The sequence below is a fragment of the Trichormus variabilis 0441 genome (assembly GCF_009856605.1).
Taxonomy (GTDB): Bacteria; Cyanobacteriota; Cyanobacteriia; order Cyanobacteriales; family Nostocaceae; genus Trichormus; species Trichormus variabilis.
In genome coordinates, this window is record NZ_CP047242.1 from 5,212,501 (window position 1) to 5,443,186 (window position 230,686).

178 protein-coding genes, 2 tRNA genes and 1 pseudogene (2 of these 181 running past the window's edge) are annotated in these 230,686 nt (G+C 40.8%); 96 read left to right on the top strand and 85 right to left on the bottom strand.

Going from position 1 to position 230,686, the window contains the following annotated elements:
• Both GSQ19_RS21490 and GSQ19_RS21495 read left to right on the top strand, forming a co-directional pair.
• Positions 1 to 747, top strand: the 3' portion of a protein-coding gene (locus GSQ19_RS21490) for a glycoside hydrolase family 10-like protein (RefSeq protein WP_011319872.1). The gene continues 546 nt to the left of window position 1, outside the view; only the last 747 of its 1,293 coding nucleotides appear in the window; the start codon falls outside the window, past its left edge; it ends in the stop codon at positions 745 to 747.
• 153 nt (positions 748 to 900) lie between these two features.
• Positions 901 to 2,550: an RluA family pseudouridine synthase gene (locus GSQ19_RS21495; RefSeq protein WP_011319873.1), complete on the top strand. Its 1,650-nt coding sequence runs from the start codon at positions 901 to 903 to the stop codon at positions 2,548 to 2,550.
• A 107-nt stretch (positions 2,551 to 2,657) separates the two neighbouring features.
• Here the strand turns inward: GSQ19_RS21495 and GSQ19_RS21500 are convergent, their stop codons facing one another.
• Positions 2,658 to 3,158, bottom strand: coding sequence for an acyl-CoA thioesterase (locus tag GSQ19_RS21500; protein WP_011319874.1), 501 nt, complete (start codon positions 3,156 to 3,158; stop codon positions 2,658 to 2,660).
• A 119-nt stretch (positions 3,159 to 3,277) separates the two neighbouring features.
• On the opposite strand from GSQ19_RS21500, the gene GSQ19_RS21505 reads away from it, so the two are divergent.
• Positions 3,278 to 3,526 carry a hypothetical protein gene (locus GSQ19_RS21505; protein ID WP_041456255.1) on the top strand — a complete coding sequence of 83 codons (249 nt, stop codon included), beginning with the start codon at positions 3,278 to 3,280 and terminating at the stop codon, positions 3,524 to 3,526.
• Between the two features lie 212 nt (positions 3,527 to 3,738).
• Positions 3,739 to 4,239 (top strand): annotated as a pseudogene (locus tag GSQ19_RS21510) (CHAT domain-containing protein); the annotation flags it as partial.
• A 256-nt stretch (positions 4,240 to 4,495) separates the two neighbouring features.
• Here GSQ19_RS21510 and GSQ19_RS21515 read toward each other — a convergent pair.
• The 4 genes from GSQ19_RS21515 to GSQ19_RS21530 all read right to left on the bottom strand — a co-directional run bounded on the left by GSQ19_RS21515 (position 4,496) and on the right by GSQ19_RS21530 (position 7,713).
• Positions 4,496 to 4,840 carry a DUF1815 family protein gene (locus GSQ19_RS21515; RefSeq protein WP_010998217.1) on the bottom strand — a complete coding sequence of 115 codons (345 nt, stop codon included), beginning with the start codon at positions 4,838 to 4,840 and terminating at the stop codon, positions 4,496 to 4,498.
• The gene (locus GSQ19_RS21520) at positions 4,831 to 5,079 is read right to left on the bottom strand and encodes a hypothetical protein (protein WP_011319877.1); all 249 of its coding nucleotides are present in this window, start codon (positions 5,077 to 5,079) and stop codon (positions 4,831 to 4,833) included. The genes GSQ19_RS21515 and GSQ19_RS21520 overlap by 10 nt, the downstream gene beginning before the upstream one ends.
• Positions 5,080 to 5,815: 736 nt before the next feature.
• Positions 5,816 to 6,031: a DUF2839 domain-containing protein gene (locus GSQ19_RS21525; RefSeq protein ID WP_011319878.1), complete on the bottom strand. Its 216-nt coding sequence runs from the start codon at positions 6,029 to 6,031 to the stop codon at positions 5,816 to 5,818.
• A gap of 125 nt (positions 6,032 to 6,156) precedes the next feature.
• Complete coding sequence (locus tag GSQ19_RS21530) at positions 6,157 to 7,713, bottom strand: helicase C-terminal domain-containing protein (protein ID WP_011319879.1); 1,557 nt, start codon at positions 7,711 to 7,713, stop codon at positions 6,157 to 6,159.
• Between the two features lie 148 nt (positions 7,714 to 7,861).
• Between GSQ19_RS21530 and GSQ19_RS21535 the strand changes: the two genes are divergently transcribed.
• Both GSQ19_RS21535 and GSQ19_RS21540 read left to right on the top strand, forming a co-directional pair.
• On the top strand, positions 7,862 to 8,824 hold the full coding sequence (locus GSQ19_RS21535; RefSeq protein ID WP_011319880.1) for a M48 family metallopeptidase: 963 nt from the start codon (positions 7,862 to 7,864) through the stop codon (positions 8,822 to 8,824).
• 248 nt (positions 8,825 to 9,072) lie between these two features.
• A complete protein-coding gene (locus GSQ19_RS21540) occupies positions 9,073 to 9,501 on the top strand; it encodes a hypothetical protein (protein ID WP_011319881.1) in 429 nt (142 codons plus the stop codon).
• On the opposite strand, the gene GSQ19_RS30305 is transcribed toward GSQ19_RS21540, so the two are convergent.
• From GSQ19_RS30305 to GSQ19_RS21550, 3 genes are all read right to left on the bottom strand, one after another.
• Positions 9,498 to 9,629 carry a hypothetical protein gene (locus GSQ19_RS30305; protein WP_255449108.1) on the bottom strand — a complete coding sequence of 44 codons (132 nt, stop codon included), beginning with the start codon at positions 9,627 to 9,629 and terminating at the stop codon, positions 9,498 to 9,500. The genes GSQ19_RS21540 and GSQ19_RS30305 overlap by 4 nt on opposite strands.
• Before the next feature lie 185 nt (positions 9,630 to 9,814).
• On the bottom strand, positions 9,815 to 11,296 hold the full coding sequence (locus GSQ19_RS21545) for a calcium-binding protein (protein WP_011319882.1): 1,482 nt from the start codon (positions 11,294 to 11,296) through the stop codon (positions 9,815 to 9,817).
• A gap of 260 nt (positions 11,297 to 11,556) precedes the next feature.
• Complete coding sequence (locus GSQ19_RS21550) at positions 11,557 to 12,114, bottom strand: Uma2 family endonuclease (protein ID WP_011319883.1); 558 nt, start codon at positions 12,112 to 12,114, stop codon at positions 11,557 to 11,559.
• 153 nt (positions 12,115 to 12,267) lie between these two features.
• On the opposite strand from GSQ19_RS21550, the gene lysS reads away from it, so the two are divergent.
• The 5 genes from lysS to GSQ19_RS30080 all read left to right on the top strand — a co-directional run bounded on the left by lysS (position 12,268) and on the right by GSQ19_RS30080 (position 16,036).
• Complete coding sequence (lysS, locus tag GSQ19_RS21555) at positions 12,268 to 13,953, top strand: lysine--tRNA ligase (RefSeq protein ID WP_011319884.1); 1,686 nt, start codon at positions 12,268 to 12,270, stop codon at positions 13,951 to 13,953.
• A 207-nt stretch (positions 13,954 to 14,160) separates the two neighbouring features.
• Positions 14,161 to 14,427, top strand: a complete 267-nt coding sequence (locus tag GSQ19_RS21560) for a hypothetical protein (protein ID WP_011319885.1) — start codon at positions 14,161 to 14,163, stop codon at positions 14,425 to 14,427.
• On the top strand, positions 14,424 to 14,660 hold the full coding sequence (locus GSQ19_RS21565; protein WP_011319886.1) for a putative toxin-antitoxin system toxin component, PIN family: 237 nt from the start codon (positions 14,424 to 14,426) through the stop codon (positions 14,658 to 14,660). Before GSQ19_RS21560 ends, GSQ19_RS21565 begins: the two co-directional genes overlap by 4 nt.
• A gap of 70 nt (positions 14,661 to 14,730) precedes the next feature.
• A complete protein-coding gene (locus GSQ19_RS21570) occupies positions 14,731 to 15,753 on the top strand; it encodes an IS4-like element ISAva3 family transposase (RefSeq protein ID WP_011317149.1) in 1,023 nt (340 codons plus the stop codon).
• Between the two features lie 145 nt (positions 15,754 to 15,898).
• Positions 15,899 to 16,036: a hypothetical protein gene (locus tag GSQ19_RS30080; RefSeq protein ID WP_235622536.1), complete on the top strand. Its 138-nt coding sequence runs from the start codon at positions 15,899 to 15,901 to the stop codon at positions 16,034 to 16,036.
• An 80-nt stretch (positions 16,037 to 16,116) separates the two neighbouring features.
• Here GSQ19_RS30080 and GSQ19_RS21580 read toward each other — a convergent pair whose 3' ends face one another.
• Positions 16,117 to 16,710 carry a hypothetical protein gene (locus GSQ19_RS21580; protein ID WP_011319887.1) on the bottom strand — a complete coding sequence of 198 codons (594 nt, stop codon included), beginning with the start codon at positions 16,708 to 16,710 and terminating at the stop codon, positions 16,117 to 16,119.
• Positions 16,711 to 16,907: 197 nt separating this feature from the next.
• Here GSQ19_RS21580 and GSQ19_RS21585 point away from each other — a divergent pair, with 197 nt between their 5' ends.
• Together GSQ19_RS21585 and GSQ19_RS21590 are read left to right on the top strand one after the other, a co-directional pair.
• A complete protein-coding gene (locus GSQ19_RS21585) occupies positions 16,908 to 17,537 on the top strand; it encodes an RNA polymerase sigma factor (protein WP_185478973.1) in 630 nt (209 codons plus the stop codon).
• Positions 17,538 to 17,634: 97 nt separating this feature from the next.
• Complete coding sequence (locus tag GSQ19_RS21590) at positions 17,635 to 18,708, top strand: tetratricopeptide repeat protein (protein ID WP_011319889.1); 1,074 nt, start codon at positions 17,635 to 17,637, stop codon at positions 18,706 to 18,708.
• A gap of 21 nt (positions 18,709 to 18,729) precedes the next feature.
• On the opposite strand, the gene GSQ19_RS21595 is transcribed toward GSQ19_RS21590, so the two are convergent.
• From GSQ19_RS21595 to GSQ19_RS21605, 3 genes are all read right to left on the bottom strand, one after another.
• Positions 18,730 to 19,563 (bottom strand): hypothetical protein, encoded by an 834-nt coding sequence (locus GSQ19_RS21595; protein WP_011319890.1) that lies wholly within the window; start codon positions 19,561 to 19,563, stop codon positions 18,730 to 18,732.
• A gap of 315 nt (positions 19,564 to 19,878) precedes the next feature.
• Positions 19,879 to 20,358 carry a DUF2267 domain-containing protein gene (locus GSQ19_RS21600; RefSeq protein WP_011319891.1) on the bottom strand — a complete coding sequence of 160 codons (480 nt, stop codon included), beginning with the start codon at positions 20,356 to 20,358 and terminating at the stop codon, positions 19,879 to 19,881.
• Positions 20,359 to 20,548: 190 nt separating this feature from the next.
• Positions 20,549 to 21,976 carry a sensor histidine kinase gene (locus GSQ19_RS21605; protein ID WP_011319892.1) on the bottom strand — a complete coding sequence of 476 codons (1,428 nt, stop codon included), beginning with the start codon at positions 21,974 to 21,976 and terminating at the stop codon, positions 20,549 to 20,551.
• Positions 21,977 to 22,506: 530 nt separating this feature from the next.
• Between GSQ19_RS21605 and GSQ19_RS30310 the strand changes: the two genes are divergently transcribed.
• From GSQ19_RS30310 to GSQ19_RS21640, 7 genes are all read left to right on the top strand, one after another.
• Positions 22,507 to 24,078 (top strand): calcium-binding protein, encoded by a 1,572-nt coding sequence (locus GSQ19_RS30310; RefSeq protein WP_011319893.1) that lies wholly within the window; start codon positions 22,507 to 22,509, stop codon positions 24,076 to 24,078.
• Between the two features lie 509 nt (positions 24,079 to 24,587).
• Positions 24,588 to 25,172, top strand: a complete 585-nt coding sequence (locus GSQ19_RS21615) for a hypothetical protein (RefSeq protein ID WP_011319894.1) — start codon at positions 24,588 to 24,590, stop codon at positions 25,170 to 25,172.
• A 301-nt stretch (positions 25,173 to 25,473) separates the two neighbouring features.
• Positions 25,474 to 26,007 carry a hypothetical protein gene (locus tag GSQ19_RS21620; protein ID WP_153228442.1) on the top strand — a complete coding sequence of 178 codons (534 nt, stop codon included), beginning with the start codon at positions 25,474 to 25,476 and terminating at the stop codon, positions 26,005 to 26,007.
• Between the two features lie 22 nt (positions 26,008 to 26,029).
• A complete protein-coding gene (locus GSQ19_RS21625) occupies positions 26,030 to 27,001 on the top strand; it encodes a fimbrial biogenesis chaperone (RefSeq protein WP_011319896.1) in 972 nt (323 codons plus the stop codon).
• 116 nt (positions 27,002 to 27,117) lie between these two features.
• Positions 27,118 to 30,060, top strand: coding sequence for a carboxypeptidase regulatory-like domain-containing protein (locus GSQ19_RS21630; protein ID WP_011319897.1), 2,943 nt, complete (start codon positions 27,118 to 27,120; stop codon positions 30,058 to 30,060).
• A 224-nt stretch (positions 30,061 to 30,284) separates the two neighbouring features.
• Positions 30,285 to 32,495 carry a polyphosphate kinase 1 gene (gene ppk1 / locus GSQ19_RS21635; protein WP_011319898.1) on the top strand — a complete coding sequence of 737 codons (2,211 nt, stop codon included), beginning with the start codon at positions 30,285 to 30,287 and terminating at the stop codon, positions 32,493 to 32,495.
• A gap of 152 nt (positions 32,496 to 32,647) precedes the next feature.
• Positions 32,648 to 33,064 carry a response regulator gene (locus GSQ19_RS21640; protein ID WP_041456259.1) on the top strand — a complete coding sequence of 139 codons (417 nt, stop codon included), beginning with the start codon at positions 32,648 to 32,650 and terminating at the stop codon, positions 33,062 to 33,064.
• A 120-nt stretch (positions 33,065 to 33,184) separates the two neighbouring features.
• On the opposite strand, the gene GSQ19_RS30095 is transcribed toward GSQ19_RS21640, so the two are convergent.
• On the bottom strand, positions 33,185 to 33,367 hold the full coding sequence (locus GSQ19_RS30095; protein ID WP_011319900.1) for a hypothetical protein: 183 nt from the start codon (positions 33,365 to 33,367) through the stop codon (positions 33,185 to 33,187).
• A gap of 168 nt (positions 33,368 to 33,535) precedes the next feature.
• On the opposite strand from GSQ19_RS30095, the gene GSQ19_RS21650 reads away from it, so the two are divergent.
• A complete protein-coding gene (locus GSQ19_RS21650) occupies positions 33,536 to 34,111 on the top strand; it encodes a DUF2854 domain-containing protein (RefSeq protein ID WP_011319901.1) in 576 nt (191 codons plus the stop codon).
• Positions 34,112 to 34,127: 16 nt separating this feature from the next.
• Here GSQ19_RS21650 and GSQ19_RS21655 read toward each other — a convergent pair whose 3' ends face one another.
• Positions 34,128 to 34,388 (bottom strand): CRR7 family NDH-1 assembly protein, encoded by a 261-nt coding sequence (locus GSQ19_RS21655; protein WP_011319902.1) that lies wholly within the window; start codon positions 34,386 to 34,388, stop codon positions 34,128 to 34,130.
• A 645-nt stretch (positions 34,389 to 35,033) separates the two neighbouring features.
• On the opposite strand from GSQ19_RS21655, the gene GSQ19_RS21660 reads away from it, so the two are divergent.
• Together GSQ19_RS21660 and GSQ19_RS21665 are read left to right on the top strand one after the other, a co-directional pair.
• Positions 35,034 to 35,189: a hypothetical protein gene (locus GSQ19_RS21660; RefSeq protein ID WP_153228441.1), complete on the top strand. Its 156-nt coding sequence runs from the start codon at positions 35,034 to 35,036 to the stop codon at positions 35,187 to 35,189.
• 82 nt (positions 35,190 to 35,271) lie between these two features.
• Entirely contained in the window at positions 35,272 to 36,306 is a 1,035-nt protein-coding gene (locus tag GSQ19_RS21665) for a response regulator (RefSeq protein WP_011319903.1), read from the top strand.
• Between the two features lie 43 nt (positions 36,307 to 36,349).
• Here GSQ19_RS21665 and GSQ19_RS21670 read toward each other — a convergent pair whose 3' ends face one another.
• Positions 36,350 to 37,555 (bottom strand): histidine kinase, encoded by a 1,206-nt coding sequence (locus tag GSQ19_RS21670; protein WP_011319904.1) that lies wholly within the window; start codon positions 37,553 to 37,555, stop codon positions 36,350 to 36,352.
• A 124-nt stretch (positions 37,556 to 37,679) separates the two neighbouring features.
• On the opposite strand from GSQ19_RS21670, the gene GSQ19_RS21675 reads away from it, so the two are divergent.
• From GSQ19_RS21675 to GSQ19_RS21690, 4 genes are all read left to right on the top strand, one after another.
• Positions 37,680 to 39,179, top strand: coding sequence for a hypothetical protein (locus tag GSQ19_RS21675; protein WP_011319905.1), 1,500 nt, complete (start codon positions 37,680 to 37,682; stop codon positions 39,177 to 39,179).
• Positions 39,180 to 39,520: 341 nt separating this feature from the next.
• Entirely contained in the window at positions 39,521 to 39,796 is a 276-nt protein-coding gene (locus GSQ19_RS21680) for a hypothetical protein (protein WP_153228440.1), read from the top strand.
• 278 nt (positions 39,797 to 40,074) lie between these two features.
• Positions 40,075 to 42,051 (top strand): AMP-dependent synthetase/ligase, encoded by a 1,977-nt coding sequence (locus tag GSQ19_RS21685; protein ID WP_011319906.1) that lies wholly within the window; start codon positions 40,075 to 40,077, stop codon positions 42,049 to 42,051.
• Between the two features lie 42 nt (positions 42,052 to 42,093).
• Complete coding sequence (locus tag GSQ19_RS21690; RefSeq protein WP_011319907.1) at positions 42,094 to 42,546, top strand: YlqD family protein; 453 nt, start codon at positions 42,094 to 42,096, stop codon at positions 42,544 to 42,546.
• Positions 42,547 to 42,602: 56 nt separating this feature from the next.
• Here the strand turns inward: GSQ19_RS21690 and GSQ19_RS21695 are convergent, their stop codons facing one another.
• On the bottom strand, positions 42,603 to 43,127 hold the full coding sequence (locus GSQ19_RS21695; RefSeq protein WP_011319908.1) for a hypothetical protein: 525 nt from the start codon (positions 43,125 to 43,127) through the stop codon (positions 42,603 to 42,605).
• Positions 43,128 to 43,466: 339 nt separating this feature from the next.
• Between GSQ19_RS21695 and GSQ19_RS21700 the strand changes: the two genes are divergently transcribed.
• From GSQ19_RS21700 to GSQ19_RS21710, 3 genes are all read left to right on the top strand, one after another.
• Positions 43,467 to 44,765, top strand: a complete 1,299-nt coding sequence (locus GSQ19_RS21700; protein ID WP_011319909.1) for a dihydrolipoamide acetyltransferase family protein — start codon at positions 43,467 to 43,469, stop codon at positions 44,763 to 44,765.
• 114 nt (positions 44,766 to 44,879) lie between these two features.
• Positions 44,880 to 45,578 carry a tetratricopeptide repeat protein gene (locus GSQ19_RS21705; protein WP_011319910.1) on the top strand — a complete coding sequence of 233 codons (699 nt, stop codon included), beginning with the start codon at positions 44,880 to 44,882 and terminating at the stop codon, positions 45,576 to 45,578.
• Positions 45,579 to 45,904: 326 nt separating this feature from the next.
• Positions 45,905 to 47,563: a DUF1565 domain-containing protein gene (locus tag GSQ19_RS21710; RefSeq protein ID WP_011319911.1), complete on the top strand. Its 1,659-nt coding sequence runs from the start codon at positions 45,905 to 45,907 to the stop codon at positions 47,561 to 47,563.
• Between the two features lie 379 nt (positions 47,564 to 47,942).
• Here the strand turns inward: GSQ19_RS21710 and GSQ19_RS21715 are convergent, their stop codons facing one another.
• Positions 47,943 to 48,209 (bottom strand): DUF3493 domain-containing protein, encoded by a 267-nt coding sequence (locus GSQ19_RS21715; protein WP_011319912.1) that lies wholly within the window; start codon positions 48,207 to 48,209, stop codon positions 47,943 to 47,945.
• A 33-nt stretch (positions 48,210 to 48,242) separates the two neighbouring features.
• On the opposite strand from GSQ19_RS21715, the gene GSQ19_RS21720 reads away from it, so the two are divergent.
• Positions 48,243 to 48,314, top strand: a tRNA-Thr gene (locus tag GSQ19_RS21720).
• Between the two features lie 77 nt (positions 48,315 to 48,391).
• On the opposite strand, the gene GSQ19_RS21725 is transcribed toward GSQ19_RS21720, so the two are convergent.
• From GSQ19_RS21725 to GSQ19_RS21750, 6 genes are all read right to left on the bottom strand, one after another.
• Positions 48,392 to 49,339, bottom strand: a complete 948-nt coding sequence (locus tag GSQ19_RS21725; protein WP_011319913.1) for a type II restriction endonuclease — start codon at positions 49,337 to 49,339, stop codon at positions 48,392 to 48,394.
• Entirely contained in the window at positions 49,339 to 50,808 is a 1,470-nt protein-coding gene (locus tag GSQ19_RS21730; protein ID WP_228119663.1) for a TRM11 family methyltransferase, read from the bottom strand. The genes GSQ19_RS21725 and GSQ19_RS21730 overlap by 1 nt, the downstream gene beginning before the upstream one ends.
• A gap of 189 nt (positions 50,809 to 50,997) precedes the next feature.
• Positions 50,998 to 52,038 (bottom strand): M42 family metallopeptidase, encoded by a 1,041-nt coding sequence (locus GSQ19_RS21735; RefSeq protein ID WP_011319915.1) that lies wholly within the window; start codon positions 52,036 to 52,038, stop codon positions 50,998 to 51,000.
• A gap of 179 nt (positions 52,039 to 52,217) precedes the next feature.
• Positions 52,218 to 53,267: an SGNH/GDSL hydrolase family protein gene (locus GSQ19_RS21740; RefSeq protein WP_011319916.1), complete on the bottom strand. Its 1,050-nt coding sequence runs from the start codon at positions 53,265 to 53,267 to the stop codon at positions 52,218 to 52,220.
• A 575-nt stretch (positions 53,268 to 53,842) separates the two neighbouring features.
• Positions 53,843 to 55,180: an S-layer homology domain-containing protein gene (locus GSQ19_RS21745; RefSeq protein WP_011319917.1), complete on the bottom strand. Its 1,338-nt coding sequence runs from the start codon at positions 55,178 to 55,180 to the stop codon at positions 53,843 to 53,845.
• Between the two features lie 142 nt (positions 55,181 to 55,322).
• Complete coding sequence (locus GSQ19_RS21750; RefSeq protein WP_011319918.1) at positions 55,323 to 56,171, bottom strand: hypothetical protein; 849 nt, start codon at positions 56,169 to 56,171, stop codon at positions 55,323 to 55,325.
• 469 nt (positions 56,172 to 56,640) lie between these two features.
• Between GSQ19_RS21750 and mutS the strand changes: the two genes are divergently transcribed.
• Positions 56,641 to 59,205 (top strand): DNA mismatch repair protein MutS, encoded by a 2,565-nt coding sequence (gene mutS / locus GSQ19_RS21755; protein WP_011319919.1) that lies wholly within the window; start codon positions 56,641 to 56,643, stop codon positions 59,203 to 59,205.
• 12 nt (positions 59,206 to 59,217) lie between these two features.
• Here mutS and GSQ19_RS21760 read toward each other — a convergent pair whose 3' ends face one another.
• Complete coding sequence (locus GSQ19_RS21760) at positions 59,218 to 59,913, bottom strand: Crp/Fnr family transcriptional regulator (RefSeq protein WP_011319920.1); 696 nt, start codon at positions 59,911 to 59,913, stop codon at positions 59,218 to 59,220.
• A 263-nt stretch (positions 59,914 to 60,176) separates the two neighbouring features.
• Between GSQ19_RS21760 and hcp the strand changes: the two genes are divergently transcribed.
• Positions 60,177 to 61,811, top strand: a complete 1,635-nt coding sequence (gene hcp, locus GSQ19_RS21765) for a hydroxylamine reductase (protein WP_011319921.1) — start codon at positions 60,177 to 60,179, stop codon at positions 61,809 to 61,811.
• Between the two features lie 130 nt (positions 61,812 to 61,941).
• Here the strand turns inward: hcp and GSQ19_RS21770 are convergent, their stop codons facing one another.
• The 3 genes from GSQ19_RS21770 to GSQ19_RS21780 all read right to left on the bottom strand — a co-directional run bounded on the left by GSQ19_RS21770 (position 61,942) and on the right by GSQ19_RS21780 (position 65,923).
• Positions 61,942 to 63,012: an IS630-like element ISAva6 family transposase gene (locus GSQ19_RS21770; protein ID WP_011316335.1), complete on the bottom strand. Its 1,071-nt coding sequence runs from the start codon at positions 63,010 to 63,012 to the stop codon at positions 61,942 to 61,944.
• 210 nt (positions 63,013 to 63,222) lie between these two features.
• On the bottom strand, positions 63,223 to 65,109 hold the full coding sequence (gene ftsH2, locus GSQ19_RS21775; protein WP_011319922.1) for an ATP-dependent zinc metalloprotease FtsH2: 1,887 nt from the start codon (positions 65,107 to 65,109) through the stop codon (positions 63,223 to 63,225).
• A gap of 319 nt (positions 65,110 to 65,428) precedes the next feature.
• Positions 65,429 to 65,923 carry a hypothetical protein gene (locus GSQ19_RS21780; RefSeq protein WP_011319923.1) on the bottom strand — a complete coding sequence of 165 codons (495 nt, stop codon included), beginning with the start codon at positions 65,921 to 65,923 and terminating at the stop codon, positions 65,429 to 65,431.
• Positions 65,924 to 66,254: 331 nt separating this feature from the next.
• Here GSQ19_RS21780 and GSQ19_RS21785 point away from each other — a divergent pair, with 331 nt between their 5' ends.
• The 4 genes from GSQ19_RS21785 (at position 66,255) to GSQ19_RS21800 (ending at position 72,609) form a co-directional block, all read left to right on the top strand.
• Positions 66,255 to 67,172 (top strand): histone deacetylase family protein, encoded by a 918-nt coding sequence (locus GSQ19_RS21785; protein WP_011319924.1) that lies wholly within the window; start codon positions 66,255 to 66,257, stop codon positions 67,170 to 67,172.
• A gap of 515 nt (positions 67,173 to 67,687) precedes the next feature.
• Entirely contained in the window at positions 67,688 to 68,827 is a 1,140-nt protein-coding gene (gene gshA, locus GSQ19_RS21790) for a glutamate--cysteine ligase (RefSeq protein ID WP_011319925.1), read from the top strand.
• Positions 68,828 to 69,056: 229 nt separating this feature from the next.
• Positions 69,057 to 69,518, top strand: coding sequence for a tRNA (cytidine(34)-2'-O)-methyltransferase (locus GSQ19_RS21795; RefSeq protein ID WP_011319926.1), 462 nt, complete (start codon positions 69,057 to 69,059; stop codon positions 69,516 to 69,518).
• Between the two features lie 826 nt (positions 69,519 to 70,344).
• The gene (locus GSQ19_RS21800; protein ID WP_011319927.1) at positions 70,345 to 72,609 is read left to right on the top strand and encodes a peptidoglycan DD-metalloendopeptidase family protein; all 2,265 of its coding nucleotides are present in this window, start codon (positions 70,345 to 70,347) and stop codon (positions 72,607 to 72,609) included.
• A gap of 72 nt (positions 72,610 to 72,681) precedes the next feature.
• Here GSQ19_RS21800 and rsmH read toward each other — a convergent pair whose 3' ends face one another.
• Both rsmH and GSQ19_RS21810 read right to left on the bottom strand, forming a co-directional pair.
• Positions 72,682 to 73,599 (bottom strand): 16S rRNA (cytosine(1402)-N(4))-methyltransferase RsmH, encoded by a 918-nt coding sequence (gene rsmH, locus GSQ19_RS21805; RefSeq protein ID WP_011319928.1) that lies wholly within the window; start codon positions 73,597 to 73,599, stop codon positions 72,682 to 72,684.
• A 152-nt stretch (positions 73,600 to 73,751) separates the two neighbouring features.
• Entirely contained in the window at positions 73,752 to 75,656 is a 1,905-nt protein-coding gene (locus GSQ19_RS21810; RefSeq protein ID WP_011319929.1) for a M48 family metallopeptidase, read from the bottom strand.
• Between the two features lie 471 nt (positions 75,657 to 76,127).
• On the opposite strand from GSQ19_RS21810, the gene GSQ19_RS21815 reads away from it, so the two are divergent.
• Positions 76,128 to 77,312 carry an NAD(P)H-quinone oxidoreductase subunit H gene (locus GSQ19_RS21815; protein WP_011319930.1) on the top strand — a complete coding sequence of 395 codons (1,185 nt, stop codon included), beginning with the start codon at positions 76,128 to 76,130 and terminating at the stop codon, positions 77,310 to 77,312.
• A 102-nt stretch (positions 77,313 to 77,414) separates the two neighbouring features.
• On the opposite strand, the gene GSQ19_RS21820 is transcribed toward GSQ19_RS21815, so the two are convergent.
• The 4 genes from GSQ19_RS21820 to GSQ19_RS21835 are packed head-to-tail and all read right to left on the bottom strand — an operon-like array spanning position 77,415 to position 81,776.
• A complete protein-coding gene (locus GSQ19_RS21820) occupies positions 77,415 to 79,085 on the bottom strand; it encodes a phosphatidylglycerol lysyltransferase domain-containing protein (protein ID WP_011319931.1) in 1,671 nt (556 codons plus the stop codon).
• Entirely contained in the window at positions 79,082 to 79,987 is a 906-nt protein-coding gene (locus GSQ19_RS21825) for an alpha/beta hydrolase (RefSeq protein WP_011319932.1), read from the bottom strand. Before GSQ19_RS21825 ends, GSQ19_RS21820 begins: the two co-directional genes overlap by 4 nt.
• Before the next feature lie 13 nt (positions 79,988 to 80,000).
• On the bottom strand, positions 80,001 to 80,939 hold the full coding sequence (locus GSQ19_RS21830) for an alpha/beta hydrolase (protein ID WP_011319933.1): 939 nt from the start codon (positions 80,937 to 80,939) through the stop codon (positions 80,001 to 80,003).
• Positions 80,940 to 80,951: 12 nt separating this feature from the next.
• Positions 80,952 to 81,776, bottom strand: a complete 825-nt coding sequence (locus GSQ19_RS21835; protein ID WP_011319934.1) for an alpha/beta fold hydrolase — start codon at positions 81,774 to 81,776, stop codon at positions 80,952 to 80,954.
• Between the two features lie 137 nt (positions 81,777 to 81,913).
• Between GSQ19_RS21835 and GSQ19_RS21840 the strand changes: the two genes are divergently transcribed.
• From GSQ19_RS21840 to GSQ19_RS21855, 4 genes are all read left to right on the top strand, one after another.
• Positions 81,914 to 82,849: a lysylphosphatidylglycerol synthase domain-containing protein gene (locus GSQ19_RS21840; RefSeq protein WP_011319935.1), complete on the top strand. Its 936-nt coding sequence runs from the start codon at positions 81,914 to 81,916 to the stop codon at positions 82,847 to 82,849.
• A 451-nt stretch (positions 82,850 to 83,300) separates the two neighbouring features.
• Positions 83,301 to 83,840, top strand: a complete 540-nt coding sequence (locus tag GSQ19_RS21845) for a GAF domain-containing protein (RefSeq protein WP_011319936.1) — start codon at positions 83,301 to 83,303, stop codon at positions 83,838 to 83,840.
• A 41-nt stretch (positions 83,841 to 83,881) separates the two neighbouring features.
• Positions 83,882 to 85,096, top strand: a complete 1,215-nt coding sequence (locus tag GSQ19_RS21850) for a class I SAM-dependent methyltransferase (protein WP_011319937.1) — start codon at positions 83,882 to 83,884, stop codon at positions 85,094 to 85,096.
• Positions 85,097 to 85,493: 397 nt separating this feature from the next.
• Positions 85,494 to 86,372, top strand: coding sequence for an NAD(P)-dependent oxidoreductase (locus GSQ19_RS21855; protein ID WP_041456268.1), 879 nt, complete (start codon positions 85,494 to 85,496; stop codon positions 86,370 to 86,372).
• A gap of 44 nt (positions 86,373 to 86,416) precedes the next feature.
• Here GSQ19_RS21855 and GSQ19_RS21860 read toward each other — a convergent pair whose 3' ends face one another.
• Positions 86,417 to 87,775 carry a sensor histidine kinase gene (locus GSQ19_RS21860; RefSeq protein ID WP_011319939.1) on the bottom strand — a complete coding sequence of 453 codons (1,359 nt, stop codon included), beginning with the start codon at positions 87,773 to 87,775 and terminating at the stop codon, positions 86,417 to 86,419.
• 745 nt (positions 87,776 to 88,520) lie between these two features.
• On the opposite strand from GSQ19_RS21860, the gene GSQ19_RS21865 reads away from it, so the two are divergent.
• From GSQ19_RS21865 to GSQ19_RS21875, 3 genes are all read left to right on the top strand, one after another.
• Entirely contained in the window at positions 88,521 to 89,573 is a 1,053-nt protein-coding gene (locus tag GSQ19_RS21865) for a permease (RefSeq protein WP_011319940.1), read from the top strand.
• 89 nt (positions 89,574 to 89,662) lie between these two features.
• Positions 89,663 to 90,421: a TIGR03943 family putative permease subunit gene (locus GSQ19_RS21870; protein WP_011319941.1), complete on the top strand. Its 759-nt coding sequence runs from the start codon at positions 89,663 to 89,665 to the stop codon at positions 90,419 to 90,421.
• A gap of 49 nt (positions 90,422 to 90,470) precedes the next feature.
• Positions 90,471 to 91,961 (top strand): Ig-like domain-containing domain, encoded by a 1,491-nt coding sequence (locus GSQ19_RS21875; protein WP_011319942.1) that lies wholly within the window; start codon positions 90,471 to 90,473, stop codon positions 91,959 to 91,961.
• A gap of 116 nt (positions 91,962 to 92,077) precedes the next feature.
• On the opposite strand, the gene GSQ19_RS21880 is transcribed toward GSQ19_RS21875, so the two are convergent.
• Positions 92,078 to 92,461 (bottom strand): nuclear transport factor 2 family protein, encoded by a 384-nt coding sequence (locus GSQ19_RS21880; RefSeq protein WP_011319943.1) that lies wholly within the window; start codon positions 92,459 to 92,461, stop codon positions 92,078 to 92,080.
• A 572-nt stretch (positions 92,462 to 93,033) separates the two neighbouring features.
• Between GSQ19_RS21880 and GSQ19_RS21885 the strand changes: the two genes are divergently transcribed.
• Complete coding sequence (locus GSQ19_RS21885; protein ID WP_011319944.1) at positions 93,034 to 94,590, top strand: hypothetical protein; 1,557 nt, start codon at positions 93,034 to 93,036, stop codon at positions 94,588 to 94,590.
• A 284-nt stretch (positions 94,591 to 94,874) separates the two neighbouring features.
• Here the strand turns inward: GSQ19_RS21885 and GSQ19_RS21890 are convergent, their stop codons facing one another.
• Complete coding sequence (locus GSQ19_RS21890) at positions 94,875 to 96,011, bottom strand: phosphoribosylformylglycinamidine cyclo-ligase (RefSeq protein WP_011319945.1); 1,137 nt, start codon at positions 96,009 to 96,011, stop codon at positions 94,875 to 94,877.
• A gap of 178 nt (positions 96,012 to 96,189) precedes the next feature.
• Positions 96,190 to 98,367 carry an NAD(P)/FAD-dependent oxidoreductase gene (locus tag GSQ19_RS21895; protein WP_011319946.1) on the bottom strand — a complete coding sequence of 726 codons (2,178 nt, stop codon included), beginning with the start codon at positions 98,365 to 98,367 and terminating at the stop codon, positions 96,190 to 96,192.
• 161 nt (positions 98,368 to 98,528) lie between these two features.
• Here GSQ19_RS21895 and GSQ19_RS21900 point away from each other — a divergent pair, with 161 nt between their 5' ends.
• On the top strand, positions 98,529 to 98,762 hold the full coding sequence (locus GSQ19_RS21900; RefSeq protein ID WP_011319947.1) for a hypothetical protein: 234 nt from the start codon (positions 98,529 to 98,531) through the stop codon (positions 98,760 to 98,762).
• A 104-nt stretch (positions 98,763 to 98,866) separates the two neighbouring features.
• On the opposite strand, the gene cimA is transcribed toward GSQ19_RS21900, so the two are convergent.
• A complete protein-coding gene (cimA, locus tag GSQ19_RS21905; RefSeq protein WP_011319948.1) occupies positions 98,867 to 100,600 on the bottom strand; it encodes a citramalate synthase in 1,734 nt (577 codons plus the stop codon).
• Between the two features lie 75 nt (positions 100,601 to 100,675).
• On the opposite strand from cimA, the gene GSQ19_RS21910 reads away from it, so the two are divergent.
• From GSQ19_RS21910 to GSQ19_RS21935, 6 genes are all read left to right on the top strand, one after another.
• Positions 100,676 to 101,014: a 2Fe-2S iron-sulfur cluster-binding protein gene (locus GSQ19_RS21910; protein ID WP_011319949.1), complete on the top strand. Its 339-nt coding sequence runs from the start codon at positions 100,676 to 100,678 to the stop codon at positions 101,012 to 101,014.
• 20 nt (positions 101,015 to 101,034) lie between these two features.
• Positions 101,035 to 101,505 carry a hypothetical protein gene (locus GSQ19_RS21915; protein ID WP_011319950.1) on the top strand — a complete coding sequence of 157 codons (471 nt, stop codon included), beginning with the start codon at positions 101,035 to 101,037 and terminating at the stop codon, positions 101,503 to 101,505.
• A 153-nt stretch (positions 101,506 to 101,658) separates the two neighbouring features.
• Complete coding sequence (gene thiO, locus GSQ19_RS21920) at positions 101,659 to 103,617, top strand: glycine oxidase ThiO (RefSeq protein ID WP_011319951.1); 1,959 nt, start codon at positions 101,659 to 101,661, stop codon at positions 103,615 to 103,617.
• A gap of 188 nt (positions 103,618 to 103,805) precedes the next feature.
• The gene (gene psb34 / locus GSQ19_RS21925; RefSeq protein WP_011319952.1) at positions 103,806 to 103,985 is read left to right on the top strand and encodes a photosystem II assembly protein Psb34; all 180 of its coding nucleotides are present in this window, start codon (positions 103,806 to 103,808) and stop codon (positions 103,983 to 103,985) included.
• A gap of 291 nt (positions 103,986 to 104,276) precedes the next feature.
• Positions 104,277 to 106,490: a tetratricopeptide repeat protein gene (locus tag GSQ19_RS21930; protein ID WP_011319953.1), complete on the top strand. Its 2,214-nt coding sequence runs from the start codon at positions 104,277 to 104,279 to the stop codon at positions 106,488 to 106,490.
• Between the two features lie 764 nt (positions 106,491 to 107,254).
• Positions 107,255 to 108,169 carry an all3515 family Zur-repressed PEP-CTERM protein gene (locus GSQ19_RS21935; RefSeq protein ID WP_011319954.1) on the top strand — a complete coding sequence of 305 codons (915 nt, stop codon included), beginning with the start codon at positions 107,255 to 107,257 and terminating at the stop codon, positions 108,167 to 108,169.
• A 202-nt stretch (positions 108,170 to 108,371) separates the two neighbouring features.
• On the opposite strand, the gene GSQ19_RS21940 is transcribed toward GSQ19_RS21935, so the two are convergent.
• The 6 genes from GSQ19_RS21940 to purD form a co-directional block, all read right to left on the bottom strand.
• Complete coding sequence (locus GSQ19_RS21940; RefSeq protein WP_011319955.1) at positions 108,372 to 109,274, bottom strand: alpha/beta fold hydrolase; 903 nt, start codon at positions 109,272 to 109,274, stop codon at positions 108,372 to 108,374.
• 19 nt (positions 109,275 to 109,293) lie between these two features.
• A complete protein-coding gene (locus GSQ19_RS21945; protein ID WP_011319956.1) occupies positions 109,294 to 109,728 on the bottom strand; it encodes a SufE family protein in 435 nt (144 codons plus the stop codon).
• A gap of 66 nt (positions 109,729 to 109,794) precedes the next feature.
• A complete protein-coding gene (locus GSQ19_RS21950) occupies positions 109,795 to 109,953 on the bottom strand; it encodes a hypothetical protein (RefSeq protein ID WP_153228504.1) in 159 nt (52 codons plus the stop codon).
• A 20-nt stretch (positions 109,954 to 109,973) separates the two neighbouring features.
• Complete coding sequence (gene folB, locus GSQ19_RS21955) at positions 109,974 to 110,339, bottom strand: dihydroneopterin aldolase (RefSeq protein ID WP_011319957.1); 366 nt, start codon at positions 110,337 to 110,339, stop codon at positions 109,974 to 109,976.
• Positions 110,340 to 110,439: 100 nt separating this feature from the next.
• A complete protein-coding gene (gene nblS / locus GSQ19_RS21960; protein WP_011319958.1) occupies positions 110,440 to 112,392 on the bottom strand; it encodes a two-component system sensor histidine kinase NblS in 1,953 nt (650 codons plus the stop codon).
• Between the two features lie 144 nt (positions 112,393 to 112,536).
• Positions 112,537 to 113,814, bottom strand: a complete 1,278-nt coding sequence (gene purD / locus GSQ19_RS21965; RefSeq protein WP_011319959.1) for a phosphoribosylamine--glycine ligase — start codon at positions 113,812 to 113,814, stop codon at positions 112,537 to 112,539.
• A 514-nt stretch (positions 113,815 to 114,328) separates the two neighbouring features.
• On the opposite strand from purD, the gene GSQ19_RS21970 reads away from it, so the two are divergent.
• Complete coding sequence (locus GSQ19_RS21970) at positions 114,329 to 115,279, top strand: NAD-dependent epimerase/dehydratase family protein (protein ID WP_011319960.1); 951 nt, start codon at positions 114,329 to 114,331, stop codon at positions 115,277 to 115,279.
• 29 nt (positions 115,280 to 115,308) lie between these two features.
• On the opposite strand, the gene GSQ19_RS21975 is transcribed toward GSQ19_RS21970, so the two are convergent.
• From GSQ19_RS21975 to GSQ19_RS21985, 3 genes are all read right to left on the bottom strand, one after another.
• Positions 115,309 to 115,647, bottom strand: coding sequence for a DMT family transporter (locus GSQ19_RS21975; RefSeq protein WP_011319961.1), 339 nt, complete (start codon positions 115,645 to 115,647; stop codon positions 115,309 to 115,311).
• A gap of 74 nt (positions 115,648 to 115,721) precedes the next feature.
• Positions 115,722 to 116,306: a YqeG family HAD IIIA-type phosphatase gene (locus GSQ19_RS21980; RefSeq protein WP_011319962.1), complete on the bottom strand. Its 585-nt coding sequence runs from the start codon at positions 116,304 to 116,306 to the stop codon at positions 115,722 to 115,724.
• A gap of 43 nt (positions 116,307 to 116,349) precedes the next feature.
• Complete coding sequence (locus GSQ19_RS21985) at positions 116,350 to 117,330, bottom strand: decaprenyl-phosphate phosphoribosyltransferase (protein WP_011319963.1); 981 nt, start codon at positions 117,328 to 117,330, stop codon at positions 116,350 to 116,352.
• Between the two features lie 270 nt (positions 117,331 to 117,600).
• Between GSQ19_RS21985 and GSQ19_RS21990 the strand changes: the two genes are divergently transcribed.
• On the top strand, positions 117,601 to 118,011 hold the full coding sequence (locus tag GSQ19_RS21990) for a beta/alpha barrel domain-containing protein (protein ID WP_011319964.1): 411 nt from the start codon (positions 117,601 to 117,603) through the stop codon (positions 118,009 to 118,011).
• Between the two features lie 5 nt (positions 118,012 to 118,016).
• On the opposite strand, the gene GSQ19_RS21995 is transcribed toward GSQ19_RS21990, so the two are convergent.
• Together GSQ19_RS21995 and GSQ19_RS22000 are read right to left on the bottom strand one after the other, a co-directional pair.
• Positions 118,017 to 121,898, bottom strand: a complete 3,882-nt coding sequence (locus GSQ19_RS21995; RefSeq protein WP_011319965.1) for a DUF2157 domain-containing protein — start codon at positions 121,896 to 121,898, stop codon at positions 118,017 to 118,019.
• Positions 121,899 to 122,474: 576 nt separating this feature from the next.
• The gene (locus GSQ19_RS22000) at positions 122,475 to 123,362 is read right to left on the bottom strand and encodes a GGDEF domain-containing protein (protein WP_011319966.1); all 888 of its coding nucleotides are present in this window, start codon (positions 123,360 to 123,362) and stop codon (positions 122,475 to 122,477) included.
• Between the two features lie 567 nt (positions 123,363 to 123,929).
• On the opposite strand from GSQ19_RS22000, the gene GSQ19_RS22005 reads away from it, so the two are divergent.
• From GSQ19_RS22005 to GSQ19_RS22035, 7 genes are all read left to right on the top strand, one after another.
• A tRNA-Gly gene (locus GSQ19_RS22005) sits at positions 123,930 to 124,000 on the top strand.
• Between the two features lie 178 nt (positions 124,001 to 124,178).
• Positions 124,179 to 125,366 (top strand): site-specific integrase, encoded by a 1,188-nt coding sequence (locus tag GSQ19_RS22010; RefSeq protein ID WP_011319967.1) that lies wholly within the window; start codon positions 124,179 to 124,181, stop codon positions 125,364 to 125,366.
• Positions 125,367 to 125,415: 49 nt separating this feature from the next.
• Positions 125,416 to 126,150, top strand: coding sequence for a hypothetical protein (locus GSQ19_RS22015; RefSeq protein ID WP_011319968.1), 735 nt, complete (start codon positions 125,416 to 125,418; stop codon positions 126,148 to 126,150).
• 50 nt (positions 126,151 to 126,200) lie between these two features.
• Positions 126,201 to 126,467, top strand: coding sequence for an excisionase family protein (xisR, locus tag GSQ19_RS22020; RefSeq protein WP_010997651.1), 267 nt, complete (start codon positions 126,201 to 126,203; stop codon positions 126,465 to 126,467).
• 328 nt (positions 126,468 to 126,795) lie between these two features.
• Positions 126,796 to 129,639 carry a DUF3987 domain-containing protein gene (locus tag GSQ19_RS22025; protein ID WP_011319969.1) on the top strand — a complete coding sequence of 948 codons (2,844 nt, stop codon included), beginning with the start codon at positions 126,796 to 126,798 and terminating at the stop codon, positions 129,637 to 129,639.
• 78 nt (positions 129,640 to 129,717) lie between these two features.
• The gene (locus GSQ19_RS22030; protein WP_011319970.1) at positions 129,718 to 129,873 is read left to right on the top strand and encodes a hypothetical protein; all 156 of its coding nucleotides are present in this window, start codon (positions 129,718 to 129,720) and stop codon (positions 129,871 to 129,873) included.
• A gap of 167 nt (positions 129,874 to 130,040) precedes the next feature.
• A complete protein-coding gene (locus GSQ19_RS22035) occupies positions 130,041 to 130,628 on the top strand; it encodes a hypothetical protein (protein WP_011319971.1) in 588 nt (195 codons plus the stop codon).
• A 219-nt stretch (positions 130,629 to 130,847) separates the two neighbouring features.
• Here the strand turns inward: GSQ19_RS22035 and GSQ19_RS22040 are convergent, their stop codons facing one another.
• Positions 130,848 to 131,279, bottom strand: a complete 432-nt coding sequence (locus GSQ19_RS22040) for a hypothetical protein (protein ID WP_011319972.1) — start codon at positions 131,277 to 131,279, stop codon at positions 130,848 to 130,850.
• A 217-nt stretch (positions 131,280 to 131,496) separates the two neighbouring features.
• On the opposite strand from GSQ19_RS22040, the gene GSQ19_RS22045 reads away from it, so the two are divergent.
• Positions 131,497 to 131,781: a type II toxin-antitoxin system RelE/ParE family toxin gene (locus GSQ19_RS22045; RefSeq protein WP_011319973.1), complete on the top strand. Its 285-nt coding sequence runs from the start codon at positions 131,497 to 131,499 to the stop codon at positions 131,779 to 131,781.
• Positions 131,782 to 131,795: 14 nt separating this feature from the next.
• Positions 131,796 to 132,104 carry a HigA family addiction module antitoxin gene (locus GSQ19_RS22050; protein ID WP_011319974.1) on the top strand — a complete coding sequence of 103 codons (309 nt, stop codon included), beginning with the start codon at positions 131,796 to 131,798 and terminating at the stop codon, positions 132,102 to 132,104.
• Positions 132,105 to 132,132: 28 nt separating this feature from the next.
• Here GSQ19_RS22050 and GSQ19_RS22055 read toward each other — a convergent pair whose 3' ends face one another.
• Both GSQ19_RS22055 and GSQ19_RS22060 read right to left on the bottom strand, forming a co-directional pair.
• On the bottom strand, positions 132,133 to 134,532 hold the full coding sequence (locus tag GSQ19_RS22055) for an NACHT C-terminal helical domain 2-containing protein (RefSeq protein WP_011319975.1): 2,400 nt from the start codon (positions 134,530 to 134,532) through the stop codon (positions 132,133 to 132,135).
• Positions 134,533 to 134,688: 156 nt separating this feature from the next.
• A complete protein-coding gene (locus GSQ19_RS22060; protein WP_153228420.1) occupies positions 134,689 to 134,913 on the bottom strand; it encodes a hypothetical protein in 225 nt (74 codons plus the stop codon).
• A gap of 106 nt (positions 134,914 to 135,019) precedes the next feature.
• Here GSQ19_RS22060 and GSQ19_RS22065 point away from each other — a divergent pair, with 106 nt between their 5' ends.
• Positions 135,020 to 135,949 carry a caspase family protein gene (locus tag GSQ19_RS22065; protein WP_011319977.1) on the top strand — a complete coding sequence of 310 codons (930 nt, stop codon included), beginning with the start codon at positions 135,020 to 135,022 and terminating at the stop codon, positions 135,947 to 135,949.
• 194 nt (positions 135,950 to 136,143) lie between these two features.
• Positions 136,144 to 139,542 (top strand): AAA domain-containing protein, encoded by a 3,399-nt coding sequence (locus GSQ19_RS22070; protein WP_011319978.1) that lies wholly within the window; start codon positions 136,144 to 136,146, stop codon positions 139,540 to 139,542.
• On the opposite strand, the gene GSQ19_RS30100 is transcribed toward GSQ19_RS22070, so the two are convergent.
• Positions 139,539 to 140,789 (bottom strand): SUMF1/EgtB/PvdO family nonheme iron enzyme, encoded by a 1,251-nt coding sequence (locus tag GSQ19_RS30100; RefSeq protein ID WP_011319979.1) that lies wholly within the window; start codon positions 140,787 to 140,789, stop codon positions 139,539 to 139,541. The two genes, GSQ19_RS22070 and GSQ19_RS30100, sit on opposite strands and share 4 nt — an antisense overlap.
• Before the next feature lie 227 nt (positions 140,790 to 141,016).
• Between GSQ19_RS30100 and GSQ19_RS22080 the strand changes: the two genes are divergently transcribed.
• The 5 genes from GSQ19_RS22080 to GSQ19_RS22100 all read left to right on the top strand — a co-directional run bounded on the left by GSQ19_RS22080 (position 141,017) and on the right by GSQ19_RS22100 (position 153,761).
• Positions 141,017 to 141,736: a DUF433 domain-containing protein gene (locus GSQ19_RS22080; RefSeq protein WP_011319980.1), complete on the top strand. Its 720-nt coding sequence runs from the start codon at positions 141,017 to 141,019 to the stop codon at positions 141,734 to 141,736.
• On the top strand, positions 141,733 to 142,167 hold the full coding sequence (locus GSQ19_RS22085) for a PIN-like domain-containing protein (RefSeq protein ID WP_011319981.1): 435 nt from the start codon (positions 141,733 to 141,735) through the stop codon (positions 142,165 to 142,167). Before GSQ19_RS22080 ends, GSQ19_RS22085 begins: the two co-directional genes overlap by 4 nt.
• Positions 142,168 to 142,432: 265 nt before the next feature.
• Positions 142,433 to 146,557 (top strand): coiled-coil domain-containing protein, encoded by a 4,125-nt coding sequence (locus GSQ19_RS30105; protein WP_011319982.1) that lies wholly within the window; start codon positions 142,433 to 142,435, stop codon positions 146,555 to 146,557.
• The gene (locus tag GSQ19_RS22095; RefSeq protein WP_011319983.1) at positions 146,557 to 147,483 is read left to right on the top strand and encodes a hypothetical protein; all 927 of its coding nucleotides are present in this window, start codon (positions 146,557 to 146,559) and stop codon (positions 147,481 to 147,483) included. Before GSQ19_RS30105 ends, GSQ19_RS22095 begins: the two co-directional genes overlap by 1 nt.
• The gene (locus tag GSQ19_RS22100) at positions 147,480 to 153,761 is read left to right on the top strand and encodes a DEAD/DEAH box helicase (protein ID WP_011319984.1); all 6,282 of its coding nucleotides are present in this window, start codon (positions 147,480 to 147,482) and stop codon (positions 153,759 to 153,761) included. Before GSQ19_RS22095 ends, GSQ19_RS22100 begins: the two co-directional genes overlap by 4 nt.
• 17 nt (positions 153,762 to 153,778) lie before the next feature.
• On the opposite strand, the gene GSQ19_RS22105 is transcribed toward GSQ19_RS22100, so the two are convergent.
• Positions 153,779 to 154,873, bottom strand: coding sequence for a reverse transcriptase domain-containing protein (locus tag GSQ19_RS22105; RefSeq protein WP_011319985.1), 1,095 nt, complete (start codon positions 154,871 to 154,873; stop codon positions 153,779 to 153,781).
• Between the two features lie 230 nt (positions 154,874 to 155,103).
• Entirely contained in the window at positions 155,104 to 156,168 is a 1,065-nt protein-coding gene (locus tag GSQ19_RS22110; protein ID WP_011319986.1) for an ATP-binding protein, read from the bottom strand.
• Between the two features lie 634 nt (positions 156,169 to 156,802).
• Between GSQ19_RS22110 and GSQ19_RS22115 the strand changes: the two genes are divergently transcribed.
• The 3 genes from GSQ19_RS22115 to GSQ19_RS22125 are packed head-to-tail and all read left to right on the top strand — an operon-like array spanning position 156,803 to position 158,775.
• On the top strand, positions 156,803 to 157,564 hold the full coding sequence (locus GSQ19_RS22115) for a TIGR04255 family protein (RefSeq protein ID WP_011319987.1): 762 nt from the start codon (positions 156,803 to 156,805) through the stop codon (positions 157,562 to 157,564).
• Positions 157,549 to 158,205, top strand: a complete 657-nt coding sequence (locus GSQ19_RS22120; protein ID WP_041456278.1) for a hypothetical protein — start codon at positions 157,549 to 157,551, stop codon at positions 158,203 to 158,205. Before GSQ19_RS22115 ends, GSQ19_RS22120 begins: the two co-directional genes overlap by 16 nt.
• 18 nt (positions 158,206 to 158,223) lie before the next feature.
• A complete protein-coding gene (locus tag GSQ19_RS22125) occupies positions 158,224 to 158,775 on the top strand; it encodes a hypothetical protein (RefSeq protein WP_011319989.1) in 552 nt (183 codons plus the stop codon).
• 270 nt (positions 158,776 to 159,045) lie between these two features.
• Here GSQ19_RS22125 and GSQ19_RS22130 read toward each other — a convergent pair whose 3' ends face one another.
• The 6 genes from GSQ19_RS22130 to GSQ19_RS22155 all read right to left on the bottom strand — a co-directional run bounded on the left by GSQ19_RS22130 (position 159,046) and on the right by GSQ19_RS22155 (position 161,721).
• Positions 159,046 to 159,432, bottom strand: coding sequence for an HNH endonuclease (locus GSQ19_RS22130; protein WP_011319990.1), 387 nt, complete (start codon positions 159,430 to 159,432; stop codon positions 159,046 to 159,048).
• Positions 159,433 to 159,526: 94 nt separating this feature from the next.
• Positions 159,527 to 160,168, bottom strand: coding sequence for a hypothetical protein (locus GSQ19_RS22135; RefSeq protein WP_011319991.1), 642 nt, complete (start codon positions 160,166 to 160,168; stop codon positions 159,527 to 159,529).
• 26 nt (positions 160,169 to 160,194) lie between these two features.
• Positions 160,195 to 160,386 carry a hypothetical protein gene (locus GSQ19_RS22140; protein ID WP_153228419.1) on the bottom strand — a complete coding sequence of 64 codons (192 nt, stop codon included), beginning with the start codon at positions 160,384 to 160,386 and terminating at the stop codon, positions 160,195 to 160,197.
• Positions 160,387 to 160,508: 122 nt separating this feature from the next.
• Positions 160,509 to 160,703 carry a hypothetical protein gene (locus GSQ19_RS22145; protein WP_011319992.1) on the bottom strand — a complete coding sequence of 65 codons (195 nt, stop codon included), beginning with the start codon at positions 160,701 to 160,703 and terminating at the stop codon, positions 160,509 to 160,511.
• Positions 160,704 to 160,834: 131 nt separating this feature from the next.
• Complete coding sequence (locus GSQ19_RS22150) at positions 160,835 to 161,167, bottom strand: hypothetical protein (RefSeq protein WP_011319993.1); 333 nt, start codon at positions 161,165 to 161,167, stop codon at positions 160,835 to 160,837.
• Positions 161,167 to 161,721, bottom strand: coding sequence for a hypothetical protein (locus GSQ19_RS22155; protein WP_011319994.1), 555 nt, complete (start codon positions 161,719 to 161,721; stop codon positions 161,167 to 161,169). The genes GSQ19_RS22150 and GSQ19_RS22155 overlap by 1 nt, the downstream gene beginning before the upstream one ends.
• A 171-nt stretch (positions 161,722 to 161,892) precedes the next feature.
• Here GSQ19_RS22155 and GSQ19_RS22160 point away from each other — a divergent pair, with 171 nt between their 5' ends.
• Positions 161,893 to 162,054, top strand: a complete 162-nt coding sequence (locus GSQ19_RS22160; RefSeq protein WP_104010044.1) for a ribbon-helix-helix domain-containing protein — start codon at positions 161,893 to 161,895, stop codon at positions 162,052 to 162,054.
• A gap of 918 nt (positions 162,055 to 162,972) precedes the next feature.
• The gene (locus GSQ19_RS22165) at positions 162,973 to 172,602 is read left to right on the top strand and encodes a calcium-binding protein (protein WP_011319996.1); all 9,630 of its coding nucleotides are present in this window, start codon (positions 162,973 to 162,975) and stop codon (positions 172,600 to 172,602) included.
• A 315-nt stretch (positions 172,603 to 172,917) separates the two neighbouring features.
• On the opposite strand, the gene GSQ19_RS22170 is transcribed toward GSQ19_RS22165, so the two are convergent.
• The 11 genes from GSQ19_RS22170 to GSQ19_RS22215 all read right to left on the bottom strand — a co-directional run bounded on the left by GSQ19_RS22170 (position 172,918) and on the right by GSQ19_RS22215 (position 185,923).
• Entirely contained in the window at positions 172,918 to 173,262 is a 345-nt protein-coding gene (locus GSQ19_RS22170) for an STAS-like domain-containing protein (protein ID WP_011319997.1), read from the bottom strand.
• Positions 173,263 to 173,378: 116 nt separating this feature from the next.
• Positions 173,379 to 175,052, bottom strand: coding sequence for a restriction endonuclease subunit S (locus GSQ19_RS22175; protein WP_011319998.1), 1,674 nt, complete (start codon positions 175,050 to 175,052; stop codon positions 173,379 to 173,381).
• Positions 175,053 to 175,054: 2 nt separating this feature from the next.
• Positions 175,055 to 175,186, bottom strand: a complete 132-nt coding sequence (locus GSQ19_RS30315; protein ID WP_255449099.1) for a hypothetical protein — start codon at positions 175,184 to 175,186, stop codon at positions 175,055 to 175,057.
• Positions 175,170 to 175,388, bottom strand: a complete 219-nt coding sequence (locus tag GSQ19_RS22180; RefSeq protein ID WP_011319999.1) for a hypothetical protein — start codon at positions 175,386 to 175,388, stop codon at positions 175,170 to 175,172. Before GSQ19_RS22180 ends, GSQ19_RS30315 begins: the two co-directional genes overlap by 17 nt.
• A gap of 15 nt (positions 175,389 to 175,403) precedes the next feature.
• Positions 175,404 to 175,805: a type II toxin-antitoxin system tRNA(fMet)-specific endonuclease VapC gene (gene vapC, locus GSQ19_RS22185; RefSeq protein WP_011320000.1), complete on the bottom strand. Its 402-nt coding sequence runs from the start codon at positions 175,803 to 175,805 to the stop codon at positions 175,404 to 175,406.
• Positions 175,802 to 176,062: a hypothetical protein gene (locus GSQ19_RS22190; protein WP_011320001.1), complete on the bottom strand. Its 261-nt coding sequence runs from the start codon at positions 176,060 to 176,062 to the stop codon at positions 175,802 to 175,804. Before GSQ19_RS22190 ends, vapC begins: the two co-directional genes overlap by 4 nt.
• Positions 176,063 to 176,140: 78 nt before the next feature.
• On the bottom strand, positions 176,141 to 177,580 hold the full coding sequence (locus GSQ19_RS22195) for a type I restriction-modification system subunit M (RefSeq protein ID WP_011320002.1): 1,440 nt from the start codon (positions 177,578 to 177,580) through the stop codon (positions 176,141 to 176,143).
• Between the two features lie 7 nt (positions 177,581 to 177,587).
• On the bottom strand, positions 177,588 to 178,580 hold the full coding sequence (locus GSQ19_RS22200; protein ID WP_011320003.1) for a hypothetical protein: 993 nt from the start codon (positions 178,578 to 178,580) through the stop codon (positions 177,588 to 177,590).
• Positions 178,581 to 178,605: 25 nt separating this feature from the next.
• Entirely contained in the window at positions 178,606 to 180,936 is a 2,331-nt protein-coding gene (gene hsdR, locus GSQ19_RS22205; RefSeq protein ID WP_011320004.1) for an EcoAI/FtnUII family type I restriction enzme subunit R, read from the bottom strand.
• 246 nt (positions 180,937 to 181,182) lie between these two features.
• Positions 181,183 to 181,431 (bottom strand): AbrB/MazE/SpoVT family DNA-binding domain-containing protein, encoded by a 249-nt coding sequence (locus tag GSQ19_RS22210; protein ID WP_011320005.1) that lies wholly within the window; start codon positions 181,429 to 181,431, stop codon positions 181,183 to 181,185.
• A 67-nt stretch (positions 181,432 to 181,498) separates the two neighbouring features.
• Entirely contained in the window at positions 181,499 to 185,923 is a 4,425-nt protein-coding gene (locus GSQ19_RS22215) for an NACHT domain-containing protein (protein ID WP_011320006.1), read from the bottom strand.
• Positions 185,924 to 186,475: 552 nt separating this feature from the next.
• Here GSQ19_RS22215 and GSQ19_RS22220 point away from each other — a divergent pair.
• Positions 186,476 to 186,784, top strand: coding sequence for a peptidylprolyl isomerase (locus tag GSQ19_RS22220; RefSeq protein ID WP_011320007.1), 309 nt, complete (start codon positions 186,476 to 186,478; stop codon positions 186,782 to 186,784).
• A 72-nt stretch (positions 186,785 to 186,856) separates the two neighbouring features.
• On the opposite strand, the gene GSQ19_RS22225 is transcribed toward GSQ19_RS22220, so the two are convergent.
• Positions 186,857 to 190,093, bottom strand: coding sequence for a DEAD/DEAH box helicase (locus GSQ19_RS22225; protein ID WP_011320008.1), 3,237 nt, complete (start codon positions 190,091 to 190,093; stop codon positions 186,857 to 186,859).
• Positions 190,094 to 190,219: 126 nt separating this feature from the next.
• Between GSQ19_RS22225 and GSQ19_RS22230 the strand changes: the two genes are divergently transcribed.
• From GSQ19_RS22230 to GSQ19_RS22240, 3 genes are all read left to right on the top strand, one after another.
• Positions 190,220 to 190,768 carry a GNAT family N-acetyltransferase gene (locus GSQ19_RS22230; RefSeq protein WP_011320009.1) on the top strand — a complete coding sequence of 183 codons (549 nt, stop codon included), beginning with the start codon at positions 190,220 to 190,222 and terminating at the stop codon, positions 190,766 to 190,768.
• Between the two features lie 168 nt (positions 190,769 to 190,936).
• Positions 190,937 to 193,093, top strand: coding sequence for a polyribonucleotide nucleotidyltransferase (locus GSQ19_RS22235; RefSeq protein WP_011320010.1), 2,157 nt, complete (start codon positions 190,937 to 190,939; stop codon positions 193,091 to 193,093).
• A 227-nt stretch (positions 193,094 to 193,320) separates the two neighbouring features.
• Positions 193,321 to 193,584, top strand: a complete 264-nt coding sequence (locus tag GSQ19_RS22240) for a DUF3146 family protein (protein WP_010998532.1) — start codon at positions 193,321 to 193,323, stop codon at positions 193,582 to 193,584.
• A gap of 45 nt (positions 193,585 to 193,629) precedes the next feature.
• On the opposite strand, the gene GSQ19_RS22245 is transcribed toward GSQ19_RS22240, so the two are convergent.
• From GSQ19_RS22245 to ntcA, 3 genes are all read right to left on the bottom strand, one after another.
• The gene (locus GSQ19_RS22245; RefSeq protein ID WP_041456285.1) at positions 193,630 to 194,076 is read right to left on the bottom strand and encodes a pre-16S rRNA-processing nuclease YqgF; all 447 of its coding nucleotides are present in this window, start codon (positions 194,074 to 194,076) and stop codon (positions 193,630 to 193,632) included.
• A 320-nt stretch (positions 194,077 to 194,396) separates the two neighbouring features.
• The gene (locus tag GSQ19_RS22250; RefSeq protein ID WP_011320012.1) at positions 194,397 to 195,887 is read right to left on the bottom strand and encodes a DUF3084 domain-containing protein; all 1,491 of its coding nucleotides are present in this window, start codon (positions 195,885 to 195,887) and stop codon (positions 194,397 to 194,399) included.
• Between the two features lie 327 nt (positions 195,888 to 196,214).
• Positions 196,215 to 196,886 (bottom strand): global nitrogen regulator NtcA, encoded by a 672-nt coding sequence (gene ntcA / locus GSQ19_RS22255; RefSeq protein ID WP_010998529.1) that lies wholly within the window; start codon positions 196,884 to 196,886, stop codon positions 196,215 to 196,217.
• 679 nt (positions 196,887 to 197,565) lie between these two features.
• Here ntcA and fabI point away from each other — a divergent pair.
• From fabI to GSQ19_RS22280, 5 genes are all read left to right on the top strand, one after another.
• Positions 197,566 to 198,342: an enoyl-ACP reductase FabI gene (gene fabI, locus GSQ19_RS22260; RefSeq protein ID WP_041456288.1), complete on the top strand. Its 777-nt coding sequence runs from the start codon at positions 197,566 to 197,568 to the stop codon at positions 198,340 to 198,342.
• Positions 198,343 to 198,484: 142 nt separating this feature from the next.
• Positions 198,485 to 199,114 (top strand): imidazoleglycerol-phosphate dehydratase HisB, encoded by a 630-nt coding sequence (gene hisB, locus GSQ19_RS22265; protein ID WP_011320013.1) that lies wholly within the window; start codon positions 198,485 to 198,487, stop codon positions 199,112 to 199,114.
• A 197-nt stretch (positions 199,115 to 199,311) separates the two neighbouring features.
• Positions 199,312 to 200,304 carry an ABC transporter ATP-binding protein gene (locus tag GSQ19_RS22270; protein WP_011320014.1) on the top strand — a complete coding sequence of 331 codons (993 nt, stop codon included), beginning with the start codon at positions 199,312 to 199,314 and terminating at the stop codon, positions 200,302 to 200,304.
• A gap of 450 nt (positions 200,305 to 200,754) precedes the next feature.
• Positions 200,755 to 202,233, top strand: a complete 1,479-nt coding sequence (locus tag GSQ19_RS22275) for an SLBB domain-containing protein (protein ID WP_011320015.1) — start codon at positions 200,755 to 200,757, stop codon at positions 202,231 to 202,233.
• Between the two features lie 391 nt (positions 202,234 to 202,624).
• On the top strand, positions 202,625 to 203,461 hold the full coding sequence (locus GSQ19_RS22280) for an SPFH domain-containing protein (RefSeq protein WP_010998524.1): 837 nt from the start codon (positions 202,625 to 202,627) through the stop codon (positions 203,459 to 203,461).
• A 32-nt stretch (positions 203,462 to 203,493) separates the two neighbouring features.
• On the opposite strand, the gene folP is transcribed toward GSQ19_RS22280, so the two are convergent.
• On the bottom strand, positions 203,494 to 204,357 hold the full coding sequence (gene folP, locus GSQ19_RS22285; RefSeq protein WP_011320016.1) for a dihydropteroate synthase: 864 nt from the start codon (positions 204,355 to 204,357) through the stop codon (positions 203,494 to 203,496).
• A gap of 90 nt (positions 204,358 to 204,447) precedes the next feature.
• Positions 204,448 to 205,173 (bottom strand): triose-phosphate isomerase, encoded by a 726-nt coding sequence (tpiA, locus tag GSQ19_RS22290; RefSeq protein ID WP_011320017.1) that lies wholly within the window; start codon positions 205,171 to 205,173, stop codon positions 204,448 to 204,450.
• Between the two features lie 223 nt (positions 205,174 to 205,396).
• On the opposite strand from tpiA, the gene GSQ19_RS22295 reads away from it, so the two are divergent.
• Positions 205,397 to 206,875 (top strand): GTP-binding protein, encoded by a 1,479-nt coding sequence (locus GSQ19_RS22295; protein ID WP_011320018.1) that lies wholly within the window; start codon positions 205,397 to 205,399, stop codon positions 206,873 to 206,875.
• Between the two features lie 67 nt (positions 206,876 to 206,942).
• Here GSQ19_RS22295 and GSQ19_RS22300 read toward each other — a convergent pair whose 3' ends face one another.
• From GSQ19_RS22300 to GSQ19_RS22310, 3 genes are all read right to left on the bottom strand, one after another.
• Entirely contained in the window at positions 206,943 to 207,326 is a 384-nt protein-coding gene (locus GSQ19_RS22300) for a hypothetical protein (RefSeq protein WP_011320019.1), read from the bottom strand.
• 187 nt (positions 207,327 to 207,513) lie between these two features.
• Positions 207,514 to 208,155, bottom strand: coding sequence for a Uma2 family endonuclease (locus GSQ19_RS22305; RefSeq protein ID WP_011320020.1), 642 nt, complete (start codon positions 208,153 to 208,155; stop codon positions 207,514 to 207,516).
• Positions 208,156 to 208,462: 307 nt separating this feature from the next.
• Positions 208,463 to 210,505 carry an elongation factor G gene (locus GSQ19_RS22310; protein WP_011320021.1) on the bottom strand — a complete coding sequence of 681 codons (2,043 nt, stop codon included), beginning with the start codon at positions 210,503 to 210,505 and terminating at the stop codon, positions 208,463 to 208,465.
• Positions 210,506 to 210,771: 266 nt separating this feature from the next.
• Between GSQ19_RS22310 and GSQ19_RS22315 the strand changes: the two genes are divergently transcribed.
• Positions 210,772 to 211,707 carry a tetratricopeptide repeat protein gene (locus GSQ19_RS22315; protein ID WP_011320022.1) on the top strand — a complete coding sequence of 312 codons (936 nt, stop codon included), beginning with the start codon at positions 210,772 to 210,774 and terminating at the stop codon, positions 211,705 to 211,707.
• Positions 211,708 to 211,771: 64 nt separating this feature from the next.
• On the top strand, positions 211,772 to 212,332 hold the full coding sequence (locus tag GSQ19_RS22320) for a phosphate-starvation-inducible PsiE family protein (protein WP_011320023.1): 561 nt from the start codon (positions 211,772 to 211,774) through the stop codon (positions 212,330 to 212,332).
• Positions 212,333 to 212,419: 87 nt separating this feature from the next.
• On the opposite strand, the gene hemB is transcribed toward GSQ19_RS22320, so the two are convergent.
• Complete coding sequence (gene hemB / locus GSQ19_RS22325) at positions 212,420 to 213,397, bottom strand: porphobilinogen synthase (protein ID WP_011320024.1); 978 nt, start codon at positions 213,395 to 213,397, stop codon at positions 212,420 to 212,422.
• Positions 213,398 to 214,461: 1,064 nt separating this feature from the next.
• Between hemB and prfC the strand changes: the two genes are divergently transcribed.
• The 6 genes from prfC to GSQ19_RS22355 all read left to right on the top strand — a co-directional run bounded on the left by prfC (position 214,462) and on the right by GSQ19_RS22355 (position 225,526).
• Entirely contained in the window at positions 214,462 to 216,084 is a 1,623-nt protein-coding gene (gene prfC / locus GSQ19_RS22330) for a peptide chain release factor 3 (protein ID WP_011320025.1), read from the top strand.
• A 279-nt stretch (positions 216,085 to 216,363) separates the two neighbouring features.
• Complete coding sequence (locus tag GSQ19_RS22335) at positions 216,364 to 218,538, top strand: zinc metalloprotease HtpX (RefSeq protein WP_011320026.1); 2,175 nt, start codon at positions 216,364 to 216,366, stop codon at positions 218,536 to 218,538.
• A gap of 652 nt (positions 218,539 to 219,190) precedes the next feature.
• Entirely contained in the window at positions 219,191 to 219,691 is a 501-nt protein-coding gene (locus GSQ19_RS22340) for an RNA recognition motif domain-containing protein (protein ID WP_011320027.1), read from the top strand.
• 1,614 nt (positions 219,692 to 221,305) lie between these two features.
• Positions 221,306 to 222,574 carry a glycosyltransferase family 4 protein gene (locus GSQ19_RS22345; protein WP_011320028.1) on the top strand — a complete coding sequence of 423 codons (1,269 nt, stop codon included), beginning with the start codon at positions 221,306 to 221,308 and terminating at the stop codon, positions 222,572 to 222,574.
• A 254-nt stretch (positions 222,575 to 222,828) separates the two neighbouring features.
• On the top strand, positions 222,829 to 223,620 hold the full coding sequence (locus GSQ19_RS22350; protein WP_011320029.1) for a choice-of-anchor W domain-containing protein: 792 nt from the start codon (positions 222,829 to 222,831) through the stop codon (positions 223,618 to 223,620).
• A gap of 166 nt (positions 223,621 to 223,786) precedes the next feature.
• Positions 223,787 to 225,526 carry an Rqc2 family fibronectin-binding protein gene (locus tag GSQ19_RS22355; RefSeq protein ID WP_011320030.1) on the top strand — a complete coding sequence of 580 codons (1,740 nt, stop codon included), beginning with the start codon at positions 223,787 to 223,789 and terminating at the stop codon, positions 225,524 to 225,526.
• Between the two features lie 106 nt (positions 225,527 to 225,632).
• On the opposite strand, the gene GSQ19_RS22360 is transcribed toward GSQ19_RS22355, so the two are convergent.
• Positions 225,633 to 226,163 carry a DUF4330 domain-containing protein gene (locus GSQ19_RS22360; RefSeq protein ID WP_011320031.1) on the bottom strand — a complete coding sequence of 177 codons (531 nt, stop codon included), beginning with the start codon at positions 226,161 to 226,163 and terminating at the stop codon, positions 225,633 to 225,635.
• Between the two features lie 253 nt (positions 226,164 to 226,416).
• Between GSQ19_RS22360 and GSQ19_RS22365 the strand changes: the two genes are divergently transcribed.
• Positions 226,417 to 227,274, top strand: coding sequence for a M48 family metallopeptidase (locus tag GSQ19_RS22365; protein WP_185478899.1), 858 nt, complete (start codon positions 226,417 to 226,419; stop codon positions 227,272 to 227,274).
• Positions 227,275 to 227,380: 106 nt separating this feature from the next.
• Here the strand turns inward: GSQ19_RS22365 and GSQ19_RS22370 are convergent, their stop codons facing one another.
• Entirely contained in the window at positions 227,381 to 228,136 is a 756-nt protein-coding gene (locus GSQ19_RS22370; RefSeq protein WP_011320033.1) for a metallophosphoesterase family protein, read from the bottom strand.
• 403 nt (positions 228,137 to 228,539) lie between these two features.
• Here GSQ19_RS22370 and GSQ19_RS22375 point away from each other — a divergent pair, with 403 nt between their 5' ends.
• Positions 228,540 to 228,824 carry a DUF2470 domain-containing protein gene (locus GSQ19_RS22375; RefSeq protein WP_011320034.1) on the top strand — a complete coding sequence of 95 codons (285 nt, stop codon included), beginning with the start codon at positions 228,540 to 228,542 and terminating at the stop codon, positions 228,822 to 228,824.
• A gap of 108 nt (positions 228,825 to 228,932) precedes the next feature.
• Here GSQ19_RS22375 and GSQ19_RS22380 read toward each other — a convergent pair whose 3' ends face one another.
• Positions 228,933 to 230,686, bottom strand: partial view of a serine/threonine-protein kinase gene (locus GSQ19_RS22380; RefSeq protein WP_011320035.1) — the 3' portion only. 52 nt of this gene lie beyond the right edge of the window; only the last 1,754 of its 1,806 coding nucleotides appear in the window; its start codon lies beyond the right edge, outside the window; the stop codon is at positions 228,933 to 228,935.

Here is a 230,686-nt window from a genome sequence, read left to right on the forward strand (position 1 = left end):
CATCCAGAGTGGTTAACAAAAAAGCGTAATGGTGGACAAACTTCAATTAGTGCTGCTGGTGAGGTGGTGTGGCTTAATCCTTTCCACCCACAAGTACAACGTTTGATTACTGACCTTGTATTGGAAATTGTGACCAATTATGACGTTGATGGTATACAGTTCGATGATCACATGAGTTTGCCTCATGAATTTGGTTACGATAAATATACAATTTCTTTGTATACTAAAGAGACCAAAAATGCACCTCCAGCTAATCATCAAGATCCAGCATGGGTGCGCTGGCGTTCTGATAAGATTACAGCGTTTATGGTGAAGCTAAACCAAGCTGTAAAAGCGAGAAAACCTAAGATAATTTTCTCGGTAGCTCCCAATTATTACGATTTTGCCTACAAGTCTCAGCTACAAGATTGGCTTGCTTGGATACGTCTCAAGATTGTTGATGAGCTAATTGTGCAAGTATATCGTCCTAACCTACAAAGTTTTATTTCTACTATTTCTCGTCCAGAAATTCAAGAAGCACAAAAATTAATACCAACTGGCATTGGAATTATGACAGGATTACGCAATAATGCTGTTCCTATGTCACAAATTAAATCTCAAGTGCGGACTACGAGAGAACGGGGCTTGGGGGTAGCTTTTTTCTACTACCGTAGCCTTTGGGATTATAGCCAGGAAGATTTAGATGAGCGCCAAGCAGGATTCCAAGCTCTTTTCCCTAATTCTGCACTCCGTGCAAGAATTGAATAATATTGTTAGGGGAAGATTAAAACTATTAGGAAATTCCTTGATCATCAACTGGGATGAGGTTGGCGTAATAGATACCTAAGGGAGAGCCGATCGCCCCAGCACACCATAAAATATAAAATCATCATCTGCCAAGAGTCAGCTATATCTCCCATCATGCCTTTTACAGAGGTTCTACACCCGTTGTCAGATTTTATTGAATATGATTTGACCGATGATGACTTATCAGCTAACTATTGGTATGAAGGGTATTGTCTGCAATCTGGTGATTTATTAAGGCTGCCTCGTACTGCTTTAGTAGAGACGATCGCTCATAGTTTAATGCAATACCTTGCTAAGGATGAACGTTATTCCCGTGAAGGTAAAATGTATGGCATATTGCTAGTTGAAATACCCACGGGTGAAAGACGAGTACTTAAAGCTTTCTCTGGGTCGCTAAACGGACAAAATGTATTTGATGGCTGGGTTCCACCAATTCCGGGAAGAGAACAAGTTGCTATACAAGAGGAGCATACTTTAGCTGAGTTAGATGCTATTAAGCAGGAATTGATTACCCTCAAGCAACTACCACAAAGACAAGAGTACGAAACTCTTTCTAGAGAGTTTGAGCAGCAGTTGCAAGCAATGAGCGATCGCCATCGTTATCGCAAATCTCAACGACAACAACAACGTCAGCTAATAGACGAAACTATTTCACCAGCAACCCTCACTACTACTTTAGAACAGCTTGATGAAGAAAGTCGTCAGGATGGAATTGAACGACGGCGACTCAAGCAAGAACGAGACACAGTTCTGCAACCATTACAAGAAGCGATCGCCTCAGCAAATATTAAAATACAACACCTCAAGCAAAAGCGGAAAGCCCTATCTCGGCAATTACAGGTGCAAATGCACGCTGCTTACTCCCTGATGAATTTTTTAGGGCAATCTGTATCATTACAGCAATTGATGCCGAATGGCTTACCTACAGGAACGGGAGACTGTTGTGCGCCAAAACTCTTACACTATGCAGCCACGCATGGACTGAAACCTTTAGCAATGGCTGAATTTTGGTGGGGTTCATCCTGTCAAGATAAAATTCAGGGTGAGTTTTATGGCGCTTGCATGGAACGTTGTCAGCCGTTGATAGGATTTTTGTTGTCGGGTTTGAAACCTGACTCAAACTTTGACAAAGAACAAATTAATGTGATTTATGAGGACGAATGGCTGATTGCGGTGAACAAACCTGCGGGGTTGTTATCAGTTCCTGGTCGTTATTTTGATACCCAAGATAGCGTTCTTAGCCGTTTGCGCCGTTTGTTAACTCAGGAAACAATGCTTGCTGCTGTGCATCGCTTAGATCAAGATACCTCTGGTATTCTCTTACTGGCAAGAGACAGGCAAACTTATCGTCAACTTAGCCAGCAGTTTCAACAGCGACAAGTTCATAAGGTTTATGAAGCCATACTTGCCGGCGTTGTCAGCACAGAGACTGGGATAATTGATTTACCATTGTGGGGAGATCCAGAGAATCGACCTTATCAGCAAGTTGATTGGCAACGTGGTAAACCTAGCGTGACAAACTTTCGGGCGATCGCCAGGGAAGGAGATTACACCCGCGTAGAATTTGTACCACTCACCGGACGCACCCATCAATTAAGAGTTCATGCGTCAGATGTGCAAGGATTGGGGGTGGTAATTTTGGGCGATCGCTTTTATGGTTGCACTGCTAAAGCAAATCGATTACATTTGCACGCTAGAGAACTCTGCTTTCTGCATCCACACTCAGGAAAAATAATTCACTTACAAGTAAAGACACCATTTTAACTGAGTTGCTCTTTTTGTATTGGCAGGGAGGGTATGAGATAGAAATGTTTGACTCCACAAATATCAAGAGTGTACAACCTCTTGGATTCTCAATCCCCAATCCCCGATTAGTTATTGTGTAAGGCAGACACCTTTGCCAAAGCATCCTTGACGTTGCTGGGTAACTGACGCATGATCTTACCCCTATCTCTATCCAAGGCCACTAATGTCACTTTGGCAGTAACAAATAGTTGCCGTCCATCAGTGGAGACAATAGCGTAATCCCAGTTGATCCGGACACCAGTCACATCTATCATCCGCGCTTTTACCACCACCGCCATACCTAGCTGAACTGAACGATGATAGCGGATAGAAAGTTCTACTACAGGTAAGTCACAGCCTAAGGCAACTAAATCAGCAAACTCAATGCCAATAGAACGCAAACATTCTACTCTGGCTTCTTCCATCCAAGTTAAATAGGTACCATGCCAAACAATACCTGCATAGTCAGTATGGTGGGGATGAACTCTCACCGGATACTCAAACCAACTATCAAACTGACGTAATGATGAAACTTCGATGGCGTTGGTTGGTGGTAATTGGGATTGGTTTGATTGTTCGTCAGACATCTTCTTGTTTTTGAGCAACTTAAGTTTTTCCAAGTCTGGAATAACATAAAAAAGCGTCGCATTGTTGAATTTATTCAATTCATAAGGTTTAAACTCCTAGATAAAAGGAGTGCGTGGTTATGCAGTTTCATCTGCGTTATTTCAGTACTTTGGTTTCACCTATAATTTTTCTATTCAATTCTGGATTAGTACAATCACCAATTCAAGAGGTAAATTTATTTAATTACCGAGAAAAACATGAGATATTAGTTCAGAAAAATCAGCGATCGCCTACACTAGAACTTTCTATAGGAAAGGCAGGGCTTATCTCCGAGACACAACGCGAACAACTATCGCCAATTGAAACATTAAATAAAAAGCGTTGCTGATTGATGGGATGATTTTTATCTCACGCATACTGCTAAGGCGGAACCCTAAGGGTAGGTGCAAAGGCGCATTCGCCCTTGGCGTTCCCGTTCGCGTTAGCGTCTCCGAAGGAGAAGGGTAGAATCGACTTTCAGCTTTGTCGAGAAGTCTAAATTCATCCCGCAAATATGCAACGCCAAATAAACAAGCAATCCTCAATTCCCAACAAGACCAGCCGCAAGTTACAGTACCACAGATGGATGATTATACGATTGTCCATCTAGCAACTCATGCAGCCTTTGTGGTCGGTAAACCACAAGATTCATTTATTTTATTTGGTAATGGCGATCGCGTGAATCTGTCAGATATTGCCACATGGTCACTACCTCATGTAGATTTGGCAGTTTTGAGCGCCTGTGAATCTGCTTCAGGTGGTAAGTTGAGCGATGGTCAAGAAATTTTAGGCTTTGGTTATCAGATACAAAAAACCGGCGCAAAGGCAGCTATGGCCTCGCTTTGGGCTGTAGATGATGGTGGCACTCAAGCATTAATGAGTATGTTTTATCACAAATTATCTACAGGCAAAGTAACTAAAACCGTAGCTTTACGGCAAGCTCAAACAGCTTTAATTAGAGATATAGAGTCAACCAATCACATCATCCCTGTAGCCACCAAGGGTAACTTTCATCACCCCTACTACTGGGCATCTTTCATTTTGATTGGGAATGGCTTGTAGAATAATTCGTAATTCGTAAATTTACTTTAAGGTAGAGAATTGATGCTCCATTGTCCCTGTATGGAGGTTGTTTAATTACGAATTATTCGGGCTTCAGCACACAGTATAGAGTGCAGCAATTAGCTAAATTAATTACGCAAGAGTAAATATAGATAGCTAAGAATTGCCAGCCAAGTCTGAATCACTAAGTTTTTGGGTGAGATTTAATCAATTTTCAATGAAAAATTGACTATTAAAACTATATGTACAGAAATTTTTAACCTCGTTTTGCCAACGCCTTGTTCCCGGAACTAACTGGCGTAGGTTGCTTCACAAGATTTGCTAGTTCTTGTAACTGGTTAATTGCCTCTGCACCTTCCAATTTCATCAATTCGCGATCGTCTCGCATCTCTGTCCAAGTGATCCCATAGTCAGATACTAGGAATCGTATCAAATGATTATTACCCAAGCTGACCATGAACGAAGCACTGTTCATTTGGTCGCCGCAGGTATAACAAGAGGCAGGATATCCACGCCGTTCGAGTACAATTGCCAAGGCTTGGAGGTTCATTACCAAGTCTTGAACAAACTGCCGATGTTGATGAGCTAGTCTTAGAAACACTTTTGTCCTCCAGACACCACAGTCATTTTAGTCTCTTTTATATTTTCTTTAGATTCTCTCACCCATTGGTATTGTAAACTATCCATTACAATTACTAAGACATTTGTTGAAGTCGTTAATTGACTACCTTGCTCAGGGTAAGAGAAAACTCCACATCCTGCCGTATCAAACAATTCAGTTTGCAGAATCAACACATCAGACAGAGTTAAAAAAATTAATAATAAATTTACAAACTTCAATCTGATTTTGTGATTGTTAGCAGTGATGGCATCAAGATTAACTCAGATTTAACCTTAGTCAACTATAGAAAAATCACGGATTGCACTTTTATACTAAATGTGGTTCATTCGTGATTATTACAGTTTTTCAGCCTAGTTAATGTTCTCTACAGAGTTGTTATACAGTAAAATTACGGTTTTTCTTACTGCGGATTGTTACTAGATTTTGCTGCACCCAATTCAACCCCTCCTGGGTTTATAGAGTTAAATGGATGAGGGCGCAAGCTTTAGAGTGAAAATGAAGGCGTAATGGCCAAATATAGTAGGGGGGGTTGATTACACTTCAGGAAAAGATAACTACAGCCCGAATATCTATAGGCATAAGACCGAGCATAACTAAACTAAAGATAAGTGTGTTGCCATTTCGGCAGTATTTTTTTAGGCTCTAAACGTTAAAAAAAATTAAGTAGATCACAAATATCCCCTTTGCAGATAGAACAGATTTCCTTTAAGAATGTCGAGCCTCCTAAAACTCTGTAGCCAATCATATTCAAGACTAACAGTAAGTCACTCTAGCGAGAGTTATAGATACAGAACTTAAAAAGCAATAGAACTGGCTAAAGTGTGCCTGATCACTTGATCTCTTGTGGAACAGGACTATTTGCTGTGAGAGGGTGTAAGGGTTCAGGGGTGTGGCGATGTAGGGGTGTAAGGATTTTGGACACATACACCCTTTCCCGATCTTTTGACAGAAATTTTAGGCGGCTACTTGCCACCAACCAAAAGCCGGCCCGATAAAACGGATAGTTACCCAAGCAACAACCATTACACCGATTCCTACCCAAGCACCGCGAGTAGTCCAGCTAACGAATAGTTCAGCTTGAGATTTAGTGATGGGAACCCAAGATAAGATGCGGGTGTCTTGCCCGTACTGTTCTCCCATAGTTGTTTTACGACGTTTTGCTTCACCCATAGTTTAAGATTCACGATTTAGTCTAGGCTATAAATTTACTTTAATACTTATGGTCATTAGTTATTAGAGAGGTTGCACTGCAACATCTCTACATCAGTCAGCAGTCAACCTTCAATAGACTGATGCTAGGCTGAATTTTCTTCACCACTGGGGGCAAACAGGCTGGGATCGAGATAGTTAAGGCGTGCTAGAGGGCTGAGGACATTGAGGATTTGAGAACCATAACTACGGTTGACGACACGACTATCGAGTAAAGCGACAATGCCTTGATTTTCACGCACGGGGGCTACGGCTCTTTGTAGTTCATTTAAGGCAGTTGGTAATAAAAATAAACGAAACCAATCTTGATGCGATCGCTTATAGTGAGCTACTCTACCAGCCACTAGAGGGTGTTCTAAAGATGGTAAGGGTAAAGTTGCAATCACTAACAGTTGAGGCGCAGGTAAGACAGCCTGATGTTCTCGCCAAAATTCCCAACCACTCACCAAAATACCATTTTCATCTAGACAGGTTTTTTCTACCTGTACCCTCGAACCAAATTCTGAGGCTAAAATTGCTCCCACCTGTGCCTTTAATGGCACATCTCCTACAAGCAACACCGTCAATCCTGGTGCAGTAGCACTTAGACAGACTAAAGTCCGCACCTTGTGAATGAATGCGGCTTGAAACTCTGGTGTATTAGGTAGAGGTAACTTGTAAGGTATGTAGAGTTGAATTGCCTCTGATTGGCTATCAGAAGCGAATTTTAAGCAGGTTAAATCATCTAAACCTAGACGCTCTTGAAACAAAGGAGCCTCGGTTTCTGGCTCTAAGGCGCTGCCAATGAGGACTACTGGCTGTCGTTGCCAAATAGGTGCAAGAATTTCTCCTAATTCGATTGGTGCGTAATGTAATGAAAATAAACCTTGGCGACGGGCGATTGTTGCCCAGAAGAGGAGTGGAGAGGATGAGGGGGGATGATTTTGCTCGCTGGGTAATTGCTGCCAGAATTGCTGCCATACTTCTGGTACACCTGATGCTGATTCTAAAACCGTGTAGAGTTTGGTTAAAATATCAGTTTCTGACTGGGAGATTAAATAGCACTCATAGGGATTTGCTGGATGCTTGAACAGTTCACTGGTCAATTCAATTCTTGCAGCCCGGATTGTTTCAGCTTGTTCGGGGCAGGCTAGTATAAGTTGATCCCAGTCTTGGGGTTGAATATCTCTAGTCAGCTGATCACGTACCCAATCTTCTAAATCATCGACTCCATCAATTATGGTGGGTATACCTTGGGGGAAATTATCAGCAGATGTTAGCTGTCCTTTTAGCCAAGCTTCTGGGGAAGTTAGAAGTATTCCTTGGAACTCAGGGTTAGGCCAAACGTCACCTGTTCTGATTGGTTTATTGACTTGTAGCCACTGCTGTAAACGAGGAATTTCGACTCGCAGTAGTAGTTGTTGCACTGTTTCTGTGGCAACAATAATTACAGGGCCATGCCACATCAGAGCGGAGGCAATAAAACTTGTGCGATACCGTCCTTGATAGCCACAAACAGCCCCTACTTGAATTAAGGCGCTACGTCCCAGACGCAAGGCGCGTGCTACCAACCTTGCCATCGTTAAATGATGGGGCCAGGAAGGGAAACCCGCCTGCGATCGCAAAAAGTTATGTAATGACAAATGAACTTCTGCTTCAATCACACGCTTTCCATCCCATACAAAATGACTTTAATTGCCAATAGCCCCATTTCTATTATCTCTTTTGTCAGTTGTTAATTGTCAGTTGTCAGTTGCATTCATACTGGCCACTAACTACTGACTACTGACCACTAACCCATTACCCTGAATTATGCCAACTTACACAGGAATTTCCAGCGAAGCCTTCAGACATCCACTGGATCGCCAAGCCGAGCAAGCTTTGCGAAATTTACCAGGATTTGATTTGATTGCTCGTAAATTTGTGGAATTTGTCTACGAACGCCCTCAGCTAGTCTATCTAATGGGCAACACCATCCAAGTAGGGCCTCGGCAATATTCCACTATTTACCAGATGTTTCGGGAGTGTGTGCGGGATTTGGATATTTATCCAGAACCTACACTGTTTGTTTCACAAAATCCTCAGGCAAATAGCTACGCATTAGGTCAAGAGAATCCTTACATAGTCATAAACACAGGGATACTAGACTTACTCAACGAAGCCGAAATTAGGGCGGTGTTAGCCCATGAACTGGGGCATATTAAATGTGGTCATACTATTCTAATTCAAATGGCGATGTGGGCGATGAGTGCGGCTTCTGCCTTAGGAGAATTAACCTTTGGCATTGGTAATTTTGTCTCTCAAGCCTTAATTTATGCGTTTTTTGAATGGCGGCGCAAGGCTGAGTTAACGGCAGATAGAGCCGCCCTGTTGGTGGTTGATGACCTAAATACTGTTTTATCGTCAATGATGAAGATTTCTGGCGGTAGCAGTAAATATGCCAATGAATGCAGTTTGCAAGAATTTATTAAGCAGTCCGAAAATTATCAGGCGTTAGATGAGGATGGGCTAAATCAAGTGTATAAATTCTTAATGTACAACGGCGCTCAAGGCATGATGTTAAGCCATCCGTTCGCTGTAGAAAGAGTCCAATACCTACAACAATGGGCAGTATCCTCAGAATATCAACAAATTCGCCAAGGTAATTATCAGCGATCGCCTGCCTCTGGTTCTGTAGACGTGAAAGCCTCTACCACCACAGCCGAAGCCGAAAGATTACGCCGCCAAATTGAAGAATTACAACAAGAAATTAACAAAATGAAACGGTCTGAATAATGGCGATGGGTGATGGGTAATTGGTAATTGGCTATATATGCTAGTTCCCAGTCCCCAGTCCCCAATCCCTGATTTCATAAAACAGTCATCTAAGAGACTCCGTTGTTTCCCTGTTAGGTGTAGCCTCAGCATGAGAGCGATCATTTTAGATAAATCATCCCTTGGAGAGTGGGAGAATCTCAAATGTAAACCTTGACACCTGCACAACAGGCAACAAATAACCCAATTCCGTCTGGAAACTGCTGATTATGGCAATTAACTTTCCAAAGTGGCTAGCTGTATTAGCCACTATTCTTGCCCTGCTTGTACTTATGCCCGTAACTACCTCGGCAGCAACATTTGGATTTCATACTCCCTCTAAAGCAATTTATGCCTCTGCTGCTAGTTTAGTTACCACCTACCCTTCTTTTGCTGATTTGGATTTAACTCCTTTGCAGCGCCAACGACTCCAATCTGTGCTGCAACGCAGAAATAAAGAAATCCAGGCAGTGTTGGGCATATCACAACGTGATACCCTGAGGCATCAAATACATTCTGGTCATAGCTTCAATCAAGCCTTGCTTTCCCTGGAACTGCAACCAGAACAGCAACACCTGATTAAAGCTATAGAACAATTGACAAGTCTGAAACTGAAAGCGCTTTTAGTTAAATATTCAGTACCAAGCGTTAGTAATTAAAGTCTGTCTGCCTCTTTTGGGAAAATAGCGATCGCTTGCTGGGATATGATGGGGCGATCGCTTTTTATTTCACTATTTTTGCAGCAAGTCCCAAATGAGGAAGCAAAATTTAAGAAACGTAAGTACATTAAGAATTATGGTAAAAACTATGACAACAAACAGAAACAAGTAAAGCCAGAAGTCCAAATCAAGTCAATACTTCTCGGTTAAGAACATAGTGTGGTTTTCCACCTCTAATTAACGTGAGTCTCCGACGGAGACTCACGTTAATTACGAATTAGTAATGATGGCAATTCTTTTGTCTATTGTCTTTCTAGACAAAGTGGATGTCGCTGACGCTGTAGCTAGTGGAAAAGATGGAAATGATATCAAAACGAGCAAATATAGAAGAGGATGTCAAATCACTCTGACTAGAAGCATCGTAGACACTATTGCCTTTCACAATCTGATTTGCAGTCGCAACTAACAGAGAATCATCGAAGGCTTTGCTGCTGTCTAATAGGAATGGACTGGCGATCGCAATATAATTACTGCCGAAGATATAACCGTCTAGCTTTTTGAGTTGGATTTGATCCTGACCAGTTTGAAAATCAGTAATCAAGGCAAAGTCATTCAAACCAGCAAAACCGCCACCGCCTACATAGTAAGGATTTTTCGCATCTCCTAAGACGAATTTATCAGGATCTGCTCCTCCGGTTAGGGTATCTACTTCATTAATACCTGGTTGGAGACTGTTAGGATCAACGCCGATGATGGTATCTTTACCACCAAGACCAGAGATTTGATCATTGCCTCTACCACCAATCAATAAGTTACTTTGGTTATTACCAACTATGGTGTCAGCTTGGGAAGTACCAGTGACGTTAACAAAGTTTTGAACGTTAAAGTTCAGTGTGCCTAAGACTGGAACACCGTTAACGATGAGACTATTAGTAGAGAGATTGACGTTAAATGATGTGGTTGTACTGGTACCGGTAGAACCGTCAATGGTGTTGGCTTGACGCGTTGCACCGATGATAGTTTCAATGTTGAGGATTTGATCTATACCTGCTACACCTTTATTGACAATACCAGTTGCTTGTAAGGCGATCGCAGTGCCTAAATTACTATAGTCGGCTGTATCAAGGTCAGTACCACCATCAAGGGTGTCATTACCAGTACCGCCGATCAGGACATCATTACCACCCTCGCCTTGTACGATATCGTTACCATCACCTAATCGGGAAGTCGCAAGATTATTTCTACTCCCTCCACCTATTACATCATCACCAGCACCACCTTGTACGGTGTCATTACCGTTGAATCCAAAAATTTCGTCGTTACCTTGACCACCAATTAGCAGGTTATTGTTGTCATCACCAATAATGCTATCGTTTTGTGTAGTACCGATAACATTTACAAACCTCTGCACTGTAAAATTCAATGTGCCAATGGTGGGAACTCCATTCACTATCAGACTGTTAGCGGAAAGATTAACGCTAACAGATGTAGTAGAACCTGTGGTGGTGGAAGTATCTATTGTATTGGCTTGTCCTTTCGCACCAATAATAGTTTCAATCCCATTGAGTGTGTCTGTTCCGGCTCTGCCTTTTTGAACAATACCTGTTGCTTGTAAAGTAACAGCTTGACCTAATTCACTGTAGTCAACAGTATCAATTCCTGTATCACCAACTATTAAATCATTTCCAAAACTACCAATGATTTGATCATTTCCTTGTAAGGCAATTATTAGATCATCAACCGCAGTACCAACGAGCAGATCATTAAATGGTGTGCCGATAATGGTGTTATACACGTCGCTATTTTTCCTTTAAATTCAGTTGAGAAATGCAAATATTTGTAAATCTTCTTTAAAATATCAGAATTAGGTTAACAATTTGATACGGTTTCATTAAAAATAAAACCCTGCAACAGAGTTTTTCTGATGTTCAATACTTTTGCATAGATATATCCATATATCAGCCTGAAATCTTTGTCTTAGCTAGGAAGTTAGCTGTTAGGTTCAGCAAAGAGAAAGTGGGCTTTATTCCCGATAATTAAATTTTGTTGCCGAACTCATGGAAACAGTTGACTAATTTGGATGTCTATTTTTGGAAAAGCAACCAAAGATAACGTTGCATTCTCCTCTAAAATAAATTCTTGGGTGTAAGCCTCCCCATTTGGTTCGCGGAAAACATAAACCTGAAATTTATTGACATCTAAAATCCAGTATTCACTAATGCCACCTTGGGCATAGAGAGGTGCTTTTTGTTTACGATCTGTCTCTAGGGTTGTATCTGCCACCTCAATTAATAAAAATACTTCATCAGCTGTAGGATGGTGGTCAATGTATTTACGCGGCTCGATGCGAACAGTGGCAATATCTGGCTCAGGTTCAGAGTATTGGCTTAACTGCACGGGATCTTGTACACGAACTAAGGCAACTCCCGCCAACAGCCGCTTGAGATAATCAGAAGCACACAGAGTTATGGCTGCATGGGGAGGATTTTTCGCACTCATCGGAATTACTTGCCCAGCAATCAGTTCTACTCGTTCATCAGGGGCAATAATACCGGCCGCTAACATCCGGTGATATTCTTCTACGTTCCACAAGCGGACTTTGGTTTGCGTCATAGTGCCTTGATTTTAGTTTAATTGTAGCGATCGCATCAATTCCAAATCCCCACCTCCACAAATCATAAGAATTTTTCCCTAATTCCCAATCCCTACTCTCTAATCCCTAATCCCTATTTATAATTAATCTTGCCCTCTGAATAGTTCGTTACCATGTCGGAAGAAGATATCCGTGCCGCTAGGCTGGAGAAAGTAGAACAACTCAAGCAGCTAGGAACTAACCCCTACGCTTACCGTTGGGAGTCTACCCATCACGCCGCCCAATTGCAAGAAAAATTTGCTGATTTAACCAGTGGTGAAGAAGTCGATACAGAAGTTGCCATTGCCGGACGCATTATGGCGCGTCGCGTTTTCGGTAAATTGGCTTTCTTCACCTTGGAAGATGAAACAGGCACTATTCAGCTTTATTTAGAGAAAAATCGTATCCAAGAAAGCATGGCAGAAACTGATGCCGATGCTTTTAATCATCTCAAACAACTCACAGATGTAGGAGATATTCTGGGAGCCAAGGGAACCATAAAACGGACTGAAAAGGGCGAGTTATCGATTTACGTCAAAGAATATACCATCCTCACCAAATCCCTACTGCCGCTACCCGACAAGTGGCATGGGTTAACGGATGTTGCCAAGCGCTACCGTCAACGCTACGTTGATTTAATTGTTAACCCCGAAGTCCGCCAAACTTTCCGCCGTCGCGCCCAAATTACGGCTGGGATTCGCCGCTATTTGGAACAAAGGGATTTTCTAGAGATTGAAACCCCAGTTTTGCAAAGTGAAACTGGTGGTGCTGATGCGCGTCCCTTCATCACTTACCACAACACCTTAGAAATGGAGTTGTATCTGCGGATTGCCACAGAACTCCACCTCAAACGGTTGATTGTCGGTGGTTTTGAAAAAGTATTTGAGTTGGGGCGCGTTTTCCGCAATGAGGGAATTTCTACCAGACACAACCCTGAATTTACCTCAATTGAAATTTACCAAGCCTACGCCGACTACAACGATATGATGGCGCTAACAGAAGGTATTATCACCACTGTTGCCCAAGATGTACTCGGTACGCTGCAAATTACCTACCAAGGCGAAACGGTAGATTTGACACCACCTTGGCGACGGGTGACAATGCACGATTTAGTGAAAGAATATACGGGCTTGGATTTCCATTCTTTCCAAACACTAGAAGAAGCGAAATCAGCAAGTAAAAATGCTGGAATTCCTGGTGTAGATGAAGCCCAAACTATAGGAAAAATCCTGAATTTAGCATTTGAAGAAAAGGTAGAAGCTAACTTAATTCAGCCGACCTTTGTCATTGATTATCCTGTAGAAATTTCGCCATTAGCTAAACCTCACCGTTCTCAACCTGGGTTAGTAGAAAGATTTGAATTATTCATAGTCGGGCGGGAGACTGCGAATAGTTTCTCAGAATTAACAGACCCCATCGACCAAAGAGAACGTTTGGAAGCCCAAGCAGCCAAAAAAGCCGCCGGTGACTTAGAAGCCCAAGGTGTAGATGAAGATTTCTTAACTGCGTTGGAATATGGTATGCCACCCACAGGCGGTTTAGGTATTGGGATTGATCGGTTAGTCATGTTATTAACTGATTCTGCCAGCATTCGAGATGTAATTGCTTTCCCTCTACTCAAACCCGAAGGCAGCTTTATTAAGGAATATCGCTATGAGTCAACAACTCAAACACTGACTATGGAGTTTGATAGTGGAAGTGTTTACGAATATTTCAAAGTACCGCTTACTGTCAAGGAAGAATTAGATAATGCACCGTCTAAGGGTCAATATTTCCATAAGTTTATTAAAGGGAAATTCAAGTATGAACAATTGAGTTGATGGAATAAGTAGAAAATAAAATTTCAAGGGTGATTTAGGTAAAATACTAAATCACCCTATTTTTATTAATTTGGTCAGGCGATCGCTATCCTAGTTTTTTGCAATCACTCATCCAATCGAGACATTTCTACTAATAGCACTTCCTAGCGGTATCTGGTGATATGAGGGATAAAAAGATAAAATCTATAAAACTGGTAAATTTAAACTATGAATACAAATATTGTTGCTAAAGTGACGGCTGAAGGCAAACTCGAAATCCCGCCAGAGGTGTTGGCTAAACTCCAGCCTTTGACAGAATATGAAGTTTTGGTTACAGAAGATGAAATTGTGTTCAAAAAAATGAGTAACCAATTGACTTGGACAGAATTATCAGAAAAAATCGCAACGTTAGGAGTAGATGCTGATGAACCTACTCTGCAAGAAATTAGTGAGATGGTCAAAGAAATGCGACGGGAACGACGCTCTAAAAAATGAGAGTTGTCTTAGACGTTAATGTTTGGGTTTCTGGTTTACTTTGGCGTGGTGTCCCAGGTAAAATTTTTGATTTAGCAGCAGCAAATAAAATCACCATTTATACTTCTGAGCCTATCCTTGCAGATGTTGAAGAAATACTTGTGCGTAAGAAGTTTCAGGCAAGGATAAATACTTTAAATACAAGTGTAAAAGAGTTGCTTTCTATAATAAAACACAGAAGTGTTGAATATTAAGAAAAAGATGAGAAAAATAGCCCAAGATATGTTAATTTTGGGCTAGGTATTACAATATTTTGATTTCACAGTGATTATAAATTCATTTCCCAAAATTGTCAAAGATATCCTGAAAGGATTGCCAAAAAATGATTATCCAGTATTGAACAGTCGTCTGTTTTTTGAGTTCTGGCTATCTTACGTCTTGGATAATAGCTTAACAAGTATGCGAGGTTTATTTGCCAGGCTAAATAATACAGGATTTGAGTTAGATATTTCTACTTTTTCTAAAGCAAATTTGCATCGAAGCCAAAAACCCTTTCAAGAAATTTACCAAAAACTAAATAAATTAGTCCAAAATAAAGCTGAGAATAAACTCCATAATAAATATGCAATATGCCCGATTGATTCCACAGTTATTACATTAACTAGTAAGTTATTATGGGTGCTGGGTCATCATCAGGTAAAACTTTTTAGTTCTCTAAATTTAGCTACTGGAAGCCCAGAGGATAACTTGATCAACTTTGGACATGACCATGATTATAAGTTTGGTTCAAAAATGATAGCTAATTTACCAACAAATGCTGTTGGGGTAATGGATAGGGGCTTTGCCGGATTAAAGTTTATTCAAGAACTAGTACAAGAAAACAAATATTTTGTTCTGCGGATAAAAAACAACTGGAAACTAGAATTTGAAGAGTCAAGCGGATTAATTAAAGTTGGTGCATCTGATGATGCCCAAGCCTATAGAGTAATTAATTTTTGTGATTTAGAAACAAAAACTGAATTTCGGTTAGTAACTAATTTACCAGCAGATGGAGAGGCTACTGTTAGTGATGATGATATTAGGGATATTTATCTATTACGTTGGGGAGTTGAATTGTTGTGGAAATTTTTAAAGATGCACTTAAAACTTGACAAATTAATTACTAAAAATGTTAATGGTATCACCATACAAATCTACGTTAGCTTGATAGCATATCTGATTTTACAGCTTGTATCTATTCCCGAACAATGGGGACATACACTATTAGATAAATTCCGCTATTTACAATCCTGTATGTGTCAGAAAATCAGTTATGTTCATTGGTTTGAAGAGATGATGTTATGTTGAATATTTTGGGCTTAATAGAGTTAATGTAACTAACTATGTAAAGTTTTGTATCAGCTTTCAACATTTTTGAATAAAACAGTTATCAAATTCATGTATTATCACTTCTATTGAAGTTTCCCAACTGCGAGATCCAGATGATGCGGTCATACTCGCAACTGCTTTATCTGCTAATGCTCAAGTAATTGTTACTGGTGATTTAGATTTACTAGTGTTGATAGAATTTAATGAAGTTCCAATTTTAACACCGCAGATTTTTCTCAGTCGCTACTTCTCAGATGAATAACTATTCACAAAAACAAAATAAGGTGCGTTATGGTTTTGCCAAACCCACCTTATTTCTCACAAATGACCAATAACTAATAACTAATTAGCTACTTCCGCTATTTCAATAATCCGCCCTTCATAATCCTTAACTAAAAAGTTTAAGGGCTTCTGGTTACGGATTTTGAATTTTAAACCGCGTGTTTCTACCCGCATTAAAACCATTTCTAAGCAGTCACGGTCAAAGCAAACGTGACGTTGCTGATTTTTTACACCCAAACTTGCACCTGTAATGACGTGTAGCTGGGTATTCTTCTTTAATTGATACCACAGTCCATCACTGGCATTACTCATTGACTTGCCAGACCAGCTAGGACTGGTGGACATATATAGCGGATCTATGCCCGTTGCGCCTATAGTTTGTTCGTAGTTGTAGTAGTAGTGCAGTGGTACTTCTGCGGCTGGTAAATCTAGTAGCCCTTCGTATAATTGTCGGGCAATCTCTAGATCGGACACCATCACAGTATGCACTTTGGGCGCACTGGTGAGGAATAGCCACATAGCGCCAGCATAGGCTGCTAAGAGCATCACCATGATGCCTTGGGTTGACAACAGGCTATCTAGAGGCAAGGAGGGCAAAAAAGAGCCTAAAACAGGGGTAAGCCGGAACGATATCACACTAGCTGCTATAACCATGAACAAATTAAAAATTATATAAGGGAGTCGCTTTTATTTTTGTCTATAAAGACTTCAACTAAGAGGTCTTTGTTCTAGTGTACAAGACTAAACTAATCTGAGTCTTCGTTCTCAACAGACCTACATCAAGATATTATACGGCTGACTCAAAAATCTTATTGGCAACTTTATTTTAACAAGTATCAATGGCCAAACTTATGCAAATTCCTCATTTTTCTGAAGCTAATCACCCACTGGTAAAGTCCCTGTTTCATCACAGTGACCAAGAATTGCTGGATCTGTTTCAACATAATCCCGATGCTGGTAAGTACTTTACGGTGATTTTTTGTCGTTACAGCCCGATAGTCTACACTTTAATTCAACATTCCGCGCGATCGCCTGTACAGGCTGATTATCTTTTTGCTCTGACTTGGCGACATATCTATTACGAACTCGGTGGACTGGATTTAAAAAATCCCCTTCCAGGTCAAGAAGGGTTGACCTTGCAAAATTGGCTGATTAACATCACAGCTTACTGTATCAATGAAATTCAATTACCCCCAACTGAAGCCATTCACTATTCTTTGCAAGCAACTTCTCCACCACTTTGGTGCTATGTCGAACAGGCATTAGACCAACTGCCCCCTATGTTACGATTGATGGTCTTGATGGCGCAAACCTTTCATTGGAGCGAAACTCGCATTGCTGCTTATCTACAAGCCGAAGGGGAAAAGGTGACACCTGCTGAAGTAGCCAATTTTCTCCAGGAAGGCTATCGTATGCTAGAGGACAAATTACCCGCAGACATCCGCACTATCTACTTGGGCGAAGATTTGGTTAAGTCATAGGTTAAGTATATACGCGTAAACTGCTAGTCTTCATGCTGACATAATAAAACTTTTCTGCCAGCTTTTACTTAAAACCGCAATTTCTTGGGTAAGTTTTATGACACAACAGCATTTATTCCCTAGCACTCAAGCCAAAAGCTACCAGTTGTTTGGTTTTTACCTATTAATTTTGACTTCCCTATTGCATCCTGTAGCCGCCAGTGCGGCTGATATTACTCAACAACTCCATCGTCCTTTCAATAGTTCTATTGGACGGCAATCTAGAGATGATGCAGACTCATTATTACAGATGGCTGAACAACAATATGCTGCTGGATATGCAGACAAAGCCATTGACTCTGGTTTACAAGCGTTGGATATTTATCACTTGATTGGTGACCTGAGGGCAAAAGGTCTAACTTATAATTTGTTAGCAAAAGCTTATATTGAATTAGGACGTTTTAAAGAAGGAGAAGACGCATTACGTCGAAGGTTAGCGATCGCCCGTGATACTAAAGACTTTCAATCACAAATTTTCGCCCTGAATAATCTTGGTACGTTGCTACTACAAGCAGGTGAAGCCACAGCCGCCGGACAAACAATTCAGGAAGCCTACACCATCGCTGACAATGTGAAAAATATTGATGGTGAGGGACTATCCTTGAGTAACTTGGGTCTTGTATCGGCTAGGCTGGGAGATTACAACAAGGCGATCAAACTTTATGAAACAGCTTTGATTTTCCGCCGTCGGACTGGGGACGCACCAGGAGAAATGAATACTTTAAATAACTTGGGCGATGCTTACCTAGCGGCTGGCAATTATCAAGATACGATTGGTACTTATGGCGCAGCTATGAGAATTGCCAAAACTATAGGCGATCGCTCTAACCAATTACGTGCCATTGATGGTTTAGTCACAGCTCACAGCGCCGTAGGACGCTATGAACGCGCCTTTGATTTACTACAACAGCGTTTAACCATCGCTCAAGAATTACAAAATCTGCGCGAAGAATTAAAATCCTTTGAATCCTACGCAAAATTATACGAGCAGCTAGGTAACTACCCAACCGCTCGTAATTTTTACGAAAGAGCAATCATACTTTCGCAAACCCTAGAAGATAACAAACAAGAAGTGTTTTTACGCGATCGCCTGACGCAAATGTTGAGGAGTCAAAAGTCCATAGCTAAGTAACAACTGACAATTGACGACTGACTAGTTCAAAAACACTGAACCGTTATTTTCAATTCTCAACGCGCTTCGATCTTGACCAACATCAGTTGTTTCTCTCAATCTCACCTCCAAAACACCTGATTGTGGGGAAGCCTGAGGAGTTGCTTCTAGCAATCCACCGTCTTCCCGTTGAAATGTGACAGTGACGGGTGCTGTTAAATCTCGGAGTGTGACATCGGATTTACCTTGGAGCGATCGCGGTGCTGTGTCTCCAATTACCTGATAAGTGACATTAGCACCGCTATCATTAACTAATCTCACGTTTACTCTACCACTCGCCAGAGAAATACGGGTGCTAGGACTTTGTTGTTGACCTGGTGAGGGTAGGGGACTAACTGGCACAGTAGATTGTCCTACACCAGGCGCTGGGGTCTGCTGTGATCCTTGAACACCTGGCTGTGTGTTTCCGCCTTCAGTTTGTAAACTGCGTTGAGAACGACCATAGGGGGCTTCACTAAAAATCCTGGGGTTAGGGTTTAGTACTGAACTTGTTTCGCCACCGACACCCATTCTTATTTGCTCAGCGTTTGGCGTAGCAGGAACGCTGCTTTGTGGAAGCAATCCCTGATCTATAAGCCTTTGAGTGAAAGCATTAGGAGGGCAACCCTGAGGGACTGCAACCCGATCATTGTGTGGTTGCTCATAAAAAATTCTTGGACAAGGATTAACTTTAGAATTGGGCTGGATAGTAGGTTGCTGAACTGGCTGTTGTGACAGCACTGCTTGAGGAATTGCTACTATACCCATCAGCAACCCTCCACAAATTGCACTCAATAATTCAGCAGACTTGCGAAAGTTGGAAAAGTTTATGCTCATGATTTACTCCTAAAAATTTGAGTTTTAGCAAATAGGACGATTTTTTATTTAAATCAATTAAATAAATCTCTACTACGAAAGCAGCATTCTCAATCTACCAGCTATTCTTTTCGTCTTTCTCTAGCTTTGGGATTGAAAATGTGGACAAAAATTGTGTATATCAACCTCTATCTTTAGGATGATGAATATAAATAAATCACATTACTAATAATAAAAACATTTCTAGATCAATCAGATTAATTTTCTTGGAAATTTAATTATCCGTAGGGTGGGCATTGCCCACCACATAGTTATTAAGAAGATGCCAGACTTCAGTTAAGCTTCTTCCCAAATTTGACGAACTTTATCAGGTAACCAATTAGCAATTTCTTCAATTCGCTCTGATGATAATTCATCTTTTGTAGCAGAAAACACAGCTTTAACTACTTGTTCCCTATCTACATTTGGCGGCATTCCCCCCTCATTAGCCACCCGGAATAGGAAGCGATCGCTATCGATTTTAAAAATTCCAGGGCCTTGCCAGGGTGGACGTACCCGACTCAAGAAGCCGACAAGAGGATTGGTATCATGCCACAAATCTGCAATTTCCATTTGCAGCGATTTATCATCACTTTCTTCCGCAGGTTCATGTAGTTCTGCTTCTACTCTGTCCGCAGCTTCTGTAGTCATCAAATCACGCATGACACGAAAGACTACTTCAGTTATATCTCTGGCATCATAAATATCACCCAAGCCGCTTTCTGTTCTTACTTTTTCTAAAAAAGGTATATTTTTTTCTGGAATGGAAGTTGTCATCAAGACCTCCAAAAGTTTTCTTATACCTGCATTTTCGCCAGCAAAAAATAGCATATTAAATGACAAATTCTTAATCATTCAACTGCTGGCTGCAATATTTATGGCTAAAAAATGCAGGCTTTAATAAATAAATTAGTATGTAAATTTAATAAAATTCATCTGTCACAGGAAACAAATATCAATTATCAAATTAAGACTCTAGAGTTATGGGTAAAGTGACAATAAAAGTAGTACCGTTACCTACAGTGCTTTCGACTTGAATGTTACCGTGGTGATGTTCCACAATAGCTTGCGCGATCGCTAGTCCCAATCCTGAACCTGTAGCATTATCTTTACCTACATTCCCACTCTTATGAGTGCGTGCAGGATCAACTCGATAAAAACGATCAAATAATCGCGGTAATGCTTCAGCCGGAATACCAATTCCCGTATCACTCACCTTAATTTGTAACTGCGATGTATTATAGCGAACTCTATCTACACGCACCAATTCCACATTCACCGCCCCACCTGGGGGTGTATAGTGCAAAGCATTACCAATTAAATTAGTGAATAATCGCACCAGTTGATCCCAATTCCCCACCAGTGTGAACCAATGTTCTAGTAATTCAGGACTAGTTTCAGAATCAGCAGGATCAATTAAGTGCAAATTCAGAGTAATTGCTTTTTCTGTAGCTACAAGCTGTTGTTCTTCCACCACATCCATCAGTAAAGCATCAAGGGGACAAGATGAAAAACCATCTCTGCTTACACCACTGTCCTGACGTGCTAGAAATAATAAGTCATTAACTAACTTACCCAAACGCTGGGTTAACCGTTCCACTACCTTTAATTGTTGGCGATAATTGGAAGATGTAGCGGCTTCAGTTTCAGTCAACTCTAAATCAGCTAAAGCAACTTGGACATTAGTTTGAATCAAAGTGATGGGACTTCTGAGTTCATGGGAAGCATCCGCAGTAAATTGCTTGAGACGTTGGTAAGATTCACCAACTGGTTCCATTGCTTTACCTGAGAGAAACCACCCACTGGCGGCAACAGAAATCACCATTAACCCAGTTCCCAGCGCCAAATCAAAAATTAACTGGCGACTCGGTTTAGTCACTTCAAACCAAGGATGACTCACACGCAGATATCCCAAAACTTGCCGTCCAAATTCCACTCGTTGTGTAACTTGTCGCAATAATAGTCCTGAATCTTGATTGGTGAGTGCTGAGTTTTGCGTTTTTGAGTTTGTCCATCTGTCTTGCTTAAAAACGTGAACAGTTTCACCTGTGCGGTTACTGTGAATAGGAATATTTAAAGGTTCAGAAAAAGTTGACCAGATTAAGTCACCAGTAGGACTAAACCACTCTAGATCAATATGATCATCTTCTACAGTATTGGCATTGTTGCGAAAACTGGCTTCTACGTTAATGCGTAGCTTCTCAGGCTCACCGTTCACTGGTTCAATGACCAGCGATCGCTCTACAATTTCCACCACATGACTAAGAGTATCGTCAATCCGTTCCACCAATGTACTACGGACATATAAATACACACCACTGGCAAACAACAGCAACAATACCGCAGTTACCGCAGTGTACCAAATAGCCAGACGACGACGAGTAGCTTGAAACATTTGCCTAATGTAAAAGAACTAAATCTTTGTTAAGTGCTAAATTCTTGTTAAAGCAATGCAGTAAAGAATATTAACTGATGTAAGTAATATTTAAACCAAGTTTTTCCTCACTATCACTTAAGTAAATATGCTGAGGACGGAGACTAGTAGGTAAGAATATAGTAAATGAGCTAAATATCAAATTAGGCTATTTTTTATTGTTCAATAAGTTTTAATACTTCACCACCTGAACTGCCAATTCAAATTTATATCTAACTTTATTTTCTATCATTTTACTGTTTATTCATTCAAATTTTATCAACTAATTATTTAAAGGATGAGTTTAGCCCTTATTCATGGGTAAGTTAATCTTGTTAGCTCCAATATTTAGATAATGGCTGTGAACTTTCCTCAAGAAGTTTTGATGACTCAAAATTTATTGAAGGCATACTTACAGTAAATTAATCTATCTATGAATTTAAATACACAATCAATGAGATTTTCTGTAAATAAATTGACTAACCAAAAACAACAATATCCCAGGTTTTACTATGTCAGCAATCCAACTTTCTAGCATCCTCAATAATAATGTTTATACTGAAAACTTTAATACCTTACGTACTTCAGGTAACGCCACTTGGGTTAATGACAGCACTATTAATGGATGGTACACAGCTCGTACTGGTACTGGAACCCAAATTTCTACAACTAATGGCAGCACTAGTACTGGAAACTTATACAGTTTTGGTACTGTAGGTAGCACCGATCGCGCCTTAGGTTCCATCGGTTCAAGTGGCTCCAGCGCCGGAAGTTTTTTCTGGGGTGTCCGCTTAGTTAATAATACAAACATCACCCTCGATTTTCTTAAAATCAGTTATGTCGGTGAACAATGGCGTAATAGCGGTGCAGGCGCTCAGACAGTAGATTTTCAGTATCAAGTCGGTGCTACTAGTATCACTGGCGGTACTTGGATAGATGCTAATAACCTTGACTTTACCAGTCCAGTAACTGGTGGTACTGCAACGGCTCTAGATGGTAATGCAGCAGCTAACCGTACTTCTATATCCGGTAAAATCAGTGGTCTGAATCTAGCACCAGGCCAAGAAATCTGGCTACGTTGGCGCGACATCGACCATACAGGTAGTGATCATGGTCTAGCCATTGATGACTTTTCTTTATCATTTGGTACTTTTGGTACAAACGGCAACGATACTCTACAAGGTGATGACTCTGAAGACTATATAGACGGTTTAGCCGGTAACGACATCATCACAGGATTAAAGGGAGATGACATCCTCATAGGTGGTGGTGGTAATGATCAGTTCATCCTTAATGCAGGAGACGGAACAGATACCATCACTGATTTTGGTGGTGCAGGTACTCGCTTTAATCCATCCTCCAGTATCCGAGCAGAAATGGATCTCTTGAAATTTCAAGGCGCTGGTATGACTGCTCAAAATATGCTCCTCACCCAAAATGGTGCTAATTTAGAAATTACCTTCGAGGGTGTGGCTAATACCAAGGTCATTTTGCAGAATTTTCAGATGCAAAACCTGAATAACTTCCGGGAACCGCTCCTCAGTCAGCCGAAGATAGGCAACATTCTGTTTGAAGGAGACGGTAACACTATTCAAGATGTCTATGATGTTTACACTGCTACCCAAACCGACAGAACCAACTTTAAAAATAATGCTGTCACTTTCCTGAATGACCTTGATAACTACTACGTTGGTCTCAATGGTTCTAACGATGTTATTAATGGTCAAGGAGGTAACGACACAATTGATGGTTTAAGTGGTAATGACATCCTCCGGGGTGGAGATGGTAATGATATTCTCATTGGTGGATTGGGTAATGATATTTTAGTTGGTGGTAGTGGTAATGACCTATTTGTTCTACAAGCAAAGGGTGGAACAGATATAATCAAAGACTTTGTAGACGGTCAAGACTTGATTGGTTTAGCAGGTGGTTTGACCTTTGGACAATTAACCATCACTCAAGGTACGGGTGTAGATATTAATAATACTTTAATTAGAATCACTAGTACCAATGAATTAATAGGTATCTTAAATGGAGTTGTCAGCAGTAATATTACTGTCAGTGATTTCACTGCATTTACTTAAACGTATGAAAGGTTATTTATAAAGTATAAATAAAATTCCTGTAGTGGAGTGTCAAGGCTAAAGTAGTGGAAAAATATAGCTCTTGTGGGATGGGCTTCTAGCCCGTCTTGTGTCGGCAAGATGCCCACACTGGAAGATAATCCCAGTGTAACATTTAAGGCTTGCCACGCTACTACTGGATTATTATTTATCTGTTCAAAAATTAAAGATGATTCCTATATGCAGATTTTGTGGTAAAGATTTTGGTTCCCAAAATAAGGACTAAAGTCCTTACTACGAGCTTATTCATACTTTAAAATTGCTTTTGCAGACGATTTCCATCTGTTTTGCTTTAACCGTAAATCGACTGAGTAAGAAAAAAGAAATAAGTACTATTACTTATCATGAATATAGTAAATTTAAATACTTTCAGTAAAATTTCTGATGTTGCTTAAATATACAACGGGCTAAATTGTTTTTGCGCTTGTTCAGGCGTAGCAAAAAACCACACAAGTTATACCTACACGACCATGAAAAAGATATATTCTTTAGCATCTTTAACATTGGGTACAGTAGCTTTAGTTAGCAATTTCTTTTCCGCACCCGCTAAGGCAGCCACCGCCGATGTAGACATCCAAGCCAACGTTCCAGAAATTATCTTTTTGGAAACCTATGATACTCTCACCTATGACGTACAACCTACAGATTTAGCACCTGGCTATACTAATGGAGTTATCCAGACTGTAAATGGTACTTTTGATGCCGCAGGCACAGTTGATAATGCCCTCAACGGTGGTGCAAGTGCCACCGTTGCTAACGGCATTGTAACAATTACTAACCCTATTACCCTGTACAAGACTTGGGGTATTACTAGCACTGGTAATATCGTACATGGGATTGCCAATAGTGGCACTGCTGTTGCCTTGGATTCAACTAGCGGCAACAGTACAGTTTCCTTCACACCTACTCTAGCTTCCTCTACTGATTCTGCTCCTGGTTTAGATTATGCTAACGCTCTGACAGGAGACGTAAGCTTTGAGTTCGACTTTTCTGCCACCACCGAATCTGGTTTGCACACAGGCGGGACTATTACTGTCACAGCTACAGCTAACTAAGATATCTGCATTTAGTTTCCCAGAATAGAGTCGATAATGGCAATTGATATCGGCTCAGAGCAAAATTTTTGTGTTAGGTAAATAGTTTTCATGTGTATCTACGCCCTAACCCATAGAGCTGACAGTCCGCACACATAAACAAGCGTAGTCCATCTAAGACACTTGTAGATTCACGTACTCAGACTTAGTGACTCTGAATCTAAGCCATGAGTTATAAAGTTTAATTATTTCTGCTCTGTCCGTAATCAATTGCCATATTTTTTAGTTATCTGATTGAAATAATTGCTGAATGAATAATTTGATGCAGCACCGGTATTGTCTCGGCATAACAACGATTATTCTGGCTCTCTATCAAATCTGTACTGCGGGTATAGCATCTGCTAATCCAACTTGTACAAGTACTAATGACGGCTGTATTGTCATTGAAAATGAAATACTAGAAATTAGCCAAGAAGATATTGTGCCAGATGGTCGAACTGTGAATTTAAGTGGTCATGGAGTGATAGGTGAAACTTCCTTAAATACATCTAACCCGTTCTTAGTTAATACACAAATTAGCAAGACAATTAATAATCTCTGGCAGTTCCAAATAGATAGTAATAACCTTAATAGTTTACAGGTACAATACACCCCTTCTGGTAATTTTTCACTTACACAAGGAAGCTCCGTAATTATAGTAGATATTGACCCTCTAGCACCCATTGTTATCGGACAAGGTGCAACACTGGATAGGGTGATAGTCCAAGGAGGAGCAACTTTTACTTTAGACTTATCACAAGTAACAAAATCCGGTATTCATTCTGGTAGTTTGCAGTTAACAATTACAGAATTTTAAACAATTAATCTATTTATTATTAATGATGAACAAGCAGATAAAGCTAACTAAAACACTAAGAAATGTTGGGCTGAGTATCTTAGCAACAGCGAGCGCAGTTGCTTTAGCTTGTAATTCTACTTCAGCTATTTCTATTGGTGTTAGCCCTCCACGCTTTGAGTTAAAGCTTGACCAAAGAAGGTCTAGTACTCAATCTTTTCAAGTAGTAAATAACGGGAAAAAACCATCGACTTTTAGAATCTATACTCAAGATTGGACACTCGACGAAAAAAATAATATTAAAGCCGTACCAACTTCTGAACAGTCGCTGTCTTCATCAATTGTAGTTAACCCAGTTAGGTTTACTATTCCCCCAGGAAAAGCTCAAAGTGTCAGATTTTCCGTGCGTCCCCGTGTACAGCCTAAATCCGGAGAACATCGAGCTTTTATCTTTATAGAAGAAGTTCCTTCTGAAGATAGAGACGCAAGTCCTAAAAGTGTAGCTGATGTGAGAGTTGTTGGACGTTTTGGGGTTGCTGTCTATGGTTATGTTGGTGAAATCAAGAGAGTTGCTTCACTCAATAAAATTACTGTAGATACTAAAACTGGCCCCGTACAAGCAAATTTTGATATTTCTAGTCAAGGTAATGGCTATGTGCGGATGGCTGGTCAATATGCTATTTGGCCGGCTGCTAAATATCCAGGTGCTAATGCTACTAAACAAATTGCCAATTTAGAAAAGAAAACTACAAAATTACCAGAAAATGTCTTGAGTGCTGGTTTCTTACCTAGAAGCCCCATATTACCAGATACTCGTCGTCAAATCCCTCTCCGAATACCACAAAAACTAACACCTGGTCAATATGTTTTAGACATTAACGGTGAATTGAATGGGATCAAAATTGATCAAGGTATCCCTTTCAGTGTGTCAGTTTTAGCGAGTACTCCTCGAAAGCCTTTAACCAGTCCTGCTGATTCGTCTCGTCGTAACATCATTCCCAGACGCACAAGATAGCATTTGTTGGTACATCAACTGCGATTTTTTAATTGATTTAACTACTTTCTTCCCCAACTACTTTGCAGTCAAGAAATTTCTCGGCTGCTTATAGGAACATTTGTGTTTAATTAACTATGTTTTACGATCGCCCCCCAATTTCCCCCCCACCAATCACACCACATTCGTTAGTAAGTTCTATTCCCACACCCCAAGATAATGATCATAGCCAAACGGCTGATACATTTAAGTATGCGATCGCTACTCCTAGTGAACTAGAAACATTTCCCAATGAGTTCTCTACAGGTGTTTCACCGCAGCTTTTTACAACAGAACATTTTAGTGAGGAACTCATTACTCAACATATAGTTAGCGAACTACCTGTTGGTAATACGAGTAACAATAACGTCACCAATATCCCAGGAATATCTACTGTTGACAATATTAAACAAGCTCCTAAAGCTGAATCTTCTCCACCAAATTTGGGTAAACCGGAAAAAGATAATGGTGTCACAGCACCAGTAAATACAACAGATACAATTACTTTTACCGAAACTTCTAGTTCTGGTATAGAAACTTTATTACTAGGGGTAATTATTAACCGTAGAGAAGTTGGTAGTTTAGATGTTATACGTCGAGGAAATACCTTACTAGTACCTTTAGAAAACTTTGCTCAACTTACAGGCTTAACCATTACAACAACTGATGATACTACAGAAATCAAAACACCTCTAGGTGCTGTGAAACTAGCGTCTAGTGAACTAGAGATAATTCAGGGAATTACCCATATTAGCGATTCTTTATTACAAGAAAAACTCAATACCACAATCGAGTTGAGGTCTTTAGAAGCAGCTTTGATTGTTGGGTTACCTTGGTTATCAGGTAGTAGAGAAGCGCGAAATGCAGCAATTGATCTAGAACCAGAAGTTAAAGCACCGCTAAGTGGATTGTCTAGTTTTAGACAGGAACTTAATGTTGTTAATGATTCTGGTGGTACTCGGTTCCAGAGTTATAGTTTGTTGGGTGGGAGACTCGCTGGCGGGACTTGGCGTATACGTTTAAATAATAATTTTGAAAATTCTCCCAACTTAGCTGAATATTTTTTCTATAAACGTAATGGTAGATTTCTTTATCAATTAGGTCGTCAACAAATAAGTGTACATCCCCTATTAAATGGGCAAATTTTAACGGGCGCACAATTTGGTTACACTAATTTACCCGCAGATCGCTATAGACAAAGTTATAGTGCTAATCAGTTAATACCAAGAAGTTCTCGTTCTGTACAAACATTTCGAGGCGAAGTTCCTCCAGCCAGTTTTGTGCAACTGCGAGTTGGTAGTAGAATAATTGCCCAACAGCAGGTAGGATTTGATGGAAGATACGAATTTTTTGATGTAAATTTGCCTGCTGGACAAAATAATTTAATTGAAGTTTTGGTTTACGATCGCAACAATTTCAGTGTACCTATTGAAATTCGCTCTGTGAGACTCAACACCTCAGATTTACTATTACCTCCAGGTGGTAATGTACAGTTATTGGGTTTGGGTTTTAGTGGTAACTTAGCTCAAAATGCTTTTTCTGACGATTATAATACCTCTGATTCTGGTAGCCTTGTGGGCTTTTATCAATTTAGGCAAGGTCTATCAGATAATTTTACTGTTGAAGCTGGACTACAAGCAATTCCGAATACTTTCCAAACTCAATTAGGTGCAATTTGGCGTATAGCCAATCCTGTGATTTTATCGGGTAGCGTGGGTACATCTTTTGGTAAGCTTGCTTATAATGCAGATTTAGATGTTCAGTTAGGTGGATTAGATATAAATGCTAATTCTCAGCTATTCCCCGAAGGTTATAGAAGTGATAATGGCTCAAGAGAAAGATATAATCATAGCTTAGAAGTAGGTTATCGCTTCAATAGTAATTTGAGGTTGGGAGTTTTAGCACGTAGTCGCAAATCTGATTCAAACTCAACTGAATACATTGCACCTACTTTCTATTTCCGTCCCTCTAATAGTTTATATTTTACAGGTAGACCTGACACTGAAGGGCAATATCTGTTTTATTCGGCATATCAACCTAATGCTTTAACTCGATTATCATTTAGTAGCTTTGGTGATAACTATGCTACGGATTTCAGTTATAAATTAAACAATAATTATCAGTTATCTTTGGGTAGTGATTTCGGTGGTAATCTACCAGCTCGCTACCTTGCTACAGTAAATTATTATCCCAGAAATATTAGAGGATTTAGTTGGAGGTTAGGGCTTGCTTATCGGGATGGCGATGTGGGGCCAATTGTTGGTGCTAGCACCCAATTGATACCGGGTCTATTTGCTAGAGTCGAATATCAAGCTATACCTTCCAGGGCTAGAAGTAATTTTGGTGGATGGGGAGATGATCGCCTGACAATTTCTCTAGTATCCGATTTATCATTCTCTGATGGTAGAATCTCCCCAGGTAACTTTAACTCTTTTGGGAAAGATAAGGGAGCGATTTCTGGACGTATTTTTGTCGAAGGAAGTAAAGAAAGCTTTGATTTAGGCGAGTCTAGTGTCCGAGTTACAGACAAATACGGTAAGATTATCGGTGGTGCGAGAACCAATGCTCAGGGTAACTTCTTTGTCGGTAATTTGCCAGAGGGTGTTTACATAGTTGAGGTCGTTCCCAAAGACTTACCCATAGAACTTACCCCCCTGAAAACTACCACAATTGCCGAGGTTGCGGGTGCGGCGGTAACTAAGTTGAGTTTCCCTATGAGGGTTGAATATGGCATTGCTGGACGCATTACAGATAGTGCAGGTCTGCCCGTACCGGGTTTAGCGGTAGAACTTGTTAATGCTGAAGGTAAAAAAGTTGGAACAGGCGCAACTGACGAATTTGGTCTTTATCGTGTAGATGGTCTTCCGGCTGGTCAATACACATTACAGGTTCCCAATCAAAGCAACATCAATCGTAGCAATAGCCTGCCCAAACGAGCTATAACTATTGAGAACGATTTTGCCTACGACCAAAATCTGCAATTACCCATTTCCGCAGCCACTAAAGATGCACAGGAAGCACCAAAGTTACCTAATCCTTAAATCTGCGTGTTGTTGAATTGATGTATGAATAAGGAAAAGCAAAGATAAAAATCTTTACCTTTTGGGAAAATTTAATTTTATTTCGGCAACAACGCCTAATTTTAAATATTTAAGTGTGGCAATTATATTTATTAGCCAGATACTTCACCTTTATGCCCCATTTCATCTACGATATGAATTGTTCTCCCCTTCAATGGGCTGCATTAGGTTAATCTGCGATCGCTATGCCTAAATCAAAAAAAAGCTCTAATTCTATTAATTTAAACGATCCTCAATACTATCTTAACCGGGAGTTAAGCTGGTTAGAATTTAATAACCGAGTTTTACATGAAGCTTGCGACTCACGCACAAAACTATTAGAAAGACTTAAGTTTTTGGCAATTTTTAGTTCCAACTTAGATGAGTTTTTCATGGTGCGGGTGGCAGCTCTAAAACAACAGGTAGAAGCAAAGGTCAGCAAACTAACTCCCGATGGACGCACACCCCAACAACAATTAAATGATATTCGCCTGAATCTCATACCCCAAGTTACAAAACAGCATCAACATTTTGAACAAATAATTCGCCCCTTGTTAGCTAGTCATGGTATCCATATTTTGGATTACATTAACTTGACTCAAAAACAACGCAGTTATCTAGATAACTATTTTGAAGATCAAATTTTCCCGGTTCTGACACCCTTAGCCGTTGACCCCAGTCATCCCTTTCCCTACATTTCTAATCTCAGCTTGAATTTGGCTGTTGTGGTCAAGAACCCAGAGACAGAAGAAGAATTTTTTGCCAGAGTCAAAGTTCCCAGCGTTCTCCCTCGGTTTTTGCCCCTACCGCCAGAGTTAGCATTTCAAGAGAACGGACAAGCAGCTAACTGGGTAGGTGTACCATTAGAGCAGGCGATCGCTCATAATCTAGATTCCCTCTTTCCAGGGATGAATATCCAAGAATATCATCCCTTCCGCATTACCCGCGACGCTGACCTAACTCTGGAAGAAGATGAAGCTGATGACTTGTTATTGGCAATAGAACAAGAACTGCGAAAACGGCGTATGGGTGGTTCTCCCGTCAGAATTGAAATTCAATCCCAAACGCCAGAACTCATCCGCACCAGGTTACTGCAAGACCTAGACCTAACAGAACAAGATGTCTACGAAGTCGATGGTCTGTTAGGACTGCGTGATTTGATGTCCTTTATGGCTTTGCCGTTGCCAGAACTCAAAGATCCACCACGCCAATCTGTAGTACCGATGCGTCTACAACGATTGCGAGAACCAAACTTAAATCCTGATGTTTTGGAGTTAGAGGAAGGTAAAGACTTTTTCTCGGTCATTCGAGAAAAAGATTTGTTCGTACACCATCCCTATCAATCTTTTTCTGCCACAGTCGTGCGCTTTATCACCCATGCAGCCCACGACCCAAATGTCTTAGCAATAAAGATGACATTGTATCGTACTTCCGGCGATTCACCCATCGTTAATGCTTTAATTGCGGCGGCAGAAAATGGTAAACAAGTATCAGTCCTAGTAGAACTTAAAGCACGATTTGATGAAGAAAATAATATTTATTGGGCAAGGCGATTAGAAAGAGTTGGTGTTCACGTTGTCTATGGCTTAGTAGGTCTGAAAACTCACTGCAAAACGGTGATGGTAGTGCGACGAGAAAAAGACCGGATGCGGCGTTATGTACATATTGGAACTGGCAATTACAACCCAAAAACAGCCAGACTATATACAGATTTAGGATTGTTTAGTTGTCGGGAAGAATTGGGTGCGGATATTACAGATTTGTTTAATTTCTTGACTGGTTATTCACGGCAAAAGTCTTATCGAGAATTGCTAGTTGCGCCTGTAAATATGCGCGATCGCTTTTTGGAGTTAATACGTCGGGAAATCACCAACGTACAGAATGGATTTTCAGGTCGTATTGTTGCCAAAATGAACTCTCTTGTTGATCCACAAATTATTGCGACTTTGTACGAAGCTTCCCGTGCTGGCGTACAAATTGATTTAATTATTCGAGGCATTTGCTGTTTGCGCCCAGGTATTAAAGATATCAGTGAGAATATTCGCATTATCAGCATTATCGGCCGCTTTTTAGAACACTCCCGCATCTATTACTTCCATAACAATGGACAAGAAGAAATTTTTATTGGTAGTGCAGATTGGATGAGCCGTAACTTAGATCGGCGAGTAGAAGTAATTACCCCTATAAAAGACCCAGATATTGCTAAGGATTTGCAAGAAATATTGGGAATTTTGCTAGCTGATAATCGTCAAGCTTGGGATTTACAAGCTGATGGTAGTTACATTCAGCGCCTTCCGGGAGAAAATTGTCCAGAAACTAACTCACAGAAAACTCTCATGAATATGGCGTTACGTTCAACGGGAATCGCTACAAATCTGATCGATTCACCAAAAAGTCCTGCATATAAAGACAATTAAATCAACCGAATTTCCCTGCAAACATTAACTTTTCACAATTACTCTAATTAATCTTTATGGTTACGCACAAATTATTCAACCATAGGATAGAGTAATCATTGGTACTTGTTCCCATAAACTATGGAAAATATCGTATTTAGTTATTCCTGGGAATGTTAATGTTCTCTTGTGAGTCCTCTACCTTAAAGGTTCTAGTGGTTGACGATCATGAACTGACTCGTTTAACCTTACAATTAGCCTTTTCTAGTCAGGAAAATATCCAAGTAGTCGGTTTAGCCAGTAACGGTCAAGAAGCGATAGAAATGGTAAGAGACAGTCATCCTGATGTCATTGTTCTAGACTTACAAATGCCAGTCATGGATGGTTGGAGCGCCTCTTGTCATATTAAAGCCATTTCTCCCAACACACAAATACTAGCTTATTCGTCAGTAGAAGATATACGTTTTCTTGACACAAAGACAACTTCTAACTTTGATGATGTTTGTAAAAAAGATGTGCCTACCAAGGAACTTATTGCTTTGGTAAGAGAATTGGGAAGACGTGGGGCGAATAGTTCAATTTCCCAATAAATACATTTGCTACGTCGCTTAACTAAATCGGTATAGTTGAAAATGGGGACCTGAAGAAATTTTATCATTCAGAAGCGTCGGTAAAATCGTTATTTGACGGTAAGACCGACGCAATTTTATTTAATTGTTACCTGTTTCGGGAATAGTGCGTTTATATTCTTCTATCAATTCGTCCAGTTCTTCCAACGCTTGATTAACATCAACTCTTAAAATGCCTAGATTCGGTTGCTCTAGAAGGCTGAGCAAATACTCACGTTTGCTTTGAACTGCTGTAATTCTTTCTTTGAGAGTTGGCAAATCCATGATTTTTGTATCCTAAAAGCGGCTTCAAATTTAAAGTTAACTCAAAAAAGGCTCGTTATGTAGCTGGCATAAGAAGGAAAATCAAGGGTTTAAGCAGAGACTCTTCCCTAAGTTGTCACTCATAACAGATGATAATAAAACTAAAGTGTTAAGAATTTATACTATCTCATGTTACGCCAAATCTCTTTGGGAACAATTGGTTTAAGTATCGGTGGCATATTAACCATCGTGGGGTTTGTTGCCTATGCTGCAAATAATGCCACACTAAACCTGGTCGGATTCTTTTATGGGTTTCCTTTACTTTTAGGAGGACTAGCTCTCAAGGCTAACGAACTCAAGCCCATATCCTTTAGCCAGACAACAACAGAGTCAGTGTTACTCTTGCGCCAACAGCAAGCGACTGTCACCCAAAATAAAATCCGTAAAGATATCACTCGATATTGTTACGGACAGAATGCTCACTTAGACGGAGCGCTGTCTTACTTGGGTTTAAGTCCTTCAGATGAAGACAGACCAATAGTTACAGGTCTACGAGAAACAGAAACTAATGGAGCTTATACCCTAATTTTAGAATTTGACTCGCCTGAAATACCAGTCAGTGATTGGCAACAAAAACAAGAAAAGATGACCAAGTACTTTGGACCAGGAGTTGAGATAAAAATTACTCAAGTGGGTGAAGATAAAATCGAATTAGCATTGATTACTCTTAGTCAAGAGCCAATAGCCCAAAGTAATCGCCAATAACTAAATAATTAACAACTTACTTTTCTAGTCGCACTGCGTACCATTGTAGATATTTTCCCGCACCTACGTCTAACTCACAACTGGTATCGATCAAGTGTTGGGCTTGGGCTGGCAAAGAATCTAATTTTTGTAGCTCAAGGGGTAAATCCGAAAAATTAATTTTTTGTAATTCCCCCTTGAGCTTTTCTAGTAATTCTATTGTGGTGAGAAACTTTTCTGGTTGGTTGGTTTCTAGGACAACAAAGTTATCCTGTTGATACATTAATGGATCTGGCATTGTCAGGATGCTCTAAGTTATGTCAAATGATTTTACTAAGATAAATTAGATTTTTATAAAAATCTATTACAATGTTGTAATTCATCTAGATGTATGTAAAAATTTCTGAATTTTTAGGAAAAGATAACTTTTGTAGTATGTGATGAGTCTTTAAAATCCAGATATCTTGAGCGACCATGAATGCCAATCGCCTGAATCTATATTATATTTATTTACATTTTAAATTCAAAAACATATTTTTAAATCAGCTTGTCAAGAGGAATCTTACTTAATTGAGTAGCTGATTAATAACACTAAAAAAATCATTGTGTTAATAGCTTGATAATAAACTTATACAATCTCAGTAATTTTCTTGAATACCCATCACTATCAAGCTTACAGGATGTTTTCAATCGCTGCAACTTAATTGAGAGCAGGCTTGGGTTTGGGAAATATTTTCCTGGTAATTTGGCTATTCATATATTGTTTTATTTTTTTAAGTTTATATACAAAATAACCCCTGGAGTGAAAAATTGGGATTCACATTTAAAGTTTTGCTTAATAGAGCAATTACGCTTTATCAGACGGGAACTATAACAGTAATATTTCTTATCATGCCTATAAAGAATCAGTGTAATAAGCAACTACCTTTGTTCTGCCTATTCAATGTATACCCGACATAGTATTAATCCAGATTCTGGGTTACAAATTATCGAGAAGTCCATAGCTACAAAAGATACAGGCTTGCTATCTGTTTCAGTATTGATGAATGCCGTACAAACTTTTTTCTACACACTCACCAAGATTTTGCTGAAATTATGACTACAGGTAATTTAACTATGGAGGTGGAGCTTTTCTCTGTTTTTCAGTCCTCAGAACTCTGATTTTCTACGGAACGCATCTCATGTCAGGCATAAGCCCATATTCTCTTTCTAAAAAACCTCCCTTAATTTTGGTGGCTGATGATGACAAGACCATCCGAATGCTGTTGCGTGAAGCTATGGAAAAAGAAGGCTATCGAGTAGTAGAGGTCACAGATGGTAAACAGTGTCTAGACGCTTATGAGGCTGTTAAACCAGATATAGTGTTGCTAGATGCTATGATGCCTGTAATGGACGGTTTTACGTGCTGTAAACAATTACTACAAATTGCCAGAAATAATCTAATTACCGCATTGGCAAATCTAGATACTGATTCCGGCTTAGGAAGTACGGTGATCTCCAGATTGTGGGAACGTACACCTATCCTGATGATCACTAGTTTAAACGATGCAGAGTCCGTAGATCGTGCTTTTGAAGCTGGCGCAACTGACTATATTACTAAGCCAATTCACTGGGCTGTGTTGCGTCAACGCTTACGAAGATTACTACAGCAAGCACAAGTGTATAAACAGTTAGAAGCTGCGAACATGGCCTTACAGCACTTAGCCAATGTGGATGGTTTAACTGGATTAGCTAATCGCCGCCGCTTTGATAATTATTTAAATACGCAGTGGATTAACTTGGTACAGAAAGGCGCTCCCTTGTCTTTGATTTTGTGTGATATTGATTATTTTAAATTTTATAATGACCAGTACGGACATCCGGCTGGGGATATTTGTTTACAAAAAGTAGGTGCGGTTTTAAGCTACAAAGCTCAGAAGCATCAGGATTTAGTTGCCCGTTATGGTGGCGAAGAATTTGCCGTGATTATGCCATATACTCATGCAAAAGGAGCGATTTATGTTGCCCATACCATACAAACCAGTGTCAGAGATTTGCAAATTACCCATGATAAATCTGCTGTGAGTCAACATATTACTCTCAGTATGGGTGTTGCTACCATAACTCCTACCTGGGAATCTTCACCTTCTGATTTGATTGCGGCGGCGGATAAAGCACTTTATAAAGCGAAGGAATCAGGACGAGACCGTATTTGTCAATGGAAAGGTAGTCAATAGTTTTCTTTTCCCCTTGCTCCCAGCCAATCCCTAGTCCCAATCTCTAAGATGGATAAACGGGCAGGGTGAAGTGGAACCACGCTCCACCGTGGGGGTTGGAGTCTACCCAAATTTGACCGTAGTGGGCGCGTATTATGCGTTGGCATAAGGAAAGACCGATGCCGTAGCCTTCTTTGGCTTCATCTCGTTCTAAGCGATAGTGATTTTCAAATATACGCTCTCGATTGTCAGTAGGAATACCGGGGCCGGTGTCGCCAATACTAAATTGGACTTTTTGGGTAGTGCGGTGTAATCCAGCAATGCTAATTGTGCCACCTTCTGGAGTATATTTGATGGCATTATCTAACAGATTGATCAGTACTTGGCGGATGCGTTCGGGGTCGGCGTAGACACAGGGCAAATCTTGGGGAATGTCTGTTTCTACTTTTTGCGCTTTGGTGGTGTAGCGATCGCGCAATTCTCCTAGTACTTCTAAACAGAGTAGACCTATTTCCGTTTTTTGTGGTATAATTATTAGCTCTGTATCAGTACCGCGACCCACCTGTAAAAGATCCGCAATCATTTTATCAATTGTTTTAGCTTGAGTGCGGGCTTGTCTTAATAGGTTGACTACTAAGGCGGGTTTTAAGCGTTGAAATTGGCCGATATCTGGGTTGTAGTTAGATTGTAGGGTTTCAATAGCGATCGCTGCTGCTGTGAGGGGATTGCGGAGGTCATGAACTAACATGGCAATTACGCGGTCTTTAAACTGTAACTGCTCTAGTAATTTTTCTTTCTCTTGTTTGAGATTGAATATTTCGTCTGAAAGCCTTAACAGTTCCGCCGAAACAGCAACAGAATTGATAGTAGATGTAGGTTGTGCTACCCGGCCATTATCATCTACACGTTCTTGCAAGTCCTCTTGCAACTTTACATAGGTATCTACGGCTGCTTGCCAGCGCGGCCACAAATTTTTCAGTTGGGTGATGATGTTACTACCGGCTAAAATCTGCCTGGGTTCTGGATGAATTTTAATTAGAGCTGGTGTTGCTACTAACTTAAAATGTTCTGCCAAGTATGGTTGTTGCCCGACATCAATGATTTGAAGTTCAAAGTTATACTCGGCCTGCAAGTCTTTTAAGTAAGCACGGATACGCTGCACCTGCTGTTTGGATTTGGGTCGTCCATCGACGAACAATAACAGCTGGAGTGGAGCCTCAGAATAAATAGGCTGATCCTGGGAAACTTGCATGGAATCGTGTTTCAGCACTGGTAACAACCCGGCGACGCTTTGCGGAAATTAGAATAGACTGACAGGTGTCGATGGTCGTTCTTTTTTCAATTTAATATCTATTTTAGGTTTTTACTACACCTATCCACACAGGGTTTTTGAGATGAGATACATATTTCTTGGCCTTTTATTACCTTTTTGTGTTGCTAGCTGGGAGAGAAACGCTCTTGCCCTAGAATATCAGTCTCCGTCTCATAATCATACTCTGGCGGTTGAGTCAACTGATGAAAATTTTTATACTAAGGCTAGTTACCTGCTTCAGCAGCAGTTGGATTTGATTGTACGCATTGAACAAGCTTTAGTTTCTCCAGATGCTAATCGGATGCGTGCTGTACGGGGACAATTAATTTTTCAAGCTAAAACGGTAGAAAGTTTTCTCCAGCGTTACAAGGGCGATAATTTTTGTAATCTTGCCAACGATTCCCCTGACCAGTTAAGCGAATCACAAACAAAAATTTATTGCGCGCTGTCTGCTTCTAGCCAGGAATTATTAAAGCTTGCGCCTGTGCTAGATAATCTTTTGTCTCGTCGAGGTGAATTAGGTTTAGTTAGGCGCTTACCCTTGGTGAGTGGTGAACGTAAGTTCGATCCAATACTGACTATTGCACCAATACAACAGCCAGACCTGGGGAAGCCAGCAGTGCCTTTATCAACCAGAGAACCAAATTTAGCACCGAGCAATCAACAGACTACCACAGTGACTTTGCCATCTGCACCACCAATTATTGGCAGAGTTGCGAAAACAGCTGTAGTTAATTATCTACCACCGATACAACCTGCGATCGCACCACCTCATACGGCACTGCATATACTGGCAAACGCCAAGCAGTGGTTGACAGCAGCACAGATAGGATTTCCCCCAGAAACAAAATTTAGAGATGCACAGGAAACAGCGAGAGTACTTGACCGTTTTGCTTACGGACTTGACCCACAAGAACCGGAAACTCACGCTAAGTTTTTAAGATTGTCGCGTACTGGGATTTTTCGGGTTTTACCTGCTTCAGCTTACCAGCGTCCGCTAAATACTTTGTGGAATAGATTACAGCCCAACGTGAGTGAGCGCTATTCTTTTCCAAGTTTGGGTAATACTCAGGGAGGACTTAATCCTAGTTTAACACTCCAGGTTGTAGAAGAGAACTTTCAATTTCTGCATCAGGGCATAGACTATAGTTTTATGGTAGATGTGGGTGATGTGCCATTAGAGAAATTGGACAACAGCCTGAAAGTCTTACCCTCATCAAAAAAAGATTTTTTCTTAAACTACCAACCTCCCAAGCAGCTAGAAGCTTTACAAGTAGACAAAAGACGGTTTGTGACTGGTAAAGACCAAAATTGGCAGCAAAATCAGTTAATTCTCACCCGTGCCACCGCTAAATTGAATCATACTTATTTAGTGCGATCGCTACAATTCCAACTACCAGAGATTATTCTCAATGGTCAATTTGCCAATTTAGACAAGAGCAGCTACATAGACCAATTAAAACAAATTCGCAGCAGCGATATGATTATTGCCTTTCGACCAGTCCGTAGGCGTTCTGATGGTAGTTATACTATACTTTGGCGGGTGTTAAATGAGTTACCAGCACCACAAATTCAAGACTAATTGACCAAGTTGCTAGTTACTTAGTCTTAATCGTCTTGTGCGTGTCAGTTGTCAGTTGTTACTAAAACAAACTCCACCCCCAAAGGAATAGAGTTTTTTATTTGGTAATGGGTAATTGAGCAGAAATTCTGACCCAGTACCAGTTATTAATTTAATGTGAGTCTCCAACAGAGGCGCACGTTAAATTAATAACCGAGGTGAAAAATAATTTAGCTTGACTTGTGCAGAGATTGCAAGCTGAGAAAATTAGTCAACTTGGAGAACATTTGGCACAGAAATGAGGGCTGAACTTACAGAATTGGCTCCCCGTTTTGGCATAAGCCGTACAGTAAGGAAAACTGGTGATTCCCATACTGCCGGGAAGGGATTTTGTACTCTTGGATAATCTTAGAGTGCGTTTGTTTTTAGGAGCCGAGAGAATCAAGGAAAGAAGTTTAGGTAATCCCAAACAAGCGACGATATTGATCAGCGTTAGTAAGAAAGCATCTAGTAACTCTATAGGTAATCACCCCCATCGGATAATCAGGTGGCATCTGTTTATTGGCTGTCAATTTCATGCACCAGCTCGTACTCTCAGAACCATCGATTCTAAGCTATATAAAATAACTTTAACATAAACTTTTATCAATGCAACCGTGAAGGTCAGGAAACTGCATACACCCAAGGTGGTGTAGATATGGAGAAGAGATATTCTAAACGTAAGTAGAAAGACTTGAAAAAAAACAACTATGTTAAATAATGTAAAAACAATAGGATTAATTGCGTAGTGAGAATTTTAGTCCTTTTTTGAGAACTAAAGTTCTCACTACAAACATTTAATTATTTACCCTGTTCTACTTAGTAACAGAATTAATTAATTAAGAAAAAACGATTTATTCCATTTGAGGTGTGCTTTATGACCAACAGTCAACCAGGATATTCATTACTATCCGATATTACAAAGGAACAAAGCAAAGAAATACAACGCTTAGTAGATTATACAAATGTAGATTCGTTACCGGAAATTTGGCCGATAGCTGCGAAGAAATTTGGTGAGACTTTAGCTCTTTACAATCCCCATGCTAAACCGGAAGTAAAGATTACTTATCAGCAACTAGCAGAAAAAATCCAGCTATTTGCTTCTGGATTACAAGCATTGGGAGTTCAAGCGGGCGATCGCATCTCCCTGATAGCCGATAATAGTCCTCGGTGGTTCATTGCCGATCAAGGGATTATGACAGCAGGTGCAGTGGATGCGGTGCGTAGTTCCCAAGCCGAAAAGGAAGAATTACTTTATATTGTTGCTCATAGTGGTAGCACAGCTTTAGTAGTCGAAGATTTAAAGACATTCAATAAGCTGCAAGATAGACTCCACGACTTACCAATTCAAGTGGTAGTCATACTTACCGACGAAACGCCACCGACAGAACAAAGCCTTAAAGTATTGAACTTTCTTCAGTTAATAGAAGTTGGCACAAACCATGCTTTTGTTCCAGTTAAACGGAAACGCGACGAACTGGCGACATTAATTTATACTTCCGGAACTACGGGAAAACCCAAGGGCGTAATGCTCAGTTATAGCAATCTCCTACATCAAGTCACAACCTTCCGAGTTGTGGTGCAACCCAAAGTAGGCGATACGGCTCTCAGCATTTTACCTAGTTGGCATAGCTATGAACGGACTGTGGAATATTATTTATTATCTCAAGGTTGCACACAAATTTATACCAATTTACGCTCAGTCAAAGCCGACCTGAAACAATATAAACCCAACTACATGGTTGCTGTCCCGCGCCTGTGGGAATCGATTTATGAAGGAGTGCAGAAACAGTTCCGCGAACAGCCAGCCAACAAACAACGCCTGATTAAGTTTTTATTGGGCATGAGTGAAAAATATATCAAAGCCCAAAGAATTGCCCAAGGTACAAGCTTAGATCATCTCCATGCTTCATCTTTGGAACGATTAATCGCTAAGGTACTAGAATTGGCTTTTCTACCCTTCCATGTTTTAGGACAAAAGTTAGTGTATGGCAAAGTCAAGGAAGCTACAGGAGGAAGATTTAAACAAGTAATTAGCGGTGGCGGTGCATTACCAAAACACATCGATACCTTTTTTGAAATTATTGGCGTGCAGATTTTGCAAGGTTATGGTTTAACCGAAACATCACCAGTCACCAACGTGCGCCGTCCCTGGCGTAATTTTATTGGGACATCCGGACAACCAATTCCCGGCACAGAAGTTAAAATCGTAGACCCTGAGACTCGCCAGCCTTTACCTGTTGGACAACGAGGCTTGGTGTTATTGAAAGGGCCACAAGTCATGCAAGGCTATTACCAAAACCCAGAAGCAACAGCAAAAGCCATTGATCCTCAAGGTTGGTTTGATAGCGGTGACTTGGGTTGGGTAACACCAGATAACGAACTCGTGCTAACTGGCCGGGCAAAGGATACGATTGTTTTGTCCAACGGGGAAAATATCGAACCGCAACCCATCGAGGATGCGTGTTTGCGATCGCCCTACATTGACCAAATTATGCTTGTTGGACAAGATCAGCGTAGCATCGGTGCTTTAATTGTCCCCAACGTGGAAGCTTTGGCAAAGTGGGCAGAAAGCCAGAATCTTGTTTTGAGTGTAGAGGATGATAATTTAACCTCCTCATCCAGTCAAAAAATTAACCTGGAGAGTAAAATGATCCAGGGTTTATTCCGGCAAGAATTGAATCGGGAAGTGCAGAACCGTCCTGGTTATCGCCCAGATGACCGTGTGGGGCCGTTTAAACTGATTCTGGAGCCATTTTCCATCGAAAACGGCTTGATGACACAAACGCTGAAAATCCGGCGACACGTTGTCACAGAACGCTACCGCGATATTATCAACGCCATGTTTGCCTGATAATTCCACACTACAAACTACTTAGAGTGAACGGGAAATTTTATGACAGATGTCTCCAACCCTCAATTGCTTTTGAAGCGCGTTGTTAATGTAAAAGTTATTGTCACCCCCCTCTGGAAAGAGGAAGTGCAACAGCAATTGCAAGCACAAATTAACCAAATTGACCAGCAACTACAACAATTGGATTTAGAAGGACAAAGAGCGATCGCTGCTATTCAAAAGCAAAGCCTCCAACCACCCGGACCCCAAACCCTGCAACAAATTGACAATATTCAACTCCAAGTCAATCAAAAGAAAAGCGAACTTCTAGAACAAAAAAATCAAATGCTGCAAAATCTCCAGCAAGTACAATTGCTTGAGTTAGATCAAGAAGTCAATCAATTTCAAATGGAAGGTTTCTTCCGTGTGGAACGGGGAGACAACTTGATTAGCAAAATGCAGGTAGAAATCGTCATCCGCGATGGTGTTGTAGAAGATATTCGTGGCGACATTTAAACGTTGCGGATTCTGAGTTTTAACTAGAAATTCCTCACACCACACTATTAACTCGTTCAATCACAACGTTGAGTTAAGTTACCCAAGGGTTGGTTACCATTTCGACATGATATTTGGGAACCAACCCAAACTATTTGCCATACGGGCGGTGAACTGGCAAAAAGCGATCGCCCCAAACTGTTCATCTCTAACCGATATTTGATTTCTCCAGATGTATCTTTGCTTTTTGAGACTTGTGTAACCGTGACTAAAGCTTGATTATGTTGAGGATAAGCTATCTCTACCTTTCGCTTACCACCGGCTACCGTAAAGTCATCCAGAAAATTGAGAGCTAAAGTTTTAGGGTCACTACCTTGCAGTGGAGAATTGATCCCCGATAATGGTATATTTTTATATTGAATCCGTTCTGGATCATGTAAAACTTCCTGAGAGTTTTTCACAACTGATAATTGCTGTGGTGTGCTGCTGCTGTTATCTACAATCAATGTATGATCTTGGTACTGATGAAGATAAACACCAGCACCAGCAGTAACAAAAATACTAAGCAGCAAAATCAAAAACAATTTCAATTTTCCCGACATAGAATTAAACAAGTATTTCAACAACACTAATTTTGAATTTAGGGTTCTAAATTGGAGTTAAACTTCTACACCCTATCATCTACCTTGGGATAGCATCTGTGTCATGTTGATTAGTTATCAGCAACACAAATACACATATCTTGGATAGACCTGAAGTTGGTTTTGAAGTTCCAGGTAATGAGTAATCAGTAATGGGTAATAGAGACTACCAAATAATTATCCCAACTACCAATTCCCAATTCCCAATTCCCAATTACTCAAAAACCCTCGTACCAAGATACAATTCGATCTGGCAAAAGCTGTTAAATTCCTTAAACCTATTGATTCTGAAACCACCCTATGAGCATTCACGAAATCTTCATGCCGGCGCTGAGTTCCACCATGACCGAAGGCAAAATTGTCTCCTGGGTGAAATCGCCAGGCGATAAAGTGGAAAAAGGCGAAACAGTGGTGGTTGTCGAGTCAGACAAAGCAGATATGGATGTAGAAACCTTCTACGAAGGGTATCTCGCTCACATCATTGTAGAAGCTGGTGATAGCGCACCTGTAGGAGCAGCGATCGCTTACGTAGCCGAAACCGAAGCGGAAATCGAGGCCGCCAAGTCTTTAGGCAGTTCTGGTGGCGCTGCGGCCACTCCTAGCGCCCCTCCTGAACCAGTCGCAGCCACCGCCGCCGTAGGTGTACCAGCCGCATCACAAAATGGCTCTAACCACCGTGAAGGAAGGCTTGTAGCTTCACCCCGCGCCCGCAAGTTGGCAAAAGAACTGAAAGTTGATTTGACCAGTCTCAAAGGTAGTGGCCCCTATGGTCGCATTGTGGCCGATGACATAGAAGCTGCTGTTGGTAAAGTCAAGCAACCAGCCACTACACCGACTGCACCCACACCCACCTTTACCCCAGCCCCAGTCCCAGCAACCAGGACTCCAGCACCAGCACCAGCACCAGCACCAGTAGCGGCCGCACCTGGGCAAGTAGTACCATTTAATACCCTACAAAACGCTGTCATTCGTAACATGGTGGCGAGTCTAGATGTACCCGTGTTCCGTGTGGGTTACACCATCACCACCGATGGCTTAGACAAACTTTACAAACAAATTAAATCCAAAGGTGTAACCATGACAGCGCTACTGGCGAAAGCTGTAGCGGTGACATTACAAAAACACCCTTTATTAAATGCCAGCTATTCAGATCAAGGTCTTGTTTACCATCCTGACATCAATATTGCGGTAGCTGTAGCGATGGATGGTGGCGGTTTAATTACACCAGTATTAAAAAATGCCGACAAGATAGATATTTACTCTCTATCACGCACCTGGAAATCTCTAGTAGACAAGGCCAGAAGCAAACAACTACAACCAGATGAATACAGTGGTGGTAACTTTACCCTATCAAACTTGGGGATGTTTGGTGTAGATACATTTGATGCCATTTTACCCCCAGGACAAGGTTCAATTTTAGCGATCGGCGCATCTCGTCCCCAATTGGTAGCCACAGGCGATGGTTCATTTGCTATCAAACAACAAATGCAGGTAAATATTACATCTGATCACCGGATTATTTACGGTGCTGATGCTGCCGCATTTTTACAAGATTTAGCCAAGTTAATTGAAACTGACGCTCAATCTTTGACACTGTAAAGGCGGTAGGGGTGTAAGGGTGAATTTCTGTGTATTCTCACCCCTACGCCCCATACCCCTATACCCCCAACCTCGGTTTATCATGGATCAGAGGATGATAGAGAGATTGGGGCGATGAAGCAAAAAAGCCAGATGGAAACAAGATTTGTTAAACCTCTTAGCTGTCTAACGCTGAGTATCATTACAACCATTGGTATATTGCCTCCCGCAACAGCACAGGAAACTTCCCCAGCGAAATCAGCCTGTGAGCAAGTTTTAAGCAACGCAGAACAAAAACCGCGAACCAAACAAGTACAAAAACTGGCGCAGTTTGCAGATCCCCAACAAGAGCGATCGCAACTGATTCAACAAGCTAATGCGCTATTTAGTCAAGGTGATTTACCAGGTGCAGAAGTAAACCTGTGTAAATTTTTGAAAAAATACTCAGATGATGCCTTCGGACACTTTCAATTAGGTAATGTATTTTTCCGTGGGAAAAAAGTAGAAGCTGCAATCAGTGCCTATCAAGAAGCCATTCGCCTCAAATCGCGGTACGCCGTGGCTTACAATGCACTGGGCATAGTTTATGCTAGTCAAAATCGCTGGAGTGATGCGATCGCCCAATATCAAAAAGCTTTAGAAATCAATCCCGATTATGGCGACGCTCTCACTAATGTCGCTTTGGTATTGTGGCAAACAAATAAAAAAGATGAAGCCCTAGTTTCTTTAGAAAAAGCTTTAAATATTTTCAAAAAACAGAATAGAAACGAAAAAGCTAACCAAGTCGAACAATTATTGCAGAGAATCAAAAACTCTGATGATAATCTCTCATAAAACTCTATTCCCTTATGGGTAGAGTTTTTGTCAGTGGCTAATGGTCAGTAGTCAGTGGCTTTCAAGATGTGAACATCCTTCACAAAGGATGTTTTCGCCCAGATTCAAAAACAACTAACGCACAACGTGTAATCAAAAACAATTGATAACTAACAACTGACAACCGACAAATTTAGCTTAATAAGGAAAATTTATGTAATTTCTTGCGAAACATAGCTGCTGATTTGCTAGTCATCCGGTATAGTTTGGCAGGGGTTTTCTCGCTAGATATCTGCTAAATAACCCCATTTAACCAATTAACAATCAGCAAATCACAGAAGCAAAAAATGACACATCAGGGGTTTAACTTTTCTTCATTAAGAAATTTATGCTCGATTTTATCCTTACCAACTGGAATCACAGCCTTATTAGTTGCTTCTAGCGGGTTCATGCTAGTACCTAGTGGGGTCAATGCTGGTGCTGCGCCAACGTTAACAGCGCAGGTTCCCACGACAGCGTCAGTAATTTATGTCAACCCAACAACTGGTACAGATACGGCTAGCGGTGGTGCGACAGCTGCAACACCCTACAAAACAATTACTTTTGCGCTCAATCAAGCCCAACCAGGGACGATTATTCAATTAGCACCCGGTAACTATAGCAGTGAAACTGGGGAACAATTTCCCTTGATTCTCAAACCAGGGGTGACGCTACAAGGTGATGAATCTGCTAGAGGTCAAGGTGTCTTGATTACAGGTGGTGGTTTCTATACCAGTCGTACCTTTGCCAGACAAGATATTACCATTTTGGCAAATAACGACACCACGATCGCCGGCATCACCGCCACCAATCCTAATCAACGTGGTACTGCTGTGTGGGTAGAATCCAGCAATCCCATTATCAGAAACAATACTTTTACCAATAGTGTGAGGGAAGGCGTTTTTGTCACTGGTACGGGAAACCCCAAAATCCAAGGTAATATCTTTATCCAAAACAAGGGTAATGGTGTTTCTGTAGCTAGGTCAGCGCTAGGAGAGATTAGTAATAACTTATTTCAGGATACTGGTTTTGGGATTGCGATCGGCGGTACTTCTACGCCTTTAGTAGCAGAAAACCAAATTGTGCAGAACCAAGACGGTCTATACATTTCAGAAACAGCCAAGCCTGTTTTGCGTAAGAATGTTATTCAAAACAATAAACGGGACGGCGTAGTAGCAACTGTTAATGCTCAACCAGACCTTGGGACTAGTGAAAATCCTGGTGGTAATTTGATCCGCAGTAACGGTCGTTATGATGTGAACAACGCCACCAAAACCATTCGCATTCTGGCTGTGGGTAACGATATTGACCAGAAAAAGATTTTTGGTCAGGTCGATTTTGTGGCTGCTAGTGTTGAACCACCACCTTCTGGTCAAGGTACAGGCTTTACGGACGTAGCCACAAATTACTGGGCAAAAGGTTACATTGAAGCCTTAGCCTCCCAAAATATCATTGCTGGTTTTCCTGACGGCACTTTTAGACCTAATGAGCCTGTCACCCGCGCCCAATTTGCCACTATCGTTACCAAAGCTTTAACACCCGAAGCTAAACGCAACGCCATTAATTTCCGAGATGTCAGCAGCAATTTCTGGGCTTTTGCAGCAATTCAAGCTGCATATCGGAGCCAATTTGTCTCCGGTTATCCCGATGGAACATTCAAACCACAGCAAGAAATTCCCAGAGTCCAAGCATTGGTGTCTTTAGCTAACGGGCTAGGCTTAACTGCTAACAATCAAAATGTAATTTCTATCTATTCTGATGCTGGTCAAATTCCTGGTTATGCTGTTGGGCCAGTTGCAGCAGCTACCACAAGGCAATTAGTGATTAACTATCCCACAGTTAGTCAACTCAATCCTAATCGTCCAGCTACCAGAGCGGAAATTGCTGCCTTTGTTTACCAAGCATTAGTCAATGCTGGACGCGCACAACCACTGCCATCATCTTATTTAGTTCAAGTTCCCCAATAAAAAGCAAGGGGAAGTTATTAGAAATTCCAAGCGCCAGACCAAGAATATACTTGTCTGGCGCTTGAAATATCGTGTTTTTTTAACTTAGGGGTCTTTAAATTAGTCCAACCCCATCCAAAGTGGCGTGTCTATTTTCAGGGTCTTTATATTGGCTGACCCCGTTTTAACAATTACAAGTCTCTCAAAAAATCTATTAATTCTCGATTTCATAATACTTTTTTTATTTTTTCTTTCCCTATATTTAGTAATTTATAAAAATATGAATTACTTTTAACAAAAATTACTATCAATAAAGCCTTGAAGCTGCTTTTTTCAGAAAAATAAGTACTTATACTCATCCATTCAGAGTAGAGTATTTAGATCAAAACAATCGTATTGTTTATCGCTTTTGGCGACTTTGTTCCCAACGCCAGAGAAAAATCATCAATGCTACAACTCCTACTTGCAGAGCGAAGTTAGGTAAAGCAGTTTCCATATTTCGCCCAGCTAGGATCTGAAAAAAGAAGATAAATGCCCCAATAAAGCCAGAAGCGCCAAAACCAACATAGAGAAGTTGCCGCAAGCCACGATATGGGGTAGACATTTCTGCTTTCAGGCGGGCATATTGTTCAGGATTAAGGCGCTTTTTGGGATTAGGTTCTACCATGAGTAAATAATGCTATAATCTCTTATCGTATATGCCGATGTGGCTCAGTGGTAGAGCAGCTGATTCGTAATCAGCAGGCCGTGGGTTCAAATCCCATCATCGGCTTGGCTTATAGAAAATAATATTTTTGTCTTGACTAATTCTTGTGTACTTTACAGTGACAAATAATTAGTCACTGTACATCAAATTTGAATAAACCAAGCGCACAAAGAGGCGACTTGGTCAGGCTGAGTGAGGTTTGCTGCATTAGTAAGAATGCCAGAATTTAGTTGATGCCAAATTTCTTCTGCCATGCTTTTTTCTATAGCAGATCCCACAAAAAAAGTATATGGCTTAAGACTGTGCTGATCAAATGCTGTTCTGATTCTGGCTAAAGCACTGTTCGCTGTTTTCCAATGTTCGTCTGCTCCTGCTGGGTCAATACCGCCCTTTAATTCACCTAGAGCTATGTAGATATTTGGGTTTGAAATTATATTCTTTTCAATTTCATTTTGTCTGCAATCAAACAAACAAATATCAATGTTTTTCCGTACAATCGGAACATTTACATTATAAACGAAAGTCCTATTCCTACCCTCCAAGTTCCAACTTAATCCCCTAAGACCTAATTCAATATCTGTATCATCATCAGGTTGATTAAGCCAAGTTTTGCTGTTTTTATCTAGCCATTTATAAGAAGTATTCGATAGAGTTAGTGCAGAAATAATATATCTTGCAAATTTACGTTCAGCAAGGATACCACCAACATTTCGCATTGATCCACCAAGTGTATCTCCACGCGTAAGTAGGAAACGATAAACTAGTTCTTCTACAAAGTTTTCTCCAGCAGGCTCTAGGAAGTTTTGAATTAAACCTTCTATTGCATCGACCTTATCTTGTTCTTGAAGGTGTCCAGCAGCTTTATCTGATACCCCAGAGGCAGCTAGTAGAGTAGGTCTAATATCCCTCATTTGTAAAAGGTCTTGAGGCCTTTCAATTTGGTTTACTCGGATCCTTAATGCTCTTGCCTGCTCAACAAATGGTGTTGCTTTTCGATTTCTTTCTAAAGCTAAAGCAACAAATCCTGCTCGGACTTCTTGATATGGAGTCACAAGATCATGATTGCTTTTAAGATGATATTGATATGACACTAGGGTTTTCTCCAAACATATACACATTTGCGAAGTGTCTTTCTTCCATGTATCCCCATTTGTTGGCTACTGTTACCTTTACCAATAGGTAGGACAAGAATTTTCTCCACATTAAAACCAATTTTTTCTGCAATATTAGAAAGAATTAAATCAACCGAAATATCAATACCTGCATAGCGAACATTATCATTTACCATAAATAAAGGTGATCCATTTTTTAAAACTCTAAAACATTCTGTAATAACGCAAGCCATTTCGTAGAAATAGCCTTTTACCATGCGAGGAATACCGTTATTATTAAGTTTTTTTCTTTCAAGCTCTCGCTCAAGAAAGCGCAAAATACTCTGTAACAATTCTTGTTGATCAAGTATACGTAATGCTTCCTGCCAATTGTTAATAAGAAACTTTTCTTTGTTTTCAACAGTACAACTCAGCATATCTTGTCTGAGTTGCACTATATCTCTTTCTCCCACTCCTAATAGAGCTAATTCTAGAGCGTATGTACGTGTATAGTCATAACGATTACAATAGGGTGGAGAAGTAATGATACAGTCGTAAAAATCTTGTTCAAATTCAGGCAGAATTTTAAGACATGAAGCATTAAATAGATTAATTTCACTTCTTTGAGTCCCATAACAAAATGATGTATTATTTATCATGTCAAAGGAATCATTCAAAATTAATTTTATTTGGTCAGTAATTGCTTCATCGAAATCCAGGATTTTACCTTTATCAAATTTATATGATCCACCTTTCCTAAATGCTCTTTTATCCCAACGTAGATACTGTCCATCTTTCCGGGTATAGCTGATAGATTCAAGAATACACAATAGAGCAAAACGGAGAACTTGTTTCACAACCATATTCTCTTTTTCTATAGAAAATAAAAATCTCTCTATTGATGCTTCTGTTTCATGAGGATAAGCTCCGTCGGTAATTCTTAAACGATTAAGATGTTTTCTACTATTATGCTGATTCCAAGGTTTTTGTTTGTACCATTCAATCAATCTCAAAAAATCTTCTCGACGGAATTGTCGCTGGATTATTTTCCTTACTTTAATAATCTCTTGACCAATAGGTAACAATTCTATACCATCTGCTTGAATACCAGCATCACTACAGGCAAATAGCATTGTTCCTGCTCCTGCGAAGGGGTCAAGAATCCTCTCAAATGGTTTTTTCTCGTACTCAAATATTAACTGATTGACCAAATCAACTGAAAAAGCTTCTTTATATTTAAACCAGCGATACTGAGGTTTTAACTTATTAGCTTGAAAACTAACTATTTTTCGATTTAAACTTTGATGCAATCGCATCTTATCTCTAAAGCGTTGCTCAAGTGCTTTATTGAATCGAAAAATTTCTTGTACAAAAGAATCCATCTCTTGAGCAAGATCAGTCGGGTCAGTCTTTATTTCTGTTGGAATCTCAAGCTCAAATGAAGTCATTTTATATTTTTCTTGTAACAAAGAGGCAATCTAGGATTCTATCATAACAAATCACTATCATTTATCAATTAAGATTTAAACCCTATTTTTTTATAGACTGATTGACAATGGTCGAATCCTGATTATACTTTGTTATGCTTTTACAGTAATCAAGTTAAATATTGAATACATTCCTTCTGTGACTCATTATAAATAATAATATTATTCTCCCTAAAATTCGGTTTCACAAAAAGCTTTCAATAAATTAATACAGTTGGAAATTGCGCCTAAATGAGCGATTTCGTATCCGTGGGTATTTTGGGTAGGAAATGCCAGACAAGCAGCACGTCCCACATGACCAAATTTCATGGCAATCGACGCATCACTCCCAAAGCCACTGAGAGTTGTTAGCTGTACAGGCATATTCAATTGTTTGGCACATTGGCGCAGTTCTCCATTTAGTCCTTCATCATATATGCCATAAGCATCCTGAATTAAAAGTACAGGATTTTCACTATCTTTAACAGGATATTCTTCAGATAAGGGACAAATTTCTAAGGCGATTAAGGCATCTAATTGCTGATTTTGGGTGAAGAATAATGCCCCAATTGCGCCTACTTCTTCTTTAGCTGATGCTACTAAATAAACATCCATTGCTGGCTGTTTTAATTGTTGAGCTAAAGCCAATAAAATTGCTACTGATGCTTTGTTATCTAATGTATAACTAGCAATGTGATCCTGAAGTTTCACGGGATGTTTGCGATGCTTGCCAATCACCATTCTTGTCCCTGGGCGAATCCCAGCAATTTCTAATTCCTCGGTAGTGCGTTTGGTTTCAATCCAGGCGTTTTCCCATTTAACTGCTGTGTCTTCTTGTTGGACTTTTTGCGGTGATTCATGGGAGACGTGGCGGGAACCAAAACTGAGAATACCGCTAATGGTTTCGTTGTCTCCCAATAAATCAACGACACCCTCACCATAAACCCAAGGGTAAGCGCCGCCTAGCTTGCGGACTTCCACTTTTCCGGCATCACCGATATTTTTGACGATCGCCCCGATTTCGTCTTTGTGGGCTGTAATCGCCACTGCTCGCTCAGAATTCTTCCCCGGAATCTTGGCTATGATATTATCTGCGCGATCGCTCCAAACCTCCACACCAAGCGCCGCAAATTTTTGTAACAAAAGCTGATTAATTTCGGCTTCTGCACCACTGGGCGAATGGTGCATCACTAATTCTGCGATATTTTCAAATAATTGGTTGTAATTGCACATCAATACTTTTATTTCATCTCTATATCAGCCATATCCAATTATATTCAATATATTGTCTGGATAAGCTATTTAAACTAGAACTATAGGGCTATTTTATGGTATTTCCATATTTTAAAATAATTGCTCATTCAATTATGTGAATGAGCAAGAGACAGCTAATAATTTAGCAGTAACCTTTGTTACTGAATTGCAGATTTAATTGATTTTCGCTGTAAGCGTTTGATGCTGCTCATTGCACCCAATGCACCCAGAAATAATACACCAATTGTGCTTGAAGACTCAGGAGTTGTTGCCGCTAAGACTGATTCTGCTACTAACTTATGACCGTCAGTTGATGGGTGGACATCATCCCAGAAAAAATATGTGCTGGGGTTGTTACTACAGTTAAGAAACTGAGACAGACAAGAATTAGTTACATTTTCAAAACCAAATTCATTGGGAGTTGCAAGCACACGGTTAACTAAAGAATAAATATCAATTTCAATGATATTTACTTGTTGGTTTTTCCGAATTTCGTCTAGATTTTTGGCTAAGTTTGAGTTGAAATCTTGAGTTGCTTGAGTCAGTGCTGCGGGATTGCGACCATTTGTTCCCGATGCTGGAATCCTGCCCAAATCCGGCAAGTTGAACACTAAAATATTTTTTGCACCTATTGCCGCTAGGTTACTTACAGCCTGGGAAATATTTGTGTAGGGTTCGGGTCTACTGGGATCACTGAACTGAGGAGGAAAAAGGTAGTCATTTGCACCACCGGACACAGCATAGAGCGCATTAGGATCAAAGCTTTGTTGATTAACTTGTAGTAACGCTTGAAAAGCAGAAACTTGCTGTAAAACTCCAGGTAAAGGGAAACCAAAAGAGTTACCTTCACCGGAATTAGCACCACCGATAGCGAAGTTAATACCTTGTGTGGGAAAGGGTGTAGTAAGAGGAGTAGAAAAATCTAAGGTAGGAACTAGATTAGTGATGGGCGTGGGTGTTAAACCTAACTTGTCTCCTACATAATCTACCCATATTGAACCATTAGAAAAACGCCCCTGCTCATACGGAGGGCTGGGAGGAATAGCATTCGATGGATCAAATAACCCACCGGAAAGTTGAAATGTATTACCTGTATCAGACAGGCTATCGCCAAATACGTAAACCCCAGTAAAATTTGCAGCCGAAGCTTTTAGCGGCGATATTAAGGTGAGTGTAATAAAACTTGCCGCGATGAATTTAGTTTTCATTTTTAGTAAGATAATGAAATTTTATCGTTGAGCTTGTTTGATAAAGTTACAATAAGCAATGTTGTAAATAACACTCAGTGCAGATTTGCTAATCCTAGCTAAGTAACTTTACATAGCTAACCATAAAATATCAAGAAAAATTAGCTAAAAATATCAAGATTTTACGTGAATTTTCGTAATGAGATTAATTTGCAATGTAGATCAATGACCAACGGTCAGTCGCAGACCATCGCGTTTCCTACGCTGCTCTTACTTTAATTTGCACATCTTTTCGTGTTGACAGTTAACCGTCAACTGTCAACAAACCATACAAGTAATACCAATTCAAAATTCAAAATTCAAAATTAATAATCAAGACAGGACAAGCGTTTGGGGCTGTATATCTGTCGCATTCTTTTTTCAAATTGGTATAACTATGTAAGCTGTTACGCATTTAAATTGTATATTTCGCACTCAGGTTGTCAAAAGTCCAAATTCCAAGCTAGCCTTTGACTCTGGACTCTTGACTATGGACAGCCCTGACGCAAGAATATTTGATATAGGTGCGTATCAGCTTAATTTAAAAGCGTCATAGCTTACTGCGTAGTTGTTTGTTTTAACTTGAGTGCATCAACTGCCGATATACCCTCACCCTGACTGCCGAAATACCACAAAGCACCAGCAGCTTCAGCACGAGTTACTGGTTTTTTGGGCTGAAACAGTGTTGTATAACCAAATATGCGGCGAATATTAGCCTGTTCACCATTTTGAAAATCCGCTAAAACTGCCCTTAAAGCCTTGGGGTCGATTTTCCCTGCATCTTGGAAACCCCAAGTTTCCTTCACCGCTTCTAAATTGGCGTTGGGTAAAGCTTGACGGGTGTCTAGAGGCACTTTCCACAGAATTAACTGTTCCCTTGTCAGGGGTGCATCAGGACGGAACAAAACTGCTGTCGCATCTCCCGATAAAGGGCTAGGAATTAAACCAGCTTCGGCTAATCCTTGAATGGCTGGAAAATCAGCATCTTGAGACGACACATCAGTAAATGCTGCTTGTGTACTTTCCCCAGCCAAGCGAATCTGCTTCGCTGAATTATTGGCATACATAGCGTTATTGGCATTTACTAACCAACGAGCATATTCTCGGCGGGTAATGATTCTACCGGGTTCAAATTGGTTGGCGGGATTATTATTCTTATTCTTTGAAGATGCAGAACTGAAAACGCCCAATGCAGCTAAATCTTGAATATATTGGCGCAGTTGTTGGGGTGCTTTATTTACATCGTTAAATTCTGATGCGACTGTTGGAGTAGTGGAATTATCTTTCGCCCAATTCGTCGGTGGTACTGGGCCGATAAACTGGGTATCACCTGCCGTAGGAATATTTGATGCTGCTGTGGTAGTGCTATTGGGAACGTACTCTATCTTGATTGCTGTTGCTGTTTGGGGTTGATTAGCTGTGGCGTTAGTCACCGATTTGGGTTGAATCGACACATTTACCAGCAAATCGTTCCGACGTGCGGCAAAAGTTCCCTCCACATCATCAGTTGGCTGTTGTAAAATCTGCCAATTGTTGGTCTGGAACTGGTTACGATAAAAACTACTAATAAAATTGCTGGGGTCTGAACTCAGCCAAGTAGTTGAGACTCGCTTGTCTGAACCACTCGCGGGGATAATTTCCTGTAATTGAGCATTTTGATATAAAGGTATCTCTTGGGGAAAATCCGCCGGTAGTTGGACTGAGGGTTGATTTTCCTTCGGTTGGGCTGCACCCTCCTTAGTTTCCCCAAAGATCACTTGATTAGTTTGTAGTCTCGGATCTGCTGCCAAAGACTGTTCTAGGTTTTTGGCAGTTGGAGTGTTTGCACAGGCTGTTAATGAAGTCAAGAAAACAGCCAAGCTCAAGACTAAAGTTGGTCGTTTACAAGGAAGCACAGGAAATCACAAATCGCGCGTCAATTCCTACCCTAGCGCAGAGTATCACCTCTGAACTAAGTTTGAGAAAAAATATGTCAGTGGTCATTAGTCATTAGGGAACAGGATTTTTGACTATGGACTATTGACTTTTGACTGTGGACTACAGCCTCAATGACAACTGTCGCAATAAAGCGAATCTAATTAATCTCAAGGGTGTTGTAGAACCTTGGACGACTGGCAGACGTAAAAAACGCCCTACTGCCAAACGGGCAATTCCTTTGAGACGCGCTTGCAATCTCACTGTCAGAAATTTCCATGTTCCACCTTGTTCGCCAAGGGCATACAACGGCGTAAAGGCAAGTTTACCGTAGAGGACATCGGCGTGATGAACATTACCCAGATTGTTTTGCCGATGTTCTGGATTGGGTAAACCTCCATGTTCTCCATAATTGCGCCAAGGAATGTAATTTTTCAGCTTGCGTTGGAGGAGAAATTTATCAATCTCGGAATCCCAAGTTGAGTATTTAGTGGCTCCTATTTTTTCTGTGATTTCATCAGCTAGTTCTAATAAATAGGTGGCACTTTGCGAATTGACAATATAAGCAACGGCGGAAGTAGAAAAACCTTGAGCATAGCCTTCTGGTGAAACGTGATAAACCTGGGGCGCACAAGTGTAAAGCCAACTAATACCAACATCCTTTTGATGAGGTTCAAAAGGTAAGGGTAACTTACCAAAACCAATGACTGGCACGAAATCTGCTTCAACAATGAGTGTTAGTTTATCTGTTTGTCTGGCTTTTTCCCAGGCGCTTCTATGATTGAGTAAACACAAATAACTGCGAGAAAAGTTTTGATATTCTGGTTGACTTTCTTGGCGGAGAACTTCGTAATTTAATCCCTCTTTAGTTAAGGTTGCTTCTAACTGTTCGGTTGATTCTTTATGAGCAATAATTAACACCTGATGAATGTAGTTAATCAGGGAATTATTAACCGTTTCTTGTTTATCCATAACTTTTAATAAAACTCATTAACTAAAATCTGGTTTCAGAGTGATTTAGGGTTTATTGCTGCGGAATGGTACGGGAACAATGTATGTCGGCGGCTAATTTTGCCTAAAATTTTATGCCACATTCTAGCCTAGTCATGGTATTTGTAGCACGTTTATCATATTTCTCGTTTGATTGAGATATATAGCTGGGGACGGGGGATTGGGGACTGGTGACTGGGTGAGAAGTCTTGTTATGTCTAGGTTGTATCATCTATTGATGTCCTAACACTACTGGCGACAGCTATATCTCTATTGATTAAGTAAATTAAAAGTTATATTTTTTACCGATTGTTTATGATGAACTACCTGATACTTGTGACTCAGGAGAGAGAAAGCATAAAAAAATCTTGAGCGATCGCCCCTCAATTTAGCACAGCACGTTATCATCAGGTATTGTGGCTTCTCTGTGCGTAACTTCCAGCATCTATCTATGACCGCTTCTGACATTCAGCCGACGGAACCCCATACTCCCCCAACCCCTCACGCCGACACTCGACTGGTAGACCGCACTAAGCTGAGTAAGATGTATCAGCATTATGTTGAGGTGAAAGATAAGTATCCTCATGCGTTGTTGTTGTATCGGGTGGGTGATTTCTTTGAAACGTTTTTTCAAGATGCTGTCACGGTAGCTAGAGAATTAGAATTAGTCCTGACAAGTAAACACGGTGGCGAAGTTGGACGGGTAGCCATGACTGGTGTTCCTCACCATGCTTGGGAACGCTACACTACCCAATTGGTGGAAAAAGGTTATGCTGTGGTGATTTGCGACCAAGTAGAAGATGCTTCCGAGGCTGTGGGTTTGGTGCGGCGGGAGGTGACGCGCATCCTGACTCCCGGCACTTTGCTCGAAGAGGGAATGCTCAAATCAAGTCGCAATAATTACTTAGCAGCTGTGGTAATTACGAGCAATCATTGGGGGCTAGCCTATGCAGACATCTCCACCGGGGAATTTTTGACAACTCAAGATAGTGATTTAGAACGGTTGACCCAGGAATTGATGCGGTTGCAACCTTCAGAAGTATTGGTTCCCACCAACGCCCCAGATTTGGGTACATTGCTGCGTCCGGGGGAAACTTCACCACACCTTCCAGAATGTTTACCACCATCATTTTGCTATAGCTTGCGATCGCAACAACCATTCTCCCAGGCCGAAGCTAGAAGTACATTATTGCAGAGATTTAAAGTGCGATCGCTGGAAGGTTTGGGTTGCGACCATCTCCCCTTGGCTGTGCGCGCGGCTGGTGGGTTGTTGGAATATGTGGAAGATACCCAAAAAGCTGGACAAGTATCCCTGCAAAGACTCCGCACCTATACCATTACCGATTATCTAATTGTTGATAACCAAACCCGCCGCAATTTGGAAATTACTCAAACAGTTCGTGATGGTACTTTTCACGGTTCCTTACTATGGGCATTAGATAAAACTAGCACGGCGATGGGTAGTCGGGCTTTGCGGCGATGGCTATTACAACCGCTACTGGATATTAAAGGGATTAGTTCACGCCAAGACACCATCCAAGAATTAGTCACAAATACTCGACTACGGCAAGATTTACGGCATTTGTTACGCCAAATTTACGACCTCGAAAGGCTAACGGGTCGGGCTAGTTCGGGGACTGCAAATGCTAGAGATTTAGTCGCCTTGGCTGATTCCCTCTCCCGTTTGCCAGAATTAGCCAACTTAGTCATTGATGCTCATTCGCCTTTCCTCAAGGCTTTGCAAAAAGTACCGCCAATTTTAGAAGAACTGGCACAAAAAATACACGCTCATCTGGTAGAATCACCACCATTACATCTCAAAGAAGGGGGCTTGATTCGTCCTGGTGTCAATCCTTTATTGGATGAAAGAAAAGCGACCGTCGAAGCAGACCACCAATGGATTGCTAATTTAGAAGTGGATGAAAGGGCGAGAACGGGAATCCCTTTGCTGAAGGTGGGATTTAACGAAACCTTTGGCTATTACATTAGTATTTCCCGCGCCAAAGCTGACCAAGTACCCGCCAATTACATCCGCAAGCAAACCCTGAAAAATGAGGAACGTTACATCACCCCGGAATTGAAGGAAAGGGAAGCCAGGATTCTCACAGCGCGGGATGATTTACATAAGTTGGAATATGAGGTTTTTGTCACCTTACGGGAAGAAGTAGGAGAACAGGCGGAAGCAATTCGCCACCTTTCCCGCGCCGTAGCCGCCGCCGATGTGTTGTGTGGTTTAGCTGAGTTGGCGGTTTATCAAGGTTATTGTCGTCCCGAAATGGTGAATGGACGAGAGATAGCAATTATCGATGGTCGCCATCCGGTAGTGGAACAGTCCTTACCTGCGGGGTTCTTTGTGCCAAATTCCACCCAGTTGGGGAGTAATGAAGAAACCCACCAACTTCCTGACTTAATTATTCTAACTGGACCAAATGCCAGTGGTAAAAGTTGTTACCTGCGTCAAGTGGGTTTAATTCAACTAATGGCGCAGATTGGCAGTTTTGTTCCGGCTAAATCTGCTAGGTTGGGAATATGCGATCGCATTTTTACCCGCGTTGGTGCAGTGGATGATTTAGCCACAGGTCAATCTACATTTATGGTGGAGATGAATGAGACAGCAAATATTCTCAATCATGCCACATCTAGATCCCTAGTTTTATTAGATGAAATTGGTAGAGGAACCGCTACTTTTGACGGTCTTTCCATCGCTTGGGCGGTTGCAGAATATATCGCCACCGAGATTCGTTCCCGGACAATTTTTGCCACTCACTACCATGAATTAAACGAACTGGCGGGAATGTTACCAAATGTGGCTAACTATCAGGTGACAGTGAAAGAATTACCAGACCAAATTATCTTTCTGCACCAAGTCCAACCAGGAGGCGCTGACAAGTCCTACGGTATTGAAGCGGGAAGGTTAGCGGGTTTACCAACCGTAGTCATTCAACGGGCGAAACAAGTCATGGGGCAAATTGAGAAACATAGTAAGATTGCGATGGGATTGCAAAATTTGGATTAAGCCACCCCTCTTTCATTTTTTATTTTGTAAATTAATCAACCGATCGCGATCGCATAATCTCACAGTAGTCCCTTCCATCTCGATAATTTTTTCTTGAGCAAGTTTGTATAAAGCACGAGAAAGCGTTTCGGGTATTGTCCCTAATAAAGCTGCAAGCTGTCCTTTAGGTAAATCTAGCTCGACGACATCCGCATTACCCAAGCGCTTACTCAAATTTAATAAGTAGTTGGCTAATCGTTGGGGTACTTCCTGAAAAGACAGAGTATCAACCAAGTGTGTTAATTTGCGTAAGTGTCGAGCCAAAGTTCCTAAAATTGCCAGTGCCAATGTAGGATGTTGTTGCAACACCGTCAAAAATGATGATCTAGGAATAAACACCACCTGGGAATTTTCCAACGCTGCGGCTGAAGCAGGATAATTTCCCCCATCAAAAGCTGGTACTTCCGCAAAATATTCTTCCGCGCCGAATATGTGGAAAATTTGTTCTTTACCGCCATTCGCTACCTTAAAAATCTTCACCCTACCAGACTTAACAATAAAAAACCCCGTCCCCTCATCACCTTCCCAGAATATAATTTCCCCTTTTTTATAAGTTTGCACAATAGCAATATTCGCCAGTGCTTGCAATTGTTCATCTAATAGATCCCGAAAAATCGGCGTTTTCTGTAAAAATTGTTTAACTTCTAAAATACGTTCCGTAACAGTCATAAATAAAATTTCTCTTGCAGTTATGTAAAAAAATGAACAACAGCAGGCGACTCATCCCAATTCTCCATAAACACACACCTAATTCCAAATACCTAACGACATAACAAATCATCCTCAAAAAACCTCCGCGCAAACCTCAGCGCCCCTCCTCGTTCAAAACTCCTCCTCCCTTCACCGAACTTTACAAATACTTTTGACTTAGATCAAGGAATTACTCTATCCAAAGAAATACTCTGGAAGCATAAAGATTTGAGAGAAGATTTATGTTCTGTAACCAGTGTGAACAAACTACCCGTGGCGATGTCTGTCATCAGTGGGGAGCCTGCGGTAAAAGTCCAGAAGTTGATGCTTTACAAGATTTACTAGTCCATTGTTTACGCGGACTCTCCCAGGTAGCGCTACAAGCAAAATCTCTAGGACTGGCGACTCGTGAGACAGATGAGTTCACCTGTGAGATGCTCTTCTCCACACTCACAAACGTCAACTTTTCCACATCTGATTTTATTAGCTTTGTCAATCGCGCGATCGCCTTACGTGAAAGTCTGAAGTTACAAATTCAAGCCACAGGTAACGCCGTCATCCAATCGGCGATTAACTCTTTTCAACCTGCTAGCGACACCCAAAAACAAATTCAGCAAGGAAAAGACCTAGAATTTGAATTTATCAGCCAATCTGCTAAAAATGTCGATATTTTCTCACTCAAGCTCACCTTATTATACGGACTCAAGGGTGTTGCTGCTTATGCCTTCCATGCCTTGGAACTAAACCAGCACGATGAAAGCTTATACATATTTTTCCACGAAGTTTTAGCAAATCTTGATGCCCAAGACAAGAGTTTACAAGATTGGCTTGATTTAACCTTAAAAGTTGGGCAAATGAACCTGAAAGCAATGGAATTACTTGATGCTGGTAATACCGAAACCTTTGGACATCCTACCCCAACAACTGTTCCCCTTGGTCATACCGTAGGTAAAGCCATCCTCGTTTCAGGACATGATTTACTCGCTTTAAAAGCCGTCCTCGAACAAACATCTGGAACCGGAATCAAAGTATATACTCACGGCGAACTCCTCCCCGCACATGGCTATCCAAAGCTAAAACAGACTCATCCTCACCTTTATGGACACTACGGTACAGCGTGGCAAAATCAAACCCATGAGTTTGAACGCTTTCCTGGTGCGATCGTTATGACGACTAATTGTCTCATGCCGCCCCATGAAACTTACAAAGATAAGGTGTTTACTTTGGGGCCTGTGGGTTATCCTGGTTTGCAACATATCAGCATCCACGACATTTCCCTAGTTATCCAAAAAGCATTAGAACTCCCAGGTTTTACCGAAGATAGCGAACAAAAAACAGTAACTACAGGTTTTGCTAGAAATGCAGTTTTAGGTGTAGCCGATACTGTCATTAATGCGGTAAAACAAGGTGATATCCGCCACTTCTTCCTAGTTGGTGGTTGTGATGGCGCGAAACCAGGACGCAATTACTACAGTGATTTAGTAGAAAAAATCCCCAATGATTGTGTAGTCTTAACTTTGGGTTGTGGCAAATTCCGCTTCTTTGATCAGAATTTGGGTGATATCGGTGGGATTCCTCGCTTACTCGACCTCGGACAGTGTAACGATGCTTACTCAGCCATTCAGATTGCCGTGGCTTTAGCCAATACTTTTGAAGTTAATGTGAATCAACTACCACTGTCGATGATACTGTCTTGGTATGAACAAAAAGCGATCGCTGTTCTCCTAACACTGTTGTACTTGGGTATCCAAAATATTCGCATTGGCCCCACACTCCCAGCTTTCCTTACTCCCAATGTTGTGAAGTTGCTCTCAGAAACCTTCCATCTCCAACTCATCACCACACCAGAACAAGATTTGGCGGTATGTCTAGGTTAATATCCTGGTAATGGTGAAAGACAATGATAGGACTTACGCAGTGTTACTAATTTTCTGGCTTTTTTGTCAATAGTCAATAGTCAATAGTCATACTAAATTGGGAAAGGAAGTATTAATTGAATAACTGAGGTCAAATTTGGCAAATCCAATCAAACCCAACCTTGCCATGAACAATTTGAGGGTGAGACATTAACCATTGACAACGAGAAATTAACACAGTTTCTAGTTCATCGAGAGTAGAAAACATCTGATTAGCAACAGCTTCACGTAGAAGCGACCAAACACACTCAGTCGGTTGGAGTTGAGGTGTATAAGCAGGCAGAGGAAACAGAATGATACCAGCTGGCAACATTAATTGTTTACTGGTATGCCAACCAGCTTGATCAACAAGCAAAACAATGATTTTGTGATGATGAGGATTGACTTCAGCGGCAAAAGCATCTAAAGCCATTTGCATGACAGCAATGTTGACTCTGGGTAAAATCAAGAAAAAACTCTCGCCAGTAGCTGGATGGACAAATCCATAAGTATAAAGCCATTGGTAACGAGTGCGATGCACAGCATTGGGACGATGACCTACTGGTGTCCAAACTCGACGGACGATGGGTTTGAGGCCTAATCGAGCTTCATCTTCTGCCCAAACTTCAACTGATTTGTGCGGATGGAGGAAACGTAACAATCGCACAAACTCCGTTAACTCAGTTTTAAACATCTGTCTTTGAACAAAAGTTGCCGCCTCAGTATGCAGAGGTCGTGGTTGTTGCAGACTAAATCCTAGCCTTTTGAGGTAATCCCAAGCTGTAGTGACATGGAGTGTAATTCCAAACTGTACTCGGATCAATTCCCCTACTTTTGGCGCACTCCATAACCCCCCATCTTCTGGTGGTGAAGCTAACCTTTGGCGCAACCACTGTTGTTGCTCGTTTGTGAGTGCAAGTTTTTTTCCTCCTGGTTTCAGTTTCTGTTGATTGATGATTCCGTTTGCTCCTAGCTTGTTGTATCGCCGCACGATTTTTCTCACCCAGTCCCCTGAGAATCCCACAATCTCTGCTACCTTTTGCGCTGACAACTGTGGTTGTTGATTGAGCAATTTAATCACTAACCATCGGGTTTTCTCTTGTGCATCTTCACATCGGCGATAACTTTGTTCTATTTCTTCTGTTGATAGATGCTCTGTTAGTTTTATCCTGGGACGTACCATTTTTCTAGCCTTTTTCCCTCTGCTTCAAATGATACTACCTTTCCCTATTCAGTATCAATAGTCAAAATCAAGGTTTTTGGACTGTGGACTATTGACTATTGACCACCCTCAGAAGGGTTTTTTAATTCAGTGCGTCAGTCCTAAATTAACAAAACAAAAAAAGGGGATGATTTTTGTCATCCCCTGCTATTTGCTGATAAAACTTAAAGCTTACAGTTGTGGTACAAACTGCTGCTTATCAGGTACATCAGTGTACTCAGCCACAATTTGCCGGAACTCGTCGCCGTCAATGGTTTCTTTTTCAATCAGCAGGTCAACGATGCGATCTGTAACGGTGCGATGATCACGCATAATCTTCTTAGCGTTTTCATAGCATTCGTCAACAATCAACCGGACTTGAGAGTCAATTCTTGCCGCAATGGATTCAGAATAATCTGATCTGGTCATCCAGTCACGACCTAAGAATACTTCTCCTTGTTGACTTTCCAAGGACAAGGGGCCTAAATCAGACATCCCAAATCTTGTCACCATTTGCCGTGCCATTCCTGACACCTGTTGCAAGTCTCCGCCTGCACCTGTGGTCACTTCCGCAGAACCAAAAATTATTTCTTCCGCCGCACGACCACCCAAAGCGCCGGTAATTCTGGCTTTGAGTTGGGAACGAGAAATTAAACCTTGTTCTTCGTTGGGAGTAAACCAAGTTAAACCTTGGGCTTGTCCTCTAGGAATCAGGGTGACTTTCTGCACTGGGTCATGGTCTTTTAATAAAGTACCTACCAAGGCGTGTCCTACTTCGTGGTAAGCAATTAAGCGCTTGCTCTTGCTATCTACGAGGGGAGTTCCTTCCATCCCCGCGACGACTCTATCCACCGCATCATCAATTTCGCTGAGGGTGATACCTTCTTTACGTCTTCTGGCGGTAAGAATAGCGGCTTCGTTGAGCAAGTTGGCTAAATCTGCACCGGTGAATCCAGGGGTACGACGGGCGATCGCTTCCAATGATACACTCGGATCTAGTTTCTTATTCCGGGCGTGGACTTGCAGGACTTCCAAGCGTCCTTTAATATCTGGAGCATCAACGGTTACTTGTCTGTCAAAACGACCAGGACGTAACAACGCCGCATCTAATACGTCAGGACGGTTGGTAGCAGCAATAATAATGATGCCTGTATTGCCTTCAAAACCATCCATCTCGGTGAGTAACTGGTTGAGAGTTTGTTCTCTCTCATCGTTACCGCCACCAATACCAGCACCCCGTTGTCTACCAACAGCGTCAATTTCATCAATGAAGATGATACAGGGAGCATTATCTTTAGCTTTCTTAAATAAGTCACGCACGCGGGAAGCACCCACACCCACGAACATTTCCACGAATTCCGAACCGGAAATACTAAAGAATGGTACACCAGCTTCCCCAGCGATCGCTTTTGCTAGTAAAGTTTTACCAGTCCCTGGAGGCCCTACTAACAGTACACCTTTGGGAATCCGCGCACCCACAGCCGTAAATCTTTCTGGCTGTTTGAGGAATGTCACAACTTCTTGTAATTCTTCCTTCGCTTCTTCGATACCAGCTACATCGTCAAACTTCACCCCAGTTTTGGCTTCCATTTGGAAACGCGCTCTGGATTTGCCAAAGTTCATGGCTTGACCAGGGCCACCAGGGAGATTATTAGAGCGACGGAACAAAAAGAACAATCCAGTAATCAATAAGATGGGGAACACTAGATTGCCCAACAATCCCCAAATAGCGCCATCATTACGTGCTGGATGAGCATCAAAACTTACTTTCTTTTCTTTAAGTTTGCTGATTAACTCAGGAGCGCTAACTGGCAAATCCACCCGCCAACGTTGGACACGGTTTTCGATATCTTGATCCTGGGCTTCCACAATAGCTGTTCTGCCGCCTTCGTATAAGTCAACGCTGGTAACACGTCCAGCATCCACATATTCCAGAAAGCGGCCGTAAGTCATGCGAGTGTTAGCTGCATTCTTGCTCATGTCCGCAGGAGCGCCAGCAAACGTCCCTTGCCAAAAGAAAAAACCAATTACCAAAGCTGGCAATGTCCAGAGTACTAGGACTCTCCAAGAGAATTTCATTTTTAATTTGCCTCTAGATGCCAATTACGATTATTCATTTCTAGCAACTGGAGTTACTAGACGGTTGTACAACGGATGTTTATAAATCCATTTTCTTTAATTTGATATCTAATCATGCACCGCCATAAAGCTATAAGGCCATTATGTGAAATCTAAGATGCCGATAAGAATCTTAATTAAATTTAACCTAATTCTAATACAAGATTGCAAGAGACTGGGGATTGGGTACTGGGGATTGGGGATTGGGCGAAAATCTTGCGGTCAGTTCTTCCCCTGCCTCCCCTGCCTCCCCTGCCCCCTGCCCCTTCCAATCCCCACTCTACTTAACTTCGGTGATTTGTAACGTGTAGGGAAAATACTTGCCTTTTTGGTAAGAACCGACCCAAACTTGGTAGTTTCCTGGCAACCATTCCCCAATAATGCCTGGATTTTTTCCGTCTAGGTCATCGTTACACCAAGTTCCGCCTGGGCCTTTGACCACGATGGTGGTATCTTGAGGAGCTTGTATTTGCAGTTTTAAGTAATCAAATTTACTTGTCAGCCTGATGGTGTGGTCTGGTGTTTCATCTACGAATCCGTTACAGGGACCAGTAGGCGTTTCTATTCTGCCAGTAATGCGGTTTCCCTCAACTGAGCCGCCACTCATACCCCGAACTACTAAAGGGTCTGGAGAAAACTTCTGACTAATGGTGACATCTCCAAATATCGGTGGCGCTTCCTGGGCGTTGCTGCCGGCATGAAGTAACGAGATAACACCGAGCGTAAAGATGATTGAATATATCTGTATACCTTTATTTAGCGATGTTTTCGACATTTTGATCACATAATCATCTCAGTGTTTAGGAAGACATGAATTTTACACTCTAAGTTCCCTATCTGGGCGAAATTGACTATTTAAATTATTAGTGTGGAAATTGATTTTGGTCGCAACCGATTTTTTAATTGAAGGTCTTAAGTCAAGTCTCAAATTCTGACATTCTATTAATCTGCGGTAGATGGTAAGGAAACAGCCAAAGGATTGGTATTAAGGTGCAACTATCATCTACCAAACAACCTCTCATATATTAGGCGCGATCGCCTACAATTTCTCTGCTCACCATAAGATTTTTAAGCATATTCAGCTTCAGTCTGGGAAAATAAATAACATGGAATTGCCAATTATTTATCACCCACATTATGTTGCACCATTGCCTGAAGGACATCGCTTCCCGATGGCAAAATTCAAAAAACTCTATGAATTGCTCTTAAGTGATGATGTAGCACAAACAGAGCAATTTTATACCCCAATCCTGCCACACCCAGAGTTAATCGAGTTAGTTCATACCCCAGACTATGTGCGGTCTTACTGCGAAGGTACACTAGATACTAAAGCACAACGTCGAATCGGTTTACCTTGGAGTCCAGCACTAGCAAATCGTACCTGTATAGCTGTGGGTGGAACAATACTCACAGCACAGCTAGCACTCAATCAAGGTTTAGCTTGTAATACTGCTGGTGGTACTCATCATGCTTTTCCTAGTTATGGTTCTGGTTTTTGTATTTTCAACGATATAGCGATCGCCTCTCGCGTTCTCCAACAACAGCAACTAGTCAAAAAAATCCTCATTGTCGATTTGGATGTCCATCAAGGAGACGGTACAGCGTTTATATTCCAAGATGATGACAGTGTTTTCACATTCTCCATGCACTGCGAAGTTAATTTCCCAGGAACCAAGCAACACAGTGATTTAGATGTTCCCTTACCAGTAGGAATGGAGGATGATGCTTACCTACAAACCTTGGCGAGTTACCTACCAGATTTGTTATCTGAGATCAAACCAGACTTAGTATTTTACGATGCTGGTGTTGATCCCCACATAGGCGATCGCTTAGGTAAACTAGCCTTAAGTGACACTGGCTTATTCCGTCGAGAAATGCAGGTTTTAACTACCTGTATCAGCGCTGGTTATCCAGTCGCCTGCGTAATTGGTGGTGGTTACGCTGATGATATGACATCCCTAGTTTGGCGACATTCCCTATTGCATCGTGCCGCTAGTGAGGTTTACCGTCAATACAAGCTTTAATAGATTATGAAATAATTAGACATTTCATGAGAATATAGATGACATCAGAATTTCTCACCTAAATCAAAAATTAGTATTAAGCCATCAATAGTTAATTGTGAGAAAAATTGAGCTTGATTGATATCGATATTTTCCTATGCAAAATGTGATGTATAGCGAAACTACCCTTATCTAAGCGCTGTGGTTTGGCTGATGGGGTTGATCGTAATTATCCGCGCTGGTAAATTCTTGATTTAAGAATCACCAGTTGTTTTTATTGTCAATATCAAAAAGATTAAATTTACTAATCTAAATTCGACTAGTAAGCACTTAGAGTTATGAGCTATGAATCAAGGGTTACGGACTAGGCAATAATCCACTCGGAACATTCATAACTCAACCTTGAGTGAGGCATGACAGTCAAGAGCCTCAGTCTACGGTTCCATAATTCTTAACTTTAAATTTGCCCGAATGTCGATGTAAAGGATTGTCTAACTCGATACAATTTAAAGGCTGGGAGAGCCGAGGAGAATAAAGTGGTCTTATTGAAAGGCTTTGAAATTGAAATGTACACCGGTACCCCTCAAGGTGAAATCGTCGGTCTCTCGGATAAAATTGTGACTCAATTAGACGGGTTTGTACGAGAACCAGATAGCCGGAACGTAGAATACACGACAGAACCACTGCACAGTTATGAAAGTTTGCTGTGTGCTTTGTTGCGTCCTCGACAGGCATTAAGAGACTACCTCAAGCAATTAGGTGACTATACCCTCATTCCTGGCAGCACATTATCTTTGGGTGGAAGCGATCGCTTTTTCCGATCTGACCCAGCCAACCCATATCATGACTATATTGAGCAAACCTACGGGACAAAAGTAGTTACCGCTAGCGTTCATATAAACGTAGGTATTGACGATCCAGAAGTGTTAATGCGGGCTTGTCGGTTAATTCGCGTCGAAGCACCCCTATTTTTAGCCCTAAGCGCCTCATCTCCCTTCATCGATGGTAAAGCTACTGGTTATCATTCCACCCGTTGGGGAGTCTTCCCCCAAACGCCAACTAACGTCCCACTATTTACCAGCCACGCCCATCATATAGAGTGGGTAGAACAGCAATTGGCTATCGGGACAATGCAGAACGTCCGCCACCTCTGGGTATCAGTCAGACCAAATGGTGATCGCCGTCCCTATGATTTAAACCGTTTAGAATTAAGAATCTGTGATTTAGTTACAGATCCAATCTCCTTATTGGCGATTACAGCCTTACTAGAAGCGCGGTTATTACAACTAATAGAAAATCCCGACCTAGATCCCTTAACCCAAAGTAAGTTTTCCCCCGAAGAACTCGTAACCCTCACTACTGAAAACGAAGCCGCAGCCGCTAGCGCTAGTCTCGATGCCCAACTGACACATTGGCAAGACGGTAGAAGCATCATAGCTAGAGATTGGGTGAATGAAATATATCAAGAAGTTTGGGCGATCGCTAAAAAACATGGCTTTAGCTGTTTCCTCTCCCCTCTCCAGAAAATTTTACGTGAAGGTAACGAAGCCCAACACTGGCTACAGCTGCATAAAGTCGGCTTCGACACCCAATGCGTTATCACCCAAGCAATCAGTACCACCCAGGAACGGGAACTTGAACTGCAAAATAAGTTGTGTACACAGCTAAAGGGGTAAGTTAATAGTCAATAGTCAATGGTCAATAGTCAATAGTCAATAGTTCAGAGTAAAAACAACCAACAACTGACAACTGACAACCGACTATTGACCAAATTTTTTCCTTTTAAAATTCTAATCAACATAACTTAATAGAGAATTATTAACAAAACCTATGGTTGCCCTCTGTCTACTGGTAGAAATTGCTTAAATAATATATATTTTTATACAAACAGAAATTATACGGACAATGCCTCAGGTAGTTTTAGTTAATCCGCAAATACCCCCTAATACGGGCAATATTGCTCGTACTTGTGCTGCTACAGGTACAGAGTTACATTTAGTAGGACCATTGGGATTTGAAATTAGCGATCGCTACCTCAAAAGAGCAGGTTTAGACTACTGGCCTTACGTTAAACTGCACTACCACAAAACCATAGAAGCCTTTGAAAATGTACATCAAGAGCGTGGCGGTAGATTGCTAGGTTTTTCCGTTAGCGGCAGTTCTAGTTATATTCAGTTTCCATATCAAGCTGATGATTGGTTACTATTCGGTAGTGAAACCACAGGCTTACCTCCCACCGTCCTCTCAGCTTGTGATGCCACCTTATACATTCCTATGGCTGAACCAGGTGTCCGCAGCTTAAATCTTTCTGTTAGCGTGGCAGTAGGCTTATTTGAAGTCCGTCGTCAGTTAGGATATCTACTATAATCAGTTACAAATTTTATTTAAGCAATAATACTTATAGACAAACCATTATACAGATAATCTGCAAGGGTTTGAAGAAAATCATAACTATGTTATCAATTTATTTCAATGTATCCATCAACACTTTTATTTTGATAAAAAACAGTATAAATACTGAAAAGTACCCTAAAAATCAAGTGTGTGGATATAAGAAATTTGTATAGGAAAATCCAGTACAACCGCAACTGGAATGATAGATTTTGATGAATTAAAATCTATCTATTTCGGGAAACAAAAGAGGTGAAAACCTTTCTTATAAAGCATTTGCACCTTTTTAGCCACCTATCAACTATCTGGGCGGCAAAAAAAGTGAGAAAAGTTTACACGGTTGTATTTTAGGGAATAATCAACGTAAAGTCTCGTGTTGGTAAGACGGATCAAGTAGAAAAACCTTGAAGATATCTACAGCAGGGGGCATCCTGTTTCCAGGGGTCAAAATAGAGAAATTGCTGATGGCGACAGATGACTGGGTGAGTATATAATCTCCGGTCACAGCCTCTAAGCAAAATCAACAAAGGCAACTGTGAACAGCAAACTGTGTGAGGGTGTGTGGAGTGGCAAAGACAAGTAAGCACAGCAACTTTAAATTTTGCTAACAGGTGTGAACTTGTCTAAATCAGAGAAGCAGGTTAATCTTGCGTAAGTATCTCTGGTGAAAGTGATCTTGATCTATCTCATGGTGTGATCTAAATCATTGACTAGTATCCGACCGAAAAATCGAGGTCAGTTAAGCGCTAGTGATCATAGGAGGTCGTCTTTGAAACGAGCATTGAAAAAAAGAGTGAAAGCTGTGTTGAAAAATACCCCTACCAGCGATGATGCCCCGGCAGATCAGTTCAACGTAGTAAACAATCAAGCTAATCGCCGGGCGCGCAGACAAGCGGCAATGATTGGCCTAGCCATATCAATGGGAGCAACCAGCCTTTTGGTGACTCGACAAAGCGATCAAGCCCAAGCGGCTGCGCCTGTGGGTAGCCAAAAGGCAGCCTCAAGCATCCCTACTGCTACTGATTCCGAACTGAAATTAGCTTCACAACTGCAAAATTCCAGAGTTCTATCGACCAGCGTGCCGGAGAACCCAGTTATCATGGAACCAACCGCAGTTTCACAGTTACCTGGACTAGAAGCTAAGTGGCAAGTTTTGTCCAGTGGAATGTCTGTGCAGGTTCCTGCATCAGAAAATATTACTAAAAACATCGCCTTTCATAAAACTACTATCAACCACCAATCTCAACTGGCACAAGGGGAACAAACAACCAAGCCAGTAAAAGAGATAGCAGCACAACTGAACAACGTTAACGGCGTGACTGCTGGGCAAAATATATTACCAACGACTCAACCACAAGCACTAGCTGATAACACAACCGCTAGTGACGGTATTAATGCCCAACTAAAAGCGCAGCAAGAATTTGCGCTCAGTCGTTTACAAGAGAAATCGAGCCGTTTAAGAAAAAGTCTGGCGGAGTTGCGGTCTGAGGAGTCAAAAGATTTATCAAAAACGACTGTTGGGTTAACACAGCCCACAAGTTTAGCTAATCAACTACCACCATTGACCACAAATGGTACAGTAATTGAGCAGCAGTTAACAGTGGCTAATGGTAGCCAAGATAGCCTAGCAACTACCATCAAGCAGCCACAGCCGATTAACATACCAGTACAGCCATTAACTGAAACCTCAGCATCAACTGCAAATACTTACGAAGTTAAGCCCGGAGATACCCTAGCGGCGATCGCCAGCAGATACAATACTTCGGTTGCAGAATTGGTAAAAGTTAATAATCTTAGCAATCCTAACCAATTAAAAATTAGCCAACAACTAATTATTCCTGGTAGAGCAAACAACATCATAGCTCAAGCACCAGCAATAATTAGCTCTAACAGTGTGCAGTACCCCAGCACGCCTACAGTACCTAACTTCCCTGTAGATACTGCTAGAGTCAATCCTAGCTTGCCAGTTGTACAGCCCCCAGCTATAGCTAACAACGACAGTGTGCCTATTGCTGTGCCAACACCAGGTGCTAATAGTGAAACACCAGTTGATACAATTGTTCCCCTAGAATCAGCTTCAGCGCCTGCTGATACCCAAGGGGTGGGTGGTAATGTACCAATACCCAAAGCCTTTATCGAAATACAGCGCCCTCAACAACCTGGAAAGAGAGTAGCCAGAGCAAAAGGCGATCGCTTGCGTAGCTTACAAGCAGAAATCCAAAGATTACAGGCAAAATATCGGGATCAACAGACTGGTAATACATCTGCACCAGTAGTTGCCAATCAAAACAATGGCATTGCTATACCAATTCCCGTTACTAGCCCCAACAATTTTGCAGTAACTAGACCAATTTCCAGACAGCAAGAAATCGCCGTACCAATTGCTGTACCCACACCATTAGCACCAAACTACAGCGACCAACCCGTTAAGCCTCAATTCCGGGCTACGCTCCCCGTAAATGAGCCATTAAATCCGGAATTCCTGCCTAATAACGCCCCTCGGAATCCTTCCATCAGAAGGGTAGCTACACCTCCTGCCCGTCTCAATGCTTCTGAGTCGCTGGGAAGAATGCGAGGAACTACTGTGTCTCCAAACTTGCCACCTTTGGCAGCAGTAGACCAGTACTTACCACAAGCAATCGATGAAAACGTTCCTCCCCCATCAGACTCCTCCGTAGCACTGATTTGGCCAACAAAAGGTGTACTAACCTCTGGCTACGGTTGGCGCTGGGGCAGAATGCACAGAGGTATTGATATCGCTAACGCTGTTGGCACACCAGTTTTCGCCGCAGCCGATGGCGTTGTGGAGAAATCTGGTTGGAATAAAGGCGGTTACGGTAATCTTGTGGATATTCGTCACCCCGATGGCAGCTTGACCCGTTACGCTCACAACAGCAGGCTTTTAGTCCAAGCAGGTCAGCAAGTGCGTCAAGGGCAGCAAATTGCCGCTATGGGTAGCACCGGCTTTAGCACAGGCCCCCACACTCACTTTGAAATCCATAAATCTGGCAAAGGAGCAATAAATCCTATAGCGATGCTACCAGCCACAACCAGTAACCGCATATAGTTACTAGCTATCTTCAATTCAATCATTTCTTTATTTATGGAGGGGGTTTACTTTAACCCCCTCTTTTATTTTTTAGTTATCTTCTTGCCCCATCTCCGCTTTCTTCTCTGCTATCCTGAGTTTGGCAGAACGCGATCGCGGATTATTAGCAATCTCAGCTTCAGTAGCGATAATGGGTTTTTTCGTTAAAACCTTTAATGAAGGGGAATTTCTTAAACCGTGTTTTACCAAACGGTCTTCCAGGCTATGAAAACTAATAATGGCAATTCTGCCGCCAGGTACAAGAGCTTTGGGTGCTTTTTCTAGAAAAGTTTCTAGGGATTTTAATTCATCATTGACGACAATTCGCAACGCTTGAAATACACGGGTAGCAGGATGAATCCTAGCGTAACGGTATTTGGGAGGAACAGAAGAAGCGATCGCCTCAGCTAATTCTGTAGTTGTGTGAAAAGGACGCTTTTCCACAATCCGTCTAGCAATGCGTCGTGAGAGTCTTTCTTCACCATATTTGAAGAAAATATTTGCCAACTCAACTTCGTCCCAATCATTAATGACATCGGCGGCGCTGAGAGATTGTCTTTGATCCATCCGCATATCTAGATTTGCTTGATGACGAAAGCTAAAACCCCGTTCTGGGGTATCTAGGTGATAAGAACTCACACCCAAATCCGCCAGCACACCATCAAAACTAGCAACGGGGAACTCATAAGCAGCAAAATTACTCCGCACAAACTTTACCTGTTCTCCAAATTCTGCCAGTTCTTTCTTCGCGGCGGTTAAAGCATCCCCATCTTGATCAACTGCTGTTAGCCTGACATCTGGTGCAGCCTCTAAAATCAACCGACTGTGACCACCACCTCCCACTGTCGCATCTAGATAATGTCCACCAGAACGTACAGCTAAACCTGTAACTACTTCCTGGGGTAGTACAGGTAAATGAGAAAAGGTTGCTTCTTCAACAGAGAGAGATTTTGCAGAATGGGACTTCATGAGGTGTATTAGCTCAACGTTGAGCAGTGATGCTATTGTTGCTATTTTTCTATGTTTAGCGCGGAAATACAATCTGCCTCACCCCTGAAAAATAATTCTGAGTGGGAATGAGGCAGAATTTAGAAAATATTGCCAATATATTTAGTCTAATTTTAGCGCTGGAAAATCATTGCATTGGGTATTTTCTGCAATTTTTTCTCAATTCTTATATAGTCATTCAAAACAACAATAAATAGTCGGTAGGAAAAATTTAAGTTTTGCGATAGAGCATTTTCAAGTTGAGAGTTTTCCTCATCAGAATTATTTTTCCAAAAACCTACTTGGCGAATAATACTTAAAATGTATTGTGGCTTTTCTGGAAAAATTTGTACTACTTTCCGCACTAAATAAGCTTTCTTGACGTTAGGATATGGAGATAACTGTTCACACAATTGATGAATTTCTGAGTCTGAAAAACCATGAGGTAATAATTCGTCATTTACTCTTATTTGTGAGCGCTCTGCTTTTGCTTGTAAGAGTAGTTTATAATGTTCCTCAGCCCGTTTGAGATATGAGTCTGCTTGCTCAATATTTCCTTGCTGTTGTAAGAATTGATAAATGATCTGACAGCCTTCGATGAGAATACCTTGATCTTTGGCGATCGCTCTTTCGATATGTTCTATACCTTTGGTATCTGCTTGCCTTAATAATAGCTGTCCTAGTAGATAATTAGCAGAGACATGATGCGGCTCTTGGGATAAGATATCTGCTAATAAAGGTAAAGCGGCTGTTTCACTCACAAAATCTAATGTTAAGTAAGCCCTCTCGAAAGATTCATCAAGAGTAAGTTGATTATTCTGCGCTTTCTCATCTAATCTTGTTAATACATTTTTTGATGATTGAATTGCTGTATATTTTTCCTGCCAAGGTGCGGCTACTCGTTCTCGCCAAGATTTGTTGAAATAGTCTAAAAAGTCTGGTAAATATTCTCCTAAAAATTCACTAGCGGCACTCTTAGTAATAGACATATCAATAACCATATCTTCTTCACCATAGGGAATATAGCCTAAAGCTTTCAACCTATCTTTTAAACAGGGATGAGTATCTGCGTTATCAGTCTCCTCTGCGAAAGAAGCTTGTAAATATAAATTTCCTATTGGTTTATCTATTATTTGCAAAAATGTCTTCTCCATCTGTGTATATGCTGTGATGGGTGGTTCCACTTCTGTTTGCACCTGTTTATACACATTAGACCAAAAATTATTTTCTAAAAATCTATACTTTACCCCAACATTAATTAAAGTTTCTGCTGTATTTTGTACTCCGGTAATATCCACAGCACATCTATCAGCTTCATACTCATTTCTGCGAGCTAAAACAAAAGAATAAGCATTAAAAAAAGGAACGTATAACTTCAAAAACCATTCAAAAATTAACCAAGATAATTGATTACCATCTTGTCCTAAATCTTGTATAATACGATACCATGTCTGTCGTTGCCGATAAATCCAACCACTGAAACGACTGTGATTTCCTGATAAGTGTCCTAATTCGTGGGCGAGAACAGCACGAAATTGCTCTGGTGATAATGCTAAGATCAAGGGAAGACCGACAATCAAGTAATTGCGGTACCATCCCAGCAAACCTAAACGCGGTCTTTGCACAACACCCGCATTAAAATCATCTGTTAAGAGAATGTGGTGAAATCGTGGCGCTTTGAGTTGGGATGCAACCTCGTTAACTACACTATAGAGTTTTGGTGCATCTTGGACTTTTAAAGATAACCCAGATGGTAGAGGCAGAGAAACCGCAAGCGATCGCAGTAATATGAATACAAACGCTACTAGAAATAACCCGCCTTTGATGACTGAAGCAGAAATTCTCTGGGCGTTTAACATCAACAACACAATACCCACCAACAAAGCCACCGCCACAGCCAAAATTAACAAGATGTAGGCATAACCCAAAGTAGCTAAAAAAGCAACCTGCAACCTATAAAGACGTGGCTGTTTGTTGGCGAAGATTTCTAACTTCTGAATTAACCCATCAAAACGCTCTTGGCTTCCTGTTGTAGACATATATCAGAAATATAAAACTGAAATATAACTTCAACATAACCAATTTGGCTTACGTAAAAACTCAGATTGCCATTGAAGAATTATGATTTAATGCGAACAAGTGAAGTAATAACGATAGATGACATCAATCCAGTCAATAAATATTTATGATTATTTTTTCTTTAGTTTTACCCATTGAGAATCAAGTGAAAAAATTCCTTTAACTCAAATTTTTTAGATATCGGGCTTTCCTATAATAATTGAAGAAGTAAAACAAAATGAAACATCAAACAAAACCCCTATGCTGCCCCCATCCCTCCAACCTTCGTATGAACAATATGCTTAGGGCGTAACTCTAGGATAATATTCATAGGAATTTGATTTTGGTAGACATGAACTATCAATCACCTCTGGTGGGCGGTTAAGCATCGTGTCGAGATGGCATCAACGCGGTTCAACTCAAAATTTTCATAATGGGAGAACACGGAATTTATGGCAAGAATAGAAACCCGCACTGAACCAATGGTGCTGAATATGGGGCCACACCATCCCTCAATGCACGGGGTTCTGCGGCTAATTGTCACTTTGGATGGCGAAGATGTCGTTGATTGTGAACCGGTAATCGGCTATCTGCACCGAGGAATGGAGAAAATCGCCGAAAACCGCACCACAGTCATGTACGTCCCCTACGTTAGCCGATGGGACTACGCCGCAGGAATGTTTAATGAAGCTGTCACCGTCAATGCACCGGAAAAGCTGGCTGGTGTTGCTGTTCCTAAACGCGCTAGCTACATCCGCGTCATCATGCTGGAATTGAACCGCATTGCTAACCACCTCCTGTGGTTCGGCCCCTTCCTAGCTGACGTAGGCGCACAAACTCCCTTCTTTTACCAGTTCCGAGAACGGGAGATGATTTACGATTTGTGGGAAGCCGCCACAGGCTACCGCATGGTAAATAACAACTATTTCCGCGTCGGTGGCGTAGCTGCGGATTTACCCTATGGTTGGGTAGATAAGTGTCTAGAATTTTGTGACTACTTCTTACCCGTAGTTGATGAATACGAAAAGTTAGTTACCAATAATCCCATTTTCCGCCGTCGGATCGAAGGTATTGGCACAATTAGCCGCGAAGAAGCAATTAACTGGGGACTTTCCGGCCCGATGTTACGTGCATCTGGTGTAAAATGGGACTTACGCAAAGTTGACCATTACGAATCCTACGATGATTTCGACTGGGATGTACAGTGGGAGACAGCCGGCGATTGTTTAGCCCGTTACACCGTGAGAATGCGGGAAATGCGCGAATCTGTGAAGATTATCAAGCAAGCAATCAAAGGATTACCCGGAGGCCCCTACGAAAACCTCGAAGCCAAGCGTTTAATAGCTGGTAAGAAATCAGAATGGGATGCTTTTGATTACCAATACATCGGCAAAAAAGTTTCTCCTACCTTCAAAATGCCTAAAGGTGAAATCTACGCCCGTGTGGAAAGCGGTAAAGGTGAACTAGGCATTTATCTGATTGGTGATGATAACGTCTTTCCTTGGCGGTGGAAAATTCGCCCAGCCGATTTCAACAACCTGCAAATTCTGCCTCATTTATTACGGGGTATGAAAGTTGCGGATATTGTGGTAATTCTCGGCAGTATTGACGTAATCATGGGTTCTGTAGATAGATAAGCCATTAGGCTTTTTAACTGACAGTTACTCGTGAGGTTTGTTGACGGTTAATAGTCAACCGTCAACAAAAAAATATAGTTTTCTTAATTTTGAACTGTAATATTAAGCCCCTGGTTGGAAATAATCGAGGAGGCGATCGCCTGAATCTGCACGAATCAAGGCGACAACCACATCGGGTAAGGCGGTTAAACTCGGATACACCAGATAGCGTCCTTCCCAACGCGGATGATATTTTTCTTTATAGGCGTGTAAGCCTTGAAAGTTATAAAAACGGTTTAAATGCTCATAAAGATAGCGCAAGCCTTTCTCTAAACGCTGAGATTCTGGTTTTTCACCTACCCCCGCTAACGCCGACAAACCGAAGTTAAAGCTGTCGTAACCTTCATCTTTAAAATGTTGTAGTAGAGAAGTAAACAGAAAATCCATCGTGCCATTTTCCATTGCATGGCGGTGACGCATCAAATCAATAGTGACTTCGTTGAGTTGATATTCTGGTAACAGGTTGGTAAAAGCATCAATTTTACCGTCGGGAGTATATACAACAGCAATTTCACACTCTCGCAGATAAACTTCATCAAACCATCCTAAAGAAAAGTGTTTTTCTGAACCTTGTACCATTCTCAGCCATTCATCACTCACAGATTTCAGCTGGTGTAATAATTCACTACTAATTGGCGGTTGATGAAAACTAACTTGATAACCAAGTTTAGTTAAACGGTTGATGGAGGGACGGAAGTTTTTACCAGCTTTGCCTTGTAAAGTAAAAGTTGGCAAATCCACGATCGCCTCCTCACCAATTTTGAGAACCTTAAACCCTAAAGACCTGTACAAGTCAATATCATCAGGTAAAGTTTGGTAAAAAGCTGGATACCAATCATTGCGTTGACAAAACTCTTGGAAGCTGGAAATTACTTCTGTGCGGTCTTCTATGGGGCCGATGGGATCACCCAAGGCGATCGCCCCTCTTCCTTTGGGAACGTACGCAATGACGCTGCGACCAGAAGGGCTGAAATAATAGCTCTTATCACTCAGAAGAGTTAAAGGCGCTAAAGATGAACGTCCATACTGCTGGACTATTTCTTTTGCTTTTCGTTGCTCACTGATGGTTGCTGTCTGGCGTAAAAATACTGGCTGTAAGAGCATCACCACCGCAAACGTAATTGTACTAGCTGCAATCACATAGATAGAATTGGCAAAAAATTCTCCAAATCTACTCTTGGGTTGTAACCCCCAATTATCTTCTGTGAAAAACATCGCTAAGGTTTGCAAAATAGCTCCACCCCAATTGAAATTCTCGGTGAATTTGTCATCTAACAAGTAAAATCCCACCGTTCCATAAGCCAGTGTAAACAACAGCGCCCCAATTAATACACGCACACCCCGCGCCACTGAAGGACGGTCAGATTGTGCCGTAAAAATATGACGCATGGAGATTAATTGCAGCAACAAAACTCCAGATAGAATACTTTCTTCGTAATCCCATCCTTTCAATAAATGACTAATAATAGAAATAATTAATAAACTAACAGTGAGCATCCATGCAACTCGTTTACGCCGCAATAAATTAGTGGCAAGTGCTAATAAAATAAAGCCAGTTAAGGCTGCAAATATATGACCAGTAGCACGAATTTCAAATGGTAAAAATTCTTTTAACCAATGATTTCTACCATATAAATTAGGAGTAACTGCTGATAATAAATTGACTACTCCGACTAAAGCAGTCAGAATAGCTGCACTCCAAAGTCCTATCCGAAGTTTAAATTGATTATTCATTTGCGGGTTGAATTATTAAACTGTTCTCCTACATAAGTCAGCGAATCTTTAAGATGCTTGTGAAAATAATTCCAGCCTATATCAGCACCCGATAAACCATGACCTCCAGGGAATGAATAGAAAACGTTAGCAATACCTAACTTATTTAATGTTTGATGAAAGACTTTTGTCGAAGCTAATAAATTAGTGTCATTTACCCCCGCATCTAAGTAAATATGCAATCGCTTTTTATCTTCAGGTGATAGCTGTTGGACAATTTGTTGAGGACTATTTTGTGGGCCACTATTATCAGTAAAATAACCACTGTGGCTAAAAAAGATGTGGAAGTTGTTGAGATAGCGTAACCCGATATTCAATGCACCCCATCCCCCAGAAGATAGACCCCCTAAAGCCCAAAATTGTGGTGATTCTAGAGTCCGGTAGCGTGACTTGACGACTTGGACTAATTCTGAACCAATCAATGTCCCAACTTTGCCATTAGCACCGTCAAAATAGTCTGGGTCATATAAAGGACTAGAACCCCGATTATCATTGCCATCAGGTGTAATTACAATTGATAGAGGTAACTTTTTACTCTTATATAATTCAGCTAATATATTCAATATGGCATATTTATCAACATAAGCACGGGCATCATCATGACCACCGTGTAATAAAAAAATTACGGGATATCGCTTTTGCAGATTCTTGTCATAACCAGGCGGTAAGATTACGCCATAATTGCGGACTGTACCCATTGCTTGGGAATTAAAAGTTTCTAACTGAAATTTCAGCCCAGTATTTGCCTCTTCTTGGGGTGGGTCTAATTGTGGTGCGCCTAATATAAATACGTAGTAGTAGCCAGTGGCGCTCAAGATAGCGATCGCACCTACTATACCCATAAAAAATTTGGGGATTTTCATCTTTTTTCAATTATCAATCATGGCGTAAATTTTTATCTTTACTAGCGGCTTGTGCAGCTTTAAATTGCTCACCCACAAAAGTCAAAGAATTAGTTAAATGTTCTCGCCAATATTGCCAAGTATGACTACCAGGAAATTGACGAAATACATGATAAATATTGAGGCGTGCTAGTTCTTGACTAAATTTTTCACCTTCTTTAACTTCATCAATATCTGAGCTACCTGTATCTAGATAAATCCGTAATCTTTTTTTTGCTTGTGTTGGCACATCCTTAATAAAAGTTATGGGGCTATTGAATGGGCCGCTTTTATCTCGAAAATAACCGCTATGACTAAATAAAATCGAAAAATTATTTAAGTTATGTAAGCCTATATTAACTGCGCCCCAACCACCAGAAGATAATCCTCCCATCGCCCAAAAATGAGGATTAGGTAGTGTCCGGTAACGGCTTTTTACCACTTTGACTAGCTCATTACCAACGGCCGTCGAAACTTTACCGTTAGAACCATCAATATATTCAGGGTCCCAGTAGGGGCTAGAACCACGCTGGTCATTACCATCTGGGGTGATGATAATACTAGGTTGTAACTTACCTGTAGTGTAGAGTTTCTCTAGAGTTTTCAGGGCTTCTCCCCTGTCTTTATCAAACCAAGTTATAGGCTCGCCGTGTCCACCGTGGAGAAGAAAAATTACAGGATAGCGTTGCTGTGAGTTTTGTGCATAACCAGGGGGTAAAGAAACTCCATAGGTGCGGTTTCCTCCCATAACTTGGCTTTTGTAGGTTTCTATTTGGTAGGTGAGGGGAGTAGCTAAGATATCAGTATTTGCTTGGGACAATAATTTAGCAGCAGTTTTTGTTGGTACTTGAGCTGTAGAGATTGGCCAGTAATTGCAACCAATTAAAGAGAGTACTGACAATAACAGGAAAATTGAAGATTTTTGCTGATTCATATTTTGAGGAGATTAATTAATAGTAAGTTTTTGAATTAACCAATTAGCGATCGCCTCATTCACTAACTCAGCCGACTCAGCCATCACTAAGTGTCCTCCCTTGGCAAAATGTAAATGAGTACCATCATCAAAGTGATTGGCTAACTCATCCCCCATGTTGGCTGTAAATGTGGGATCTTTGTCGGCAGTAATGACCAAAGCCGGAATATGCAGATTTTTCGGTAAAGGATGACGAATAAAAAAGTTATAGTCCCAAAAGATTTCTAAACCTTTATAGGCATCAAAATCTGTGGGTGGTGGGTTTTCTACAAAAAATCGTTCCATCACACTGTGACTATAAGAAGTCGAGAGAAGCTTATTGATTTTTTGCACACCAGGCAAATGCAGCAAATATCTGCCACCCCCAGCCATAAACTTCATCAAGGGAATTTCCCACCACGGTGCTAAATCGTGAGTTCCCCCAGCAATAGCAATAATTGCACTGACTGGATGGTGTTGCACAAACTCAAGACCAATGGGAACCCCATAGCTGTGACAGCACAACACAGGTGACTCCACACCAAAGCGGACTAACAATCGCGCTAAATCTCGACAATGTCGCCCTATAGAGTAGCGCGAGTAACGACTAGACTGACCATTCCCGCCCAAATCGTAGGCTAAAACTTCCCAACCTTGAGCCTGGGCAAATTCATACTGCATTCTAAAATTGAAGCGGTTTCCTGTTCCACCGTGGATAAAAACCAACGGGGGATACACACCCGGACTATGAGAAACTTGTAAATCTACACCTCGGCGGAGGTGAACTTTTCCACCAGCGAGGGCATCATGATTAGGCATGAGACGATGGGGAGTAGAGTGAGAACAAATAAACGACAGATGAATTTATGTTCAGAAGTTTAAGCAAAACATTTGTCAATGTTGTGTCAACTTGATGGAAAGTTGAAGACTTTCTTTCTCTATATCCTCATATCTCTATGCCCAAAAATCCCCGATTTAATCTGAGTTATTTGTTGAGTTTGATATTATTGACGCTTTGTCTATGGGCGATCGCTAACGAATTACGAGATTATAATTATCGAGATATTCTTCACTCTTTAACTACCATTCCTAAACAGCGATTAAGTCGGGCATTAGGGCTGACTATCTTAGGTTATTCAGTCATGGTAGGGTACGATATTTTGGGATTTTACTACGTTGGTTGTCCCTTATCTTGGAATAAGATTGCGCTCACTAACTTTATTAGCTCTGCCTTTAGTAATACTATCGGTTTTGCCTTACTGACTGGCAGTGCTATCCGTTATCGATTTTATGCTAATTGGGGAGTACCACCCGTGGCGATCGCCCAAATAATTGCCTTTGTTAATTTTACTTTTTGGCTGGGAATGCTCACTGTTGCTGGATTGATTTTTATCACCCATCCTTTGCTGATTCCTAACCAATTACATTTGCCTTTTTCTACAGTGCGCCCCCTCGGCATAATTTTTCTTTTTTTGATTGCTAGTTACTTATTAGGCAGTATTTTTATTAAACAATCATTAATAATTCGTGGTCATCTGTTTCGTTTGCCTGTTTTTCACATCTCTCTGGCACAAATCTTCATTTCTAGCCTTGATTGGATGCTTGCAGCGTCAGTACTTTATGAAATACTGCCAGCTAATACCAATTTGTCTTATCCTAATTTTTTAGGAATTTATTTACTAGCGATGTTTGCAGCAGTTATTAGTAATATCCCTGGTGGTTTGGGTGTATTTGAAACTGTAGTATTACTCTTACTTACTTCTAAACTTCCGGCGGCAACAATTATTGGCTCACTCTTAGCTTATCGAGGCATATACTATTTTTTGCCCTTGTTGCTAGCATCTGGGTCACTGGGATTGTTTGAATTTAAATATAATCTGCGAAAAAGTTAAAAAACGAAAATAGTAATTACCCCAAAGATAGGACTCATACTTGATTTTTGAAATATATGTAAGTCGTGTCAGTCCAGTAGGGTGTGTTAGGTGCTGATTCCCAAGATGATTGGTCACAAAATAACTATCTTCGTGCCTAACGCACCGCCTTACGGATGGTGCGTTACGGCTAAATTTTCTTGTCTCTGGGTCCCAAATCCTTTCATAGCAGTAACACAAGGGCAATAAAGCGGGAAGAACATCTACACCGCTTTTTGCCTCCCCTACTTAATATTTACTTTATTAGGATGAAGTGACATAAATTTTTAAGATAAAAACAACAAAATTCTTGTTATGTAAGCATTTTGTCTTTATATAAATGAGTTAGCGATATTACGACCACTGTTCAATTGAAACCAAATAAATTACTATATAAATCTGAAAGACTTGACTGATTCATCATTGTAGAATTGTGCAAATTCATTCTCATGCAGAATTTGATCCTAGTTCAAATCAACCAACTGAACAGGGTTTACAAAGAGTTCTCCAGCGTCTTGTCCAGACAATGCAGAGAGACGCATTAGTTAGACAAACGACAAATAGACTCAGAGAATCCCTGCAAATTGATCGTGTTGTTTTGTATTACTTTTACTGGCAGTGGCACGGACAAGTGACATTCGAGGCTTTAAGTTCTGAAGAATTTTCGATATTAGGCTCAACCGGGGCAGATGAATGTTTTAATGATGAGTATGCAGAACTGTATTTAGCTGGACGGACAAAAGCGATCGCCGACATTGAATCAGCATCAATTACCCCTTGTCATAGGGATTTTCTCCGCACTCTACAAGTCCGCGCTAACCTAGTTGTACCAGTTTTAGTCCCCAAGGGGTTATGGGGCTTGCTAGTCGCACATCACTGCCAAGGAACGCGTTTTTGGACAGAATCAGATATAGAACTTATGCAGACAGGAGCGAAAACCCTCGCAACATCGCCTTATATTTTGGAAAGTTGAATTACAAAATTTCCTACTCCCGGCTTTAATTTAACTTGTCTATGAATTCTCATTCAGCGCTACAAACAGCCATCACCCATCGCATTGCTAACAGCCCCGAAGCGCGAATTACTTTTGCAGAATATATGGACATGGCGCTTTACCACCCTGAATACGGTTATTATTCCAGCAATACCGTCAAAATCGGGTTTAAAGGTGGCGATTTTTTCACTTCAGTCAATTTAGGTGCTGACCTTGGTGATTTACTAGCAGAACAATTTGTGCAGATGTGGGAGATTTTAGGAAAACCCACACCCTTTTATTTGGTGGAAATGGGAGCAGGGCAAGGACTGTTAGCTTTACATATCCTGAAATATATACAGGTAAAATATCCCAACTTATTTACAGCCTTGCAATATCTGATTGTAGAAAAATCCCCAGGTTTAAAGCAAGAACAACAGGAACGCTTACAAGGGTTTTCTGTGCGCTGGTGCAGTTGGGAGGAAATATCACCTAACTCGATTACAGGCTGTTTTTTTTCCAATGAATTAGTAGATGCACTACCAGTACATCAGTTCATTTTAGAGGGAGGGGAACTGAGGGAAATTTATCTAACTGTCCAGGGAGAGAAGGAAGCACAAGAAGCAAAAAATCTTTCCCCATCCCCTAATTACGAATTAACTGAAGTCGCAGCAGCCCCATCTACCCCCAGACTCGCAGAATATTTTGACTTAGTAGGCATTAATTTGGCGCAAGGCGGTTATGAAGATGGCTATCGCAGTGAAATTAATTTAGCGGCTCTTGATTGGTTGAGTATAGTAGCAGACCGCTTGCAAAGAGGGTATGTGATAACAATTGATTATGGCTATCCTGCCAGCCGTTACTATAACCCCAGGCGATCGCAAGGAACCTTACAGTGCTACTATCAACATCGTCATCACAACAACCCCTATATCAATATTGGGCAACAAGATATCACCGCCCATGTTGACTTTACCGCCTTGGAACGATGGGGCGATCGCTGTGGCCTAGAAAAACTCGGTTTTACCCAGCAAGCTCTATTTTTAATGGCTCTGGGTTTAGGCGATCGCATTGCAGCCCTCTCCTATCAACAAATACCAGTTTCTGAGTTACTCCACAGGCGACAAGCACTACACCAGTTAATCGATCCCACAGGACTTGGGGGCTTTGGAGTTCTAATTCAAAGCAAGGGACTGACAAAAGAGGAAGCTTCTCAAGCACTCAAAGGATTATCTGTGCCAGAACTGGGTAAGTAGGGGGTGCAGACAAATGTACAGACGCGATTCATCGCATTCCTAAAATTGTACAGACGCGATTAATCGCGTCTCTGACTAATAATTAAAACTCTATTTAAGAATGCTGGATTGGCTGGATATAGACTAGCATAACAGTGATTACTATGAAGTCGAGCATCAGAGGGGAGTTACAATTATGACTGCTCATGACCTATTAATGTTGGTAACATTACTTAGTCCTGGCATCTTGCTTTCAGTTGTCATTATGGCAACTTTTGCCGCAGGAGGCTGATCGCTAGATCCGGACGTAGGGAGTAGAAAAAATGTAAATCTGTTAACAGTTAACCGTTAATGAGCTACTCCCTGACAACCTACAATCAAACGATGGAAAAGCGGCTGAATCAAAGGAACGTAAAACATGAAGGTGGCATTTCTGGGAACTGGACTTATGGGACTACCAATGGCCCAAAGATTGTTAGCAGCAAATATAGAGGTAGTTGCCTATAACCGCACCCCAGAAAAACTAGCACCATTACAAGCAGCTGGCGCGGAAGTGGTGACACATCCCCGCTACGCAATTCGAGAAGCTGAGTGTGTCATCCTCATGCTGACCAACGCCGCAGCAATATATCATGTGTTGCTTTCGGATACTTCTTGGCGGACTCTCCAAGGACGCACCATCATTCAGATGGGAACAATTACCTCCACTCAAAGCCAAGAAATTCGAGATTCCATAGTGGGTGGTGGCGGCGAATATATAGAAGCACCAGTATTAGGAAGTATCCCCGAAGCCAAAGCGGGTACGCTGACAGTGATGGTAGGCGCTGAACCTAAACAGTATGAACGCTGTCTAGATTTACTCAAGAATTTTGGCCCAGACCCATTATTAATAGGGCCAGTGGGAACGGCATCGGGATTAAAGCTAGCCCTAAATCAGCTAATTGCTTCCTTAACTACTAGTTTTGCCCTGAGTTTAGCTTTTGTGCAGCGTCAAGGTATTGATGTAGATAAATTTATGCAAGTCTTAAGGGAGAGTGCGCTGTATGCGCCTACCTTTGATAAAAAGCTGCAAAGGATGTTGGATGGTAATTATAGCAATCCCAACTTTCCCACAAAACACTTGCTCAAAGATACCGACTTGTTTATTTCCGAAGCCCAATACCTGGGACTGGATCTCAGCAGTATTGAAACTGTGCAGAAACTTTTACAAACAACCATGAAAATGTCATTTGCCAATGACGATTACTCTGCCCTATTTTCTGTTATCAGAGATTGGGGGGAAGCAAGTGGCGGTTAGAGGGATGGAGACGGGGAGAACAACAAATAACTATTGAATATTGACTAGAGCAAAGGTAGTAAAATTTCAAATTTTGTACCGATTCCTAGTTTGGAAGAGAAATTGAGTTTACCGCCGTGTCTCGCCGTGATAATGCGATAACTAACGGCTAAACTTGTCTCTTTTTCTGTTCTTTTTTCTATAGAGAAATTTTCGCGGATTTGTTGTTGTAATTCCTCCGACATTCCTGTCCCATTATCCGCCACACAAATCGAAACCCAGCGTGAATCAAATTCGTTGGGTTTAGTAGCTGCTTGAGAAATAACTTCCGTTGTAATTTCTATAGTTGCTTGCTTCACATTTTGTCCGCAATCGGGTTGCAATTGCCGCCGCACAGTTTCATCTAGTAAACTATCGACAGCGTGACTGAAAATATTCATCAATACTTGGTTTAACTGTCCTATAAAACAAGAGACTGGGGGGATTTTTCCATAATTTTTAATAATAGTGATTTCGCCTTTCAAACGACTTTTAATTAAAATTACAATACTGTCTATAGAGGCGTGTAAGTCTACGGGTTTAGGATAAACAGCATCGATATGGCAAAAATTTTGTAGGCTAGTAACGAGTTTTTTTAGTCTTTCTGCACCGGAACGAGCGCTAGTTAATGCTTTAGATAAATCCTTTTCTAGATAATCAAATTCAATTTCTTCTTTAATATCATTTATTACCTCACAACCAGAGGGTAAACATTCATCATAAGCAGCTATTAACTTCAGTAAATCTTGGCTGTAGTTAGAAATATAAGTTAAGTTACCCCAAATAAAACCTACGGGGTCTAAAATTTCGTGTGCTACCCCATCTACTAACCGCCCCAGTCTCGCCATTTTATCGTTTTGAATCATTTGGGCTTGGCTGCGTTCGTAGCGTACTTGAGTTTCTATACCGCGAATTTGCCAAGCTGCAATATTTAATTCATGGGGATCTAACAATCTGTAGGAATTATCTGCTGTTTGTACTACTAGAGGTTCTGCTAAAAATTCAGGCGATCGCCTTAATATCTGTTGCATGGCTGTCAAGATTGGTGTGGTATCAGCCAGCACTAAAACCGCTAAACGCGCATAACGATAGAGAACATCTAATGGTTCTTTAGCGAACAAATCTTGTCCGTAGGGACGCATCAAAAACTCTATTAACCTTCGCCGGGATATCATTCCCGTAAACTTTCCCTGTTCTAGCAAAATTACCCCTGGTAACAAGGGATATTTATCAAAATACTTCGCTACTTCTACGCCAGTCAGGCTAATTTCCACCTGAAAAGTGTACATTGGTAGTTCTTGAATGGTGGAATCTAAACCTAAATCGCGATCGCTACCTCTAGATACAGTAGGTGGTGATACAAGGGGACAAAATTCTTGTGACACTTGAGACTCTGATAGATACAAGGACTGACAAGTAAATAAGCCAACATTCTAGCTTCCGAGCTTACTACTGAAGCTAAATTTAGTAAAAGTAACACAAAAATATTTTCAGCGTAAATGCTTAAATATAAAATAATGTTACCACTGTGATTTTACTGAAGTCCCATAATCGATTTTTGGCAGATTGGGCTTGCAAGTTGAAAGTTTTTATAGTAAAAAATCAACCAAAGCACAAAAAATTGCCCCAAGGATCAAAAAGATTTACTTGTTAAGTTAGCAATGACAATAATTTATGGGAATACTCACAGCCAATAGCAGCCTAAAACCTTTACAAGTGCTATGTTATAAGGCTGATAACCAATTATCACAGTGATCCCCCGTTATTTAAAAAGTATGAATACTTGGTGAAAATGCCCGGAAGTTAACACTTTAAAGAGCTAATTGACAGTAAGTATAAATCTTAGGTAGTGAAAATTTATGTAACTTTATACCCAGTCTGCTAATATCGGAACTATTTACACAATAGAACAATCATAAGAATGTTCATTGCCAGTAAATTCACCCATATAAACATGAATATGCGCTGGCTCGTCAGCATCAATACATTGCTTAAACTCAACTAGAATCCCAGAACTAACTTATTTGCCAAATTTTATCTTGATCTGTCACTAAATGTGTTTGATCCCCGTTTCTATAGAATGACTAGGCTTAACCTAAAAAATCCACAGCGCTTTTGACTGCGACACCCATGAATCAACTGAACAATGGTTTCACAATATTTCTGAGTTTGCTAGTCGAGGCGATGCCCTTTTTGCTGCTTGGGGTTTTATTCTCCAGTTTGCTGCTGTTTTTTGTAGATGAGCGCAAATTAGTAGAAAAAATGCCCAGAAATCCCTTATTAGGTGCTTTAGTTGGCAGTATGGTCGGCTTTTTGTTTCCAGTCTGTGAATGCGGAAATGTGCCAGTAGCGCGGCGCTTGCTGATGCAAGGAGTACCTACACCCGTAGCGGTTGGTTTTTTACTAGCAGCACCGACAATTAACCCGATTGTGATTTGGGCAACATGGACAGCATTTAGGGAACAACCAGAAATAGTAGTTTTACGTGTGATATTTTCGCTCTTAATCGCCACAATTATCGGTTTTGTTTTCAGTTTTCAAGCGGACTTAGAACCCATAGTCCAACCAGCGATCGCTCGTTATTTAAAATTTAATCCCCCAGCCAAACCAGAAACAAAACGCCGGGGTAAATACTCCACAACAAAAGACACGAATACCCCCAGTATGTTGCGTTCTGGGACTTATATTTTAGGTGGTCGAGCAGGTGGTGTGCCAACACGACTAGATGCTAACCTAGCCCCAACAAATGAGGCTAGCAGCAACAATAAACCGTTGAGAGATAAACTACGCCTGTTATTAGATAACAGCATCCAAGAATTGCGGGAGTTGGGTGCAGTCATGGTAATTGGGAGTGCGATCGCCGCAGCCATTCAAGTCCTAGCACCCCGTGAATTAATCCTCAGTCTAGGTTCTGGCCCGATTACCTCAATTCTCGTCATGCTGGTGTTAGCCGCAGTAGTATCCATCTGTTCCACTGTCGATTCATTTTTTGCCCTATCATTCGCCGCCACCTTCAGCAGTGGTTCATTATTAGCCTTTCTCGTCTTTGGTCCCATGATTGACATCAAAAGTGTCGGCTTGATGTTATCCATATTCAAACCCAAGACGATCTTCTACTTATTTGCCTTAGCAGGGCTACTGACATTCTTATTCACCCTTTTCATTAACTTGCACGTTATTTGATATTTCGTCAGTGGTCAGGTGTCCTTCGTTAGTTCTTCTTCTGACTATTGACCACTGACTACTGACCACTGACTATTGACTAATAACCAATGACTAAATCTCAAGTCCCAAATAAACTGCTCTCTTGGCTGGATGTCTTGGCAATTACAGCCTGGGGCGTATTAATGCTGAGATATTGGCTGACTGGCAAGCTCAATTTATTAATTCACCCCAATTATTTTGGATTAGTAGTTGTAGCCGGTGTTGTCTTATTAATTATTGGCTTTGCCAAAGCTAAAGAACTTTGGCGCTTACGTCCTCGTGATGTCACCCCCAACCCCCAGCACATCACTTTTTTTGCTCCTGGTTGGGGTAGCGGCTTACTGCTGTTCACCGCAGTTTTAGGCTTTATTATTACACCGCAAGTATTTGCCAGTGATAAAGCACTCCAGAGGGGTGTGACAGATTTATTAACCACCTCGCGCCTACAACCCCAATCCTTCCGCGCCTCCGTGCGTCCAGAAGAGCGATCGCTTGTAGATTGGGTACGCACCGTGAATGTCTATCCCGAACCAGATTCATATACAGGTCAAAAAGCCAAGGTACAAGGATTTGTCATCCATCCCCCAGATATTGGCAAAGAATATATATTCCTCGCTAGATTTGTCCTCACCTGCTGCGCCGCCGATGCTTATCCTGTAGGTTTACCAGTTAAATTAGCAACTAATCAAGAACGGTATTCTCCCGACACTTGGTTAGAAGTAGAAGGAAAAATGACCACCGAAACCTTAAGCGGTAAACGTCAATTAACCATCGCCGCCACCTCCATCAAAAAGATTCCCCAACCAGCAAATCCATATAGTTATTAGTCAATAGTCCACAACGAACAACTGACAACGAACAACTGACAACTGACCAATGACTACCAAACCCTTTCTCCAACCACTAGATCGCGTGGCGATCGCTCTCATGTTAATTTTGAGTTTGTTGATTGGACTGCTAATCTTACAAGGTGATGTGGTTGCTTCTCGTGTACGCAGTTTTACATGGGAAAATCAACAAATCGGCGCAGAAGACACCTCGTTTGCTGTCACCTTTAGCCGTCCAATGGATATCAAAAGCGTAGAAGATAACTTAAAAATCGAACCGCCTTTAGCAGGGAAATTCAGTTGGGCAGGGCGAAGGATGGTTTATACTCTGCTGACACCAGCTCCTTATGGGACAAATTATAAATTACAGTTGCAGGGCGCTAAAGATAGATTTGCCGAAAAAGAACAAACAAATCGGGTAATCCAGCCCTTTACTAGTCAATTTCGTACACGCGATCGCGTCATTCTCTACATTGGCGCCGATCAAGAAAACCAAGGACAGCTAGTACTGTACAACTTATCTCTAGAACAGAAAAAGGTACTTAGTCCCAAAGACTTAGTTGTGATGGATTTTAAACCATTTCCCAATGGAGAAAAAATCTTATTCTCGGCTCGCGCTGCCAACAATCAAGACTTACTTTCAGCGCAATTGTACACAGTCACAACCGGAATCAGCACCAAATCTGATACACCAGCAGAACCAGCAGGGAAAATCGACTTACTTTTAGATAATAAAGACTATCAAAACCTGAAATTCGACCTATCCCCCAATGGCGAAACTATTGTGATTCAACGGGGAAATAGAAACAACCCTAGTGACTTTGGTCTGTGGTTTATCTCCGCTACCAGCAACTCAGGACAAAGACCCGTCCCACAACGTCTGCAAAGCCAGCCTGGGGGAGATTTCATGATTACCCCTGACAGTAAAGCCGTAGCCGTTGCCCAAGGGCAAGGAGCCGCCATTCTACCACTACAAAAAGATGCCAGCAAACCCCTAGATTTTCTGCCCCAATTTGGACTGGTACAGGCATTCTCCAAAGATGGCTCTCAAGCAGCAATGGTGAAATTTAATACAGATTTCACAAAAGAATTATTTTTAGTCACAAATCAAGGTGTCCAAAAACCCTTATTGAAAACCACAGGTTCCATCCTCAGTTGCCAATTTGATCCAGCCTTACCCACCCTTTATTGCTTACTCACACAGCTTGTATCCCAAGAACAGTACATAGAACAGCCTTATTTAGTCGCCATCGACCTGAAAACAGGACAGCAAAAACCATTGCTGGTGCTACCCATAGAACAAAGAAACGTGCAAATGAGCCTATCACCAGATGGTTTAGGCTTGTTATTTGACCAAGTAGTTCCCCAGAGCAATCCTAATGCACCTACAACCAGAGAATTAAAAACAGATGATGGTGAAGCGATCGCCACCAGTAATCTTTGGCTAATGCCCCTACTACCCATTTCTGACACAGCCATCAGTACCATCAGACCAGAAAAGCTACCCTTCATCGGATTTCATCCCCGTTGGCTACCGTGAAGCAGGATGTGAGGGCAGGACTGTTTCATTCTGGGAAGAAAACTTGGTATTGGGAATCGTTAGCATCGGATTAAGGATGTTGTTTTTGATGAAGATTTTTCCCAAATATATTGTCTTCAGTTGTCGGTACTTAGCGTAACCACGCTTCCTGCAATCACTTTCCAGTCGTTTTCAAATAGCTTCCAAACCCTAAGATAGCGGAATTTGCCATTAATTTCTTGCCCTAAATAATTTCCTCGTATCTCTACTGTGACGGCAACAACAACGTCGTCCACGACCACATTGAGTATTAGATCACTTGATTCGACTGTATGCAGGTTGATGTTTCCCGAACGGTAATTTTCCAGATCCATCGCTTTGGTTGCCGTTTCGCCACTTGGCCCGTTAAACAGAAGCTCATCGTGAAGCAGTTTATCCAAAAGTTCCACGTTATTTGTTTTCATCGCTGAGAGGAGATTTTTCTCGTTAGCAATGACCTGGGCTTTATGGGTGGCATCCATGCTGTTTATTGTTTCATTTGACCAGACAATGAAAGTTTAACATCACTGAGTTGGGTTAAAATCTATTGTCCGAGTTGAAAGAGTTGTGACTCTTGCTAGCAAACCTTTTTAGACTGAAACAGTCCTGGGGGTAAGGGGGTAGAAAAGAAAACTATTGACAACTGACCAACGACTCTTACCCTTTTCAATTTTTAACTTTTCTGAGCTAGGCATTTGATAAATTATATACAGAGACAGTATTTATCCCGCCTCTGACCTTGTACCAGCGAGCCACCTACCACATAACTGTTTATCAAAGCCAAGCAGCCTTAAACCTTTATTAGGTATCTGTACTGCGGTGCATACATTTGTAGCATTTGAACTTGAAACCCTCGTCAAGTCTAAGGTTGACGGGGTGCAAGCTCATAATGTTATAACGACATCAGTTATGTATGCAAAATAGGGAACACTGAATCAATGAATAATTACCCGTGTTAGGGGCAGTCTAACTTGGCTGATCCAACCCCCAAGCACTTGAAAAGTATCCTAGCGGTAGCAATGCTAGGCGTTTTTAAGTGGGTGGTTCAAGAGTGATGAATGAAGCTAACACCTCAAATAATAGGGCTGTGATGGAATCTCCTAATTCTTCTGCTAATTCACTACAACCGGAACAGACAATCTGTCCCTTCTATACAGTTGTGCCTTCTGAAAACACAACTAATGCCAAATTGCCCCTCCTAAAACCAGCAGAAGATGAGCAGGACGAGATCCAAACAGCCGATTCTCCTCAAGATGCACAAAAGCAGGATTGGGTGGTGGAACCTGACGGTGAAAAGCAAGCACAGGTAGAAACTGAATTTCAGAAGTTATTGGCATTGAATGAGGAATTGCAGGCAGCAAATAATCAGTTATACCAACGAGTAGAACATTTACAAGATGACTTAGCTGAGTCAGAAAAGGCTTTACAGTGGCAGAAAAGACGCTCCAGTGTCACTGAGTCGATGCTCAATCAACAAGCGCAAGAACTAGCCGCAGCCCAAGAACAAATTCAATCACTGTTCCAACAGTTAGAAACTGCCGTCCAAACGACTCAACGTCAGGAAATTCTGATTGATAGTTATAAAGCCCAATTGCAAATTAGTCAACAGCGCATTGCTCAATTAGAACGAGAGTGTTCTTTATTACAAACTAACTATAGTGAACAGTCCCAACAAGTCGTCCAGTCAGAAAACGCTTGTCGAGAATTGCGTACTCGACTGATGAGACAGCAACGCCAGACCTTGCAATTTAAAGCGGCGCTGGAAAAATGTCTAGAGACATCCATTCCTAACTATGAATCTCCAGAGACGGATACTAGCAACACTCACAACACAGTCCCCCACAAAACCCGATTTGCTAGAAAAGCACGCTCTTTGTTTCCCAACGCCGAACCGATAAAACCTTGGTCAGCAGAAACAGACTCTCAAGAAGAGGATATTAATCAATCTTGGGAAGAGCCTAAAACACCACGCCCTTTCACCAGCGATTACTCCATGCCTAATCCCCCTTCTCTCTGGAACTGGCCAGTGAAGGATAAGGAGAAGGAAGATATACGTACAATCTCCCAGCCACCAGAACCTGCGCCAAAAGAAGATGAGTCGCCTATTTCTCCTGAAGAGGCGCAATCTGTGGGTTCAGCAGAATTAGATCAGCAAATAGATAGTCTCATTCAAATGTTTTTCGCCTCCCAAGCTGGAGGTACACCAGCAACACCACCTGCATCCGAAGCAGTTATAGAAAGTCAGCCAGTGGACACAACTGTTTGGGAAACTTCGGCTACTAATGTCGAGGAAGAGGAAACACCAGAGCAGTTATGGGAACCAACGGTAGAAGTAAGCCCCTTTCCCACTACTTCCTCATTTTCCTTTACTGTCTCTCCCACTGAAAAAACTGCCGAAGTCCCAGAGCAGGATAATTCAGCCCCTTCACCGATGAATGAGGTGGAGTTTCCCATGACTGACTTAGCGCCAGATTCATTTGATGAGGTTGCTAACGATACTCAATCACCTTCACCTGTGGTTTATCCCCAGCGACCACGGAAGGGGCGTAAGTCTCTAGCGTCGGTGGAATTGCCGAATTTCAACAAGCCTAATGGTCAATATGGTCAATAGCTAATAGTCCACAGTCCAAAAACCTGGATTTTGACTATGGACTATTGACAAAAAAGCCAGAAAATTAGTCACACTGCGTCAGTCCTATTTGAATTTTGAATTTTGCGAAAAGTTCTGTAGGCGGTGAATCCATTGCTGTAGGAGGGTTTCCCTCCGCAGGCAACTGGTGAACCCGGAGGGGTTTCCCGCCGTAGGAAACTTTTCAAGACGAATTTTGAATTGGAGCGTAAAGCCTGCGGCATAGCTTCGCTTAACGCGTAGCGTCTCGTAGAGAAGCGACTTGACTATGCGCCTTTGGCGATGCCGAAAGACTCTCCCTTTAATGTGATGTTAAATGGGGTGATGACAACTTCACGGGTGGGGGATGCTTCCACTCTACCAGCGATCGCAGCTGTTAATCCTTGCTCTTTTGCTAGCTGAACAATTCTCTCTCCATCTTGTTCTGTTTCTGTATAAAATGCAAACCCTGCACCGTAATTGAACACGGAAAGCATCATTTCTTTCCCGCCTTCTAGTTGACTTTCGACAAACTGAAAGATTTCGGGAACTGGTAGCAATTTTTCAATCACATACCGTAGTGGTTTGGCTGACCGCATAAGTTTCTGCCATCCATGACCGGTGATATTCTCCATTGCGGTGGGACGAATACCCTCACTCAACACCGCTTGCACCAGTGGCGTGTAGAGATGAGAGGCAGCATTCATCGCTGCCCATAACTCCTGCCCACTGGGTAGTTTTGTTCTGTAGCCATCGGGGAGTGATTCGGCTAGTTTCCGCACCGGGGTAAAGCCATTTTCATGGAGTCCGGTACTTTCCACCAACACGATCGCATTGCCTTCAGCCAACCGTGTACCATCAATAGGAGCCACACCAGGAGGCATGACACCAAATACAGAACCGGCAATATCCAGCCGCCCTGGAATCATCTTGGTTTTGAGTTGTGGCGTTTCCCCAGAAATATAAACGCAGCCAATTCGTTTGCATCCCTCAACTACACCATCGAGAAACCCATCCAAAAAGGCAGGGGTGAAGACGGTTTCCGGGGTACTTGAGGGTAAATACAATCCCAGAAGTACCGTTTGCATCCCCGAAGATGCAGCATCATTGGTCAGACACGAGAGAATCTTGATACCAATGTTCCACCAAAACTGTCGCAATTCTTCCTCCGAGAGGTCATCAGGACGGGCATCATCAGCAGTACCCAGACCTTCAGGAACAAGACTCACAAAAAGTTCTGGTGTTCCCGTCTGCAAGTAAGGCGCTAGGTTGAAACTAAAGGCGTTAGCACTGCCCCCCAGCCCGGAAAGAGGTACTTTCCCATAGGCGGGTGAAAACTGCAATGTACGTTTTGCGGCCTCAATAAAGCGAAGCTTGGCCGCATCGAGAGTATTGTAATCGACTTGATCGAGTGCTTGAGTCATCAGAGTTACTTTGTTGGGATGGGGACTGGGGACTGGGGACTGGGGACTGGGGATTGGGGACTGGGGATTGGGGATTGGGAAGAAGTTCGTCTCCTTCTATACCCAAATCCTGAAAATTCTTAATTTTGAATTTTGTAGCTTTAGCTTCCCGTAGGGTATTTTGAATTTTGAATTTGTTCTACCCCCTCGCCCCTTCTGGGTTATGAATAACGGCTTCTGAGTTGAATTGTGCGAATTGCTGGGGCGATCGCGGTCTACCTGTGGTGATAGCGTAGTTAATGGCTAATAGTCGCAGCCATAATGCCGGGTTGTTAGTTTCTAGCCAAGGTTTAATTTTTAGAAGGAAGCGTGGGAACCATGAACTCAGTAAGGCGTTAACTAAGGCGTGGCGACCAAAGTTAAAATAATTTCCCAGCCATCTGACCAAATCTTTGGGGCCTGCTAGTTGCCAAATCCACAACAGTAAGGCGGGATTTTTCCGGGCTGCTTTTAGGGCTAGGCGGTTAAATGTCAACCAATCACATCTATCTTTGATGAAGTTATCTGCTACTTCTGGGGGTTCATCTGCCAGCAATCCAAAGAAGGTATTGAGCATCGAGTTGATGCGCTGAGGGGCTAAAAATTTGCCGGTGGGAACCATCATCCCTTTAGAAAAGAGCCAAGTTACAGAAACATTACTTTGATAGGCGCGAATCAGGTTCAAGTTACTGAACTTTAGTAGGTCATGTTTGAGGGCTACATCTAACAGGGTTGTCAGTCGTTCTAGGTTACGAACCAGGGAACCAAAACCAGTAAATACCAGGGGTGATTGCAGGGAAGCAGCATCACCGATCGCAATTAATCTATCAAAGGCGATGGTGCGATCGCTACTCCCCACACTGAAATGTCCTGGTATGTACCCAAATGTCGGCTTTTTCCACACCAGTTTGTCCATATCGCAACGGCGATACTCTGGCAAAATTGTGAAGAAGTCTTCGTACATCTCCAGCAATGAGCCGGGATTTTGGGGGTTAACTTCGTGATAGTGAAACAAATAAATTGTCAGTTCTTCACCCGCACCGGGAAATAATTCCCAAATCAACTGCCTACCACGGGAAATATCACCGTGGCTATAAAGCACATCTCCATATTGGGAATCCCACACCCCTGGCTCAAATCCCCCGTCAACGACTGCGCCCACTGTGGGACAGACGCTATCAAATGCACGACCACCGTTTAATTGCCACGCAATGGGGGAAGCTGTTCCCATCGCATCTACTAACAGTCGTCCACTTATTTGCTTTTCTGTTTGGGTGGGCAAATCTTTGACTTTTACAACAACTTGTGTATCATTGACATCTGCACGGATAAATTCTGTCTCATCCCAAATATCGCCACCCGCAGCCTTGAGCTTATTCCCGCACATTTGCAACCATTTTTCCGAGTCTAAGGCTATGTTTAACACCGTGGGCGTGTGCAAGACAGGCGATCGCAATTTTGCTGGGTTATTGCCATCAAAAAACTTATTAAACCCGTCCTTATAATCCCGGACAATCACAGTTTCTAACTCAGCATTTGTCACTAAACCCAAGTTAATCAAACTTTGCAATTCATCACGAGAAATATTCCATTCCCGGTTCATCCGTCCAAAGGGCAAACGCTCCACCAACAACACCTTATACCCCAACTTTGCCATCACCGCCGCATGGATGACACCCAACGCGCCACCAATATAGATCAGGTCATATTGGGGATTGGGCTTTTCCAGTTCCCAGTTCCCAGTTCCCCCTTCGGGGTTCGCCAGTCGCTCATGGGGGAAACCTCCAAGACCGCGCTGGCTCACCAGTCCCCTATCGCTTTTCTGCGAAAACACCACCTGACGCGGCTGCTGAGGATTTTGAACTCCTTCACGCCATCGCTGTTCCCACCAGTAAGCACGTTTAAGGTCATATTCCCCGTTGGGCATCTTTTGGAAATATTTAACCGTTAGGGGGTAATGGGGTGCTAGAGCCTCAAAAATTGATTGTTGGGATAAATCAATCGCTGGTGGTTCTGGATAGTGATGAGGAAAACGCTGGCGAATGGCTGTTGTTAAGCTTTGTAAGAGTTCCTTTTCTCCGGGTAATTGCTGATCTGCCCAACGAAAAACCTTGAGGTAAGTAGTTCTTTGGACTGACCACAAAAATATAGAAAATTCTTTAGGTAAATTTTCGGTAATTTTCGTGCTACTTGCTGTATATTTACTAGATATTTTCAGCCTACAACCATCTGGAGTCAGTATTTTCTCCCAACTGCCTGGGTCAAATTCTGTTTGTAGCCAACAGCGCACAACCGCCGTATCCGTGATTGGCACTTCTAAATAAAGGATTTCTTTCATGTTTTCCTGACATCTCCGTCAATCTACTCACCAAGACAGATATGCGAAAGGCAGTAAGTACGATAAACTCCGCCCTATCGGTTTCTATAAAGATTCGGTAAAGAATTTTTAATAATTTGTCAAACTTTTTTGTTCATTTGGAAATTTTATAAACCTACGCCATGAATTATCCCATTCCAGACAGCCCACAAGAAATTTTTGCTTTAAAACAACAGCGTGTAGATGAAGAATTAGTGGCCTCAGCGATCGCCGGAGTGATAAAAATAGTGCGATCGCAAGGTCAATCATTAGAAGACTTAACAGCCCAATTGCTAGCAGATGACCAATTACTAGACCAACAACAACGTCGTTGGTTAAGTAAACTCGTGACCCAGGTTTGGGAGAGCTTTACTTGAAGAGGCAGGGGGAGCAGGGGGAGCAGGGGAAGCAGGGGGAGAAAATTGTACAGACGCGATTAATCACATCTCTGACAATTGTACAGACGCGATTTATCGCGTCTCTAACCAGACGCTTTTACTGCCGCCTCTGCTTGGGCGTGTAATAACAGACCATATTCCAAACCTTCGACAACCGCTTGATAGGAAGCTGCCAAGATGTTGGGTGAAACGCCAACAGTTGTCCAGCGTTGATAACCATTACCTGATTCCACTAAGGCACGGGTTTTGGCAGAAGTGCCTGTGTGACCGTCCAGAATCCGCACTTTGTAGTCTGTTAACTCAAAGGTGGCAAGTTGGGGATAGAAGTTGACCAAAGCTTTGCGTAATGCCGCATCTAAGGCTGCTACTGGGCCGTTACCTTCGGCAGCTTCTAAAATGTTCTTACCATTCACCGCGACTTTCACCGTCGCTAAAGCATTGGTCATTTCTTTGCCTTCCACTAAATCACAGTGGACTTGAAAGCCTTTCACTTCAAAAAACTGCTGTCTTCCGCCCAAAGCTTCATACATCAGTAAAGCAAAACTCGCCTCGGCTGCTTCAAATTGATATCCTTCACTTTCTAACTCCTTGAGGCGCTGAAGAATTTGCTTGGCTTCTGGTGTCTGTTTGTCTAGTTCAATCCCAAAAGTCCGGGCTTTAGCTAACACATTACTAATCCCCGATTGTTCAGAAATCACAATCCGGCGACGGTTCCCTACTTGTTCCGGCTGAATGTGTTCGTATGTGAGGGGATTACGTTCCACGGCGGAGACATGAATACCTCCTTTGTGAGCAAAAGCCGAACGTCCCACAAAAGGAGCGTGTTCATCAGGGGCAAGATTTACCACTTCACTCACAAATCGACTGGCTTCTGCTAGTTGCCCTAGCTGGTGTTCTGTGATACAGCTATACCCTAATTTCAGTTGTAAATTAGGAATTAATGAACATAAATTAGCATTCCCACAACGTTCGCCATAACCGTTGATAGTACCTTGTACCATCGTTGCCCCTGCCATCACTGCTGCTAAAGCATTGGCAACAGCCATATCTGAATCATTATGAGTATGAATACCGATTTGGGGAATGGGGAATGGGAGATTGGGGATTGGGTACTGGGTATTGGGTAGAGAATTAGTACTCTTTTCCACTTCCTCACTGACTACTTGCCCAGACTGATCTAATTTTGAGTTGATTCGTCCCCAGTCCCTAGTCACCTTGACAACATCTTGCACAATCTGACTAACTTCGTGAGGTAAAGTACCGCCATTCGTATCACAGAGGACTAACCATTCTGCGCCGGCTGCCATTGCTGCTTTGAGGGTCTGTAAAGCATAATCTCGGTTGTGCTTATAGCCATCAAACCAGTGTTCAGCATCATAGATCACGCGTCGCCCTTGAGAGCGAAAAAACTCGATAGTATCGCGGATCATCGCTAAGTTTTCTTCTAAAGTAGTTTTTAGACCTGTTGTGACGTGTAAATCCCAGGATTTGCCAAAAATTGTCACCCAGCTAGAACCCGCAGCCAGGATATCTTGCAGCATTGGTTCATCTGCGGCATGAGTATGAGGGCGGCGAGTTGAACAAAATGCAACAATTTGTGAAAGTTTAAGCGGATCTTCTTGAAGTTGCCAGAAAAATTGAACATCCTTAGGGTTGGCTCCTGGCCATCCACCTTCAATGAAGGGAATCCCTAGTTGATCGAGTCTGTGGGCAATGCGTAGCTTGTCTTCTGTAGATATTGATAGCCCCTCGCGCTGAGTGCCATCCCGTAGTGTGGTGTCATAAAGCCAAATGTGGGGAGAGGGATTTTTGGTCATAAGACTAAGACTTTGGAGACAACTTTAAAGGCAATGTGCCAAGATACAACAAAACGCCAGTTTGCTGATTAAAATATGCCTAAGGTATTAGCTCAGGGTAAAACAATTGAGTGCAACAACGGAGAAAATTTACGCAAAGTTCTGCTAAAAAGTGGTATTGACCTCTACAATAGCGGTGCTAAGGTAATAAACTGTCGGGGTATTGGTAGTTGTGGTACCTGTGCTGTCCAAGTAGAAGGTGAAGTGTCTGTGGCGAATTGGCGAGATCAAGCACGGCGATCGCTTCCTCCTCATTCTCCTACAAAAGACCTGCGTTTAGCTTGTCAGACTCAGGTATTAGGTGATGTAAAGGTAACAAAATTTGACGGATTTTGGGGTCAAGGTTCTCAAGTAGTGTGGCAACCAGAAGGTTAGGTTAACAAGGAGAAATCAAGATGGGTAGATGGACACCGCTAATTCTTATGGCCGGAGGCTTGGCAATTCTCATGGGAACATTGCTAGGTATTAACTTCCCAATGGGTGGCCAGCAACAAACAGCTAGTAACAATACTTCAACTAGTAATAATGCTCCAGGGGGCAAAGCATCGAAAGTACTCCCAGCTAACATTAATGTTAATAGCTCCTCAGCCAATCGCAATCGCACCAATGCTACTACAAATGAAAACAGACCCAGTGTAGCGCAAGATAATTTCAACACTAGTACTGACCCTGAAGAAAGAGGCACCAGCAATCAGGACGAGCGCAGATCAACTGGTAACAGAACCAGTGTGGCTCAAAATAACAATTCCACCGATTCATCATCTCCTGACAATACACCAGAACCTAGTACTACAGAAGTTCAATCAAGAGACACCGTATCTGGTGACACAAACGAAACAAAAGAACCGATTCGTGCTTTGTGGTAATGAAGTGCTGAGTCCTAAGTGACCAGTACTGAGTATTTAGTCAACAAAATTAATCCCTAGTCCCTCACCACTTGTACTAGTCGTTGGTTACAAGTTATGAGTTATTAGTTATGTACTAATGGTAAATAGCTAATATATAAATACTAATGACTAATGACTAGGGACATTGTAATTATTGGTGGCGGCGTTATTGGTTTGGCGATCGCCGTTGAACTTAAGTTGCGCGGGACAAAAGTTACCGTGCTTTGTCGTGATTTCCCAGCAGCAGCAGCTCACGCCGCCGCCGGGATGTTAGCCCCGGATGCCGAGGAAATCACAGATGAGGCGATGAAGTCGCTATGCTGGCGATCGCGTTCTTTATATCCCGAATGGACAAGCAAGTTAGAAGATTTAACGGGTTTAAACACTGGTTACTGGCCTTGTGGCATCCTAGCGCCAGTTTATGAAGGGCAGGAGAGCAAGGGTGTAAGAATTCAGGAAAATAAGGGAGAATCACCCGCTTATTGGTTAGAAAAAGCCGTTATTCATCAATATCAACCAGGATTAGGTGAGGATGTGGTTGGTGGTTGGTGGTATCCAGAGGATGCCCAAGTGAATAATCAAGCACTAGCGCGTGTGCTGTGGGCGGCGGCGGAAAGCCTTGGTGTGGAACTCAACGACGGAATTACAGTAGAAGGATTATTACAACAGCAGGGACAGGTAGTAGGTGTCCAAACCAACACCGGCATCATTCAGGCCGAACACTATGTTTTAGCCACAGGTGCTTGGGCAAATGAATTATTACCCTTACCCGTAACCCCTCGTAAAGGGCAAATGTTGCGTGTGCGTGTGCCGGAATCTGTACCGGAATTGCCTTTAAAGCGGGTTTTATTTGGCGAAAATATTTACATTGTACCGAGACGAGACCGATCTATTATTATTGGGGCAACGAGTGAAGATGTCGGCTTTACCCCCCACAACACCCCCGCCGGCATTCAAACTTTACTGCAAGGCGCAATTCGTCTCTATCCTCAGTTACAGGATTATCCCATTCAAGAATTTTGGTGGGGCTTTCGTCCAGCCACTCCAGATGAATTACCCATTTTAGGAACTAGTCACTGTGCCAATTTAACCTTGGCTACTGGTCATTATCGCAACGGTATCTTACTAGCACCAATAACCGCCGCACTTATAGCCGATTTCATCGTAGAACAAAAATCTGACCCCCTACTGTCTCATTTCCACTACTCACGCTTTCAAAAACAGGCATCTACCACCCCCATGTTTACCCACTCCGCCAACTTCTCCAACGGACACGCCAAAAACCCTCCACTCCCCACTCTAGACTCATCCCTCATCATTGCAGGCAAATCCTTTCATTCCCGTTTGATGACGGGGACAGGCAAATATCGCAGCATAGAAGAAATGCAGCAAAGCGTTGTTGCTAGCGGTTGCGAAATTGTCACGGTGGCGGTGCGACGAGTCCAAACCAAAGCCCCAGGCCATGAAGGTTTAGCCGAAGCCCTGGACTGGTCGAGAATTTGGATGTTGCCGAATACAGCTGGCTGTCAAACCGCAGAAGAAGCCATTCGGGTAGCGCGTTTGGGGAGAGAAATGGCTAAGTTATTAGGTCAGGAAGATAATAATTTTGTCAAATTAGAAGTTATACCAGACCCCAAATATTTACTTCCCGACCCCATTGGTACATTACAAGCTGCCGAACAGTTAGTGAAAGAAGGTTTCGCCGTCTTACCTTATATCAACGCTGACCCCATGCTAGCCAAGCGGTTAGAAGATGTCGGTTGTGCTACAGTCATGCCTTTAGCGTCACCCATCGGCTCAGGACAGGGTTTAAAAACCACCGCCAACATTCAAATTATCATCGAAAACGCCAAGATCCCAGTCGTGGTAGATGCTGGCATTGGTGCGCCCTCAGAAGCCTCCCAGGCGATGGAATTAGGGGCAGATGCCCTATTAATTAATAGTGCGATCGCCCTTGCTCAAAACCCAGCCGCAATGGCTCAAGCCATGAACCTCGCAACAGTTGCCGGTCGTCTAGCCTACCTCGCAGGTAGAATGCCCATTAAAACCTATGCCAGTGCTAGTTCACCAGTCACAGGTACGATTAGTTAGTCAGTGGTCAATAGTCAGTAGTCAGTAGTCAGTAGTCCATAGTGATTGCTTTGGACTGTTGACCAATGAGTAACAACAACTGACAACTGACAACTAACCAAATGTAACGATTTATCTCTGATTGTGTAAGTAAAAGATATAGGTCTTTATAAGATTAAATAAAATAATCAGAGCTAAGGAAATAATTCATGCCCTATACAAACGAAGAAGGCGGACTTCTAAATAACTTTGCCAGGGAGCCAAAAGTTTATCAAGCTGAACCTCCCACAGCAGGGCAAAAGCGTAATTACGTTATTTTAGGAGTCGCCGCCACAATTTTGGTTGGCGGTTTGATTTTCGTCGCCTTCTCTGTTTCCAGCCTCAGTTGAGCATAAAACATTTAACAAATTTATTTATTATTACTTCAGGTTCTAAATTTTTTGAGAACCTGTTTTTATTTTGTATGGTCAAAATACTTCTATGTAATTGTACGCAAATTTTAATAAGTATAACAATCCTGAATTTATCCTGAGCAGTGTATCAACCTCCTGATTATAGTTAGGACTTACGCAGTCAGATTATTGACTGTTAGTAGAAACAGAGAAAGATGAATCAATAGGATAAAGATTTCCCTAATCCCCAATCCCCAATCCCCAATAGCACTTGGCTCTTAAGCCACCATGAGCGTGAATGATACTGGACACTCCGATAATTCTGCTTGGAATAGGCAAGTCTATCACCGTCTCAAACTTGCCCTTAGTCTTGGTTTGCGACGACAACTTTTCTTAGCAGTATGTGACGATTTACACCTAAGAAATCAAGTAGCTGCGCGGTTACATTCTACTTTGGCCTATCCTGTCGGCCAGGTACTATATCAGCCATCAGATGGACAGGAAGCGAGTACATCGGCTTATCCGAGACTAGTTACTTTGCGGTTGAATTTAAATGAACCCAATCCTATTGCTCAAATTAATCAGTGGTTGGCTAATTATCCGCCGCCAATTGTAGGTGCATCAAAAGATAACCCTGGAAAACCTTTACCTATACCCACATTTCAGCTTGTGGGTGTGGAACAACTCACCAAACAAACAGTAGCCAGTCAGCGTTTATTTCTACATTATCTGCGCTTGAGTGAACAGTTTTTTGCTGCTCAAGAATCCAGCCGATTTCTGGAATCTAGTGTATTGTTATGGGTGTCGCGTCCTTGGTTATCAGCTATTCAGCAATCAGCGCCGCAGTTTTGGCGTTGGCGGACTGGTGTATTTGTATTTGCCGGCGAACCTACTCCAACAACTCAAAATTCAGGTCATCCAGAACGTTTTTCCAATTCTAGAAGCGTGAAATTAGGTAATCTTGAACAGTCTGTACTAGACGAATTAAGTATGGAAGGTGAGGTGAGAAGCCCATCTACCACAGAGTTTAACTTTGGGGATGAAGTAGACTTACCTTCAGAACTACCGGGGAATCATCCACAACCAAAAGAAGAAACCCCTCCGTTAATTTCGGAATTACCCCCAACTCAGCAAAAGCCGCAGGAACTTACAGTTAGGTCTAATGCTGCTAATAGTTCATCGCTTTCGTCTTTGTCTCATGTCAGCCAAGAATTAACGGAGTTAGTGCTGGCAACAATTAATACAAAAATATCATCAGAAGCAGAGGATGACTGGCAACCACAGGAACTGCTGTTGGAGATTGAGGAATTACACTCACAATCAGTTAGTGGGGAGATACTGGCGGCGGCTTATCATCAGCTAGGAAATTTGTATCGTCTGCGAATTGAGCGGGGACAGTCAACTTTAGAAGACTTGATGGTAGCAATTATTGCTTATCAAGAGTCTATTAGCTATGACGAAAATTCCCCACAACTGCCCGATATCTTAAATGACTTGGGTACTCTCTATTGGATGCTTTATCGCACACCACCCAATTTAGAGGAGGGGCAAACTTATATTGAGCAGGGAATCGAATTTTATGAGTTAGCGTTAAAAATAATTTCTCCAGAAACACACCCTGATACTTATGCACGAGTGCATAATAATTTGGGGACAGCCTATGGAGATTTGGCGCGGTTTGCTAATCCGGCGGAGAATTGGCAACAGGCGGTTGTATCTTACGACGAAGCTTTACGCCACCGGACTGTGGAATTAGATCCTTTAAAGTATGCTGCTTGTCAGAATAATTTAGGTACGGCTTATTGGCATTTAGCTCAGTATAATCAGCCGGTGGTGCATTTGAAAAAAGCGATCGCCTCTTACAAACAATCACTAGCTCACTACAACCCCCAAGACGAACCCCTCAAATATGGGATGATTCAAAATAATGTCGGTACTGCCTACTGGAATTTGGCGCAGTACGAACAACCAGGGGAAAATCTCCAGTTAGCCATTGATGTCTACAGAGAAGCTTTAAAATATCGCACGGCGGCAATGGTTCCTAATGCTTGTGCCGCAACTCACAATAATTTAGGTACGGCTTATTGGCATTTGGCCAATTTACCGCAAACTACTAAAGATATTAGGCAGAAGTTATTGACTTTATGTATTAATGCTTATGAAGAGGCGATCGCTCTCGCCCATTCCTTGAGTAGTGTATCTTTAAGCTTTGATTTATTTGCTACCCACAATAACTTGGGACTCGCCCATTATCAGTTAGTCACTGATAATTATTTTAGTGGAGATAAAGGCAGGCGATCGCATCATCTGGAAGCAGCTTTAGATAATCATTTACAAGCTTTAAATGGTTTAAGTAAGCAACCAGAGGCTTATCAAGCAACTTTTGCTTATGTAGTCAAAACCATTCGGGCTTTTCACAATGAATTAGGTTTTCAAGGGCAAAATTTGGCTTTGTCTAAAGTTCCTGGTCATCTGTTACCGGAAATTTTACCCAAGTTATAGTTTTGAACGAAATTGCCAATAATTTCTGTATTATACATAATTTAATGTGAAATTTTATGTATAAAATGCTTAACAAATTATGCGTAAAATTATTTAATTTTTGATTGCACTACCCCAAAAGGTGAAATTAAATAGCAACAGTACTTTTTCATCACATTGTTAAATACAGCAGAAATATTATCTTCAGAGAATCTTAGTAAATATGTAATTGCTTTTGTTACAAAGATTATATTTGTCATAAATGCGTGATTGCCGAAAACAGAAAGCATTTACAGCAAATGAGAAAGCAATATCTCTAATTGCTTGCGGAAAACACCAAAATGAATACGCGATTTACCAAAATGAGAAAGCATTTACAGCAAATAAGAAAACAATATGCTTAATTGCTTGCGGAAAACACCGAAAACAGAAAGCATTTAAGCCAAATAAGAAAGCGATATGCTTGATTGCTTTCTCAAATCAAAATTAAAGTGACCAGCCTGTAAGTTAAAGCCTTTGCTTAACCTGCGGGTGTTCAGATACCCAACTTTTTAAAAAAGTCTGGTATCTATGACTAACAAGGTGTTTGCTGGACTATTAGTAGGGTGCGTCAGTGCAATATAACCTAGCTATACTCATGAATCATTCATACTGACGCACCCTACTAAACCATTAATTCAGTATTTACACTGAATACTTGCTTCTTAATAAATTCTTCATTGACAGCCTCTTATTGATCATGATAATCATTATCAGCAGTAAGTACACTGTCAGAAATAAGCAATATGGCTTTATACAGCATTCAACTGGGGCAAGCATCTACTTCAGTCTTAGCAAGCTTTTTACTTGCTGCACCGCTAGCGCTATCCAGCAATATTGCACCAGCACAAGCTCATGGTAATCACACCCATGCTGATGAAACTGAGTTTTATATTGGGTTAGATGGTTTAAGAGTTCTGGCTAGTGGCACATATGCGGGATTAGACAACCCTAATTACAATCGCTTAACATTTTTATACGCACATCGGGAAGAAGATTTTACTACCAATCACTTTCACGGTATTGGAGCTTATAGCTATTTAGGGCCTGTAGGTAGTCCAAGTATTAACCCAACAAATACAAATAACAGAATCCCTGAAACCAATACAGGACAACTACCTCTGCAATTATTACCTGGTAAAGGAGCGTTTGCTGGTCGTTTGGTGAGTACTGCGACAGGAGCAGAATATAGCAATATCAAAATTGAAGCTGTAGAAACTTTAGCCTCAGCTACAGATGCAGATGACCAGTATTTATTTAATAGTTCTGGCGGTCGTTGGCAATCATCTTTAGGAGGTGCAACGATTGGTCTACAGTTGCTTTCAATTAGTAGTGGATTAAATGTTGCTGACGAAACAGGTGTAAACCTTTTCAATTCCGTCGGTGATATTTATACCATCGGTACTGGTGATAATTTCACATTCAGACCAAAGTTCTGGACTGATGCAGCAGCAGCACTAGGGAAATACTCGGCAACATTCAAACTTGTGGATGTCAGTACAAATGGTAGTACTTCTTTGCTGGAGTCTGGTACATTTAGTTTTGATTTCAGCGTTGAACAAGTACCCGAACCTTCAACAACTATGAGCTTAGGTGTATTGGGACTATTGGCGCTTTCTTGGTCTCGATTGAAGAAGCGGACAGTCAAAAGCTTGAACTAATAGTAGGGGTGTAGGGACTAGGGACTGGGGACTGGAGACTGGGTTAAAAGTCTTGTTTTGTCTAGGTTGTATCATCTATTGATGTCCTAACACTACTGGCGACAGCCATAATTGATCAATCGAATGTAATTATTTCCTGTCCACCCCTAAACCCCTAAACCCCTACACCCTTACACCCTTACACCCCTAAACCCCTACACCCCTAAAATAAAAAACCCTCAATGGCGGCGAAAATAGCTGCTGGGTATTCCTCATGCAGTCCTAAGGAACCGGGAACCACTGCGCTTTGCATACCGGGGATTGCAGCTACAGCGTCCATTTCTTCTCGTGATTTGGGTGGACTTGATGCACCGATAACTACCATCAGGGGTACAGATAGGGACTGCACTAGTCCGAGGAAATCAGATTGATTGTGTACAGCGTCAATATTGCCTGTGACAAAAGCCGCAGAAGCAAATCTGGCTCCTGGTTTTTGAGTTGTTTGCCACTTTTTATCGATAAAAGCGGGTGTGAGTCTATCCGCGTCTGTGAAAACATGACGGCGGTACATGAAATTTAAGAATGAGGGTGTAGTGTTGAGCTTGTAGAGGATTTGTCCAACAATGGGCGATCGCACTAATCCTCTCACTATACCAGCTACTTGTGGACTTGCCCCCATCGTTGGCAAGGGGCCGCGCCATGTGGGTGCTACTAAAACAATCTTGGAGAAAGCATCTGGCTGTTTTTGTGCTAGCAACAACACATAACTAGCCGCATGACCAGCCGCTAACACAGTAATTGGGGTAGAAAAAACAGCCTGAACAAAATCTTCTAAAAATCGCTGATAAATTTCTGGTCTGTAATCTAAACTGGGGCGAGAAGATTCGCCAAATCCTGGCCAGTCTACTGCGACTACTTGGAAACGGGGAGCTAGTAACCTAGCCATTTCACCCATTTCCAAACGGGTAGATACACTGCTAAAAGCTGGTAATAGTAAAAGTGGTGAACCTTGACCAAGGGTTTCATACACCACCCGTAATGGTTGACCTTCCCACTGCCAGAGAAATTCATGAACTACTCCACCAAACCCAGTAGGATCAGAGGTGGATAACACATTGGTAGACATAATTTTTCCATCATCAGCCCTATGGTTCTAACTTACATTCCAGCGCCTTTTTTTGCATGGTTTTAAATATGTTGTAAAATCCGTTGGCGCGGGAAGGTGTCAAGCTGACGTTTAAACCAGTGGCTTGGATGAAATCTGGAGTTAGTTGGACAATTTCTGTGGGAGTCAGTCCATTTAGCCCTTCAATGAGAAACGCAAGTAATCCTTTAGTTAATTGAGAGTCAGAGTCTCCCTCATACGCAACATGACCATCATTTAAGTGTGCGGTCACGTAAACTTGTGAAACACAACCAGGAACTTTATTTTCCGGGACTTTACCAGTTTCTGGGAACTCTGGCAGCTTTTGAGCATACCAAATCAATTGTTCATAACGGCGCTTCGGGTCGGTAGCACGTTGAAAGCGTTGGACAAGTTTAGCAAGTGCAGGTGGTAAAGAATCTAAACTAGAGGACATAAAAGCATCTGCAAATAATCGGTCTCACCTTGAGTTTAGATTATCTGATTGGTCAATGGTCAGTTGTCAGTTGTCAGAGACGCGATTAATCGCGTCTGTACAATTGTCAGTTGTGAAGCAGTGCGTTGGGGAGACAGCGCTGTGGGCGGCTTTGCCGACTTGAAGCGACTGTCGTCGGGTTCCCCGACTTAAAGCAACTGCCGAACCGTAAGGGTCAGTTGTCATTAGTTTTTCCCTGTCTCCTTTCATGTAGTCCTAGTTTTCGTCAAATCAATGCTAATTTTGCCGCCAAAATCGGGAATGGGTGCGGCGGGTTTGGTGAGTTTAACTTGGACTTGTGCGACTTGATGGCATTGCTGGATGATAGAATCAGCGATCGCACCAGCTAAACGCTCTATCAAAGCAAACTTAGAGGTTTTCACCAAGTCTTTGATTAAGCTAATGACGCTGCGATAATCAAGAGTATCGGCTATCTCATCACTCTTAGCAGCTGCGGATAAATCTAACCATAACTTGACATCCACCTCAAACCACTGTCCTAACACCTGTTCCTCTGGCAAGTAGCCGGTGTAGCCATAGCAGCGAATCTCCGTTAAGTGAATGCAGTCCATCTAAATCCCCACCTTTGCATAGAATTTTCCCCAGAAGGATTTTATAGCAAAGTGCTGAGTTTTCTTCTATCCTATTTCCGATGTTGCCTTGATTAGCTTCCTAATTAGCTGGCAATGCTGCCTTCTCCTCACCAGACTCCGCCATCTTTTTCGGTGCTTCGTCTTCAAACAAAATTAAGTCAAACCAAAAAGTAGTACCTACCCCTACTTCACTGACTAGGTTTACTTTACTGCGGTGTCGTTCCACAATATTTCGCACAATCGACAACCCTAAACCTGTACCTTCTAAAGTGTGAACTCTGTTTTCTACCCGGAAGAAACGGTCAAAAATCGCTTGTTGGTCTTCTGGGGCAATACCGATACCGGTATCAGAAACTTCTATCCGCACTTGGGTAGGCTGATTGGGGGAATTGGGTTTAGTGTGTAATACGTAGGTACGGATGGCGATTTTACCACCGGAGGGAGTGAATTTGAGGGCATTGCCGACCAAATTAGCTAAGACTTGTAATAGTAAATCGTAATTCCCTAAGACTAGTGGCAAGCCAGGGGCAACATCCTGGATGAGTTCGATACCTTTATCTTTAGCGTTGAGTTGATAGGTACGTAGTGTTTGTTCAATGGCCTGGGCTAAATCCACACCATCGAAACTGTAGCTACGACCAGATTCCAACTTAGATAAATCTAAAACATCATTAACAAGACGAGTCAGGCGATCAGTTTCATGATTAACTGTTTGCAGAAACTCCTGGCGTTCTTCTATGCTCAAGTCTTCGCCGTAGTCGTGGAGGGTTTCAATAAAAGATTTGATATTAAATAAAGGCGTTCGCAGTTCGTGGGAAACGTTGCTGATAAATTGGCTTTTGGCTTCGTTTAGTTCCACCTCACGGGTAATATCCTGCACCGTAATGGCAATACCTTTGATACTTTCCCGTTGCAGATTGAGGACTGTAGTCAAAAGAATGCGAATTGTGCGGTTACTGGGTTGGTTGAGAGTCAGGCGAAATTCAGCACTATCACATTCACCGGCTGCCATTTCGTATAGTGGTCTGGTGATTTCCATTTGTACCGTTGGGGGTAAGTGATGCAATACATTACTACCCACCACATCATCAGCGCCTTCCCAGCCGAAAATGTGTCTGGCTGTGGGGTTGACTAAAATCACCTGCATATTGTTGTCAATCAACACAGCACCGTCGGCAATTGTGGAAACTAAGGTTTCTAGCTTGGCTTTCTCGGCTGTTAGTTCCTCAATATTCTGCTCTTCATAGCGCTCTAGGCGCTCTGCCATTTCATTAAAATTGAGAATTAACTCTCCTAGTTCGCCTCCCAAGGGCAAATCAATACGCTGCTTAAAATTACCAGCCGCGATTTGTTTTACCCCTACCAATAATTCTTTAATCGGCTTGGTGATAGTCAAGGCATTAACCACCCCTGCCAAAATCACCATGACCCAAATCGTAATAAAAACCGCAATGGTGACATCGCGGGTAAAATTGGTGGAGATAACGGCTGTTTGGTTGGGGTTGATGCCAATAGCCAACACACCCAAGTATTTTTTATCGGCAATTAGGGGAATGAACACATCAGTCACAGTTCCATCTGGACTCATGTGTTGCCGTACCATTGGCTTTTCGCCCTCACCAGGGTACTCTTCTGGTAATTGTATGCGGCGCTCAATTGAGAGGGAGTTTTCTACCTCTGGTTCCCAAAAGGGAATGCCAAAAAAGATTTTCCCCGTTTCATCAGCGTAGAGCATATAACGCACACTAGAAGTGCTGCTGTAGAAGCGTTGGGAAAATTGGGCAACTTCAGTTAGATTATGGTCTGCAACCAGGGGTGCAACATTAGCAGCCAGAAGTAGACCCAAATCCCGCCCAAAACGGGTGTCATTCACTTGGGCATCTTGCTGAATTGTGTTTACCGCCCAAAAGGTGAGACCGCTCATCACCAGGGAAACCACCAAAGTGGCTGCGGCTAACAGTTTAGTCTGGAGTGTGAACTCTGACCACCAATTGGCGATCGCTTCTCGAATTGTTTTTAACAGCGCCAGCATCTCTAATAAAGTTGTTAGTAGCTTTGGTTATGAACCCCAACAACTTAAAAATTAACAGTTATTTTGGACATTAGTCATTAGTCAGTTGTCAGTTGTTAGTTGTTAGTTGTTATTACTCAACAGTTAACAATGGACTTTGGACTATCAACTATTGACTCTATAACCAATATCTCTCCGGTAATATATGCCCGAAAAGTCTATGGCTTTAATTCCAGTGTACGCTTGCGCGAGGGCTTGTTGGAAATTTTCTCCGATTCCTGTAACATTTAGGACTCTACCGCCATCTGTAACTATCTGTTGTTGCGCGTTCAACTTTGTACCTGCATGAAATACAGTTGCGCCTGTGGCTTCTGCTTGGGGAATGCCTGTAATGACTTGGCCTTTTTCATAATCCCCAGGATAGCCGCCGGAAGCTGCTACGACGGTGGCGGATGCTCCCCCCTGCCAAGCAATGGGTGGTAGTTCCCCTAAACGCTGCTGTACACAAGCTAGAATCAGTTCTTCTAGGGGAGTGGCTAATAAGGGGAGGATAACTTGTGTTTCTGGGTCGCCAAAGCGGCAGTTAAATTCTAAAACCTTAAAATCGCCATTAGGTGTAATCATCAACCCGGCGTAGAGTACACCACGATAATCAATGCCTTTAGATTGTAAGGTGGCGATCGCTCTTTCTAAAACTTCTGTTTGCACCCGTGCCATTAACTCTGGTGTGGCGATTGGTGCTGGTGCATAAGCTCCCATCCCGCCTGTATTTTCGCCTGTATCGCCTTCGCCAATTCGCTTATGGTCTTGGGCGGGTAACAAGGGACGAATTGTCAGCCCATCCGTCAAAGCCAACACAGAAACTTCTTGCCCAGTCAAACATTCTTCAATGACAACAAACTCACCCGCACTACCAAACTGCCCTTGAAATATGGCATCAATGGCGCTCTGTGCCTGCTCAATTGTCGTTGCCACGGTGACACCCTTACCGGCAGCTAAACCATCCGCCTTGACGACGATAGGCGCTCCCTGTGCCTGAATATATGACTTGGCTGCTGCCGCCTCTGTAAATACCGCAGCCTTAGCAGTAGGAATCCCCGCTTCCTGCATCAGCGCTTTTGCCCAAGCCTTACTCGCTTCAATTTGCGCTCCGGCTCGGCTTGGCCCAAATACCATCAACCCTTTTTCTTGTAGATAGTCAGTAATTCCTTTTGCCAATGGTACTTCCGGCCCGACTACCACCAAAGAAAAACCCTGATTCAAGGCATATTGGCTAATTCCCTCAAAATCATCCACGGCTAAAGCTACATTTTGGCAACGTGCCAAAGTTGCCGTACCCCCATTTCCTGGTACACAGGCGACTTGCTCAATTTGTGGCGATTGCAACAGTTTCCACGCTAGAGCGTGTTCACGTCCCCCGTTACCGACAACTAAAACTTTCACTGATTCCCTCTTGCGTCTCTGGCGAAGCGAGAGTAACTGATGACTCTCGCGGATCAATTTTTCACCAATTCTGACCCTGATGCAAGTCCTATGGTGGGGAATTGTAGGGGTGTAGGGGTTTAGGAGTATAGGGGTGTCAGGGTTAATGAAATGATGATTTTCTCGTTAGCCTGAGAGTAATGACTCACTACTTATTAAAAAACCTACACTTGTGAGCCAATCCCCAATCCCCAATCCCCAGTCCCCAATCCCCAGTCCCCAGTCCCATAATCAATTGTCAAATTTAGAATAATTGTTTTAAAAATAACTAGGAAATAATGACGTAACATCATTGTCACTATTAACCTGTGAATATATAAGATTCGTACTTGATTTTTGAAATATAGGTATGGTGGTCAATGTCCACCAAAATAATGATACGGTGGGCATTGCCCACCCTACAAATACTTAGATTTGTTCAATAATCAAATCGGATTCCTATAGAAACTAAGAAAATAAGAATAAAGTAGGTAACATGGCAAAAATTATAGTTACTGGAGCAGCAGGATTTATTGGTTCGCACCTGGTAGAAACCCTCCTAAAACAAGGTGAAGAAGTAATCGGGATTGATGAAGTGAATGATTACTACGATCCCTTGTTAAAACGTAAAAATATCGCCTATTTACAATCGTCGCCTAACTTCACTTTCATTGAAGGAGATATTCAGTTTCTAGATTGGCCGTCTCTCCTCCAAGATGTGACTGTGGTCTACCATCAGGCGGCGCAGGCGGGAGTTAGGGCAAGTTGGGGTAAAGGTTTCCGTGCTTATACTGAGCGCAATATTAATGCAACACAAGTTTTGTTGGAAGCAGCTAAGGATGCTCAACAATTAACTAGGTTTGTGTTTGCATCTACTTCTAGTGTGTATGGGGATGCGGAAACCTTACCTACTCACGAAGGAATTCCTCCTCAACCGGTTTCTCCTTATGGAATTACTAAGTTAGCCGCCGAGCGTTTGTGTGGACTGTATCACAAAAATTTCGGTGTGCCGTTTGTGGCTTTACGTTATTTCACTGTATATGGCCCTAGACAGCGCCCTGATATGGCTTTCCATAAGTTTTTTAAATCGGTTTTACAGGATGAAGCGATTCCTGTTTACGGAGATGGACAGCAAACTCGTGACTTTACATTTGTGAGCGATGCTGTAGCGGCCAATTTAGCGGCTGCTAGTGTACCAACTGCTGTAGGAGAAATTTTTAATATTGGTGGTGGTAGTAGAGTGGTTTTGGCTGAGGTCTTAGACACAATGGAACAAATTGTTGGTCAGCCAATTAAGAGAAATCACATAGAAAAGGCAATGGGTGATGCACGTCACACGGCTGCTGATGTATCTAAGGCACGGAAAATTTTAGGATATGAACCACAGGTTTCTTTGAGGGAGGGTTTGAGCCTAGAATGGCAGTGGGTGAAGGCTTTGTACGCCTAGAGCCAGTGAAAGCGATCGCTTGGATTAAACTAAGAGGGTTTAGCTAAAGCGATCGCACTAATTCCACTCAACAGCAAACCTATGCCTATCCATTGGGAAACTAAAACTTTTTCTCGCAAAACTACAGCCCCGGCTATTGTAGTCAGAACAATAGTTAATCCGATGACTAATGGGTAGGCTATGGATAAGTTTAGTTTCCCTAAAACCAATACATAAAAAATTGTGCTTAAGCCGTAGCAACAAATCCCACCTATTAAATATAAATTTAACGGGTTCTGTCCTGCGCCTAATTTCAATAGGGTTTGTGCTAGTGTATTTAAACCTACTGTAGTGAGAATTAATAAAGCGAAGATAATTGGATTATTCATAAATACTAATTTAGGAAATTTATTATATAGTTTGATTTAAATAGGGTAAATTACTTTCATTTCTACTCAGCTATTTACAAAAAGATTTTATACCCAAACGCTCCTTCAAATTCCCATAATTCTTTCCCCTTTGGATAAGGTATTTGTACCCATTTACCTGCTAATTTTTCCCACCAGCGCGGTGGATGGGGTAAACTAGCAACTTGAATACAAGGGCATCCAGAAAGCTTTGCTCCCATAATATCTGTATGTAAACTATCCCCAATTACTAGGACATTTTTTGATGGCAAGCGCATCTGAGTTATGGCCTTGCGAAATGCTGAGGGAAAAGGTTTATTGGCTGGACTGATGGCGTTAATATCAAGGCGATGTGACCAATATTTAACGCGGTAGCGACGTTTCCCATTTGAGAGAATAAAAAGCTTTAAGCCTGCTAACTTAGCTTCGGCTATCCAATCTTCTGCCCAAGGAGAAAGGTAGCGATCGTCTTCTGAAATGATGGTGTTGTCTAGGTCAAGAATAACGCCTCGAATCCCCACATTTTTGAGCCAGTCAATTTTAATTTCAGCTAAAGTCAGGATTTGTTTTGGTAATTTATCAGGCTGTTCTATGGAGGTTGAGTAATGCAGTTTACTCAACCAAGTTTTTATATGCGTCACGTCGCTTTGCTCCGAATTCAAATAACACCCATCTCATGGTCAATTATTGAATAATTCCCTGATTTTTTAACCATAGAATTACAAAACAAGTGCAGATCCAACCAATTACCGTGAAAAGAATTCCTTTGTCTTTTAACAAGACTTCTTCCGGTCTTTCACTGCGTCCACCTTTTTCTAGATGATCTTCGCCTTCATGGGCAATTTCTTGGGGGTCGCTGAGAAGTTGATAGCGGAAAATACCATACAGTACGAATGGTAAGGTTATTAGCATCCAAGGAGTTGATGCGCCACGTAAAGCTGGCCCTGAACTCCAAAGAGCATAAGCGAGGACTGTACCTGTAGTCACTACGCTTTCCATCCGTCCTAAGAGGGGTAAGGAGTAGCGTTTGAGTACAGCACGGAGTTTTGTACCTTGAATTTCTGCCAAACGCAATTCGGCTTTACGTTTTTCAATGCCCAAAAATAACGCCAACATTGCTGTACAAAGTAAAAACCAAGCTGATAAAACAATGTCTGTTGCAGCCGCACCACCAAAAGCCCGCAAGACAAATCCGGTGGCGATCGCAATTACATCTAAAATCACTAGGCGTTTGAGTTTTAGGTTATAAGCAACTTGTAAAACTGCATACCCTGTGATTGCTGCACCTAACTGTGGCGATCGCCACCAGCTGATACTCAAAGCTCCACCCAGCAACAACAATGCCATCCCGACTGCTACTGGAATACTCACCAACCCAGCCGCAATTGGCCGCTTACACTTGACAGGATGTTGACGATCTGAGGCGACATCGGCAATATCGTTAATGAGATAAAAGCCACTGGACGCAGAACAAAATAGTATAAATGCAAACAATCCGCCTAGCAAGGACTGTAGATTGATACTGAAGGCAAACAACGGCGCAGCAAATACCACTAGATTTTTTGTCCATTGTTTGGGACGCATAGCTGCTAAATGAGATGCCAGATTGTGAAAAATACTCATCCATAAGGAGCCTGCGGGCAAAGAATTGCGTCCGGTGTCCATAAGTTTATGATTTTTTTACTAAAAATATTTGGCTAAATTAAGTACGTAAGTTTTTTTACCACCCGAATAGTACTATTTTTGAACAATTTTTACTTAAAAAATCATTTAATTTACTCAATCTTTAATAGTTTCTACTGAAGATTAAATAAAAGCAATATATCCAACTAAGTAAATACGTATAACAATATACTTATTTTTGGGTTCATGTTGAAGTTTGCATCGCATCACTCAGTAGATACTTGCCCCTGGAATTGACATATAGAAAATCGGGTGCGGTTTCTCTTGGAAGTGACGGAGGCTGTCTCTAGTGTTTGGGGGGCAAATCGGGTAGGTATTAAGCTTTCACCAAGCAACACCTTGAACGATATCCATAATACTGATCCCAAAGCCCTATTTAGCTATGCGATCGCTGCACTTAACTCTTTTTGTTTGGGATATCTTCACTGGATGGAAGCATCAGACGCAGATATCCGATATGCTGGGAAAGGGATTCCCGTTGCTGATTTTCGTCCTTTTTATTCAGTAACCCTGATTGCTAACGGTGGATACGGCAGAGAAAAAGGAGATGAGAGCGATCGCCCTCATCTCAAAGAACTAATCATGGTAAGTAGTGTGAGAAGAGACGGGATTAATCGCGTCTGTACAAAAATTAATCTTTGGCTGGCAAGTTGTGAATTGTGAATTGATCACTCCCATTCGTCAAATTGATTGGTGGTGTTGCGAAGTATGGAATTTAGTTGAGCGCGGCGGGTTTCAAAGTTGGCGGCGATGGAAATTAGGGCAATACCAACAAGTAAGCCGACAACCCATTTTAAGAAGGGGTAACGTAAGCTCAAAATTACTAGCTGGTAAATACTGGTGATGAGAAACGTGGCTGTACCAACATAGAGAAAGGCTCTGATTCTTAAAGCTAATCCAGTAAAAATGGCAATTAAGGCGAAACTCCCAGGGATGAGGGGTGCATTTTGGTGAAATAGGATTGCCCATCCACATATTACGCCACTACCTAATATTCGGAGGCTGTGACGAGTTAGTTTAGATTCTGGCTGGATCAGTTCTGGATCAACTTGGGCAATATACAGCAGTGATAAACCAATAACTGTGACGTACCATAAGTTATCGGTGAGGCGTAACTGATGCAACCAGGAAAATAGCGCCCAATCTATCAATGCCACACTTATATAAGTAAAACGGATGTTTTCGCCTACCTTGGCTAAAAAGATGTAAAAACCTGCGGCTATGAGTAGAGTGAGTGGGTGAACGTAGAGTCTAGTTTCTCCTAAAATTACCAGTGGCACAATATAGGCAGCTTGTCGCCAAGGTTTTTGTGACCATCCCCAACTTTGCCACGGTAAGATATATAAGAAATAAGCAAATACGCAGGCGATCGCACCATTCCAAGGCACTAAAACCCCTGTGATTATTTGTCCTACGGCAGTTTCCCGCCAATACACTCTCATCCCAGCTACTAATACAAAGCCAAGGTATACCCATAAGTCTGCGGTGGTGATGCGATCGAAAACACGAGAAACGGGTTCATCTGGTTTTGTTCTACCTTGTAGGATGGCGTAGGTAATTAAAAATACTCCTGTTCCCAATCCCACAAGGCGATTAACTTGGATGGGTAGAGTAATTGCTGTCATGAGTAAAGCACTACTCCAAGCCCAGTGCAGATGAGCAATTAGTTTCAGTTCTTGGGTGCTGAGAAGTAGGTAATTTCTTAGCCAAGGGTTGAGGATGCGGTAGGCAGACATAATAGTTGTACCCAAAGCAGCCATCGCAATTAAGCCGTCACCTAAACCACCGCCGGAGGCTTGTGACATTTGATAGAACAACATCTCATAAGCTGAGACAGATACACCGATAATCCCTAAGTAACGTAGGGGTTTGAACTCTTGGCTACGTCGCCCTACACCAATGAAAATTAAGGCTACACCCAAGGAACATAACCCAGACCAATCGGTAAAGGTGTTAAACCGCAGCAGTACACTAAATAAACCATAAAATACAGGCAAGATGTGGAAACTATTGGGTAGTTGGGTTAATTGGTAACGTCTTCGCCACCACTCGCCTAACAATTGGGTGAATAAACCCAAGGCGATATTGGCAATGGCTACCCGAATAATTGAACGTTCTCCAAATCCCAAAACCTCAGCAATCAATAACTCTACACACCAACCAATTCCATAAAATGCCCAGTCTGTGGGTTGTCGCCAATAACGATAAGTAATTGCCCCTAAGGTGATTGCTGTAGCAATTAAGTATAAAATCCCAGGAGCTTCAAATCCTTGATAAACAACTAGGGAATGACGGGTGAGATTTAATAGTTCTAATCCACATAAGGCGATCGCCCATTTATCTGCTGCATCTGCATAGATACTGGCTAATTCTTGGTTACGGCGTAGTAATACTGTGCGTCCTAACCATAAACTTAAGGTAGCGATCGCACCCGCGACACACCATCCTGCAAATGTGAAGCGCGGTAAAACTTCCCATAGCAATGCCCCAATGAAGCTTAAACCAAAACCAATGGTAACGCCTGCAACTTGTGGACTGGGTAGGTAGCGGCTATTGGCATACATCACCCCTGTACTCACCGCCAAACTAATCAATCTGGTTCCAGGTAAGGGTAAGGTTAATAGCTGTGCCATCCCTACCGTGAGGATGCTTAAAAGACTGTTGGTGGTACGATGATGGTCTGTTGTGCGACTGGCTAAAGCTGTCAGGGCTATGGGTGTAACTAACCAAATCACATTCCAATGGCCTTGGCTGTCAACTCCACCCGTCCAGATAGACTGTGTATTGTTCCACAATAACCAAAAACTAACAACAGCTAGTCCTAAACCGATATACCAGCCACTACGTTGCCATACTCCGTTACCCAAACTATATACCCACTCTGCCAACATCAGCACGAGGAAGATGCTAGCCCAAATATGTAAATCTAGGGCGGGTAAGAGTTTATCGATGATTGAACAGAGTGTTAATAATCCACCAACATGAGTCAGGTATACCAAAGGCACAGGTACAGGAGAACGGCGTTTGCTGATGACTGCTAAGGTGGTGGTGGATAACAAAAAGTTGAGCGATCGCAAGGTAGGATTAACGGTGGCGATCGTTGTTAAGCAAGTACCCAGTAGCAGTGTTAAAAATTCGCCAAACTGGGCAACTTCACGCTTGCGGTAATGATGCAGGGTTTCTGTCAGCACCACCATGAAAACTATATAAGGAAATAAAGCAATACTGATTAACGCCCAAGGTTCATTTTGTGCTTGAGTAAGTTGGGTGCCAACGGCGATCGCTAATTGCTGGAATCCAGAGGGAACTAATCGCCAACCTAACCAAATCGCCTGCAAACCGACGACAAATATCAAGGCCAAATCACCTTGCCAGCTGTATTTATATAGGCGCACTCCTCCCACCCACAAAATCAAGCCACTAACAGCGATCGCTTGTGCTGGCTGTTCTACTACCGCTACTAACCAACCAATCAAGAGAAGAATACCGCCGAGTTTTTCCCAAGGAAGTGGAGATACGGGGGATGTTTGTTTTTGTCTTCCTTGCTGTGCTAGCCAAGTTGTTAACCAACCACAAATACCAATGGCTAAACCTAATTGGGTAATCTCCACCCCAGCAACGAAAATTGCCCGTGATAGCAGAAGTAATAAAGCATAAACAATAACGGCAGCATATATATTGATGATTGGTTTGTGGGATGGTTCACCTTCATCTGTTGAGGGTATGGGTTGGCGGCGACTGTGATAAATTGTGATGATGGTTGTAGTGATCATTGCCACATAAACTGCAATTATGGGAAATCCTGGTAATTTCCATCCCCAATGCAGATAACTCAACCCTAAAACATTGACTAACGGTAACTTTCCTCTGGGGAAATTGGTGATAACTGTGCGATTTCTCCACAGCAATACTGTTACTACCGTTAATATTGGGGCGGCGATCGCTACTGTTACCCAATCTAAAGGATTACGCCACAACCGGAAACTGTCCATTGCCCAAAAGTTAACTGGTACTAATAACAGGGTGACAATCAATAATGTCTGCGCTGTTAATCTCAGGTTATTTTGTCTACCAGCCCAAAAGCTAAAGCCCCAAAAACTCAACGTATAAGCCAATAAAACCCCGTACTGTCCAGAAGCCGGGAATCTCTCCCATTGGCTGGCCGCCAGTACCCCTGATGAAATTACAACTAAGAATACACCTAGAAATAATAACCAACGAACACTTAGTTCCTCTCCTAGCGACTGCAACATTCTGGTAGCGATGTTGGGTTGTGTCGCTTCTTTTGGTTGTTTTCTGGGTTTTTCTGGTAACTGAGCAACTAAAGGCTTTTCTGGTGTTCTAATAGTTGCAACTACCCTTTCTGGTTCCCGGACAGTCTGGGATTGTAACTCTATCCGACAAACAAGGTAATCTCGACATATTTGCTTAACTTGAGTGTCTGATATTAGACCCAAACGCAACCATATATCCAACCCTTCCAGTAGTTCAGGGTGGGAAGACGGGAGCCTAAGTTCAATTCTCAACGGGTGATCAGAGGGCGATGACATAAATCGCAGACGTATCAGTATATACGTAACATCATCATTGGCTTAGTCTATATTTATGCGATCGCTGTGCCACTTGTCTGGCTGACTAATTAATTTTTTACAAATGGGAATGATCCTGAGGCATGGCGCACTGATCAATCTCTTCTAGTTTTTTGTGTCCCCTGCTATAAATTCATAACTTTTTTAAACGTCGAGTAAGCTGTCCTGACTTTAACTTGCACATCTTTTAGTGTTAGCTGTTGACAGTTAACAGCAGTTAACCAACTTACAAGTGACTATGTAATTTCCAAGCTTAATAGCTTATTGCTGAAGTTAATTCACTACCATTAATGAAATTTTCTGCTTGGTCATCTAAAACATAATAATAACTTATGAATTTTATAAAAATTTTCATGTCAATTGTTGTTGACCAATTCGTAACAAATCCGTTACAATATTTTATATGGGACAACAAAATATTTTTTTATATTCAAGTTAACAAAATTAAAACTCAATATTTATACATTTAATTGACATTTGGACTTCTCCTAATCACCTCGGTTACGTAGCCGGGGTTTTTTCGTCATTTATAGTAATTCAAAACTTACTATTCACCACTTTCCAATCTTCACTCTCCACTTTCCAATCACACAATTCATGCTGCAATAAATTTTTACCTTTCTTTTTAGCCAAATACATTAAATTATCAGCAATTTCGATAATTTCCGCTACTGATTTTGGCGGATTATTAAAAGTAATAGCACCAATACTAAAAGTTACCGATAAATTTTCCTTCTTCATTGAAGCTAGAAGAACTGTATGCAATCGGTGAAGTACTACTTCTGCTGATTCATAACTTGTACGCGGTAATAAAATAGCAAATTCATCACCACCAAGTCTAGCAATTACATCTATTTTACGTAGAGTGTTAGTAGTGCTTTTTGCTATTATTTGCAGCAGGCGATCGCCAAAACCATGACCAAACTGATCGTTAATTTGTTTAAAATTATCAACATCAACATAAGCTAGTGTGAGAGGTTCGCGGTGCCTCAAAGATTTTTCAATCTCGCTATTGACTATATCTAAAAAAAATCCTCTATTGGTCAACCCAGTGAGATTATCTGTACGTGCTAATTTCTCTAAGTTGATTAATGTAGTTTTTAGTTGTGAAAGCAGATGACTAACAAACAGAAAAAAACTTAAAATTACGAGTGCATTCCAAAAATGAATTAAAGGATGCAAATGATATTGATCTTGAATTTGATTAACAACAAGATTAGTAATATCACTGCTTACTGCTACGAAAAATCCTGTATGTTTGTTGACAAACCATGCAGCAATGCCAATGGGAAGTAAATATAAGATTGATACAGAAATTTCAGGAGAAATACAGTAGTTAATTAACCCTATGAGACTAACCGTAAATATACTTAATAAAGTTGAAAATGATTTAGGTTTAGCCTCTAATATTTCAATTAAACGCATATTCCCTCTTTTAACAGCCTTTTTAGTTATTTTTGACAAAACACCACGGCTGTTGTTATCGACACACCGTCCAGAATTTGTAAAATTTTAACACAAAAGTACCGAAATATTACTCTTGACAGACATTGATATTTTCAAGCTGGGTACATTGGCACTGAAACCATAGAGACTTGAGTCTTACTTCAGAACTTGTTTCCCTTTCACGAGCTTTAGCCTTTAGCCCTAGAGGTCGAAATTTAATCCAGAATGCTAAGTGATATATCCGTTAAAAGGACATTGCTAAATCATGGGATGAAATTGGAGGTATTGAAACCTCAAACTCCTTATGCTCACGGCGTTACATAAATAATCCCACATTTATGTAACACCGGGATTAAAGATATGTTTTTAGTATGAACTTCAGAGCAACTCTGTATTCATTATTGTGGTTTGCACTCTTAGTAGATTTTCTGCTATACTTATTCAAGTTCATACATAAAGCAACACCAAGCAGTAAAAAACATTTCTGTTGCTATAATAGTAGCTTGTGTATTAGCTTACGGCTTCAGGAAACAAAGTCTTATAACTGCGGGCGTAGTTTAGTGGTAAAACTATAGCCTTCCAAGCTATTAATGCGGGTTCGATTCCCGCCGCCCGCTTTCATCTTAAAACCCTTGTGAGGTAAGCCTTACAAGGGTTTTTTGTGTTTATAAGATACTTAATTTAATAGTACTTAAGTACCATATATGAACAAAAAATTGGGTCTGTTTAGGGTAAATTGGGTGTAAATTGGGTGTAGCGAACTGATGTACTATAATCAGCTAAAAACAGTGTAATATGTACACCAAAACACCCAAAGGGAAAGTACCCAAGGGAAATGTCTCTATTATTGATTCCAATGGACGGCTACAACTACGATTTCGCTATGGAGGGAAAAGATACTATTTATCTCTTGGTTTACCCGATACAAAAATAAGCCGTAAAGCAGCAGAAGCAAAAAAGAATCAGATTGAGTTGGATATTGCTTCAGGAAATTTTGATCCAACTCTGGACAAGTACAAGCCTCAATCAGTGCTGAGTACCGTTGAACCTGACATTACACCCAAAGTTACACCCAAAATAACAGAACTTTGGGAAGGTTATATCAATTACAAATCATCAAGCCTCAAGGAAACAACTAAGGGATACCACAATAGCTTCACCAAACTGTTCCAACGTTTAGGTGATATACCATTGCTGGATGCTCTTAAAGTGAAAGCAGAATTGGAGAGGATAACTACAGTAGGGCAAACCAAGCGGGCATTGATTCAACTTAATGCAGCTTGCAACTGGGCTGTAAAACATAAGTTGATTGACTCTAACCCTTATGTGGGAATGGCTAACGAGATGCCAAAGTACCGTTATCAATTGGAACCTAAACCCAATGCTTTTTCAGAACAAGAAAGAGAAAAAATTATTAAAGCATTTAAAGATCATCGGGGAAATTGGAACGGTAGAGGCTATACAGGCATCAGTTATAGTCATTATGCTTCACTTGTAGAATTTTTATTCCTGACAGGTTGTCGTCCATCAGAAGCAATTGGGCTTCAATGGAAGCACATAGCAGAGGACTGTGGTTATATTCGCTTTGAAGAGTCAGTGACAACATCGGGAAATGGTATCCCTACAAGAGTACAGGGATCTAAAAACAACAAAAAACGGCAATTCCCTTGTTCAGAAAGATTAAGAAATTTACTGATATCTATAAAACCTGAAAATCCTTATTTAGATGATTTGGTTTTTCCTAGTCCAAAGGGAAAAGTAATCAACTACAACAATTTTTGTAATAATGCCTGGAATAGAATTGTTGACCCTATTAAACCAAACACTACACCTTATAGTTGTAGAGATACCTTCATCACTATTCAGATTCTTAAAGGCGTTTCCGAATCAGTCATAGGCAAATGGTGTGATACCAGCGTTGAGATGATTGAAAAGCATTATGCAGATTATCTAAAAATGCTGAATTTACGTCCCATTGATTAATCTGTATAACTGGTTTTAATTAACAAACATTAGTAAAACGAAGAAAGTTATGTACACAAAAAAGTTACTCTTACCCATGCCTTATGGTATTTCTCCTGTATCAATTTATTTTCATTCTAAAATTTTTATTCGTGGTGTTTTAAATGAACTTACATCTGAGGAAAAAAACCAAGATTTGATTCAAACAGATACAGGACGATTAATCATAAAGTATCGTCAGCTTGTAGTTGGAGAATTTTATCGACAAATTATTGATAATAAATTTGCTAAATGGAATGTAGATAAAATATTAAAGCCGATAATTATGCCAGAGGTAGATTTATGGAAATCTGTTTATCAAATGCTTGAAAAAATGTCCAATCTCAACTCTTTCGCTACTCATCCTGCTCATTTGCTGCGTGAATTGGTAGAAGAGGGAGACCTTATGGTTTTTATTGCTACTTACTCAGGCGGGAAACTGAGAGTTAAAAAGTATTTAGCTCTTAGACAACATCAAAACAGGGAACTCCAAGGATGCGAAAATCCTTTTGATCGAGAAGAAAGCCCTCATACATGGAAAATTATGGATTTGGCAATCAAGTTAGCAAATGTTGATGATGAGTTTAGGAAAAGATTTTATATGCCTGTTGTGGTAGCTAGGCAGAAAATTACCGCTTTTATGAAAAAAGATAGAATCAGAATCTATTTTAAGGGAAAATTGCAAAGACAAGGTAGAAAAAAAGAATCAATCAGTCAAAAAGGCTATCTGGTAAGGGTTACAAAAGAAAAGTCGCTTTCGCGCTAGATTGGTAAAAATGGTTCATATTGGATTAGTTCGTTAACAATAACTCCGATATGAACTATTTTGTTAGCAAAAGACAGCTATCAGAACAAATAGGTTTATCATCTGAAACATTTAAGCGATATCGGCTCAAAGGGATTTGGGAAGAAGGAATCCATTGGCAAAAAATAAATTCCAGAACTACGCTTTACAACATTACTTTAATACTCGATTGGATTGCTAATAGAGATAATCCACAGGCGCATCAAAGAGCGATAGATATTTATCTTCAGTCCCTTCCATCTAATCAACCACAGAAAAGAGGAAGGAAGGTCAATTGATACACGAGAATTATCAAAAACAAGATTCAACCGCTCCTCAGAGCAAATATATAAGATTATTCGTGCATAAAGGGGTGAACTAAACTCATGATTTTTACCCTAGAAAAGACAAACTCTTGAGAGAGCGCAATTAAAGAATTAAGTGACTGTGCAAAAATGAATTTCCCACTATTAGTTGCTCTGAAACAAGACAACATAAGTTTTTAGAACGGGATAAAAACAAAGATATTGAGTATGAAGCCGATGACAAAACTTCTAAGTCATTGTACTCAAACAGTTCATCAAAGCATTTCTAAATATTTATTAGCATAAGGGATAACAAATCGCCATGTATGCACAAACAGGCAAAGGAGCAAATGCTCCTACAATTGACGTAGCTCAAATCTGTCAACAACTTAAAGCTCTTGGATTTAATCAAAATGATGCAGTCTGTCTCCGCGCTTTTTATCCTAGCAACGATCCACGAAAAACCAATGATAAGGGGAGAAAGGCAGAAACTAATAATTTAGATGAACTAGTCGAAATTGTTAGGCAATTTCAATCAGAGGGTAGAGGGGTTTACTTGGTTGTGAATGGCCCTGGACATAGAGATCAAGATATCACTAACTGTCGCGCACTTTTTATTGAACATGACGATTTAGATAAAGAAGTACAGAGAGAATTATGGCGATCGCTCAAACTGCCAGAACCAAGTTTGCAGATAGATACTGGCGGTAGGTCTATACATAGTTATTGGGTTTTTGACCAGTTCATCAATCCTCAGCAGTGGAAACGCCTGCAAGCTGACTTACTGGAGTATGCAGATGCAGATCGCGCACTCAAAAATCCATCGAGGGTGATGAGGCTGGCCGGGTGTTTGCACTTTTCACTCAATAACCAAAGCAACGGACAAACAACAATTATTTCTAACTCAGGCAAGCTTTATTCTTTTGAAGAATTAAGAAAATCAATACCTTGTTACAAACCACAATCACAAGAAAATGCCCCTGTGGCTGATGATTGGGCTGATATGCGAAAGCTTTCTCCATATCTAGATGGATATCAAACAGGGGGGCGCAAAGGATGGATAACCTGTAAGTGTCCTGCTCATGATGGTGACAGTCATGATAGTTTACACGTTAACGAAGCTACAGGAAAATTTCGCTGTCATGGTGGGTGCAATACTAAAGATGTTTTTAGAGCTGCTCTAGACATCGCTAAATCAAAAGGCCATATCGCTCCAGAAAAACACCAACAGGCGATCGCCCAACCATCAAAAGTTCTTATTCACACTACAGCCACCATTCCATACGACGATATTAAAGCTGAGTACATCAATTTGCTAGATTCTCAGGTTTCAAAATCAGAAATAAGTCGTTTTAAAACTGAGGCAAACAAAAAGTATTATCCTGTAAAGTTAGACAATTTTCTAGGCAATGTAGAAGCAGAACATCGTAAGTCTGAAGATAATGAACTGATAAGAGAAGACATTCAAACAATATTAAGATGTTCCAAGATTAATTTAGATGTTAGGCAGTTCTTACCAAGAACAATAGCGACAGCCTTAATGTTATTTGGGCGCAACCAATCGCTACCAGAGACCTCATTAATGATGTGTTTAATCAGCGTAGTTAGCTCATCTCACATGGTTGGTACAAAGGTTTTGATCGGAAATAGGCACAATGAATTTTATCAAAATCCAGCTATTAACCATGCTTTAGTTGGTGAGTCTGGAACTGGTAAGTCAATCATCTTTAGAGCTTTGGTTAAAAAGCCCCTAAATGCTCTAAGAGAGGAAGAAGTTAAACGATTTAAAGAAGAATCAGAAGAATACAACAGAGATTTAGCTGCATGGGAAAAATCTGATAAATCCACTCCACAACCAGAAGCACCAAAGCCAGTAAACAAGATGTATTTAACTGGCTCCACATTGGAAGGATTGAAAGATTACATTGCAAAAGCACCAGAATACTCAATACTGAATGTTGTTGATGAATTATCAGGTTTGTTTGGTGGATTCAATCAATACAAGCGTGGTCAAGGTAATGACCGCCAAGAATTTCTCAGTTTGTATGATGGTGATGGATTCAGTGAAGCTAAAGTATCAAAGAACATTTGTGTTGGGGCAAATAACACAGCTTGGCTTGGTGGATTACAACCCTCCATTCTTCATCAATATTTTCAGATTGGCGCAAGTGATGGATTACTACCCAGATTTACTTTTTCAATACTGAATGAAGATATACGTCTACTACCAGATGAGAGCGCACCGGTTATTGACTTAACTGGACTGCTTCAAGGACTGTACAGGGCAACACTTAACTGTGCGCCTCAGACGTACCATATTACAGATGAGGCTTACCAATATTTCCGTAGTGTGGACAATAAATGGCAACTTGAAGCCGGAAGGCTTCCAAACGGTGCTTTGAAAGAGTTCTTGAAAAAGTGTACAGGGTTGTTGGGACGGGTATCCTTAAATCTCCATCTCATCCATGAACTATCAGATTCTTTTTGTGAAACTCCACCAGCAATCATTCCCTTAATTCGAGTACAACAGGCTGCGGGCATCGTTGAGCATCTATTAACACAGATTCAGACAGTGCATCTACAAATAGCTGGGGAATCAACACAGTCTGCAATTTTAGCCATGATTAAGCTTTCTATAAAACGCCAATCACTTGGTGAGGAAGGATGGCTCACTGCAAGAGATGTCAGCCTCAGCCAAAACGCTAAAGGCCGGATGAAATCAGCCGAGGTTAGAGAACTGATGACTAAGGCAGTAGATATGGGTTACGGGGAATTAAGAGGAACTGGTAAACGATTAGAGTTTAGAACTAATAAAGTTGTAGACGATTTGTTGGCTACTGATAAAAAAGCCTCAACCACTGTAAAAACAAGAAGTTCAGAAGAAAATAGTCAAAACTCTGTAGATGATTGTAGACGATTTGTAGATAATTATTTCTCTCCTGAAACCATCGTGAAAACTGAATTACAGAAAAAACAGTCTGATTTTGTAGACGATGTAGACAATTTTTCTCATGAGGTGAAGGTCAAAACATTGGTTGAGCCACAAACAGATACTCCAGTTGTGAACTTGGATGAAAATTTACATAGAGAATCGTCTACAACATCTACAAATCAAGATCGTTATTCCGAAAGTATTGGTAGAAATAGCTTTGAGCCTGTTTCTTAAGAGTCTACAGATTATGTACACTTATCTACAAGTTCTGAGCCACAATTAGATGAAATCACTATCAGCGATAGCTTTGAGGTGATTTCTCCAAAGGTCTACAAATTTAAACAAGGGGATAAAGTTAGCTACCAAGGTTCAGAAGCTGAAGTGCTTACAATGATGGGTGAAAAATTATTTATTGACGTGGGCGATCGCTCATGTTCAGTGAGTATTAGTGATGTTAATCCAACATGACCGCGATCGCTCACAAAGTCTTAGAAGAAAACAAAAAGCAAGTACAGGGAATTACTCATACAAGCCACTTGACTTGTGACTTTATACATACACAAGTTGTATTAGTTCTTCCACTTGTGAAGAACAAAAAGCGATGACTATACCAGTAATTTTGTAAGAGAAAGCTTATGGTTGCCAATCCTGAAATTTGTCGAGCCAATGGAAAAAAATCTCGTGGGCCAGTTACACAAAATGGCAAGTCGATTGCTGCTCAAAACTCTACTCGGCATGGCTTACTTTCGGTTAATCCACCGCTAGTGCTGGGTGAAGATTTAGAGATATTTCAAGGCTGTGTACAGTCTTTAATTGACGAATATCAACCAACAACTGCTACGGAAAAACTGCTGGTGCAGCAAGTGGCAATGGGGTGGCTCAAGTTAAATCGACTTTGGCAGGCGGAGGCGGCGATCGCCAATCTTGCTATATTGAGGACTGAAATGAACTTTAAATTTCCCGATGCTTTGCAATCACTCATGGACTTGGGAACCGATAGAAGTGGGGGTGCAGAACTGGAAAGTTTGCAGGCACAGATTAGGGAGGAGGAGAAGAAATCCCTGGCTTTGCCGCAAAATACAGATAAATTAGCTCGATATGAGCGGCACATTTCAAGAGGGTTGAACCAAGCATTAGAGCATTTGGCAACCATCCGCCAGCAACGGCAGAATCAGGATTCTATGGGTTCGTATGGTTATAAAACTGTTCAGCTAGTTAAATAGCAAATTCAACAGTTCAGTTTTGGGTGTTTTATCTTCTCGCCTTTAATGCTGTGCGGGAATGAATAAGAAATTTCTAGTTTAAACTCCAAAGATAGGAGGGGCAGACACAACAGTCCACATTAATTTTATCAGGCGATAAGCAAAGCTTAAGCCTTCGGCGATCGCAATAGCACTAAGCTCTTGAAAACCCTTAATTTTCCGTTGATTTCACTAGCCCAATCAATCCCACGATCGCGTTAATGGCTCAATTGGTATATCTGGATCAATCTCAATCACGGTGATATTTGCATTCTCCACCACCGTATTTCCCATAATGGTATTGTGCATTGCCTCAAACTTCGATTCTTCCTCAGCAATGCGCTCATAGTGCAGAATTACATGGTAATGCTTGGTAATTGGCTTTCCAGTGTCTAATCGCTCTACTGTGTCCCAAGCTATATTTTGTTGTTCTTCTGCTATTTTGCGATAGTCATCGGCTAGTTGTTCTAAGGCGATCGCGATCGCGTGTTCTTTGGTTTGCCCGTAGCATTGTATATTTTCTCTAGGAGAATCGCTCAGAGACGATGATAACTGACAAATATACTGTCCATTGTCTTGGGGTTGCACGGCGATCGTAATAGTTCCAGTGATGTCCGGGTTTACGTCAGTCATATTAACGGTGCTGGGAAAGATTCAGAGGATATGCTTACGGTTAAATTCTAAACTTAGATACAGCACAGCTTGTTGTCAGGCATCTTTAATGTTCAAGTTTTGTAAGAATGAGCGATCAGCTACCCTGGGCGGTTACGCCATCGCTTGGGCAATGTCAAAATTTACCACTTGAAATGTATACTAACGTTTGACGATAGTAACGCAAAACGATATCATTGTGATTGTTAATTTCAAGTCTGAAGAGACAAAGCTAATTTTTGAAGGCTTTACATCTTCTCAATACCCACCCAATATTCAGAAGACTGCTTTACGAAAACTACTTATCCTTGATGCAGCAACATCAATTAATGACTTACGCGTCCCACCAGGAAATCGCCTAGAAAAGCTAGTTGGCGATAGAAGTGGCCAGTACAGTATTCGGATTAATGACCAATGGCGGATTTGCTTTGTTTGGACAGATGAAAACAATGCTTCGGAAGTTGAAATAGTCGATTACCACTAAGTATAAAAATCATTATGAATAACAACCGTTTGCCAAACATTCATCCAGGTGAAATCCTAAAACTAGACTTTTTAGAACCGTTGAATATCACAGCTTATCGATTAAGCAAAGATATAGGTGTAACTCAGACACGAATTAGTGAAATTTTATCTGGAAAACGGAGTATTACGGCTGATACAGCTTTGCGTCTATCCCACTATTTTGGCAACACCGCCCAGTTTTGGTTAAATTTACAAACACAATATGATTTACGTCAAGCCCTTGAAGAAAATTCAGAAGTTTATAATCAAATTTCTAAATTTCTGTCTGATGATGTAGCCTAAAATTCATACAAATCATGAAATGAGCGATCTATTTGCCTGTTTCACATTTGCGTTTTTCAATTTCGGCTATCGTTAGTAATAGTAGCTGCTCAATCTGTTCCTTTGTCTCCCTGCTAACATTAGAACTATTTAAACACTCTACTAATAGAGTATTGGCATTATAATATTTTTCCAAAATATCAGTTTGTTCTTGTATAAAGCACCAATTATGACCGAAATTACGATGTTTTATCATTAATTTTCTCAAGTTATTTATCCAACTGTCACCGTTTATTTGCCACCAATCATCTATTTTATTAATCATCACATTATCAAAGCTATTTTCATTTATCCACCAATCAGGTAATTTATTTATAAGCTGGAGTATTTCATTCTCCATTTGGAAATTTCTGGGGCAGAGATATTGCAGTTCGTTATCAATTATCTGTTGAAGAATGATATTAATAGGTACTCTAAAAGTTTTAGATTCAACACCTCGATTGCCAGAAGAAAAATGTAGAGCAAGACGAAGATTACGGTCAACTGCATATTCTGAAATTAACCGCTCATCGTTTGATGGTTCATTTGGTAAAAAGTTAAAATCCAGATCAATCCCAAGATTGTAAGGCAGTTCAAAATCTTCTTCGTCAAGATTAAGTGCCATACAAAGAGCGCGTAATGCTGCTTGGCTGTAGGAGAATTTGAGTGAACTAGCTTTTGTACTTAGCCATATTAAATAATCCTGAAATTTCTCATTACCAGCTAGTAAAGTATCAATTTTAATTTTCATTAATTTAAGTAAAGAATCAGGGTCATTAGTTATTTCGGACGCTGTCAATAAAACTTCTCGCCAATGAGATGTAGTAATTTGATTAGCTAGAAATTGCCAATTACCTTGATTGCAAAACCTCTTTGCAACTAAATACTCTTGAAACGTCAGGTGTGAAAACGACCAAACTTTCTGGCTTCGCTCAATCAACAACCCATGCTGAGACTCGATCGTCTTCAAAACTGCTCGACTATCCCGCAGCCCAACTCCCAAAAACTCTGCTATGTAACCCTCAATTTCTGACTGCTCAAATAAAACATACTGTGGCTGCTCAAACTTTTTCACTGCCAGATAACTAAGTAACTCCAGCTTGCGTTCTGGTGATAAATCTCGGTAAATCTCATCTCGCTCAATCTCTCGTGACTTGTCCCACTGCTCTAGTAGTATCTCTAACCCTTCCTCATAAAGCTTGGAACGCTTTGAGTAGAACTTGCCAGTCTGATGAAACACAGCACAAGTCAAACTCAGCAAAATTGGTGTAATCACTAAATCCCGAATCGCTTGATTCGCCTCCAGAAAAAGCTGATTGAGAAACTCCTGTGATTGTGTTATTCCTGCTGAGTCATCCCCAATAACTGCCTGAAACCAATGCTCTGCAAATAATCGCACTTGGGCTTGATTAAAATCTGCTACCTCTACATAATCAAACCGCTCAAACCGCGATTCTTGGCTTTGCGTCCGACAGGTCACAATTACCTGCACCTGCGGATAAGAACGAGCAAACTGCTTAATTTGCTTGGTGATGTTTTTACCATCTTCTCCTGTCACTTCATCTAATCCATCTAGCAACACCAATGCTTGACCTTGATGGAAAATCAAATGAATTTCTTTGTTTGATAATTGCCAACACTGCTCAAAATAACGCTCCAGCGAATAGGCAAATTTACGTCCATCTTCTACAAATTCTCGTAATTTAATCAAAGCTGGGATTCGGTGCGCTTGTAAATTGCCAGCGTTGCACTCGGTAACTATTCGTTGCAAATAAGTAGTTTTCCCTGAACCTGGTTTACCCACCACCATGAGATTCGTATTTTTCTCCAGTACCTCTAGTCCTGAAACCCTTTGTCGCTCTTTACCTAAGCCAATGCGATCCAAACTGCGATCGCCTGAATACCTCTCTATCCCAGTTGTAAAATCTTGCCACAAGTCATCGAGTTCTGACTTACGGCTACTGCTTAGTTCCTCTAGAATGTTCACATCTACAAACAAATCACCTAAAGGAACCCAGTGATCTACACCCCATAGCGGCATTGTGCCATGTAATCGCTGAATATCATCATGAATGCGCGATTGCACTTGTTGCACCAGTTTATCAACAGACTGCTGGTTCTGCTCTTTAAATGGGACAAATTGACCAGTTGCTTTTAGTTCCTCAAGGAGAGACCGAATTATTTCTCGAATTATTTCTGCATCCGCACCTTGATAAATGCGATCGCCAATCTGAATATCTCCCCCAGTTATCTGACCAATATTATTGTTGAACTTACCATTTTGGGATACTGACTGTAAGATACCATTAACCGTTTTGAGCGATCGCAGCAGTTGGTCAATATCCGCCTCAGTTTGATTACCCTTCAGGATGCGATCAAGAATTTCACTGAGATGATCTTGATTAGCCACACTATTTCTGATCCTTAGTTACTGAGTTAAAAATATTTTAGGCTTTTTCCACTTTATTGGCTAATTTGCGCCAAAAGGCAAAAACTAACCCATCAATTGCTAATACAGTGAATTGCTGCTGATGACACTATGAGCTTGATTCATCGGCTTTATGAGCTACCTGTGTGACTGTGAAATTAGTTTATTAATTGTGCGTGCTGGTAAAACGGAACTATTATTAGCACTCAATAAATCTAAAGTAACTACTTTTAAATTACTTACTTTCTCGCTAGTCCGCAGCGTAATCGTGCGGGTGATATTTTCTCCTCTGGTTGCATTGATTGTAATTGCTTTAGGGTTAGTTACAACCTCTGCTTCAGCCAAAGCTGGAGATTCTGCCAAAATAACCAATGATAAAAATATAATTTTTAGAATATCAAAATGCCTAATTTTCATACCTGAAGATAGGTGCTAAATTATAGCCATACTACCTAATACATACCCAAAAGTGAACGCACTCTTTAGCCAAGGTCATGCCTGTATTGTTGGGGTTGGATGTGATTTACCCAACACCGTAGATGATGCTGTCGGTCTTGCCAATATCCTCAAAGACCAGGAACGCTGCGCTTATTCATCTGAACAGGTACATTTATTGACTAAAGAACAGGCAAACCGAGAGGGAATCCTTGCAGCTTTAGACCAATTAGCTCAATCAACTACACCTGATTCTACGGTAATTGTCTATTTTTCTGGACATGGTTATCAGGTCAGTAGTCCCATAGGTGAAGCGTATTACTTAATGCCTTTTGGCTATGATCAAACCAAACTACATAAAACAGCGATTAGTGGTGCAGAATTTATCACCAAGCTACAGGCGATTTCTGCTAAAAAGCTGTTAGTCTTACTGGATTGTTGCCATGCTGGTGGCTTAGGAGATACATCAAAGTTAGGGTATGAAGCACAAAAAGCACCCCTTCCGCCAGAGGCTCAAGCTTTATTTAATCAAGGGAAAGGACGAGTTGCGATCGCTTCCTCCCAAGCTGATGAAAAATCTTTCGCAGGTAAACCCTACAGTGCTTTTACACTGGCCTTAATTGAAGCTTTAGCAGGTAAAGGAACTTCGCAAAAAGATGGTTATGTGCGGGTTGCAGATTTAGCCATGTATGCGCGTGAAGTCGTACCAAGAAGAACAGGCGATCGCCAGCATCCCATTTTAAATTTCGAGCAGGCTGATAACTTTATTCTGGCATACTACGCAGGTGGTGAAACTGAGCCGAAAGGATTACCCTTTGAAGGTGAACCAGAAATTGAACCTGAACCTGGAGCTTTTAATCAACCAAGTACCAATAATTCGGTGATTCAAGTTGTGACTCAGAAAAATTCAAAATACAACATCAATACTGGTATGGGTAATACAGTGATTAACGACAGCAATTAATACAACAGTTATTTTCTATACTCTAACTCAAATTATTTGTTTATAAAAAATAAAAATGATTTTTAGAGATATGTAATTATCTCGTGACAATGTAATTAAAACAAAAGTGATACAGTTAGATTTACATAGACAATTAAGCAAGATTCCTTAGTTATCTAGTACGTCTATCTGTTTGCAACTACCTGGAGGAAGTTTTGAATAGAGCCAGCAAAGTAGAAGCCATTCTCAACGCATGGTTAGAATTCATGGCTTTAGTGGATTTGAATAATGCCAAAATTCCAGGTAATGAAGCTGTGTTGAGTGGTGTAGAGCTAGACGGTAATTTGGTAAAAATTAATCAAAGTAATTTTGCTGAAATTAAACGGCAAGTTAGCGAAGAAACTGGTCAAGAAGACAGTATTTGGGTTTTATCTTTTCCTCAACTTTCAACTGTCAACCAGGGGAAATCTGAGTATTATCCTTTGTTTAGCTTAGATGTGACATCCATCCTCAAAGGAGAGTATCAAGAGGATGGATGGAATCTTGACAATTTGGAATTAGTAGAAGCTGGCGAAAACTTAGCAACATTTCTGAAACTTGATGATGAACAGAGAGAGCAGTTAAATAGCCAAGATGGGTTCGCACAGTTTCTCAAAAGTACCTTTGGAATTGAATTTGACACCTATGAAAGCTGGATGAATCAACTACAATTGCATCCATATAATTATAATATTAAGCGCAAGCCTTATTTGTTCAAGTTCACAGGTAGTAACTTTCATATAAATCTCAAACCTGATTTAAAAAATATTAAGTCCAGTGCAAAAAATTGCTTGAAATCTAAGCATCCAGCCTATGAGTATTTATTTGGCAAGCCTCAACTTCCAGCCCACAAGGTAACATATACAGGAGCTTTCCCAACCCATCCACCAACTGACTCTCAACTGCAAGCACTAAAACACTCTCAAACTGAACCCATAACAGCAGTTCAAGGGCCTCCAGGTTCTGGTAAAACTACACTGATTCTTCATGTCATAGCCCAGCAAGTTGTTAAGCGTGCGCTCACATTACTCGAAACCAAGGAAGACATCAATAACTTAACAGTTGTTAGCAGCACAGTAAATAAAGCCGTTGAAAATGTTATTGAAAAACTAGATGAATACTTGAAAGAAAAGCCTTTAGAGGATAAGTTTTTTTATCTAAAAGGAGGAAGTAAGATTAATATTAAAGCAGAGGGAGGCGCTAAAGATGCTATCCAACTTGCTATTACTGAATTACTGGATAAACAAAGCTTTGACGAAAATATATATAATTCCCTGGCAGAAGAAACTAAAACAATAGTAGCCAATTTAAAAACTCAAGAAAATAACTATTTAAACTTACGTCGTCAACGTGATGCAGATGAAATACAGCAACCTCAGCTACAAAGAAAAATTCAACAGATTGAATTAGAAATAGAGAGTTTAAAAATAACCCAAGTTCAGTCTGAGAGAAAAGTTCAGGAACTAGACCTTTATGAAAAGCTGCCAATAGATGTCTACAAAAAAATTCAGATTATTTTCGATAATGCGAAATCAAATCTGCCAGAAAGTAATTTACCTTGGTGGAGAAAAATTATACTTTTGCTAACTCGTGGCACAGAAAAGCAGATTCTAAAGAAAACAGCGTCTAAATGCGAAGAGTACATTTTAAAAACTGTTGACACTCCTTTTCCTGTTAAAAACCCCAAGACTCGCAGTATTCTGCTTGAACAATTGAGTTTTATTAATACAAGAATTGAACGAGCAGAAGAGTTACAAAGAGTAAAAAATAAACTAATTGAAGTTTCTGAAAATATTTATATACTCAATAATAAGCTTAATTCGATAACTTCAGAATTAGCATCACTAGAAATTCGGTTAGAGATTAAATTAAAAAACTTTTATGATTACTTTCATGTTGATTATCATGAAGAAAATAAAAGACTATTTGAATTATCGCGGCAATTACTCAAGCAAGAAGCACTACGCAATAAAGAAGATGTAAAAAAATCTTTAACTGCATATTCAAATTTCATCACAGGTACTGAGAGAACCCGTAGATATTTTTCCCAAAATTCAGAAAAATTAGAAGAGAATCTAAAAGCTATAAGTTTAATATTTCCAGTTATTACCAGCACATTGCTTTCAGTAAAAAATATGCTGCCGTGCGTTACTAACTGCGTTGATAGAATTATTGTAGATGAAGCGGGAATGATACCACAGCATCAGACATTTCCTTTGTTGTTTAGGTGTCGCAACGCCATTATTGTGGGAGATCCACTTCAGATTGAACCGATTATTAATTTAACTAATCAAAGACGCAAGCAGTACCATGACTCAGCCTTTATTGAAAGAGGGCTATCTGAACTTGATTATCATCTTTACAGCCCTGAAGAAACAGAACTAGCTACTACCTATCATCGAGCGGCGGGTGTAAGTGGAGAAGACGGCGATACAGGTCAAGGAATTAAGCTAGTTGAGCATTACCGTTGTCAGCCTAGTATTATTCAATTTTGCGATCGCATCGTAGGATATGGGTTACAAGTAAAGACAAAACCTGTATCATCTCTATTAACAACAAACCTAGTTGCGTACCACGTCGAGGGAAGTATTGATAAGGATAATGTCAATACAGAAGAGGAGGCTGTAGTCAGCGAAGTCATCAAGCATTTGATTAGTCAAGGTTACTCACCAGAAGATATTGGTGTTATTTCTCCATTTAGCATTCATGCTCAAGCTTTGAGGCGTAATTTACCAAAACAAAAAGAACTGTCTGGGTTACAAAAAGAAGCAATTGGGACGATTCATCAATTTCAAGGTTCACAGAAGCGAGTAATAATTTTATCTACAAAAGTATGCAGACCACAAGATAATCGTAGCTGTGATTGGCTCAACTCTAAACCCAATCTGCTCAATGTTGCCGTATCTAGAGCAGAAGAACTGTTTATTTTAGTTGGTAATCTTTATAGGTTAGAAAAAGCTCAAGGTTACACCCGTAAACTTGTAGAACATATTCGAGAGCATGGCGAAATTTTTGAGTACAAATCCAAAGATGACTTTCCTGAACAGAGGACAGGAGCTACCCTTGTTCTTGATTGTGACCATTTAGATATTTTAAAAACAGCTATTGATGAAGCTGACGAAGAAATTACGATTGTTACACCTTGGATTCGTGGTTTACATAATAACTCAGAACCAGAGAGGTTTGCTAGAGAGATAGTATCAGCTTTACAAAGAGGGGTAAAGATAGCAGTAATTTATGGTTATATGGGTGCTGATGGCATTGATAATAATGACATTAAAGCAGAAAATCATTTGAGAAAATTAGTTCCTCAATATCCAGGTTTAACACTACATTCTTTAGGGAAAGAACAATACAAACGAAGTAAAGGTACGAATCAGAGAATTTTAATTTGTGACTCTAAATTTGCTGTCGTTGGTAGTTGGAATTGGCTTTCTCACCTCTACAGAGATTACTGCATTAAGAATCGTGGCAATACAAAAGCTCAGATTAGGCAAGAAACTAGCATAAAAATTTTAGAATCAACTTTAATCTCCGAAATCAAAAACCAAGTGAAAAAATATTTAAAGTTTTAGGCATTGTCAAGACAACACACTACTCTAAAACCAAATGATTCATTGCGTGTACTGGGATTTTCAAAATAGCGAGATGCAGAACGACAATAACTAAAATCATAATCCCAAGCACCACCCCGAAGCATTCTATATTCTGGATTCCCATCTATTATCCATACACTACCATCTGATGGTGCGTCTTGATAGTCTTCATGTTGATAGTCAGCGCACCATTCCCAAACATTACCGTGCATATCATATAATCCAAAGCTATTAGCAGGAAAAATTCCGACTTCACTTGTTTGACTCACACGAAAATGTGTTTGTTGTTCCTCACCATAATTCGCTAAATCTCTCGTAATTATTGCACCACAATAAAATGAAGATGTTGTGTTAGCACGACAAGCATATTCCCATTCTGCTTCACTAGGTAAACGATAGACTCGTCCTGTTTTCTGTGAGAGTCTAGCACAAAATTCTTGTGCTTCATACCAAGAAATACACTCTACAGGTAAGTTATCTCCTTTAAAATATGATGGCTCAGATTCAAGTTCGTATTTGATTTTTGGAAAATTCGCAACCTCTTGCCACTGTGCTTGAGTAATAGGATATTTACCCAGAAAGAATGGTTTAAGAGTAACTAAATGTTGAGGTCGTTCATCTTCAATTGTACCAGATTCGTCTTTAGATGCGCCCATTGTAAATGAGCCACCAGGTATAGAAACCATTTCTAGTTCAACACCATTGTTTAAATATTCTACAAAGTATTCTGCTTGTTTAATAGAACGTCTAGTAATGTTTCCCTGCTTACCTACTGTTATCGTTTCAAAATCGAAGGTTGAAATAGCTGGCAGTTCTGATGTAGGTAAATATTGAGATATTTCTGAATTTGTGCGTTCTCGCCTTTCAGTTATCTCATAATCAACTGCTGGTAAATTTTTAGCTGATATACCAATACTTGTGTTACTAAAAAACTCTTGTAATACTTCTCGCAAAACTTCCTTAATTTCTTCTGAACTTATGCCGTCGTGGATATCGAATTGATTACCTTTGGCTTGTCCAATGTTGGAATTATATTTTCCTAATTGAAAGACAATTTGATAGACTTGCTGCCTATCTGCATTTAATATTGATGTGAATTTTTGTATGTCATCTGCTTCTACTCCAAGATTCGTTAGTGTACTAATGACATTTGATATATCAGTTTGTACTGCTTCACCTTTAGCAATACGTTTAATAATGGCAATCAATTCACTGAAGTTAGACAACTGAAAACTCCATAACTTGGTTGAACTTATATAGTAAGTAAGATATTTTTATAAATTTAAAATCAGTCTATTTATTTTTAATAAAAAAATTAAGTTAGATTTTGCTGATGTATATCTGTGTTGATCGAAAGATTGCTTTAAACAAGAAAATTAAAATGCGATCGCCGTGTTTGATTTTACATCTACTCTATTATCATTAGTATTGGGGTATTATTACTATTTCCAAAATGAACACTGTTGACCAGAAGCTCGATTTACGCAACATACCCAGCTACTCAATTTCTGAGTCAGCACGCTATTTGCTGATTCCAGTAGGTACGTTGCGCTCCTGGCTTCATGGTCGTTTTTACCCTACTGGAGAAGGTAAACGATTCTTTAAACCACTGATTGAGCTTCCCAGCCCAGAGATACCACAACTTTCATTCACTAATCTGGTAGAAGCTCATGTACTGCGGGTTATTCGTAAGAATCATCAAATTCGCTTAGATAGAGTACGTACAGCTTTAGACTATATTGACCATCAATTTCAAGTGCCGCATCCTTTGGCTAGGATTGAATTTCAGACAGATGGGGTGGATTTATTCGTTGATTCAGTGGGAAAGCTGATTAATGCTTCAATGGCGGTTCAATTGGCAATGCGGGAAGCACTAAAAAACTTGCTCAGGCGAATTGAACTGGATGAAACTGGATCAGCAATTAAACTTTTCCCCTTAACACGACTAACTGAAAACTTGACAGAAAAAGAATCTCCTAAAACCTTAGTGATTGACCCTAGAATTTCATTTGGCCGTCCAGTATTAATTGGAACGGGTATTCCAACAGCTATTTTGGCAGAGCGATATAAAGCCGGTGAATCCATAGATGATTTAGCTGACGATTATGGTTGCGATCGCCTCCAAGTTGAAGAAGCGATTCGATGTGAATTATCTCTATCTCAAGCAGCGTGAATAAAGTAGAACAGCCAACTTTCTTTATTGACAGAGCGTTAGGCAAAAAATATGTTGCGGATGCTTTGCGTAGTATGGGTGCAAATGTGGAAGTTCATGCAGACCATTTTTTGTCTGATGCACCGGACACAGAATGGTTGCCAGAAGTGAGTCGCAGAGGTTGGTTGATTCTTACAAAAGATGATGAAATTGGGCGTAATTTTCTGGAGCAAATGGCGATCGCCAGTTCCAATGCCAAAGTGTTTGTACTATCTCTGCGAAATTTAACCGGAGAGGAAATGGCAGACATCTTCGTACAGGCTGTTGAGCGAATGGAGAAGTTTGCCCAAAGTAATCAAGCACCATTCATTGCCAAAATCTACAAATATGGCAAAGTCAGAGTTTGGAAAAATCACACCCAACTACTGAAGATTCTGAAAAATCTTAATTGACTATAGGCAGCAAATCGCCATAGACAGACATATCACCCCCTAACCTGATGTTGTCTAATCGCACACAGTGTAAGCATTCCTAGCTCGTTCATCCTTGGTTCAGGTGTTTCAAGTCATTGGGAAAAACCTTACCTATATGTTTTTTGAATTTTTCAATAAATTTATACACGTATAAAATTTTTGTGGTTATAGTAATAATTAAGACATAAAAATTACGGGTCTTCTGGCTGTCTACTAATGGATGTAGTAGGTTTATTAAACATCAATGATGATCAACAGGTTGATTTTAGGTGCAATTAGCTTCGGTGTTGGTTTTGGCATAAGTCTAGCTCTAGAAAGGGATGTTAAACGAGCTGCTTTAACCGGACTGATTACAATACCTGCTACCTCTTTAGGGATTTTGGTTACGGATAATCACTGCAGAAAGCAACTCAATGAACACCTCTTACCAGTACAAAGCAGGGTTGCAGCACTTGAAAAACAAGTTGAGAAACTCAAAAAGCAGAAAGCCGCTTTGGAAAAAGCTATTATCGCCAGCCAAGAAAATAAGCAACAGGTAGAAACCTCTTTTGAAAGCCTACAAATTGAATTAAGTCAACTGCAAGACCTTTTACTCACTCAACAAAATGAAAAAACATCTACAGAGCAGGAGTTAGTAGACCTAGAGACACAAAGGCAACAGTTAACAGCAGAATCTCACCATCTGCAAACCAGGAATGAGGAATTAAAACAACAAGAATTAACACTCAAGCAATCTTTAGAGGCGATCGCCACACAAAAGCAACAACTGGAAACTGATTGTAATTCTCTCCAAGGAAGATTAAGCCAGTTACAAGCCAATATTTCAAATCAACAGCACAACGAGCAGGAACAGGCTGACTTAATAGCGCAAAAACATCTGTTAGAGACAGACATACAAACTCTATACACTCAGATTCATCATCTCCGACAACAGGAAACTGAACTCAATCAATCGCTGGAAAGTCTCATTACTCAAAAACAGCAGACAAACGAAAGTTTCAACCAGCAGCTTCAAAAACTTAAGCAGCTACAAAACCAGATTTCGGAGCAAGAAGATTATCACGCAAAACTCTCTGAAAACTTAGATGCTTTAGAACAGCAAAAACATCAGCTAGAAATTGATTTGTCTAACCTCAAACTGCAAATTAACAGTTTAGAAAGTCAGTTAAATGGCTTAAATCAATCTGTTACTAGCCTAACAACGCAGCAACAGGAAGCACAACTAAATCTTAATAGCTTACAAACCAACCTTATTCAATTGCAGCAGGATAAAGAGCAGCTAATTCAAGAATTAGCATCACTAACTGCACGAAAAGAAGCATCGCAAAGAAATTTATCTCAACCTCAGTTAAATCAACCAGTAACAAAAGAAGGTAGCCCAAGTTCAGTTACTTATGCTAAGGCTGAAGGACTACCTAATAAAACTGCTCCTATCAAAGCTCAAATTTCTTCACATCAAAGACAATCTAGAAGCAGTGGTGGCACTACCTTTATGAATCCTCGTTATACACAAAATTTATGGGAAGAGCAAATATTGCCGCATTGGTCACATCGCGATCGCCCGGTGGGAAGGAGATTCTTGGGTAGTATTAAAATGACGCGAAATACTAGTGAGCAAATACTTGATATTGTTGGTCAAAACTTGCAGCAGTTAGACAGAGTGACCTATGATTCTTTGCAAAATGAATTTTATGAATTAGAGCAAAATTGGTTAAAGATTTTAACTGTTGCCCTTTCAGAGTATGCTTACTACTATTCCAGTGAAAGATTTTGGCAAGGATTTTGCGATCGCTTAGATATTAATCATAACCAAGGAGTAGAAAACACATTTCGCCAGATTGTCGACGAAGGAATAAATATTTTAGGATTAGTGCGAGCTAAAGGTGGATATAAATACGTCTCAACCTTATGGCTACAAAGTGGCGTTCCTGAACAAAACCTGGAACATTTCGCACAGTTAGTCCAAGAAATTGCTGATGAATATGGCTGGTGGGAACTAGCACACACCCAACCGGAAGAGCTTGCACAGCTACTATTGAATGTTTGTGATGCAAAATATTCGCAGTGGGGTACGTTAATTAACTTTCTTAAATCCAGCTGCTCTGAAGATGCACACACAGAACCAGTTTCAGGACAGCTACTGCAAGGCATTGCTATAGTGGCACAAGAATTAGAACGGCAAAAGGCTCGTCCTCAAGTTTTAGCAGATGAAGAACAGCGTGAAAAAATATTAGGAAATTATTACTTGCCACAAAATTTTTTCTTGCGTAACTGGGATGCACTAACTCAAGTTTTAACACCAAAATCTGGCTCTGGTCGCAGTCGAAGTATTATAACTAGACGTAGTAAACCTCTGTTATTGAGCTTAGATGTTGAAGACTCATTAAATACACAATTATTGCTACCAGAACAAGTTTTGTGGAAGCCAGAATGGCGCAACCTTAGAGACACATATTGCCAAATTCCTCAAGGTAATTGGGAAGATATAATTCCCACTAATGGAGATTTAAGTATTCCAGAATTGATAATTGAAGTTAATCAAGCATTGGAAAATTGGAATTGTCAACTTGTAGACCATAACCGCCAGAATTTGATGGAATGGAACTACAAGGGGATTAATAGTAATCTTCCATGTTTAGTATTTGATGCTTTAACTGGAGAACATTTACCTCTCGACTACTTTCAACCGAGAATTACGTCAGTTGAGGAAGTGTATTGCTTTACTCCTAAAGATATTCAACCGGAATTTACTAACGGTATCGAGATTTTAGATAGTTACATTCCTTCCAGTATTCGAGGATGGCGAGGTCGGCATATTAGATTAATAGCTCCAGAGTCTTCTATTGTGTTAACTATACCTGAAACTCATCAGAATCAACTCATTATCTGGAAACTTCTCAGAGACGATGAGCCAGTATTTACAGGTTTAAAATTAACAGGTAAGAAAGCGATTTATTTAGGGACTCCTACTTTTTGGTATCCACCAGTTAACCAAAATCTTAATATGAATGTATTAGTTGAAGATATTACAAAGCAGAGCATTATCGCTCGGACAATTGAAACTCTATCACCTAATAATCAATGGATTGCAATTAAGCTGAGTCAGTGGATTACTACGCCTGGATACTATGAAGCACGCTTCTGGTTTGACGAAAAGCGATGGTCATATCGGTTTGAAGTGAGGTCAAAACATCAAACTTCTGCTATTGCACCATTAAATCAGCTAAGAATTAGCAGTAACTCTGGTATTTCTGAAACTGATTTACCAATAAAACATGAGCATTCAGATAAGTTTTGGTCAGAAGTTATTAAGATTGATGGTCTTTGGCCTTTAGAAGAAATTATTTTCTTTGTATCCAATGAATCAGAAAAGATACAACAGTCGATTCAGGCAGATGCTTCAGGTAATTTAACAGTTAATTTATCAACACTGCATGAATTACTTCCTAATTCTGAATGGTATGCTTTAGATTACCAGCGTTTGGGGTTAGAGGCACAGCGATTAGTAGAGATGCAGGGCTTACCTCATAATATAACTTGGTCTTGGACAAGTAATTCTATTAATTTATCTGGTCTTCATCCTGATAAGTTTTATTCTCTATTATGCTGGAATTTGCTACTACCAGATTCAGAAGCTGAAGAAATCAAAATACCGTTGATTAATCATGATGAAAACACTATTGAAGTACCGTTAAATCTTTCCACAGGTATTTATTACATTCAACTTGTTAGTCCTCAATTACTGCCAGAAGAATTAGGCTGGTGGTGTGGTAGTGGTAAAAATGACTTACCTAATAATCTTAATGAAGATAGAGAAAACTATTGTTATACAGTATTAGGTAATAGTGAATCGAAAGAGTCATTTATAGAAGCCGTCAATCGACTTAACTTAGATATTGACAGTCAACAGTTGCAAACTAGAATTATCGCACTAGAAAATAATAAATATTATTTCCCTGATTGGTTAAGCAAAGATATTTTAATAACCAAATTAAAAGCTCTATTGAACCTTTTGAGTGTGGCAGATATATCACCACAAGTAACACCATCTAAAACACCGACATTAACACCTACTGAACAATCAATTGCTACAACTATTAAGGGTAGTTGGTACTTGCTCAATGTTCGTTCTAAGAAACGGGAAGTATTTCTGAAATTTCTAAACATTGCAATCGCTAAAAATAATTTAGAAGAAGTAATTTTAGATATAAAAATTCCCCAGGATTCAGTTTACGAAGATATTGTTTTACTGAATTTAAGCAACTTTAACACTGCAAATTCTCAACTGCAAAAAATTGATCATTTTCAAACTCTGCAACGGAAACCATTACCTTTGGAACAAGTTAGCCGAATGATAGGAAACCAATAATGTGCTTTAACGAAATTATCTTACTGTTAAGTAATCATCGGCATCCTGTAAATCCGGCAGTACCGACGACTTTAACTAAACACCAAATCATTGCGCTAATTCGCTCTAGCTTGTCACCTAACGAATCACAAGAGCAGTTAACAATTCAGGTTCAGGAGACTTTGAGCGAGTTGCAAGCACAAGGTGAAATTTATGCTGGGGTGAGAAATCGTTACTGTATTGCTCCTCCAACTGCATTGGCTTTGGATAAAGATAATTTAACAGCATTGCGTTTCCAAGGCGATCGCACCTATCTTCCCTTAGCACATCAAGTTTTAAAAACAGAGCAAAATCACAATAGTGTAAACATCCGTCCCAAAATACACAACTTTAATCGCATTAAAGACCACCTTCATCAAGTGGGAATCCGCTTAGTCACCGTTGCTGATAGCATCAATAATCTACCGTATCCTTGCAAACCCAGTAAGGCTATTTTGCGAACTCCTTGGCCAGACAATCCATTTTTGACAAGCAGTTGGCAAAGTCAAGGCTTGATTCACAGATACCTACCTAGCCGTGATACGACTCAGAAACATCGCTGGACACCCTTAAACTATCACCAATTACAAGACAAATCATTACTGCAACTTCCTACTGGTGAGTATCTTTGGTTTCAAGAGGAATGCTTTTACGAGTTAGAACCAGATGCAGCGATGCTAGTCATGTTTGATCTCGACAAAGAAGCAGGACATCGCTTAAAAATTGAGTGGGATAAACCCCAATGTCGTCTCAATCTTCAAGGAACTAGCTTACCCAGTGCTTATGCTCAGATACTTTGGCGGTTATCTGAGCCTGATAGTGAGCGATATAGAACTCGTATTATCGAGCATCAGCATCACCCCTTAGTGGAAACTATATTTCAGCGTTTAGGATGCCTTTTGGTATGAAAAACAACAGCAACTACCTTGACCCGATCGCCGCAGTTGAGCAACCCCGCCAAGATTTTATTCGTTATCTGCTAACTGCTTACCCACTACGAGATCCTCATCTACGCTACGGTTTAAAACAGCAGCTAGAAGTACCTGGAACAGTTTGGCAGCATCCTTATTTAGAAGGTTCTCAACCTTATCGGCCTGCTAACAGTGTGAATGCGCTGGTAAGTCAGGGTGTTTTGCATCCAGAAATGGCAAGTTTATTCACTCCCAATCAGCGTCCTCTCTACGAACACCAAGAAAACGCTGTCAAGGCAGTTATTCAGCAAAAACAAAACATCGTTGTTGCTACTGGTACAGGTTCAGGTAAAACAGAGTGTTTCCTAATTCCCATGTTGGATATGCTGCTGAAAGAAGAAGCAAATTTAGCAATAGCTGGGGTTAGAGCGTTAATTTTGTACCCCATGAACGCTTTAGTAAATGACCAAGTTAAGCGTTTAAGAAAATTACTATGTAGTCAAGAAACTATAAAAATTAGATTCGGATTTTATACTAGCCGCACTGAAAATGATAGGCACAAAGCAGAAGAAGCATTGGCGGAAGAATTACAAGCTTATGAGTCTGAAGAACTTTGGGAGTTATTTACACAAAAAGAAAAATCATCTCTCAATCTCAGCACTCGTGAAAGATTAATTGATGAAGCTATTGCCAAAATTCAAAAAATCCAAGCAATTTCTAGGCAAGAAATTTGGGAGAAGCCGCCTCATATATTAGTCACCAACTATTCTATGTTGGAGCATATGTTAATTCGTCCCGTGGAACGCAACAAAGTTTTTGCTACTTCAGCATCAACTTTTAAAATGTTAGTCGTGGATGAGGCACACACATACAACGGCTCGACTGGTAGTGAAGTGTCGATGTTGATAGAACGGCTAAAAGTTGCTGTCGAACAAGAAAAACCTGGAAAGATTCGCTGTATTGCTACCAGTGCCAGTTTAGGCGATGCTTCAGTTAATAATGAAATATTAGAGTTTGCTACAAAATTTTTTGGGGAATCTTTTAATCAAGTAATTCGCGGCGATCGCGTCAAGGCTATCGAAAGATTAGGTGAACCTTATCTATTATCTGCTGAACTTACTCACGAAGAAATATTAGCATATTTAAGCATATTAGAATTGCCTAAAATTGATGATGATTTAAGTATTTGGTTCGACAGACTGAGTGGCTTTGTACCTACTGAACATCTAAAAGCAGCAGAGACGAAAGCGCAAGGTGATGTTCACCAGTTTCTCTGGTATGCACTTAAACAACATCCTATAGTCCACCGCCTCATTGAATTTCTAAGCCGTCAACCCCAGCCTTGGGAGAAAATTACACAATCAACAGAATTCTGGTGTGTAAATTTACCGTTCAAATCTGACGGCACTATTGATGATACTGAGACAAAATTTGCCCTCGCTCATTTATTACAATTAGGCACTCTTGCTCGTGAGAATTCAGAAAGCTTACCATTACTGCCAGTTAGAATCCACCTTTTATTTCGTAGTTTAGAAGGGATGTATGCTTGCATTAATCCTCAATGTCCTGGTGGAGTTTGTGATCCAAATTATGAAGACAAACCTCGGCGATATGGTCGATTATATTTGAACGAAAAAAGAACCTGTGATGATTGCAATTCTCCAGTTTTAGAACTGGGTAGTTGTTATCAGTGCGGTCAAGCTTATGCCTTTACTCAAATAAATGGTGTATCTAAATTAGAACCATTACCGCGCTCAAATCAAGGTTTAAGAGAAAATGACAAAATATACACCCTGACTTCAGGATTATTAGACAGCATTACGGAGGAAGAAGAAATTGGAGAAGAAGAACAAGAATCTTCACCAACAAACACTTTAATTATTCGCCAGCGTGATGGTTGGATTGGACTACCCACATCAGTAACATTTACGAATAAATCTTCTGAACCAAATGAATTTTATTTAGCATGGCATCGCCCAAGAGATAAAGATGCAAAAGATTTAAGTGGCTGCTACCTTCCTAGATGTGCTGCCTGTGGAACACGGCCAATTCGCGCTCAAGCGATAAACCGCTTTGTAGCTTATACAGATGAACCTTTAGAGGCGATGATTGATAGCCTGTTTGATTTATTACCTGAATCTCAAGAAGATCAAGGTAGTGCGTCAAAACGCAAGCTATTAACATTTTCTGATGGTCGTCAGGATGCGGCATTCTTTGCTTCAGACTACCAGCGCACTCATACAGAAACAGTTTATCGGCAAATAATTTGGCAAGCATTTCAAGAGCTTAATCCTGATGATGATATTGTTTCCATTAATCAACTGATTAATAAAGTAAAACAGCAATTTTTAGAAACATCCATTCCTCATCCAGACCGAGATTCTAGAAAGAACTATCTCAGTTACTATCCTGATGATGAGGAAAGTTTAGAAAATTATAGAGACTGTCAAGATAGTGCAGAAGCTCGTGCTAAGGAATTATTATTACGGGAATTTGCCCTGCCTTTTAATCGTCGCTCTACATTGGAAGCCTATGCTTTATTTGCTTGTCATATTGAATTGAGGGATGAACGGTTAATTGAATTGGTAGCTCGTGAATTTGAGATTTCAAATGCTGAAGCCAAGATTTTCTTGATAGTTCTCACAGATATCATTCGTCGCACAGGAATTGTGAGTATTGATGGTGCATCGCGTTACTTCCCTGAAACTGGTGGAGTTGAAGGCGTTAGACCAGAAATGGTGGACATTCAAGGAAGGTCTAAAAATTATCTGTTTTTAGAAAAGTCACCTGATGAACAGAAGAAATTTAAAGATTCACCGTCATTTATACCAAAGTGGAAGCAAAAAACAGGTGAAGTTAGTCAAGTTCAAAATAGACTTGGTTGGTATTACCTACAGCTATTTGGTGACAACTTACCAAACAGAGATAAGTTTGTTGCTCTATTTAAACAATTAGAACAATTACGCTTATTAGAAAAAGCTAAAAATGGCCATCAATTGAACTGGACAAGATTAAATATTATTAAAACTCAGCATGATTGGTATCAGTGCGATCGCTGTCAACAAATTATCCATGTTCCAGGTTTATCTGATGTCCAAAAATCTCAGACTAAGTTGAATATTTTCGGTTGTCCAGCCTTCAAATGCACTGGTCAACTTCAGCCTTACTATGCGGAGAAAATAGAGCAAGTCAGAAACGAGCATTATCAGCAGTATATTATCAAAAATCGCCTACCTTTGCCGTTGCGATCGCAAGAACATACAGCGCAGTTAGGAGTCACCGAACTAGAAAGACGCGAAAACCGTTTTCGTCGCGGTCAAATTAATCTCCTGAGTTGTTCTACAACCTTAGAAATGGGTGTAGACATCGGCGAACTGCAAGCTGTGGTTTTACGCAACTTTCCACCCCATGTTAGTAACTACCAACAACGCGCAGGACGCGCAGGACGGCGTACTGATGGAGTGGCGATTACTTTAATGTATGGCCAGCGTCGTCCCCATGACCGATTTTATTTCGAGCAGCCTGAACAATTAATCGCAGGTAGTAATCAAATTCCTAAGCTTGATGCTGATAACTTCCAAATTCAACAGCGTCATATTCGCGCTGAATTACTAGCTGAGTTTTTGAAGACAAAGGAAAGAGGTGCAGAGAAAGTTACCATTGCTGAATTTTTCAGCTTACCTGTGCATAAGTTTGATTCTTTAGACACACCGCCACCCACAGCAATAGTTAGTGAATTACAAGAGTGGCTGCATAGTGATGATGCTCATAATTTGGCACAATTATGGATCAATAAGCTGAAAATTTCTTATGCTGCCACCGATATATTAAATCAATTTGTTGCCGCAATTTTAGTGTTTCAGCAAGCACAATTAGCAGATTGGAATGATTTAGTATTACTGCTTAAAGATATTCAAGACAGTATTACTGCTGAAACTGACCGTACAAAACGTAAGGGGATAGAGAAGCGACGGGATGGTATTGAAGCGGAGTTAGAAAAAATTGGGAAGCGCAGACTGCACGATGAATTAGTTCAAGCCAGTATACTACCGATTTATGGTTTTCCGATTGATGTAGTGCGGTTATTGACAGGGGAAAGTGATGAGTTTAAATCATCTCAAGGAAAGCATAGACTAGAACGCGATCGCCGTCTTGCACTTGGTGAATATGCACCTAGCCAAGATATTGTAGTTGACGACCGAGTGTATCAGAGTGTTGGCATTCTCAGACCGAGTGATTTAGAGCAAAAATACTATTGGGTTTGCAAGAATTGTAATCATTTTGAATCATCAATTTCTGAACAAATAATTGAACAATGTTCTGTCTGTGGATGCAAACCTACTCCGGCTGCTGCTGGCAAGATGAAGCTTTACAAAGTTCCTAAAGCCTTTACTACAGACTGGTCAGTTACGCCAAAAGTTACGCCATATACTAAACCGCAACGCCAACTAACCTCACAGGTATTTTTAGCCAAGTCTGGAGAAGACCAAGAACAATTAGAATCTGAATTTTACAAACTCACGGTCAATAAAGGCGGGATTCTATTTCTCGCAAATCAAGGAAGTTTGGGACGTGGTAAAGGCTTCAGTAAAGAAGGTTTTGCAATTTGCCAATACTGTGGGAGAGACCTAAGTGAACTGGTACAAAAACAGCGTGAAGCAAATAACGCCAAAGGTGGTAGCAAAAAAGCTAGTTCTAAAGCCTCATCAACTGCCCATAAACACCCAATTACTGCTAAAGATTGTTCAGGTACTGGATATCCACATATTCATTTAGGGCATGAATTTCGCAGTGATTTGTTAAAAATTGAGTTTCAGAAAATAGCAAACCTCAAACCTTTATTTGGTGACGTTGTTCATTATGGGGATGGTGGCACAGTTGCGTCTGTAACCGAACAAATATATCATGACACCGATGGTATGGCATTTTGGCGATCGCTAACCTATGCACTGATAGCCGCAGCCGCACAAGTAATTGATGTGCCTCGTTCAGAATTGGATGGTTTGTTTACACCATTACCAAATCAACTTGCCCAAATTATTATATATGACAACGTTCCAGGGGGAGCAGGTTATAGCAAGCGCATTGCTGATCACTTTTTTCAGGTATTAGAGAAAGCTTTAGAAATTACTGCGTCTTGTAGTTGTGATACAAGCTGCTATGACTGCTTAAGAACTTATTCAAATCAGCCATTTCATGCAGAACTCAATCGAAAAATAGTTGCTAATTTTCTCACGGATTTGGTTGTCAAACCAGACCCAGAACTACAAGCTTTTGCACCTAATGCGAATCGAGTGAAATTGTCCCAAATGGCTACACGCGTGCCTGCAATTTGTCGTATGGCTGGTAAGGAAAGTATGATTTACTTACCCAGCTTGATCGATACATTTAATTTAAATAATGGCTCGCCACTTCCTTGGTTAAAGCTGCTAAAAGATGCGGTTTATTCAATGCAGCGCAGTAATATTGCACTAGAATTAATTTTAAATCAATTACCAGAACCGAATACTGCTGCTTCTGATGCAACCAGGAGGAATTTGCAATTATTACAGAAGCATTTGCAACAGTGGGTAGACCAAGAATTACTCAAGCTGTATCAAACATCTGTTAATGATGTGCCAATTTTATGTTTAAGCACTCAGCAACAAAATCGCATTGCTTTACAATTACATCAACAGGAATGGTTTGAAACCAGAAGTGGTGAAGGTGTAGATACTGTATTTCAACGTTTACAAAACTTGCGATCGCAAGCTCGACCTGTAGAGGCAATAGAACTAGAAGACCCTAATACTACAGTTATCTTCCCTGATAGAACCTGGAGTAATTTAACAATAACGCAACTACGGCAAAGACTCGGCATAGACCGTGTTTTTTCTGGTGGAGGTGTGAAGATAGTTTATCGCGATCGCTACCTGAATGAAAAAGGAGGGAAAATCCTGGCTGATCTCTTACAAGGTGATGGCATAAATGAAAATTCCTCTGTCACAATTTGGGTTCTAGAAGATTATAAAGGAGAGTTAGGTTCTCAGCGAAAAGCTAATTTGGAGGCGGCACTTACTCAAATTCAACGTATGGGAGTTTCTACAACTGTGAAAGTTCAGCCTTGGTATGAACGCTCTTATTTTCCTCATTCCCGCGAGATGGAAGTGCTGACAGCAAATGGTCAGCGATACAAAATTATGTTTGATAAAGGGATGGATTTCTTAGAGCTAAAAGCAACTGGTGTTTATTCAGTAACAGAATCGACATATGTTGTAATTAATAAGCAGGATTGATATAAAATCAGCCTAGATTATGAAACTAAATTGTTGTCTTTGTCAGATTCTTTTTCCTTTAATTCATGAAATATCTTCAAAAGTTTTCGATATAGAGGGTCGTCTTTTCCTCTAACACTGCCTATAAATTCTATCTTTCCTCTTAGTGAATCTAAAAAAGAGGGTTTTTCATCACTAGGTAATAGAGTTTTCTTTGCATACTTAGAGATGTAAATCTTGTTGGCTTCTTCTAAACCATATTTTTCCCAGGCATGAAGAGTTCCATAAAGATTACGAATATATTTGCGATTAACATTAACACCTTTATTAACAACTAAGCCTGTAACTTCTTGTCTTTGTGTTCTATAAGCCAATCTTACTTTTGCTTCGTTTATTTTAAATCCATTATTCTCTATAATTGACCTTAAATCATCACCTAGTATAACTTTAGAAAATCCCTTGCTATATGACGAAACTAATCCAACAGGTAAATCTTCTCTATTAATTGAAAATGTTATATCATCAGCATATCGCGTATAAAAAATACCATTCTCTTTGGCAAACTTTTGAAGCTCTTTGTCCATTCTTGCACAAACTAAATTTGAAATAATTGGCGATGTTGGCGCTCCTTGGGGCAATTTGTTTTGAAAGCAGCAAATCTGAGCTAGAATAGTTGCAACTTCTTCATTTAACTGGTATGGTTTTGCAATAAAGAGTCCTCTTACTCTACCAAAATTTATTACATCAAAAAAATCCTTAATATCTATATTTAGAACAAATTTTTTCTTTGTATGAACTTTAGCATTGGTAACTATACTACGGTTAGCTGCAAACCCATGAACACAAGGTTTTGGGCTATAGACTGAATATAGTATTTGACTTAGTTTCCTTTGAAGGATTTCCAGAGAATTATTTGGAGAGTGAATAGTTCTATAACCACCAGACTTCTTTTCTAAATTAAAAGTTTGATATTTTGAATTTTCAGAAGTTCTATAAATATAATAAATTAAATAATTATATGGAACTTGTAGAATTTGAGCAACATCCCTTGCTGATTTTAATTCGCTGAATTTTTTGCTAAGGTCTTCACAACTTTCATATAAAAGAGGCGAAAGAGAAATTTTGTTACTCACAACTACTCAATATCTTTATAAAAAAACCTACTAATGGCATTCCTGCTTACTGCATTACAGCAGCACTAACAGATTTTTTCACTGGTTAGCGTAAGGTTTGGATGATAATACACCGTTGCTGTATCGCCAACGGACATCAATGCTCATTAAGTAGGCTATGTGCGGCAATTCTAACATAAAAAAATCAGTACGCCAAATATTTTAACAGAATATATTTCATGTTTGTGAGCTTATATTCTGATACCGCCTTCAAACATCTTATGATAAGTTATTCTTTTTTCATATTTTGCTGCTCTATAATGAGGAGACTTTGCCAGAGCTAAATTAAAAACTTTGATAGATTCCTTATATTTACCTAATTTTCTTAATGCAATCCCAATTTGGGTAATGATAGTATAGTCTTCTGGATTCAATTTCAATGCAGTTTCATAAGTTTGAAAAGCTTCCTTAACCTTATCTGAGCTATCTGAGCCTAACAGTATTTCTCCTTTTGTTTTTAATATGCTCAGATTATCTCCGTCTACCTTAAGAGCATCTTCAAGGATATCTAATGCACCCTCTAAATCACCTATACTTTTGTGTGCAGAGGCATAATCAACCCTTGTTCTAGAATTGTTAGGGTTAAGATTGATTAGCCTTTTATAACTTTCATCCATTTTCTCAATATCACCCATCAGTTTTGCTATGTTGGCTTTTTCCTTGAGAAGAGAACGATTATCTGGATTTTGTAAAAGTTTATCGTCGATATTGTCTAACTCTTGCTTTAAATACTTTTGTTTACGCTTTTGAATTTCTTGTGCTATTTCTGTGGTATTCAGCTTAATGCAGTCTGTTCCTGTTTTAAGATAAGTACTACCTCCTGTTGTTTTGTATAGAAAATACTCACGGCTTGATGTTCTATAAAATTGGCTTTCATCTACTCCTAAAACACTTATATTTACAACAAACAAATCTTCAATGTCTTTTTGTTCTTCGTTAAGAACATTGTAGAATGCAATATCATAAAGCGATGGAGAAACTATTGGGTCTGTATTTCTGAGTTTATTGGGGATGATTTTTTGAATTTCATCTCGCTCGCTCCTGCTAAGTTTAACACCTAAAATTTTTCCAGCATCATCTATACCTATATATAGTTGACCTTCTACTAGCGCGTTAAGAAATCCAGTTATATATTCCTCTGCATGATTTACAATTTTTTTAACAGGATGTTGTGATGCTATACTCTTAAATTCAATATCTTTACTCTCCTCTCGATGGTAAGTTGAATTGATTATAAATGGTGGCTGATTTTGCATAGATGATAATGTAATTTCAATAACAATAAATATTTTATACTTTAACTTTTAATAAGTAAATTTTTCAAAATAAATATAATTTTAGACAGTAGGTGTACAAGCAGCAGAAATTACGCGAGTATGTTTCAGCTTGAAATCTCCCTGCTTGACTTTGATTTGCTAGTTGCCCAAAATCAACCTTCAGTAGCGATGACATTCCGCTCACCATAGGTGAGGTGATCCGCCCAAGCACATGGGTAGTTGATTGGCAGTTCATTAGAGAAGGATCTTAATCTTGTTCAGTCTCTGTGCGATCGCCACACTATAAGCATAGTTAGATTCAGTCTGGACACTAGACACGGATCATTGATGACTGTAATAGCTAGAAATAAGCCAGTTCAGTCACTATAAGCATTAGATGGGTTTATTTGCTCAAGATGATAATTTTTTTGAGCGATTAGGCTGTCAGCCTATAGAAAGAATTTAAGTATTTGGGTAGAAGGTAAGGGTAATCTAGAGTAGAACGAAGACTATGCTATGCTCCTTTAACTTGTGCTTAACTGTGTAGCTTGCTGTACTTGTTCAAGGGATAACTACAAAAGGAGTAAGAATTTGATATTGTCTGAGGAGCAGCCACAGTGATGAGGTTGGGCGAATGTCAATAGCTAAATTCAGTAAGTCACCACTGACAGAAGTTGTCTTGGGCGTTGAATTCAACGATCCAGGGTTCTCTTCTGTGCATTTCGGACTGTACTGGCAGAGTATTCAAGACCGATTTCCTTCTCCGCCACTTGACAGACCGCCAATAGGAGACATTGAACTTCTTCCTATGATGCCCAAACTCCGTCGAGTTTGGTTTGAGTCACTTGACAGAAAAGAACTCATACAGTTGCAGTCAAACCGATTTCATTACAACTGGCGTCGTCAAGGTGAAGCAGATGAATATCCTCATTTTAAAGAAATATATCCAAAATTTCAAAGTGAATGGCAGCACTTTCAGAATTGGTGGTTAAGCACTGAGAAAACATTTTTACAACCGATTCGTTATGAACTTACTTATCTTAATCAGATTGATCAAAATTTTGGTTGGAAAGAGCCAGGAGATAACAATAAAATTTTCAACTTCATGAGCAAAGAATGGGAAATTACTCTGAAACAACCTCGATTGTTTAATGCTGAATTTGAATTTGAACTTCCTGATAATTTAGGGAATTTGTTAGTTCGTATTAACCAAATAATTAGGTTGGAAGATAATAATTCTATGCTACTTTTAGAATTAACAAGTCGTAGCTACGATACAAAAGTAAGTTATGAAGAATGGTTTCACTCTGCCCATAAATACACAGTTAATACATTTATAGAACTATTACAAAAAGATGTTAAAAAAGAATGGGGTCTAAAATGGTTGGGACAGTAGGTCAAACAATCTCTACAGCGAATAATACGAATAAATTAGAAAATTTGGGAAACAGACAAATTAACGCAAGTTATGTTAATCATAAATACGGCGATCCGGATTTTCTAATAAGAGAATACTTTTTGTCCTCTTCTGAGCGACGGAATAAGTTGAGAGGGTTTATTTTTACAAGATTGTCTTCTGCCAAAGCAATTATAGAAGTTTTGAAATGGGGCATTAGTGGCAAAGCAAGGGATGCTTATGATGGTGCTGTAGATTTATTGGCAGAAATCAATGAAATCAATATATTAAAAGAGGCTAGTCAGTATTTAGAAGCTCTAAGCCAATTGATGATTAACTCAGTGGAAAACAGGAATATTCTAATGTTAGATCCCTTATGGGAAATACTGATAAAAGGAACCGCTTGTGCCTATCGTATCCCTGCTGAAGAAAGATTTGAATTACTCCTAACTTTCAATTTAATAGCACTAATTAATCAACGGAGAATCTTAAAAGCAACTTTTATTGATGCGTTATTGCTGCTTGCGGATGAAATAGATACTCAGCGTATAAAAAATGCGATCGCACGCTTTGCATCTGGTTATGAAACTGACCAATACATCCGTAACTATGCTGAAGAAGCTATTCAAGAGCTTTCATAAACGGCCATTACTTGACTTATGCTGCCTACTCTATCAGAGTTTGGGATAGAACCCCCTGTTTATATTCGTAAAATAGATAGCCGTGCTAGTTGGAATCCGCAAGAAGGGGATGCCAACTTAGCTGAACGTGCTAGATTAGCAGCAGCAAAGCTCTTTAAAGAACCAGACAATATATATAGTCTTTGGCTGGTTAACACAGAGCAAGAATTCTATAGTGTAGTTGCATCATTGAGTGCAAATAGAAGTCCTAAAAATCAAAATCTTGATTTTATTGCGATTAAAGAAACAGAATTAAAAGAAGTTGGTATAAATTTTCAACCAGTACCAGAAGGCGGTTGCTTGTATGTGCAATCGTTACATTTTAATGCACAAATTGATAAGGAGACAGCCGAAAAGCTTTGTTACAGTTTGATGAGCCAAGGTAGAGAAGCACAACGCTGTAAAAAAGTTCAAACCACTGAGATTCTTGAGCATCAACAAAAATTTGGATGTAGAGCAACGACAGCCCAGCTACGTCATGTGAGTGTGAGCAATGGGAACTACCTGCTAGTTTATCTCAAACTTGACTAGGAGCGATCGCCTGCTTTCCTGTTGGTCAAATATTTTGTTTATCTTAAGTATGAGAATAAAGGAACTGCAAGAGGTCTAATATCTAATTAGTTCTAGAAAACCTATTTAGCCTTTTATAGTCAAGGCTCTCGCCCTATACAATACCTTCTGAAATCACCAAATATTTGATTTTAAAAAGTTATTCCAGTCATGTCAGTCTTAACTAAAAGTAAGTAAATCTCACCTTTTAGAAGATGGTATTAGTTGTTAATCAAGTTAAATATACTCGTATTAACCATCCCAAACAAACTGTTTCCAGTTGACAGGGATTAAACCTTTCTTGACCAGCTTATTTCTCATACCATCATGCTTGCGGTCAAGCCGAAGCGCATGGCAGACGGGGCAAAGAGTTCTCAAGTTGGACGCATGGTTACTGCCACCAGATGACAAAGGGCGAATGTGGTCGATATGGGCAGTTTTTAAACTGACTGTTCTTTGACATAATCCATTGACTTTTGGTGGTCGGTTATCTGGGCTTTGACACAATCCCTCGTCTCTGCTGTAGATAGAATGCCGAGTGATTTTCCATTGTTCAAGGGGTTGACGCTTCCATTGGTAAACAGGCAGGTTTGGATGTTGGCGTTTTTGTTTGACTTGTTTGTAAAGTTCAACAGACATGACTTAACCAAACTCGACTTGACACAACATGACGTGACGAAACGGAAGGTGACGGGACTCGCCTTAAGGAGACCTGACGAAACGAGACGGATATTTAAAGAATGCTAAATTCTTTTAGCTCAAATCTTCCGTAACCAATGCTTTGTCTACCATCGCCAACACCAACTAAAGTTCCAGCGTTGATAATTGCTGTCTCCAATGACTTTCGATCAACAACAACCGAATCCCAAAGAATAGTAAATGAACATTGCCATCCAGGTTTCACAGCCACCCGGTAACGAATATTCCTCGCTTTAGTCGATGGGTTACGCACACCAATCACTTCGACATAGCTATCGGGTAGTTTTTCATTTTTGATAGTCCCCGCCTCAATTACTTGAGGTGGATCTGGTAATTGAATTGCCCCATCGCTATTACAGATATAAATCTGATCATCCATGACTTGTAAAGTGCTGGCAATATCTGCAAGTAAGTTACCTTTGCCCCGTTTGACAGTTTTACCGCCATACTTAATGCAGCCGAAAAAGTACGTTGGCAACAGAAATAATTGGCGTTCCTCATCCATGAGAACAGTTTTTTTCCACTCATTGGGACTATTACCAGCTACACCATCTTTTTCAGTTGCTTGTAGCGGTAAAGCATCAACTCCAAAATGATGTATGGCAAGAGTTCTAGTTCCCACAATTGAGACTTTTGCTTGCAGAATGTGAGGCATATTGAGGCATTCGTTGTGCATTTTTGAGCATTAATTCGCAGGATTGCTTAGGTTAAAAGCTTTTTACTGCAAATTTTCTTGAATAGCTGTGAGAAATTAATCTTGAGTAGTGATGGCATTAAGTGCCGACTGTCGGTAATTAGCAAAGCAGAGTACAGAAGCGATCGCCCAACCTCACAGCAAATTGAGTAATATTGATCCACAGTTGCCAAACCTTTTTTCTTAGCGATATCGGACATCGGCAAGATTTTCGCTGCTGAGTTGTGTGATCGGCTACGCTGGTGGAACGAAATCAGCGATCGCACCCTAACTAACGATATATTTGGATCATTCGGATCGTTAGATATTGATACCGTTAACTTCAGGCAGTTAGATTTTGCTGCCCTAACTGCACATCGAAAATCAGTCTAAAACTGACACTGGGAATGAGTCGGCGCAAAACTTGTAGATGAGCTTCGGCATCGCTGCGGCGGCGAAAACGAGCGACAATACGGTTCTGCATATTCGGTAACAGCCCGACTATACACCAAGGATTGAGTTTTTCTAAGTAAGTCATAGAGTCCTCCTGGTAATATCTGCAATTTCCAAGACAAAAGCCAGCCTACTGTGAAGGTGGCTGGCAAGAAATATCATTTTGATATTTTGATATTGCAATTAAATGCCGTAGGGGCAGGTTGACAAATAACCTCATTTATCCTCAAAGATATCTATGAACCCGTCTCTACTTTCGTCTGGGAAACACAGGTTCTGCAATAGTTCTTGGGGAATCTCCTCAAAGTGTTCCAGTAGAAAGTTCATCAGTGCAAGGTGGCGTAAATCGGCTGGCATAGGACGGCGGTAGTTTTTACCTCTAGCAAACCAGCGTCGCACGGTGGACAGAGAGCGATCGCAAATCTGCGCCATTTCTTCGTGGTTCACCTGCCATTTGGTGTAAAACTGTTTGGGAGTCATACCCAATTGGCAATAAATGTACAGTTGTATCAAATCTTGCTCTCGCTGTTGGAGTGGATGAGGATTCATTAGTGTGTCTCCTCGTCCATTGGTTCTAAATCTTCTTCCCAAGCAATATCCGCCGACGTCCAAGCGGCACTGGGGCAATCTTTGTTTAACCAAATCAGGTAGCACCAACTCCAGCAGCAACTGTGGGAAGCAAAGCTATAAAATCGACCAATGACAATACCCCAGTCAGTATCGCTTTCATTACCAAGCCAACGCAAGCGATCGCCATATAAAAATCTGGGTGTTTTGGCTACATCAGGAAAGTTGGCGGGAAGTTCAATAGATGTGTCTGGGTATTTCAGGTTAATCAAACCTGGGACTATATCTTGGTGATTGTGCCGGATGAGATGGAGATAAGCAGCAATCAATTTACCATTGATGCTGTGAGTTAACTGAGAAATCAGAATTGCTGCTAGAGTTTCTAGTTCTTGCTGCTGGAGTTGTATCCAGGTGCTATCAAAGTCTGCGTCAGAGTAGTTTTTGAGCTTGGCTAGTAATTCGGTGATGCCGAAATCATCTAAAGCTTGTTGATAAGCTCGGTGTTCATCTGTTTTATAGCGAACAGGGTTTAACATTGTATATGACTCCTGAATAGAGGGGCCAAAAGCCAGCGTCAGCCGTCGGAAAGTTGAGTGCTGGCTTTTGACTTATCAGTAATTATACATAAATACTATGTACTTTTATGTTAATTTATGCGTTTTAGTGTATTTAATATAAAAAGACACAAGATAGCTTATGATAGTGATATGGGAAAAGTAACTGTAACTATTTACATGGAAGAAACAGACAAAGAAGCCCTGCAACAATTGGCTGATGCAGAGGAGCGTTCTTTGTCTCAAATGGCGGTGTTAATTTTGAAACGAGCGATTAAACAGGCTCAGAATGATGGGACTATTACACCCAAATAATTTGTAATTGGTTGAAGAGGCGATCGCTTCTCTACAAAACCTACCCCGCATTTTTCACAAGCAGTAGGGGCGGGTTAACCAAGATAGTGGTGAATGAGTAAACCCGCCCCTACAATCTTTAGACTCCATCATCGGCGATCGCTTCTCAGTTAGGAGAATGCTTAGGAAACTCTAGCATGGGCAAGATCGCTTCTAAGTTAGGAGAATGCTTAGGCATCACTTCACAAGCTAATAGAGAGTGTTGATGTATCCCAAAGAAGGTATACACCACCACAAGTTAGCCTATTTAATTGTGAAAGTTATGAGTAGCGACTGCCTAATTGCTTGCATTTTATAGAAAACATAAGGTAAAAGCTGCCATTATTAATTGTTAATTAGAGAAAAAATACTTATATTTTTCCTTTATCAAAAATATAAATTTTACGTAAAAATACTAAGTCGAGTTTGAAAACAGTGATATTATCTGATGAAGTGAGCTTTAGCTGTTTTATAGGTATATTTGAGACGGTTATTTTGTTAATGACCGTATATTTTTGTGTCTAATTTCACTTATGTCTGTAGATTTTGAGTTCCCTATTCAGTGCATTAATTTGGCTATTTCAACTTACAAAAAGCTAGTTAATCTGCATAAAGTTAATAACATCGTATTTGTTAACTTTTAAGATTCAAAAGCAAAGAAAGTTGAGGCGTTTGGTATTGCGATCGCCCCAAAAAATCTCAATCCGACAATTCTAAATTCATACTTCTAAAAACATCCTAACATTGTCTCTAGATTAAAATGTAGTTTTATCAATAGTTTGATAGCTATAGCGAATTGGATAATTAAACTTTAATTAACTTCTAGTTAATGGATGTATCTATTATTTATTAACTACAAAATTAATTGTAAAAATAAATTAAATATAGGAATTTAAGATAATGAATCAACTACAATCAGGAAATTTTAAACAGCGATTAATCAATGAATGGCAACAGGCAATATCAAATTTATCAAGCGAACAATTAAATCAGATATCTCAGCTGTCAAGAGAAGATATTAAAAATATCTCAGAGGAAGAAGATGTAAGAATTACAAATGAAGCTTACCCAGACAATACTCAACATCCATATTTCCTAGAAGGTGCAGACCTGATAATATCATTAAGTCCCAATTTATCTGTTGATGATATTGAATCTTTTGCTCCAGATATTGGTATAACAGGAATAGCATCTTTAGATCCATTGCTTTTTTTTAGACCAGATTTGTGGACAAATCTTGGTATACAAACAATTGTTCACGATATATTATCTCTCTATCAAATAGCTCTGGAGGAAAAAACAGGAGAATCACCAGGAATATTAGAAGCAGTTTATGAAATTGATAGTGTGGTATTATCTGCTATATTTGTACCACTAGAAGCAATATTGGATGATTTTATTTCTTTATTTGATTTTTCTGAATCACAAACTCCAAAAATAACTTCTCCAAGCATTATTGGAGCCTCTCTTGGAGGAAAAATTGCTACTTATTTCGTCAATGATAATTTTGCTAGCCAATTATTAGCAAATTCTATAGGTAAAACTGTTGGCAGTTGGGTTGGTTCAGCAATAGAAAATGAATTTGATTTTAATAATAAATCTCTAGAATCTCTTGCTTTACCTGATCGCTTTATTGGCAATCTTGTATCTATTTCAGTATCTTTAGGTTCTGGAGAATTATCTGAAAATATTATTGACGCATTAAAGATAGAAGATACTCTAACTCAAATGGGAGTAGATACTCTAACTGAAGCAGTTGTTGACTATGCTTTTACTTCGATAGCCAGAGAATATTTTCCAAACTTTGCTGAAAACTATCTACAGATAACAAGTGTTAAAGAAATTACGCGTTTAGATTTAATTAATTCTTATAAAAATGCTCTAGCGTCTTATGCTGGCTCAGAATTTTACAAAACTCTAGTTCGTTGGAATATTATAGGTGAAGGTCAATTAAATCAAGGTTCAGCTATAGGTGGTTCATTGGGTGCTGTAGCTATTCCAGGTCTTGCTAGTTGGCTTGGTTTTACTGCTTTAACAGGGCCAATCGGAATTTTTGTTGGCACAGTTGTTGGTAGCCTTATCGGAGGAGTATTTGGGGATGAAGATTTTCCTCGTGCTGCGTATGCAATTAACATTGTTAATGGAGAGTTTGTCACTCAATTTTCTTACGAGTTAGATGATGGAAATACTGAAATAGCTCGTCAAATGGGTGAAGCTGCTAAAGAAATTCTCAATTTCTTAGCGGAGACTGTTGGTGGTCAATTGATGACTGTTGAGAATGTTTATTATGGTCATTACAAAGAACAATTAGTTTATCAACTACAAGATAATGCACCTGGTAGTAGTAGTTTTCGCACAAGGGTAGGTTTTAGTAATGCTCAAGCAGCGATTGAAGCAGGTGTAGTTTATCAACTTACTAAAACACAGATTGAAGGTGGCGATCGCTACATCAAACGCCTATTTAATAATTATACTAATTCCCGCAGCAATCTAGACGATTTCAACGAGCTATTACAAATTGCTAAAGAATATGGCACTTACCTAGATAATCCTACTTTATATCAGGAATATATTAATAAACTGGCAGCCAACTCAATTCAAGATGCAGATAAAAGAATCACAGCTTTGCAGTCTCATCCTTGGGATAGTTTTGTTCCCGCAGAACTCAATGATGATCTGATCAAAAAAGTTGCGACGAATCTTTTACCAACAACCATTATAATTTCCATAGAAGGTAATGATTTGATTGTCAATGGTGAAAGAATTTACGGTTGGGTAAAAACACAACCAGAAAATAAAATTCAGTTTCTCCAGTTTACTGATGGTAGACTTTACACAATTAATGTAGATAAAGATAATAAGGTTACTCTAAATCTATACACAAAAGACCCCACTATCAGAGATTTTGGTTTAGATATTTTACCTTCTCAAGTACGATTGTCTCTCAGTGGGAATAATTTAAATATTAATGGTGAGATAATTGCTAACTGGTTAACTAATAACAATAACCGTGTAGAAATTCTCCGGTTTGCTGATGGCAGTCGCTTCAAAATTGTTGTAGAGAATGGTACGGTTAAACTAGAAAATGAATTAGTCGCTAATTTTAAAACAGTGTTGGCGAAAGCGAGAGAATTTAACCTCAGTACACCACAAGTTTCAGATAATTACAAAGGTAATAATGTCACTAGAATTATCTCTGGTAACGGCGGTGTAGTTCAAGGTAATGATAATAGCGATGACGTTTTAATTTCTTCCTCAGCCGCAGAAACTTTAAGAGGTGGCAAAGGTGATGATGTTTATCGCTATAGTCTAGGAAATGGTAAAGATACAATTGACGATATTGGGGGAGTCGATGTTATTGAATTTGACAGTAATATTCAACTCTCTAATTTACGACTACAACAGAGTAGCAATAATTTAATCATTAGTATCATTAATCCTAGTAATCCTTCTGCACCCATTACGAATCAATTAACGATCACTAACTTCTTAACTAATAAAATTGAATTTATTCGTCTGGGGAATAATCAAGAATACTTTTTAGACAATTCTAGTGGGCAATGGCAATTAAAAGCTACTAATAATGTACAAACTGCTACTAGCAGCAACACCACCATTCAAGGAACTATCGGTGCTGATGTTCTCCGAGGTTTGGGTGAAAACGATACGCTTTTAGGTGGTGCTGGAAATGATACTTATTTGTACTCTTTTGGTGATGGTTTAAATACCACAATCTATGATACAGGAGATTATGAAGGCAAAGTTAGAGATGGGGGAATAGATACTCTAGTCTTAGGAACAAACACCATCCACAGCCTAAAACTCCAAGATAAAGATTTAATCATCACTGTGTCTTATATTCTCCCTGGGTTTAACGCCAGTGGTGGTAATAACGAAGCACAACCTATTATTATCACAATCAAAAATTGGGTTGATGAAAACAGCAGAATTGAATTTATCCGCTTGGCTAATGGTAAAGATTTTTATCCTACTTTAGCCGCAGATGGTTCGGTTTCTTTACAAGCAGTATTAACTCAAGGAGAGTCAACTTTAGATGTTCAGTTAGATGTACCAGATAATTATGTACTGAGTGCTTATAAATTAGCAGTCGTTGATTTATTTGGTAATGGACTTCAGTTAATTTCTGCTCAAGATTCCTTTGCCATGTCAGATTTAGATAATGATGGTTATCTAGAACAGACAGGATGGGTATCTCCTTCTGATGGGATATTAGTAATAGACCTAAATAATGATGGTCGGATTACTGAACTGAATGAGTTTATTTCCCTAACCACTCAACCTAATGTTACTTCTATTGCTAGTTTAAACAGTAATGGCGATCGCTTACTCAATTCTCAAGATACCAACTTTGAAAGAATCCGAGTTTGGATTGATGCCAATGGTAATCGTAAAGTAGAATTGGGCGAATTAGCGGCATTACATCGTTACGGTATTGACGATATTTCTCTAGCAAGTCAACAGAAAAACTTTGAAGTTGCTGGAAATCTCATCACTGCTTCAACCTATTTTACTCAGCTAGGCTACGAATTTAGAAAACGCTCTCAAATTTTTGATGTTGCTTTTGCTTATAATCCCAACGGCGTAAAGTTAGAAACATTACCCGGAGGAATTAACAAATTTAACTTTGAGAATAAACCCGACATTATCATTGCTGACGATACGGCGGGTAATTTGAATTTAACAATTGATCCCACTATTACCTACGCTGTCACTGGAGGTAAAGGAAACGATATCCTGACCATTTTAGCTAGTAGCACAACAGGGGGAATTCTCAATGGTGGTGCAGGAGACGATACCCTCACAGGTGCAGGTGGTAGCGATATTATCAACGGTGGTAAAGGAAAAGATGTCATCAAAGCTGGTGCTGGAGACGATACAATAACCGTCGATGCAGACGATATTATTACCAGTTTAGATGGAGGAGCAGGTTTTGATATAGTCACCATTGATTTAGATTCTCGTTTACATCTGATTCTCAAAGATAGTAATAACGTCGAAGCTATTATTGGGACTAAAATTAGCAATCAAATTACTTACATTGGAGTTAAACCAGTTCTCATTTCTGGAGATTTAGGTAACGACATCCTCACGGGAGGAGAAGGAGACGACCAAATTGAAGGAGGAGAGGGTAAAGATAAATTATATGGAAATAAAGGCAAAGACTTATTACTTGGTGGATTAGATGATGATAGCCTCTATGGAGAACAAAATGATGACCAATTATATGGACAAGAGGGAGATGATTTTCTAGATGGTGGAGATGGTAATGATATTTTAAATGGTGGGATAGGAAATGATTCTCTCAAAGGAGGTTCTGGACAAAATACTTATATCTTTGGTCGAGGTTATGGAATTGATACTATTACTCAAAATAACAATGCAGATAAAGATATTATCAGTTTCAAAGCAGGTATTAGTCCATCAGATATTACTTTTTGGCGCAGGTCAAACAATGATTCGGAAAAAAATAATCTTTACCTAGCAATTAAAAACACTCATGACCGTCTCATCATTACAGATCAGTTAGTAAATAATGCTTACGGCATAGACCAGTTTACATTTGCTGATGGCACAATCTGGACAAGAGAAAATATTCAAGCTTGGTTACTGCAATCTACCACTGGCGACGATTACTTAGTGGGATATCAAAGTAATGATACTCTTGATGGCGGTGCAGGAAATGACTTATTGAACGGTGGTGCTGGCAACAATACTTATGTTTTTGGTCGCGGTTATGGAATTGATACTATTGCTGAGAATTCTAACACTGGTACAGATACTCTCAGTTTCAAAGCAGGTATTAATCCATCTGATATCACTTTTTGGCGAAAATCGAGTAGTTACCCAGAAAGCGATAATCTCTACTTAGCAATCAAAAACACTCATGACCAAATTATTATTGAAGATCAGTTTAGAAGTGGCCCTTATGGCATAGACCAGTTTGTATTTGCCAACGGGACAATCTGGACAAGAGAAAATATTCAAACTTGGTTACTACAATCCACCACTGACGATGATTACTTATTGGGATATCAAAGTAATGATACCCTTGATGGCGGTGCAGGAAACGACTTATTGAATGGTGGTTATGGCAACAATACTTATGTTTTTGGTCGTGGTTATGGAATTGACACTATTGTTGAAAACTACAACACTGGTACAGATACTCTCAGTTTCAAAACTGGTATTAATCCATCTGATATCACCTTCTGGCGAAAATCGAATAGTTACCCAGAAAGCGATAATCTCTACTTAGCAATCAAAAACACTCATGACCAAATTATCATTGAAGATCAGTTTAGAAGTGGCCCTTATGGCATAGACCAGTTTGTATTTGCCAACGGGACAATCTGGACAAGAGAAAATATTCAAACTTGGTTACTGCAATCTACCACTGGCGATGATTACTTACTGGGATATCAAAGTAATGATACCCTTGATGGCGGTGCAGGAAACGACTTATTGAATGGTGGTTATGGCAACAATACTTATATCTTTGGTCGAGGCTACGCAGTTGATACTATTGTTGAAAACTATAACACTGGTACAGATACTGTCAGTTTCAAAGCAGGTATTAGTAAATCGGATGTTGTTTTCTGGCGCAAATCTAATAGTAGTACAGAACAGGATAATCTTTATTTAGCAATCAAAAATACTAATGATCGCCTCATCATTGAAGATCAGTTTAGGAGTGGCCCTTATGGTATAGATCAGTTTATCTTTGCCGATGGTACAACTATAACTCGGTCAGAGATAAACTCTATGTCTTTACCGAATAATCTCCCTGAAGATAATCTTGTCACTGGAGATGCAAATGCCAACACTTTGGAAAATGCTACAGGCAATGATACCTTAGCCGGGGGCATAGGGAATGATACATATATCTTCAAGCAAGGTTATGGTCAAGATATCATTCAAGAAGGTTACTCTGGCTTGAATAGCTACTATGACACCGTGAAGTTTGGTGCAGGTTTAACTACCAACACAATGGAAATTGTCCGACAAGGTGATGACTTAATTTTCAAAGTTAAAGGTAGTAGCGATCGCCTGACAATTAAAGATCAGTTTAATGTATATGAAGTTTACGCAATTGAAGAGTTTCAGTTTGATAACGGTGCAACTGTTTGGACAAAAGAAAATATCAAACAACATTTATTAAAGTCTACCAATGGAAACGACTACATAGTTGGTTATTCTGAGGGAATCAACAATGAAACTTTAGATGGTGGTTTAGGCAATGACACCTTAGCTGGTGGTTCAGGAAATGATACCTATATCTTCAAGCAAGGTTATGGTCAAGATATCATTCAAGAAGGTTACTCTGGCTTGAATAGTTATTATGACACCGTGAAGTTTGGTGCAGGTTTAACTACCAACACAATGGAAATTATCCGACAAGGTGATGACTTGATTTTCAAAGTCAAAGGAAGTAGCGATCGCCTAACAATTAAAGATCAGTTTAATGTATATGAAGTTTACGCAATTGAAGAGTTTCAGTTTGATAACGGTGCAACTGTTTGGACAAAAGAAAATATCAAACAACATTTATTAAAGTCTACACCTGGAGATGATTATTTAGTTGGTTATTCGTGGGGAATTAGAAACGATATCTTAGATGGTGGCTTAGGAAATGACACTTTAGTAGGAGGTACAGGAGATGATACCTATATTTTCAAGCAAGGTTATGGTCAAGATATAATTCAAGAAGATTACTCTGGCTTGAATAGTTACTATGACACAGTTAAGTTTGGTGCAGGTTTAACCATCCAAACAATGGAAATTGTTCGAGAAGGTAATGACCTAGTTTTCAAAGTCAAAGGAAGTAGCGATCGCCTGACAATAAAAAATCAGTTTGATTATCCCTTTGAAGCAATTTCAATCGAAGAATTTCAATTTGATAACGGTGCGACTATTTGGACAAAAGAAAATATCAAACAATACTTACTAAAATCCACAAGTGCAGATGACTATATAGTTGGTTATTCCGAAGGAATTAACAATGAAACATTAGATGGTGGTTTAGGTAATGACACCTTAGTTGGAGGTACGGGGAATGATACCTACATCTTTAAACAAGGTTATGGTCAAGATATTATTCAAGAAGGTTACTCTGGCTTCAATAGTTACTATGACACAGTGAAGTTTGGTGCGGGATTAACTACCAACACAATGGAAATTGTTCGACAAGGTAACGACCTGATTTTCAAAGTTAAAGGTAGCAGCGATCGCCTGACAATAAAAAATCAGTTTGATTATCCCTTTGAAGCAATTTCAATCGAAGAATTCCAATTTGATAACGGTGCGACTATTTGGACGAAAGAAGATATCAAACAATACCTATTACAGTCAACAGACGGAGATGACTATATAGTTGGTTATTCTGAAGGAATCAACAATGAAACTTTAGATGGCGGTTTAGGGGATGACACCTTAGTAGGAGGTGCGGGAAATGATACTTACATTTTTAAACATGATTATGGTCAAGATATTATTCAAGAAGGTTACTATGCCTTCAATAGTTACTATGACACAGTGAAGTTCGGTAGGGGATTAACTCCACAAACGATGGAAATTGTTAGACAAGGTAATGACTTGATTTTTAAGGTCAAAGACAACATTGATCAACTCACGATCAAAAATCAGTTTGATTATCCTTACGAAGTCCTTTCCGTGGAAGAATTTCAATTTGATAACGGTGCAACTATTTGGACAAAAGAAGATATTAAAAACTACCTTGCCACAACTATTAATAATGCACCCATTGTCCAAAACGCAATTATAGATCAAACAATTGGTTCCAATAGTCCCTTCAACTTCACCATTCCCATAAATACTTTCTCTGACTCAAATATAGGTGATAGCCTCAGTTATACAGCAACTAAAGCAGACGGTACTTCTCTACCTAGTTGGTTGAAATTTAATCCCATCACCCGCACCTTTACAGGCATTCCCACCGTAGGTGATGTAAGCACATTAAATATCAAAGTCGTAGCCACAGACAACAAAAGAGCAAATGTCAGTGATACATTTGCCATCAACATTCGCAACCTCACTGGTACTGCTGGCAACGATAGCATCACTGGCACATTCAATGATGATGTAATTCAAGGCTTGGGTGGCAATGACATCCTGCTTGGTTTAGCGGGGAATGACACCCTTGATGGTGGCACAGGCCAAGATACCATGACAGGAGGCTTAGACAATGACACCTACATTGTCGATAACAGTGCAGATAAAGTAGTCGAAAACGCTAACGAAGGAACGGATACTGTTCGCTCATCCATTAGCTACACCTTGGGCGACAATATAGAAAACCTAGTTTTAACTGGCACTAGTAGCCTCTCAGGTACAGGTAACACACTCAACAATCTCATTACTGGTAATACTGGTGCTAACACACTTAATGGTAAAGCTGGTGATGACATCATTAATGGAGAAGGTGGTAACGATACCCTTAATGGCGAAAGTGGTAATGATACCCTCAATGGCGGTACTGGTAATGACAGTTTAGATGGTGGTGCTGGCGACGATGTAATGCTTGGTGGTGCAGGTGATGACACATACTACACCGATAGCAGTAACGACCAAATTATAGAAGTCTTCAATGAAGGAACTGATACCGTCCGTTCTGCTATCAGTTGGACGCTAGGCTACAACCTAGAAAACCTGATTCTCACAGGTAGCAATGCTATCAATGGTACTGGCAATGCTTTGAAAAATAGTATTACTGGGAACACTGCCAATAACACTTTGTCAGGTGGCGATAATGATGACACTCTCAATGGTGATGCCGGAAATGACATCCTCAATGGTGATGCTGGTAATGATTCCTTAGATGGTGGTGTGGGCAATGATGTAATGATTGGTGGTGCTGGTAATGACACATATTACACCGACAGCATTAACGACCAAATTATAGAAGCCACTAATGCGGGAACTGATACTGTTCGTTCTGCTATTAGTTGGACACTAAGCAATAACTTAGAGAACCTGATTCTCACGGGTAGCAATGCGATCAATGGTACTGGAAACGCACTAGTTAATAACATGACTGGTAACAGTGCCAATAACAGTTTGTCCGGTGGTGATAATAATGACACTCTCAACGGTGGCGATGGGGATGATATTCTCAATGGGGGTAACGGAAATGATACTTTAATCGGTGGCAATGGTAACGATACACTCGTTGGTGGTGTTGGTAGCGATAAGCTAACTGGTGGTGCTGGTAATGATAAATTTGTCTTTAATAGCCTCAGTGAAGGAATCGATACTATTACTGACTTCAGCAGTACAAATGATGTTCTAGTAGTGCAATCGCTGTTAGCCAGCTTCAACTACACAGGCACAAATCCCATCGCCAACGGTTACATGAGAGGCATACAATCTGGGTCAAATACTCTCATCCAAGTTGACGCTGATGGTGTTGGTAGCAGTGCAATCTTCAGCACCTTAGTTACACTCAATAACTTTACTGCTAGTAACTTCAGCCAGAATAACTTGATTTTCTAGGTCAGCAAAACTGGCTAAGGTGGTATAACAGCGATCGCTTCCAGCTTACCTCGTTATCAGCCTACCTTGATTTTGCGCTGCGGCGATCGCCCCTGGATTAGCCGTAAATACCTGAATTCCTGGCACTGTCACATAATCACCATCATCAGTAATAATCTTGTTGATTGATTGTTGATTGATTCTTGTTTTATTGATTCCAGAATGAACAAATCATAACCATCTAAGCATTGATTACTGAACTGAGTTAAAGCATTATCTATGATGTCTTCATGATGTCAATGACATCTGCTTTTACGGTGTAGTTAACTGGCATGATTAACAGGCAGATTGTTCAAGAATCATTTCATTTACGGCTTCACGATACTGCTCATCTGAGTAATAACGCTTTGCATTCTCAATCACTTCATCATAGGTCTGTTGACCAAGAGGACTGAGGTTAGATACAACTAGAAGCTGATCCAGGTCTTCAGGTTTGATATCACGCAATAATTGACCAATAGCAAAATTGAAAAACACAGACAAGAATCTTCTTACACCAGCAAAATCTAGCTCTACTGCCTTTCCTGCTTGCAGTTGAGGATAAATTAAATCATAGATTTGCTGTCCAGCCTTTTGGCTCATACAGTTTTCGCCAATCAGTTCGTAGATTTTGTATTTCATGGCTCTAAACCTTTACTAGAACCTTTGTATTCAAAGTGGTTTGTAGGGGCGGGTTCACCCAGATCATCATTAATAATCGATCATATTTGTCAACCCGCCCCTACAGAAAATGGCTATTAGGCTGTTAATACCTGTTTTGCTGCGACTTCCATCAGTTTCTCGCTGCTGTCTCGCCCTTGTTTTAGTTTGGCTTCTAGGGTATCGCAGAGTGACATCAGGCGATCGCACTTCTCTACAATGCGTTTTTGTTCAGCGAGGGGTGCTAGAGGAAAAACCATATTATTGACAACCCCTGCATTAATATTTGGTGCTTTTCTCAAACTAGCAGCAAAATTCATCCACAAAGGTCTAATTAATTTGATATATAAGTGTAAATATTTAGCATTAACATATTTATTAGGATAAATTCCACAAACTGATTGGTTAATAGTTGTTTCTATACCTAATAAACCTGACTTTCCGATAGTTCCAGCACCACCATACAAAGCTACACAAACTGTTCCAACAGGATAGTATTTGAGGTTGCAATCTAAAACTGCCTGCTTAGTAATTTTTTCTTCACAATTTAATACTGTTTCATTATTTAAATCCGTAGTTTTTACCCAATATTCTGTTCCATCCTCAAAATATTTATGATTCGTCCTATTAGGTGTTGTTCCACTAGAAATTAGAAAAATTTCTCCAATTCTAGTCCATACCCATTCTTTTGGAAGTTCAAAAAGTATTTCATTATCACGGATTGGTTTTAATTCTTTTGGTTCTCTAAAATTTGTCTCACCTAGTAAACGCTTTCTTTCAAATTTAATTTTTTCAAATAAAACTGAAGCAGGTTCATTATTTGGATCTTGACGAGTTAGTTTACCTTGAACTGCCAATTGCAAAATCGCCTGACGCAGTTTAGGAATTGTTTCAGGAATGCTGTAGAGTAAGTCAAAATTATTGCAAATGCGCTGCCAGTGTTGGCGGAACTCTTCGGGATTTTGGGAGGAGAGGAGTTGAGCGATCGCACTCTCATTCATCCTCACAACGCTCTCTTGCTTTTGCTGCTGCCGTTTTTCGATTTCGTCGCAAGTTGAGAGGAGGCGATCGCATTTCTCTACAATGCGTTTTTGTTCTGCAAGGGGAGGTAAACCAAGAGAGAAATCTAAAATATCTTTCCTTCCCATTCCTGGAACTGTAGAGCCAATGCTTAATGCTTGAAATTTCTCATAGGAAGAAATAATTAAGAGATAAATAAACTCGTATTCCAGCAAAATTGGACGTATTGCCATAAGTTGTCGTCCAATTGCCGCTTTCTCCATACTAAGAATATTTGCTTTTCCAACCCCTGCTCCTTTAACTGTTATCAAAATATCATTCTTCTTTGCTAATGCTTTAACGGTATTAGTCCAGCGAGTTGCAACAGGGTTGAATTCTCCAAAATCTGCTGGCCCCGTCAAGTATGGAAGCCCTTCACCTTGATCATTTTGTTCCTCTTGTCCAAGATGTTGACCTGATACCAGTTCGATAAGATAACCAAGTTTTGTATCTACCCAGCCTGGTAAACATTTATTATTGAAATCAAATTTGATTTCAATAAACTCATTTTTCTTATTTTTTTCATTCTGTAATAAATATTCTTTTTCTTCTTTAATTTTTTCTAATAAAACATAAGCTGGTTCATCATTTGGGTTTTGAGGGACAAGCTGACCCATTACAGCTAATTGCAAAATAATTTCTCGTAACTTTGCGATCGCATTTGGCGTATCAGTCAACAATTCAAAATTTTGAAAAAACGTATCTATCTTCATAATTAAACAGCAGTCAAAACAGGCTGGAAAGGTTGCAGTAAAATACCTAAAATCTTATCAACTTCCTTGATATAATATTCAATCTCATCAATATAAACAATCGTTCCATAGCAATTTTCATAACTCTCGGTCATAAATCTCCTCTCGTGTCAAAGGTGGCCAGTCAAACTCAACCGGATGTTCCATAAGTTCATCAATAATATCTACTGCTGCTTGTTTAGTTTGTTTCAGAACAATTACTTTGACAGATTCTCCATCTAGTTCTCCCTTATATATTTCGGGAATTTGAATTACGCCATTTTGAATTTTTGTTTTAAATTCGACTACATTCAGCATATTTAACTCTACTTCTTACACTTCCCAATCTTCCAGCCTTAAACCTTCAACACGGCTAAACTCATTAACATTATGAGTTACTAAAATCAGATTATTAGCTAAAGCGATAGCAGCTATTTGTAAATCATAGGGGCCGATTGGAGTTCCTAGTTGAGTGAGTCGAGCGCGAATAACTCCAAATATCTCTGCGGCTTGGTCATCAAAAGCCAAAGAAACAAAACGATTCAAGAATGCTTTTTGTAAAACTAGATTGCGACTAGGATTATTACTTTTTAATGCTCCGTAAAATAATTCTGCTTTAACAGGTGAGCAAACCGCTATATCAGATTCTAACTTCTGTTCTATCTGACGTTTTAAATTAAGATTTCTACCATTTAAATAAACAATACAAGCATTAGTATCTAACAAATAAATCATTCTATAGATTCTCTTTCTTCATATTCACCTTGAGGATATCTAATAATGGGGTCATCTGCTAAACAACCGTAAGTCACGTTAATAAAATCATGCCATTCTAATTTATTGACTTCATCTTCAGATAGTCCATCAATTGTTTTCTGAACAGGTTTGACTGTAACTGTTACTTCTAACTCAGTTTCTTGCACATCTACAGGGATATCTAAATGTAACATCCCATCTTTACCTACATAGGAGTTGATTTTGATACTTTGCATAGTTTAATTACCTGCCATTTACTTGAATATAGCAAACGATTTCAGATCCCCGACTTCTTTAAGAAGTTGGGAATCTTGTTAATTATTACCTTCTAATGCTTCCATCAACTCAAATTTTAACTTACTCCGCACCTCACCCAACTCAGCCATAAGTTTTTGATGTGCTGCTAACATCTCATCTAAATCTGCGTGTTCTACATCAACTTTGTGAGGATTCTTAATATCTAGGTTGTAATTATTAGCTTTCAAATCTGCAATTGAAACCTGCCAAGCAAATTCATTTTCCTCGCGGTTATCCCACCATTCTTGCTCCGGTGCAAACTCCTCAAAGCAAATCGGCTTAGTTTTCGAGTATGATTTATACCCTGCTGGATAAGGGTGTTCATAATACCAAATCGTTTCTGTTGGTTCCCCTTTAGTGAAAAATAGCAGATTAGTTTTAATACCTGTGTAGGGATTAAATACACCATTTGGTAAGCGAACAATTGTATGGAGATTGCAATCTTGCAGCAGTTTTTCTTTAATCCGCGTTTTCACACCTTCCCCAAACAGCGTACCATCTGGTAAAACTATTGCGCCTCTACCGCCTTCTTTGAGTAAATGAGCAATCAGCACCAGAAATAAATCTGCCGTTTCTCTGGTGCGGAAGGTAGCGGGAAAATTGTCCTCAATTCCATCTTCTTCCATCCCACCAAAAGGCGGATTTGTGATAATTACATCCACCCGTTCGTGAGGACTATAATCGCGCAATGGTCGTGCCAAAGTATTATCATGTTCTGCTGACGGCACATCAATACCATGTAAAATCAGATTCGTGACACAAAGGTTAAAAGGTAACGGCTTTTTTTCAGTTCCGCGAATCGTCCGTTGCAGAATTTCTGGGACATCAGCACTTTGAAAATGTTGGCGAATGTAATCAATTGCTGCCGTTAAAAAGCCACCTGTACCGCAAGCTGGATCAAATACAATTTCCCCTAATTGCGGCTTAATTCTATCGACAATAAACTTTGTCACCGCACGGGGAGTATAATATTCTCCGGCATTACCTGCACTCTGCAAATCTTTGAGAATTTTCTCGTAAATCTCGCTGAACTGTTTTTTCTGATCTTTTTTATTAAAATCAACTTCGTTAAGTTTATTAATTACTTGGCGGATGAGAGTACCATTTTTCATATAGTTGTAGGCATCCTCAAACACCTTACCAATCATCTGCCCACGGGCATCTGTTGCCGTAGTTCTCAGTTCTTTGAGGGTTTGAAATAAAGCATTGTCTACAAAATCTAGTAAACCATCTCCAGTGATACCTTCAGAATCTGCTGCCCAATTCCGCCAACGCAATCCTTCAGGAATCGGAGATTTATAATTATCTTCTAACAGTTCATATTCTTCTTCACGAGCATCAAAAACTTTGAGGAATATCATCCAAACTAACTGGTTAATGCGTTGCGCGTCACCATCAACGCCCGCATCCTTCCGCATGATATCTTGAATAGTCTTAATTGTAGTGCTAATTGACATTGCTTACTTAACTTTTATCGTTTTCTTTATCTTCTTCTGTAGGTGCAGATAATTGTGATGCAGAAGTTTCGCTTTTTTCCTGTGAAGCACCTCTCCCTGGTACAATTCTTTCTGCTTGACTAACAACATCATTTGCTAGTCTTTCACTAAAGCCCACAACAAAAGTAATCGCTAAAAACGCCAGCCACCTATTAATTGGTTTCTCCTCATCTTTAGAAATTGTAATAGGCAGAAGTGTAGAATTGATGAGAGCAAAAACAAAAATCCCTAAAAATGCCCCAATTGCTGGCTTGAATGCTCCCACAAATATAGGAAGTAAGGTTTCTTTATACCGTGGATTGCCATATTGATCCAGCCTCAACATAATACTTACAACACTACCAGTCGCTCCTGACATTGCTGATAATACCAGCAGCACGGATGCCTCATAAAACTCATGTTCTGTCAACTTTATTTGAGTTTTTACTTCTGGCTTTTGTGCTTCTACTAAATTTTCTGAAGATATGGGCTTTGTTGATTGTTCTTTAAATAAAGGTTTTAAATAAAGATTGGATGTACTAAGTATATATGCTAAAACAATCGGTGCTAATAGATGAATAGGTAAAGCTAAGAACAGACCGATAACTACTTTTGTATAAGTTTCCGTTGAATAAAGAAATTTAAAGAAATTATTCACGAAAAATGCAGTGACAGGATTTTCAATTCTCCGTATGAAGTATTCTGCATCTCGCCTAATGTTCCTTGCCAAAACCTTGTTAGAATTTACTTGTAATGCAGAAATTGCCAAATCAAGATTAGGCGCTATTGCTTCAATATGTTCTAGCTTATTTTTGTTATCTTGAACCTTGGCAATTAAAAAAGCAGTTTTTAATCGTCGGTAGATAGATAAAATATGAGAAAGTTCTGCCTGTACTTCAATATCTAACACCGAATTAGATGTAGATAGTTTATCCTGTAAACCTTTAATAGATGAGTCAATGTATTTTATTGGATCGTCCATACAAAACAAATTTAAAGATGATTAACTAGGCTATCTCATAAAGTTGCGTTTTTAGCTGCTGAAGTACATTAAGATATTCTTTTCTACTGCCAAAAAGCTGAATAATTTCTATTGGTGTACCCACTTTATCAAAAGGATGAACCTTCAGCACATCCAATTTTTCAATATCTTCAATCCCTTCATCCGCATATTTATCCAAAAGCGCATCTATTACCTTACGAGCCTGTTCACTATACTTACTAAAGTAATTACGCTTGCGGACATTGTTCGCCCTTTCTTTGCGAGTTAGTGGCGGTTGGTCAAAGACAACATGACAAATTAAATCTAATGGGTCAAAATCCTTACCAATCTCTTGTTCTAACGCTTCCAAAGGTATGCCCATCTCTTGTAACTCTTGGATAATAGCCTGCTTCTGCTCGCTAGAGTGCCATTTCTTCAAGAACGCATCTAATGAAGCATACTCCTGACTAACTGTTTTGCGAGTATAGTCCTTAATCGATTCCGTAATCAGCTTACCGTCCTTGCCGTGGTATTGCTCTCGAATAAAAGCAACCGCCACCTCTTCATCCGCAATTACATACTTCTCCCGCTTTTGCTTGCGGGTAATCTCACCATCAATGACTACCTCATCGTCTCCATTATCGGGCGGAACAATTGGATCAACTGGCTTAGGCTGATAAATTTGTACAGGTTCACCATCAAAATCAGGGTCAGCAAATAACTGTGTTGCTTTCTTAAAATCGATAATGGTGAAGAACATTTTGCCATAGTCTTCATCAATGCGAGTACCGCGACCAACAATTTGCTTAAATTTAGTCATGGACAGGATGCGCTGGTCTAAAACAATCAACTTGCAGGTTTTAGCATCAACACCCGTCGTCAGCAACTCAGAGGTAGTAACAATTGTGGGATATTTACTTTCAGGGTCAATGAAATTATCCAATTCTGCCTTACCCTGAGCATCATCCCCAGTAATTCGCATAATGTAGCGGCTACTCTCCGCCATCAAATCAGCATTCTCATTCACCAACGCTACCCGCATTCGTTCTGCGTGGTCAGTCGTCTCACAAAAAATGATAGTTTTGGCAAAGCGATCGCTTGATTTGAGATAATCAGAAATAATCCGCGCAACTAACTCAGTCCGCTTTTCTAAAACCAAAGTTCTATCAAAATCTCGCTGATTAAATATTTGGTCGGGAATTTCTTTACCATATTTATCCCGTTGTCCTGGCTTGGGTTTCCATCCACTCAAGTCTTTATCAAAGTCAATGCGAATAACTTTGTAGGGAGCTAAAAAGCCATCTTCAATCCCTTGTTTGAGTGAATAGGTAAAAATTGACTCACCAAAATAAAGGCTATTAGAAACTTCTTCTGTTTCCCTTGGGGTAGCAGTCAAGCCAATCTGCGTTGCACTGCTAAAATATTCCAAAATATCTCGCCATGCAGAATCCTCAGATGCGCTTCCTCGATGACACTCATCTATAATAATTAAGTCAAAAAAACCTGGTGAAAATTGCCGATAAATGTTTTTCGCCTCTTCATTTCCCGTTACCGCCTGATATAGGGAGAGATAAATTTCGTAAGATGTATCTATCTGTCGCTGCTTAATTTTGGTCATTTTTGAGCCAAAGGGTTTAAAGTCATTAACTCTAGTTTGATCAACCAAAATGTTGCGGTCTGCCAAAAACAGAATACGCTTTTTCGCCCCCGACTTCCACAACCGCCAAATAATTTGAAAAGCTGTAAAAGTTTTACCCGTACCCGTCGCCATCACTAACAGAATGCGGTTTTCTCCTTTAGCTATCGCTTCAATTGTCCGGTTAATGGCAATCTGTTGATAATAGCGTGGCTGTTTCTTATCAGGGCTAGGATAGTAATCTTGAGCAACAATCGGCTGAATGTCGGAGTTAATTCCCTTCAAATCACAGTATTTTTGCCAAAGTTCCTGCGGTGTCGGGAACTGGTCAAGGGGGATTTCTCGCTCTCGCTGTCCCTCGCTAATTGTGCAGTCGCACATCATAAAAGCGTCGCCATTCGAGCTAAAGATGAATGGTACATCAATTAATTCACCAGTAGCGATCGCTTGCTGCATTCCCGCACTGACAGAGTGATTATTGTCTTTAGCCTCAATTACAGCCAGTGGTACACCGGGTTTGTGATACAGCACATAATCAGCGCGTTTCTGCTCACCTCGACTAGCCAGCTTACCCCTAACAATCACCCTACCTTTTGTCAGCGTCACTTCCTCGCGAATCTGAGTGTTAATATTCCAGCCCCGACTAGTTAGAGCAGGTGTAATGTACTTTGTACAAATGTCACGTTCACTCAAAGATTTCTTGTCAATGGCTTCTGACATAAAAGGGTCGATTTAGAGTTGAGGAGTATAAAAAATGAAATTACATAGCCTACCGTAGAGAATGTTAGGTATGTAACTTGTATTATGCTATATCTCAACCTCTCAATGTCAAATTAGCTACTAATATTGTTGATGGATGCGTTGGTTTAGCTAGCTGCTGCCACTGTATACTAATGGGCGATCGCCTAATCACATAGTTTTGAAGCTAGGTTTTGTTGCTCAGTCATCACTAAGGCTACCACTATGTCATAATTCCTCAATACCTTGACAGATGGCATCATTCATATCTTCTAAAGATTTGAGTGCGCCTTGATATTTTAAACAGCCTGCAACATCATTTAGTGTAGTTTCTGCAAAGGGTTTCTTTGGTTTGAGAAGAATCCCATCACCCATATTAATTGCTATTAATTCCTGTCCGATTTCCCAGCCTGAAGCTTTTAGTAATTCTTCAGGAATAATCACTTGTCCTTCATTTGATATTTTGGTTATTTCCATATAATGGGGAAATTTAGTAATTCTAAATTAGAAGTTTGTTTATACTTCACTTTTATTTTTACATTTTTTATTCCTCAATTGCACCTAGTGATTTGAGGGTAGCGATTTCAGATGAGATTAAACCCTTAACCCTTGTAATGTTCATGCGTTCATAGAAGCGATCGCTTCTTAAGGTTTTGATACAATCACCTGTTTTAATATCCCATACTTTTATTGTTTCATCTTGGCTACCACTAATCAGGGTTTTACAATCAGGACTAAAAGCCACTGACAATACCCAAGTAGTATGTCCCCATAGTGTTTGAAAACATTCTCCAGTGAAAATATTCCACAACTTAATAGTAAAATCTTCACTACCTGTAGCTAGGATTTGCCCATCAGAACTAAAAGCTATTGACTGGACTACCTTCGAGTGTCCTTGCAATATTTTTACACATTCGCTTGTGTCTACATCCCATAATCTTATTGTGCAGTCAGCACTCCCGCTAGCAAGAATTTTACCACCAGGATGAAAATCAACCGAGCGAATTGTTCCACTATGTCCCTGTAGAATTTTTAAGCATTCACCTGTATTTACATCCCATAGCTTTACTTGTGAGTCAAAACCCCCATTTGCTAATGTTCTATTAACGGGATTAAAAGCAACTGAATGTACTGTACCTTGGTTTGCATGAATAGTTGTTAGGCATTGACCTGTTTCAATTGACCATACCTTGAGTGTTTTATCCGAACCACTACTCGCTAACAGCTTACCATCAGCACTAAAAGCAACTGAAAATACCCAATAAGTATGACCATTTAAAATTTTTAGGCATTCGCCTGTATCAATATTCCACAATCTAACTTTCGCGTCAGCACTACTACTTGCAAGCATCTTTCCACAAGAACTAAATGCAACTGAAAATACCCAGGCGGTATGTATTTGCAAGGTTTTTAAACATTTACCTGTGTTGGCATCCCAGATTATAGTTGCATCATTCCCTCCGCTAGCAAAAGTTCTACCAGATGGGTTAAAAGCTACCGAACTGATCCAATTGGTATGACCCTGGACAGTTGTTAAGCATTCATAGGTATTGATATCCCATATTTTCAACGTTTTATCATAGCTACCACTAGCTAAAGTTTGACCAGAGGAGTTAAAGGCTACTGAGCGTACTACATTAGTGTGTCCTTGAATTACATTTAAGCATTCTCCAGATTGAACATCCCAAAGTCTGACTGTGTGGTCAGCACCACCACTAGCAATTATTCGATCAGAATTATTAAAGACAACTGACATTACATTGTCAGTATGACCTCGGAGAATATTCAGACATTTTCCTGTTTTGATATCCCACAAACCTATTGTGTGGTCGCTACTACTACTGGCAATAATTTCGCCAGTGGAATTTAAAGCAATTGAGCGTATAGCATTTGTGTGACCCTCAAGAATTTTCAAGCATTTTCCACTGTTAATATCCCAGATTCGGATTGTTTGATCTCCGCTACCACTGACCAAAATCATCCCAGAAGGGTCAAAAGCTACTGAATATACATGATCACGATGTCCATGTAAAGTTTTTAATGATTCGCCTGTATCAATATTCCAAAGCCTAATTATATTGTCATTACCACTACTAGCAAGTATTGCACCGGAAGGACTGAAAGCAATTGAACGTATTCCAGAAACATGACCTTGCAAAATCTTAAGACATTCTCCTGTCTGGATAGACCATAGTTTTATTGTTTGATCGTAACTACCGCTTGCAAGTATTTGTGCTGAAGGACTAAACGCAACACAAGGGATAATACTGCCATGACCTTTGCAGATTAAAATCTCTTTACAGGTCGCAGCATCTAACAAGCGAACTATGCCATTACCATCACCTGTAGCTAATAGTTTGCAATCGGAATTAAAAGCAACTGAAAAAACTGCTCCTAAAGTTCGTGTAAAAGCACAATTTACTAAGTTGGCGGCAAAAAAATTGACATTTTGCAGATTTACATTGGTAAAATCTGCCCCTTTAATGACAGTGCCGCTTAAATCTTTTCCTTCTAAGCCTAGTGGATCAATCCTCAAAACTAAAGTTGCTGCATTTCCTCCTATGTAACCTACTGCATCTTCACTTTGACCTCTTGTCCTTTCAATCACACTAATCAGAGACTCATTATTACTCAACATCGGCACCAGCAAATCTATTACTGCTTTTGTTAGTGGAGCTTTGCCAAAAGTTTCTCTTAACTTCTCAAAAGACTCCCTTGTAAATGCTTTAAGTGGTGCAATAATATCATTCCATTGACGCGAAAAATAACCAAACCAAGTATAGTCAACAGGGGTTGCACCGCTATCCAAACCTGACTGTGCTTGCGCTAATGCCGTAAAATCTTCAGCTAACGCTCCTAACTCAGCCGCAAATTTATACGCGACAAAAAACTCTAACAGCGACCTATGTGCCGGAGTGTAATCACCATCAGCATTACGGACAAGCATCGTCTGTCCCATCATGTCATAATGCCAGTGGTCTAAATCTTTCTCTTCCTGCACCACAGAATCAAATAAGCGACGAATACGTTCTGGAAACAGCCGATAATTCAGACTCATTTGATCAGTAGACAGCATCTCCCAAGACAGTTCGCATAAAAAATACAACTTATCTGCTAAGGAAGTAAAAGTACGTTCTGCTTTGATATCTCGTTCCATCTTGCGTCGCACTGCATACAGATAAACCCGTGACATATCAATAGGTTTACCGGACTCAATATCTGGCAATGCTTCCAAAATTAAATCAGTCATCACTGGACGACGGGCTAAGTCTAGTAATTGCGAATTGTCCATGACTTGTTCAACTGTGGCTGCTTCAGCTTGGTATAACAACACCTGCCGAATTTGCTCATCGTTGAATTTCTCCAGTTCCAGAACTTCAAATTGTGGTGTTTCCCCAGTTAGTTTATTCGTAGAGGCTTGTAGTTCTGCGTTGAGTAAAGCACGTCCTTCTTTGGACTCTGGGAAATGTTCAGTACGGCAGGTGAGAATAACTTTAGAACCAGGAACTACTACCTTTGCCAGTTCCCAGAAATTGTTAATCATCTGTTGGCGGTCAATTTTTGCTGCCATTTCGTCAAAACCATCGAAAATGAGCAGCAATTTACCCATCCGGTTGAGTTGGTCAAAAACTTCGCTATTTAAGCGGATATTGTGTTGAGTAAAGAAGAAACCCGCCAAAACATTTTCTACATTTAAAGCCTTGGCAAAGTCACGCAGGGTAATTACTAAAGGTAAACGGGGACGTTCAACACCACGTTTTTGAGCATCCTTGTAACGTTGGAGTGCTGTCCAAGCATAGTGAAAGACAAACCAAGTTTTACCTGTGCCGAATTCTCCCAGAATGGAAATATGCTCTTTTGCAGGGTCATCAAGCCACAAGTCGATATAACCATCAATCCAGCCGTCTTCTGCCTCATAACGGCTGACACCAATTCGTCGCTTAGTTACTGGATCAATTTCTTCTTTAGTACAAGCAAGTGGGACATACTTTTGATCAATCTTTCGGCGTTTGATTTCCGCTTCTAACCAATCAAGATAACCAGTAAAGTCAGCATCTAAATCAATCAGTTCGTCAAATGTAAAACAATCTAGATGACGATTTTCTTCCTTCTTGACTTCATCGCGTGCTGCACGGGCAATCCGACGGTTACTTACCAACCAGCCTTCATCTGTTTTTTGTTGATTAACTGATTGACGCAAGGCCATAACATCACTCAGTCTCACTTCTCCCGCAACTCCACGTACAAGAATGCGGTCATAACTGCGGCGGACTGGAACGTTGATAATCCATTCAAAATAATCTTCTGCCCAGATTTCATATTTTTCTAGGCGGTAGCCCAAGGTTTCAAACCATCCTCGCATTTGTTGGGCTAAGGCGATCGCTCTACATTGATTTTCCGTTGTTGCTCCGGCTAATGCTGGATAATTCTGGGCTGCTAATCGTGCTATTTCTGTCCGAATTCCTTCCAGTGTAGGCAATCTCTCTAGTTGTTCTTGGATACTAGCAATCCTTTTATGTAAAGAACCAATCTGCTGACTCATCAGGACATCAGCAGGTGTGCGACTGCGTTTGGCAACTTCAATAAAGACAGTCGCAAATGCAGCTACCTCTCTTCTCACGTCCAGTTCTAAGCTTCTGATTTCATCGCCCAAAGTATAAGAATCAAGAAAAGCATCAACCTCAGACAGTAGAATTGAGGGGTTATTATGACCTAATGCTTTGCGAAAAGCCTGTTTAATTGCTTCTTGTCGAAATAATTCAAGAAATGCTTTTGGTTTGCCAACACCATACTCGACTAAGGTGTAGGCGTAAACACCGCTAAAATCCGCAGGTGGATGCTCTGGATCAAGGTTAAATTGCTGGAGTAACTTAATTACCGTCTCACTACGCAGGATTTTTTCTTTAATCACAGGATTGGCAATGCTAGTAACTGCGCTGATAACTAGATCCAGGTTAATTAAGCTCATCACGACACCCCGAAAATACAGAGCTATCTTGCTAAATAATGCTTCAATACTATTACAAGGGATATCTGAAATATAAAAGTTTTCTTTTATACTTTCTCAAGTATTATCTGAGCATCAGTTTGAAGGTTAATGAATGGCAAGTACTGTTACCAAAATTTCTAACTGGTTGTGTTAAGCCGATTTTTATTAAGATGCTAGAATTAGCCGATCGCTGAAAATGATAAAACTGGCGATCGCTTAAATTCAATTCTATTTTCTTCAATATTTCAAATACACATTGATTTACTTTTGTCAATCAATAGTCTTGATTAAAAATCTGAAAGTCAGGAAATTTTAATATTGTTCTGTTGGGTGTAAATTGGGTGTAGAAATTGTAAAAATAAGCTGAAACTGTTGTGAATAAAGGATTTTATATAGCCTTCCAAGCTATTAATGCGGGTTCGATTCCCGCCGCCCGCTTTCATCTTAAAACCCTTGTGAGTTAACACTTACAAGGGTTTTTCGTAGTTAGACAAAGTAACTTATTCATTAATTTGTATATCCGATGCAGAAGTGGGACGAGAACTTTACTTCCGCATTAAAGCCGAAGAACCAAGTTTCACCGATTGTGACAAAGAATTTTCTCAAGGAACTGAAGCTCAAACAGGCAGATTGCTAGGCCCAGTTCCCATCAGCCAAGCGCATCCGGCGATCGCACAGAAACTAGCAATATCGCAACCAGGGCAGTTATGGCCGCCATATCGATTGGATAACTGGGTAGTAATTGTACGCTTGGGAAAGTTAATTTCCGCCCAGTTAGATGATGTAGCTAGAAACTCATTACTCAATCATTTATTTGAACAGCAAACAATTGTAGGTTAGGTAAAGGATTTGCGTAACACAACACCCTTGTATCTGTTGGGTTGTGCTGCGCTCCATCCAACCTACGTCTAATTACTCTGCTTCTTCATCAATTACTGCACTACGATCAAGTATCAGTAAGTTGCGGAGTTGATCTGTATCTAATTCAGTTAACCACTCTTCGCCTGCACCAACAACCTGTTCCGCTAGTTGTTTTTTACTTTCAATCATGTCGTGGATTTTTTCTTCTAAGGTACCATTGCAAACAAATTTATGCACCTGTACATTGCGGGTTTGACCAATACGAAATACGCGGTCTGTGGCTTGGTTCTCTACGGCTGGATTCCACCATCTATCAAAGTGAAATACATGATTTGCTCTGGTTAAGTTCAACCCTACACCACCTGCTTTGAGAGAGAGAATCATAATTGGTGGCCCCTGAGGGTCGTGTTGAAAACGGTCAATCATTTCTTCACGTTGCTTTTTACTGGTACTACCATATAAGAAAAATACTTCCCGCCCTAGTTGTTTTTCTAAATGTGGTTTGAGTAACTTACCCCATTCTGCAAACTGGGTGAAGATTAAAGCACGTCCCGCACCAGCAACACCATAAGTATTACTCTCCGCTAACACCTCTTCTAACATTTCTTCTAATCGTTGCAGTTTTCCTGAACTGTATTGTTCTAAGGTATTTGTTTTCAGATATTGGGCTGGATGATTGCAGATTTGTTTGAGTTTAATTAATAAAGCTAAAATCATCCCTCGGCGTTGCAATCCTTCGGCCGATTCAATTTCTGCTAAAGATGTTTCTACCACTTTTTGATAAAGTGCAGCTTGTTCTCCAGTCAAACCGCAAAATACTGTCATTTCTTGCTTATCTGGCAAGTCTTGAATAATATCACGGTCTGTTTTCAGGCGACGCAGAATAAATGGTTGTACTAAGGCACGCAATTGATTTAAAGATGCTGCATCACCATACTTTTCAATTGGCATGGCAAAGCGTCTTTGGAAGAATTGCTTATTACCTAAATAACCAGGGTTGAGGAAATCTAAAATTGACCAAAGTTCCTGTAGTCTATTTTCGACTGGTGTCCCCGTTAAAGCAATGCGAAAGGTTGTGTCTAATTGTCGGACTGCTTGTGATTGTTTGGCTTCCGCATTCTTCACATTCTGGGCTTCATCTAAAACAATTATCTGCCAAGAAAGACCCTGCAATGATTTGATGTCTCTATGAATTAGTGAGTAACTGGTGATAACTAAATCATGATTTTTTACTGCTTCTGGAAAAGCTTTACCTTTAGGACGTTTATCACCATGATATTGGAGAACTTTAAGTGTAGGTGCAAATTTTTTCACTTCTCGTTCCCAGTTACCTAAAACAGAAGTAGGACACACTAGTAAAGTTGGTTTTTCTAATACATCCTGTTCTTTAAGATGGAGAAGGAAAGCAATGAACTGTATCGTTTTTCCCAGTCCCATGTCGTCGGCGAGACAAGCACCTAAACCCCAGCGTTCGAGGAATGCCAACCAAGCCGCACCCCTTTCTTGATAAGGACGCAACTTTCCTTGGAAGTTCTTTGGCGTAGGTAATGGTGCAACTGCTTGATTATTTGTCAGCGCCCCAATTAATTCTTGTAATGCGCCAGAGGCTTCAAAGCTGACTACTGGTAATTTCTCAATTACTTGAGTATCCCCACTACTCAGACGTAAAGCATCTTCTAAAGATAAGGCCATTTGGTCTTTACGTGCAGCAAAAAAGGCTTCGGCTGTCTTGATATCTTGGGGACGCAACTCCACCCATTCGCCATTTATTTCTACCAATGGGCTTTTTAAAGCTACTAGTCTGTCAAATTCCCCTTTAGAAATAGTTTGCCCACCAATTGCTAAGTGCCATTGAAAATTAAGCAAACTCTGCAATCCCAAGCGTCCTGGCTTTTTCTTTGGGGTTTCGGCGGAGATTTTCAATCCCAAGCGGTTTGCCCAGCCTTCCCGGTTCGCCAAACTAGGAGGTAAAATCACCCCTAAACCGCTATCTTCAAATCGCCAAGCCACAGCCTTGATAAATTCATAAGCCTGCATGGGGTTGAGATGACAAAATTGCGGTGATTCTGTATCTAAAGTGGGGGCAATGACCGGATACAATCGAGAAGCTAACCCCAAACCTCGTAAAAATGTTTCCTGGGGTTCTTGAATCGATCGCTGTTGATAAATTAGCTGTTCAACAGGATGTTGCCAAATAGTGCCCGCATCTACTAGAAATTCTGGATTATCGGCTGCTTGCAGGAAATAGGCTAGTGTCCATTCAGTTTCTCCTGGTTCTGGAGAACGTAATTCAAAACAGGTGCGAAATTGATTTTTACTTGCTAGTTGATATTGTAGCGGCATCGTCCAAGCCTTGAGCGCTGCTTCCAGCCTTTCCAAACCAACTGCATCTGCATCAACTGAATTAGATGCACCACTTAACCCTTGCAGCCACTGTCGTACCGCCGACGGTAAAGATGCCATCAAGCGAGTTTCCACCACAGGCTGATTCCCCACCATTTCCCGTAATTGCGTATCTATTGCACTATTGAGAAAACCCAATATTAATTCCTGCGGCTGACTAGGAAAATCTATATATATAGGAGATGGAGATAATTCCTCGTTCCCTAATCTCTGATAAGTCCGACAAACCAAAGGCATCTTCGCGGCGAACTTTTCTAAACGAGTTCCATCTACAGCACTATCTAACAGTACTTGCCATTTGGCACTTACAGAATTATTAGGTTGTCGTTGGATAATTGGGAGAAACTTAGACCTAGAAATTAAATCTAAACTCCAACGGGCAATTTGTGACCAAAAACGTAAATCTCCACCTAAAAAAGCATTCTCTGTGCTAGTGATATTTAAAGGTAAAGAAGTTAGAAATTTAACTGCTGCACTAGGAGGAAGACAAAAACCTTCTACACGCCAAGGTTGTAAATAAACTTCAGAGTCTGCATCAGATTCTAAAGCGGCAGAATGCACAGGAGAAATGAAAATTGTTTCTTTCTTACGAGGTTGAGAAATTTCCGTTGGCAGAACAATTATTTGCGAGTGAATTGGTAAATTTGTTGTTGGGGAACTTGCTGCTTTGGAGGTTTTTTTTGCCAACTGTTGTGGTAAAATCTGAGCGATCGCCTGATGTTGAGACTGCAACCACTCGCTTAATTCAGATGCAGACAGAGCCAAGGGATTGAGGGCTATTTCCTCAAAACTAAAATTTACTTGTGGCGATCGCCAAGTTTCCCCCCAAATAAATAAATAACTATCCTGCTCACTTAATATCCAACTACCGTGTAAAATTGCCATGTGATAACTACTCAGACTTTACTTAAATTAATAAATGTTTATTATTGGTCTATTAACTATATTTAGCTAAATAAATATCATCTAAAATAAATGTACGTAATTATTGACATATCAAAAACATAAATAATGAATCTACCTCTATATAAAGTACTAAAAAATGGTTCAACTGTAGAATTAGATTATATAAAACCTCAAGAATATGAAGATGTAAGAACGCTACTCAATTTCGTCATTAATGAAGGTAAAACCTATCCACAAAAACAACCATTATCACAACCAGAATTTGCAGCTTATTGGTTGAGTCAAGATGCCTTTGTTGTTAGGTTATCTGGTGATGATGGTACACAAAAACCGCAAAAAATATTAGGTTCATTTTATATCAAGCCAAACTTTCCGGGATGGTCCAGTCATATCTGCAACGCTGGTTTTATTGTACAACCAGGATTGCGGGGTCAGGGCATAGGTAGATTCATGGGAGAATCCATGCTCTCCCTAGCATCCCAATTGGGTTACGAAGCAGTGATGTTCAATTTGGTCTTTGAAACTAATATACCTTCAATCACCCTATGGCAATCCTTAGGTTTTGATATCATTGGAAGCATTCCTGATGCGGCAAAGCTAGCTGATGGAAAGGTAGTAAAGGCGCTGATGATGTATAGGGGTGTAGGAGTATAGGGGTTTGGGGGTTTAGGGGAAGAGTAAAACTAAATTCTTCCCTTACACCCTTACACCCTCACACCCTCCTGATGTTGCTCTTTGTATGTAACAGAAGCCAGCTACAGGGCATAAATGTTAGGATTGCCACAGAGAGAGAATAGCGTGCATAGAAGGAAAAAAAGCTGAATGGCAGAATTTGAGAAGTCAATATCCTTCGATGGAAGGGATATTCGACTGAAAGTAGGCCTACTAGCGCCCCAAGCTGGTGGGTCGGTTTTGATAGAATCAGGGGATACAGCTGTTTTAGTCACAGCTACGCGATCGGCAGGTAGAGAGGGCATTGATTTCCTTCCCCTGACAGTAGATTATGAAGAAAGACTATATGCGGCTGGTAGAATCCCCGGTGGGATTATGCGCCGAGAAGGCCGTCCCCCAGAAAAAACAATTCTCACCAGCCGTCTCATAGACCGTCCCCTGCGTCCTTTGTTCCCTTCATGGTTGCGGGATGACTTGCAAATTGTCGCCTTAACAATGTCGATGGATGAGCAAGTACCGCCCGACGTGTTAGCAGTGACAGGTGCTTCCATTGCCACTCTCATTGCCAAAATCCCCTTTAACGGGCCGATGGCAGCAGTGCGGGTAGGCTTAGTGGGCGATGATTTCATTATTAACCCCACTTATGCAGAAATCGAGGCGGGAGACTTGGATCTGGTAGTCGCAGGTTCACCTCACGGCGTGATTATGGTGGAAGCAGGGGCTAATCAATTACCAGAGCGAGATATTATCGAGGCGATTGATTTTGGTTATGAGGCAGTGCGCGACTTAATCAAAGCGCAGCTAGACCTAGTAGCCGAACTCGGTCTGGAAATTGTCCAAGAAGCACCGCCAGAGGTAGACCAAACTCTGGAAAATTATATCCGCGATCGCGCTAGCGACGAAATTAAGAAAATTCTGGCTCAATTTGAACTAACCAAACCCGAACGCGATGCCGCGTTGGATGTTGTTAAAGATAATATTGCCACAGCGATCGCCGAACTCCCAGAAGAAGACCCAATTCGTTTAGCTGCAACCGCCAACAGCAAAGCCCTGGGCAACACTTTTAAAGACATCACTAAATATTTCATGCGCCGTCAAATCGTCGAAGATAACGTGCGTGTTGATGGTCGAAAACTCGATCAAGTGCGCCCGGTTTCTTCCCAAGTAGGTGTCCTACCAAAGCGCGTCCACGGTAGCGGATTATTTAACCGAGGACTAACTCAGGTATTATCAGCTTGTACTTTGGGTACTCCTGGTGATGCCCAAAACCTTAATGATGACCTGCAAACAGACCAATCAAAACGCTACCTCCATCATTACAACTTCCCGCCTTTCTCCGTTGGAGAAACCAAGCCCTTACGCGCCCCTGGTAGACGGGAAATTGGTCATGGTGCATTAGCAGAGAGAGCCATCTTACCTGTACTGCCACCCAAAGAGCAATTCCCTTACGTGATTCGCGTCGTCTCGGAAGTGCTTTCCTCCAACGGTTCCACCTCAATGGGTTCAGTTTGTGGTTCCACCTTGGCATTAATGGATGCTGGTGTCCCCATCCTCAAACCCGTGAGTGGTGCAGCAATGGGCTTAATTAAAGAAGGTGATGAAGTCAGAGTCCTGACAGATATTCAGGGTATTGAAGACTTTTTAGGTGACATGGACTTTAAAGTCGCTGGTACCGATGCAGGGATTACCGCCTTGCAAATGGACATGAAAATCTCTGGTTTGTCTCTGGAGGTTATTGCCCAAGCTATTCACCAAGCAAAAGATGCTAGGCTGCATATTTTGGACAAGATGCTCCAAACTATCGATACCCCACGCACTGAAACCTCACCTTACGCTCCTCGCCTGTTGACTATCAAGATTGATCCAGACATGATTGGTCTAGTCATTGGCCCTGGTGGTAAGACAATTAAGGGCATCACCGAAGAAACAGGTGCAAAAATCGACATTGAAGACGATGGCACAGTGACAATTTCTGCGGTTGATGAAAACAAGGCGAAAAGAGCGCGTAATATTGTCCAAGGCATGACTCGCAAACTCAACGAAGGCGATGTCTATGCTGGACGTGTGACTCGGATTATTCCCATTGGCGCTTTTGTGGAATTCCTCCCTGGAAAAGAAGGGATGATTCACATTTCCCAATTAGCTGATTACCGTGTCGGCAAAGTTGAAGATGAAGTGGCGGTTGGCGATGAAGTAATTGTCAAAGTGCGCGAAATTGACAATAAGGGACGGATTAATCTCACACGCTTGGGTATACACCCAGATCAAGCAGCTGCGGCGCGGGAAGCTGCGGCGGTGAATCGTTAAATCGATTGGGGATTTTAGATATTATCTAAAATCCGCGATGCCTCTTTACGTAGGCATCGCCGTAAAGTTTTTCATTATTGTGAATAATCCCCACTAGAGACGTTGTATGCAATGTCTCTGCTGAAACTTATTGGGTCAGTTTGTCGATTTGAGCGAAGTTTGGTAAATAAAAGAAATAGCTTACTAGTTAAGCTTGCGCTTTTGTTCCATACTTAACACCAAGCATTGTGAGTGCTAAACCTTTGCCAGAAACTACTGCCCATGTCAAAATCATTCGCCAATCCTGGCAACACGGCTTCCTAGAAGGTGAAGTGAGTGCTGGTGATTTTGAGTGGCATTTCCAGTGGCATTTTCGTCGGGGAGAACTTTTGGTAAAGCCTTCCCAAGGACGCGCTTTAATCAAAGAACCCCTCGGCCGCTTCTTGGAACAGCAAGATTATCAACTAGAGCCAGGAGGGGACTATGCTTTTAAGATTCGCGCACAATTGTGAAACGTGGGCAGGAGGCTGGGGGCAGGGGAGAATAACTATTGACTATTAACCATTAACCGATTCTGTGAGGCGACTGAGATATCTTTCGATTAAGAGGATGGCAACAATATCATCTATGGGGCGGGGGGGCTGACGCATTCCGTGGGGTAATAACTTGATTAGTCCTTGAGGAGGATACATCTGCCAATAACGATCGCGTGCCTCTAAGGTACTATAACGCTCGTCTACTAAGACAATATTCAATGCTTCAGCTAATTCTTGCTGTAGTTGCTGTTTCCAACGTTTAGCTGTGGTTTGGTTGCCCATAACCAGCATAGAAATGGGAAACTGTTGTCTTAGAGTATTAATGATGGCGATCGCATCTGCGGCAGCAACTACTTGATGATAATATAGTTGCCGATCTAATCCCATCACCGCTAAACCACATTTATCTTTACCTGGGTCAAAACCTAAAATAACTGGTTGTGTGGGAGAAAATTCACTTAAATTCATCATAAATACAAAAATAATTATTCAGAATCCCAATAAATTTTGATAAATATATTTAGGACTTACGCACTGAACCAAAAAACCCTTCTGAGGTTGGTCAATGGTTCATAGTCCACAGTCCAAAAACCTTGATTTTGACTATTGACTATGGACTATTGACAAAAAAGCCAGAAAATTAGTAACACTGCATAAGTCCTAATATTTATTGATTAAGTAAATATTTTTAATATACTTCTAGTATTTTAATTACAACACTCCCTCATTACCCTCAATCCCTGGGAGTTATTTAATATTTTGAATTGCTCACTCCCCATTTTTTTCATTTAAGTACTCAAAATAACTTTGCCATTTTGGATTGCCACTAGTCGCACTCTCAATGGCCCTGCTGTATAAGTATCTTCAGCAGCGATCGCTTTAATTTCTATTGGTTGATCTAACTGACGCAACAAGGAAACGAAGCGCAGAAAAGTACCATCTATTTGGACACCTTCAACAATTCCTGCATTTCTAGCACGAAATTGGGAAGCAGAAATTAATAAATCTAATCGTTGTCGTAACTGATAAGAGGTCATACTGCGAGGATCGGCTGTAGTTGTAGCCAAAACTTCACTTCCAGAAAATACCAGCACATTTCTGGCTGTATCAGCAAAAAATTCTATCTGGTTTTCTCCTCTGACGTAATTACCTGCTGAGAATATTCTGACTACGTATTCTCGACCATCATTAATTTGCTGAATCAGCTGCTCAATTCTATCTGGGGTGATGCGTAGCAGTTCTATATTTGCCGAGTTTGACCCAGGTTCGCTTAATTCTAAACTGGCGTTGCGGTTAGCTTCTTGCAGTAGTTGGAGGATTATCTGACGTGTAGCCGCTACCTGATTAGTCCGAACAACAGCAGAGGCCAAAACTTGACCGCGAACTAATGCTAGTTTGCCTAAACGTAAGTCGCGGTATGACTGATAATATTTTTCTAGTCGCGCCACTTCCTGCTCTAAATAGTCCTGTTGTGTTTCTAATTCTTTAAGCCTTGATTCTCGCTTGGCAATTACCTCTTCTCGCTGTGTAATTTCCAAGTTACGGTTTTGAATTAGTTTATCCAGTTGGGAGATTTTCAGGTCGCGCTGTTGTAGTGCTTGTTGACGGTTAGCTAGTTCTCTGTCGCGTTGTTCTATAGCTTGTTGACGGTTAGCTAGTTCTCTATCGCGTTGTTCTATGGCTTTTTTTGCTTCAGCATATAGCCTACGACGCTCCGTCTTGAGTTGTTCTACTGCCCCTTGTAAGGCTTGTCTTTGATTGTAAACGCTTTGTAGTTCAGCGATCGCTTTTTGATATTGTGTAACTACTTGTCCCAGTCGGCTTTGGGTGCGCTGGTATTGTGCTTGGGTTTGCGCTAAATCTTGCTGTGCTTTTAATTTTTCTTTTTTGGCTTGGTCGCGCTGAGTTTCTGCTTGTCTTTTGTCGGTTCTGGTGGTTTCTAGCTCTTGATTAACTTTATTGCGCTCAATTTCTACCTGAGTTTTTTGCTCTTCTGCGACTTTAAGCTGTTCTCGTTTTTGCCTGAGGTCTTTTTGAATATCTTCTAACTCAAAAACCCCTTTCCGCAGTCCTTCATCAGCAATAAATAAAATTGCCAGGGTAGTTGCTGAAATCAGTCCTCCCGTCAAAATTGTCACCAGTACAGCCGTATTTTTGGGGCGTAGATTAAACAGAGAGAGGCGTGCTTTGCCAACTCTTGTGCCGATGCGATCGCCAACAGTGGCAATTACACCTCCCAAAATTAAAATTGCTGCTATGAGGATGTACCCAGTGGTCATCTTCAGCTACCCAATTGAGTCCAGATACAGCCTACTACTTTCAATCATTATTTGTGGAGAATGGGAGGGTGGCAATAGCTGAAGTTACTCAAGATTTTCGATTTACTTCTAACTATGGGTGTCATTGAAAAAAATATAACACGTACCACCTCTCATTATTCCAATTGTTTAAAGAGTTCAGAAGGCAAGAGCCAAAATTCAGTATGGGTTCACCGTCACTTTGAGTTAAATAAACGGATTGAAGAAACCAACTAAATCTATAATGAGCAGGATTTAGCCTATGGTAATAATTAGCCACATTCTGAATTCTGACTCCTGTATTCTTCTTTAAGTGAACTGTCTGCTGAGAGTCACAGGTTTATGCACAGTAATCTTCTTTTTGTGGATGGAAATCATCTTTTTCTCCCGCAGATCCCCTAGTAGCCTAGTAACAGTAACGCGAGTAGAGCCAATTGCTTCGGCGATCGCCTGATGAGATAACTTTAAATCAATAGTGATTCCATCTGCACAAGGAACACCAAAATCACGACAGAGAATTAACAGAAAACTCACCAATCTCGACCCCATATCCCGGTGCGCTAAGGTCTCAATCATCATCTCTGTTTGCAGAATCCGCGAAGACAGACCCCGCAGCATCAACATCGATAACTCTGGATTTTCCTTAAGTGCTTGCTCAACTTGTTCAATTGGTGCAGAAAGCAATTCTACTGGAGTAAATGCCACCGCATGGTAAAACCTATCCGACTTGTTTCCTGTCAACAAAGACAGGACACCAAAAACGCTATTTTCCCGTAGTAGTGCTACTGTAATCTCTTCTCCTGCCTCGTACACCCTGGAAAGTTTCACAGCCCCTTTCAAAAGAAAGTAGACTCGTTCGGCAGGATCGCCAGGAAAAAAGATCGTTTTATTGCGTTCAAACGTTTCGACAACAGGAGGAAAAGCTCCGGTTGCCATCTGACGAAAAACATTTGCTAGGGCCTTATCTTGTGTCACGATCATCTCCCTTCCCCTACCCAATGCCGGAATAACAAAAAACTAAAAACTAATTACCTAAGAATACACCTGAAAAATCAATAAAGCACCGTTAACCTTTCTGTACTTTCCTATACTCAAACGTACAACTTTATGGTTATTTGTTCATAATGATACCCAAATTTTACTATTTTTAGCTAGCAGTTCTTGATAGATACTTCTACTTTCTCTAACCATCAGGTTTTTTGCAGAAAAAATTAAGTAATCTTGAAAATATCTTAAGAAATAACAAACATTTTATTCTAAAAAACGCCCTTAATAATCATCATTTTTGCTAACTATGTATAAAACAAAGATAAAGGGTTTGGATAAGGGTGTAGGGGTATGGGGGTGTAGGGGTGCAAATTTTTAAAACCCTTACACCCAGTCTCAACAAATAACTTGGTTGCGTAAGTCCTATCTTGGTTCAGGCAGGCTGTTCTTGAGTAAGGGGGGAAAAGAAAAATTCTGACCCTCTTTCCTCCCTGCCCTCCCCTGCCTCCCCTGCCTCCCTTGCCTCTCTTGCTCCCCTCCTGTCCCCTAAACATTCTTTCCAGTTAAACAGCAAGAAAATTCCCAACATAACTTGATTACCTCTTCTACTGGGTAGTGATTTCTGTCAAGCTGTACAAATGAATCGATCACATTAATGACAACAAAAATCTCTATGCTGAATCTGACTGGAAAAAATGCCTTAGTTACAGGTATCGCCAATAATCGTTCCATTGCCTGGGGGATTGCCCAACAACTGCACGCAGCTGGAGCCAACCTTGGTATTACTTATCTACCAGATGAACGTGGCAAATTTGAGAAGAAAGTTTCAGAACTCGTAGAACCCCTCAACCCCAGCTTATTCTTGCCTTGTAATGTTCAAAATGATGAACAAATTCAGTCTACTTTTGATACCATCCGCGATAAATGGGGCAGGTTAGATATTCTGATTCATTGTCTAGCCTTTGCTAACAGAGATGATTTGACTGGAGATTTTAGCCAAACATCCCGTGCTGGTTTTGCCACGGCTTTAGATATCAGCACTTTTTCACTGGTGCAGTTAAGTGGTGCGGCTAAACCTCTGATGACCGAAGGTGGTAGCATTATTACTTTGTCATATTTGGGTGGTGTCAGAGCTGTTCCTAACTACAACGTTATGGGAGTTGCTAAAGCGGGATTGGAAGCTAGTGTACGTTATCTAGCATCTGAACTCGGCTCTCAAAATATTCGCGTTAACGCCATTTCTGCTGGCCCCATCCGTACCTTGGCTTCTAGCGCCGTTGGTGGCATTTTAGATATGATTCACCATGTAGAACAAGTAGCGCCCTTACGTCGGACTGTGACTCAGCTAGAAGTTGGCAATACAGCCGCCTTCTTGGCTAGTGATTTAGCTAGTGGTATTACTGGTCAAGTCCTGTACGTAGATGCAGGATACGAAATCATGGGGATGTAATAAAATCTGGGTACTGGGTATTAGGGATTGGGGATTAGGTATGAGGAACAAACAAGGTGGAAAAAGAATGATTTTTTCACCACTTTTTCCTTATATGCCCAGTCCCCAATCCCCGATCCCCAATCCCCAATCCCTAGTCCCTATGCAAATCAGCGATTATCCCCAACTTAACTTATCCTCAGTCCCTCGGATTGCTTCAGTACATCGCATAACTGGGGAAACGAATGTGCAGGTTACTGTCAATTTGGATGGTACGGGAATTTGTACAGCAGCTACTGGCATTCCCTTTTTAGATCATATGTTGCATCAGATTTCCTCCCACGGCTTGATTGATTTGGATGTCCAAGCCAAAGGAGATTGGGAAATTGATGACCACCACACAAATGAAGATGTGGGTATTACTTTAGGTCAAGCTTTGGCTAAGGCATTAGGCGATAGAAAAGGTATAGTCCGCTTTGGTAATTTCCTCGCACCTTTAGACGAAGCTTTAGTACAGGTAGCACTAGATTTTTCTGGTCGTCCTCACCTCAGCTACGGCTTACAAATTCCTACCGAACGTGTGGGAACTTATGACACCCAATTAGTTAGAGAATTTTTTGTGGCATTAGTCAACCATAGCCAAATGACTCTGCACATTCGCCAATTAGATGGCATTAATTCCCATCACATTATTGAGGCGACCTTCAAAGCCTTTGCCAGAGCAGCCAGAATGGCTATAGAAGCCGATCCTCGCCGCGCTGGGACGATTCCTAGTTCTAAGGGGGTTTTGTAAGAAGTAGGGGGCAGGGGAAGCAGGGGGGCAGGGGGCAAGGGGGAGAAATCCCCAGTCACCAGTCACCAATCCCCAATCCGCAATGCCCAGTCCCCAAAATTTGCAACAATTAACAAACCTATAGCGATCGCGCCTATCTTCCTGGGTACTTTATAACCAATGCTGCGTAATCACTAGTATTTGTTAATTAACACCCAATGCAGTCTTTTACAGACACCCCGGATTCTCAATTAACTACCAAAAATACCCCGCCGGTAGTGATGACTTCTGATTTGCGAAAAGTTTATCGCACTGGCTTTTGGATGAATCAAAAAGTTGTTTCCCTCAAGGGCTGTTCTTTGACGGTTTACCAGGGGGAAACTTTTGGTTTACTAGGGCCGAATGGTGCAGGTAAAACTACTCTGTTAAAGCTATTGTTGGGAATTATCCGTCCAAGCGGTGGACAAGGGTTATTGTTGGGTCAGCCATTAGGCGATCGCCATATCAAGCAACGTGTTGGTTATTTGAGTGAAAATCCCTATTTGTATGAGTATCTTACTGGTTGGGAGTTTTTAGAGTTAGCGGCTGGTTTATTTGCAATTCCTGCTGCTGTGCAACGTCAACGCATTCCTGAATTATTGGATTTGGTGGGTTTATCTGTAGCTGATGCCCAAAAAAAACAGATGCGCCGCTATTCTAAGGGAATGCTACAGCGTGTTGGCATGGCTCAGGCACTAATTAACGACCCAGAGTTGATATTTTTGGACGAACCCATGTCTGGTTTAGATCCTCTGGGACGCTACCGGATGCGGGAAATTATTTTGTCGCTGAAAGCCGCAGGTAAGACGATTTTCTTCAATAGCCATATTCTCAGTGAAGTGGAGCAAATATGCGATCGCATCGCCATTCTTTCACAAGGTGAATTAATTTGCTCTGGTTCTCTGGATGAACTACTGGGTAGTCAAAACACATACCATGTTAAAGGTCAAAATGGTGATTGGGAAATTCTCAAAAAATGGTTGGCAAATTTAGTATACGAACCTGATGGTTATTGGCAAGGTACACTGCAAGAAGATTATTATGATTTTCTCGCTAGTGTGCGTTTGATGGGTGGACGAATTATTTCTATGAATTTATCTCGTCAATCGTTAGAAGAGTTTTTTATCAAACAAATTCAAAAACAAGATACATCTTTGCATGACGATAAGTAGAACGACTTGAAAAAACCAACCGATGTTAAGTCATGTAAAAACACTAGGATTCAGTTTGTATAAGGACTTTAGTCATTTTTTGATAACTTTAGTTCTCACTACAAACATTTAATTATTTACCCTGTTCTACTCAATTGATCAATCAGAAGTATAGCCATAGCTAGATAGATTATGACAACACAATGCTTTCAAGTCTGTCAACAGTCAACAGCTATATCTCAGCAAAAATACTAATGTGGAAATTATATTGCACAGATGTTGTTTAGTAAAATCAGTCAACCTTTACTATAACTTCACTAAAAATTCAAACTTTGGAAAAAATATTTGACCGGATTAAGATAGTTTTTCTAGGAAAATGAGAATTGTCGGGAAACTTCAATACTTAAGTATAGTCAAGATTAAAATGTTTAGACAATACTTTACCGATGGTAGTCTCAGAGTTTAAAAAATATGCTTAACACAGGTTCGCTGAAATTTCTATCACAGCCAGCTGTGGGTGCAGCTTTGCTAACTGCTGCTCATCTCGTTGTGCCGTTTGCCAGCGTAGCTCAGGGACAACAAGTATTTCCTAATTCGCAAACAGTACCTCCTAATAACCAACGAGTATCACCACCAGTACAAGTAGATACAAAATACTTGTTGGGAGGCGGCGATCTAATTCGTGTAAATGTATTTGAAGTTCCCGAATATGGTGGTGAATACCAAATTCCTCCAGGTGGAGCTATCAACCTACCTTTAATCGGCAGTGTTTCAGTTCAAGGGTTCACGACAGAACAAGCAGCCGATGTGATCACTGACAGATATCGCAGGTATCTCAAACGTCCCCAGATTTCCGTCAATCTTTTATCCCCTCGCCCCATCAATATCTTAGTTGCTGGAGAAGTCACACGCCCAGGCTCTTACACTTTGAGCTTGCAAGGCGGTGCAGGTAATAATCCAGGGGTACAATATCCCACTGTATTGGCTGCACTCACAACAGCCCAGGGTGTTACCTTAGCAGCAGATGTCACTCAAGTGAAGCTGAGACGTAAAACCAGTAGTTCTACAGAGCAAATCGTGAGCCTAAATTTGAAGGAACTCATCCAAACTGGTAGCTCTTCACAAGATATTACTTTAAGAGATGGAGATGTTATAGTCGTGCCAACTGCTACTAGCTTCAACGTAGCAGAAGCACGTAATTTATTTGCTGCTAACTTTGCTGCTAGCCAAACAGCACCGCGCACAGTAGCCATTATTGGTCAAGTCAATCGTCCTGGCTCATATCTTGTGAGTGCGGGGGCGACAGAAGCTCAGGCTGGTGGGACTGGGGCTAGTGGCAGTGGTTTACCCACGGTGACACGAGCAATTCAATTAGCTGGCGGTATTACCTCCCAAGCAGATATTACCAAGATCAAATTACGCCGACCCACAAGGACTAATGGCGAGCAAGGTATAGACCTAAATCTTTTGGAATTATTACGTAGTGGTGATGTTAATCAAGACGTAATTGTCCAAGATGGAGACACAATTGTCATTCCTACTGCTACTGAGGTTAACCCAGCACTAGCGACGGAATTAGCAACTACTACCTTGTCGCCTAATACAATTCAGGTTGGTGTGGTGGGTGAAGTTAAACGCCCAGGAGCCGTAGACATTAGACCAAATAGCTCCTTAAACCAAGCACTACTCGCGGCTGGTGGATTTAATGACGCTAGAGCGCGTAGCGCCAGTGTGGAGTTGATTCGTCTCAACCCCAATGGTTCAGTGACAAAGCGTGAAGTAAAAGTTGACTTCAACCAAGGAATTAACGAAGAGACTAATCCCATACTCCGGAATAATGATGTTGTGGTAGTTGGTCGCTCTAATATAGCTAGAACGGGTGATACGCTGAATATAGTAGCCGGCCCTCTTGGTATAATCTTTAACTTCTTAAGATTTTTCGGACTTTAATCTTTCTCTGGGGACGTAAGTAATTAGTTTCGTCCCCGGATTTCCTTTGAATTTATCAGAGCAGTTGGGCGATAGTGCGATCGCCATTTATTTTTTAATATTAAATAAATATTAATTATTTACCTTCGTCTCATCACCAACTATATGGTTGCTTTGGTTGGTAACGAGTCATAGCTAATAGCCTTCTGCCGCTAGCGTCAGCAAAAAAGTAATTGTGTTTTACCATTACCAGTTACCGTTCGGCTGACGCTCACGGTGAAGCCCATGACCCATTACCAACCCCACAGATATTACAAGTATTCAAACAGACATGATAATAGACTTAAATGTAGGGCATGGTAGTACCATGTCCTTTAAACTAAAATTGCCCTAAAAGGTAATAGGAGCATATATGGAGCCAATTATTGCTATAGTCTTAGCGCTTATCGGTTATGCCTTAGGATCGGCAAAAATTATTAATGAAGGGAATGCAGCCCTTGTTGAACGCTTAGGACGAAGACATCGCACACTAAATCCCGGCTTAAACTTTATCGTGCCTTTGGTTGATCAGGTGGTGATGGAAGACACCACACGGGAGCAATTTATAGATATCAAACCTCAAAATGTCATCACTAGGGATAATATTTACCTAGAAGTTGATGCTATTCTTTTCTGGCGTATCCGGGATATGGAGAAAAGCTTCTATGCAATTGAAGACTTGCAGGGAGCGTTGACACAACTGGCGACAACCACACTCCGGGAAGTGATTGCTCAAAATACGGTAGAAGATACCAATGTCACCAGAGATGAAATGAACCGAACCATCTTAAGTGAGTTGAACAGCACAACAGCAGATTGGGGGGTTGAAATTATCCGGTTAGATATTCAAAGAATTACACCACCGGAAAGTGTGCGGAAAACTATGGAAGAGGAACGGGCGGCTGAATTCAAAAAACGGGCGCTAATTTCCGAAGCTGAAGGAGAACGTCAAGCTGCTATCAAGAAGGCAGAAGGAACAATGACTTCTATGCAGATAATTGCCGAAGCATTGCGTAGTAATCCCGAAAGTAAAGAAATTCTCCGTTATTTGGTCGCTCAAGATTATATTAATGCTAGTTACAAACTAGGAGAAAGTACCAATGCCAAGGTTGTGTTTGTAGACCCAGGCAAATCCGGTGAATTGATGAAAGAGGTTATGGCGGAGACCGTAAATACTGATGGTAATGGGAAGAGTGGGGAGCATGGGTAGAGAGTGGGGAGCAGGGAGCAGGGGGGAATAGCTCAATCCTCAGCACTCAATAACTCACCCCGAAAGAGTGCATCAGCAACTAGAGATACATCACGCATCTCTTGCACATCATGTACTCGCAGGATATCAGCCCCATTGAAAATTGCAGCGCAACAAGCCGCAGCTGTTCCCCAAACTCGTGCTTCGGGATCTGGTTGATTTAAAATTCGACCGATAAAACTTTTACGGGATGCGCCTACTAAAATAGGACAATTTAGCGCCCGTAATGAACCTAAGCGGCGTAGTATTTCTAAATTTTGTTCGTAGTTTTTAGCAAAGCCAATACCAGGATCAATGATAATTTTTTCGGGTTGAATACCCAAGGTTGTGGCTGTGGTAATTTGGTTAGCTAAAAAACTAGAAATTTCTCCCATTAAATCCTGATATTCAGTAAATTGCTGCATAGTCTGTGGTGTACCACGGATGTGCATCAATATAATTGGTACGCCAAAAGTTGCCACTGTGGGCAACATTTGGGGGTCAAATGTGCCACCAGAAATATCATTAATAATATTTGCTCCAGCTTCTATAGATGCTTTAGCTACTTCTGCTCTAGTTGTATCCACTGATATGGGTACAGGAATTTGCGATCGCAATATCTGGACTATTGGCAATACCCGCTCCAGTTCTTCTGTCAGAGTGATTTGCTCTGCTCCTGGTCTAGTAGATTGACCGCCGACATCGATAATATCAGCACCAGCAGCCACCAGAGCTTTTGCCTGGGCTAAAGCGGCAGATGTAGTATTAAATTTACCACCATCACTAAAACTATCTGGCGTTACATTTAAAACACCCATTAAATAAGTACGCTGTCCCCAGTGGAAACAGCGATCGCCTATGATCAATTTACTGCACATAGTGATTAGTCATTGGTCATTAGTCATTAGTCAATAGTCATTAGTCAACAGTTTTGGACTATGGACTACGGACTATTGACTGTAGATTATTTACTGATAGTTCACAATTCGGGCGAAACTTGCAGCTTCTAGACTTGCTCCGCCCACGAGAACGCCATCAATTTCTGGTTGAGCCATAATCTCGTCAATATTATTTGGTTTGACTGAGCCACCATATTGAATCGGCACATCAGGATTCTTCAATTGGCTACGAATTAAGCCAATAACTCGATTAGCCTCTGTTGTTTCACAAGTGTCACCAGTACCAATTGCCCAAATTGGTTCATAAGCAATTACCAAATTCGTCTGATCGACATTTATGAGGTCTTTGTCTAGTTGGCTGACAATTAGTGATTCAGTTTCTCCAGAATCTCGCTGTTGTTTGGTTTCGCCTACACAAAGAATCGGCGTTAACCCATACTTTTGAGCAGCTTGGAGACGTAAATTAACTGTCTCGTCTGTTTCCCCAAAAAATTGTCGTCGTTCACTATGACCGACAATGACGTAACGGACACCAATTTCTGTCAACATTGGGCCAGAAATTTCACCAGTGTAGGCTCCATTTTCTGCCCAGTGGACGTTTTGCGCTCCGAGTTGTACAAGGCTACCATGTAGACTCTGAGACAAAATGGCCAGATCAGTGAAAGGAACGCAAAGCAGCACTTCCCGTTCTTGAGGTGTTTCCTCTAATGCAGGCAGAAATTCTTTTAAGAACTCTTGAGACTCTGCCTGGGTTTTGAACATTTTCCAGTTACCGGCAATAACTATTTTCCGCACAGGTGATTTAGTCAAGTTCCTAACGCTACTAGATGCACTTTTCAGTTTATGACTTTTTGTTAGTCATTTAGTCATTAGTCATTAGTCATTTGTCCGTTGTCAATTGTCAGTTGGTACTCCCATCTGTTCTCCAGCTTGCTTATTTGCCGAATATCCTGCGAAAAATTACTAGGATGGAAAATAAAGCTAGTTTAAAAATTAAAATTTAAAATATAGAACTGATATGACCTCGATATTACCCTTGCCTGATCCTCAACCAAGCGATGCAACCAATACGGATACAAGTTCTCTCAACTGGGAGGAAGAACTTGATAGTGCCATTTTTAGCTTTGAAGATATTCAAGCAGAACTCAACTATAAACAAGCACAATCGGCGCTGCGGAACTTAGTGGGCAATATTGACCTCAGTTCTCAGGAAAAGGCTGGCTTGGAGTCAGAAATAGCTGATTTAGAAACCATGTTGGGGAAGTTAGACAGCATGGTGGTACAAATCGCTGCTTTTGGCATGGTGGGACGAGGTAAATCTTCTTTACTGAATGCCTTGGTGGGGGAATCTGTATTTGAAACGGGGCCTTTACATGGTGTTACCCGTGCGGCTCAACGGGTCAATTGGCGGATTAGTGAAGAGGCGATTGGGGAAACAGAACGGGCTTTGCGTGTCACTTTACCATCGGTTGGGCGATCGCAGGTAGAGTTAATCGATACCCCTGGGTTAGATGAAATTGATGGGGAAACCCGCACTGCTTTGGCGGAACAAATAGCCAAGCAAGCAGATTTAATTTTATTTGTGATTTCTGGCGACATGACCAAAATTGAGCATGAAGCCCTTTCTCAATTGCGAGAAGCAGGTAAACCCATAATTCTGGTGTTTAACAAGGTAGACCAGTATCCAGAAGCCGATAGGATGGCAATTTACCAGAAGATTCGGGATGAACGAGTGCGGGAATTACTCACACCCCTAGAGATTGTCATGGCAGCTGCATCACCACTGGTAAAAACTGCTGTGCGTCGTCCCGATGGCAGTAGGGGGGTGCAGGTGCGTACAGGTAACGCTCAAGTTGCTGAACTCCAGGTGAAGATTTTGGAGATTTTACAACGGGAGGGCAAGGCTTTAGTTGCATTAAATACGATGCTGTTTGCCGATAATGTAAATGAGCAATTGGTGCAGCGTAAATTGATGATTCGGGAGCAGAACGCGAATCAGTTGATTTGGAAAGCCGTCATGACTAAAGCAGTGGCGATCGCTCTCAATCCTGTGACTGTGGTAGATATACTGAGTAGTATAGTAATTGATGTTTCTCTTATTTTAGGTTTGTCTAAACTCTACGGCATTCCCATGACGGAAGCGGGTGCTGTGCAGTTACTACAAAAAATCGCCTTGAGTATGGGGGGTATTGGTGTTAGTGAGTTACTGGCAAACTTGGGATTAAGTGGGTTAAAAACTTTACTGGGAATTTCCGCCACAGCTACAGCCGGTGTCGCCATCGGCCCTTATATCTCCGTCGCACTAACTCAAGCCGGGGTGGCTGGTGTGTCTTCCTACGCTATTGGGCAAGTCACCACAGTTTATTTAGCCAATGGGGCGACATGGGGGCCAGACGGGCCGAAAGCCGTAATTAACCGGATTTTGTCTACCCTGGATGAAAATTCCATTCTCAATCGCATCAAGGATGAATTGCAGGTAAAACTCCGTAGAGAATAAGTTGTAAGGCTTTAGCCTTTTCTTTAGGACTAAAGTCCTTACTACAAACTTGAATTATGACATCGACTCAAGGCCCCACCCTTGTTACTCGCATACAGCCGCGACCATCGTTATAAACTTGGAAAATGGGATACTGATCTGAGCGGACTAACAAACCGACATACTGAGATGCACTCATAGCACTATCACAAATAGTTGTTGGCTCACCAGAGCGGAATGCACGATCTGACCAAGTACACTGGCCGGGAGATATGCCTTGGGGTGCTGCGCCTGGCACCGCTTGGAAACCAATTCGCACACCGTTGCTGCCATTATTGCGTATAGATAATGTACCACCACCACGACAGGTTAATGGGTAGCTTTGTTGAGCGGAGGCAGTATTTATCGGTAGAGTCGGGGTTAAAATAGTAACTACAGCAGTAATTTTAAGTAAATTAGAAAATACTTTCATCTTTCGACTCCTAGAAATTGATGGGAGAGTAAGACCAAATTGCTCTTCCAATGACTCTTAGGTTTGATGAAAAATTTTTATGCAGTCTTTTGGATAAAAACTATGATGCTTTTAGCTAAAACATCATGACAGATCCAATTAATACACTGAGTCGTTTTTTACTATGAGAATTTAACTACTGATAAATTTAAATATTCTCCCTTACCCACTTTCTAAATGCCCTCAGCGCTGGGCTTCTGCCTAAAGTGCGACTTTGTTCAACAAACTTGGGAATTGCTTCTACAATTGGCAAGTTAGGAAAATTGGGACTAATTGCAGACTCGATATATTTACCATCCTGAAAAACATTAATTTGTAGCTTTCCTGTCTCATATCTCCACAATTCAGGAACTTGTAATGCTTCATAAGCATCAAGTTGGGTTTTAGAAGTAACATCAACTTCAATAACTAAATCAGGTGGAGGATCAACCGTTAAATCGATTCGCTCTTTACCTATCATCTGAGCATAATTTTGAATATAAAAGGAATCATCTGGCTCTATACCAAAACGCATATCTTCACGTTTAAAGGTAGTTGAGCCAAAGGATTCACAATCAATTTCTAACTCTTCCAAGATAATTTTTACCAAATCCCCAATGATGACTTTGGCTACCTCATACTTAGGTAACGGCATTCTCATCTCCAATGTTCCTTGACTGTAAGCCAACCGAGTTGCCCGATGGTCGCCTAGTTCCGCGAGAATTGCTTCAAATTCTTGCCAGCTAACATTGTGGAGTCTAACTCTATGTCCCGGTGGCACACTTAATTGTCTGAATTGAAGTGTTACCATAATCAATATCAAACTAAGAACATATAAGGTTATGGTAGCAGTAAAAAAGAAAATATTAACAGATATTTAATTCTTTTAAAATATGCTGTTGAAATTTTGTTAAACCATGTTTTTTAATTGTGTAATATCCATTATAAATAGTAGTTTCTAATCAGCAATAGCTCATAGATAATTGTTGTTTAAGATTGCCGATTAGCAATCACCACAGATGTTTTAATTATCCAAACGGTCATGACGTGAAAAAAATTGGAGTGATAAATATTACCACTCCAAGATTCTGAATAGAGGAGACATTTGTTAACTGATACTACTTGCCATTGCCGTTACTACCATTACCGTTACTAGCAAGTACGCGTTCAGCAAGCTTTTCTGGGACTTCTTGTAGGTGGTCATAAGCCCAATGGAAATAACCAACGCCGAGGGTGAGCGATCGCAGTTCTACAATAAAGTTCTGCATCTCGGCTTGTGGTAGGTAAGCAGAAATATTATCCCAACCTTGCCAATCTTGTCTGCCTTCGTAGCCCAAGATTTGCCCCCGTCTACCACTCAACAATTGCAGTACCTTAGAGGTAAATTCGCTTGGTGTGGTCACTTCTACCCGCAGAATCGGCTCTAATAAGGTGGGTTGGGCTTGGGGTATGCCTGTTTGCATAGCTAAACGGGCGGCTTGCTTGAAGGCTTGTTCGGAACTATCAACGGTGTGATAGGAACCATTTGTTAATGTCACCGCTACATCCACCACAGGGAAGCCCAAAGGCCCGTGTACAAGGAATTCCCGCACACCCATTTCTACCCCAGGAATATACTGTCTAGGCACTACACCGCCAACAATGCTTTCCTTGAAGTTGAAGCCTTCACCCCGTGGTAGGGGTTTGATATCCAAGAACACATCACCGAACTGTCCATGACCACCGCTTTGATGTTTGTAGCGTCCATGTACTGAGGTAACTGGTTTACGGATGGTTTCTTTATAAGGTACTTGTGGCAGGTGGGTAGACATGGGCAAGTTATATTTGCGGCGCAGTCTATCCAGGGCGACTTGCAAATGAATCTCGCCTTGTCCCCACAAAATCACTTCATGGGTGTCACCGTGTTGTTCCCAAGCTAGAGAGGGGTCTTCTTCTAAGAGTTTGCTGATAGCACTACTGAGTTTTACTTCATCGTTGCGCTTTTCTGGGGTGATGGCGAGGGCGTAAACTGGCTCTAATTGTTGGGCTTTGGGTAATTCTATTGACTGTTCTGTGGAGATGGTATCCCCGGTTTTAATTCCTTCTAAACGACTGAGGGCAACAATTTCACCTGCACCGACTTCGTTCACCGACTGCTGTTGTTGTCCCATGAGGTGATAAATTCCCCCAGCGCGCACGCCGTTGAGGACGATACCATCGGTTAATTTGCCTTGCCAAACCCGCACGAGGGAGAGTTTGCCACCTTGGGGTGTGTAATAGGTTTTTAAGACTTGGGCTATGGGTGTATTACTAGCTTTACCTTTGAGGCGACGGGCGGCGGTGGTTTCTGGTTCGGGGGCTTCCCTGAGTAAAGCTTCTAATAAAGGTCTGACACCATAATCTTGTTCAGCGACACCAAAGAAGACGGGGACTACTAAATCAGCCCCTAATTCCATTTTTAAATCTTTGAGGATTTCTTCTTGGGGTGGTTCAATATCTTCTAAAAGTTCTTCCAATAAGTGGTCATCAAAATTTGCTAGGGCTTCGAGCATTTCTGCCCGTGCGGTATGTTCTTCTTGTTTGAGATGTTCAGGGAAGGGAATGGGGTCAGCTGGTGCGCCGGGATGATATTGATAGGCTTGTTCACTCACCATGTCGATAAAGCCGGTGAGTTGTTCCCCTGCCATGATGGGGTATTGGTGCGCTACTAAGGGACGACTGGAAACTGCTTTGAGGGCGTGTAATGTTTCGAGGACATGAATGTTTGCTCGATCCATTTTATTCACAAAGACAAGATGGGGAATTTCCCAATCGTCTAGGAATTTAAATAGAGGAGCAAGGGTGAGGACTCTTTCACGTATTGGTTCGCAGACTACAATTGCCGCATCAACACCCATTAAAGCGTTATATGTTTCTTGGGTAAATTCAACGCTACCCGGACAGTCTATAAAAGTAAAACGAATGTCGTTATACTCAGCGCAGGCGGTGCTGATTTCTACGCTCATGTGGCGATCATGTGATTCACTCGCACTATCCCCAACTGTGTTACTATCCTTAACGCTGCCTTTGCGAGAAATCGCTCCTGTGACAAATAATAAGCTTTCTAGTAAAGTTGTTTTTCCACTTAAATAAGGGCCGACAATGGCAACATTCCGCGAACCTAATCTGACTTTTTCGCTCATAAAACCTCCCTTGCGGTAAGTCTCAATACCGCATTGCCCTGTTTTTTCAAAGATGAATAATCCGAGAATTACCCTCTCTTTAATTTGTTATTATCCTTCCTTTAATCAATGATGAAAAAAATTGTAGCCTGTCGTAAGATTTACTTTAAGAAACGTTAAGCGATACAAACTTTAATGCAGAATCTAAAATTTTTGTTAAAACGTAATTTTGAATGTCAGTTTATTTGAAGTAAAGATAACGGAAATTGTTGTGAGTTAGCCCATCAATGAGATTACCATTCTATAAATATCGCATAGTAGCGTTGCTGAGTTTGATATTACTAGGTGAATGCTTGACACCAGCCAACGCAACTATCCCCGCCATCCCCAAACTATTAGCACAATATAGTCTTCCTACAGCCCCAACCTTATTAAATCAGGGATTACAGGCAATTCAAGCTGGGAGAATCCAAGATGCGATCGCCGCTTTTCAATCAGCCATTCAGTTAGATCCTAACCTAGCCGCAGCTCACTACAATCTGGGTTTAGCCCTGCGACAAACCGGACAATTACAGCCAGCCGCCGACGCATTTTATCGCGCTACTCAAAGTGACCCCAATTTTGCTTTAGCCTTTGCTAATTTAGGCGGCTCATTATTAGAAGGTAATAATTTACAACAAGCAAACGACTATTTGCAACGTGCATTGGAATTAGAACCCAGGCTGGGTTTTGCACATTATAACTTGGGTTTGGTGAGGCAGCAGCAACAAAATTGGGAAGGAGCGATCGCCTCATTTCAAAAAGCAGTAGAATTGAGTAAAAATGCACCTGAGCCTCATTATTATCTAGGACTTTGTTATTTACAATTAGGTAAATTAGATGAGGCAAAAAATGCTTTTAATCAAGCTATAAAAATCAACCCACGATACTCCGAAGCTCATTATAATTTGGGCGTTATCTTATTTAATCAAGGCAACTCCCAAGAAGCATTAATAGCCTTTAGAAATTCGGCCGAAGCTAATCCTAATTATCCCAATGCTTATTACGGTGCAGGATTAGTTTTCACCCAATTAAATCAATATAGTGAAGCGGCGAAAGTATTTAATCACGCCAGGAATTTATATAATACCCAAGGTAATCCTCAATGGGCAAAAAATTCTGAACAATTGTTACAACAAGTACAAAATTTAAATTCCGTACCACGCGGAGGTAATAATAATTAACCTACGCTAAAAATAAAATATGGGGTGAAATAACTAATGTCGTCGCAAATTAACCCCTCTTGACATGAACAATAAAATACAAAAGCGTACCAAGAGTAGATTTCTATTTTGCGATCGCTGGTTAGATCGCCATGCTATTGTTCGTAATATGGAAGCTTTTCAAGATTTATTAGTCATAATCTTGTGTTTAGCTTTATTTGCCGTGATGTTAATCCAGTTGTGGGGCATATTTGTTGCCATCACACAGTCACTAGACTATAAACACATAACGGCAAAAATGCTATTTATCTTGATTTTGGTCGAATTATTTAGACTATTAATGGTCTACTTGCAAGAGCATAGCATTGCTGTAGGTGTAGCTGTAGAAGTGGCAATTGTATCAGTACTACGAGAAGTAGTTGTTCACGGCGCACTAGAAATTTCTGCAATTCAGACAGGTGCAATTTGTGGTTTATTATTTATCCTGGGTGCATTACTGATAGTTTGTGCCAAAACACCACACATGGATTGCATTAGTGCAAATACAAAAATGTGTCCGATTTTTTATCAAGGGCGTAAAGAAAAAGAAACAGATTTTGAATTTCAATATTCGCGCCGTTGTGACAAAAATCAACCTTTGGGGTAATTGGAAATCAAAAATCTCACGCATAGACACAAAAACCCAAATAAAAACTCTGCGCCTCCGCGCCTCTGCGTGAGATAGCCTACCCTACTACAACCAACGCGCAGCATCTTTAGCGTGATAGGTTAAAATCAAGTCAGCACCAGCACGCTTAAACCCAGTCAGAGTTTCCATAACTACACGCTGTTCATCAATCCAACCATTCAGCGCCGCAGCTTTCACCATCGAATATTCACCAGATACATTGTAAGCAGCCACAGGTAAATTACTGGCTTCCTTCACCCGCCAGATAATGTCCATGTAAGCCAAAGCCGGCTTCACCATCAACATATCAGCCCCTTCAGCAATATCTAGTTCAATTTCTTTGATGGCTTCGCGGGAGTTCCCAGGGTCCATTTGGTAGGTTCTGCGATCGCCAAATTGTGGTGTAGAATCTGCTGCATCCCTAAATGGGCCATAATAAGCTGAAGCATACTTAGCAGCATAGGACAAAATTGGCGTGTCTTGAAATCCAGCCTCATCTAAACCAGCGCGAATTGCCTGCACAAAGCCATCCATCATCCCGGAAGGCGCGATAATATCCGCACCAGCTTTGGCTTGGGAAACTGCGGTTTTCTTCAATAGTTCTAAAGTAGGGTCATTTAATACTCTTCCTGTCAAATCACCCACTTGCAAATAACCGCAATGACCGTGACTGGTATACTCACATAAACAAGTATCCGCAATCACAATTAAATCAGGTACGGCTGATTTCACCGCAGTCGCCGCCTTCTGGACAATACCGCAATCATGCCAAGCACCTGTGGCATCTGTATCCTTATCTGCGGGAATACCAAACAAAATAATTGCCGGAATGCCTAAATCGTAAACTTCTTTTGCCTCTTCGACAATTTTATCTACCGATAGTTGATAGACTCCAGGCATAGATTTTACTTCATTGGCAATTCCTTCACCTGGGACAGCAAACAACGGGTAAATCAAATCATTGGTAGTCAATACAGTCTCACGTACCATGCGGCGTAATTGGGGATGGGTACGTAAACGACGAGGGCGATGTGTTGGAAACATAAACTTTTGTAAAGAATAACAATGGTATGGACACAAAACAAAGCGTCACAAAAGTCTGACGAAACTCCGTTGTTGTCGGACAGACTACAAAAAGTGCTTAACTGTCCTTTGCCCTACTCTGCTTCAAGTTGTGGGGCAATTTTGTATTTTACCTTGCTGTTGCGTGTTAGTTGTCAGTTGTCAGTGTTGTGGATGGGAATTTTTCCATTCGGTAGGCATCTGTATTACATCTCGAAAATCGAGAAGTTTGAAAATTTTATTTGTTAATAATCAGACAATTGAGATTTGACGAAATAGGCGATCGCCTATTTTTAAATTCTCAATTTTTAGGATACATTTATGATAATTTTTATTAAAAAAATTGTATGCCAACAAGAAACGAAGGAAGCAGACAGCTACCTTTGAGGGCAAACATCACCTAAAAATCCAGCAAAGCTAAACTGTAATTATCATTCCATAAAACTACGGGTTAATGAGCAACTGATTTGCTGATTTAGCTTTTTTTTAAACACCATTAAAGCTTTTTGAGTTCTCTGAGAGAATATTTGAAAAGTTATGAATGATAATAAAGACCCCTCTCCAAACCTCTCCCCGAAGCGGAGAGAGGCTTTGAAACCCCCATTCCCTTGTAGGGAAGGGGGGCTAGGGGGTTTAGGTTCTTAAGATTTTGATGTTTAAAATAATACTTTTCAAACAACCTCTGAGAACTTATACCAATTCTCTATGAAGCACCGAATAAGTGATGTAGAGATGTTGCATGGAACGTCTCTACAGTCCAGAATCAAGCACATCTTCATTCAGAAACGGTATTACACACGAAAACGAAATATCAAGTGTTGGGACAAATATGTAGGGTATTAATATTTAAAACCCCTACACCCCTACACCCCTACACCCAGTCTCAAAACACAACCTGCTTGGGTAAGCCCCATCAGCTATTCTGCTTTTAATTTTTAATTCCGAGCAAAGCGACGTGACGAGCATCGTTGTTTTAAGATGAAAAGACTCGCTAAAGTAGAAAAAAAATTAAGTTAAGTTACATAACGAGGAAGTTAATACAATTTATGTCTACTGAAATACAGACGGAACTCCACCAAGCTGTTGAGCTTCGCCGCAATTTTGCTATTATCTCTCACCCTGACGCGGGTAAAACTACCCTGACTGAAAAACTACTCCTGTACGGAGGTGCAATTCACGAAGCTGGCGCAGTCAAAGCCCGCCGCGCCCAACGTAAGGCAACTTCAGACTGGATGGCAATGGAACAACAACGGGGTATTTCCATTACATCTACAGTATTACAGTTTGAGTACCAAAATTGCCAGATTAATTTGCTCGACACACCCGGACACCAAGATTTTAGTGAAGACACTTATCGCACCTTGGCGGCGGCTGATAATGCGGTGATGTTAATTGACGTGGCTAAAGGTTTGGAACCCCAAACGCGCAAGTTATTTGAAGTGTGTAAATTACGGGGCTTACCAATTTTCACATTTATTAACAAACTTGACCGCCCAGGTAGGGAACCACTGGAACTATTAGACGAGATTGAGCAAGAATTGGGATTACAAACCTACGCTGTTAACTGGCCGATTGGTATGGGCGATCGCTTCAAGGGTGTTTTTGACAGAAACAAGCAACAAATCCACCTGTTTGAACGTAGCGCTCACGGTAGCAAGGAAGCCCGTGATACAACTGTCGAGTTGGGTGACCCCAGAATTGAAGAGTTATTAGAAGAAGATTTGTATTACCAACTGAAAAACGATCTAGAACTTTTAGAAGGTGTCGGCCCGGAATTAGATTTAGATTTGGTGCATCAAGGCAAGATGACACCAGTTTTCTTTGGTAGTGCCATGACAAACTTTGGGGTAGAGTTATTCCTCAAATACTTCCTCAACTATGCCCTAAAACCAGGTGTCCACATCAGCAGCGTCGGTGAAGTCGCCCCCACATACCCAGAGTTTTCTGGTTTTGTCTTTAAATTACAAGCCAATATGGACCCCAAGCACCGAGATCGGGTTGCTTTTATCCGGGTCTGCACTGGTAAGTTTGAAAAAGATATGACAGTTAATCATGCTCGAACTGGCAAAATTGTGCGCCTATCGCGTCCACAAAAACTGTTTGCCCAAGAACGGGAATCGATTGATGTAGCTTATCCAGGTGATGTGATCGGTTTGAATAATCCAGGTGTTTTTGCGATCGGGGATACAATTTACACGGGGCAAAAGCTGGAATATGAAGGGATTCCGTATTTTTCACCAGAACTATTTGCGACTCTTCGCAACCCCAACCCCTCGAAATTTAAGCAATTTCAGAAAGGCATCTCCGAATTGCGTGAAGAGGGCGCAGTGCAAATTATGTACTCAGTTGATGAAGCCAAGCGCGACCCAATTATGGCAGCTGTGGGTCAGTTGCAATTCGAGGTGGTGCAGTTTCGCTTACAAAACGAGTATGGTGTAGAAACCATTCTGGAACTACTACCCTACAGCGTCGCCCGTTGGGTTGATGGCGGTTGGGAAGCTTTGAACAAGGTGGGACGTATTTTCAACACCACCACAGTCAAAGACAGCATGAACCGCCCAGTTTTACTGTTCCGCAACGAGTGGAACTGTCAACAGTTACAGGGAGATCATCCAGAGTTAAAACTCAGCGCGATCGCTCCAGTTTTTTCTAGCCAAACAGTAGAATAATTCAAAATTCAAAATTCAAAATTCAAAATTAAGAAATCCATTCATAGCTACTGGACTGTATTAATGACGAATGACGAATGACGAATTAGAAATTGCGAGGCTGGAAATTACTGGCATTTAAAATCAGTTCAACAAAACTCATTACTCAAACATCAACTCAGAAACCCCTGTCAAGCTTAGGTTTTTTTATTTTGAATTTTGAATTTTGAATTTTGAATTGATACCGCGCTGTTGCATCACCGTAGATCAATTAGCAGAGATGGGAGTGCCAGAATTTCTATGCCTTCACATACTGAATCGGCTTTGGAGGCTGGTTTAGCGGCCCTCAAGCAGGGAAATTATCAAACAGCGATCGCTCAACTAGAACCCATCGCCACCCAGGGGAATGGAACGGCTAGCCTGCAAGCTAGAGTGGGTTTAGTCATGGCCTATGCACGCAGTGGCGAACTCAAGAAAGCGATCGCCCTGTGTCAAACTCTAACCGAAAGCCAAAATACCCAGGTGAAAGAATGGGCTAATGTTGCCCTGACACACCTGACAAAAAAACGCAAAAAGCCGCAAAATCCTGATCATGCAGCCGCAGATACATCTCCAGCCGCAACTACCAAGCCTCACTACTCATCATCTGTGCCATCTGTAGGCTTGCAAAATAGATATGTAGGTAACAACGGCTTATTAAACTCTCCAGGCTATACCCAACCCAAAGAATTTGGGATTTATTGGCGACAAGCAAAACGCGCCAAAGTCTGGCAACCTTTAAAAAAGCCCAGTTTAATACCTTTGCGGTTGCTGTCAGTAGGAACATTCATTGCCCTGTTTTGGGTGCTGAAAGAAATCCTCAAGTCCGTTATGGCAGCCATTAACATCACCTTAGTGAAACTGCCTTACGTAGAACCATTACAGCTGTTATATCGAGATCCTAGCAGATTGATATTAGCCATTTTGTTCATAGCGATCGCTGCATCCCCTTGGTTGCTAGATTGGCTACTGGCTTATTTTTATGGACAAAAAGAGTTATCTAAAGACCTATTGCCTAATTACAGTCGGGAAACCTCCCGTGTTCTACATCGCTACTGCCAACAGCGACATTGGCCGTCACCCCAACTACGAATTTTACCCATAGCTGCACCCATAGCATTAACCTATGGAAACCTACCCAGAAACGCCAGAATCGTTGTTAGTCAGGGGTTATTAGAACAACTGGCAGATGATGAAATTGCTGCTATTTATGCCGCACAACTAGGACAGATCACTCACCAAGATTTTGTCCTGATGTCATTGCTATTGTTGATCACCCTACCAATTTATCAATTGTATCAGCAAGTTGCTGTATGGGCAGACAAATTATCCAAAGGCGCATTTCATTGGCCGTTGACCATTACTTCTAGTTTGCTTTATGGGTTGTGGTGTGTGTTGACTGGTACGGGGTTGCTTTACTCACGACTGAGACCTTACCATAGCGATCGCCTAGCGGCAGAAGTTACAGGTAATCCCAATGGCTTGACTCGCGCCTTGCTGAAAATTAGCATCGGCATTGCCAATGATGTAAAAAGAGAAGAACAAACCAGTGGTTTATTAGAAAGCTTAAACCTCCTGCTACCAGTCAGCTATCAACAAAGCATTTCTTTAGGGAGTATTGCTGGTCATTTGAACTTTGAATCTTTGTTGATGTGGGATAGTATCAACCCCTATCGTCGTTGGTTAACAGTTAATAATACCCATCCTTTAATAGGCGATCGCATCCGTAACCTCTGTCAAATAGCCCAGCATTGGCATATAGATCCAGAAGTTCATATAACTAGCCAACAATCACTCAGTGAACAGACATTACAAGTCACCCATCAATCATTCTTACGGCAAACTGCTCCTTTTTTAGGAGTTCCTCTAGGTTTTGTCTTTGCCGGATTGATTTGGCTAGTTTGGCAAACTGCCTTTGCCCTCAAGTTTTTAAATTTAAAGTGGATTTATGAAGATTTATCTTTCGTGACAGGTTGCCTACTCATCGGCTTCAGCATTGGTACAGTCATCAGGATGAACTCCTTTTTTCCCAACATTAAGCAAAGCAACATCCACACAGATCAACAACTACCCCACCTGTTAGCAAATCCCTCTAGCCTACCCATAGATAGCGTTCCCGTGCAGTTTGTCGGCAAGTTATTAGGTCGCCAAGGCATGAGTAACTTTCTATCCCAAGACTTAATTCTCCAATCCAGCACAGGCTTAGTGAAATTACATCATGTTTCTTGGCTAGGACAACCAATTAATCCCCAGGATTTGGTTGGTCGGCAAATTATTGTTACAGGTTGGTTTCGCCGAGGTGCTACACCCTGGATAGACATCCAAACCATCCAAACCCAAAGTGGCAAAACTATTAATAGTCCCCACCCCATCTGGTCTATTATCTTGGCAGTCGCAGCCCAAGCTTGGGGAGCCTATATTTTCCTTGTAGGTTAGCCAAGGGGGATTAGAGCGCAGCCTTTACAGACGCGATTAATCGCGTCTATATTAGCCAATGGAAAATGAAAATGTAAATAAATATTGCTATTTATTTTAAAAAATGTTACATTTTCTTAAGAAAAATAAGCAGCCCAATTAAACAACTAGCGAGCTTGGTTGTATCTATTAGGCTCCTTGTGCCAATCTATCTGTTTTATCCTCCCAACACAGCAGCAAATCGACCAGCCACAGGCTGGTTTTTGTTTCTTTTATTTATGCTTGAGAAAAAAAAGTACTTTATGCTAGGATGCCTCAATGCAAATGCTAGAAAAGTGTATGATGAACTAGCTACGTAGAAAATACCGTGGTAATGTAAAGAGTGGTATTTAACTCTGCGAGCCAGGGCAGACAAAAAATTATTACTGTAGTAGGCAGTAAAATAACAAATTTAAAACTTTTAGAATTAAGGTGGTAGTAGTTGAGCGTTGGTACGCTCTATGATTAAACAAGCTTGATCCCAACAAAAAACTGTATTGTATAAGTTGACAGTTTGGAGTAAAAAATTGGTTTACGGCAGTCTTGGTCAATAACCCATAAAAGTCAAAGCCAAGCAATTGATTTGTTGCCTTGCCATGTTCACCATGTTCATTTAACTCTGGAGGTATAGTTCATGTCCGTGCGCCTATACATAGGCAATTTGCCAAAAGAAGAAATAGACCGTCAAGAATTGCAAGCGGTTTTTGCCGCAGAAGGCGATGCTGTGACGACGAAACTCATCAAAGACCGCAAAACAGGCAAATGCCGTGGTTTTGGGTTTTTGACAGTAAACAACGATGAACAAGCTGACCAAATTATCGAAAAGTATAATGGTCAGATGTTCAAAGAAACGCCTATCAAGTTAGAAAAAGCTTTACCACGAACCAAAGGTGATGAAGGTGAGGAGCAAGCAACTCCTAAACCAGCAACTACCTCTGGCGGTCATGCGGCTCCTAATACAAACAAAGAAGGTAGTCGTCGTGACAAAGGCGCTAAGAAGTCTCGACGTGGCGGCGGTAATCGGGAAAATACCACCACAACCACTACTGATTCCGATGCTATTCGTCCAGATCCCCGTTGGGCTTCTGAATTAGAAAAGCTGAAGCAGATACTAGCAGCTCAAGCCACAAATTAAGTGAGCATACTGAGAAATTAAAAATTAAAAGTCAGAATTTTTTTGATTTTTAATTTTTAATCGTTAGTAGATAACAATTAACTATCTCAATGGTTAAGTGTCACTATTTTTGTAAGTGCATTGGGCTATGCTCCAAGTTAGGTGTTAGGGTTCCGCCCGCCGCAGGTGATTGCTACTTTTGACCAGTAAATACTGATAGAGGTAGCGATCGCCTAAACAAAAGTTTAGCTCACTGCACTTGTCGAAAATAACTAAATCTTCTTCTATCTTCCAGAGTCAGAAGTGCCAAGGTGAGGGCAAGGTACGATTCTTCCACTGGAATTATGGCAGGGGAAAGAGGCAGGTTTCCGTCAATTCACTGAGCTTCAGTCGCACGGAAAAAGGCTTAAAAGCCACCTGTTACCGGGGTTTTAGAATGATTCTATTTCCTAATCTATCTGGCAACTGCTATAGTTTTGATTTCTTACGTATATCTAACTTGGATTACAGTAAAAATTGAATAAAATTTATACCCCTTGAGTCTCAATGAACATCAGACTAGACTCAAGGGGTTTTTGTAGTTAGGGACTTCCAGATAAAAAATCATTCAAAATTTAGGGTGCGTCAGTGGGATATAACCTAGCTATCCTCCTACATTATTCATACTGACGCACCCTACCACACCTTAGAATGGTGTAGGTTGGGTGGAGGAACAGAACCCAACATTCTCAAGACTTTGTTGGGTGACGCTATCGTCACACCTAACTTACTATTCTCTTAACTCCATCCCCTTGTGGGTGGAGTTTTCGGTAATAGGGACAACATTTACCAATTACCAATTACCAAAATCGACTCTAGTCTCCTGCCAATATTTTTCAGAAGGTGAGATGCTCCACATTAGCAGAATATAGCAGAAATCCCCTGCTTTCCTCTTGGTTATTCCTTGTGCTTTTTGAGAGCCGTAATTTTTTCCTAGAAAGAATTTAAATCATTCGCAAAAGCAGAGAGAGAAGCAATTTTTCCTATATTCGATATTTTTTAAATTCTCCGATGACAACTTAAACTTGCTCAGAGTTTTTCTATCAAAACTGTATTGAAAATTACAAAATTCTTATTTACTTATTAGTAACATTGGTGACTCAACTCTTAATGACGATAGTCATTTAATTTAATGAGCAAAATTAAGTAATTACTAGGAATATTTAAGAATACAAGCAAAGTTAACAAGTAAATTTACGGAAACGAAGGGAAACTTTTCAGTAAAAATACGGTTAATTTAAAATTAACTAATTGATAATTCGCGTATATTTGCTGAACTAATATGATCACATATTGGTGAAATAAACCTATGAATTTGTAGCGCCAAAAAAAGCATATCTGCACATTCATCACTATCTAAATAGAAGTTCATCTATCACAGGCATTAGATATACGCATAAGCACCTGTATATAAGGATATTAAATGTAGATACTGACCAAAAAAGCATAATTCTCGCAGTATATCTATAACAATATTTGACATATTAAATTAAAATAAAGATTACTCAATGTTCCTACATAATTCACGCATATAGTGGTGTCAGTACACCAACAACTGACCGCGACTTTACTTAAAATCAGCAACACACACAAACTATGAACTCTAACACTGAAAAACGCATAGCTTTAATTTCAGTTCACGGAGACCCAGCAATCGAAATTGGCAAAGAAGAAGCTGGAGGGCAAAATGTTTACGTGCGCGAAGTGGGTAAAGCACTAGCCGAATTGGGATGGCAAGTGGATATGTTTAGCCGCAGAGTGAGTCGTGAACAAGAGTTAATTGTTCACCACAGCCCACTTTGTCGGACAATTCGTTTAACAGCAGGGCCAGAAGAATTTGTACCAAGAGATAATGGCTTCAAATATTTACCAGAATTTGTACAACAACTGCTTCGATTCCAAAAAGAAAATAACGTCAATTATCCATTAGTGCATACAAATTACTGGCTTTCTAGTTGGGTGGGAATGCAGTTAAAAGCAATTCAAGGAAGCAAACAAGTTCATACTTATCACTCTTTAGGAGCAGTCAAGTACAAATCTATAGATACAATTCCTTTGGTTGCGACCAAACGTTTATCAGTAGAAAAACAAGTATTAGAAACAGCAGAAAGAATCGTTGCTACCAGTCCTCAAGAACAACAACATATGCGATCGCTAGTTTCTACTAAAGGTTACATTGATATTGTTCCTTGTGGTACAGATATTCACCGCTTTGGATCAATTGCTAGACAAGCCGCAAGAGCTGAATTAGGAATTGATCAACAGGCAAAGGTGGTCTTGTACGTAGGACGTTTTGATCAACGTAAAGGCATAGAAACCTTAGTACGTGCCGTGAATGAATCTCAATTGCGTGACTCGAATAAACTCAGGCTAATTATCGGTGGTGGTAGTACTCCAGGTAATAGCGATGGCAGAGAGCGCGATCGCATTGAAGGCATTGTGCGAGAATTAGGCATGACGGAAATGACTAGTTTCCCAGGCCGCCTCACCCAGGATGTCCTCCCTGCTTACTATGCTGCGGCTGATGTTTGCGTTGTTCCCAGCCACTATGAACCTTTTGGATTGGTGGCAATTGAAGCAATGGCAAGTGGTACGCCTGTAGTAGCCAGTGATGTTGGTGGACTTCAGTTTACGGTAGTTTCCGAGAAAACCGGTTTATTGGTGCCACCAAAAGATATTGCTGCCTTCAACGTTGCAATTGATAGAATTTTGATGAATCCAGAATGGCGGGATGAGTTAGGCGTTGCTGCAAGAAGACACGTTACCCACAAATTTGGATGGGACGGAGTAGCCAGTCAACTGGATGGAATATACACTCAATTATTGACACAACAGGTTAAAGAACCAGCATTGGTAACTAAGTAGAAGCTTTTTAGCCTGTTATTTCACTGAATTAATAGGTAATTAGTAATAATCAAATACTGATAAATTAGGGATAGGATTCAAAATTATACCTCTTCCCTAAATTTTTTGTCTTTATTCATCATAATTAAAATATCCCTACATCAAAAAATTATTGTTGAGCCATAACGATAATGGTATTTTCTTACAAGGGTTTACTTACGTAGATACCGTATCAGTAGCAAAGCAACATTATATTTTGTAGTCAAGGGAACAAAATGATACCACCTGACAATTTTCTGAGCAAGAGTAAAACTCTGGCATCTTTAGGATTAATAACCTTGGGACTATCTCTAGCGCCTCAATCAGCACAAGCTGTATCACTCATTCCTTTAACTTCTCAAGATGCTATCCCTGGTTTTGATGATATAGATTTTAATTTGTTGTTGGATAAAGGCGACTTTAAAGAACTGTTTGTGGCGGAGGGACGAATTGGCAATAATGCTACCAACGGCACTCAGGAATTAAGTATTAACAGAGATGTGAGAGATCCTATAAAACCTGCACAAATAGTTGCTCAAAGCCAACTAAGCTGGGGAAAAGATACATTATGGGATTTTACCTTAGCTTATACAGGCTCTAAGGTAGACTTTTCCGTTAGCCGTGCGGGTGGTCCATCAGTTCTACTCTCGTCCACTGAGTTCAATAAGCCTGTAAATCAAATATATTTCCGTACTGCTGCCCAAGGTGGTAATAACAATTTTGTAGGACTATTTAACTTGTCTCTCAACGGACATTCCATACCCGACATATCTTCTCTTGGCACGCCAGGTAATAGAGATGTGGACTATTTAGCTGTTGGGGACATCAATGCACCATTCACACTCACCGGGAAAACAAGATTTGATTGGGGTGGTACACGGCCAAACAATTCTAACCTCGCTTTTCAAATTAAAGTGGGTAGTCGCAGAAGAGTACCAGAACCAAGTATTTTGGGAGCTATCTTGACAACAACGATCGCTGGATCATTTCTCGGTTACAAAAAGAAGGTAGCTAGTCAGCAAGCTTAAGACGAATAGCAAACTTTAATTAAAACTCAAGAATATTCTCCAGCCGACAGCCTGAACTTACCAAAGTTCAGAATAGCTAACGGCTTTTTTAATTTATATAACTGAGAATTAGGGAAGAGAGAAGTATACTAACCATTGTCTTGTAAATGCCAGTGACTAATTTGTTATGCAACCAGTAGACTTTACCACCCTCACAGCTACTTGTAGCGAACTCCGCGCTCACTGGCTACCATCCCGCCTAGAGCAAGTTTATCAGCGCGATCGCTACACTATTGCTATAGCATTACGTACCCTCGATAAAAGAGGTTGGTTACAAATTTCTTGGCATCCTCAAGCAACTCATATTTGTATTGGTGATCCACCTCCACGCACACCAGATACCTTTACCTTCAGCCAACAACTAGTCCACCAGTTGGGGGGATTAGCCTTAGTTGCAATTGAAGCGATCGCCCCTTGGGAGCGTGTAATTGATTTACAATTTGCCCGTCGCCCTGGAGATGCTGCACTGTATCACATCTATGGGGAAATCATGGGTAAATACAGTAACGTGATTCTCACCGATGCCAACAATCTAATTATTACTGCTGCCCATCAAGTGAGTCAGCAACAATCAAGTGTGCGTCCCATCCTCACCGGACAACCTTATGAAACACCGCCAAAACTCACCGGGACTATCCCCAGTTTGCAGGAAACTCAAGCACGTTGGCAAGAAAGAGTCAGTTTAGTGCCAGGAGCAATTAAACGTCAGTTGCTCAAAAGTTATAGTGGCTTGAGTGCTGTGTTGGTAGAATCCATGTTATTGGTAGCCAACATTGCACCAGAAACTTCTACTGATTCCCTAACTCCTGAAGACTGGCAACGATTATTTGCACGCTGGCAAGAATGGCTACACACCTTAAATAGTGGTAAATTTCAACCAGCTTGGATGGCAGATGGATATACAGTTATGGGTTGGGGTGCTGTTGCACCAGTCAAAGATATCCAAACATTAATCAACCAATACTATACCAAGCAACTAAATCAACAATTATTTGCCCAATTACGCCATCAACTGAATCAGAAATTAAGTAATATTTTAGGCAAATTACGCAATAAAGCCCAAACCTTTAGCGATCGCCTACAGCAATCAGATCGTGCTGATGAATATCGCCAAAAAGCTGATTTATTAATGGCGCATCTGCAAAATTGGGAACCGGGGATGAAAGAAATTAGCATACCTGATTTTGAGACAGGTGAGCCTATGGCGATCGCTCTTTCGCCTGATAAAAATGCTGTGCAGAATGCCCAAAATCTCTACAAACAACACCAAAAACTCAAACGCGCCCGCATAGCCGTCGAACCGCTACTGCAAGAAGTACAAGCAGAAATCGATTATTTAGAACAAGTAGAAGCTGCTATTGCCCAAATAGATAACTATCAAACAGCAGAAGATTTGCAAGCTTTAGAAGAAATCCGCGACGAATTAATTGGACAGAAATATTTAGAAGAGTTAGAGTATCGTAGCCGCAATAACAACGAAACTGCTAGCACTAACTTTCACAACTATCGTACCCCTAATGGCTTCACAGTCTTAATCGGGCGCAACAATCGCCAAAATGACCAATTAACATTTCGAGTAGCCGGAGATTATGATTTATGGTTCCATGCCCAAGAAATCCCCGGAAGCCATGTACTACTACGTTTAGAACCGGGTGCAATACCAGAAGTATCAGACTTACAATATGTAGCTGATTTAACAGCTTACTACAGTCGCGGTCGTCAGAGTGACCAAGTACCAGTCGTTTACACCCAACCCAAACACGTTTATAAACCCAAAGGAGCTAAACCAGGAATTGCTATTTACAAACAGGAACGCATCCTTTGGGGAAAACCGCAGTTAGTAGATATAGAGAAAGTAGGAAGCTGAGGGAGCAGGGAGCAGGGAGCAGGGAGCAGGGAGCAGGGATTAGGGGAGAGAACTTACTTCCAGAGTTTTGCCCAGTCCCCAATCCCCAATCCCCAGTCCCCAATCCCTAACTTTGTAATCTGACATCGATGACGGTTGCATTGAAATTGTAGTTGAAGCCTTCCAACTCAAAAGGCATACCAATTTTTACCTTACTGTTGCCTAAAACAGGGCCGTCCTTAGTAACTTGGGCTTTGCCGTTTAAGGTTAAAAGCATATCTGTACTAAAATTATTAGCTTTGGGATCTGGTAATTCTTTCACAGAACCATCTGGTTGAGTAGCGACTACGGTTCTTGGTAACTGTTCCACAGACTTAATTTCAATCTCACCATAAGGCTGATTGCGGATAATAACCTTAGTTTTACCGCCTTTTTTCAACCCATTGCCAGCTAACTGTTGTGGATCGCGCACATTTAAACCGCGAACAACCAAATCTACTTCTATGGGTACTGTTTTTGCACCAACTTGGGCAACACTACCAGAAGTGCCTGGAAATACAAAGATACCAAATATAACCATCACAATAACGAGCAAAGCGCCTAAATCAAGAATGTTGACTTTGCCAAACAAGCGACCTTTGGAATCTAAAATAGCCATAAAAATTTTTCCAAATCAATGTGAGGTAATTGATTTTAACAACAAGTTTTATCATTTACACCGCAACTCTTCTACAAATGACAGTTGCAGTTACGCGACAGTTTATCATGAGTTGAGAAATTGGGATTGGGAAGAAAAGTTGACAGTTGACAGTTAACTGTTAACTAATGACCAAGTTAAAAATGCAACTTACAAAAGGATAGATACGTCCTCTTATTTAGTGTGGTTCCAAAATTATCTTCTAGCCAAATTTATGATGAACAGGAAAGGCTTAATGGCAAATTACCGTGTGTGGCGGCGGCGCTGGTTTTATCCATTAATTTCGGTGGTAGTCGCTGTGAGTCTATGTTTGGGTACACCTTTGGTTGGAAGGGCTATAGACTTACGACCCCTCTTATTACAAGGTGTGCAAGTACTTCAGCTGTCTAATATATCCGATCGCCAGGAAGTTGATCTGGGTAACCAGATGAATCAGCAATTACGTAGTGGTGAAGTGAGCATTTCTCGGAATGCGGAAATTACTCGCTACGTAGACCAAATTGGACAGCGCTTGGTTGCAACTAGCGATCGCCCCAATCTTCCTTTTACCTTCCAAGTGGTGGAAAATGATGCTGTTAACGCCTTTGCCACTTTAGGAGGCTTTGTTTATATCCACACAGGTTTACTGAAAACCGCAGACAATGAAGCGGAATTAGCTAGTGTTATAGCTCATGAAATTGGTCACATTGGCGGTAGACATCTAGTAAAACAAATGCGACAACGAGCGCTGGCTAGTGGTTTAGCTTCTGCTACAGGTTTAGACCGCAATACAGCTGTAGGACTTGGTGTGGAACTAGCACTAAACCGTCCCCGCAGTCGTCAAGATGAGTTTGATGCTGACACCAGAGGGTTAAGAACTTTAACAAGAGCGGGTTATGCACCATCGGCGATGGTTTCCTTTATGCAGAAACTCTCGAAAGGCGGTGGTTCTGTGCCGGCATTTTTGAGTACTCACCCAGCAACAGGCGATCGCATCACTTCTCTCAGACGTGCTATTAATTCCCAAGGCAGTAGTGGGCGTGATGGCTTAGATAATGCTGCCTATCGCGCTAGAATCCGGTCAATCCTTTAAAAACAGACAACAGACGCGATTAATCGCTAACAACTGTACAGACGCGATTAATCGCGTCTCTAACAAAACACATGATTGATTGCGTCTTGTTTATACTTTGAATTTTTTAGGCGCGCTGTTTGCTACTGCGAACCGCTATTTTCTTATGATCAACAGTAATTACTCCTTCCTCTAAGGGTAAGGTGCGTAAGCAGTTAGTAAAAATATTAATTTGGTAAATTAAATTATTGGTGATGTCTAATCCTGTTAACCAACCACTACGGGGATGGTATGCACCAGTATCTATATCAAGCCAACCCTGTCCTTGAGCCAATTCACCAGGATTTACACCAGGGAAAGTAAATGTAATAGTGTGACCTATAATTACTAGTTTATCTGGAAAGTATGGCTGGGGAATACTATGAAAATCTTCCCTAATCCAGCAAAACTGTTCTGCGGTTTGTTCTGACAATGGTAGGTTAGGGTCAAGACCAGCATGAGTTAACCAAACGTCACCCAAGTCAATATATGTGGGTAAACTTCTTAGCCATTCTAAATGTTCTTTAGGAATGCTTTGATCTGGATAACTGGCGATAGTTGCATGACCTCCACTATGTAGCCATGCTTGCGTTGTGGCGACGGAAATATCACCACTAAGGATGTTTAATAACATCTGCTCGTGGTTTCCCAACAGACACAGATAATTATTGTCTCTGACTAAATCTATTACATATGAGCTGTGGGGGCCACGATCAATTAAGTCTCCCAAAAAATAAACTTGATCATCACCACCTGGAGCGATCGCTTCTAACAAAGTGATCAATCCCTCGTAGTGTCCATGTACATCCCCAATAACTATTCTACGTTGACTAGTTTGGCTCATCGGTTCTTAACTGGAATAACTCAGCTGAATAATCTTGCTACAGTTTAAGCGGTTAGGATTCCGCAACAATAGGTAAAAACTACTTGAAGAATTTAAAGTTATTGTAGATGTTTATGGCAAAATCAGCCCTGGCTAAAAAGGTCAAGTCGCTTCGCTCCAATTCAAAATTCAAAATAGCCTTTGCTACGCAACGCTACCGCGAACGGCAAGGCTTGCGCCAACAAAATTCAAAATTAAAGACAACCACCCACAAGGGGGGTGCTTGAACCCAACAAGCATTTTTCTTTCCTTCTGCCTTCTGCCTCCTGCCCTCTGCCTTTCTTCGTCAAACCGCACTGCTGCAAATCTGCGCTCGGTTAGCCTAAAATTTATAAAGTCATTTTACTGATTCCCCATCTTAACAATGTCTGAACAGTTTTCGGCGGAAATTAGCTCACGCATCTGCAATCACATGAATGAAGACCATGCAAATGCGGTAGTGCTATATGCTCAGGTTTTTGGCGGAGTTTCCCAGGCTACATCCGCCCAAATGCTGGCAATTGACGCTCAAGGTATGGATTTAACCGCACAAGTCAATGGCGAATCCGTCCCCGTGCGTATCCACTTCGATCATGTTTTAGCCGATGCAGAAGATGCTCATCACACATTGATTGCAATGGTCAAACAAGCTAGAGTCAATAGTCATTAGTCATTAGTCATTAGTCAACAGTTTTCCCCTCTCCCTGCTCCCCTGCCCCCTCTGCTCCCCTACCCCCTCTGCTTCCCCTGCTCCCCTACCCCCTGCCCCCGCCCAACTTCAACACCCTTTCGCTGAGGCTGGGTTGACAAAATCGTGTAAATCTGATTCCCAAACACTGATGTAAATTAAATCGCAGTTCTGACGGACAATTTGACCCTTAACTCCACCTGCGGTAAAGCTAAAATTGTCGGACTGGCGTTGTTGGATTTTTTGTAAGCCTTGCTGAATTTTGGCAGTAGATTGACCACCCAACATCCCATTTAAAGTGGCTTGCATCACCTCTGGGTCTACCGACTGAGCAAAAGATACTTCAGTTTGACGCAGTACACCAGAGTTACGATCAAATAAGTAGCCTAAGTCAACTTGATTGGGAACTAACCGATATACTACTGCACGAGTATTACCCCATACGCCTCTTAAGTCTCTATTCGGCTTACCGAGTTTGGCTTCTACTGAGCTTCTGGCTGTGCCTGTGGGAAACGCGGGAACACTTGGTCTGGTTGTATTTGCTTTTCTTTGAGGTAATGAATCTGCTGGAGTTGGGGGTGCGGAAACAGGTTGATTTTGTGGTTCTGGTGTTGTGCTGGGTTGTGGTGTTGGAGTATCGGCTGTGATAGGGGTGTTTTCTGGTGCGGGTGTGAATATTGCTGGCGGATCAGGGTTTTCTTGACGGGTTTCAGTTTGTGATGGTGTGTCGAGGTTTACTGGCTGTTCTGTGGAATCAGGGAGGATAGAGGATGGAGAAGAATCTGGCGAAACAGGCTGAGTATTGGGTGCAGTGGTGGGAATTTGAGAGACTGGTGAGGGGAGAGGATTACTGACAACGGGTGTTTGCGGTTGTGGCTGACGCGTCAGAGTAGACATTGCTACTCCTGCCATTAAACCACCGACTATGAGACCACCGAAGATGAAAAGAGACTTTTGGCGATTGGGTTCAGTCCACCGTATAGGTTCGCCTTGAGGTTTAATCGCTGAAATAGATAAAGCTTGGGTTTGTTGGGTTGGTATAGTGCTGGGAGGGATGCTAGGTTGAGCCGTCCAACCGGATGATAAGGCATATAACATTTTACTGGCAGTACTGTAGCGATCGCCTGCGTGGGGTTTAATGGCTTGATTCAGTACAGATACCAGTTTTTGTGACACATGAGGCGCAAAGTTTTGCCAAAGAATCTCACCGGTTTGGGGATGAGTTGGCAATTCTTCAGGACTTTTACCAGTTAACAGATAAATCGCTGTCAAACCTAAGCTGTAGATATCAGTGGCGTAAACTGGTCTACCTACGGCTTGTTCACTAGGCATATATCCGGGTGTACCGATGACGAGCGATCGGGTAGCATATCCTGGGGAACTGACTACTGAACGAATGGTTTCTTTAACTGCACCAAAATCAATCAAAACTGGCTTTTGGTCAACGTCACGGAGAATAATATTATCGGGTTTAATATCTCGGTGAATGATGCCCTTACTGTGGACGTAATCTAAAACTGATAGCAGACTCAACAGAATTGTTTTAACAATACCTTCGCTTTGAACGCCTTGGGATACCAAAAGCTGTCTGAGGGTCTGACCATGAATCCACTCTTGCACAAGGTAAAACTGACCATTTTCAGAAAAATAGGCATAAAGTCTGGGAATTTGGTTGTTGTGTTCACCCAAAAACTCTAGAGTTGCTGCTTCCCGCTCAAACCGTTGTTGAATAGATTGGTAGGCTTGTGGGTCGTTACTGACTGGTTTGAGTTGCTTAATCACGCAGCGACGGCGAGAAGGCATATGAGTATCTTCCGCCAACAGGGTTTCTCCAAACCCCCCAG

Bases quoted from the DNA above. Each gene is read 5' to 3' on its own strand.
- GSQ19_RS21495 (WP_011319873.1), top strand. From the start codon at position 901: ATGCCTTTTACAGAGGTTCTACACCCGTTGTCAGATTTTATTGAATAT.
- GSQ19_RS21500 (WP_011319874.1), bottom strand. From the start codon at position 3,158: ATGTCTGACGAACAATCAAACCAATCCCAATTACCACCAACCAACGCC.
- GSQ19_RS21505 (WP_041456255.1), top strand. From the start codon at position 3,278: ATGCAGTTTCATCTGCGTTATTTCAGTACTTTGGTTTCACCTATAATT.
- GSQ19_RS21525 (WP_011319878.1), bottom strand. From the start codon at position 6,031: ATGGGTGAAGCAAAACGTCGTAAAACAACTATGGGAGAACAGTACGGG.
- GSQ19_RS21535 (WP_011319880.1), top strand. From the start codon at position 7,862: ATGCCAACTTACACAGGAATTTCCAGCGAAGCCTTCAGACATCCACTG.
- GSQ19_RS21540 (WP_011319881.1), top strand. From the start codon at position 9,073: ATGGCAATTAACTTTCCAAAGTGGCTAGCTGTATTAGCCACTATTCTT.
- GSQ19_RS30305 (WP_255449108.1), bottom strand. From the start codon at position 9,629: ATGTACTTACGTTTCTTAAATTTTGCTTCCTCATTTGGGACTTGCTGC.
- GSQ19_RS21550 (WP_011319883.1), bottom strand. From the start codon at position 12,114: ATGACGCAAACCAAAGTCCGCTTGTGGAACGTAGAAGAATATCACCGG.
- lysS (WP_011319884.1), top strand. From the start codon at position 12,268: ATGTCGGAAGAAGATATCCGTGCCGCTAGGCTGGAGAAAGTAGAACAA.
- GSQ19_RS21560 (WP_011319885.1), top strand. From the start codon at position 14,161: ATGAATACAAATATTGTTGCTAAAGTGACGGCTGAAGGCAAACTCGAA.
- GSQ19_RS21565 (WP_011319886.1), top strand. From the start codon at position 14,424: ATGAGAGTTGTCTTAGACGTTAATGTTTGGGTTTCTGGTTTACTTTGG.
- GSQ19_RS21580 (WP_011319887.1), bottom strand. From the start codon at position 16,710: ATGGTTATAGCAGCTAGTGTGATATCGTTCCGGCTTACCCCTGTTTTA.
- GSQ19_RS21585 (WP_185478973.1), top strand. From the start codon at position 16,908: ATGCAAATTCCTCATTTTTCTGAAGCTAATCACCCACTGGTAAAGTCC.
- GSQ19_RS21590 (WP_011319889.1), top strand. From the start codon at position 17,635: ATGACACAACAGCATTTATTCCCTAGCACTCAAGCCAAAAGCTACCAG.
- GSQ19_RS21595 (WP_011319890.1), bottom strand. From the start codon at position 19,563: ATGAGCATAAACTTTTCCAACTTTCGCAAGTCTGCTGAATTATTGAGT.
- GSQ19_RS21600 (WP_011319891.1), bottom strand. From the start codon at position 20,358: ATGACAACTTCCATTCCAGAAAAAAATATACCTTTTTTAGAAAAAGTA.
- GSQ19_RS21605 (WP_011319892.1), bottom strand. From the start codon at position 21,976: ATGTTTCAAGCTACTCGTCGTCGTCTGGCTATTTGGTACACTGCGGTA.
- GSQ19_RS30310 (WP_011319893.1), top strand. From the start codon at position 22,507: ATGTCAGCAATCCAACTTTCTAGCATCCTCAATAATAATGTTTATACT.
- GSQ19_RS21615 (WP_011319894.1), top strand. From the start codon at position 24,588: ATGAAAAAGATATATTCTTTAGCATCTTTAACATTGGGTACAGTAGCT.
- GSQ19_RS21620 (WP_153228442.1), top strand. From the start codon at position 25,474: ATGCAGCACCGGTATTGTCTCGGCATAACAACGATTATTCTGGCTCTC.
- GSQ19_RS21625 (WP_011319896.1), top strand. From the start codon at position 26,030: ATGATGAACAAGCAGATAAAGCTAACTAAAACACTAAGAAATGTTGGG.
- GSQ19_RS21630 (WP_011319897.1), top strand. From the start codon at position 27,118: ATGTTTTACGATCGCCCCCCAATTTCCCCCCCACCAATCACACCACAT.
- ppk1 (WP_011319898.1), top strand. From the start codon at position 30,285: ATGCCTAAATCAAAAAAAAGCTCTAATTCTATTAATTTAAACGATCCT.
- GSQ19_RS21640 (WP_041456259.1), top strand. From the start codon at position 32,648: ATGTTAATGTTCTCTTGTGAGTCCTCTACCTTAAAGGTTCTAGTGGTT.
- GSQ19_RS30095 (WP_011319900.1), bottom strand. From the start codon at position 33,367: ATGGATTTGCCAACTCTCAAAGAAAGAATTACAGCAGTTCAAAGCAAA.
- GSQ19_RS21650 (WP_011319901.1), top strand. From the start codon at position 33,536: ATGTTACGCCAAATCTCTTTGGGAACAATTGGTTTAAGTATCGGTGGC.
- GSQ19_RS21655 (WP_011319902.1), bottom strand. From the start codon at position 34,388: ATGCCAGATCCATTAATGTATCAACAGGATAACTTTGTTGTCCTAGAA.
- GSQ19_RS21660 (WP_153228441.1), top strand. From the start codon at position 35,034: ATGTATACCCGACATAGTATTAATCCAGATTCTGGGTTACAAATTATC.
- GSQ19_RS21665 (WP_011319903.1), top strand. From the start codon at position 35,272: ATGTCAGGCATAAGCCCATATTCTCTTTCTAAAAAACCTCCCTTAATT.
- GSQ19_RS21675 (WP_011319905.1), top strand. From the start codon at position 37,680: ATGAGATACATATTTCTTGGCCTTTTATTACCTTTTTGTGTTGCTAGC.
- GSQ19_RS21685 (WP_011319906.1), top strand. From the start codon at position 40,075: ATGACCAACAGTCAACCAGGATATTCATTACTATCCGATATTACAAAG.
- GSQ19_RS21690 (WP_011319907.1), top strand. From the start codon at position 42,094: ATGACAGATGTCTCCAACCCTCAATTGCTTTTGAAGCGCGTTGTTAAT.
- GSQ19_RS21695 (WP_011319908.1), bottom strand. From the start codon at position 43,127: ATGTCGGGAAAATTGAAATTGTTTTTGATTTTGCTGCTTAGTATTTTT.
- GSQ19_RS21700 (WP_011319909.1), top strand. From the start codon at position 43,467: ATGAGCATTCACGAAATCTTCATGCCGGCGCTGAGTTCCACCATGACC.
- GSQ19_RS21705 (WP_011319910.1), top strand. From the start codon at position 44,880: ATGAAGCAAAAAAGCCAGATGGAAACAAGATTTGTTAAACCTCTTAGC.
- GSQ19_RS21710 (WP_011319911.1), top strand. From the start codon at position 45,905: ATGACACATCAGGGGTTTAACTTTTCTTCATTAAGAAATTTATGCTCG.
- GSQ19_RS21715 (WP_011319912.1), bottom strand. From the start codon at position 48,209: ATGGTAGAACCTAATCCCAAAAAGCGCCTTAATCCTGAACAATATGCC.
- GSQ19_RS21735 (WP_011319915.1), bottom strand. From the start codon at position 52,038: ATGTGCAATTACAACCAATTATTTGAAAATATCGCAGAATTAGTGATG.
- GSQ19_RS21740 (WP_011319916.1), bottom strand. From the start codon at position 53,267: ATGAAAACTAAATTCATCGCGGCAAGTTTTATTACACTCACCTTAATA.
- GSQ19_RS21750 (WP_011319918.1), bottom strand. From the start codon at position 56,171: ATGGATAAACAAGAAACGGTTAATAATTCCCTGATTAACTACATTCAT.
- mutS (WP_011319919.1), top strand. From the start codon at position 56,641: ATGACCGCTTCTGACATTCAGCCGACGGAACCCCATACTCCCCCAACC.
- GSQ19_RS21760 (WP_011319920.1), bottom strand. From the start codon at position 59,913: ATGACTGTTACGGAACGTATTTTAGAAGTTAAACAATTTTTACAGAAA.
- hcp (WP_011319921.1), top strand. From the start codon at position 60,177: ATGTTCTGTAACCAGTGTGAACAAACTACCCGTGGCGATGTCTGTCAT.
- GSQ19_RS21770 (WP_011316335.1), bottom strand. From the start codon at position 63,012: ATGGTACGTCCCAGGATAAAACTAACAGAGCATCTATCAACAGAAGAA.
- ftsH2 (WP_011319922.1), bottom strand. From the start codon at position 65,109: ATGAAATTCTCTTGGAGAGTCCTAGTACTCTGGACATTGCCAGCTTTG.
- GSQ19_RS21780 (WP_011319923.1), bottom strand. From the start codon at position 65,923: ATGTCGAAAACATCGCTAAATAAAGGTATACAGATATATTCAATCATC.
- GSQ19_RS21785 (WP_011319924.1), top strand. From the start codon at position 66,255: ATGGAATTGCCAATTATTTATCACCCACATTATGTTGCACCATTGCCT.
- GSQ19_RS21795 (WP_011319926.1), top strand. From the start codon at position 69,057: ATGCCTCAGGTAGTTTTAGTTAATCCGCAAATACCCCCTAATACGGGC.
- rsmH (WP_011319928.1), bottom strand. From the start codon at position 73,599: ATGAAGTCCCATTCTGCAAAATCTCTCTCTGTTGAAGAAGCAACCTTT.
- GSQ19_RS21810 (WP_011319929.1), bottom strand. From the start codon at position 75,656: ATGTCTACAACAGGAAGCCAAGAGCGTTTTGATGGGTTAATTCAGAAG.
- GSQ19_RS21815 (WP_011319930.1), top strand. From the start codon at position 76,128: ATGGCAAGAATAGAAACCCGCACTGAACCAATGGTGCTGAATATGGGG.
- GSQ19_RS21820 (WP_011319931.1), bottom strand. From the start codon at position 79,085: ATGAATAATCAATTTAAACTTCGGATAGGACTTTGGAGTGCAGCTATT.
- GSQ19_RS21825 (WP_011319932.1), bottom strand. From the start codon at position 79,987: ATGAAAATCCCCAAATTTTTTATGGGTATAGTAGGTGCGATCGCTATC.
- GSQ19_RS21830 (WP_011319933.1), bottom strand. From the start codon at position 80,939: ATGAATCAGCAAAAATCTTCAATTTTCCTGTTATTGTCAGTACTCTCT.
- GSQ19_RS21835 (WP_011319934.1), bottom strand. From the start codon at position 81,776: ATGCCTAATCATGATGCCCTCGCTGGTGGAAAAGTTCACCTCCGCCGA.
- GSQ19_RS21840 (WP_011319935.1), top strand. From the start codon at position 81,914: ATGCCCAAAAATCCCCGATTTAATCTGAGTTATTTGTTGAGTTTGATA.
- GSQ19_RS21850 (WP_011319937.1), top strand. From the start codon at position 83,882: ATGAATTCTCATTCAGCGCTACAAACAGCCATCACCCATCGCATTGCT.
- GSQ19_RS21855 (WP_041456268.1), top strand. From the start codon at position 85,494: ATGAAGGTGGCATTTCTGGGAACTGGACTTATGGGACTACCAATGGCC.
- GSQ19_RS21865 (WP_011319940.1), top strand. From the start codon at position 88,521: ATGAATCAACTGAACAATGGTTTCACAATATTTCTGAGTTTGCTAGTC.
- GSQ19_RS21870 (WP_011319941.1), top strand. From the start codon at position 89,663: ATGACTAAATCTCAAGTCCCAAATAAACTGCTCTCTTGGCTGGATGTC.
- GSQ19_RS21875 (WP_011319942.1), top strand. From the start codon at position 90,471: ATGACTACCAAACCCTTTCTCCAACCACTAGATCGCGTGGCGATCGCT.
- GSQ19_RS21880 (WP_011319943.1), bottom strand. From the start codon at position 92,461: ATGGATGCCACCCATAAAGCCCAGGTCATTGCTAACGAGAAAAATCTC.
- GSQ19_RS21885 (WP_011319944.1), top strand. From the start codon at position 93,034: ATGAATGAAGCTAACACCTCAAATAATAGGGCTGTGATGGAATCTCCT.
- GSQ19_RS21890 (WP_011319945.1), bottom strand. From the start codon at position 96,011: ATGACTCAAGCACTCGATCAAGTCGATTACAATACTCTCGATGCGGCC.
- GSQ19_RS21895 (WP_011319946.1), bottom strand. From the start codon at position 98,367: ATGAAAGAAATCCTTTATTTAGAAGTGCCAATCACGGATACGGCGGTT.
- GSQ19_RS21900 (WP_011319947.1), top strand. From the start codon at position 98,529: ATGAATTATCCCATTCCAGACAGCCCACAAGAAATTTTTGCTTTAAAA.
- cimA (WP_011319948.1), bottom strand. From the start codon at position 100,600: ATGACCAAAAATCCCTCTCCCCACATTTGGCTTTATGACACCACACTA.
- GSQ19_RS21910 (WP_011319949.1), top strand. From the start codon at position 100,676: ATGCCTAAGGTATTAGCTCAGGGTAAAACAATTGAGTGCAACAACGGA.
- GSQ19_RS21915 (WP_011319950.1), top strand. From the start codon at position 101,035: ATGGGTAGATGGACACCGCTAATTCTTATGGCCGGAGGCTTGGCAATT.
- thiO (WP_011319951.1), top strand. From the start codon at position 101,659: ATGACTAGGGACATTGTAATTATTGGTGGCGGCGTTATTGGTTTGGCG.
- psb34 (WP_011319952.1), top strand. From the start codon at position 103,806: ATGCCCTATACAAACGAAGAAGGCGGACTTCTAAATAACTTTGCCAGG.
- GSQ19_RS21930 (WP_011319953.1), top strand. From the start codon at position 104,277: ATGAGCGTGAATGATACTGGACACTCCGATAATTCTGCTTGGAATAGG.
- GSQ19_RS21935 (WP_011319954.1), top strand. From the start codon at position 107,255: ATGGCTTTATACAGCATTCAACTGGGGCAAGCATCTACTTCAGTCTTA.
- GSQ19_RS21940 (WP_011319955.1), bottom strand. From the start codon at position 109,274: ATGTCTACCAATGTGTTATCCACCTCTGATCCTACTGGGTTTGGTGGA.
- GSQ19_RS21945 (WP_011319956.1), bottom strand. From the start codon at position 109,728: ATGTCCTCTAGTTTAGATTCTTTACCACCTGCACTTGCTAAACTTGTC.
- GSQ19_RS21950 (WP_153228504.1), bottom strand. From the start codon at position 109,953: ATGACAACTGACCCTTACGGTTCGGCAGTTGCTTTAAGTCGGGGAACC.
- folB (WP_011319957.1), bottom strand. From the start codon at position 110,339: ATGGACTGCATTCACTTAACGGAGATTCGCTGCTATGGCTACACCGGC.
- nblS (WP_011319958.1), bottom strand. From the start codon at position 112,392: ATGCTGGCGCTGTTAAAAACAATTCGAGAAGCGATCGCCAATTGGTGG.
- GSQ19_RS21970 (WP_011319960.1), top strand. From the start codon at position 114,329: ATGGCAAAAATTATAGTTACTGGAGCAGCAGGATTTATTGGTTCGCAC.
- GSQ19_RS21975 (WP_011319961.1), bottom strand. From the start codon at position 115,647: ATGAATAATCCAATTATCTTCGCTTTATTAATTCTCACTACAGTAGGT.
- GSQ19_RS21985 (WP_011319963.1), bottom strand. From the start codon at position 117,330: ATGGACACCGGACGCAATTCTTTGCCCGCAGGCTCCTTATGGATGAGT.
- GSQ19_RS21995 (WP_011319965.1), bottom strand. From the start codon at position 121,898: ATGTCATCGCCCTCTGATCACCCGTTGAGAATTGAACTTAGGCTCCCG.
- GSQ19_RS22000 (WP_011319966.1), bottom strand. From the start codon at position 123,362: ATGCGTTTAATTGAAATATTAGAGGCTAAACCTAAATCATTTTCAACT.
- GSQ19_RS22010 (WP_011319967.1), top strand. From the start codon at position 124,179: ATGTACACCAAAACACCCAAAGGGAAAGTACCCAAGGGAAATGTCTCT.
- GSQ19_RS22015 (WP_011319968.1), top strand. From the start codon at position 125,416: ATGTACACAAAAAAGTTACTCTTACCCATGCCTTATGGTATTTCTCCT.
- xisR (WP_010997651.1), top strand. From the start codon at position 126,201: ATGAACTATTTTGTTAGCAAAAGACAGCTATCAGAACAAATAGGTTTA.
- GSQ19_RS22025 (WP_011319969.1), top strand. From the start codon at position 126,796: ATGTATGCACAAACAGGCAAAGGAGCAAATGCTCCTACAATTGACGTA.
- GSQ19_RS22035 (WP_011319971.1), top strand. From the start codon at position 130,041: ATGGTTGCCAATCCTGAAATTTGTCGAGCCAATGGAAAAAAATCTCGT.
- GSQ19_RS22040 (WP_011319972.1), bottom strand. From the start codon at position 131,279: ATGACTGACGTAAACCCGGACATCACTGGAACTATTACGATCGCCGTG.
- GSQ19_RS22050 (WP_011319974.1), top strand. From the start codon at position 131,796: ATGAATAACAACCGTTTGCCAAACATTCATCCAGGTGAAATCCTAAAA.
- GSQ19_RS22080 (WP_011319980.1), top strand. From the start codon at position 141,017: ATGAACACTGTTGACCAGAAGCTCGATTTACGCAACATACCCAGCTAC.
- GSQ19_RS30105 (WP_011319982.1), top strand. From the start codon at position 142,433: ATGATGATCAACAGGTTGATTTTAGGTGCAATTAGCTTCGGTGTTGGT.
- GSQ19_RS22095 (WP_011319983.1), top strand. From the start codon at position 146,557: ATGTGCTTTAACGAAATTATCTTACTGTTAAGTAATCATCGGCATCCT.
- GSQ19_RS22100 (WP_011319984.1), top strand. From the start codon at position 147,480: ATGAAAAACAACAGCAACTACCTTGACCCGATCGCCGCAGTTGAGCAA.
- GSQ19_RS22110 (WP_011319986.1), bottom strand. From the start codon at position 156,168: ATGCAAAATCAGCCACCATTTATAATCAATTCAACTTACCATCGAGAG.
- GSQ19_RS22115 (WP_011319987.1), top strand. From the start codon at position 156,803: ATGTCAATAGCTAAATTCAGTAAGTCACCACTGACAGAAGTTGTCTTG.
- GSQ19_RS22120 (WP_041456278.1), top strand. From the start codon at position 157,549: ATGGTTGGGACAGTAGGTCAAACAATCTCTACAGCGAATAATACGAAT.
- GSQ19_RS22125 (WP_011319989.1), top strand. From the start codon at position 158,224: ATGCTGCCTACTCTATCAGAGTTTGGGATAGAACCCCCTGTTTATATT.
- GSQ19_RS22130 (WP_011319990.1), bottom strand. From the start codon at position 159,432: ATGTCTGTTGAACTTTACAAACAAGTCAAACAAAAACGCCAACATCCA.
- GSQ19_RS22135 (WP_011319991.1), bottom strand. From the start codon at position 160,168: ATGCACAACGAATGCCTCAATATGCCTCACATTCTGCAAGCAAAAGTC.
- GSQ19_RS22140 (WP_153228419.1), bottom strand. From the start codon at position 160,386: ATGTCCGATATCGCTAAGAAAAAAGGTTTGGCAACTGTGGATCAATAT.
- GSQ19_RS22145 (WP_011319992.1), bottom strand. From the start codon at position 160,703: ATGACTTACTTAGAAAAACTCAATCCTTGGTGTATAGTCGGGCTGTTA.
- GSQ19_RS22150 (WP_011319993.1), bottom strand. From the start codon at position 161,167: ATGAATCCTCATCCACTCCAACAGCGAGAGCAAGATTTGATACAACTG.
- GSQ19_RS22155 (WP_011319994.1), bottom strand. From the start codon at position 161,721: ATGTTAAACCCTGTTCGCTATAAAACAGATGAACACCGAGCTTATCAA.
- GSQ19_RS22160 (WP_104010044.1), top strand. From the start codon at position 161,893: ATGGGAAAAGTAACTGTAACTATTTACATGGAAGAAACAGACAAAGAA.
- GSQ19_RS22165 (WP_011319996.1), top strand. From the start codon at position 162,973: ATGAATCAACTACAATCAGGAAATTTTAAACAGCGATTAATCAATGAA.
- GSQ19_RS22170 (WP_011319997.1), bottom strand. From the start codon at position 173,262: ATGAAATACAAAATCTACGAACTGATTGGCGAAAACTGTATGAGCCAA.
- GSQ19_RS22175 (WP_011319998.1), bottom strand. From the start codon at position 175,052: ATGAAGATAGATACGTTTTTTCAAAATTTTGAATTGTTGACTGATACG.
- GSQ19_RS30315 (WP_255449099.1), bottom strand. From the start codon at position 175,186: ATGACCGAGAGTTATGAAAATTGCTATGGAACGATTGTTTATATTGAT.
- GSQ19_RS22180 (WP_011319999.1), bottom strand. From the start codon at position 175,388: ATGCTGAATGTAGTCGAATTTAAAACAAAAATTCAAAATGGCGTAATT.
- vapC (WP_011320000.1), bottom strand. From the start codon at position 175,805: ATGATTTATTTGTTAGATACTAATGCTTGTATTGTTTATTTAAATGGT.
- GSQ19_RS22190 (WP_011320001.1), bottom strand. From the start codon at position 176,062: ATGCAAAGTATCAAAATCAACTCCTATGTAGGTAAAGATGGGATGTTA.
- GSQ19_RS22195 (WP_011320002.1), bottom strand. From the start codon at position 177,580: ATGTCAATTAGCACTACAATTAAGACTATTCAAGATATCATGCGGAAG.
- GSQ19_RS22200 (WP_011320003.1), bottom strand. From the start codon at position 178,580: ATGGACGATCCAATAAAATACATTGACTCATCTATTAAAGGTTTACAG.
- hsdR (WP_011320004.1), bottom strand. From the start codon at position 180,936: ATGTCAGAAGCCATTGACAAGAAATCTTTGAGTGAACGTGACATTTGT.
- GSQ19_RS22210 (WP_011320005.1), bottom strand. From the start codon at position 181,431: ATGGAAATAACCAAAATATCAAATGAAGGACAAGTGATTATTCCTGAA.
- GSQ19_RS22215 (WP_011320006.1), bottom strand. From the start codon at position 185,923: ATGAGCTTAATTAACCTGGATCTAGTTATCAGCGCAGTTACTAGCATT.
- GSQ19_RS22225 (WP_011320008.1), bottom strand. From the start codon at position 190,093: ATGGCAATTTTACACGGTAGTTGGATATTAAGTGAGCAGGATAGTTAT.
- GSQ19_RS22230 (WP_011320009.1), top strand. From the start codon at position 190,220: ATGAATCTACCTCTATATAAAGTACTAAAAAATGGTTCAACTGTAGAA.
- GSQ19_RS22235 (WP_011320010.1), top strand. From the start codon at position 190,937: ATGGCAGAATTTGAGAAGTCAATATCCTTCGATGGAAGGGATATTCGA.
- GSQ19_RS22245 (WP_041456285.1), bottom strand. From the start codon at position 194,076: ATGAATTTAAGTGAATTTTCTCCCACACAACCAGTTATTTTAGGTTTT.
- GSQ19_RS22250 (WP_011320012.1), bottom strand. From the start codon at position 195,887: ATGACCACTGGGTACATCCTCATAGCAGCAATTTTAATTTTGGGAGGT.
- ntcA (WP_010998529.1), bottom strand. From the start codon at position 196,886: ATGATCGTGACACAAGATAAGGCCCTAGCAAATGTTTTTCGTCAGATG.
- fabI (WP_041456288.1), top strand. From the start codon at position 197,566: ATGCTGAATCTGACTGGAAAAAATGCCTTAGTTACAGGTATCGCCAAT.
- hisB (WP_011320013.1), top strand. From the start codon at position 198,485: ATGCAAATCAGCGATTATCCCCAACTTAACTTATCCTCAGTCCCTCGG.
- GSQ19_RS22270 (WP_011320014.1), top strand. From the start codon at position 199,312: ATGCAGTCTTTTACAGACACCCCGGATTCTCAATTAACTACCAAAAAT.
- GSQ19_RS22275 (WP_011320015.1), top strand. From the start codon at position 200,755: ATGCTTAACACAGGTTCGCTGAAATTTCTATCACAGCCAGCTGTGGGT.
- GSQ19_RS22280 (WP_010998524.1), top strand. From the start codon at position 202,625: ATGGAGCCAATTATTGCTATAGTCTTAGCGCTTATCGGTTATGCCTTA.
- folP (WP_011320016.1), bottom strand. From the start codon at position 204,357: ATGTGCAGTAAATTGATCATAGGCGATCGCTGTTTCCACTGGGGACAG.
- GSQ19_RS22295 (WP_011320018.1), top strand. From the start codon at position 205,397: ATGACCTCGATATTACCCTTGCCTGATCCTCAACCAAGCGATGCAACC.
- GSQ19_RS22300 (WP_011320019.1), bottom strand. From the start codon at position 207,326: ATGAAAGTATTTTCTAATTTACTTAAAATTACTGCTGTAGTTACTATT.
- GSQ19_RS22305 (WP_011320020.1), bottom strand. From the start codon at position 208,155: ATGGTAACACTTCAATTCAGACAATTAAGTGTGCCACCGGGACATAGA.
- GSQ19_RS22310 (WP_011320021.1), bottom strand. From the start codon at position 210,505: ATGAGCGAAAAAGTCAGATTAGGTTCGCGGAATGTTGCCATTGTCGGC.
- GSQ19_RS22315 (WP_011320022.1), top strand. From the start codon at position 210,772: ATGAGATTACCATTCTATAAATATCGCATAGTAGCGTTGCTGAGTTTG.
- GSQ19_RS22320 (WP_011320023.1), top strand. From the start codon at position 211,772: ATGAACAATAAAATACAAAAGCGTACCAAGAGTAGATTTCTATTTTGC.
- hemB (WP_011320024.1), bottom strand. From the start codon at position 213,397: ATGTTTCCAACACATCGCCCTCGTCGTTTACGTACCCATCCCCAATTA.
- prfC (WP_011320025.1), top strand. From the start codon at position 214,462: ATGTCTACTGAAATACAGACGGAACTCCACCAAGCTGTTGAGCTTCGC.
- GSQ19_RS22335 (WP_011320026.1), top strand. From the start codon at position 216,364: ATGCCTTCACATACTGAATCGGCTTTGGAGGCTGGTTTAGCGGCCCTC.
- GSQ19_RS22340 (WP_011320027.1), top strand. From the start codon at position 219,191: ATGTCCGTGCGCCTATACATAGGCAATTTGCCAAAAGAAGAAATAGAC.
- GSQ19_RS22345 (WP_011320028.1), top strand. From the start codon at position 221,306: ATGAACTCTAACACTGAAAAACGCATAGCTTTAATTTCAGTTCACGGA.
- GSQ19_RS22350 (WP_011320029.1), top strand. From the start codon at position 222,829: ATGATACCACCTGACAATTTTCTGAGCAAGAGTAAAACTCTGGCATCT.
- GSQ19_RS22355 (WP_011320030.1), top strand. From the start codon at position 223,787: ATGCAACCAGTAGACTTTACCACCCTCACAGCTACTTGTAGCGAACTC.
- GSQ19_RS22360 (WP_011320031.1), bottom strand. From the start codon at position 226,163: ATGGCTATTTTAGATTCCAAAGGTCGCTTGTTTGGCAAAGTCAACATT.
- GSQ19_RS22365 (WP_185478899.1), top strand. From the start codon at position 226,417: ATGATGAACAGGAAAGGCTTAATGGCAAATTACCGTGTGTGGCGGCGG.
- GSQ19_RS22370 (WP_011320033.1), bottom strand. From the start codon at position 228,136: ATGAGCCAAACTAGTCAACGTAGAATAGTTATTGGGGATGTACATGGA.
- GSQ19_RS22375 (WP_011320034.1), top strand. From the start codon at position 228,540: ATGTCTGAACAGTTTTCGGCGGAAATTAGCTCACGCATCTGCAATCAC.